Origin of the sequence: Affinundibacterium flavidum (assembly GCF_014284175.1) — a bacterium.
Lineage (GTDB): Bacteria > Pseudomonadota > Gammaproteobacteria > Burkholderiales > Burkholderiaceae_D > Undibacterium > Undibacterium flavidum.
Genome location: NZ_JACOGA010000003.1, coordinates 1 through 230,686, shown reverse-complemented (window position 1 = coordinate 230,686; position 230,686 = coordinate 1). Strand labels below are relative to the sequence as shown.

Annotated in this window: 186 protein-coding genes and 3 pseudogenes (1 of these 189 cut by a window edge); 85 read left to right on the top strand and 104 right to left on the bottom strand. The window is 45.8% G+C overall.

Annotated features, from left to right (window positions below; translation table 11 throughout):
* Nucleotides 1-3,629 carry the final stretch of a DUF4214 domain-containing protein gene (locus H8K55_RS04495; RefSeq protein ID WP_186940873.1) on the top strand. The gene continues 5,092 nt to the left of window position 1, outside the view, so only the last 3,629 of its 8,721 coding nucleotides appear in the window; the start codon falls outside the window, past its left edge; its stop codon occupies nt 3,627-3,629.
* 71 nt (nt 3,630-3,700) lie between these two features.
* Here H8K55_RS04495 and H8K55_RS04490 read toward each other — a convergent pair whose 3' ends face one another.
* The 3 genes from H8K55_RS04490 to H8K55_RS04480 all read right to left on the bottom strand — a co-directional run bounded on the left by H8K55_RS04490 (nt 3,701) and on the right by H8K55_RS04480 (nt 9,057).
* Nucleotides 3,701-4,408, bottom strand: a complete 708-nt coding sequence (locus H8K55_RS04490; protein ID WP_222612359.1) for a DUF6445 family protein — start codon at nt 4,406-4,408, stop codon at nt 3,701-3,703.
* Nucleotides 4,409-4,587: 179 nt separating this feature from the next.
* A complete protein-coding gene (locus H8K55_RS04485) occupies nt 4,588-5,892 on the bottom strand; it encodes a metal-dependent hydrolase family protein (RefSeq protein ID WP_186940872.1) in 1,305 nt (434 codons plus the stop codon).
* A 207-nt stretch (nt 5,893-6,099) separates the two neighbouring features.
* Nucleotides 6,100-9,057 carry an ATP-binding protein gene (locus H8K55_RS04480; RefSeq protein WP_186940871.1) on the bottom strand — a complete coding sequence of 986 codons (2,958 nt, stop codon included), beginning with the start codon at nt 9,055-9,057 and terminating at the stop codon, nt 6,100-6,102.
* Nucleotides 9,058-9,383: 326 nt separating this feature from the next.
* Here H8K55_RS04480 and H8K55_RS04475 point away from each other — a divergent pair, with 326 nt between their 5' ends.
* Nucleotides 9,384-10,124, top strand: coding sequence for a substrate-binding periplasmic protein (locus H8K55_RS04475; RefSeq protein ID WP_222612358.1), 741 nt, complete (start codon nt 9,384-9,386; stop codon nt 10,122-10,124).
* A gap of 117 nt (nt 10,125-10,241) precedes the next feature.
* Here the strand turns inward: H8K55_RS04475 and H8K55_RS04470 are convergent, their stop codons facing one another.
* From H8K55_RS04470 to prpR, 4 genes are all read right to left on the bottom strand, one after another.
* On the bottom strand, nt 10,242-11,231 hold the full coding sequence (locus tag H8K55_RS04470) for a sensor domain-containing diguanylate cyclase (protein WP_186940869.1): 990 nt from the start codon (nt 11,229-11,231) through the stop codon (nt 10,242-10,244).
* Nucleotides 11,228-11,842 carry a chemotaxis protein CheC gene (locus H8K55_RS04465; protein ID WP_186940868.1) on the bottom strand — a complete coding sequence of 205 codons (615 nt, stop codon included), beginning with the start codon at nt 11,840-11,842 and terminating at the stop codon, nt 11,228-11,230. The genes H8K55_RS04470 and H8K55_RS04465 overlap by 4 nt, the downstream gene beginning before the upstream one ends.
* A 2-nt stretch (nt 11,843-11,844) precedes the next feature.
* Nucleotides 11,845-12,285 (bottom strand): response regulator transcription factor, encoded by a 441-nt coding sequence (locus H8K55_RS04460; RefSeq protein WP_230408483.1) that lies wholly within the window; start codon nt 12,283-12,285, stop codon nt 11,845-11,847.
* A 204-nt stretch (nt 12,286-12,489) separates the two neighbouring features.
* Nucleotides 12,490-14,127, bottom strand: coding sequence for a propionate catabolism operon regulatory protein PrpR (prpR, locus tag H8K55_RS04455; protein ID WP_186940867.1), 1,638 nt, complete (start codon nt 14,125-14,127; stop codon nt 12,490-12,492).
* A 319-nt stretch (nt 14,128-14,446) separates the two neighbouring features.
* Here prpR and prpB point away from each other — a divergent pair, with 319 nt between their 5' ends.
* The 6 genes from prpB to H8K55_RS04425 all read left to right on the top strand — a co-directional run bounded on the left by prpB (nt 14,447) and on the right by H8K55_RS04425 (nt 23,616).
* Nucleotides 14,447-15,337, top strand: a complete 891-nt coding sequence (gene prpB / locus H8K55_RS04450; RefSeq protein WP_186940866.1) for a methylisocitrate lyase — start codon at nt 14,447-14,449, stop codon at nt 15,335-15,337.
* Between the two features lie 217 nt (nt 15,338-15,554).
* Nucleotides 15,555-16,709: a bifunctional 2-methylcitrate synthase/citrate synthase gene (gene prpC / locus H8K55_RS04445; protein ID WP_186940865.1), complete on the top strand. Its 1,155-nt coding sequence runs from the start codon at nt 15,555-15,557 to the stop codon at nt 16,707-16,709.
* Between the two features lie 248 nt (nt 16,710-16,957).
* A complete protein-coding gene (acnD, locus tag H8K55_RS04440; RefSeq protein WP_186940864.1) occupies nt 16,958-19,552 on the top strand; it encodes a Fe/S-dependent 2-methylisocitrate dehydratase AcnD in 2,595 nt (864 codons plus the stop codon).
* 229 nt (nt 19,553-19,781) lie between these two features.
* Nucleotides 19,782-20,966, top strand: coding sequence for a 2-methylaconitate cis-trans isomerase PrpF (gene prpF, locus H8K55_RS04435; RefSeq protein ID WP_186940863.1), 1,185 nt, complete (start codon nt 19,782-19,784; stop codon nt 20,964-20,966).
* Complete coding sequence (locus tag H8K55_RS04430) at nt 20,963-21,319, top strand: hypothetical protein (protein WP_186940862.1); 357 nt, start codon at nt 20,963-20,965, stop codon at nt 21,317-21,319. The genes prpF and H8K55_RS04430 overlap by 4 nt, the downstream gene beginning before the upstream one ends.
* A gap of 350 nt (nt 21,320-21,669) precedes the next feature.
* On the top strand, nt 21,670-23,616 hold the full coding sequence (locus H8K55_RS04425; RefSeq protein ID WP_186940985.1) for a propionate--CoA ligase: 1,947 nt from the start codon (nt 21,670-21,672) through the stop codon (nt 23,614-23,616).
* A gap of 87 nt (nt 23,617-23,703) precedes the next feature.
* On the opposite strand, the gene H8K55_RS04420 is transcribed toward H8K55_RS04425, so the two are convergent.
* From H8K55_RS04420 to H8K55_RS04405, 4 genes are all read right to left on the bottom strand, one after another.
* Nucleotides 23,704-24,582, bottom strand: a complete 879-nt coding sequence (locus H8K55_RS04420; RefSeq protein ID WP_186940861.1) for an HDOD domain-containing protein — start codon at nt 24,580-24,582, stop codon at nt 23,704-23,706.
* Nucleotides 24,583-25,185: 603 nt separating this feature from the next.
* Nucleotides 25,186-26,448: a M43 family zinc metalloprotease gene (locus H8K55_RS04415; RefSeq protein WP_186940860.1), complete on the bottom strand. Its 1,263-nt coding sequence runs from the start codon at nt 26,446-26,448 to the stop codon at nt 25,186-25,188.
* 903 nt (nt 26,449-27,351) lie between these two features.
* Complete coding sequence (gene xth / locus H8K55_RS04410; protein WP_186940859.1) at nt 27,352-28,116, bottom strand: exodeoxyribonuclease III; 765 nt, start codon at nt 28,114-28,116, stop codon at nt 27,352-27,354.
* A gap of 111 nt (nt 28,117-28,227) precedes the next feature.
* The gene (locus H8K55_RS04405; RefSeq protein WP_186940858.1) at nt 28,228-29,739 is read right to left on the bottom strand and encodes a leucyl aminopeptidase; all 1,512 of its coding nucleotides are present in this window, start codon (nt 29,737-29,739) and stop codon (nt 28,228-28,230) included.
* A gap of 116 nt (nt 29,740-29,855) precedes the next feature.
* Here H8K55_RS04405 and lptF point away from each other — a divergent pair, with 116 nt between their 5' ends.
* The 3 genes from lptF to H8K55_RS04390 all read left to right on the top strand — a co-directional run bounded on the left by lptF (nt 29,856) and on the right by H8K55_RS04390 (nt 32,579).
* Nucleotides 29,856-31,016 (top strand): LPS export ABC transporter permease LptF, encoded by a 1,161-nt coding sequence (lptF, locus tag H8K55_RS04400; RefSeq protein WP_186940857.1) that lies wholly within the window; start codon nt 29,856-29,858, stop codon nt 31,014-31,016.
* On the top strand, nt 31,016-32,146 hold the full coding sequence (gene lptG, locus H8K55_RS04395) for an LPS export ABC transporter permease LptG (protein WP_186940856.1): 1,131 nt from the start codon (nt 31,016-31,018) through the stop codon (nt 32,144-32,146). The genes lptF and lptG overlap by 1 nt, the downstream gene beginning before the upstream one ends.
* A gap of 61 nt (nt 32,147-32,207) precedes the next feature.
* Nucleotides 32,208-32,579 carry a sirohydrochlorin chelatase gene (locus H8K55_RS04390; protein WP_186940855.1) on the top strand — a complete coding sequence of 124 codons (372 nt, stop codon included), beginning with the start codon at nt 32,208-32,210 and terminating at the stop codon, nt 32,577-32,579.
* Nucleotides 32,580-32,589: 10 nt separating this feature from the next.
* Here the strand turns inward: H8K55_RS04390 and H8K55_RS04385 are convergent, their stop codons facing one another.
* The 8 genes from H8K55_RS04385 to H8K55_RS04350 all read right to left on the bottom strand — a co-directional run bounded on the left by H8K55_RS04385 (nt 32,590) and on the right by H8K55_RS04350 (nt 40,121).
* Nucleotides 32,590-33,024: a bacteriohemerythrin gene (locus H8K55_RS04385; RefSeq protein WP_186940854.1), complete on the bottom strand. Its 435-nt coding sequence runs from the start codon at nt 33,022-33,024 to the stop codon at nt 32,590-32,592.
* A 158-nt stretch (nt 33,025-33,182) separates the two neighbouring features.
* The gene (cobA, locus tag H8K55_RS04380) at nt 33,183-33,938 is read right to left on the bottom strand and encodes a uroporphyrinogen-III C-methyltransferase (RefSeq protein ID WP_186940853.1); all 756 of its coding nucleotides are present in this window, start codon (nt 33,936-33,938) and stop codon (nt 33,183-33,185) included.
* Entirely contained in the window at nt 33,931-35,256 is a 1,326-nt protein-coding gene (locus tag H8K55_RS04375) for a sulfate adenylyltransferase subunit 1 (protein WP_186940852.1), read from the bottom strand. Before H8K55_RS04375 ends, cobA begins: the two co-directional genes overlap by 8 nt.
* Nucleotides 35,256-36,191, bottom strand: coding sequence for a sulfate adenylyltransferase subunit CysD (cysD, locus tag H8K55_RS04370; protein ID WP_186940851.1), 936 nt, complete (start codon nt 36,189-36,191; stop codon nt 35,256-35,258). Before cysD ends, H8K55_RS04375 begins: the two co-directional genes overlap by 1 nt.
* A 59-nt stretch (nt 36,192-36,250) precedes the next feature.
* Nucleotides 36,251-36,970, bottom strand: a complete 720-nt coding sequence (locus H8K55_RS04365; RefSeq protein WP_186940850.1) for a phosphoadenylyl-sulfate reductase — start codon at nt 36,968-36,970, stop codon at nt 36,251-36,253.
* Between the two features lie 16 nt (nt 36,971-36,986).
* Nucleotides 36,987-37,514: a DUF934 domain-containing protein gene (locus H8K55_RS04360; protein WP_186940849.1), complete on the bottom strand. Its 528-nt coding sequence runs from the start codon at nt 37,512-37,514 to the stop codon at nt 36,987-36,989.
* Between the two features lie 12 nt (nt 37,515-37,526).
* Nucleotides 37,527-39,233, bottom strand: a complete 1,707-nt coding sequence (locus H8K55_RS04355) for a nitrite/sulfite reductase (RefSeq protein WP_186940848.1) — start codon at nt 39,231-39,233, stop codon at nt 37,527-37,529.
* A 114-nt stretch (nt 39,234-39,347) separates the two neighbouring features.
* Nucleotides 39,348-40,121: a sulfite exporter TauE/SafE family protein gene (locus H8K55_RS04350; RefSeq protein WP_186940847.1), complete on the bottom strand. Its 774-nt coding sequence runs from the start codon at nt 40,119-40,121 to the stop codon at nt 39,348-39,350.
* 517 nt (nt 40,122-40,638) lie between these two features.
* On the opposite strand from H8K55_RS04350, the gene H8K55_RS04345 reads away from it, so the two are divergent.
* Complete coding sequence (locus H8K55_RS04345; protein WP_186940846.1) at nt 40,639-41,217, top strand: hypothetical protein; 579 nt, start codon at nt 40,639-40,641, stop codon at nt 41,215-41,217.
* 130 nt (nt 41,218-41,347) lie between these two features.
* On the opposite strand, the gene H8K55_RS04340 is transcribed toward H8K55_RS04345, so the two are convergent.
* Nucleotides 41,348-41,884, bottom strand: coding sequence for a DinB family protein (locus tag H8K55_RS04340; RefSeq protein ID WP_186940845.1), 537 nt, complete (start codon nt 41,882-41,884; stop codon nt 41,348-41,350).
* A gap of 96 nt (nt 41,885-41,980) precedes the next feature.
* On the opposite strand from H8K55_RS04340, the gene H8K55_RS04335 reads away from it, so the two are divergent.
* The gene (locus H8K55_RS04335; protein ID WP_186940844.1) at nt 41,981-42,685 is read left to right on the top strand and encodes a ribonuclease HI family protein; all 705 of its coding nucleotides are present in this window, start codon (nt 41,981-41,983) and stop codon (nt 42,683-42,685) included.
* Between the two features lie 2 nt (nt 42,686-42,687).
* On the opposite strand, the gene H8K55_RS04330 is transcribed toward H8K55_RS04335, so the two are convergent.
* The 3 genes from H8K55_RS04330 to H8K55_RS04320 all read right to left on the bottom strand — a co-directional run bounded on the left by H8K55_RS04330 (nt 42,688) and on the right by H8K55_RS04320 (nt 46,847).
* Nucleotides 42,688-43,857: a hypothetical protein gene (locus tag H8K55_RS04330; RefSeq protein ID WP_186940843.1), complete on the bottom strand. Its 1,170-nt coding sequence runs from the start codon at nt 43,855-43,857 to the stop codon at nt 42,688-42,690.
* Between the two features lie 38 nt (nt 43,858-43,895).
* Nucleotides 43,896-44,306: a type 2 periplasmic-binding domain-containing protein gene (locus H8K55_RS04325; protein WP_230408482.1), complete on the bottom strand. Its 411-nt coding sequence runs from the start codon at nt 44,304-44,306 to the stop codon at nt 43,896-43,898.
* A gap of 453 nt (nt 44,307-44,759) precedes the next feature.
* Nucleotides 44,760-46,847, bottom strand: a complete 2,088-nt coding sequence (locus H8K55_RS04320; RefSeq protein WP_186940842.1) for a S9 family peptidase — start codon at nt 46,845-46,847, stop codon at nt 44,760-44,762.
* Nucleotides 46,848-47,240: 393 nt separating this feature from the next.
* Between H8K55_RS04320 and H8K55_RS04315 the strand changes: the two genes are divergently transcribed.
* Nucleotides 47,241-50,051: a M16 family metallopeptidase gene (locus H8K55_RS04315; RefSeq protein ID WP_186940841.1), complete on the top strand. Its 2,811-nt coding sequence runs from the start codon at nt 47,241-47,243 to the stop codon at nt 50,049-50,051.
* 142 nt (nt 50,052-50,193) lie between these two features.
* On the opposite strand, the gene H8K55_RS04310 is transcribed toward H8K55_RS04315, so the two are convergent.
* Both H8K55_RS04310 and H8K55_RS04305 read right to left on the bottom strand, forming a co-directional pair.
* Nucleotides 50,194-50,850: a hypothetical protein gene (locus tag H8K55_RS04310; protein ID WP_186940840.1), complete on the bottom strand. Its 657-nt coding sequence runs from the start codon at nt 50,848-50,850 to the stop codon at nt 50,194-50,196.
* Between the two features lie 132 nt (nt 50,851-50,982).
* Nucleotides 50,983-52,224 (bottom strand): CaiB/BaiF CoA transferase family protein, encoded by a 1,242-nt coding sequence (locus H8K55_RS04305; protein ID WP_186940839.1) that lies wholly within the window; start codon nt 52,222-52,224, stop codon nt 50,983-50,985.
* Nucleotides 52,225-52,270: 46 nt separating this feature from the next.
* On the opposite strand from H8K55_RS04305, the gene ugpQ reads away from it, so the two are divergent.
* The 8 genes from ugpQ (at nt 52,271) to H8K55_RS04265 (ending at nt 62,092) form a co-directional block, all read left to right on the top strand.
* Complete coding sequence (gene ugpQ, locus H8K55_RS04300) at nt 52,271-53,023, top strand: glycerophosphodiester phosphodiesterase (protein ID WP_186940838.1); 753 nt, start codon at nt 52,271-52,273, stop codon at nt 53,021-53,023.
* Nucleotides 53,024-53,194: 171 nt separating this feature from the next.
* On the top strand, nt 53,195-53,530 hold the full coding sequence (locus tag H8K55_RS04295) for a hypothetical protein (protein ID WP_222612356.1): 336 nt from the start codon (nt 53,195-53,197) through the stop codon (nt 53,528-53,530).
* 424 nt (nt 53,531-53,954) lie between these two features.
* Nucleotides 53,955-54,653 carry a substrate-binding periplasmic protein gene (locus tag H8K55_RS04290; protein WP_186940837.1) on the top strand — a complete coding sequence of 233 codons (699 nt, stop codon included), beginning with the start codon at nt 53,955-53,957 and terminating at the stop codon, nt 54,651-54,653.
* Nucleotides 54,654-54,803: 150 nt separating this feature from the next.
* Nucleotides 54,804-57,416, top strand: a complete 2,613-nt coding sequence (alaS, locus tag H8K55_RS04285) for an alanine--tRNA ligase (RefSeq protein WP_186940836.1) — start codon at nt 54,804-54,806, stop codon at nt 57,414-57,416.
* 255 nt (nt 57,417-57,671) lie between these two features.
* Nucleotides 57,672-57,899: a sulfurtransferase TusA family protein gene (locus H8K55_RS04280; protein WP_186940835.1), complete on the top strand. Its 228-nt coding sequence runs from the start codon at nt 57,672-57,674 to the stop codon at nt 57,897-57,899.
* Nucleotides 57,900-58,243: 344 nt separating this feature from the next.
* Nucleotides 58,244-58,996 carry an electron transfer flavoprotein subunit beta/FixA family protein gene (locus tag H8K55_RS04275; RefSeq protein ID WP_186940834.1) on the top strand — a complete coding sequence of 251 codons (753 nt, stop codon included), beginning with the start codon at nt 58,244-58,246 and terminating at the stop codon, nt 58,994-58,996.
* 89 nt (nt 58,997-59,085) lie between these two features.
* Nucleotides 59,086-60,015: an electron transfer flavoprotein subunit alpha/FixB family protein gene (locus H8K55_RS04270; RefSeq protein WP_186940833.1), complete on the top strand. Its 930-nt coding sequence runs from the start codon at nt 59,086-59,088 to the stop codon at nt 60,013-60,015.
* Between the two features lie 286 nt (nt 60,016-60,301).
* A complete protein-coding gene (locus tag H8K55_RS04265; protein WP_186940832.1) occupies nt 60,302-62,092 on the top strand; it encodes an acyl-CoA dehydrogenase in 1,791 nt (596 codons plus the stop codon).
* Between the two features lie 83 nt (nt 62,093-62,175).
* On the opposite strand, the gene H8K55_RS04260 is transcribed toward H8K55_RS04265, so the two are convergent.
* The gene (locus H8K55_RS04260) at nt 62,176-62,595 is read right to left on the bottom strand and encodes an NINE protein (protein ID WP_186940831.1); all 420 of its coding nucleotides are present in this window, start codon (nt 62,593-62,595) and stop codon (nt 62,176-62,178) included.
* A 265-nt stretch (nt 62,596-62,860) separates the two neighbouring features.
* Between H8K55_RS04260 and rpsP the strand changes: the two genes are divergently transcribed.
* From rpsP to H8K55_RS04230, 6 genes are all read left to right on the top strand, one after another.
* Nucleotides 62,861-63,112 (top strand): 30S ribosomal protein S16, encoded by a 252-nt coding sequence (rpsP, locus tag H8K55_RS04255; RefSeq protein WP_186890295.1) that lies wholly within the window; start codon nt 62,861-62,863, stop codon nt 63,110-63,112.
* Nucleotides 63,113-63,712, top strand: a complete 600-nt coding sequence (gene rimM, locus H8K55_RS04250; RefSeq protein ID WP_222612355.1) for a ribosome maturation factor RimM — start codon at nt 63,113-63,115, stop codon at nt 63,710-63,712. It begins immediately after the preceding gene.
* 49 nt (nt 63,713-63,761) lie between these two features.
* Nucleotides 63,762-64,517, top strand: coding sequence for a tRNA (guanosine(37)-N1)-methyltransferase TrmD (gene trmD / locus H8K55_RS04245; RefSeq protein ID WP_186940830.1), 756 nt, complete (start codon nt 63,762-63,764; stop codon nt 64,515-64,517).
* Between the two features lie 180 nt (nt 64,518-64,697).
* The gene (rplS, locus tag H8K55_RS04240; RefSeq protein WP_186923650.1) at nt 64,698-65,072 is read left to right on the top strand and encodes a 50S ribosomal protein L19; all 375 of its coding nucleotides are present in this window, start codon (nt 64,698-64,700) and stop codon (nt 65,070-65,072) included.
* A gap of 95 nt (nt 65,073-65,167) precedes the next feature.
* Nucleotides 65,168-65,848 (top strand): CoA pyrophosphatase, encoded by a 681-nt coding sequence (locus tag H8K55_RS04235; protein WP_186940981.1) that lies wholly within the window; start codon nt 65,168-65,170, stop codon nt 65,846-65,848.
* A gap of 91 nt (nt 65,849-65,939) precedes the next feature.
* Complete coding sequence (locus tag H8K55_RS04230; RefSeq protein ID WP_186940829.1) at nt 65,940-66,893, top strand: CobD/CbiB family protein; 954 nt, start codon at nt 65,940-65,942, stop codon at nt 66,891-66,893.
* 108 nt (nt 66,894-67,001) lie between these two features.
* On the opposite strand, the gene H8K55_RS04225 is transcribed toward H8K55_RS04230, so the two are convergent.
* From H8K55_RS04225 to gloB, 4 genes are all read right to left on the bottom strand, one after another.
* On the bottom strand, nt 67,002-67,274 hold the full coding sequence (locus H8K55_RS04225; RefSeq protein ID WP_186940828.1) for a hypothetical protein: 273 nt from the start codon (nt 67,272-67,274) through the stop codon (nt 67,002-67,004).
* Between the two features lie 238 nt (nt 67,275-67,512).
* Nucleotides 67,513-68,088: an elongation factor P gene (locus tag H8K55_RS04220; RefSeq protein WP_186940827.1), complete on the bottom strand. Its 576-nt coding sequence runs from the start codon at nt 68,086-68,088 to the stop codon at nt 67,513-67,515.
* A gap of 156 nt (nt 68,089-68,244) precedes the next feature.
* Complete coding sequence (gene earP / locus H8K55_RS04215; RefSeq protein WP_186940826.1) at nt 68,245-69,402, bottom strand: elongation factor P maturation arginine rhamnosyltransferase EarP; 1,158 nt, start codon at nt 69,400-69,402, stop codon at nt 68,245-68,247.
* 56 nt (nt 69,403-69,458) lie between these two features.
* Nucleotides 69,459-70,259 (bottom strand): hydroxyacylglutathione hydrolase, encoded by an 801-nt coding sequence (gloB, locus tag H8K55_RS04210; RefSeq protein WP_186940825.1) that lies wholly within the window; start codon nt 70,257-70,259, stop codon nt 69,459-69,461.
* Nucleotides 70,260-70,350: 91 nt separating this feature from the next.
* On the opposite strand from gloB, the gene H8K55_RS04205 reads away from it, so the two are divergent.
* The 3 genes from H8K55_RS04205 to H8K55_RS04195 all read left to right on the top strand — a co-directional run bounded on the left by H8K55_RS04205 (nt 70,351) and on the right by H8K55_RS04195 (nt 75,137).
* The gene (locus H8K55_RS04205) at nt 70,351-71,079 is read left to right on the top strand and encodes a class I SAM-dependent methyltransferase (RefSeq protein ID WP_186940980.1); all 729 of its coding nucleotides are present in this window, start codon (nt 70,351-70,353) and stop codon (nt 71,077-71,079) included.
* On the top strand, nt 71,066-71,500 hold the full coding sequence (gene rnhA, locus H8K55_RS04200; protein WP_186940824.1) for a ribonuclease HI: 435 nt from the start codon (nt 71,066-71,068) through the stop codon (nt 71,498-71,500). Before H8K55_RS04205 ends, rnhA begins: the two co-directional genes overlap by 14 nt.
* A gap of 208 nt (nt 71,501-71,708) precedes the next feature.
* On the top strand, nt 71,709-75,137 hold the full coding sequence (locus tag H8K55_RS04195; RefSeq protein ID WP_186940823.1) for a ligand-binding sensor domain-containing diguanylate cyclase: 3,429 nt from the start codon (nt 71,709-71,711) through the stop codon (nt 75,135-75,137).
* Between the two features lie 127 nt (nt 75,138-75,264).
* Here H8K55_RS04195 and tal read toward each other — a convergent pair whose 3' ends face one another.
* Both tal and selD read right to left on the bottom strand, forming a co-directional pair.
* The gene (tal, locus tag H8K55_RS04190) at nt 75,265-76,200 is read right to left on the bottom strand and encodes a transaldolase (protein WP_222612354.1); all 936 of its coding nucleotides are present in this window, start codon (nt 76,198-76,200) and stop codon (nt 75,265-75,267) included.
* A 41-nt stretch (nt 76,201-76,241) separates the two neighbouring features.
* Nucleotides 76,242-77,321 carry a selenide, water dikinase SelD gene (gene selD, locus H8K55_RS04185; protein WP_186940978.1) on the bottom strand — a complete coding sequence of 360 codons (1,080 nt, stop codon included), beginning with the start codon at nt 77,319-77,321 and terminating at the stop codon, nt 76,242-76,244.
* 1,192 nt (nt 77,322-78,513) lie between these two features.
* On the opposite strand from selD, the gene H8K55_RS04180 reads away from it, so the two are divergent.
* Both H8K55_RS04180 and H8K55_RS04175 read left to right on the top strand, forming a co-directional pair.
* Nucleotides 78,514-79,725: a cation:proton antiporter gene (locus H8K55_RS04180; protein ID WP_186940821.1), complete on the top strand. Its 1,212-nt coding sequence runs from the start codon at nt 78,514-78,516 to the stop codon at nt 79,723-79,725.
* 41 nt (nt 79,726-79,766) lie between these two features.
* The gene (locus H8K55_RS04175) at nt 79,767-80,267 is read left to right on the top strand and encodes an HPP family protein (RefSeq protein ID WP_222612353.1); all 501 of its coding nucleotides are present in this window, start codon (nt 79,767-79,769) and stop codon (nt 80,265-80,267) included.
* A gap of 100 nt (nt 80,268-80,367) precedes the next feature.
* Here H8K55_RS04175 and H8K55_RS04170 read toward each other — a convergent pair whose 3' ends face one another.
* Nucleotides 80,368-81,807, bottom strand: a complete 1,440-nt coding sequence (locus H8K55_RS04170; RefSeq protein WP_186940817.1) for a DEAD/DEAH box helicase — start codon at nt 81,805-81,807, stop codon at nt 80,368-80,370.
* A gap of 458 nt (nt 81,808-82,265) precedes the next feature.
* On the opposite strand from H8K55_RS04170, the gene modA reads away from it, so the two are divergent.
* Genes modA through H8K55_RS04150 form a run of 4 tightly spaced genes read left to right on the top strand, consistent with a single transcriptional unit; the run spans nt 82,266 to nt 85,034 of the window.
* Nucleotides 82,266-83,051: a molybdate ABC transporter substrate-binding protein gene (gene modA, locus H8K55_RS04165; RefSeq protein WP_230408481.1), complete on the top strand. Its 786-nt coding sequence runs from the start codon at nt 82,266-82,268 to the stop codon at nt 83,049-83,051.
* Nucleotides 83,048-83,461: a TOBE domain-containing protein gene (locus H8K55_RS04160; RefSeq protein WP_186940815.1), complete on the top strand. Its 414-nt coding sequence runs from the start codon at nt 83,048-83,050 to the stop codon at nt 83,459-83,461. Before modA ends, H8K55_RS04160 begins: the two co-directional genes overlap by 4 nt.
* Nucleotides 83,458-84,141, top strand: coding sequence for a molybdate ABC transporter permease subunit (modB, locus tag H8K55_RS04155; protein ID WP_186940814.1), 684 nt, complete (start codon nt 83,458-83,460; stop codon nt 84,139-84,141). The genes H8K55_RS04160 and modB overlap by 4 nt, the downstream gene beginning before the upstream one ends.
* Nucleotides 84,138-85,034 (top strand): ATP-binding cassette domain-containing protein, encoded by an 897-nt coding sequence (locus H8K55_RS04150; protein ID WP_186940812.1) that lies wholly within the window; start codon nt 84,138-84,140, stop codon nt 85,032-85,034. The genes modB and H8K55_RS04150 overlap by 4 nt, the downstream gene beginning before the upstream one ends.
* A 58-nt stretch (nt 85,035-85,092) precedes the next feature.
* Here the strand turns inward: H8K55_RS04150 and fabI are convergent, their stop codons facing one another.
* Nucleotides 85,093-85,875, bottom strand: a complete 783-nt coding sequence (gene fabI, locus H8K55_RS04145) for an enoyl-ACP reductase FabI (protein WP_186940811.1) — start codon at nt 85,873-85,875, stop codon at nt 85,093-85,095.
* Between the two features lie 1,111 nt (nt 85,876-86,986).
* Between fabI and H8K55_RS04140 the strand changes: the two genes are divergently transcribed.
* The 6 genes from H8K55_RS04140 to H8K55_RS04115 all read left to right on the top strand — a co-directional run bounded on the left by H8K55_RS04140 (nt 86,987) and on the right by H8K55_RS04115 (nt 93,813).
* Complete coding sequence (locus H8K55_RS04140; RefSeq protein WP_186940809.1) at nt 86,987-87,655, top strand: energy transducer TonB; 669 nt, start codon at nt 86,987-86,989, stop codon at nt 87,653-87,655.
* A 92-nt stretch (nt 87,656-87,747) separates the two neighbouring features.
* Nucleotides 87,748-88,638 (top strand): MotA/TolQ/ExbB proton channel family protein, encoded by an 891-nt coding sequence (locus H8K55_RS04135; protein ID WP_186940807.1) that lies wholly within the window; start codon nt 87,748-87,750, stop codon nt 88,636-88,638.
* Between the two features lie 115 nt (nt 88,639-88,753).
* Complete coding sequence (locus H8K55_RS04130) at nt 88,754-89,185, top strand: ExbD/TolR family protein (RefSeq protein ID WP_186940805.1); 432 nt, start codon at nt 88,754-88,756, stop codon at nt 89,183-89,185.
* A gap of 12 nt (nt 89,186-89,197) precedes the next feature.
* Entirely contained in the window at nt 89,198-89,626 is a 429-nt protein-coding gene (locus tag H8K55_RS04125; RefSeq protein ID WP_186940804.1) for an ExbD/TolR family protein, read from the top strand.
* Between the two features lie 216 nt (nt 89,627-89,842).
* Nucleotides 89,843-91,093 (top strand): hypothetical protein, encoded by a 1,251-nt coding sequence (locus tag H8K55_RS04120; protein ID WP_186940802.1) that lies wholly within the window; start codon nt 89,843-89,845, stop codon nt 91,091-91,093.
* 218 nt (nt 91,094-91,311) lie between these two features.
* On the top strand, nt 91,312-93,813 hold the full coding sequence (locus tag H8K55_RS04115) for a DEAD/DEAH box helicase (protein ID WP_186940801.1): 2,502 nt from the start codon (nt 91,312-91,314) through the stop codon (nt 93,811-93,813).
* A 1,230-nt stretch (nt 93,814-95,043) separates the two neighbouring features.
* On the opposite strand, the gene H8K55_RS04110 is transcribed toward H8K55_RS04115, so the two are convergent.
* The 14 genes from H8K55_RS04110 to H8K55_RS04045 all read right to left on the bottom strand — a co-directional run bounded on the left by H8K55_RS04110 (nt 95,044) and on the right by H8K55_RS04045 (nt 111,302).
* Nucleotides 95,044-95,412, bottom strand: coding sequence for a glyoxalase superfamily protein (locus H8K55_RS04110; RefSeq protein WP_222612352.1), 369 nt, complete (start codon nt 95,410-95,412; stop codon nt 95,044-95,046).
* A 205-nt stretch (nt 95,413-95,617) separates the two neighbouring features.
* Entirely contained in the window at nt 95,618-96,448 is an 831-nt protein-coding gene (locus tag H8K55_RS04105; protein WP_186940798.1) for a toll/interleukin-1 receptor domain-containing protein, read from the bottom strand.
* 205 nt (nt 96,449-96,653) lie between these two features.
* The gene (locus H8K55_RS04100) at nt 96,654-97,547 is read right to left on the bottom strand and encodes a pirin family protein (RefSeq protein ID WP_186940796.1); all 894 of its coding nucleotides are present in this window, start codon (nt 97,545-97,547) and stop codon (nt 96,654-96,656) included.
* Nucleotides 97,544-97,951: an OsmC family protein gene (locus H8K55_RS04095; RefSeq protein WP_186940794.1), complete on the bottom strand. Its 408-nt coding sequence runs from the start codon at nt 97,949-97,951 to the stop codon at nt 97,544-97,546. Before H8K55_RS04095 ends, H8K55_RS04100 begins: the two co-directional genes overlap by 4 nt.
* 122 nt (nt 97,952-98,073) lie before the next feature.
* Nucleotides 98,074-99,924 (bottom strand): nickel-dependent hydrogenase large subunit, encoded by a 1,851-nt coding sequence (locus tag H8K55_RS04090; protein ID WP_186940792.1) that lies wholly within the window; start codon nt 99,922-99,924, stop codon nt 98,074-98,076.
* A 348-nt stretch (nt 99,925-100,272) separates the two neighbouring features.
* Nucleotides 100,273-101,085, bottom strand: a complete 813-nt coding sequence (locus H8K55_RS04085) for a M15 family metallopeptidase (protein WP_186940791.1) — start codon at nt 101,083-101,085, stop codon at nt 100,273-100,275.
* 12 nt (nt 101,086-101,097) lie between these two features.
* Nucleotides 101,098-102,063, bottom strand: a complete 966-nt coding sequence (locus H8K55_RS04080; protein ID WP_186940789.1) for a phosphoribosyltransferase family protein — start codon at nt 102,061-102,063, stop codon at nt 101,098-101,100.
* Between the two features lie 266 nt (nt 102,064-102,329).
* Nucleotides 102,330-102,941 (bottom strand): hypothetical protein, encoded by a 612-nt coding sequence (locus H8K55_RS04075; protein ID WP_186940788.1) that lies wholly within the window; start codon nt 102,939-102,941, stop codon nt 102,330-102,332.
* A 344-nt stretch (nt 102,942-103,285) separates the two neighbouring features.
* Nucleotides 103,286-104,395, bottom strand: coding sequence for a hydrogenase expression/formation protein HypE (hypE, locus tag H8K55_RS04070; RefSeq protein ID WP_186940786.1), 1,110 nt, complete (start codon nt 104,393-104,395; stop codon nt 103,286-103,288).
* On the bottom strand, nt 104,392-105,585 hold the full coding sequence (hypD, locus tag H8K55_RS04065) for a hydrogenase formation protein HypD (protein ID WP_186940784.1): 1,194 nt from the start codon (nt 105,583-105,585) through the stop codon (nt 104,392-104,394). Before hypD ends, hypE begins: the two co-directional genes overlap by 4 nt.
* Nucleotides 105,585-106,328, bottom strand: coding sequence for a D-sedoheptulose-7-phosphate isomerase (locus H8K55_RS04060; RefSeq protein WP_186940782.1), 744 nt, complete (start codon nt 106,326-106,328; stop codon nt 105,585-105,587). Before H8K55_RS04060 ends, hypD begins: the two co-directional genes overlap by 1 nt.
* The gene (locus H8K55_RS04055; RefSeq protein ID WP_186940780.1) at nt 106,328-106,606 is read right to left on the bottom strand and encodes a HypC/HybG/HupF family hydrogenase formation chaperone; all 279 of its coding nucleotides are present in this window, start codon (nt 106,604-106,606) and stop codon (nt 106,328-106,330) included. Before H8K55_RS04055 ends, H8K55_RS04060 begins: the two co-directional genes overlap by 1 nt.
* A gap of 208 nt (nt 106,607-106,814) precedes the next feature.
* Complete coding sequence (hypF, locus tag H8K55_RS04050) at nt 106,815-109,283, bottom strand: carbamoyltransferase HypF (RefSeq protein WP_222612351.1); 2,469 nt, start codon at nt 109,281-109,283, stop codon at nt 106,815-106,817.
* A gap of 102 nt (nt 109,284-109,385) precedes the next feature.
* The gene (locus H8K55_RS04045; RefSeq protein WP_186940778.1) at nt 109,386-111,302 is read right to left on the bottom strand and encodes a hypothetical protein; all 1,917 of its coding nucleotides are present in this window, start codon (nt 111,300-111,302) and stop codon (nt 109,386-109,388) included.
* 508 nt (nt 111,303-111,810) lie between these two features.
* Here H8K55_RS04045 and ilvD point away from each other — a divergent pair.
* Both ilvD and H8K55_RS04035 read left to right on the top strand, forming a co-directional pair.
* On the top strand, nt 111,811-113,694 hold the full coding sequence (gene ilvD, locus H8K55_RS04040) for a dihydroxy-acid dehydratase (protein ID WP_186940777.1): 1,884 nt from the start codon (nt 111,811-111,813) through the stop codon (nt 113,692-113,694).
* A gap of 507 nt (nt 113,695-114,201) precedes the next feature.
* The gene (locus tag H8K55_RS04035; protein WP_186940775.1) at nt 114,202-116,073 is read left to right on the top strand and encodes an alpha/beta fold hydrolase; all 1,872 of its coding nucleotides are present in this window, start codon (nt 114,202-114,204) and stop codon (nt 116,071-116,073) included.
* Nucleotides 116,074-116,432: 359 nt separating this feature from the next.
* Here H8K55_RS04035 and H8K55_RS22265 read toward each other — a convergent pair.
* Nucleotides 116,433-116,678, bottom strand: a pseudogene (locus H8K55_RS22265) (PadR family transcriptional regulator); the annotation flags it as partial.
* 474 nt (nt 116,679-117,152) lie between these two features.
* Between H8K55_RS22265 and H8K55_RS04025 the strand changes: the two are divergent.
* From H8K55_RS04025 to H8K55_RS03985, 9 genes are all read left to right on the top strand, one after another.
* Nucleotides 117,153-118,793 (top strand): AMP-binding protein, encoded by a 1,641-nt coding sequence (locus H8K55_RS04025; protein WP_186940774.1) that lies wholly within the window; start codon nt 117,153-117,155, stop codon nt 118,791-118,793.
* Nucleotides 118,794-118,937: 144 nt separating this feature from the next.
* Nucleotides 118,938-121,331 carry a bifunctional salicylyl-CoA 5-hydroxylase/oxidoreductase gene (locus H8K55_RS04020; RefSeq protein WP_186940772.1) on the top strand — a complete coding sequence of 798 codons (2,394 nt, stop codon included), beginning with the start codon at nt 118,938-118,940 and terminating at the stop codon, nt 121,329-121,331.
* Nucleotide 121,332: 1 nt separating this feature from the next.
* Entirely contained in the window at nt 121,333-122,118 is a 786-nt protein-coding gene (locus H8K55_RS04015; RefSeq protein ID WP_186940771.1) for an SDR family NAD(P)-dependent oxidoreductase, read from the top strand.
* Nucleotides 122,118-122,639: a MarR family winged helix-turn-helix transcriptional regulator gene (locus tag H8K55_RS04010; protein WP_186940770.1), complete on the top strand. Its 522-nt coding sequence runs from the start codon at nt 122,118-122,120 to the stop codon at nt 122,637-122,639. Before H8K55_RS04015 ends, H8K55_RS04010 begins: the two co-directional genes overlap by 1 nt.
* A 7-nt stretch (nt 122,640-122,646) precedes the next feature.
* Nucleotides 122,647-123,501 (top strand): enoyl-CoA hydratase family protein, encoded by an 855-nt coding sequence (locus H8K55_RS04005; protein WP_186940768.1) that lies wholly within the window; start codon nt 122,647-122,649, stop codon nt 123,499-123,501.
* A gap of 472 nt (nt 123,502-123,973) precedes the next feature.
* Complete coding sequence (locus H8K55_RS04000) at nt 123,974-125,161, top strand: acyl-CoA dehydrogenase family protein (protein WP_186940766.1); 1,188 nt, start codon at nt 123,974-123,976, stop codon at nt 125,159-125,161.
* On the top strand, nt 125,158-125,586 hold the full coding sequence (locus tag H8K55_RS03995; protein ID WP_186940765.1) for an acyl-CoA thioesterase: 429 nt from the start codon (nt 125,158-125,160) through the stop codon (nt 125,584-125,586). Before H8K55_RS04000 ends, H8K55_RS03995 begins: the two co-directional genes overlap by 4 nt.
* 260 nt (nt 125,587-125,846) lie before the next feature.
* Nucleotides 125,847-126,239, top strand: coding sequence for a RidA family protein (locus H8K55_RS03990; RefSeq protein WP_186940763.1), 393 nt, complete (start codon nt 125,847-125,849; stop codon nt 126,237-126,239).
* Between the two features lie 335 nt (nt 126,240-126,574).
* Nucleotides 126,575-128,170: a sensor histidine kinase gene (locus H8K55_RS03985; protein WP_186940761.1), complete on the top strand. Its 1,596-nt coding sequence runs from the start codon at nt 126,575-126,577 to the stop codon at nt 128,168-128,170.
* Between the two features lie 7 nt (nt 128,171-128,177).
* Here H8K55_RS03985 and H8K55_RS03980 read toward each other — a convergent pair whose 3' ends face one another.
* From H8K55_RS03980 to H8K55_RS03970, 3 genes are all read right to left on the bottom strand, one after another.
* Nucleotides 128,178-129,638: a pyridoxal phosphate-dependent decarboxylase family protein gene (locus tag H8K55_RS03980; RefSeq protein ID WP_186940760.1), complete on the bottom strand. Its 1,461-nt coding sequence runs from the start codon at nt 129,636-129,638 to the stop codon at nt 128,178-128,180.
* Nucleotides 129,639-129,759: 121 nt separating this feature from the next.
* Nucleotides 129,760-132,018, bottom strand: a complete 2,259-nt coding sequence (locus H8K55_RS03975; protein WP_186940759.1) for a bifunctional diguanylate cyclase/phosphodiesterase — start codon at nt 132,016-132,018, stop codon at nt 129,760-129,762.
* Between the two features lie 177 nt (nt 132,019-132,195).
* On the bottom strand, nt 132,196-132,459 hold the full coding sequence (locus tag H8K55_RS03970) for a DUF2164 domain-containing protein (protein WP_186940757.1): 264 nt from the start codon (nt 132,457-132,459) through the stop codon (nt 132,196-132,198).
* A 337-nt stretch (nt 132,460-132,796) separates the two neighbouring features.
* On the opposite strand from H8K55_RS03970, the gene H8K55_RS03965 reads away from it, so the two are divergent.
* Nucleotides 132,797-133,348, top strand: a complete 552-nt coding sequence (locus H8K55_RS03965) for a peptide deformylase (RefSeq protein ID WP_186940756.1) — start codon at nt 132,797-132,799, stop codon at nt 133,346-133,348.
* A 178-nt stretch (nt 133,349-133,526) separates the two neighbouring features.
* On the opposite strand, the gene H8K55_RS03960 is transcribed toward H8K55_RS03965, so the two are convergent.
* Both H8K55_RS03960 and H8K55_RS03955 read right to left on the bottom strand, forming a co-directional pair.
* The gene (locus H8K55_RS03960) at nt 133,527-134,837 is read right to left on the bottom strand and encodes a lactonase family protein (RefSeq protein WP_186940754.1); all 1,311 of its coding nucleotides are present in this window, start codon (nt 134,835-134,837) and stop codon (nt 133,527-133,529) included.
* A 666-nt stretch (nt 134,838-135,503) separates the two neighbouring features.
* Nucleotides 135,504-136,415: a LysR family transcriptional regulator gene (locus H8K55_RS03955; RefSeq protein ID WP_186940752.1), complete on the bottom strand. Its 912-nt coding sequence runs from the start codon at nt 136,413-136,415 to the stop codon at nt 135,504-135,506.
* Nucleotides 136,416-136,603: 188 nt separating this feature from the next.
* On the opposite strand from H8K55_RS03955, the gene H8K55_RS03950 reads away from it, so the two are divergent.
* Together H8K55_RS03950 and ribA are read left to right on the top strand one after the other, a co-directional pair.
* Nucleotides 136,604-137,392 (top strand): SDR family NAD(P)-dependent oxidoreductase, encoded by a 789-nt coding sequence (locus H8K55_RS03950; RefSeq protein ID WP_186940750.1) that lies wholly within the window; start codon nt 136,604-136,606, stop codon nt 137,390-137,392.
* Between the two features lie 311 nt (nt 137,393-137,703).
* A complete protein-coding gene (gene ribA / locus H8K55_RS03945; protein ID WP_186940748.1) occupies nt 137,704-138,336 on the top strand; it encodes a GTP cyclohydrolase II in 633 nt (210 codons plus the stop codon).
* A 115-nt stretch (nt 138,337-138,451) separates the two neighbouring features.
* Here ribA and H8K55_RS03940 read toward each other — a convergent pair whose 3' ends face one another.
* The 11 genes from H8K55_RS03940 to H8K55_RS03890 all read right to left on the bottom strand — a co-directional run bounded on the left by H8K55_RS03940 (nt 138,452) and on the right by H8K55_RS03890 (nt 147,256).
* Complete coding sequence (locus tag H8K55_RS03940) at nt 138,452-139,270, bottom strand: DUF2726 domain-containing protein (RefSeq protein ID WP_186940747.1); 819 nt, start codon at nt 139,268-139,270, stop codon at nt 138,452-138,454.
* Between the two features lie 235 nt (nt 139,271-139,505).
* A complete protein-coding gene (locus tag H8K55_RS03935; RefSeq protein WP_186940746.1) occupies nt 139,506-140,015 on the bottom strand; it encodes a DUF1993 domain-containing protein in 510 nt (169 codons plus the stop codon).
* 117 nt (nt 140,016-140,132) lie between these two features.
* Entirely contained in the window at nt 140,133-140,879 is a 747-nt protein-coding gene (locus H8K55_RS03930) for a peptidylprolyl isomerase (RefSeq protein ID WP_186940744.1), read from the bottom strand.
* A gap of 237 nt (nt 140,880-141,116) precedes the next feature.
* Nucleotides 141,117-141,998, bottom strand: a complete 882-nt coding sequence (locus tag H8K55_RS03925) for a ParB N-terminal domain-containing protein (RefSeq protein ID WP_186940743.1) — start codon at nt 141,996-141,998, stop codon at nt 141,117-141,119.
* 116 nt (nt 141,999-142,114) lie between these two features.
* Nucleotides 142,115-142,846 carry a LytR/AlgR family response regulator transcription factor gene (locus H8K55_RS03920; protein ID WP_186940742.1) on the bottom strand — a complete coding sequence of 244 codons (732 nt, stop codon included), beginning with the start codon at nt 142,844-142,846 and terminating at the stop codon, nt 142,115-142,117.
* Nucleotides 142,847-142,903: 57 nt separating this feature from the next.
* On the bottom strand, nt 142,904-143,968 hold the full coding sequence (locus tag H8K55_RS03915; RefSeq protein ID WP_186940740.1) for a sensor histidine kinase: 1,065 nt from the start codon (nt 143,966-143,968) through the stop codon (nt 142,904-142,906).
* A gap of 27 nt (nt 143,969-143,995) precedes the next feature.
* Nucleotides 143,996-144,697: a LiaF transmembrane domain-containing protein gene (locus H8K55_RS03910; RefSeq protein ID WP_186940739.1), complete on the bottom strand. Its 702-nt coding sequence runs from the start codon at nt 144,695-144,697 to the stop codon at nt 143,996-143,998.
* Between the two features lie 81 nt (nt 144,698-144,778).
* Nucleotides 144,779-145,153, bottom strand: coding sequence for a LiaI-LiaF-like domain-containing protein (locus tag H8K55_RS03905; protein WP_186940737.1), 375 nt, complete (start codon nt 145,151-145,153; stop codon nt 144,779-144,781).
* A 192-nt stretch (nt 145,154-145,345) separates the two neighbouring features.
* Nucleotides 145,346-145,996, bottom strand: coding sequence for an alpha-ketoglutarate-dependent dioxygenase AlkB family protein (locus tag H8K55_RS03900; RefSeq protein ID WP_186940736.1), 651 nt, complete (start codon nt 145,994-145,996; stop codon nt 145,346-145,348).
* A 116-nt stretch (nt 145,997-146,112) separates the two neighbouring features.
* Nucleotides 146,113-146,844: a flagellar brake protein gene (locus tag H8K55_RS03895; RefSeq protein WP_186940734.1), complete on the bottom strand. Its 732-nt coding sequence runs from the start codon at nt 146,842-146,844 to the stop codon at nt 146,113-146,115.
* Between the two features lie 40 nt (nt 146,845-146,884).
* Nucleotides 146,885-147,256, bottom strand: coding sequence for a hypothetical protein (locus H8K55_RS03890; RefSeq protein WP_186940733.1), 372 nt, complete (start codon nt 147,254-147,256; stop codon nt 146,885-146,887).
* A gap of 230 nt (nt 147,257-147,486) precedes the next feature.
* On the opposite strand from H8K55_RS03890, the gene H8K55_RS03885 reads away from it, so the two are divergent.
* From H8K55_RS03885 to H8K55_RS03865, 5 genes are all read left to right on the top strand, one after another.
* Entirely contained in the window at nt 147,487-148,341 is an 855-nt protein-coding gene (locus H8K55_RS03885) for an HDOD domain-containing protein (protein WP_186940731.1), read from the top strand.
* A 600-nt stretch (nt 148,342-148,941) separates the two neighbouring features.
* Nucleotides 148,942-149,709 (top strand): class I SAM-dependent methyltransferase, encoded by a 768-nt coding sequence (locus H8K55_RS03880; protein WP_186940729.1) that lies wholly within the window; start codon nt 148,942-148,944, stop codon nt 149,707-149,709.
* Between the two features lie 86 nt (nt 149,710-149,795).
* Complete coding sequence (locus H8K55_RS03875; RefSeq protein ID WP_186940727.1) at nt 149,796-150,593, top strand: DUF4124 domain-containing protein; 798 nt, start codon at nt 149,796-149,798, stop codon at nt 150,591-150,593.
* A gap of 118 nt (nt 150,594-150,711) precedes the next feature.
* Nucleotides 150,712-151,191, top strand: coding sequence for a (2Fe-2S)-binding protein (locus H8K55_RS03870; protein WP_186940725.1), 480 nt, complete (start codon nt 150,712-150,714; stop codon nt 151,189-151,191).
* Nucleotides 151,188-153,494 (top strand): xanthine dehydrogenase family protein molybdopterin-binding subunit, encoded by a 2,307-nt coding sequence (locus H8K55_RS03865; protein WP_230408480.1) that lies wholly within the window; start codon nt 151,188-151,190, stop codon nt 153,492-153,494. Before H8K55_RS03870 ends, H8K55_RS03865 begins: the two co-directional genes overlap by 4 nt.
* 131 nt (nt 153,495-153,625) lie before the next feature.
* Here H8K55_RS03865 and H8K55_RS03860 read toward each other — a convergent pair whose 3' ends face one another.
* On the bottom strand, nt 153,626-154,438 hold the full coding sequence (locus tag H8K55_RS03860; protein WP_186940724.1) for a phasin family protein: 813 nt from the start codon (nt 154,436-154,438) through the stop codon (nt 153,626-153,628).
* Nucleotides 154,439-154,699: 261 nt separating this feature from the next.
* Between H8K55_RS03860 and H8K55_RS03855 the strand changes: the two genes are divergently transcribed.
* Both H8K55_RS03855 and H8K55_RS03850 read left to right on the top strand, forming a co-directional pair.
* Nucleotides 154,700-155,080: a nucleotide pyrophosphohydrolase gene (locus tag H8K55_RS03855; protein ID WP_230408479.1), complete on the top strand. Its 381-nt coding sequence runs from the start codon at nt 154,700-154,702 to the stop codon at nt 155,078-155,080.
* A gap of 13 nt (nt 155,081-155,093) precedes the next feature.
* Complete coding sequence (locus H8K55_RS03850; RefSeq protein ID WP_186940722.1) at nt 155,094-155,573, top strand: WbuC family cupin fold metalloprotein; 480 nt, start codon at nt 155,094-155,096, stop codon at nt 155,571-155,573.
* Between the two features lie 52 nt (nt 155,574-155,625).
* Here the strand turns inward: H8K55_RS03850 and H8K55_RS03845 are convergent, their stop codons facing one another.
* On the bottom strand, nt 155,626-156,060 hold the full coding sequence (locus H8K55_RS03845; RefSeq protein ID WP_186940721.1) for a hypothetical protein: 435 nt from the start codon (nt 156,058-156,060) through the stop codon (nt 155,626-155,628).
* A gap of 387 nt (nt 156,061-156,447) precedes the next feature.
* Between H8K55_RS03845 and H8K55_RS03840 the strand changes: the two genes are divergently transcribed.
* Nucleotides 156,448-157,026 carry an outer membrane beta-barrel protein gene (locus tag H8K55_RS03840; protein ID WP_186940719.1) on the top strand — a complete coding sequence of 193 codons (579 nt, stop codon included), beginning with the start codon at nt 156,448-156,450 and terminating at the stop codon, nt 157,024-157,026.
* A 156-nt stretch (nt 157,027-157,182) separates the two neighbouring features.
* On the opposite strand, the gene H8K55_RS03835 is transcribed toward H8K55_RS03840, so the two are convergent.
* The 6 genes from H8K55_RS03835 to H8K55_RS03810 form a co-directional block, all read right to left on the bottom strand.
* On the bottom strand, nt 157,183-157,677 hold the full coding sequence (locus H8K55_RS03835; protein ID WP_186940717.1) for a hypothetical protein: 495 nt from the start codon (nt 157,675-157,677) through the stop codon (nt 157,183-157,185).
* Nucleotides 157,678-157,689: 12 nt separating this feature from the next.
* On the bottom strand, nt 157,690-158,007 hold the full coding sequence (locus H8K55_RS03830) for a hypothetical protein (protein ID WP_186940716.1): 318 nt from the start codon (nt 158,005-158,007) through the stop codon (nt 157,690-157,692).
* Between the two features lie 313 nt (nt 158,008-158,320).
* Nucleotides 158,321-159,826 carry an aminotransferase class V-fold PLP-dependent enzyme gene (locus H8K55_RS03825; RefSeq protein ID WP_186940715.1) on the bottom strand — a complete coding sequence of 502 codons (1,506 nt, stop codon included), beginning with the start codon at nt 159,824-159,826 and terminating at the stop codon, nt 158,321-158,323.
* A 411-nt stretch (nt 159,827-160,237) separates the two neighbouring features.
* Nucleotides 160,238-160,675, bottom strand: a complete 438-nt coding sequence (locus H8K55_RS03820; protein ID WP_186940713.1) for a DUF6691 family protein — start codon at nt 160,673-160,675, stop codon at nt 160,238-160,240.
* Between the two features lie 38 nt (nt 160,676-160,713).
* Nucleotides 160,714-161,154 (bottom strand): YeeE/YedE family protein, encoded by a 441-nt coding sequence (locus H8K55_RS03815; protein WP_186940712.1) that lies wholly within the window; start codon nt 161,152-161,154, stop codon nt 160,714-160,716.
* A 579-nt stretch (nt 161,155-161,733) separates the two neighbouring features.
* Nucleotides 161,734-162,390, bottom strand: a complete 657-nt coding sequence (locus tag H8K55_RS03810) for a pyridoxamine 5'-phosphate oxidase family protein (protein ID WP_329604996.1) — start codon at nt 162,388-162,390, stop codon at nt 161,734-161,736.
* Nucleotides 162,391-162,616: 226 nt separating this feature from the next.
* Here H8K55_RS03810 and pdxR point away from each other — a divergent pair, with 226 nt between their 5' ends.
* Nucleotides 162,617-164,089, top strand: a complete 1,473-nt coding sequence (gene pdxR, locus H8K55_RS03805; RefSeq protein ID WP_186940709.1) for a MocR-like pyridoxine biosynthesis transcription factor PdxR — start codon at nt 162,617-162,619, stop codon at nt 164,087-164,089.
* A gap of 58 nt (nt 164,090-164,147) precedes the next feature.
* On the opposite strand, the gene H8K55_RS03800 is transcribed toward pdxR, so the two are convergent.
* From H8K55_RS03800 to H8K55_RS03780, 5 genes are all read right to left on the bottom strand, one after another.
* Nucleotides 164,148-165,914, bottom strand: coding sequence for a sensor histidine kinase (locus tag H8K55_RS03800; protein ID WP_186940708.1), 1,767 nt, complete (start codon nt 165,912-165,914; stop codon nt 164,148-164,150).
* Nucleotides 165,907-167,589, bottom strand: coding sequence for a CheR family methyltransferase (locus tag H8K55_RS03795; protein ID WP_222612349.1), 1,683 nt, complete (start codon nt 167,587-167,589; stop codon nt 165,907-165,909). Before H8K55_RS03795 ends, H8K55_RS03800 begins: the two co-directional genes overlap by 8 nt.
* Before the next feature lie 105 nt (nt 167,590-167,694).
* Nucleotides 167,695-171,531 (bottom strand): response regulator, encoded by a 3,837-nt coding sequence (locus H8K55_RS03790; RefSeq protein WP_186940706.1) that lies wholly within the window; start codon nt 171,529-171,531, stop codon nt 167,695-167,697.
* Between the two features lie 155 nt (nt 171,532-171,686).
* Nucleotides 171,687-173,192 (bottom strand): aminoacyl-histidine dipeptidase, encoded by a 1,506-nt coding sequence (locus tag H8K55_RS03785; protein WP_186940705.1) that lies wholly within the window; start codon nt 173,190-173,192, stop codon nt 171,687-171,689.
* Between the two features lie 164 nt (nt 173,193-173,356).
* Complete coding sequence (locus H8K55_RS03780; protein ID WP_186940704.1) at nt 173,357-174,106, bottom strand: GNAT family N-acetyltransferase; 750 nt, start codon at nt 174,104-174,106, stop codon at nt 173,357-173,359.
* Nucleotides 174,107-174,323: 217 nt separating this feature from the next.
* Here H8K55_RS03780 and H8K55_RS03775 point away from each other — a divergent pair, with 217 nt between their 5' ends.
* Nucleotides 174,324-175,082: a hypothetical protein gene (locus H8K55_RS03775; protein WP_186940703.1), complete on the top strand. Its 759-nt coding sequence runs from the start codon at nt 174,324-174,326 to the stop codon at nt 175,080-175,082.
* A 34-nt stretch (nt 175,083-175,116) separates the two neighbouring features.
* Here H8K55_RS03775 and H8K55_RS03770 read toward each other — a convergent pair whose 3' ends face one another.
* On the bottom strand, nt 175,117-175,722 hold the full coding sequence (locus H8K55_RS03770) for a YdeI/OmpD-associated family protein (protein ID WP_186940702.1): 606 nt from the start codon (nt 175,720-175,722) through the stop codon (nt 175,117-175,119).
* Nucleotides 175,723-175,727: 5 nt separating this feature from the next.
* A complete protein-coding gene (locus H8K55_RS03765; protein WP_186940701.1) occupies nt 175,728-177,011 on the bottom strand; it encodes a DEAD/DEAH box helicase in 1,284 nt (427 codons plus the stop codon).
* A 533-nt stretch (nt 177,012-177,544) separates the two neighbouring features.
* Here H8K55_RS03765 and H8K55_RS03760 point away from each other — a divergent pair.
* On the top strand, nt 177,545-179,692 hold the full coding sequence (locus tag H8K55_RS03760) for a S9 family peptidase (RefSeq protein ID WP_186940700.1): 2,148 nt from the start codon (nt 177,545-177,547) through the stop codon (nt 179,690-179,692).
* Between the two features lie 99 nt (nt 179,693-179,791).
* Here the strand turns inward: H8K55_RS03760 and H8K55_RS03755 are convergent, their stop codons facing one another.
* From H8K55_RS03755 to H8K55_RS03735, 5 genes are all read right to left on the bottom strand, one after another.
* Nucleotides 179,792-180,271: a GNAT family N-acetyltransferase gene (locus H8K55_RS03755; RefSeq protein WP_186940699.1), complete on the bottom strand. Its 480-nt coding sequence runs from the start codon at nt 180,269-180,271 to the stop codon at nt 179,792-179,794.
* Between the two features lie 106 nt (nt 180,272-180,377).
* Nucleotides 180,378-181,148: a substrate-binding periplasmic protein gene (locus H8K55_RS03750; RefSeq protein WP_186940698.1), complete on the bottom strand. Its 771-nt coding sequence runs from the start codon at nt 181,146-181,148 to the stop codon at nt 180,378-180,380.
* Nucleotides 181,149-181,250: 102 nt separating this feature from the next.
* A complete protein-coding gene (locus tag H8K55_RS03745) occupies nt 181,251-182,465 on the bottom strand; it encodes a threonine aldolase family protein (protein ID WP_186940697.1) in 1,215 nt (404 codons plus the stop codon).
* A 289-nt stretch (nt 182,466-182,754) separates the two neighbouring features.
* On the bottom strand, nt 182,755-183,174 hold the full coding sequence (locus tag H8K55_RS03740) for a hypothetical protein (protein ID WP_186940696.1): 420 nt from the start codon (nt 183,172-183,174) through the stop codon (nt 182,755-182,757).
* 180 nt (nt 183,175-183,354) lie between these two features.
* Entirely contained in the window at nt 183,355-186,111 is a 2,757-nt protein-coding gene (locus H8K55_RS03735) for an ATP-binding protein (RefSeq protein WP_186940695.1), read from the bottom strand.
* A 634-nt stretch (nt 186,112-186,745) separates the two neighbouring features.
* Here H8K55_RS03735 and H8K55_RS03730 point away from each other — a divergent pair.
* From H8K55_RS03730 to H8K55_RS03720, 3 genes are read left to right on the top strand one after another with little or no spacing between them, the layout of a single operon-like run.
* Entirely contained in the window at nt 186,746-187,954 is a 1,209-nt protein-coding gene (locus H8K55_RS03730; RefSeq protein ID WP_186940694.1) for a carboxylate-amine ligase, read from the top strand.
* On the top strand, nt 187,929-189,269 hold the full coding sequence (locus tag H8K55_RS03725) for a hypothetical protein (RefSeq protein ID WP_186940693.1): 1,341 nt from the start codon (nt 187,929-187,931) through the stop codon (nt 189,267-189,269). Before H8K55_RS03730 ends, H8K55_RS03725 begins: the two co-directional genes overlap by 26 nt.
* A 43-nt stretch (nt 189,270-189,312) precedes the next feature.
* Nucleotides 189,313-190,707, top strand: coding sequence for a serine hydrolase domain-containing protein (locus tag H8K55_RS03720; protein ID WP_230408478.1), 1,395 nt, complete (start codon nt 189,313-189,315; stop codon nt 190,705-190,707).
* Nucleotides 190,708-190,826: 119 nt separating this feature from the next.
* Here H8K55_RS03720 and H8K55_RS03715 read toward each other — a convergent pair whose 3' ends face one another.
* Nucleotides 190,827-191,762 (bottom strand): phytanoyl-CoA dioxygenase family protein, encoded by a 936-nt coding sequence (locus H8K55_RS03715; RefSeq protein WP_186940692.1) that lies wholly within the window; start codon nt 191,760-191,762, stop codon nt 190,827-190,829.
* A 150-nt stretch (nt 191,763-191,912) separates the two neighbouring features.
* Nucleotides 191,913-194,168, bottom strand: a complete 2,256-nt coding sequence (locus H8K55_RS03710) for a TonB-dependent receptor plug domain-containing protein (RefSeq protein WP_186940691.1) — start codon at nt 194,166-194,168, stop codon at nt 191,913-191,915.
* 431 nt (nt 194,169-194,599) lie between these two features.
* Between H8K55_RS03710 and H8K55_RS03705 the strand changes: the two genes are divergently transcribed.
* Nucleotides 194,600-195,352: a hypothetical protein gene (locus tag H8K55_RS03705; RefSeq protein WP_186940690.1), complete on the top strand. Its 753-nt coding sequence runs from the start codon at nt 194,600-194,602 to the stop codon at nt 195,350-195,352.
* A 294-nt stretch (nt 195,353-195,646) separates the two neighbouring features.
* Here the strand turns inward: H8K55_RS03705 and H8K55_RS03700 are convergent, their stop codons facing one another.
* Together H8K55_RS03700 and H8K55_RS03695 are read right to left on the bottom strand one after the other, a co-directional pair.
* Nucleotides 195,647-196,360, bottom strand: coding sequence for a DUF3667 domain-containing protein (locus H8K55_RS03700; protein ID WP_186940689.1), 714 nt, complete (start codon nt 196,358-196,360; stop codon nt 195,647-195,649).
* Between the two features lie 114 nt (nt 196,361-196,474).
* Nucleotides 196,475-197,158 (bottom strand): annotated as a pseudogene (locus H8K55_RS03695) (YceH family protein).
* A gap of 348 nt (nt 197,159-197,506) precedes the next feature.
* Here H8K55_RS03695 and H8K55_RS03690 point away from each other — a divergent pair.
* Nucleotides 197,507-198,088 (top strand): outer membrane beta-barrel protein, encoded by a 582-nt coding sequence (locus H8K55_RS03690; RefSeq protein WP_186940688.1) that lies wholly within the window; start codon nt 197,507-197,509, stop codon nt 198,086-198,088.
* Nucleotides 198,089-198,356: 268 nt separating this feature from the next.
* On the opposite strand, the pseudogene H8K55_RS03685 reads toward H8K55_RS03690, so the two are convergent.
* A pseudogene (locus H8K55_RS03685) lies at nt 198,357-198,764 on the bottom strand (helix-turn-helix domain-containing protein); the annotation flags it as partial.
* A 168-nt stretch (nt 198,765-198,932) separates the two neighbouring features.
* On the opposite strand from H8K55_RS03685, the gene tmpT reads away from it, so the two are divergent.
* Entirely contained in the window at nt 198,933-199,574 is a 642-nt protein-coding gene (gene tmpT / locus H8K55_RS03680) for a thiopurine S-methyltransferase (protein ID WP_186940686.1), read from the top strand.
* Between the two features lie 122 nt (nt 199,575-199,696).
* Here tmpT and H8K55_RS03675 read toward each other — a convergent pair whose 3' ends face one another.
* Nucleotides 199,697-201,196, bottom strand: a complete 1,500-nt coding sequence (locus tag H8K55_RS03675; RefSeq protein WP_186940685.1) for a serine hydrolase domain-containing protein — start codon at nt 201,194-201,196, stop codon at nt 199,697-199,699.
* 375 nt (nt 201,197-201,571) lie between these two features.
* On the opposite strand from H8K55_RS03675, the gene H8K55_RS03670 reads away from it, so the two are divergent.
* Nucleotides 201,572-202,312 (top strand): class I SAM-dependent methyltransferase, encoded by a 741-nt coding sequence (locus tag H8K55_RS03670; protein ID WP_186940684.1) that lies wholly within the window; start codon nt 201,572-201,574, stop codon nt 202,310-202,312.
* 74 nt (nt 202,313-202,386) lie between these two features.
* Here the strand turns inward: H8K55_RS03670 and H8K55_RS21550 are convergent, their stop codons facing one another.
* Complete coding sequence (locus H8K55_RS21550; protein WP_222612348.1) at nt 202,387-203,007, bottom strand: hypothetical protein; 621 nt, start codon at nt 203,005-203,007, stop codon at nt 202,387-202,389.
* 689 nt (nt 203,008-203,696) lie between these two features.
* Here H8K55_RS21550 and H8K55_RS03660 point away from each other — a divergent pair.
* Together H8K55_RS03660 and H8K55_RS03655 are read left to right on the top strand one after the other, a co-directional pair.
* Nucleotides 203,697-205,253: an eCIS core domain-containing protein gene (locus H8K55_RS03660; protein ID WP_186940683.1), complete on the top strand. Its 1,557-nt coding sequence runs from the start codon at nt 203,697-203,699 to the stop codon at nt 205,251-205,253.
* Between the two features lie 557 nt (nt 205,254-205,810).
* Nucleotides 205,811-206,626: an HNH endonuclease signature motif containing protein gene (locus H8K55_RS03655; RefSeq protein ID WP_186940682.1), complete on the top strand. Its 816-nt coding sequence runs from the start codon at nt 205,811-205,813 to the stop codon at nt 206,624-206,626.
* Nucleotides 206,627-206,804: 178 nt separating this feature from the next.
* Here the strand turns inward: H8K55_RS03655 and H8K55_RS03650 are convergent, their stop codons facing one another.
* Nucleotides 206,805-207,539 (bottom strand): hypothetical protein, encoded by a 735-nt coding sequence (locus H8K55_RS03650; protein ID WP_186940681.1) that lies wholly within the window; start codon nt 207,537-207,539, stop codon nt 206,805-206,807.
* A 127-nt stretch (nt 207,540-207,666) separates the two neighbouring features.
* On the bottom strand, nt 207,667-208,332 hold the full coding sequence (locus H8K55_RS03645; protein WP_186940680.1) for a hypothetical protein: 666 nt from the start codon (nt 208,330-208,332) through the stop codon (nt 207,667-207,669).
* Between the two features lie 442 nt (nt 208,333-208,774).
* On the opposite strand from H8K55_RS03645, the gene H8K55_RS03640 reads away from it, so the two are divergent.
* Nucleotides 208,775-210,883: a TonB-dependent receptor plug domain-containing protein gene (locus tag H8K55_RS03640; RefSeq protein ID WP_186940679.1), complete on the top strand. Its 2,109-nt coding sequence runs from the start codon at nt 208,775-208,777 to the stop codon at nt 210,881-210,883.
* A 64-nt stretch (nt 210,884-210,947) separates the two neighbouring features.
* Here the strand turns inward: H8K55_RS03640 and H8K55_RS03635 are convergent, their stop codons facing one another.
* On the bottom strand, nt 210,948-212,570 hold the full coding sequence (locus tag H8K55_RS03635) for a GAF domain-containing protein (RefSeq protein WP_186940678.1): 1,623 nt from the start codon (nt 212,568-212,570) through the stop codon (nt 210,948-210,950).
* Between the two features lie 305 nt (nt 212,571-212,875).
* Between H8K55_RS03635 and H8K55_RS03630 the strand changes: the two genes are divergently transcribed.
* Complete coding sequence (locus H8K55_RS03630) at nt 212,876-213,415, top strand: PH domain-containing protein (protein ID WP_186940677.1); 540 nt, start codon at nt 212,876-212,878, stop codon at nt 213,413-213,415.
* Here H8K55_RS03630 and H8K55_RS03625 read toward each other — a convergent pair.
* Both H8K55_RS03625 and H8K55_RS03620 read right to left on the bottom strand, forming a co-directional pair.
* Nucleotides 213,402-213,971, bottom strand: a complete 570-nt coding sequence (locus H8K55_RS03625) for a glycosyl-4,4'-diaponeurosporenoate acyltransferase CrtO family protein (protein WP_186940676.1) — start codon at nt 213,969-213,971, stop codon at nt 213,402-213,404. The genes H8K55_RS03630 and H8K55_RS03625 overlap by 14 nt on opposite strands.
* Nucleotides 213,972-214,147: 176 nt before the next feature.
* Nucleotides 214,148-215,125: a hypothetical protein gene (locus tag H8K55_RS03620; RefSeq protein ID WP_186940675.1), complete on the bottom strand. Its 978-nt coding sequence runs from the start codon at nt 215,123-215,125 to the stop codon at nt 214,148-214,150.
* A 555-nt stretch (nt 215,126-215,680) separates the two neighbouring features.
* Between H8K55_RS03620 and H8K55_RS03615 the strand changes: the two genes are divergently transcribed.
* The 4 genes from H8K55_RS03615 (at nt 215,681) to H8K55_RS03600 (ending at nt 220,755) form a co-directional block, all read left to right on the top strand.
* The gene (locus H8K55_RS03615) at nt 215,681-216,550 is read left to right on the top strand and encodes an ABC transporter ATP-binding protein (RefSeq protein WP_186940972.1); all 870 of its coding nucleotides are present in this window, start codon (nt 215,681-215,683) and stop codon (nt 216,548-216,550) included.
* 12 nt (nt 216,551-216,562) lie between these two features.
* Entirely contained in the window at nt 216,563-218,137 is a 1,575-nt protein-coding gene (locus H8K55_RS03610; RefSeq protein ID WP_186940674.1) for a hypothetical protein, read from the top strand.
* Between the two features lie 194 nt (nt 218,138-218,331).
* Entirely contained in the window at nt 218,332-219,417 is a 1,086-nt protein-coding gene (locus H8K55_RS03605; RefSeq protein ID WP_186940673.1) for an endo-1,4-beta-xylanase, read from the top strand.
* A gap of 288 nt (nt 219,418-219,705) precedes the next feature.
* On the top strand, nt 219,706-220,755 hold the full coding sequence (locus H8K55_RS03600) for an alpha/beta hydrolase (protein ID WP_186940672.1): 1,050 nt from the start codon (nt 219,706-219,708) through the stop codon (nt 220,753-220,755).
* A 667-nt stretch (nt 220,756-221,422) separates the two neighbouring features.
* On the opposite strand, the gene H8K55_RS03595 is transcribed toward H8K55_RS03600, so the two are convergent.
* The 6 genes from H8K55_RS03595 to H8K55_RS03570 all read right to left on the bottom strand — a co-directional run bounded on the left by H8K55_RS03595 (nt 221,423) and on the right by H8K55_RS03570 (nt 227,166).
* Entirely contained in the window at nt 221,423-222,142 is a 720-nt protein-coding gene (locus H8K55_RS03595) for a hypothetical protein (protein WP_186940671.1), read from the bottom strand.
* 256 nt (nt 222,143-222,398) lie between these two features.
* Nucleotides 222,399-223,199: a glutathione S-transferase family protein gene (locus H8K55_RS03590; protein WP_186940670.1), complete on the bottom strand. Its 801-nt coding sequence runs from the start codon at nt 223,197-223,199 to the stop codon at nt 222,399-222,401.
* A gap of 354 nt (nt 223,200-223,553) precedes the next feature.
* Nucleotides 223,554-224,597, bottom strand: a complete 1,044-nt coding sequence (locus H8K55_RS03585; RefSeq protein ID WP_186940669.1) for a hypothetical protein — start codon at nt 224,595-224,597, stop codon at nt 223,554-223,556.
* Between the two features lie 378 nt (nt 224,598-224,975).
* A complete protein-coding gene (locus H8K55_RS03580; protein ID WP_186940971.1) occupies nt 224,976-225,272 on the bottom strand; it encodes a YciI family protein in 297 nt (98 codons plus the stop codon).
* A gap of 522 nt (nt 225,273-225,794) precedes the next feature.
* Nucleotides 225,795-226,571 carry a hypothetical protein gene (locus H8K55_RS03575; protein WP_186940668.1) on the bottom strand — a complete coding sequence of 259 codons (777 nt, stop codon included), beginning with the start codon at nt 226,569-226,571 and terminating at the stop codon, nt 225,795-225,797.
* 157 nt (nt 226,572-226,728) lie between these two features.
* The gene (locus H8K55_RS03570; protein ID WP_186940667.1) at nt 226,729-227,166 is read right to left on the bottom strand and encodes a hypothetical protein; all 438 of its coding nucleotides are present in this window, start codon (nt 227,164-227,166) and stop codon (nt 226,729-226,731) included.
* 440 nt (nt 227,167-227,606) lie between these two features.
* Between H8K55_RS03570 and H8K55_RS03565 the strand changes: the two genes are divergently transcribed.
* Nucleotides 227,607-228,086 (top strand): hypothetical protein, encoded by a 480-nt coding sequence (locus tag H8K55_RS03565; protein WP_186940666.1) that lies wholly within the window; start codon nt 227,607-227,609, stop codon nt 228,084-228,086.
* On the top strand, nt 228,083-229,564 hold the full coding sequence (locus H8K55_RS03560; RefSeq protein ID WP_186940665.1) for a TPM domain-containing protein: 1,482 nt from the start codon (nt 228,083-228,085) through the stop codon (nt 229,562-229,564). Before H8K55_RS03565 ends, H8K55_RS03560 begins: the two co-directional genes overlap by 4 nt.
* 31 nt (nt 229,565-229,595) lie before the next feature.
* Here the strand turns inward: H8K55_RS03560 and H8K55_RS03555 are convergent, their stop codons facing one another.
* The gene (locus tag H8K55_RS03555) at nt 229,596-230,414 is read right to left on the bottom strand and encodes an acyl-CoA thioesterase (RefSeq protein WP_186940664.1); all 819 of its coding nucleotides are present in this window, start codon (nt 230,412-230,414) and stop codon (nt 229,596-229,598) included.
* Nucleotides 230,415-230,686: the final 272 nt, after the last annotated feature.

Below are 230,686 nucleotides of genomic sequence, written 5' to 3'. Positions count from 1 at the left end.
CTGGCCTGGTAGCCGGAGATAGCGTAGAACTGCTGATAGACGGGAAATTATTCTCACCTAATGTGAGTCAGGTATTAACTAACACGGACATTCTTAACGGACAGGTTAGCTTAACGATAGGGGCTGCCGCCGGATGGGGAATTGATGGCGTGAAGGCTCTGGCCGCAAGATTCATTGATGTCGCCGGCAATGTCGGTGTTGGGGCTGGGAAAGTCCCGGTTAACTTAGACACAGTCGCACCAGCAGGCCCCACCAATGCTCTGGTCGTGCCAGTGAACTCAGCAGGGGGAATTACCACGGCAGAATTAAATGCAGGGGTCGATGTGATCATCAATCTGACCGGAGTGAAAGCGGTCGAAGGCGAAACCGTCGAAATTTTGATCGCTGGTAATGCATTTACTGTTCCAGCCAAACATGTATTGACCGCGGCAGACATTCTCGCCAAAACTGCTACCGTTACCATAGGCCCCAATGATGGTTGGGGAGGAGACGGCAGTAAAGGTTTAACCGCGCGTTTTATTGATAGTGCTGGCAATGTAGGAACAGCTTCTGGGTTGACTACCGTCACACTCGATGCCTTGCCACCAAATCCTGTGCCCACACCTTTAGTAGTTGCAGCCGCGGCAAACGCGATCAGCAATGCGGAGCGCTTGGCGGGCGTCAATGTCGTCGTCGATCTTACCGGTACGACCTCGATTGTGGGCGACACGATCACACTCTTAATCGATGGTGTTTCATTTTCCACACCGGTGACGCAAAAGATCACTGCTGCGCAAATTACCGCGAAGTCTGCGATTGTTACGATTCCAGGAACCGCGGTGTGGGGTGCGGATGGTAATAAGATTTTGAGCGCGACGATTGCCGATGCGGGTGGAAATACTTCCTTGCCCGGTGGTGACGTGAGTGTATTGCTTGATACGACCGCACCAGTTCCCGCGACGAATCCATTGGTCATTGCCGCAGCACTCAATGGTATTAGTGCGGCTGAAAAAACAGCGGGTGTCGCGGTCACGGTTGATTTGACAGGCGGAGGCGCTGGTGTTGGTGATCGCGTCGAAATTGTATTAGGTGGAGCTGCTTTTCCAACACCTGTAATAAAAACCCTGACGGCTTTAGAACTGGCTGCCGGTTCGGTGGTATTGACGATTCCAACGGCCGCCGGTTGGGGTGCGGATGGCACCAAATCGATCGCAGCGCGCTTTATTGATGGTGCAGGCAACATTGGTGTCGCTGGTGTTGCGAGTAGCGTTAATTTGGATACCACTGCGCCAGCTGGACCTGTCACCACCTTGAATGTAGCGGTGAACAGCGGGGGGGGCATTACCTTAAGCGAGAAAAATGCTGGGGTAAATGTGATTGTTAATCTGAATGGGACGACAGTTGTCGCAGGTGATTTGGTTGAAGTCTTGATTGGCGGTCTGCCATTCGCTAATCCTGTGAATTTCATACTGACTCCCGCAGAAATTCTTGCCAAGAGTGTGACACTGACCATAGGCAGTGCTGACGGTTGGGGCGCGGATGGCGCGAAAATTCTGACCGCACGTTTTATTGATATCGCCGGAAATGTGGGATCTAACACTGGCACCCTGACTGTCACTTTGGATACAGGGGCACCCAATCCTCCATCGACGCCCTTAGTGGTGGCCACGGCGGCGAATGGCATTAGTGCTACTGAAAAATCTGCGGGGGTGTCCGTACTGGCGAGCCTGAGTGCAACTGGCGCTGTGGCTGGCGATACGATTCAACTACTTCTTGATGGCGCACCATTTGCGACACCGGTAACCCATGTCATTACCAACGCAGAGGTTGGGGCAAATGCGGCGACGATTATTATTCCAGGTGTCGCGGCTTGGGGAGCCGATGGTAGTAAGGTATTGACTGCCATGATCACCGATACCTTGGGAAATGTGGGTGCACCGGGTGGAAGTGTGACCGTGCTGCTTGATACCGTGGGACCCACAATTCCATCCAACCCCGTGGTAATTGGTGTTGCCACGAACGGCATCAGCTTGGCCGAAAAATCTGCTGGAGTTAGCGTGAATTTGGATTTGACTGGAACTGGTGTCGTGTTCGGTGACAGCATAGAGCTATTGTTAAATCATCTGCCATTTTCAACGCCGGTAACGAAAGTATTGAGTGCGCTCGAAGTTGGAAGTGGATTGCTCACTATGACGATACCGGGTAGTGTCAATTGGGGTGTCGATGGCAGTAAGATTATTTCTTTCCGTGGTATTGATAATGCAGGGAACAATGGTAGCGATGGAGGTAGTTTAACGGTGACCTTGGATACGGTCGGCCCTACAGCGCCAACTAATCCGGTGAGTGTCGCGGCAAATTCTGGTGGTGGCATTACCGCTGCAGAGAAAAATGCCGGTGTTGTGGTGGACGTGAACCTCACTGGAACAACTTTAGTCGCAGGTGAGCTGGTTGAATTGTTAATCGGTGGCGTTGCATGGGCAACACCGATTATTCATTCCTTAAGTGGTACCGAGATTGCCGCGAATTTAGTGTCGTTAACGATCGGCGCCAATGATGGTTGGGGGGCGGACGGGGCAAAATCTATCGGTGTGCGTTTTATTGACAGCGCTGGAAACATTGGCGCAGGTGGTGCATCAACTAATGTGCTTATGCTCGATACCACACCACCCAATGTACCCAATTTAGCGATGACCGTGGCGGCCGCTATCAACGGTATTAATTTGAATGAAAAAAATGCGGGCGTCTCGGTGTTTGTAAATCTGAGCGGAACGAATGCGGCCGCAGGTGATATTGCGTCTTTACTGATTGATGGCTCGTCGTTTTCTGTGCCGGTGATGCATACCATTACTGCGGGCGAAGTCACTGCGGGTAATTTTACTTTCAATATCGGTAGCAACGACGGTTGGGGAGCTGATGGTAGTAAAGTCTTGAGCATGATCATGACCGACGTCGCCGGTAATACTGGTTTGGCAGGCGGCAACGTAACAGTCGTACTCGATGCGACTTTGCCAAATGCTCCATCTAGTGCCGTGGGTGTCGCGGCGGCAGCATTCGGAATTAATCTCGCAGAGAAGACGTCAGGGGTGGTAGCGGTGGTGAACCTGAGCGGTACCAATGCAGTGGTTGGCGATAGACTAGAAATTTTGTTGGGGGGCGCGGCCTTTTCTTCGCCAGTGTTTCGTGTACTTAATAATGCTGATATTTTGGCCGGGAGTGCCAGCCTGACGATTACAGGGACTGCAGGATGGGGAGCAGATGGCGTCAAAAATTTGTCGGCGCGCATACAAGATAGTGCAGGCAATATAGGATTGGCTGGCGGGAGTTTGCTCACAAATCTAGATACTACGATGCCAGCGTCATCGGCATTGCCCGTGTACACAGATGTGGATGGTTCGAGTTCAATTAATGTCGGCGATACATTTTTGTTCGTGATTAACGAAGCCACCAATACAGCAATTACGATCAATGAGGTATTGCTGAGTAATGCGCATATTTTGGGAACGGGTGCAACAGCAGTCTGGAGTCCGGATGGTACTCAACTTACTGTGACTTTAGGTACCGGAACCACGGTCGCACTCGGCGATATCGTGACCTTAGTAGGTGTCTCAGATTTGGCTGGAAATTCTTTGGATTTAGCCTTCTCTTTATAAAATGCCTCAACGAAAAAAATCGGCAACAGTCAAACTGATGCCGATTTTTTTAATATCATAGATCAAAAAAATTAATCCTCAGTCATCCAAAAGAAGACCGTGGTTAAGCGTTTGTCGCGCAATTCTTTTCCAAAATAACCAGTCGCGCAATGCACTAAATTGGCCTTGTAAAGAATCATACGATTGAAGACATTTTGCACTCGTAAGTCTTCATACCAGGCTTGAATTGGCAAGGCTTTGACGCGCAAGGCATCGACTAAATTCTTATGCGGCGCTAAGACGATGTTGCCACCAATTGCTCCATTGGGATAACGCAGACGACAAAAGCTAGTGCCTGTGTCTGGTGGAGGATTGGGGCTTAAATAAATTACGCAAGCATAACGGCATAGATGACGGCTATCGGTATGCGGATGTGGCGTACTCTCAGTTGCACCAACCAATTGCGCAACATTGCAATCAAGGCGCAATCCGCCTGCAGGCTGCTCCATCCATAATTTGGATTTACCTATGAGTTGTTTGACTAGTGTTTCTATGTGCTCTAGTTCAGTGGGATTTAAGGCACCGTGAAAACGCATGCCGGGCCAGCTTTCTGGTTGATAAGGTGAGCCATATTCCCATTTGTCACGACTAAAACAGCGTTCGCTAATCTCCGCCGCATTGGGTAATACGTTGTCGACGATCCAGTAATTCTTGCCGTGTTCTAATGGCTCATACGGAAGCTTGGGGGCGATGGCGGGAACGGCAGGGAGTGGCGTGCTAGGTATGGGGAGCGGCAACATGGGGAAATCAATCCGGAGAGTGGTCAGCTAAAGTTAACAAAAGTCAGCAAAATAAGGCCTTAGAATTCACATAAAACAGACACAGGCGTTGTTGTGACATTTCTAGGGCGTTCTAAATAATGACTTAATATTATCAGAACGCCGCTTTATCTTTGCAAACCACTCAGCTTGGGGACGATTTATTTTTGTACAGGCGTCTTATAAACCACACCATCCTTCATTACAAACTCAACTTTTTCTAGTTGTGTAATGTCTTTTAACGGATCGCCTTTGACTGCGATGATGTCGGCAGCGAAATTGTTTTCGATTGAACCTAGGCGTTGACTCTGATTCAGCAAATCAGCTGCGCTTAGTGTGGCGCTGCGTATCGCGGCTAATTCGGGCATGCCAGCTTCTACCATGTAGCGAAATTCTTTCGCGTTGTCACCATTCGGAAAAACGCCTGCATCGGTGCCGAATGCGATTTTTACTCCAGCTTTATACGCACGTGCAAAAGTTGATTGTATTAAGGGGCCAATCGCTGCCGCTTTGGGCTGCACCAAAGGTGAGAAATAGTTAGGAATCGTCGCTTTTTCGGCGACAAATTTTCCAGCCGAAATAGTGGGAACATACCAGGCGCCATTCTTTTTAAAGAGTGCAATAGCTTCATCATCCATGTAAGTGCCGTGTTCAATGGAATCGATACCCGCCCGTAAAGCGCGTTTGATGCCCTCGTTGCCATGTGCATGTGCCGCTACGCGAAAGCCATAGTCCTTCGCGGTCTTGATAATGGCATTTAGTTCTTCATCGCTGAACTGGGTATTCTCGCCGCTACTAGCCTGACTCAATACACCAGCGGTCGCCGTGATTTTGATCAGATCCGCACCTTCCTGATAACGACTGCGAACGGCTTCGCGTGCACTTTCAACTCCATTGATGACACCTTGCTCTGGACCGGGTTTGCCAATCGCCATCCGCATCGCCATTGACAGGCCATTGCTGGGGTCGGCATGCCCGCCTGTGGTGGCGATGGATTTACCCGCGGTGAACATGCGAGGTCCGACGATACTACCAGCTTCGATGGCGCGTTTCATTGATACGTTTAATCCATCTGCAGCACCGAGGTCGCGCACGGTCGTAAAGCCTGACATTAGGGTGCGTTCTGCCAATTTAATTGACGCATACGCGTAGTCAATTGGATCGGCAGTCAGGCGCTCACGCAATTGTTCGACTTGTGGTTTGGGGTCGTGAGATAAATGCACATGCATGTCGATCAGACCCGGCAAACAAGAATATTGACTAAGGTCGATGGCTTTAACATCCGCTTTCCATGGTGCTACAGAGAGAATCTTTTTGTCTTCGATAGTGACGCTGACTTTGTCGCGCCATACCCCATTTTTGACGTCGAGTAATTTGCCGCAATTGACGACCGTCGTTGCCGCAAGAGCAGGCGTTGCTATGACACAGCCGGTGAGTAACACAAGAAAAGGATTTAGTTTGCGCATCTGATTGTCTCTCTATTTTTATCGGAAATATGGAAAAGCTTGGTATTTGATTATTGTTTGACTGTTGTGGTCTAAGCGCCTTATTGCTGACAGTTTGCTTATTTATTTTCTTACGTATTTTCTTAATGCTGGGAGAGTGTTTTACGATAGTTTGAGACAGTACTGACAGGCTAAAGTTGCATTGCCTAAAATATATATCAACAGGCCTTAGTTACGTATTTGATTCTTTGTATCAATTGGCAAGTCAAGATAGAAATGCGCGCCATGTCCTATCGTTGAGCTAAAACTGAGTTGGCCATGCATAGCCTCGACTAATTCTTTACTTATTGCCAGACCCAAACCAGTACCACCACGTTGACGCGTATCTGATGAGTCAGCTTGGGCAAATTTTTGAAATATGCGAGTTTGAAATTCAGCCGGAATACCAGGTCCCTGATCGCTAATCGTGATCCGAACATTGCCATCGTCCCGATTCACAGTCAGTTGTATGTGCCCATGGTTGGGGGAATACTTAATCGCATTCGATAGCAAATTCGTTAGCACTTGCATGAGTCTTTGTTGATCGACAAGGATGTGAATATCTCCGTGAGGATTGTCAATCGACATAGAAATCATGCGCTCTATGGTCGCGCCAGAGTTACTCTCTACCGCAGTTTGCAAGATGCCAGCCAGCGCCAGGCTTTCTATCTTAAAGTGCAATTGACCAGCGGATAGTTTCTCCATGTCGAGCAAGTCATTGATGAGCAGGCTGAGGCGTTGACCGTTCTTATTCGCCAGATGCAACATCGATTTTATTTTTTCTGGGATGTCACCCATCACACCATTCACCATCAAACTTAATGCACCTGAAATGGAGGTTAATGGCGTGCGCAATTCGTGGCTGACAGTGGAGATAAATTCATCCTTCATTTTTTCAATGCGCTTGCGCTCGCTGATATCCTGTAGCGTGCCATACACGCGCTCACAGATTTCCCCATTCAATTGGCTGATGCCAACAACGCGCACCCAGCGTTCTTTGTTGGTCTTGGTGACGATTTCTAATTCAGTGTCAAACGCTTGACCATCTTCAATTGCTTTTTGTAATAATTGAGAAATTAATTCACGGTCTTTTCCTACTTTATAGAATTGAATAGCCGCTGCCAGGTCACACACGAAGTCGGTTTCAACATCGAAAATTTGTTTGGTGATATTGCTCCACTCCATGCTCGATTTGCTGATGTCGATTTCCCAAGTGCCAATTCTTGCTACTGCATTTGATTGCTCTAGTAAATCGTAAGCATGAGCAAGCTGCTCTTCGGCTTCTTTTTGGCGCGAGATGTCAGCATGACTGCCGGACATCAGCAATGGCAGACCGTCGCTAGTGCGGCTAATCAAGCACCCGCGATCTAAGATCCATACCCAGTGGCCATCTTTATGGCGCATACGGCTTGTAATTTCATAATAATCAAGCGCACCACTAAAGTGTTCTTGCAGTAGTGCATGGGCTGCTTTTGTATCGTCGGGATGCGCAAAACGATGCCAGTTTTTCATATTGACGGGAATAATTTCTTCCAAGCTGTAACCGAGGATTTCAGCCCAGCGCTGATTGACGTTGATATCTCCCGACTGCACATTCCATTCCCAGGTGCCGATATTCGTGCCTTTGATGATGTCTGCTAAGCGACGTTCACTTTCAGCGTGTTGCACCTGGACTCTGGCAGCTTGCACCAATTGGCCTATCGTCAATAGGATGGGGTCTAGAAATTTAATGAAGTCGCTTTGAAAGCCAAATGGGCGATTTGCCAACCCTATTAGCGCTACCAATTTCTCGTTGTAATAAATTGGTATGCCTAAAAAATTTTGTATGGTGGAAGCGTGCGGCAGTGACAGATTGAGTTTCTGTAGATCTGAAACTGAGTTCGCAATTGTGATGACATTGTATGGAATCACTTTGGCAAAAATAGGATCTAAGTGGGCTTGTGTTTGCTCTGTTGCGAACGACGGTGAGGAACCAAGAGCAAAAGTTTTTACGTATTCTTGTCCGTCTTGGTCTTGGAGTATTTCGCCAATAAAACCAAATTCGCAGACGCTTAATTCAAGGATGTCGCGCAGCAAATCATTAAAACCCTTGTTTTGATCTTGACCATGGATAAATTTTTCTTGCGCATGCGAAATGGCTTTAGCCAATTGCTGCTGCGATTTTAAGGATTGGTCTAATTCCCATTCGTGTATTTTGCTATTCACCCAGTCAGAAAAAAGCTGAATAAATTCGATCTCTACCTTACTAAAGTAATTCGGTGATCGCGGCTCAGGCGAAGAAAATACCAGGCTTCCGAAGATGTTTTGATGCACTTCTATTGGCGCCCCAATATACGAGTTGACGACTATCTGGAAATCTTTTGACAGATTCGCATATGCGGTTTTCTGAACATTTGGCAACAGGATTAAAGTGTTTCTAGCCAAGGTAATTGAACATAGGGTTTGTTCGAGCTTTAGCAAATTTCCTTCCGCAGAATTTTCAGCGCTTGATTGAATCAATATCTCGCAGTCTTGGTCTCGAACGCGATTGATCATTGCATTTGGCATGTCGAGAAAATCTTGCGCAATCTTTAAAGCTTTGCGTAGCAAAATGTGATAGTTAGGATCGACCAAAGACGAGATTTTGGTCAGTGACAACAAGGCTTGATGCTGCTGACTCATTTGCGATTGCAAGATTTCTTGTTCTACGCAATCTGCCAAGTCGCGCAAGGTGCGCCTTTCTTTAATGCTCAGCGTTCGTGGCTGACTATCAATAATACATAAAGTGCCAACGCTATTTTTTCCATCTGGGCGCAAGGGTGCGCCAGCATAAAAGCGAATGTTCGGTGGGCCTGTCACCAAGGGATTATCGGCAAATCGCAAGTCGAGTGAAGCGTTCGGAATATGGAAAATATCTTGCTCTAAAATCGCATGGCCACAAAATGAAATGTCGCGATCAGTTTCACAAGCGTCTAATCCTTGTTTGGACTTAAACCATTGGCGATCAGCGTCGATCAAGGACACCAGTGCTATCTCTGTATTGAAAATGCTTTGCGCGAGTCTGGTCAAGCGGTCGAATCGTTCCTCTGGGAGCGTGTCGAGAATATCGAATTCACGGAGTGCCTGTAGCCGAATTGTTTCGTTCTGAGGAATTTGGGGGGATTCCATTCAGAGCTCTCCTTTGGTGGATTAAACAACTGAGTTCAGCAAGTTTGTCATTGCATAAACTTCATAGACAGTATCTACGAAGACATCTTGGTCAACAAGCTAAGTGTTGTCTGAAAAAAACCATTCGGCGCTAATTTGTCGAAGTTTAATTTCTTTATTGGCATTGAAACTTTCTTGGGTGTAAATCTTGGTGTCAAATATGCGTCCTTGAAGACGGTGTTTCTTGCTCAAAATGTGTTCCACTGCGATACTGACGCCCAAAGTCACTTATCAGGTTTTTTATGCGTATAGTTCGCTTCACATTGTTTTTGTTTACATGTTTTTGTTTGTTTTTGAGTTCAGCACAGGCAGGGGAAAAACAAACCGTGCGTTTGTTTTTGCAAGAAAACTTAGACCAGCAAGGCAAGCAACAAGCTCTAGACCCCAAACTAACGGAAATACTGGCTTATTTTGAACGCGAGACTGGCCTCAAATTTGAGCCTGTCATCTTGCCATGGAAGCGCGCTCAGTTAGAGACTTTGCATGGGGACGGCATCATTTATGGTTTCTCACGATCGGCCGAACGCTTGCGCCTTTATCATTTTTCTCAACCGGTGGTGGTGGAGCGAATTTGGGGCGTGACATATGGCTCACCTAAACCAGTCTATAAATCGGTAGAAGATTTGCGCGGAAAAGTTGTCAGCACCGGTCGCGGATTTAGTCACGGTATGGAATTTGATCGTGCCAGTAATGTGATATTTACGGTGCAAGAAGACTCATCATCGACAGTCGCACGTTTTAAGAAATTGATGGCGAAACGTAGCGATCTGATGGTGTGGCCAGTGCGCGGTTTTGAGCATGCCAAGGATGTTGAAGCGTATGTCAATCGAACTGTGGTGCAAGATTCGAACGATCCTGAATTGGCCGGACGTCATTTTGATGTCACTGATCGTCCCTTGTTTTACGATACGACGCATTTCGCTAGTACAAAAGGGCGTTACGAAGATGTGATTGCTAAGATCGACAAAGCAATTGCGCGTGGCAATAAGAATGGTAGCCTAGCCGTCGTGTTGCGCGGCTACCATTAAATTATTGCGTGATGCTAATTACCATTGGCGACTTAAAGTTCACAAATCAGGATTCGCAAATCAAGATTCTCAAGTTAAGATCTGGCGTCATGAAAACTACCAATGGCGCCAGTCAACTTATTCTGCATGAATCTGCAGCCTATGCGTGAGTAGGGTGTCTAAAGGAAGTAAGCAAGCTTGATTGCGCCCTTGTTGCTTCGCTTTGTATAAGGCGGTATCTGCCGCATCAATCAAGGCCGACACTTCGCGGTGCTGGTTGGGATCGTATGTGCTAGCTCCAATACTGATCGTGATGATTTTTTCCGATTTTGACTTGAGATGAGGCAGTGCTAATTGGCTGACCGCGTCTATCAATTTCTCCGCAAACGCCATCGCATTTTGCTCGGTCATGTTCGGCAAAATCATGACGAATTCTTCTCCACCATAACGTGCTAACATATCGGAAGAACGTGAAATTTGAGACTTCAGGGTCGATGCGACCTGAATCAAAATTTTGTCGCCGGCCGGATGCCCATAATAATCGTTGTATTGTTTGAAGTAGTCGATGTCAACCATAAAAATCGACAAAGGATGTTTCTGGCGAATCGCCTGTCCCAAAGAAATTTTGTAATGCTCATCAAAGAAGCGTCGGTTGTATAGACCCGTCAAGCTATCGGTGGTCGCATCTTTTTTCAAGACTTCTGAATGTGAGCGCAACATTTTTTCACGGCGAATCGATGTGCTGGAATCAGATATCTGAATTAGGCTGCAACGCTGATTGTCGTCGCGAGCGAGTGAAGTGATCGCAATCGACTGATGAATCGCTAATTGATTTTCAAAATATTCATCCACGCTAAACAGCGCCAATGGCGAACGATGCAATGCATTTGATAATACCGATGGCAGGCCATAGGTAATGTTATTGCGCAGTGCGGTCATAAAAGCAGCGCTTGGAACTGACACAAACGCCTCTTCTATTTTTTGATTCATTGCTTTCTCAGCGCTGATGCCAGAATGTTTTTCCATCCAGGCGTTCCACAACAAAATCTTTTCGTCAGCATCGACGATCACCAGACCCATGTTGATGCTGTCCAAAATTTGATTTTGATAAATCTCTAACGAACTCATTCTATTTTTCCTAAAAACTGCTCTAACTGCTGCACCAAACTTCTAAGTGACATTGAGCTCAATAAAAAAATCAAATGTCCTTCCGAGTGCCGCTTTTCTATCGATAGGTCGATGTGCAATACCAGTATATACGGTTGATCTTGCGAACTTTTTAAACTTTTGAAAATATCGTCAGTGGACGCAATTCTATATTCAGGCAAAGAGCTGTCTAATACGATATGTAACATATCTGCCATCGCCGATAAACAGGCATTCAAGATGATATTACCCAGTTCGCACATGGCTTCTTGTTCAAACTCAGCCAACTCTTCGATGCTCATTTGTGAGCCCATCATATCGCGCACAATCTCTAAGGCGTGACTCTCGGTAAAGAGTAACAAAGCCTGCGCGTCAAAGGGACCCGAGAAGTGTTGACTGACGACCCCAAATTTCATACTGCTGAGGGACATGAGGCTGGCATCGATTTCGTCCGTTCTTTTGATTTCTATCGAAGGCACCGATAGCTTCACTTCATCGCCCACGATCTCGCTCAAGCTAGCGGCAGCACGACCTGCGCCAACATTAAAGACTTCTGCCAATGCATCCAGATGGAGTTCGCTCAAACTTTCCACAGTTACCCCATAAAGTAATTTAGTGCTTCTGCGATAGATTTCTCAGTAATGGGTTTAGCGACAAAAATTGCGCCCATGGCCGAGGCTCGGTCTTGAAAACTTTCTTGGATATTGGCAGAAAAAATGACCACACGAACTTGAGGTATCTCTTGCAATATGATCTCTGCAGCTTCTGTACCCAGCATGCCGGGCATATTAATATCCATCGTACAAAAATTCGGTAAGTGTTCTTTCGCACTAGCTATGCCTTCGGGTCCATTACTGGCTTCCAGAATTTCCCAGTGAGGATAGATCGCTAGCACTCTGGCGCGAATAATCATGCGTGACACTTTGCTGTCGTCAACAATTAATAATTTTTTTGGTGGTAGTTCGCTGGTCATGAAAATATCCTGATCGTAATTCGTTGTCGCTGCTGTCGGTGTTATCTCTGTTATCAGTGCCATTGCTGCTAGCTAAGCAGAACCCTGATTACTTGAAGCTAACTATGATTGATGATGTTGGGCTTATTTGGGCTTATTGGGAAGAACTTGGGCTTAATTGAGATTAATTCAGTTTGATCGCTAAGAACTTCGACATTCTATCTTACGTCTCTTTTCTCTAAAAAAATAGATTTTGTTATACCGCAAATGGTCGCTAATATCTGTTACTTATTGTGTCTTTTCTGACAGCTTTTCACCAGATCGTAAGCGACGCCATAAGGTCGTGCGACTAATGCCCAAGTGCTTGGCAACCGCGTCTCGGTTATTGTTGAATTTTCTCATCAATTTGTCGATAGAATTTTCATCTTCTGAAGCGATAGACGTGATTGAGCTTGCTAAGTGTGGTGTATCAGATAAGTTTGCGTTAGTTATTTCTGGTAATAATTTCATCAGAAAATTGGGGGTGATCGCTTGCAATGGCGTTGCTGATAGATGCAATGCAACTCTCTCCATCAAATTGCGTAATTCGCGTACGTTGCCAGGCCAATGATAAGTCTGTAGCAGACTCTCACAGCGCGCAACTTCCGCATGTAAATTCGGATGTGGTCGATTGCCAATTGATGCGCAGGCTTGCTTTAAGCACCATTGTGCAAGCGCTACCAAGTCTGTGGGGTGTTCTCGTAGAGAGGGTAAATGCAAACGTAGTACCGCCAGTCGATAAAACAAATCGGCGCGAAAACGACCCTCGTGAACTCGTTGCTCGAGATCGCAGTGTGTCGCGCTGATAATGCGTACATCAACTGGAATTGGCCGTACGCCACCCACGCGCACGATTTCGCGCTCTTCTAACACTCTCAATAGACGTGTCTGCAAATTCAGGGGCATTTCGCCAATTTCATCCAAAAACAAAGTGCCCCGATGCGCAGCTTCAAACAAGCCTGCATGGCCGCCACGACGCGATCCGGTAAATGCACCTTCCTCATAGCCAAATAATTCTGACTCCAATAATGATTCAGCAATCGCACCACAATTGACGGCGACAAAAGCTTGTCTTGCCCGTGCACTTTCCTTGTGTATTGCTTGTGCTGCAAGCTCTTTGCCGGTGCCCGTTTCGCCTTGCAATAATACCGTCGCTGGCGAGCGTGCATACAGCATGATGGATCGTCTTACCTCCTGCATTATGTTGGAATCTCCACGGAGATCATTAATGCTATGCCGTGCCCGCAACTCTCCTATCGGTTGTTGACGTCCTTTTGACGCCTCTAGTCGCGTGAGTCGGGAGATTTCGATAGCATCATCGAAAGCCTGACGGATAGACCCCGCCGAATACATGAAAATACCCGTTAAGCCAGCTTCTTCAGCCAGATCTGTAATCAAGCCCGCACCAACAATCGCTTGCACACCCATGGCTTTAAGTTCGCCTATCTGGCTCTTGGCATCTTCTTCCGTGACGTAAGTTCTTTGTTCTACTTGAAAACCGAAAGTTGCCTTGAAATCCGCCAATTCTGGCATGGTTTCCTGGTAGGTAACGATGGCGATCTGACGCGAAACCTTGCGCGCTCTTGCTAAAGCTTGCATGACATCGAAGCCACTCGCTTTTGCGATGACCACGGGGATAGGTAGTCGATTCTTGAGATATGCACCATTCGATCCCGCCGCAATCACCGCGTCGCAGCGTTCGGTTTGGAGGCGTTCGCGCAAGGTTTGCGCCGCCTCTTCAAATCCTAGGTGAATCGGCTCAATGTCTGCACTGGCGTCATATTCCACCATGATGTCGCGGAATAAATCGAACAAGCGTGAAATGGAGACAGTCCAAATGACAGGCTTGTCTTGCGGATCGCGAGGGATAGGCGGGCGTCGGCTCATGTTGTCTTCTTTAATATTGTCGAATACTACTGGTGCACCTAATTTGTTTTGGTGAGAGTGTTTGTCTACGACTACTTTTCAAGGCGTGTTTCAACATGGGTTTTAAGGTGTGTTTCATATGTTGTTTCAATTATGTTTCAAATTTGTTTCATGTGCAACGCGTTTCTGCAACATAGCCGACTTTTTCAGTCGGGCTTATTCGCAAGAATTTGAATTTAAGTATTTGATTTTTAATGCTTAAGCGATTCCTGAATTTTGGCTAGTGCAGACTGGCACGCGCTTTGCAATAAGGACTGCATCCCAATAAAAGGAAAAAACTATGTCCCAATATTCCGCAGGTGCAGCCTTCCGCAAGGCGATGCAAGAAGAATCTCCGCTACAAGTGGTTGGTGCGATTAATGCAAATCACGCTTTGTTAGCGAAACGTGCCGGTTTCAAAGCGATTTATTTGTCGGGTGGCGGTGTTGCCGCTGGCTCTTTGGGTTTACCTGATCTAGGTATCTCTAACCTCGATGACGTGTTGACCGATGTACGTCGTATTACCGATGTCTGCGATTTGCCTTTGCTGGTCGATGTGGATACCGGTTTTGGTTCATCTGCTTTTAATGTGGCACGTACGGTGAAATCCATGATCAAGTTTGGCGCGGCAGCGATGCATATTGAAGATCAGGTTGGCGCGAAACGTTGTGGTCATCGTCCGGGTAAAGAAATCGTCAGCAAGCAAGAAATGGTCGATCGCGTGAAAGCCGCCGTCGATGCGCGTACCGATGAGAATTTCGTCATCATGGCGCGTACTGATGCTTTAGCTGTTGAAGGTTTAGAAGCAGCGATTGATCGCGCATTAGCTTGTGTAGAAGCAGGCGCCGATATGATTTTCCCAGAAGCGATCACTGAGCTGGCAATGTACAAACAATTCGCCAATGCAGTCAAAGTACCTATCCTCGCGAATATCACCGAATTCGGTTCTACACCTTTGTACACGGTAGAAGAATTAGCTTCCGCTGACGTAGGTTTGGTACTGTATCCATTGAGCGCTTTCCGTGCGATGAATAAGGCTGCGGAAAACGTCTACAGCGCGATTCGTCGTGATGGTACGCAAAAGAATGTGGTTGATACGATGCAGACGCGCATGGAACTCTACGAGCGCATTAACTATCACGATTTCGAACAGAAATTGGATGCTTTGTTTGCGCAGCAAAAGGCGAAGTAACTGGTTTGAATTAATTTAAAAAGTACATTTCTATCGTCTGACGTGTAGTGATGCGTTAACTCCCTCCTCTTCAAGGGGAGGGTTGGGGTGGGGATGGGTTTCAATGTCAGGATCAACTAAAACCCATCCCCCTCCCGACCTCCCCCTTGAAGGGGGAGGAGCGACAGACTAGAAAACGATAGCGAAATAAAGACATACATACTTTCGGAGAAATAAAATGACCACACAAGAAACCCCAACATTTAAACCAAAAAAATCCGTAGCCTTATCCGGCGTCGCTGCTGGTAACACCGCATTGTGCAGCGTAGGCAAAACCGGTAACGATTTGCACTATCGTGGCTACGATATTCTAGACGTGGCAGACAATTGCGAATTCGAAGAAATCGCCCATTTGCTGGTGCACGGTAAATTGCCAACGGCAGCTGAATTATCCGCTTACAAAGCAAAATTAAAATCCTTACGCGGCTTACCAGCGAATTTGAAATTAGCTTTGGAAGCCTTGCCAGCATCCTCACACCCTATGGATGTCATGCGTACAGGCTCATCGGTGTTAGGTTGCACGCTACCAGAAAAAGACGATCACAACACCCCAGGCGCACGCGATATCGCTGATCGTTTGATGGCATCGTTCGGTTCTATGCTTTTGTATTGGTACCACTTCAGCCACAACGGCAAACGCATCGATGTGGAAACTGATGATGATTCTATCGGCGGTCATTTCCTGCATCTTTTGCACGGCGAAAAACCAAAAGCTTCTTGGGTGCGCGCAATGCACACTTCTTTGATTCTGTACGCAGAACATGAGTTCAATGCATCAACTTTTACCAGCCGCGTGATCGCGGGTACCGGTTCCGATATTCATTCCGCCATCACTGGCGCGATTGGTGCCTTGCGCGGCCCTAAGCATGGTGGTGCAAACGAAGTCGCATTTGAAATTCAAAAGCGTTACGACAATCCTGACGAAGCAGAAGCCGATATCAAACGTCGTGTAGAAAACAAAGAAGTCGTGATTGGTTTCGGCCATCCTGTGTACACGGTGTCTGATCCACGCAATAAAGTCATCAAAGAAGTCGCCCGCACTTTGTCAGTCGAAGCTGGCTCCACCAAAATGTATGACATCGCTGAGCGCTTAGAAACTGTGATGTGGGACATCAAAAAAATGTTCCCAAATCTGGATTGGTTCTCTGCGGTTTCTTATCACGTGATGAGCGTACCAACCGCAATGTTCACACCTTTGTTCGTGATCGCTCGTACTTCAGGTTGGTCGGCGCATATCATCGAACAGCGTATTGATAACAAGATTATTCGTCCAAGTGCGAATTATGTGGGACCTGAGGATTTGGCATTCGTGCCGCTAAGAGATCGTAAGTAAATTTGGATGGCTTTAAAACCCCTCAACGCTGAGGCGCAGAGGAGCGCAGAGGTTAATGATGAGCGAGTCTTGATGAAGTCTCCCTCCCCTTCAAGGGGAGGGTTGGGGTGGGGATGGGTTTCTGTTGTGCGAGATGAAAACCCATCCCCCTCCCAACCTCCTCTTTGAAGGGGGAGGAGTGACAAAATAACTCCTACATTGCTCAGCGTTTCGGTGTTGAAGGGTTTAAAAAAATAATTGGAAAAACTATGAACACACAATTCCGCAAAAACCTACCCGGCACGCAGCTCGATTACTTCGATGCACGTGAAGCCGTAGACGCCATCGAAGCCGGTGCCTACGCCAAACTACCTTACACGTCACGCGTCCTCGCTGAAAATCTGGTACGTCGTTGCGACCCTGCGACTTTGACGGATTCCTTAAAGCAGTTCATAGAACGCAAGCGTGATTTGGATTTTCCGTGGTTCCCAGCACGCGTGGTGTGTCACGATATTCTCGGTCAAACCGCACTGGTCGATTTGGCAGGTTTGCGTGATGCGATTGCGGATCAGGGCGGTGATCCAGCGCAAGTGAATCCTGTGGTGCCAGTGCAATTAATCGTCGATCATTCTCTCTCGGTTGAATGCGGTGGTTTTGATCCGCAAGCCTTTGAAAAAAATCGTGCGATTGAAGATCGACGTAATGAAGATCGCTTCCACTTCATTAACTGGACCAAGCTCGCATTTAAGAATATGGAAGTGATCCCGCCGGGTAACGGCATCATGCATCAGATTAATCTGGAACGTATGTCGCCCGTAATTCAATCACAAAATGGCGTAGCTTTCCCTGATACTTTAGTCGGTACCGATAGTCATACGCCGCACGTTGATGCGCTTGGCGTGATCGCAATTGGTGTCGGTGGTCTGGAAGCAGAAAACGTCATGCTGGGTCGCGCATCGTGGATGCGTTTGCCCGACATTATCGGTGTCGAACTGAGCGGTAAACCACAACCTGGCATTACTGCAACTGACATCGTATTAGCACTCACAGAATTTTTGCGCAAATCAAAAGTGGTGGGTGCTTATCTTGAATTCTATGGCAGCGGCGCAGCAGCATTGACGCTCGGCGATCGTGCCACGATTTCAAATATGGCACCTGAGTATGGCGCGACAGCGGCGATGTTTAGTATCGATCAGCAAACGATCGACTACTTGAAATTAACTGGTCGTGAAGATGCACAAGTCGCTTTGGTAGAAAGCTACGCCAAAGTTGCTGGCCTGTGGTCCGACGCCTTAGTAACAGCCGAATATGAACGCTTACTGCAATTTGATTTGTCATCGGTAGTGCGCAATATGGCGGGTCCATCGAATCCACATGCACGTGTCGCAACAGCAGATTTGTCTGCAAAAGGCATCGCTGCTGCATGGGACGACGTGCCAGGCCAAATGCCAGATGGCGTGGTTATCATCGCTGCGATTACCAGCTGTACCAATACTTCAAACCCACGTAATGTGATTGCCGCTGGCCTGTTAGCACGCAACGCCAATCGTCTCGGTTTAACGCGTAAACCTTGGGTGAAATCCTCCTTAGCGCCTGGCTCTAAAGCAGTGACTTTGTATCTGGAAGAAGCAGGCTTGATGTCTGATCTCGAAGCCTTGGGTTTTGGCGTGGTGGCCTATGCCTGTACATCCTGTAACGGCATGTCCGGTGCGCTTGATCCAGTGATTCAACAAGAAATTATTGACCGCGATTTGTATGCGACTGCGGTTTTATCTGGCAATCGTAATTTTGATGGCCGTATTCATCCTTATGCAAAACAAGCCTTCCTCGCTTCGCCACCGTTGGTAGTGGCCTACGCGATTGCTGGCACGATACGTTTCGACATCGAGAAAGATGTGTTGACGGTAGTCGATGGCAAAGAAATCCGTTTGAAAGATATCTGGCCGACAGATGAAGAGATTGATGCGATTGTGAAGTCCAGCGTGAAGCCTGAGATGTTCCGCAATGTGTATGAGCCTATGTTCGCGATCTCGACTGAGCAAGCGGCCAGCGTGCCGCCATTGTATGACTGGCGTGCGCCATCCACTTACATCCGTCGCCCGCCGTATTGGGAAGGTGCTTTAGCCGGCGAGCGTACGATGAAAGGCATGCGCGCTTTGGCGGTCTTAGGCGATAACATCACGACCGATCACTTATCGCCATCCAACGCGATTATGCTAGACAGCGCGGCTGGTGCTTATTTGGCGAAGATGGGTTTGCCGGAAGAAGATTTCAATTCCTACGCAACACATCGCGGCGATCATTTAACTGCACAACGCGCCACCTTCGCGAATCCAACGCTGAAAAACGAAATGGTGCGCGATGCCGATGGCAAGATCAAAGCGGGTTCGCTGGCACGGATAGAACCCGAAGGCAAAGTGACACGCATGTGGGAAGCGATAGAAACCTACATGGAACGCAAGCAACCGCTGATCATTATTGCGGGTGCAGATTATGGTCAAGGTTCTTCACGTGATTGGGCAGCGAAGGGCGTGCGCTTGGCGGGTGTGGAAGTGATTGTGGCAGAAGGTTTTGAACGCATCCACCGCACGAATCTGATCGGTATGGGCGTGTTGCCATTGGAATTTAAAGCAGGTGTGAATCGCCTGACTTTGGGCTTAGATGGCACAGAAACTTATGACGTAATTGGTGACCGTACGCCGCGCACGACTTTGACTTTGGTTGTTCATCGTAAGAATGGTGAGCGCGTAGAAGTGCCTGTGACTTGTCGTTTGGATACGGCGGAAGAAGTGTCGATTTATGAAGCTGGTGGGGTGTTGCAACGTTTTGCGCAGGATTTTTTGGAGTCGACGAAGTCAGCATGAGCATTTGGTAATCCGAGCAGCCTCAGATTAGATAGGTAATTCCCTCCCCTTCAAGGGGAGGGCTAGGGTGGGGATGGGTTTTGCAGGTGGACGTGTATCGAATTTCGTCACGCGAAACCCATCCCCATCCCAACCTTCCCCATACAATTGATAGGGGGAAGGAGTGAAAAGCCAGTAACGTAGAACCGTTGTACGTGGTTTATACAGATTTAGATAAGAAAGAAAACTAATGTCCCATCAACCCCAAATAAAAATCCCCGCAGTCTACATGCGTGGCGGCACCAGCAAAGGCGTGTTCTTCCGCGTGCAGGATTTGCCTGAAGCAGCGCAGCAAGCGGGCGTAGCACGCGATGCATTGTTATTGCGCGTGATCGGCAGCCCCGATCCATATGGCAAACAAATTGACGGTATGGGCGGCGCAACCTCGAGTACATCGAAAACGGTATTACTCGCCAAAAGCAGCAAGCCTGATCACGACGTTGATTATCTATTTGGCCAAGTCGCCATCGATAAAGCCTTCGTTGACTGGAGCGGTAACTGCGGTAATTTATCCGCAGCGGTCGGTTCTTGCGCAATCAGCATGGGCTTGGTTGAAAATGTGCCGCAAAACGGCATTGCTGTTGTACGTATCTGGCAAGCGAATATCGCTAAAACCATTATCGCTCACGTGCCGATGACCAATGGCGAGGTACAAGAGACCGGTGATTTTGAACTCGATGGAGTGACCTTTCCTGCCGCTGAAGTGCAACTCGAATTCATGGATCCGGCGGCGGAAGAAGATGGCGCAGGTGGCTCTATGTTCCCGACCGGGAATCTTGTGGATGATTTAGAAGTGCCAGGCATAGGTACTTTAAAAGCGACCATGATCAATGCCGGCATTCCGACTATTTTCGTCAATGCCGAAGAGATAGGTTACACCGGTAAAGAATTACAAGACGCAATTAATAGCGATGCCACAGCCTTAGCGAAGTTCGAAGCTATTCGTGCTTATGGTGCTGTGCGTATGGGGTTGATCAAACATATCGATGAGGCTGCAAAGCGTCAACATACGCCGAAAGTCGCCTTTGTCGCCAAACCTTTGGATTATGTTTCCTCAAGCGGAAAACAGGTTCATGCGAATGAAATTGATTTGTGTGTACGTGCTATGTCTATGGGCAAACTTCATCACGCGATGATGGGAACTGCTGCTGTTGCGATTGGTACCGCGGCGGCGATTCCAGGTACTTTAGTGAATGTTGCTGCCGGCGGTGGCGCACGCTCTGCGGTGCGATTTGGGCATCCTTCTGGGACGTTACGGGTTGGGGCTGAGGCTCAGTTGGTGGATGGTGAGTGGAATGTTACTAAGGCTAGTATGAGTCGTAGTGCTAGGGTTTTGATGGAGGGGTTTGTGAGAGTGCCTGGAGATTGTTTTTGAGGTTTTTATTCACCTTTGTTGATTATCAACGGTTTGTAGGTCGGGAGTGGCCCGATAGGTTGGACTATAGTCCAACGAATCACTTTTCTTGCTTCGCCAAGAAAAGTAAGCAAAAGAAGGCGACCACGCTGCCACTGCCCTTCGGGTTCCCAATTGTGCAGGACAAAAAATGGGAAAGTGTCGAAACTCGCTTCGCTCAAACAACGCCACTTTCTTTATCCATTTTCTGTCCTGCACAATTGGCAGTGTCAGAAGTGGATGAAAGTCAAAAGCAAATTCAAAAGCAACATCAAAACAATCAGTGCCGACAGATACTCATTTTCCCAATAGCCGTGGTAGGTAGTTGTTTTTGATTTTGTTGTTGATTTTGATTTTGACCTACCCCCGTTTGAGACGATGTAATTTGTGTTTCACAGAAAATGGACAAAGAAAGTGGCGTTGTTTGAGCCGCAGGCGAGTTTCGACACTTTCCCATTTTTTGTGATCCACAAATTATGCTGGAGCGAAGCGTAAGCACCCCGTAGGGGCGAGTCTACGGTCGCCTTTTTTGGAGGACCTTTTTTGGCGAAGCAAAAAAGGTGCTTGGCCGCCGGGCCACACCCGGCCAGAGGAAGTAAATTAAGCGAGAAAAGTTATAGAACGTAAGCAGGACAGAGACAAGCTTTGATGTAGTACAAATGGCGATTACGTAAAAAGAACAACAATCAATAAAACGCCACACAGAATTCAACGTAAAAACGCTATAAAAACTGGAGATAAAATGAACTACCAAGATTTTTATCAAGCCTCAATTCAAGATCCCGCCAGCTTCTGGGACAAACAAGCTCAACTCATCAGCTGGCACAAACCCTACACCCAAGTACTCGATCACAGCAAACTACCATTCGTCAAATGGTTCGTCGGTGGCGAGACCAATCTTTGTTATAACGCGATTGATCGTTGGTTGGAAACACAGTCGGATAAGGCGGCATTGATCGCCATTTCGACTGAAACCAATTCCGAGAAAACTTACAGCTTTGCTGAACTGCATGTCGAAGTACAACGCATGGCAGCAATGATGTTAGATCTCGGAGTCAAGAAGGGCGATAGAGTTCTCATCTATATGCCCATGATTGCCGAAGCCGCATTTGCCATGTTGGCTTGTGCGCGCATCGGTGCTGTGCATTCCGTGGTGTTCGGTGGCTTCGCCTCTAAGAGTTTAGCAACGCGTATTGACGATGCTAAACCCGTATTGGTGGTGTCTGCCGACGCCGGGATGCGTGGCGGTAAGGCAGTGCCTTATAAACCTTTGCTGGATGAAGCAATTCAGTTAGCCGAGCATAGACCTGCAAAAGTCTTGTTAGTGAATCGTGGTCTCGATGCGATGAATATTGTTGCTGGTCGCGATGAAGATTACGCAGCATTGCGTGAGCAACACATGGACGCGCAAGTGCCCGTGACTTGGCTGGAATCGAATGAGATGTCGTACGTGCTCTACACTTCGGGTACCACAGGCAAACCAAAGGGCGTGCAGCGTGACGTAGGTGGTTATGCGGTGGCGCTGGCTTCATCGATGAAAAATATTTTTTGCGGTAACGCCGGTGAAACCTATTTCGCGACTTCGGATATTGGTTGGGTGGTTGGTCATTCTTACATCGTATACGGTCCATTGATTGTCGGTATGGCGACAATTATGTATGAAGGCACACCAATACGCCCTGATGCTGGCGTGTGGTGGAGCATCGTTGAAAAATACAAAGTGTCGCGCATGTTTTCTGCACCAACTGCTGTACGTGTCCTCAAAAAACACCCGGTCGAGTTAATGAAGAAATATGATTTGTCTTCACTCAAAGCTTTGTACTTGGCTGGTGAACCGCTCGATGAAACGACTTCAAATTGGATCGCGACCGAGCTTGGTGTGTCGATTATTGATAACTACTGGCAGACTGAAACAGGTTGGCCTGTCTTGTCGGTCGCACGTGGGGTTGAAAACAAAGACACGCGTCTCGGTAGCCCAGGCATCGCGATGTACGGCTACAACGTGACCATTATTAACGAAGCCACAGGAGCGGTTTGCGGAGCAAATGAAAAAGGCGTGGTGGCGATTAAAGGACCATTGCCACCAGGTTGCATGCAAACCATTTACGGTGACGATGCGCGTTTTGTACAAACTTATTGGTCTAACTTCGCGCAAGAACAATTGTATTCAACTTTTGATTGGGGCATCCGTGATGCGGATGGCTATTACTTCATCCTTGGTCGTACCGATGATGTCATTAATGTGGCAGGACACCGCCTCGGCACACGTGAAATTGAAGAAAGTATTTCCAGTCACCCGCAGATTTCTGAAGTCGCTGTAGTCGGGATTGAGGATAAATTGAAAGGGCAAGTTGCAGTTGCTTTTGCGATTATCAAAAATCCCGAGCGCGCGGCAACTGCAGAATTAGCGAAGACTTTAGAAGCAGAAGTGATGGCTGTCGTTGATCAGCAATTAGGTGCCGTGGCGCGACCATCGCGTGTGTATTTTGTGGCGATGTTACCGAAGACGCGTTCCGGTAAACTCTTGCGTCGTTCGATACAAGCGGTTTGTGAAGGTCGTGATGCGGGTGATCTGACGACGATAGAAGATCCTATGTCATTGCAGCAAATCAAGAATGCATTGCTGCCTTAATTTTTGAGAGCGCAAAAAAGCTGAGGGCGTCGGAATAACTCTGATGCCCTTTTTTGATATTTGAAAAAATGTTTGAGAGTTACTAGTTTAGATAATTAGAGCAGCAGATAACGTAATCACTTCATCTTCAGACTCTTCTAAGATGCTCAGCAAAGTTCCTTCGCCCACCACAAAATCGATTTCTGATTCGCAGCGATTTGTTTCAGAGTCTGTGCGCGTATCGAGTGGTGACAAGGTGCGAGCTAATTCATTCGACAAGAGTAGCGTGTCGCCCAAAGTTTCTGGCGGCATCGCACGTAGTCCATACCAGAGCGCTTCTAAAGCGTCGTTCACTTCGCTAGGCAGATGCAGATTTTTAAGTACCGCCCGACCTATAATCGCCTCTTGTGAATCAGTAGAGACTGTCTCGAGTTCATCAAAATTCTGGTCATCACTAGCACCAGAAAGATCGTCCGGCTCTAGTAAGCAAGGAAATTCTTCTGCGCGTGAAAGTAAGTAAAATCCGCCGACTTCATGCACGATACCCGCAAACATAGCGGTGTCAGGATTTAACTTAGTAACGCGTCTTGCCAATACTTGTGCGATTGCCGCAACTTGCGCGGAATGCTCCCACAATTGATTGATTTTGGCGCGTATCACCGGATGCTTGCTGGCACCCGCTATTTGACGCATGACGAGGGATGCCACGAGCGCGCGCAAAGTGTTGAATCCTAAGCGGGCGATGGCAGATCTGACATTCGTTACGCTATTTGATCCGCGATTGTAGGCAGCGCTATTCGCGACTGCTACAACTTTTGCGGCCAACAGCGGCTCATTCATAATGATTTTTGCGGCGGTGTCCAAGCTGCAGTCAGCGACATCAATCGCTTCTTGTACGCGCAAGGAGGTGGCAACGCTGGCGGAAAATATCAGATCATCGCGTAAGGCTTGCTCTACCAGCAGATCTAGGGCTTCAGTTTTATTCATGACACAAAGTCACTCCGTTTTTGAGAAAACGTATTTCACCGCATATAAGCCGGCTGAGGATTTCCAGCCAAGCTGGCTAAAATTCATTTAACTATAAATGAGTCTGCCAAATTTTGTGCTTGATTCCCACTTTCGTCAAATATCAATGTAGCAGATAAACTTGCCTTGCGGAAATTTATTTGGGTTTCCGCATCTAAATATAATGCAAATGAATCATTTAAACTGAAATTAATGTAGATGCGTATCGATGATACCAATCTTAAATTGGTAAAGGCTTGATGGCCTTAAGTCATGACCTTGGCTGTTAGCAGATTGAACGCTAAGTTTATTGGGCAGTTCGGGGAAAGCGCTTGGGAGAATAGATCGTGTCGGTCTAGAGTATGAGGAAAAACCTATAATTGCGACTTAGGCTACATTGCTAAGATTGGCATCTTTTGCAACTAAATTAGTTGGGTATTAGTGTCGACACAAAGCAACATATTTTCAAACACTATGTTTGATTAAATATTTTTCAATTTGATAAATCAAGTTTTTTATGTCGCAGTTTTATTCACAAAGTGAGTCGTGCAGTAATAATCATTTGCACGACTCTCGTTTATCAGATTACTTGATAGTTGCAGTTAGCACGGCACCAGTTACTTTCGAATAGCCCTCTACCATAATGTAGTAAGTTCCGGCGGCAGGTGTATTGACAACAAATGCCTCATTGTTTCCATCGGCAAAGGAAGCCCTGTCGTACACACTGCGCGTTGGTATGGTTTGAGCTTTGCCATAAATATCACCATCGCCCGTACCATTTTTCAGTGTCACTGTTAAGCTAGTTTTTCCTGATGGTACTGAAATTTGAAACATTTGGGTTTTCCCGGTATCAACATTGACAGTCACGGCCACACCACTTTGCAATGCGGTATACCCACTTGATGATGTTGCGCAAGTGCCAGTGGCTAAGCCTGTACAGACCAAGGAATTATTGGACCAAAGACTGTTACGGCTCCAAACTGCTGAATTGAGAGTTTGTTCGACAATGGCCAATTGACCTTTCGTAAACATAGTCGTGTCATTTGGTGCTCCCATGACATTTTCTATATTGACAGGCTTTTTTTGTCCACCATTGCAAGAGTTTGGCGCGTAATAGATGGAGGTGGGGGTGGCGAAAATAAATCCTTTGCCATCATCTGGGGGCGTGTCTGCAACACCATCTGTACCACAAAGATCTGAACCATTAGGCACAAAGGTATGATACAAGTTCATTGCATGCCCTATTTCGTGTGCCAAGTTCATTTGTTGTCCAGGCGTAGGTACTCGTGAGCTGATATTCGGATCATTCTGTTTTGCACCAATTGCCCACGACGGTAACAACACTGCATTCAAGTTCGTCGCATAAGTTGGTTGCCATGCAAGTCCGCCGTAATCGGCATTTGTCTCTAATCTGTCAACAATATAGATATTCAAATAACGCGAAACATCCCAATTATAGGCTGCTGTAATTTTGGGTAAATTGGCATCGGTTGCGCCATTGGTGACATAGGCAGCGGGTGCATTCGGAATATAGTCAATGCCAGTGGTTGATGTTCCATCTGGGCGTCGTTGTGCTAACTTAAATTCGATATCAAGGCCACCCCTGTTGGCGATTATGGTCGCGGGATCAATTCCTAACGAAGGATACTGCCCCTGAAAAGCCAAATTTGCCGTTCTGAGTGCACCCGTGATGCGCGCTGGAGTTGCTTCAGTGCTGGCTGTACCCGAACCGAGTACATGAAATACAACAGGAATTGTATATTTCCGCGTTTGTGCATGGCTTATGTTCGTCACGCCTAAGAGCAGGATAGCAGCTACACCTAGTTTCTTATATGTTTCAAATTTCATTGTCTTCCCCATTTAGTTTCAGTGATTTTCTAAAAAAATGTCCAAATGAATTGGATCTTATAAAGTAATACGCAAAATTTTTTACTGAATTAAAGAAGAACCTGAGATGGCTAATGATCGTCAATGATTCAATGCATGATTGAGATTAAGTTGCGCCGCGGTGAGGTGTCAATTGACTTTTTTTAAGTCCCCTATACAAAAGATATAGGAGCTAACGTTCATTAAACTTGATTAAAAAAAAGCTCTTACTTAATGCATAATTAATGCATAAGTAAGAGCTATGCAGGAGAAAGCTAAATCTATCATCACTGTTCAATAGACTTAGTTCACCAAGAAATAATACTGTCCACATTAGATTTGTTTACGTATCAATAAGTAAGCGGGAACTCATTTCTGCGTAAGCTATTTCCAATTATCAGCACTATCTTTGCTTATAAATACCCCTCTGAAGAGGTGTTTTAGTAATGCAAATAATTCTAGAGATTATTGAAAAAAATAGGAAATGACATTAATTTGACGTGCATTCAAATAATTTATATGAAGTAAATAAACAACGCCGCACAGCTATAAAGAAACTGAGTTCAATGTTTATTGAAGATTTCTGGAAGTGATTGCTGCTATTTTCAATCAGACTGATTGAAACTTTTTTGAAGTGATTTCTTCCTAAATGAGCATTGATTTTCGGATCAACTTGCGCAAATAGAATCGAGTGTGTTAACAGTAGAATAATTTGGGCATTTATCTATGTTGAAGTGCGCAAACGCTTCTTGTTGCAAGGAGCCGATGAGCTTGGACTATGCGTGGCGTGAGGCGAATTTTGGCTTGATTATGCTTTGTGCCAGTCGGTCAGCGACAGTGTTTATCTCGCACTGTCGCTTATTGTTGGGAACAGGTTATGTTGAGTCAGGCCAAAGTAGCGATGACCGGCGCATGATCTGAAGGTTGTTCCCATTTACGCGGCACTCGATCTACCACGCAGGAGGTACAGCGCTCAGCCAAAGGTTTAGAGAGCAATACATGATCAATCCGCACGCCTTTATTTAAACGGAAACCGAGCTGACGATAATCCCACCAGCTGAAAGTTTTTTCTGGCTGTTCAAATTGGCGGAAGCTATCGCTGAGACCCAGATCAATTAAAGCTTGAAACGCCGCGCGTTCTGGTGGCGACACCAGATTCATGCCTTCCCAAGCAGCTGGATCATGTACGTCACGGTCATCTGGCGCGATGTTGTAATCGCCTAACAAGGCGAGCTGCGGGTGTTGTGCCATTTCACTCTTGACCCAGTCGTGCAAAGCGGCCAGCCAGCTTAATTTATACGGATATTTTTCTGAGTCTAGCGCTTGTCCGTTAGGGACATAGGCGCAAATGATACGCATGTCAGCTATCGTCGCGGCGATGATGCGTTGCTGTTCATCTTCAAACAGAGGATTATTTTTTTGCACATCAGCAATCGGATGACGCGAGATGATTGCTACGCCGTTGTAGGTTTTTTGACCTGTGAACACCACATGATAGCCAGCAGCTTCGATTTCTGCCTGTGGAAATTTATCGTCGGTCAGTTTGGTTTCTTGTATGCAGAGAATATCGATAGGATTTATCTCCAGCCATTGCAAGACTTGGGGGAGACGGACTTTCAGGGAGTTGACGTTCCAGGTGACTAGTTTCATATTCGGTCTCATGCAAAAGCGCTAAACGATAATAAATACGTTAAAAAATACGCCAAAAAATAAAAACGCGCTCAGTGCAAGCAAAGAGCGCGTTGAATAAAACCTGGCAGCTTAGCCCGCGCGGTTCATCAAGAACGTCGTCAGCATTGGTACTGGACGACCAGTCGAACCTTTTGCTGCGCCGGATTTCCAAGATACACCAGCGATATCCAGATGGGCCCAAGTGTATTTCTTGGTGAAACGCTCCAAGAAGCAAGCGGCCGTGATCGAACCAGCCGCAGGGCCACCGATATTTGCGATATCTGCAAAATTCGATTTGAGTTGCTCGTTATACAGTTCGCCTATCGGTAAGCGCCATGCCACGTCATTCGCTTGTTTGCCAGCGACGAGTAATTCTTCGGCAAGTTTGTCATGCGTGTCATCATGACGGGTGAATAGACCGGTGGTGTGGTGACCGAGGGAAGTGATAATCGCGCCAGTTAAAGTCGCAACGTCGATCACTGCGGCTGGTTTGAAACGTTCTACATAGGTCAATGCATCACATAAAATCAAACGACCTTCAGCATCGGTATTTAAAACTTCTATGGTTTGACCAGACATCGATGTGACGATATCTCCAGGACGTGTGGCGCTGCCAGAGGGCATATTTTCACAGGTTGGAATCACCGCGATCACATTCAGTTTTAATTTCATTTCACCGATGGCGCGCATGGTGCCAAGCACCGAGCCTGCGCCGCCCATGTCGTATTTCATCTCATCCATGCCTGCGCCTGGCTTCAAAGAGATACCGCCGGAGTCAAAGGTAATGCCTTTACCAACCAATACGACTGGTGCATCTTTCGCCTTGCCACCCATGTGCTTTAAGACGATAAATTTTGGTGGTTCATCAGTCCCAGCAGAAACGGATAAGAAGCTATTCATCTTCAAAGCTTGAATTTGCTTGCGTTCTAAGACTTCTACGCCCATTTTGAATTCGGTTGCGATTTTTTTCGCGGTATTTGCCAGATGCGTTGGGGTGCAGAAATTCGCTGGCATATTGCCCAATTCCTTGGTCAATTCCATACCGTTCACGAGAGCGATACTTTGTGCCAAAGCTAGCTTAGCGGCTGCAGCATCTGTCGCAGCGACATAGATTGCGACTTTCTTGATATTTGCCGCAATGGTGTCTTTTTTGCTCTTGTGCGCATCCGTGCGGAATATTGCTTCTTTGAACGCGATCACTGTTTGACGGATCGCCCACGCTAAATCACGTCCATCAACTGCAGGCAAGACGACGCTGACATCGGTGCCGCCCAGATTATTTAAGCCACGCGCTGCGCTTTGTACTGCGCTGCTATAGGCTTTTTCGGATACTTTGGCTGGATCATCACCCAAACCGACTAACAATACGCGCTCAGCACTGACATCGGCAATGTTGCGTAATAATAAAGAAGAGCCGATCTTGCCAGAAATGTCACCGGATTTCAGAGCAGCATCAATCGCGCCTTTTTTATTTAATTGCGTAGCGGCGGTTGATAATTTCTTGTTTTCAAATACGCCGACGACGATACAGGCGGTCTTGATGGTGCTGGCATTGTCTGCTGCTGTGCTTTTGGCTGCTAGTGTTTTTATGCTAAAGTCCACGTCTTGCTCCTTATTGTCGATCAGCGATGATCTTTTGAATTTCGCTTAAATACGTAAAACGACTATTATAACCCCCTTGCATAGTCTCCATAACTACTAATAAGACCAACTTAATTATGATTTTTCAACGTGCGCTCAGACGAGAATTATTTAGTGCTGCCAGCGCTGTGTTTACGACCTTGTTCACCATTACGGTGACGTTCATGCTGATCCGGATTTTGCGTGATGCTGCCGGTGGCAAAATTGCTTCTAGTGATGTTTTGATATTAATCGGTTTCTATTCACTCGATTATTTTCCGATTTTGTTGATTTTGACTGGCTTCATTTCAGTGTTGTTGGTGGTTACTCGTGCTTATCAAGATTCCGAAATGGTGGTCTGGTTTGCGTCCGGCTTAAGTTTGACGCGTTGGATTGCGCCGATTTTAAGTGTGGCATTGCCTTTGACCATCTTAGTGGGAACACTAAGTCTGGTGGTGTCGCCATGGGCGAATGAGCAAATGCAAGAAGTCAGAAATCGCTATGAGAAGCGCGAAGATATCGCTAAGGTCGCACCAGGAAAATTTCAAGAATCGCGTGGTGGTGGTCGTGTGTCTTTTGTCGAAGAGGTTTCAGGCGACTTAAGTAAGGTTCAGAATATTTTTACCAGCATGATGAATGATGGACGCTCTAGCGTCATTATCGCCAAGGAAGGTAAAGTTGAAATCGACGCGCATGGCGATCGCTTTTTGGTTATGAGCCAAGGTCGTCGTTACGACGGTTTGCCGACGGAAGGTGATTTTCAAATGATGCAGTTTGAGAAATATGCCGTCTTACTCTCAGCACAAAGCAATCTCGATGCAAATAATAAATCTGCCAAAGCTTTGCCTTTGCGTACCTTAATAGATGAACCCAATCCTACTCGCGATGGTGAATTACTGTGGCGAGTGTCACTGCCATTTATGGGATTGCTGCTCATGTTGTTGGCCATTCCTTTGGGTTATGTCAATCCGCGTGTGGGGCGTTCGGCGAATATGATAGTCGCTTTGATTTTAGTGGCGGTAAATTTAAATATTTTGAACATGTTACAGCTCGCTGTGGTACAGGGTAAAGTCAGTTTTTGGCGTGCATCCTGGCCTATGCATGTCGTGGTCGCCATACTTATAGCGCTCTTTTTCATGTGGCGTCTCAAGGTGAATAGTACCTGGCATCCGAGCAGTGTATGGGGACGTATCAAATGTCACCTGTATCGAAAAAAGAATCAGCAATGTGTTGATCATCAACAGATGGTGGGTAACTGATGAAAGTGCTGCAACGTTATTTTGGTAGCGAGATTATTCGCGCTGTGTTGTTTGTGTTGTTCGCGTTGTTGGTATTGACGTCTTTTTTCGATCTGATGAAAGAGCTCGCAGCGATCAACAAAAATGGTTATCTGTTGAAGCACGCTTTGTTGACTGTGCTCTTGAATATCCCAGGCAATGCCTACGATTTTTTACCGATTGCTGTGTTGATCGGCACAATTTATGTGTTGGCACAATTTGCCAGTAATTCTGAGTTTACGATTATGCGCGCCGCTAGTATGTCGTCCTGGACGGTTGCTAAAATGTTGGGAAACATCGCTATTATTTTTATTTTGTTGACCTATTTATTGGGTGAAGTGATTGCTCCTATGGCGACAAAATTATCTAAGCAAATCAGCATGCAAGCCGCCTCGTCACCATTGACTCAGGGCTTCCGTAGTGGCTTGTGGACTAAGGATTTAATCCGTAGTAATGATGCGGACGGCGCAGTGATTGGCACGCGTTTTTTGAATGTCAGGGAAGTATCGCCTGAGCGAACTTTACTCGGCGTCAAAATCTACGAGTTCGATACTAATTTTCAGTTACTGCGTGAGATCAATGCGAAGCAAGCGGTATACGTGCGTTCACATGTGTGGCAATTGCATGAGGTAGTGGAAACCAGTTTTCCCAAGAATCTGGCAACTGAGACCATGATAGAGTCAGATACGCACAAATTGGCTACGAAGGATTTGATGTCAGAAATTACGCCAGATATTTTATCGGTGCTGTTCACGGAAGTTGATCGTATGTCCGCTCTAGAGTTAGCTTCATACACCAAGCATTTGGCAGAAAATAAGCAATCGACCGAGCGTTACGATATCGCTTTTTGGAAAAAATTGACGTACCCAATTTCTATTTTGGTGATGATGGCATTAGCGCTACCATTTGCCTATTTGCATGCGCGAGATGGCGGAATCAGCTTGCGTATTTTTAGTGGAATCATGCTGGGGATGGTGTTCTATCTGGTGAATAGTTTGTTCGCTTATTTGGGGCAAATTAATACTTGGCCAGCATTAGTGACGGCATTATTTCCTAGTCTGATTTTCTCCTTATTGGCGTATGTAGGTTTGCGTTATGTTGAGCGACATTAGGTGCAACGCAATTTCTGATAGTTTCTCAGCGTAGATTTTCGATTTGAATTTGAATTTGATTATGTCCAAAAAAGCCTTAATCTTGTTTGCCCACGGCGCTCGTGCTGCTAGTTGGGCACAGCCTTTTCAACGTCTGCAACAATTAACGCAGCAAAGTTTACCTGACGTTAAGGTGGAGCTGGCTTTTTTGGAATTAATGCAGCCACAGCTGCCAGAAGCAGTAGAGAATCTCGTTTCGGTGGGCTATGACAACTTGACGATCACGCCGATATTTTTAGGGCAGGGGGGGCATGTTCTGCGGGACTTGCCTTTGATGGTCGATGAATTGCGTAGCCGCTATCCTCAGATACAAATTAAGCAGGTGCTTGCTGCAGGTGAAGACCAAGGTGTTTTAAGCGCATTGCGAGATTATTGCCTACGTTCGATAGAGTAGGTTTGTTTTCTTATCTTAGCGACGATTTTTCAAATGTCGCTTCTGTATGGTGTTGATGCAAGGTGTCGGCGAATTGTTTGTCACTCAATAAAATGTGTGATGTCAGCCAAAATCGCAGCAATTCAGCAGTCTCCAATGCGACCAGAGTGCGCGCATTTTCCAGTTCATGCTTGAGGTCGCTTACGCGCTCTAATAATTTTCTATGCTGCTCTTTATGTGCCCTATAAGCTGGATAGGCGCTCGCCTGCATGAGATCTTCTTCACGCTGAAAATGTTCTTGGGTGTAGGTCGCTAAACGCGTCAAAATTTTCGATAGACTCTGATAGTCCTGTTCCGATTCAGCCGCATCATGCAATTCATTCACCATACCAATTAAGGCTTGGTGATCTTGGTCTATCAGTGCATCGTGCACACTTAAGTTGTCATTCCATTCAAAATAGCTCATGCACAGCCTTACGGCCATCAATTAAAATGCCAATTGATAGCGAAAATTAGCGAATATTTGCGAATATCAGCGAATATCCTAGTGAGCCGAGATTTTAAAAGGATTGAGGCCGGATAAACTTGTTTTAGCGCAAGTTTTTGTGCAGGTATAGCGATTTACTATGCTTTTTGAGTTTGTCGTGATCGCATCGCTTCGCCCATCATGACGAGTACCGGGCCTTCGCAATCCGGCAAGCCATGTGCGAGTTCTGCCAGCGTCAGGTGCAAATGCTGCTCTTCCTGGCGACTACAGCTTTGCACAATCACAATCGGAAGATTGGCGGAAAAGCCTTTTGCCAGCATGCGCTGTGCGGTCAGTATCGCTTCTTTGCCACCCATGTATTGAACCAAGGTGTCGCAATCAGGAATGCGGGTTTCGGCGGATTCACCGGGCGCGGTACTGGAGGTGAAGAGGGCAACACTGCGTGCCACTCCGCGTTTAGTGAGTGGTAGTTGTACGCTGGCTGCAGCGGCCATAGCAGTCGTAATGCCGGGCACGATTTCGAAACGTATTCCAGCTTGCTCCAGTGCTGTCATTTCCTCATCAGCACGGCCAAATAACATAGGGTCGCCACCTTTCAGGCGGACTACGATGGCATGTCGTTGCGCGGCTTCGACTAACTGTTGATTGATGTGTTCTTGCGCGGCTGAGCGTTGGCCGCTGCGCTTGCCAACCGAGACTTGAATCGCTTGAGGGCAGAGTGCCAGCATCTCGGCAGTGACCAATGCGTCGTGCAAAACAATATCCGCTTGCGCTAAGAGTTTTGCACCACGCACGGTAATTAAATCAACTGCACCCGGCCCAGCACCGACTAAGTAGACGATACCGGTTTTATTTTTAACTGGGGATGTAGTTGATTCAGATAGATTAGCCAAGACGTATCATTCCCGCTGCGACAGTTTGATGGGTGACTTCGTCGATCAAAATGAATGCCCCTGTAGCACGGGTGATGTCGTAAGCATCGGCTGCCAGTGCTTGCTGTACATTGATATTGACGCGAGCGATGTCGTTCAATTTAAGTGTATCAGTTGCGCGGCGTTCTTGGGTATTGATATCCAACAAAGTGTCGACCGACGCAACACGGGCTGCGACCTGACGTGTCGTATGTTTCAGCCAATATTTACGACGAACGTCTAAGGCATCTTCTGATAACCAGCACAAATCGGCACTCAAAGTTTTCAATACTGTCGCAGGCCGATCCGCACCTGCCAACATATCGCCGCGTGAGATATCCACGTATTCATTGAGCAAAATAGTAACGGATTGACCCACCACCGCAGTTTGCAAAGAACCATCCAAAGTCTGGATATCTTTGACCGTCGCAGTCTGTCCAGAAGGCTGCACCACGATGCTATCGCCGACGCTAACTTTGCCCGCTTCGATACGTCCCATATAGCCACGGAAGTCGTTTGCCTCGTGACCATTGTGGCGCGCCACCAATTGCACGGGGAAGCGGAAAGGCTCGTCATGGCACTCATCGTAGACGCTTAAGGATTCCAGCAACTCGATTAAAGTAGGGCCTTGGTACCAGGCCAGATTATCGCTATTGGTGACGACGTTATCGCCAGCTAATGCCGACAAAGGAATTGGATGTACGTCGCGTAAACCTAATTGTGCAGCGAACTCTTGGTAAGCACCAACGATGCGGTCATAGACGGTTTGATCGTAATTCACCAAATCCATCTTGTTCACGGCAACGATCACATGTTCGATTTGCAGTAAATGTGCAATCGTAGAATGACGTTTGGTTTGCGTGAGTAGCTCAACACTACCATCGTCACCGAGCTTCACTTTGGAGACGTCAATCAAAATGATGACAGCATCAGCAGTCGAGGCGCCAGTGACCATGTTGCGTGTGTATTGCTCATGACCTGGCGTATCGGCGATGATGAATTTGCGTTTAGGTGTTGCGAAATAACGGTAAGCGACGTCGATCGTGATGCCTTGTTCGCGTTCCGCTTCCAAGCCATCCGTCAACAAAGACAAATCTATCGTGTCGCCGACTGTGCGTTTGTGTTTGGCTTTAGAAATGGCGTTCAATTGATCAGCAAAAATACCTTTGCTGTCGAACAGTAAACGACCGATGAGCGTACTCTTGCCATCATCCACTGAACCTGCCGTGATGAAACGCAGTAAGCCGCGTTCACGCGCAATATCGATAGAAGTGGCGGACTGTTGTACCTGGGTGCTCATTAGAAATATCCTTCTTTTTTACGTTTTTCCATGGACGACTCTGAAGTCTGATCATCCATGCGTGTTGCGCCGCGTTCTGTAATTTGGGTGACTGCGGTTTCTTCAATAATTGCTTCTACTGTTGCGGCATCTGACGATACTGGGCAGGTACAGGAAATATCACCGACAGTACGAAAGCGCACGATTTGTTTTTCTACCGTTTCACCAGCACGCGGTGGTGTTAACTCTGACACTGGAACTAGCAAACCATTGCGAGGAATGACTTCGCGTTCGTGCGCAAAATAAATCGGTGGTAATTCTAGTTTTTCACGAGCGATGTATTGCCAGACGTCGAGTTCAGTCCAGTTGGAAATCGGGAACACGCGCATGTTTTCACCAGGATGAACACGGGTGTTATATAAATCCCAGAGTTCAGGGCGCTGTGCTTTTGGATTCCATTGACCGAATTCATCACGGAAAGAAAAGATACGTTCTTTAGCGCGGGCTTTTTCTTCATCCCTACGCGCGCCACCGATGCAGGCATCAAATTTATGTTCAGCAATCGTTTCTAATAAAGTCACTGCTTGCGCCGCGTTGCGTGAATCGGTCTTAGGATTACGCAAACGTACGGTGCCGCGATTGATAGAGTCTTCAACCGAACCGACGATCAGACGTTCGCCTAATTCGGCGACGCGTTTGTCGCGGAAGGTAATCACTTCTGGAAAATTATGACCGGTATCCACATGTACCAATGGGAAAGGGAATTTGCCAGGACGAAAAGCTTTTTCTGCGATACGTAACAACACCACTGAATCTTTACCACCGGAGAACAACAGGGCAGGGTTAGTACATTCAGCCGCCACTTCACGCATGATGTGGATGGCTTCGGATTCCAGCCAATCGAGATGGCGATTGCTCGCGGCATCAATGAAGTGATTTTCAACTACGGTGTTCATGCTAAGCCTTTTTTATTCGATTTAATTCGGTTTTGATTTTCAATTTCAATTTCAATTGATTAAATTGATTTGATGCGGACCAATTTTCCATCCACTACATGCAAGCCACATTCTTTCGACTCTGGATTTTCCCACCACCAGCGTCCGGCGCGTACATCTTCGCCTGGCTGTATCGCACGCGTGCAGGGTTCGCAACCGATAGATGGATAAGCTTTGTCATGCAGTGCATTGTAAGGCACATTATTGCTGCGAATATAGTGCCAAACGTCCTCTTCTGACCAATCCGTTAAGGGATTGAATTTTTGCATAGCATGCGCGACATCATCTTCTTGTACTGCTAATTCAGCGCGGGTCGCTGACTGGGCACGGCGTTGTCCTGTGATCCACGCTTTGTTGCCTGACAGCGCACGGTTCAAGGGCTCTACTTTACGAATTCTGCAGCACTCTTTACGCATCTCTACACTGTCGTAGAATGCATTCACACCATGCTGTCTGACATAGTCTTCAACCGCGGCGATTTTTGGTTTGAATAACTGTATTTCAACACCATAAGTCTCTTGAATACGCTCCAACATAGCCAAGGTTTCTTTGTGCAAGCGGCCGGTTTCGAGTGAGAAAATCTTGATGTCCAGTTTGTTACGCAAAATTAAGTCCGTCAGCACCATGTCTTCAGCAGCAAGGCTGGAAGCAAATACCGCTGGTGCAAACTCGTTAGCGATTCTCTCTAAAATGGCGACGGTGTCGGCTAAGCGTATCGCAAAATTACTCGTATCATTCATAGAAATTTTATAGAAATTAATTGCCTGCTCTAGCCACACGTCGGAACAAAGGGTTTTTTTCATCGACTGAAGTTTGATATTTTTCACTGAAGTCGGTCAATCCTTTGATCGCATCGTTGATGTTCTTATCGGCGCGTACAGCAAAGGAATTAAAGCCTACACGTTGCATATAAAATAATTGGTCGCGCAGCACATCACCAATGGCACGGAGTTCGCCTGTGTAGTTAAAACGCGTCCGCAAATTGTAGGCGATAGAGTAGCCGCGACCATCCGCAAATTTAGGAAAATCCACTGCTAACAAATTGAATAATTGCAAATCCTGTTGCAACTCTTTCGCTTGTTCATTGCTACTAAACCATACGCCGATATCATGCCGCTCTTTGGCGCGTTGAATTAATTGATCGCGTTGAAATTGCCAGACTTTGAGTGGTACGATTACCTTTCCTTCAGGTACTGCAATGGAATCCGCCGTATCGTCTTCAGATAATTGTAAAATTTCCCAATCGTCATTGACTATCGCTCTATCTTTAATAATTTTAGTCATATATTTCTCCCCCTAGTACACTACTGCAGAGCCGGCATCCTCTCCGTGATGCTCGATCGTTTTTATTGGTGTTGCATAAACATATTCTTTGAATGGTGTAATCCCTAAACGCTGCGCGGTATCGATAAAGCGTTCACCGTTAACACGTTCGCGCAAATACACTTGCACAATACGTTCTACTACTTCTGGCATTTGTCCGGCAGAAAAGGACGGGCCGATAATTTTGCCTATGGCGGACTGATTGCCCTGCGCACCGCCGATGGACACTTGATACCATTCACTGCCATCTTTATCGACGCCCAAGATGCCAATGTTGCCAACGTGGTGGTGACCGCAAGCATTAATACAGCCAGACATATTCAATTCCAACTCACCAATATCGTGCAAATAATCGAGATCGTTGAAACGGTCGGTAATGTCGAGTGCGATTGGGATCGATTTGGCATTTGCCAATGCACAGAAGTCACCGCCAGGGCAGCAAATCATATCCGTCAGCAAACCGACATTTGGTGTGGCTAAACCGTGTGCTTTGGCTTCTTTCCATAGGTCGAATAACTGACTTTGTTCCACATCTGCCAACACCAAGTTTTGCTCATGCGTTACTCGAATCTCACCAAAACTATAGCGATCTGCTAGGTCAGCAACGAAATCCATCTGATCCGCATTGGCATCACCAGGCGGTACACCAGGTTTCTTAAGTGACAACACTACTGCATTGTAACCCGCTTGTTTGTGCGGTTTTACATTCCGCTTCACCCAATTAGAAAATGCCTTATTTTCTTGTTGTAATTGCACAAAATTGCTATCAATTACAGGCAAATCGGCATACGCGGGTGCAGTGAAATAAGCTGCAACACGTTGTAACTCTGCTTCAGTCAGGGTGGCAGGACCATCTTTGAGGTCTTGCCATTCTTCTTCAACCTGACGAGCAAATTCTTCAGCACCAATTGCCTTCACCAGAATTTTGATACGCGCTTTGTAAATATTGTCACGGCGACCAAATTGGTTGTAGATACGCAAAATTGCTTCTAGATAGGTCATTACGTGCTGCCATGGTAGGAATTCACGAATCACGCTACCTAAAATTGGCGTGCGACCCATGCCGCCTCCTACCATCACTTTAAAGCCAACTTCTCCTGCTTCGTTGTGAACAACTGTTAAACCGATATCGTGCACAGCGATTGCAGCGCGATCTTCTTTAGCACCATTGATGGCGATCTTAAATTTGCGTGGCAAGTAGGCAAATTCAGGGTGGAAAGTTGTCCATTGACGCAAGATTTCAGCATAAGGGCGTGGATCGATAATTTCATCTGCAGCGACACCTGCAAATTCATCTGACGTGATATTGCGCATGCAATTACCGGACGTTTGAATCGCGTGCATTTCTACGCTCGCTAATTCCGCCAGAATGTCTGGTGTGTCTTCTAGATTAATCCAGTTATATTGGATGTTTTGACGCGTAGTGAAATGACCATAGCCACGGTCATATTTGCGCGCGATAAAAGCAAATTTGCGCATTTGTGCGGACGACACCAAGCCATACGGAACCGCTACACGTAACATGTAGGCATGACGTTGCATGTATAAGCCGTTTTGTAAACGCAAAATACGGAATTCATCTTCCGTCAGCTCATTAGCAATGCGACGGCTTACCTGATCGCGAAATTGAGCAACGCGCTCTTGAACGATTAAATGATCATGTTGGTCGTAACGATACATCTGCGAACTTCCTATTTAAGACGTCGTGCCAGACTATCTGGTGTCGACATATTCAACGAGTTGAGGTTATTGAAAGAGTGCTTGTTAGAGTGCCTGCTGGTTAGCAAAAAAATCTTACAGAACCAATTTGCAAGCCACCAGTGTTAAGGTCGTGGCCAAAATGCCGCGTAATAATTTTTCGGGTACTGCTTTGGCAGCGAGTGAACCAAGCGTGATGCCTGGAACTGAACCCAGCAATAAAGAGCCCAATAATTCCCAATTGATAGAACCCAACCACCAATGCCCAATCGCAGCGATAGCTGTCAGTGGCACGGCATAGGCAATATCAGTTCCTGCCACATGAGCGGCTGGCATTTTTGGATACAACAAAACTAAAATCGTCGCTCCAATGGCACCTGCGCCGATAGAAGAAATGGTCACCAAGATGCCCAATACCGCACCCGCGATCACGGTGGCGACTGCTAACTTCTTTCCATGCAATTGACGTTCAGGATGGGCATTAATCCAGGCCATTAATTTACTGCGATACAGAATCGCGATCACCGTCAAAAAAACGGATGTGGCGATGGAGTAACGAATAATTTGACCGAGTTCTTTGCTTAATCCGCCGAAATTTTTAAGCGCGAGGGTGGCGAGCAGAGCTGCTGGCAAAGCGCCGTAACACAGCAGGCGGACGACATTCCATTCAACTGTACCACGCAATCTGTGTGTGAAAGTTCCCGTTGCTTTCGTGATCGAGGCAAATGCCAAATCAGTACCTACTGCAACAGCCGGGGATACACCAAATAACAGAGTTAACAAAGGCGTCATCAACGAGCCGCCACCGACACCAGTTAATCCAACCAGGGTGCCAACTGCAAATCCAGAGATGATGTAGGTAAGTGTCATAGAGCCTCATACAAAGTAGCATGCATGATAAGTGCGAGCCACTTTATAACCAACTACTTAGTATTTATTTGCTTATATGCAGTTTGACTATATAGAAATACGGATTTTCGACTTAAGTCTGATTTTCTGCACGATTGATTAGGGCTTTATTTTATATTAATTGCTAATAATAAAAGCTTTTTTTGCGCGGCCGTATGGACTAAGCCGATCTACCTGTACTTATTTGAATGGTGAACTTTCAAATCTGCTCAGTTGATAAATAGAAGGAATGCGCTGATCGAGTCATTTATTTTGTAAGTAATTGTAGTCAGCTAAAAATTATTGTTGGAGATTATTTGTACAAAAAAAAGGACCGTTTTCATCTGAGAGATGTTGTTTATGTTGTGCGTTGCTGCTGCAATCGTAGGCATCCTGCGATGTTTCAAATTGTATCGAACGGAGTAAGGGGCAATACTTCGCAATCATTTAATTCAGCACTTCCGATATTATCGCGAAGACTTATCTACTGGAGTGCCTTATGTTTGGAAAATTACTGCCACGTTTGCAATCGCTGCCGAGCACAAAAAAAATGACTATGGCTTCTTTGTGGGGACTTCTGATGGCAGGAATGCTCATAGGAGTCAACGCACAGGCTATCGATATATGGGAATTTCGCGCTCAAGACGTATTACCTATTTTGGGTGAATTTAAAAATAACGCAAATTTCACATCGAATCAGCAGGGGCTATGGCTACAAATGGAAGCTCGTACCAAAGCGATGTTACGCGTACGGGAAGATAGGCGTCATGAAATCCAACTTAGTATTAAAAAACGATTGCAGACGAAAGCGCCTGAGCTAAGGGATTTGGCACAATTGATGGATCAAGACGACACACTATCTGCACGTGAAAATCAAGAGTTGCGTGAATGCTGGATGACGATGTATGACGCATTGAGTGACGTTCAACGTGATGCATTGGCTGTGTTAATGAACGAGCAGTTAATGCGCGTTGCAGATAAGCCAAAGGAGGCTCAGCATGGAGGTGAAAAAAATAGCGGAGGAGCGCATCGTAGCGGAAAAGGTGGCATGGGCGGTGGACGTCCTGGCGTTAACTAAGATTCTGCCAATATCTTGTCGGTAGAGAGGAGCGAGATCCTGTCGCTCCCTATAACACTTAATCCTCCAATCCTTTTATCTTTTGATCCTTTGATTTGTAATATCGCTAATATCAGCTTATGCCAATGTTTTAGGCTAATTCGGGAATCAGTGCATTCAAATCAGTGACGCCAATGTCGATGTTTGCTTGGCTTAACATGGTGGTGATTTGTCCGCGATGATGGGTTTGATGATTAAACACATGCATCAGTAAATTAAAACATTGCTTTGTATGCAGGTTTCCTTTGATATCGCGGTATTGGACCGGAAGCAATAATTCGTATTCACCAATATGATTGCTAATTCCCAATAGTAGTTGATCGAGTTGTTCGCGATAACAACGTAGCTCAGTTAGCTGATCAAATAGCTGCATTTCCAGTGAGTTGACTGGCGCTAAATTCTCTATGCTGGCTAGATTCCATTGTGAAGAAATGATGCTGTTCAGGCGCTTCAGCCATATAGTGTCTGCCACTGCAATATGATTCAAAGTCGCAAAAATCGATCCAAAAAATGCACCGCGATCGCTTTTTAGATCCGATTCTTTCATTCCTGCAGCGACATCATAGAGTTTTTGGTTCATCCATTGATTGTATTGCGCCATCAGTTGCACATGCTTATTCAGTGACATGTTTAATTCCTTTTCTATGATGTGGTTAAATCAATTAGCTCCTGATTTTACATAGTCTACAATATTCTTCTTCATCGCACATATTGATCAATAGCCATGCCAGATTTTGAATTAATGCACATCGCTTCTGTGCATCGTGAACGCGTTGCTGCACGCCGATTGGCTCAACGTGAAGGCATCAGTTTGGTTGTAGCATTAGAGAGGGTACTAATGGCTTGCGCGGGTGAAGGGAGCTTAACCATGTTGCTAGAGATGCGCAGCAAGCAAGCCCTGCGTTTGAACGAAATGAAGCAACAGAATAAGTTAAGCTCGCAGCAAAAACACCGTGCACAAGTTGAGGCAAAACAAATCGCGCGATCCGGTTGGTGTGGCTGGTTTGATGGATCAGCAAAACCTAACCCTGGCGTCTGCTCTATTGGTGCTGTGTTGTTGGCGCCGGATGGTCGACGCTGGGAAATAAGTCGGACTATCGGTTTTGGAAATAGCAGTACTGCGGAATACGAGGCCTTGCTCGCATTGTTAGCCTTAATGCACGAGCAAGACTGTACCGAAGCAATGATCTATGGCGACAGCCGAGTTGTAATTGATGATCTTGATGCTCCCGCGACCAAGTCTGCACAAAGCTTGGTAGATTATCGACATCAAGCGGAGACACTACTGCGGAAGTTACCTAAAGTTCGAATAGTGTGGATACCTCGCGCCAAAAATCACGAAGCAGATGCTCTCGCCGAGTTGGCTTTTGCCAGAAATACCTATGACATGAAGGACGCGAGTGTCAAAAGTCTCGCTGGCAAATTTTAGGTCTAGAAAATCCCTTGCAAAGAGACAGACAATAACTTCGAATCGCCAAAGAAGGGGTAAGAATAATGTGACTTATCTTTGGAAATGTCATACTGAATTTTCAAGGCGGTGTCTTTGAGAAAATCCCAGCGTAACGATAAGTATTGGGTTTTTCTTCCTTCAGTTGGCTCATTGATGGTCGTGTACTTAGAAAATGTGTACATGGGCGTCCACGCCCCCAACTGATAGCCAACACCGACTAGCGCGTACTTGTAAACATTGTTAAGCCCCTTGGATGCGTCAACCTGCTGGTAGCGATCGATCTCCGCTTTAATCAACCAATTTTTGTAATCCATATTAGCTGACAGACCCATAATCTGCGTCGATTGGTCATTCACCAGATAGACATTGCCACCGCCTGGGTTGTCTTGCCATAGCGTGTCCTTGTAGCGCATATACATTGCGCGTACATCGACGATGCCATTATTCGCTGCTACCGACATCCCCATGATTTTTTTCCAGGACTCGTGAGTCGGCGTGGTGTAATAAATCAAGGTGTCATACGCGTCATTTTTTTGTGTATAGCCGCCGGTCCATGCAGAAATCGTGGTCGCCCACTCTGATTGACCCAATTGGGCACGATAGCTGACATTGGCACCGTTATACGCATAGATAGGCCAGCCATACACATCTGGCGCAGGGCGCACCCAAGGGTAGGCATATCCTATGTAGAGATAGTCACTGTAGTAGTACAAAGGAATGCGCATTTTCCCTGCTTGAAATGTCCAGGCTGAATCTTGCTTGGGGGTCCAAGTTGCATACAACCAGTCGACGGTAGGACGTGAACCCGCATTGGGATTATTCGAGCGGCTGATAATTTGCGTCGTGGCCGAGAAGGTCGGGCTAAAGTCCTTTTTTATTTGTATGCCCAACAGTGATTCTTTATCGAATTGAAAGCCCTTATTCTTTTCATATACACCGGCGTATTCCCAAGCTTGCATCGCGCACGGACATTGCCACTGTTGGTAAGTCCATGGAGTGCTGCTTCCGAGTGCAGAACCACTCAATACTTTTGCGGCTGTGATGTTGTAAAAGCCGGTTAATTTTAAAGACCCATCATCGCTGAGATCTGTCGCCAATACGACAGTGGGAGTAAGCAGACTGAGCGCGATTGCCAATAGTGATTTTTTCATTATTCAATCTCCAAAAAAGTGGAAGCGCATGATCAGGTTCAAGGAATTGAGGCGATGACTTTAACGCTGTCATCGACGGCTGTTTTTTCGATATACCCGATGGCATTCACATTCTCGCGAATGGCTTTTTTGATCTCGTCACTAGTTTTAAGCTCTCTTGGTGGCTTGCCTTTTCCAGTGAACACGATGCGTGCCCAAATCGCCTGTACTTGAGGAGGCTCTTTTTCTAAAACCTTTTTGTAAAACTCTAATCGTATTGGGGAACCGTTGGCCTGTTCTATCGGCGTAAATTGCACTGAGCCACCGAGAAAATATTGAGCTACTTGCGAAGCTGTCATGCTTTTGATGTCATTTTGTGGATTAATGACTATGACTAGTTCGGCAAATGCTGGGATGGTAATGACCGATAAGCATGCGGTCATTGCCAGAGAACGTATCATCTGTTTCATAGCTATTCCTGTCCATAACAAATGTCAGAAAGAAGAATTGAAGAACTGAAGAACATTAACTGTTTTTTAGTGTAGGACAAATTACGATGCGTGCGGAAATTTGTTGCCGATAATCCACATCGATTGAGGTAAATCAATTTTTATCGAGAATCGTGACAAGAATCTTTTTGGGGAGTGGGAGGTAAGTCTTGCAAATTGAAAATTATGTCGAGTTTCACTAAGAAAATGGTGAGCGAACGATAAGCAGGTGATTGGCGAACAATAGGCGAACAACATGCGAACAACATGCGAACAACAGGCGATCAACAGGAAGGCCTCAATGCAAGAATTCTGAACGCTAAGATGAAAAATTGATTTTCCGTAGACATAAAAAAAGGAAGCTGCAGGCAGCTTCCTCTTAAATTTTTCTTTCTTGATGTCGTTTGATTTTGTTTTTGAACTACTCACGACCGTTTATTTTTGCAAATATTTTCCCATCCAATCCAGCACTGTGTGATGCCATAACAGCGAATTCGCTGGCTTCAAGATGTGATGATTTTCATCCGGAAAAGTCAGTAATTGGCTATCAATGCCGCGGCGTTGTAAAGCGGTGAAGGCACCGAAGGATTGCGTACTAGGAATACGGAAATCCATTTCGCCCTGTGTTACCAACATTGGTGTTTTCCAATTTTTGACATGATTGACTGGATTGAATTTTTCATGCTTGGCTGGAACATCGTAGTAGGTGCCGCCATTTTCCCATTCGTTAAACCACAGTTCTTCGGTCGAGTAATACATCGCGCGGGTGTCAAATACGCCAGCATGATTCACGATACATTTGAATCCATCGTTCCAGTTGCCAGCGATCCAGTTCATCATGTAGCCACCGTAAGAGGCGCCAAGTGCGCAGGCGTTTTTGCTGTCTAGCCATGAAAATTGTTTGGCCGCTGCCGCCATACCGAGTTTCAAATCGACCAAAGGCTTGCCACCCCAATCCTGGCTGATAGAGTCGGTGAAGCCTTGACCATAACCGAGTGAACCATGGAAGTCGATGAACACCACGGCATAACCAGCGCCTGCATAGGTTTGTGGATTCCAGCGATAGCTCCAGTTATTCGCAAAACTACCTTGTGGACCACCGTGCACGATGAAGGCAACAGGATATTTTTTGCCAGCTTGCGCATTCCATGGCTTCATGACGTAGCCATACACTTTTTCGCCTTTGGCACCAGCATAGCTAAATTGCTCGTATTCGCCAAAACGTACATCCGCCAAAGCTTGTTTGTTGACGTCGGTGACAGGCTTCCATGCAGCTTTGTTGACATCGCTGACGAAGAGCTGAGCACCTGAACCAAGATCGGCTTTTGCAATCACTGCGGTATTGCCACGCACGTCGTAACCAGCGACAGAACCTTTATCGCTTAATGCTTTGACGGTGCCGCTGTTTGCATCAATCGCAAACAAACGCAATTGACCGAGATCAAATGCACTGGTGTATAAGGTTTTACCATCTTCTGACCACGTCAGATTTGTGGCGGAGCGATCCCATTTTTCTGCCAGCGCACGTTTCTTACCCGTTTTCAAATCCATTAACATAATCTGAAAACGATCGGCTTCAAAGCCAGGGCGTTTCATTGCCAAATAAGCGAGCGTATTACCGTCCGGAGAAAATGCTGGTTTCGCATCCCAGGCTGGATTCTCGGCAGTGAGATTTTGCGGTGCTGCGCCGCCAGTTGCAGGCACTTTGAACAGATCAAAATTGGTGGACCAAGATTCCGTTTTGCCAGCAACGCGGGCTGAGAATACGACGTTATTCCCATCTGGTGTGAAGGCGTAATCCTCCTGATCGCCATCGGGTTTGGAATGTACGTCTGCTTCTAAAGCAGCGGATAAACTGACAGGCGATTTACTCGCGACATGATTCGCATCCAAGGCTGCTGAATACAGAACATTGCGACGACCATCTGCCCAAGTATCCCAATGGCGGATAAACAGTTTGTCATGAATTTTGCCGGTCGCTTTGACTTTGGATTTCGCTTCTAATCTGTCCTTCGTGCAAGTTAAATCCGCGCAATCACGAAATACTTCTATCGCCATTGCGATGCGATTTTCCGTCGGCGCGACTTTGAAACTTTCTACATCTAGCGGCAAGTCCGTAACTTTTTGCGCTTCGCCGCCAGCAATTGACAATCGCCATACCTGACCACTGCCAGAACGACTCGAGACAAAATAAATCGCGTCGCCTTTGGCAGACCATTGTGGTCCTGAGTTATTACCTTCGGTGCTGTTCGCGACGTTGGTCAGTTTTTTCGGTGTTGGTGTGGCATCAGTCAGATTGATCAGCCATAAATCCCAACGACCGCGATTCTTTTCTAAATCTGTCGTACGTTGTGCATACACGACTAGTTTGCCGTCTGGTGAGACTACGGGACTGGCAACGCGCTCCATTTTGACCAGATCTTCAACTGTAAAGCCACGTTGTTCTGCAACTGCGAAGGAACTCATGCCGATGCCGGTCAATGCCATGGCGGCGGCACTCAAAACAAAATTTCTTATTTTCATATCTTCTCCTATGGGAATACTTGCTCGCTGCTTGTGATGAATTGTGTGATGCGTTGTGTCATGCATCGTGCGATGTCTTGTGCAAGATGCAGCATTTTAGCCTTAAGCTCTATGCTTGTATTGTTGATTTCTAAAGTTGGGATAATCTTTGGCAACTATTTTTCAAATGGATCATTCAAACCGTTTGGGCATTAAATCGCTAGAAATCGTCGTTTGATCAAAGATTTTTGAGTTTTCATCGCATCACACACACAAAACATACCTATTTTGATATGCTGCCAGCTTCGTTTTATTACTCTAACGATAAGTATTTTATTTATTGTCGTCAGGCAATGAATAAGTGAGAACTTGATTTATTTTTTTGATGTGTGCCTTTCTTTTTTTGGGAAAAACATGAAATTGAAACCTATTTACGTCGCTTGCGCACTGGCTTTTGGCTCGGCCGCTTTGACTATCCCATCTTTCGCACAAGACGCGAAATCTTCCGCGGCTAAAATGGTAAAAAAACCTGGAGCAGCACCTGCTGCCAGTGTTTATACCTCAGTCGAAGGCATTACCGAATATCGCCTAGCCAATGGCCTGCGCGTTTTATTGGCACCAGATGCCTCCAAACCAACCACAACGGTCAACGTGACTTATCTGGTCGGCTCACGTCATGAAAGTTATGGCGAAACTGGGATGGCGCATTTGCTCGAACATTTATTGTTCAAGGGCACCAAGACTAGCGGCAACTTGATGGATCAATTGAGTAAGCGCGGGATGCAGTTTAATGGTACGACTTTCTATGATCGTACTAACTACTATGAAACTTTCCCTGCGAGTGAAGACAATTTGCAATGGGCATTGAGCATGGAAGCGGATCGTATGATCAATTCCAAAATTGCCCGTAGTGATCTAGATACTGAATTTTCTGTTGTCCGTAACGAAATGGAAATCGGTGAAAACAATCCTTTCCGCGTATTGTGGAAGCAATTAGCCGCTGCCACTTTTGACTGGCATAACTATGGCAATAACACGATAGGTGCGCGCGCCGACGTGGAAGGCGTGAAGATCGAAAATCTTCAGGGTTTCTATCGTAAGTTCTATCAACCAGATAACGCCGTGTTGATGGTTGCGGGTAAATTTGATACCGACAAAACTCTGGCGATGATTGAAAAAACTTTTGGTGGCTTAGCGAAACCTGGCCGTCAGTTAGAGAAAACCTGGACGCGTGAACAAGCACGTGACGGTGTGCGTGAAGTCACTGTACGTCGCGTCACTGACCAACAAATGGCAGCCGTGTTGTATCCGACTGCACCTGGTAGTCACGCAGACGCTGCAGCGTTGGCCGCTTTGGGTGATATTTTGGGCTCCGCTCCGAATGGCCGTCTGCATAAACAATTGGTTGAATCAAAACAAGCGGTCGGTGTGGGCAATATCGTATTCCAGTTGGCTGAGCCCGGTTATTCCATGTATCTGAGCATCTTGAGCAAAGATCAAAGTGTTGATATAGCAAAGAAAACTTTGATTGACACCGTAGAAGGTTTGGGCGCAAATCCGGTGACGGAAGCAGAATTGAAGCGCGCTAAAACGACTTTGCTGAACGATCTGGAAAAAACCATTAATGACCCACAACGTTTGTGTGTCAGCATGTCTGAGTCGATCGCATTAGGTGATTGGCGTTTATTCTTTATTCAGCGTGATCGTATCGAAGCTTTGACTTTGGCGGATATTAACCGCGTCGCGAAGAATTACTTCAAAGCTGACAACCGTAGTTTCGGACAATTTATTCCGGTTGCGACACCTGATCGCGCTGAGATCCCTGATGTACCAGATGTTGCTAAATTGGTGGATGGCTACAAAGGTCGCGCTAAAGTCGCCGCAGGTGAAACTTTTGATGCAACACCAGCCAATATTGATAAGCGTACAGAAAAGCTGACTTTGGCAAATGGTGCAAAAGTCGCTTTGCTGAGTAAAAAAACACGCGGTGAAACCGTTAGTGGTCGTTTGAGCTTACATCTCGGTGATGAGACTTCCTTGTTTGGAAAAATGGTTGCTTCAGACCTCGCAGCGGACATGTTGTTGCGCGGTTCTAGTAAATTCACGCGTGCAGAACTCGATACTAAATTGGGTGAATTGAAAGCTAAATTGAATGTATCTGGATCAGGTCAAAATGTGACAATTAGTTTTGATACCGTGCGTACAAATTTGCCAGCCTTGCTAGACGTATTGCGTGAAGTATTGCGTGCGCCAAGTTTTGCACCTAGTGAATTTGATTTGTTAATCAAAGAGAATTTGTCAACGTTAGAAAGCTCGCGTAGCGAACCACAAACAGCGGCTGCCGAAGCGATGAAAGTGAAGAAAAATGCACCTTACAAAAAAGGTGATATTCGTTATTCCTCTACCATTGATGAAGGTATTGCGGAGTACAGCGCGGCGAAACTCGAAGCGATTAAAGATTTTTACAAAAATTTCTATGGTGCGAGCGCAGCAGAGTTCAGTTTAGTTGGTGATTTTGATGTAGCGACGGTTAAAACAAAATTAGCCAATGTTATTGGCGATTGGAATAGCCCAGCGAAATTTACCCGTGCGCCAAGTTTGCCATTAACTGCAGCGAGTGCTTCCGTCAAATTGGAAACACCGGACAAAGCGAATGCAATTTACATGGCTGAGATGCCATTTTCTTTGAATGATCAGGCGGCGGAATATCCAGCCTTGTTAGTTGCTGACAATGTTCTCGGTGGTGGTATCAAATCTCGTTTGTTCGGTCGTATCCGTCAAAAAGAAGGTATCAGTTATGGCGTAGGTAGTTTTATGTCAATTCCAGCTTTGGATAAGACGGCTAATTTCGGTATTTCTGCGATGTTCGCTCCGCAAAATTTAGAACGATTGCAAAATGCGGTGAAAGAAGAGTTGGCACTGTTCGTCAAAGACGGCATTACTGCAACGGAGTTGGCAGATGCTAAATTAGCCTTGGCACAGACTTACACTTTGCGTCGTGCTCAAGATCCTGCTTTGGCTGGTGCTTTGCGTAATCAATTGTATTTGGGTCGTAGTATGGCTTTTGATGCTGATATCGATGCAAAAATTGCGGCTTTAACTTTAGATCAAGTGAATGCAGCAATTCGTCAATTTATTAAGCCAGAAAACATCGGCCACTACTACGCGGGTGATTTTGTTGGCGCCGCAAAAAAAGCTGCCGCGGCGGCAGCAACTGCGAAGTAATTTCTGAATCGATTGTAAATTAGATGTAAAGATGTACTAGTGCAAACGAAAATGCGGTGTGAGAGAATGATCAGAATCGCACCGCATTTTTTATGGAAATTGGAAATTAGCTTATTTGTTCGTAAGGCTAACTTTGATGCATTTATAAAATAATCCAACGTCCATTTTGCATACCAACTCTGACGCGGTCACCAATACGAAATTGACCGGGATTATTCATCAGTACAGTTTGCGTCCTGCCATTGGCGAGGCGTAAAGTGATTTCGGTTGCATAGACTTGTTCTGAGGATGAGCGATCAACTTCATTCCCAATGATGCCACCTAAGATAGCGCCACCAACAGTAGCTGCTGCGCGTCCAGCCTCGTTGCCGCCATGAGAACGATTATCATAGTGGCGGCCTCGGCGATCATAGCGAGATCCGTGCGAGCCATTGCCGTCGTCGCGCCCTAATTGATTACCAATAATACCGCCTAAGATCGCACCGACGACAGCGCCACCGCCGCTACTTTCACGAACTTGTGTGACGTTGCGGATATTCACGATTTGCGCGACGTCGGTGTTGTTTTGGTAATTGCCGTTGTAATTGTCTGGGTACCCGTAGCGGTCTTGGTATTGGGCTTGCTGTGGTATTTGTTGCGATGCATATGGATCAGCGTATTGCCCATAGGACTGATTCGAATAACTTGAACCGTAGTCGTTGTTGTAATTTCTCGCATCAGAAGCACGATAGCGATGGACAACACAACCACCTAATTGAGTCAGGATAAGTGCTGCAGCAATGAGGGCAATTTTACGCATGATGATTTCCTAATAGAGTCGCGAGGTAGCACGCTTAGCCATTAACGCGCTCACAGACGTGACAGTTGACGCTGATCACGCCGCTACCTACATGCGAATTTATAGTCTTACCAAACGCACCATATAGTCTCTTTAGATAATCCCATTGGCTTTTAAATGTGTAATCTTTGCATCATCAAAATTCAGCAATTGTTGCAAGCAATGTTCGGTGTGTTGCCCTAATAGGGGCGGCGCTTGTTCGTATTGAACAGGTGTTTTTGATAACTTCAATGGGCTGGCAACCAATTTTACGGTGCCGGAACAGGGATGTGGCATATCAATTTGCATGTGACGCGCTTGCACTTGTGAATCATGAAATACTTCGTCCAAATTATTAATCGGGCCACAAGGAACTCCCGCCGCTTCTAGCGCGCTTATCCATTCGGCTTTGGATTTGCATTGCACCATCGCGGCTAGTATTGGAACCAAGATATCTCTATGTTGTACGCGTAAAGGATTGGTGAGAAAGCGTTGATCCTCAGCCAGTTCAGGCTTATCGCCTATCTGTACGAATTTACGGTACTGTGCGTCGTTACCTGCAGCGACAATGATGTGTCCGTCGGATGTCGCAAAAGTTTGATACGGAACGATGTTCTGATGCGCATTGCCCCAGCGTTGTGGTGCTTTACCGCTATGCAGGTAATTGGCACCCATGTTCGCAAGCATGGCAACCTGAACATCGAGCAAGGCCATGTCGATGTATTGGCCTTCGCCAGTTTTGTCTCGATGCGTGAGCGCGGCTAATACGGCAATCGTGGCGTACATCCCGGTCATTAAATCGGTGATGGCAACGCCAGCTTTTTGTGGCCCGCCGCCGGGTAAGTCATCACGTTCACCAGTTAAGGACATTAATCCGCCCATGCCCTGAATGATAAAGTCGTAACCAGCCCTTTGTGCGTATGGACCATTTTGCCCAAAGCCAGTGATGGAGCAATAGACGATGTCTGGTTTGATTTGTTGTAATGAGGCGTAATCAAGCCCATATTTTTTGAGTTGGCCGACTTTGTAGTTTTCGAGAACCACATCAGATTGCAGTACTAAAGCACGAATAATTTCTTGACCTTCGGGCGTGGAAATATCCACGGTAATTGCCTGTTTGCCGCGATTAGCCGCTAAGTAATACGCAGCTTCGCTGGTGTTGTTTCCAGCATGGTCTTTAAGATAGGGCGGACCCCAACTACGAGTATCATCGCCGCTGCCTGGGCGTTCGACCTTAATGACTTCCGCTCCCAGGTCCGCCAAATTCTGTGAACACCAGGGACCAGCTAATACCCGCGTCAGATCGAGCACACGAATATGTCCGAGAGCAGTCTTGTGTTGAGGCGAGTTCTGCATATATGCTGTCTTCATTTCATATGATTGATTGTTGAGGGAGTACCTGATGTGGCCATATCCTAAAGTCGTAGCGCACCGTGGTGGCGGTAGTCTGGCACCTGAAAATACCTTGACTGCAATGCAGTGTGGCTTAGATTATGGGTTTCGGGCAGTCGAGTTTGATGTGATGTTATCAAAGGATGGCGTGCCTGTGCTAATGCATGATCCCGATTTTGGCAGAACTGTCGCTGGTACTGGTTCGGTAGCGACGACTTTGGCGCAAGATTTATTGCAGATGGATGCTGGTTCCTGGTTTGATCCACGTTTCGCACAAGTGCACGTGCCTACTTACGAAGCTGTTTTCCTGTTCTGTCAGGCACATCAAATTTGGATGAATGTAGAAATTAAACCAGCGCCTGGATTTGAGCAAGAGACTGGGCGAGTAGTTGCCAGCCTGACGCAAAAATTATTGGTGGACTGTGGTGCAAAGGCGATTCCTCCACTATTTTCGTCGTTTTCGTTTGAAGCATTGGAGTTCGCCAAGGAGGCCGCACCAGAAATCGCACGCGGCTATTTGATCGACGAATTTCAATCGGACTGGCACGACGCCTTAAGAACTCTAGAGGCGGTCGCATTACATACAAATCAAAAGCACTTGACTCCAGAGTGGGCAAAAGAAATCAAAAGCGCTGGCTATGGCTTGTTTTGCTACACCGTCAACGTAGCTGAACGTGGTCGAGAAATTTTGGCTTGGGGCGTGGATGGCTTTTGTACAGATCGCATAGATTTGATTAGTGCTGATTTTGCCATCGCGAGATGACGTGGTTTCTTGTAAGTGACGAATGGACATTTTTAGTACTTACAAATGCTTACTTTCCTTACATAATTCATGTCAGCAATGGCGCTTGCTTCGCGTTATATTCCCTGAGCACGACGCTCTTATTGCTAAATTTTTAATATTGATACAACATTAATACAAAAAGGAAAAATGATGAAAACTACTTCTATGATCTCCGCTTTAATTTCTACTACCTTGATAGCCGCTTTTGCGATGCCTGCATCGGCACAAACTACGGCGACGCCAAATGTGAGCAAGCGTCAAGCGTTACAGCAAAAACGTATTGCGGAAGGCGTACGTTCCGGCGAATTAACTGCAAAGGAAACAGCGAATCTTGAAGCACGAGAAGCAAAAATTCAGGCGGATAAGCATGCTGCTAAAGCCGATGGTGTCGTGACTAACGCCGAGCGCGCGAAATTGCAGGCTGAAGAAAATCGCGCAAGTAGAAAAATTTATCAAAAGAAGCATAACGACCGCACTACCAAGTAGACTAAGTAAAATTTTGGATGCTCAGTTTTCGATGAGATTAAGTCACATTTAAGCTGCAAACTAAATGACTTATCACTCATCTGCAATGATCAAATTGAGCGCACAATGAGCACACAAACCAGATTCACTTCTAGTCTGGTTTGTGCACCGCTTCTACTAAAGTTTCTTGATCAACATCAAGTGAGTTAACTTTCTACATTTACAATAAATTACCACTAATTGACAAGCTGTGGTTCTTTGATGCTTTTGCGCAATATTTCGTTTGAATAGATAAGAAAACAGTTCATACTCCCTGCGTCGCGTTGGTTGCTTAGTTGTCAGTTACGAACTTTCTCTCATGTCTATTTTTCGATTTCTGCGTATTTGCTTTGCCTTGATAAGTTGTGTAGCGTGTTTCTCATCGAGAGCCGAGACGGTTCGTCAGGTGAGGTTGTTCTACCCGGAAATTCTTGATTCAAAAGGTAAGCAAATCCCATTTACGCCAGAGCAGCTCAAAGTATTTCAATATTTTGAGAAGGAAGCTGGGCTCAGATTTTCCATCGTAATTTTGCCGTGGAAACGCGCTCAATTAGAAGTGGAGCGAGGCGCAGGACTCATTTATGGATTCTCAAAATCACTTGATCGTCTAAATAGATATCGATTTTCGCAACCGATTATCAATTTGCCTATCTGGGCAATTTCTTATGGACCGGAAAACGCACAGATCGCCGAATTGAAGGACCTAAAAGGCAAAGTCATTGCGACCAGTGTTGGCATCACCCATGGGATAGAGTTTGAACGTGCGCGTGACACGGTTTTTACCGTGACGGAAGATTTTTTATCCTTTCAGGAGCGATTGAAGAAACTGATCGCAAAGCGTAGTGACGTTATTTTGGTGCCTTATCACCAGCAAATTAGTCGAGAGCAGGTGGAGTTTACTATTAACCGCAAATTGATTCCTGGTTTTGACGATCCCGAGTTAAATGGACGTGTCTTTAACGTCTCGATGAATCCTATCTTTATCGATACGATACATTTTGCTAGCGCTAAAAATAACTGGGACGTAGTGATTGATAAGATCGATGTGGCGATAGAGCGCGGCATAAAAAATGGAACGCTGTCAAAATTAATGTTGAATTATTAAATCTTGTAGTCTACGAAACACAGAAGTCGACAGCCCGCTAGTGTGTATACACGAGGCGGGTTTTTTGTTTTTAGCGCAAAATTTTCAGACACTCACGTATAATCAAAGGTTAAATTCACTTTTTGCATGGCCTTTGCCTCTATATAAATTATGAACTCGTCAGAAATTCGCGAAAAATTCCTCAAATTCTTTGAATCTAAAGGACATAGCATCGTCCGTTCTTCCAGTCTGATTCCGGGCAATGACCCAACCTTGTTGTTCACCAACTCGGGCATGGTGCAATTTAAAGACGTGTTTCTTGGTCAAGATAAACGCAACTACACGCGCGCAACCACAGCGCAGCGCAGTGTGCGCGCCGGTGGTAAGCATAATGATTTAGAAAATGTCGGCTACACAGCGCGTCATCATACTTTTTTTGAAATGTTAGGTAATTTCTCGTTTGGCGATTATTTCAAACGTGACGCAATTAACTACGCTTGGGAATTATTGACGGTCACTTACGGTTTGCCTAAAGAAAAGTTGACGGTCACTGTCTATCAGGAAGACGACGAAGCTTACGATATCTGGAAAAACGAAATCGGCGTACCAGCAGAGCGCATCATCCGCATCGGCGACAACAAAGGCGCACGCTACGCATCGGATAATTTCTGGCAGATGGCAGACACCGGCCCTTGCGGCCCTTGCAGTGAAATTTTCTATGATCACGGCGCAGAAATTTGGGGCGGCCCTCCGGGTTCTCCTGATGAAAATGGTGATCGTTTTATTGAAGTGTGGAACTTGGTGTTCATGCAGTTCAACAAAGACGAACAAGGTGTTTTGCATCCCTTGCCAAAACCTTGCGTCGACACTGGCATGGGCTTGGAGCGTATTGCGGCAGTTTTGCAACATGTACATTCCAACTATGAAATTGATACTTTCCAGGCTTTGATTAAAGCGGCTGCACGCGAAACTGGCTGTGTGGATTTGAATAATAATTCTTTGAAAGTTATCGCTGACCATATCCGTTGCGCAGGCTTCCTGATTGTCGACGGTATTATTCCGGGCAATGAAGGCCGTGGGTACGTCTTGCGCCGCATTACACGTCGCGCACTGCGTCATGGTCATAAACTCGGTCAGACGAAGCCATTCTTCTTCAAGCTGGTGGCTGATCTGGTAAAAGAAATGGGTGTTGCTTATCCGGAGTTGGCAGAAGCTGGTGAGCGCGTTGCCCAAGTTTTGAAACAAGAAGAAGAGCGTTTCGGTGAAACACTGGAACACGGTATGAAAATTCTGGAAGCAGCGCTTGCCAAAGACAGTAAAAATCTGGATGGCAATACCGCGTTTACTTTGTACGACACGTATGGTTTCCCACTCGATTTGACGGCCGATATTTGCCGCGAACGCAATGTGGTGTTGGACGAAGTCGGCTTTGATGCAGCGATGGCGATTCAAAAGCAAATGGCAAAGGCTGCAGGCAAGTTCAAGATGAGTGCCGCAATTGAATATAACGGCGAGAAATCTAAATTCGTCGGTTACGAGCAATTAAGCTACGACAGTAAAGTGATTGCCTTGTATGTCGACGGCGCAGCGGTGCAAAAAATTGAAGCGGGTCAGCCAGCGATTGTGGTGCTGGATGTGACACCGTTCTACGCCGAATCTGGTGGTCAATGTGGCGATGCGGGCGTCTTGCAAGCGGCGAATGGTGTGGCTTTTGACGTCGCAGATACACAGAAAATTCAAGCAGATGTGTTCGGTCATCATGGTGTGTTGACCGCTGGTAGTTTGGCTGTTGGCGATGCTGTCAGCGCACAAGTCGACAAAGTTTTGCGTGGACACACAATACGTAATCACTCCGCGACGCATTTGATGCACAAAGCATTGCGCGAAGTACTAGGCGCGCACGTCGCCCAAAAAGGTTCTTTGGTCGATGCAGAAAAAACGCGTTTCGATTTTAGTCACAATGCACCAATGACCGCCGAAGAAATTCGTCAGGTAGAAGTAATCGTCAATCGTGAAATTCTGTCTAATGTCGCGACTCAAGCGCAATTGATGTCGTTCGATGACGCAGTCAAACATGGTGCGATGGCGCTGTTTGGTGAAAAATATGGTGATGAAGTGCGTGTATTAGATATCGGCACTTCACGCGAGTTGTGCGGCGGTGTGCATGTCCATCGTACTGGCGATATCGGTCTGTTCAAAATCGTGGGTGAGGGCGGTATCGCCGCTGGTATTCGTCGCGTTGAGGCTGTGACTGGCGAAGGTGCGTTCAGTCTGGTACAAGATATGGATGCAAGTATCAGCCAAGTTGCGGCAACGATGAAAGTGCAACCAGAAGATATCACTACGCGCTTAAATCAATGGCAAGATCAAATGAAGTCACTAGAAAAAGAAGTGACTGCATTGAAATCCAAATTAGCCTCTAATCAAGCCGATACGATGTTGTCACAAGCAACGGATATCAATGGCGTGAAAGTTTTGGTAGCGACTTTGGATGGTGCTGATGCCAATGCTTTGCGTGACTCCGTTACGCGTCTCAAAGATCAATTGAAAACAGCGGTCGTTGTTCTGGCCTCCGTGATTGATGGCAAAGTGAGTCTGACAGCAGGCGTGAGCGCAGATTGCATAGCTAAGGTAAAAGCAGGTGATTTGGTCAATTTTGTCGCGCAACAAGTCGGTGGTAAAGGCGGTGGTCGTCCAGATATGGCGCAGGCGGGTGGTACTAATCCTGATGCATTACCTGAGGCTTTGGCGGCGGTGCCTGCATGGTTGGCTGCGAAACTGTAAGCCGAATCATTGCTTACTGCGTTATGGAATGACTAGGGCAGACTTGAAGAAAGCGTGAATGTCAGTATTCAAGTAATCCCTTGCATTAATCATTATTCTTATTACAGTTAATGTAGGTTAGAAGCAAAAAGTAAAACATGTTTTGCTTGTTGCGTTGCACAATTCTCCAAAATTTCCGGTAGAATTGCTCGCATTAAGTTTTAGCAGTACAAAGTTTTCTCAAAAGCTATTATTACTCTTGTAACAGGTAAAATCATGCAATTCAATAAAGAACTGGATGCTCGCGGATTAAGTTGCCCGCTTCCTATCTTAAAAGCAAAAAAAGCTTTAGCCGAAATGATTACGGGCGAAGTCTTGCGCGTGATTGCTACCGATCCCGGTTCTGTACGCGATTTCAAAGCTTTTTCTAAGCAAACTGGCAATGAGTTGTTATCGCATTTAGAAGTCAGTAATGAATTTGAATATTTCTTGAAGCGCAAATAAATCAAGCGATCTGCACAGAATATCTGCCTAGCTTAGTATTTTAAATAAGCTCAGAACGACAATATCTTAAAAAACCACAAATATTTTTGTGGTTTTTTTTATCAAATCGCAAGGATTTCATAGAGGAATTCATCAGTTTTCATAAAAAAGAACGAACGTTCTAAAAATGCAGACGCGTTTCCTGTTAACATCTATAATCATCTACTTTACGTTTACGTCAATTAGCGAGAATTATTTCTCCTTAACGTAGACTGGCAACAGAATTTTTTGATTTTTATTCGTTTTTTTATTCGTTTTTTACCTTATTTATTTTTATCTTAGAACCGCACAGTAAAGGCAAAACTATGAAAGTCTTAGTACCAGTTAAGCGCGTGGTTGACTATAACGTTAAAGTCCGCGTCAAATCCGATGGTTCTGGCGTTGATGTTGCTAACGTCAAGATGTCTATGAACCCATTCGATGAAATCGCAGTGGAAGAAGCGACCCGTTTAAAAGAAGCTGGTGTGGTGACGGAAGTGATCGCGGTTTCTTGCGGCGTGTTGCAATGCCAGGAAACACTGCGTACGGCAATGGCAATCGGTGCTGATCGCGGTATTTTGGTAGAAACTGATGAAGAACTGCAACCTTTGGCAGTCGCCAAATTGCTCAAAGCTTTGGCAGACAAAGAACAACCTCAATTGATCATCTTGGGTAAGCAAGCGATTGACGATGATTGCAATCAAACTGGTCAAATGTTGGCGGCTTTATTGGGTTGGCCACAAGCGACTTTTGCATCTAAAGTTGTGGTCGCTGATGGCAAAGCAACTGTGACGCGCGAAGTGGATGGCGGCTTGGAAACTTTGAGCCTGACTTTGCCAGCGATCATCACAACCGACTTGCGTTTGAATGAGCCACGTTACGTGACTTTGCCTAACATCATGAAGGCGAAGAAGAAAACTTTGGATAACGTTAAACCAGCCGATTTAGGCGTGGATGTGACTTCCCGCATTAAGACTCTGAAAGTCGCGGAACCAGCAAAACGCACTGCAGGCATTATCGTGCCAGACGTTGCGACGCTGGTTAGCAAGTTGAAAAACGAAGCTAAAGTAATAGGCTAATTTTTCGCTTGCGAATTTTTTCTTATTCATTTCAATCAAATTTTTAAGCAAATTCAACTGTGAATTTGCAGAATAAAGTGGAAACCATCATGACTACACTCGTCATCGCTGAACACGATAATGCTAGCCTGAAAGGCAGCACACTCAACACCATTACCGCCGCGACTCAATGCGGTGGTGACGTACACGTTTTAGTTGCCGGTCACAATGCTGGCGCAGCAGCACAAGCAGCGGCACAAATCGCAGGCGTAGCAAAAGTATTGCACGCGGATGCAGCGTACTTCGCTGAAGGTTTGGCAGAGAATGTTGCCGAACAAGTTTTGACAATCGCGCCTGCTTACAGCCATATCTTGGCTCCAGCAACAGCCTACGGCAAAAACATTTTGCCACGCGTTGCGGCTAAATTAGATGTTGCGCAAATTTCTGAAATCACGAAGATCGATAGCCCAGACACTTTTGAGCGTCCAATCTACGCCGGTAATGCGATCGCCACTGTGCAATCGACTGACGTGGTGAAAGTGATTACAGTACGTACGACAGGCTTTGATGCAGCAGCAACTGGTGGTTCCGCTGCTGTTGAAACATTGGCAGCAGTTGCTGATAGTGGCAAGTCTGCTTTTGTCTCACGCGAAGTGGCGAAATCTGATCGTCCAGAATTAACTGCGGCGAAAGTCATCGTTTCTGGTGGTCGCGGTATGGGTTCTGCAGAGGCATTTAAAGTGTTGGAGCCATTAGCAGATAAGCTCGGCGCAGCGATGGGTGCATCCCGCGCAGCGGTAGATGCTGGCTATGTGCCGAATGACTGGCAAGTGGGTCAAACAGGTAAGATTGTCGCCCCAACTTTGTACATCGCGGTAGGTATTTCCGGTGCGATTCAGCATTTGGCAGGTATGAAAGATTCCAAAACCATCGTGGCGATCAACAAAGATCCTGAGGCACCGATCTTCTCCGTTGCTGATTACGGCATTGTTGGCGATTTGTTTGAAATCGTACCGCAATTGGTTGCTGAGTTAGGTTAAGCCTTAAGGCAAGAATATCCTGTGAATTTCACACAGAAGAATTCTTAGCGATAGAAGCGCAAAGGGCGCAGAGAATTCAAATGTGTTCTCTGCGCCCTGTTTGTTTTATTTCCCTTTGTAGAAAAAGTTAACTAAAGGGTATCCGTCAAAATTCAATTTTGGGGATGCAGTGCTAGGCGCAAAACGGAGCAATACGTCGGTATTGCGAGTATCGCATTTACAAAACCGACGACGCAATGCGCCCCACAATTGGATTTTGACGGATACCCAAATATTTGGAGATAGTATGAGTTACGTCGCCCCCTTAAAAGACATGCTGTTTGTAATGAACGAACTGGCAGGTTTGAACGAAGTCAATGCCTTGCCAGGTTGCGAAGATGCCACTGCGGAAACCGTAGAAGCGATCTTAGAAGAGAAAGCGCGTTTTACGAGTGAAGTAATCGCCACTTTGAACTGGGCTGGTGATCAGGCACCAAGCTATTGGAAAGATGGCCAAGTCTTCACCACCAAAGGCTTTAAAGAAGCCTTCAAGATGTTTGGTGAAGCAGGCTGGCAAGGTGTGCAGCATCCGGCAGAATTCGGCGGTCAGGGTTTGCCTAAATTGTTGGCGACCCCTTGTATAGAAATGTTGCATGCTGCGAATCTGTCGTTCGCACTCTGTCCGTTGTTGACGGACGGTGCGATTGAAGCCTTGTTGACTGCTGGTAGTGACGCTGATAAAGCAACTTATCTCGAAAACCTGATCTCCGGCAAATGGACCGGCACCATGAATCTGACCGAGCCACAAGCGGGCTCCGATTTGGCGATGGTGCGTACCCGTGCTGTGCCGCAAGATGACGGCACTTATAAAGTATTTGGTACTAAGATTTTCATCACCTATGGTGAGCACGATATGGCGGAAAATATCGTGCACTTAGTATTGGCGCGTACGCCAAATGCACCAGAAGGCGTGAAGGGTATTTCGCTGTTTATCGTACCAAAATTCATGGTTAATGCAGATGGTAGCCTAGGCGCGCGTAACGATGCACATTGCGTGTCGATTGAACATAAACTCGGTATCAAAGCGAGCCCAACTTGTGTCTTGCAATTTGGCGATAACGGCGGTGCAATTGGTACTTTGGTGGGTGAAGAAAACCGCGGCTTGGAATATATGTTCATCATGATGAACGCGGCGCGTTTTGGCGTTGGTATGCAAGGTGTGGCGGTAGCAGAACGCGCTTATCAAAAAGCCGTGCAATACGCAAAAGATCGCGTGCAGTCACGTGATCTGGCAGGTTCAGCCGGCCCGGTGAGCATCATTCATCATCCTGACGTGCGTCGTATGTTGATGTCTATGCGTGCACAGATAGAAGGCTCACGTGCCTTGGCGTATGTTGCCGCTGCGATGAGCGATAAAGCGCATCATCACGCAGATGCTGAAGTGCGCAAGCAAAATCAGGCGGCTTACGAATTCCTAGTACCTATCGTTAAAGGTTGGTCAACTGAGTTGTCTTTAGATGTCACCTCAACTGGCGTGCAAGTGCATGGTGGTATGGGCTTTATTGAAGAAACTGGTGCTGCCCAACATTATCGCGATGCGCAGATTTTGACGATCTATGAAGGTACGACGGCGATTCAAGCAAATGATTTGGTCGGTCGTAAGACTTCACGTGATGGCGGCGCAGTGGCGAAACAATTCATCGCACAAGTGCGTGCGGTTGAAGCCGAATTGAGCGCGACCGGAGAGGCAAATTTGAAAGCTATTGCAGCGCAATTAGCAATCGGTGCCAAAGCAATGGAAGACGTGGTTGAATTCGTGGTGGCGAACTTCAAATCCGATATCAAAGCGGTGTTCTCTGGCAGCGTGCCTTATTTGAAATTGGCAGGTGTCGTATTGGGCGGCTGGCAAATGGCGCGTGCGGCTTTGATTGCGCAGGCAAAATTGCAAGCAGGCGGGGGGGATGCCAGTTTTAATCAGGCGAAGGTCGCGACAGCACGCTTTTTCGCTGACCACATATTAAGTACAGCGCAAGGTTTGCGTACTTCTATCGTGGACGGTAGTGCTGGCGTGTTGGCATTGAGTGAAGAACAGTTCTAAGTCTTCGTTTTGGCTTAAGTAGTAAAAAAATGGCGCGAAGTTCTTCACTTCGCGCCATTTATATTTTAAGGAGCGAGACGTACTTAGCCGTAAGCACCACCTGTGTACAGCAAGTCAAAACCCCGCGCTAAGACAAACAACAAAGAAATTGCGCCCAAACCCACACTAAAAACCAATAGCAATGCGAGTGGCCAGGAAGACTCGCTGGTTTGACCTGATTGTGAATTAAATTGTGCATCCCAATGTTCATCTGACTTCAATCCCAGCACTAGGCACATCAAGACGCTGATCAGAAATGACAGGATCCAAGGTGCATAAGTCACAAAGAAATTCAGGTTGAAATAAAGTTTAGATAATAAAAAGGATAACGGCAGACTGATAAAGTGCAGCCAGGCAAAATTATCGCGCTTGCCATATAGATAAAATCGATGCGCTCCCAAGCTGCCAAATAGCAGGCAAATCAATACTGTGAGTGTTTTATTTTTGTGTGAGTTTGTTGTCATAATTGAATTTTAAAATGAGTTTTTGATGCTTTTGGATAAGTAGTGATTTTATCGGATTTGTTGTTTGCTAAGCTTATTCATTGTGCTTCTTGACTAAAATAGGCTGGGCTTCAAATTTCTTTAATTGAAGCTATAAATTAGCGACAGAAATCGGGTAAAATGCTTGGTTTTACAAAGCCACTATTGAATAGTTCTTGCGAAGTTACTGCTTTGCGGGCTATAATTTGCGGCTTTTTCCGTCCTTTGACAATTTTTTGGAAATATTATGGTCGTTATTCGTTTAGCTCGTGGTGGTGCAAAAAAGCGCCCTTTCTACAATATCGTTGCAGCTGATTCACGTAATCGTCGTGATGGTCGCTTCATCGAGCGTATCGGTTTTTACAATCCAGTAGCAACTGGCAATGCTGAAGAAGTTCGCGTTGCTGCAGATCGTTTGGCTTACTGGCAAGGCGTAGGTGCACAATTGTCACCAGCTGTTGCTCGTTTGGTTGCTCAAGTAGCAAAAAAAGCAGCTTAATTGTCTGCTCAAACTGAGGTAGGGCAGGCAGTGCAAGTATCTGCAAATCAATCTGCTCCTGATGATTTAGTCATTGTTGGCTATGTCTCAGGGGCATTTGGTCTTCAAGGGTGGGTAAAAATCCGTCCTTATTCGAGCACTGCCGATGCTTTGTTAGATGCGCCTCTGTTCTGGTTGGAAAGCGCCGCGCAAGCGGGTGTTGCTCCGACTCTGCGTCAAGTCAAACGCCTGAGCTCTAAGATTCATGGCGAAGATGTGGTTGCGAGATTAGATGAAGTGCCAGATCGTACAGCTGCAGAAGCCTTAAAAGGCACTGTAGTGAAAGTATCGCGTCAGGAGTTTCCGGCGCTAGAACAAGATGAGTTTTATTGGGTCGATCTGATCGGCTTAGCAGTACAGAATTTACAAGGTGAAGACCTTGGCGTTGTCCGCGCTATGATGGACAACGGTGCGCAGTCAATTTTGCGGGTCGCGGCCAGTGATGTGCCAGAAGCAGAATTGATGAAGCATGAACGCCTCATTCCCTTTGTTGATCATTTCGTTAAAGAAGTGGATCGCGAAGCGAACAAGATCGTTGTTGACTGGGGTAGTGATTATTAAGTCCCGGTATGTAAAGAATCGCAGTTGTTTGCATTGTGGAGCGTGATGAATGCAATTTGATGTCATTACGTTGTTCCCGGAAATGTTTGCTGCGATTACCGAATCCGGTGTGACGCGACGGGCATTTGAGCAAAAAAAATGTGCATTGCAGTTTTGGAATCCACGTGATTTCACGACCGATAAGCATAGAACTGTAGATGACCGGCCGTACGGCGGTGGTCCTGGCATGGTGATGATGGCCAAGCCTTTGCAGACGGCACTGCATGCAGCAAAAGCGCGGCAACAAGAACTTGGATTTGCAAAGCCTAAAGTGCTTTATTTATCGCCACAAGGCAAACCTATGAATCACACTCGTGTGATGGAATGGGTAGAGCAAGATGGTTTAGTTTTGTTGTGTGGTCGTTACGAAGCCGTTGATCAACGATTGTTAGATCGTGAAGTCGATGAAGAAATCAGCCTTGGCGATTTCGTTTTATCTGGCGGTGAATTGCCGGCGATGGCTTTGATGGATGCGGTGATACGTCAGTTACCTGGCGTATTGCACGATGAAGCTTCGGCAGTTGAAGATAGTTTTGTCAATGGTTTGCTGGATTGTCCGCATTACACCAGACCAGAAATTTTTGAAGATCAATGCGTGCCGACGATTTTAATGGGCGGTAATCACGCAGAGATCGCAAAATGGCGGCGTCAACAATCCTTATTGGTGAGTTGGCACAAACGCCCAGAATTAATTGAACAAGCGCGTAAAGCGGGCTTGTTAAGTAAGGCGGATGAGCAGTTTTTGAAATCACTTAATCCAATCTGATTGATCTAGCCTTTATAAAGAATTCGTGACTTTTTGTACGAATAAATCATGTAAATTTTTTGCATGTGTTTAGAGTGAACTGAAGAAGTAATGTGTTCACATGTTTAACCCCATCCTCTACTGAGCAAGCTTGTGTAAACAAACTTAGGCGTCAGCAAGATGGTATCTGGAGTGATAAAAATGGATTTGATCCAAACATTAGAGCAAGAAGAAATTGCTCGCTTAGGTAAAAATATCCCTGCGTTCGCGCCTGGTGATACAGTCGTTGTTAACGTTAACGTAGTTGAAGGCACACGTAAGCGTGCTCAGGCGTACGAAGGCGTTGTTATTTCCCGTCGTAACCGTGGTTTGAATTCGAACTTCATCGTTCGTAAAATTTCTTCCGGTGAAGGCGTTGAACGTACATTCCAATTGTACTCACCATTGATCGCTTCTATCGAAGTGAAACGTCGTGGTGATGTACGTCGCGCTAAGTTGTACTACTTGCGTGAACGTTCAGGTAAATCTGCTCGTATTAAAGAGAAATTACCAAACCGCAAAGCAGCAGCTGTTTAATCATAGCCATGCTTGTTTTGTGAGTTTTAAAGAAGGGGTGCCAGTGGCATCCCTTTTTTGTTTTTACCACTTCTATTGTCATTACCATCGTTATTATCGTGACCACCAGCTTTGATCCTCAATTATTGGCAATTCATTCTTATGCAGATGAATCAGCTTTGCCATCTGACAGAATTTCCTTGGATTTTTTACGTCATCGTTTTCAGCGGGATATATTTTGGGCACCTGAAAATACGGAGGAATCAAGCCTATTTAAAGGCGATGCATTTAAGCCAGCCTCGGTGTTAATGCCTATCATCGCGCGCGAGCACGGCTTGCAAATATTATTGACGCAAAGGGCGGCGCATTTGCATCATCATGGTGGGCAAATCAGCTTTCCTGGTGGTCGAGTGGATGCGACAGATACGTCCGCAGAACATACTGCTTTGCGCGAAGCACAGGAAGAAATAGGCCTCGCTGACAGTCAAGTTGAAGTATTGGGACGCTTGCCGCAATACTATACGGGAACCGGATTTTCGGTGACGCCGGTGGTGGCGTTAGTGCATCCGCCTTACGAATTTAATTCTGATCCATTTGAGGTAGCATCAATCTTCGAAGTGCCGTTGGCTTTTCTAATGGATCCACATCACCATCAACGTCGTCAGATTGATTTTCCAGATGGGAGCGGTAAGCGCAGTTTTTATGCGATGCCCTATCAGGATTATTTTATCTGGGGTGCGACAGCGGGCATGCTACGTAATTTATTCCATTTTTTACGTGCTGATCTACCTGAATGAGGGTGTGATCTACTTCATAAACAGGCTAAATCAGTTTACACTGGAGTTCTTTTCTAAGTCCGCCCTCAACCGGGAAGTTTGAAGACCCACTATGACATTTCTCTCCATACTCTTCGCGCTCTTGATTGAGCAACTCAAGCCACTGAGAGTGGATAATCCCGTGTACACCCAAGTTCAGCATTTCGCGGCCAAAGTTGAGGCCTGGTGCAATGCGGGTAAGGCGCACCATGGTCGCACTGGCTGGTTTATCGTGGTTGGTGCGCTGACTTTGCCAACTGCCTTGGTGTATTGGTTATGTTTGCGTTTGAATCCCTTTGCGGCCTTTATTTGGAATGTCATTATCGTCTACCTGACTTTGGGTTTTCGCCGCTATAGCCATTACTTTACCTCGATACAAATTGCTTTAAATGCTGGCGATGAAGATGCAGCGCGCAAATATTTGTCAGATTGGACGAATAGAGATTGCTCCGCGATGGATGCCACCGACGTTGCACGTGGGGCAGTTGAGCGTTCTTTGATCGCATCGCATCGCAATGTATTCGGTGTGTTCTTTTGGTTTTTGATGCCAGTTGGTCCAGCATGTGCTGTGATGTATCGCATGTCTGAATTCTTATCGCGTGAATGGTGCGAGCCTGAGCACATGCAAAATGAAGAGTTTGGTCAATTTGCGAAAAAAGTATTTTATTGGATAGATTGGGTGCCAGCTCATTTGACCGCGGTGGCATTTGCGGTTGTTGGTAATTTTGAAGATGCTATTTATTCCTGGCGTAATTATGCGAGTCGTTGGACTGATGAATTGCTAGGTATTATTTTGTCTGCTGGCGGTGGCGCGATAGGTGTGCGTTTGGGAGAGCCTGAAACCAAAGCTCTTGTGATCTTGAATGCCGATGCTAGTGCGGTAGATGTAGATAGTCTGGAACTTGAAAGTCAGCCTGGCGTGGAAGCGAGTCCACGCTCACTGCAGAGCGCCGTTGGCTTGGTTTGGCGGGCTTTATTGCTATGGATGTTGCTACTTTTATTATTGTCCTTTGCAGTTTGGCTATAAATCTCTTTAGCGCAATGAAAAAGCCCACTTATTGTTTAAGTGGGCTTTTTGTTTTCTGAATGCCTGGTCTTGAGTACTGGTCTTAAGTACAGCCATTAAGTGCTCACACTAAGCGCTGGTGTTAATTGTTCCGCCAGTGATTTCTCCGCGGGTATTGGGCACGGGAGTTGGTTTGGGTTCTTGTGCAGGTTTGGCAGCTTGCTTTGATTCTTGGGCATCGCGTGCCGCCTTGACTTCATTAGTCTTATTCACATCCGCCTTAGCTTTGACAACTTCGGCATCGTTGACTTTGTTCTTTGGGGCAAATGATTTTAACTCTTCATTTCTATTGGAAAAGACTTGGTCTCTTGCGGCAGTTGAAGTAATTGGTGCGGTTGCCATGATATTTCCTGACTTAAGATGTTTCTTTTATGATGACCACAATGAAGAATAGGTGAGATCAGATGAATCTTCAAGATGGATTTTGAATGCTTACGATTAAATTAACTGAATCGAAGCTGGTGTACGCACTTACGCAATTGTCACAATTTCATTTTGTTGAAAATCATACAAGCAAAAATAGGGGCGAAAAAAAACGCTGTTCAAAATAAACAGCGTTTTCTTATGACTCCGAAAGCGATTAGTTACGAACTACGCGCTTGTATTCATTTGTACGTGTATCGATTTCGATAACGTCATCTTGGCTAACGAATAATGGCACTTGCACGATATGGCAATGCGCTTCGATGGCGTTTTCGATTTTTGCTTCTTTCAGAACGTTACCGGAAGTATTACCTTTTACAGCTGGCTCAGAATAGATAACCAAGCGAGCGATTGTTGTCGGTAATTCTACAGAAATTGCTTTGCCGTCGTAGAAAACAGCTTCACATTCCATGCCGTCTTTCAGGTAATGCAATGCATCGCCCAAGTTTTCTTCTTCGATTTCGTATTGGTTGTATTCTGTATCCATGAATACATACAAAGGGTCAGCGAAGTAAGAGTAAGTTACTGGCTTTTTATCCAAAACAACAACGTCAAATTTGTCGTCGCCACGGAATACGTTTTCCAATGGGCTATTCGTCAACAAGTTTTTCATTTTCCACTTGTAAGTGAAGCCAGTACGGCTAGAACCGTTGACGTCAGAGCGCAGAACGATCATAGGCTTGCTGTCGACCATAATAATGTTGCCAACGCGAATTTCTTTTGCAGGTTTCATAGTAATTGATATAAAAAGTAGGTTGCTTAAAAATCATCTGTTGCCTACTGGAATATTAAAAATATTGCCCTGCAAGCTCAGCATTGATGGTGTTTTGAATAAATCGAAAAATTCATTAAAAATTAACCGCACATTTTAACCTATTTTCAGGGGCTTTTATCGTTTCGCGTTGATGAAGCTCAATAAATTCGATGTCATGTCGCCAATGTCGTGCATTTGTTGTTGCCAGAGAGCGCTTTGTATTTGAATTTCTGGCAAATTCCGACGGAAGTCTGTCCATAAACTCTGCCAATCTGGCGTGGTTGATGCATCGTTCCATGCCAGAGAAAATGCTTGGCTGGCTGTGCTTGATGCCGTATGTCGTCCCAAGAAGGCGCGCAATTTTTTGTGATGCAAGTTTTCATCTTGCGGGTAGATGTGCCAGATAAAGGGTTTTTGCGCCCACTGGGCTCGTACGAAAGAATCTTCGCCTCTGACAAAATTCAGATCGCAACTCCACAACAATTTGTCGTAGTCTTGTTGCGGCACAAAGGGAATGACACGCACACTTAAATTGCCTCGTTTGACATGCGCACCTGGTTTCGCATCTTGTTGCAAGAATTTTTCTACTGTCTCCTTGGCTACCCCAGTAGGAACCAGACAGCTAACGGCCTCCGTGCCATTTTCCCAAACTTGAAATAGCTGTTCGACTGGTGCATGAGGGTAGCAGAATAGAGAAATGTTAAGTGCATCTGATTCTTCTGCGCTTACACCCAAGTTAGCTAAAAAAGCTTTTCGATTTTGGGCTACTTGATTAAATTCATGCTGCTCTTGAGTTAAGTTTTTCTCATGTAAAAGTCCGCCAGTTTTTGGCGTAAACCCAGGGAAGAAAAAATATTTTGTCAGCGAATACTGTGGATGTGAGGACGGCAAAGTATGGCAGCCTTCAACCCATTCTTCTGCACTCAAGCCTTCCAGATTAATCCAGGCCGGTGGTGGTTGGCATAGTGCCATGCTGGCGATGTACGCGGGAGGAATATCGCAGCCAAAAAATTCAATCACGATATCCGCAATGTCACTCACTTCAAATCGACCGTCTTGATCACGCCAATGGCGAATGTGGATATTGTGGATGCTTTGTTGTTCTGTTTCGATCTCTAGTTCAGGGCAGATCTTTTTGAAGCTGACTAAATCGTCGACCCATAATGTCACCGCGATGTGATGCTCTTGTTCGAGTTGGCGCGCGAGGCGCCAGCAGATACCAATATCGCCGAAATTGTCGACAACTTTGCAGAAGAGGGCAAGGCTGGTAGTGGAGCTATTGAGATGATTCATGAATTGGAAAATCAGACAGAAAATTCAGTCAAAAAATAAATAAAAAGTTTGTATGATTAACGGAAATTGTTTTTCCACTCACGCAAAGCGCCAAAATTGGTGGCTTCGTCTTGCGCTGCAGCGACTTTGTCCGTACTCACTAAACGTTCTATAACTGCCGAGACGCGGGTGCGCAAAAATGGGTTGGTTTGAATTTCCAAGGCGATCGTCGTCGGCACTGTTGGAATATCTTGTGCACGCTTTTCTTGCTCGCGCACGATGCGGGCTTGTAAAGCAGCATTTGCTGGTTCAACTTCGAGCGCAAATTTCAGGTTGGATAAAGTATATTCATGCGCACAATAAACGGCCGTAGCGGCTGGTAACGCAGCCAACTGATCGAGTGAATTGAGCATTTGTGCTGGTGTGCCTTCAAACAGGCGCCCGCAGCCACCGGCAAACAGGGTATCGCCGCAAAAGACCGCGGCCAGTGCTTCAGAATAATAGGCGATATGCCCAAACGTGTGGCCTGGTACTGCAATAATTTTAAAGCTTAACTCCAGACTGGCTATGCTGATTTGGTCTCCATCATCCAAAGGAATCGTGACTGCCGCGATCCCATCATGTGCAGGGCCATATACTGGAACCGGGTAATGTGTGAGCAGTTCTGCAACACCACCAATATGGTCGCTATGATGATGCGTCAGTAAGATGGCTCTGAGAGTCAAGCCGTGTTGCGTAAGTGCCTGTAAAATAACTGTGGCATCGCCAGGATCAACGACAATAGCATCGCTGCCATTGTGAATTAGCCATAGATAATTGTCGTCAAACGCGGGCACAGTCAATATACTGAGGGCTTGCTTAGTGACTTGCTGATTCATAGTAGGCTTATCCTGATTTTTTAGAGAAGTGAGTGAAGTGAACGCATCAAATTCTACGCAATCCGCCATTATAGACTTAGGTGATTGGCTGATGCAGCCAGCGGGAACTTATATCTGTGCGTGGGAACAAACCCAGTTTGATTTGCTGACAGCGGATATTTTTGGTTTTCATGCCTTGCAAATTGGTTTGCCGCAATTGCCTGCGTTGGCAGCGAGCAGAATGCCACATCAATGGCAGACAGCCCAGCAAGTCCCTGAAATGAATGCGGTGCTGCGCCAGCAAGTGGTGTTGGTGCACGATTTTGCCGAATTGCCATTTGACTCACAGAGTATTGATTTGATCGTCTTACCGCATGTACTTGAGTTTGCCAAAGAACCACATCAAATTTTGCGTGAAGTCGATAGAATTTTAATTCCTGAAGGCAGAGTCATTATCAGTGGTTTGAATCGCGCTAGCTTATGGGGTGCGCGGCAAATGCTAGGGAAATTGGCGCACAGACCATTTTTGCCGGAAGAAGGCGAATTTATCAGTGCGCATCGCTTAAAGGATTGGCTGAAATTATTGAGTATGGAAGTGAGTCAGACGCGCTTTGGATGTTACGCCATGCCAGTCGACAATGCGCAGTGGTTAGAAAATTCAAGCTTGATGGACAAACTGGGTCAACGCTGGTGGCCACGACTAGGCGCGGTGTATATGATAGAAGCGATCAAAAGAGTCAGAGGTATGCATTTAATCGGCCCTGCATTAAAACAAAAACGTGTACGACAAGCGAATGCTGTACCAGTCGCGAATAAGATAAAAGAACATGGACAAAATTAAGATTTATACAGATGGTGCTTGTAAAGGGAATCCTGGTAAAGGCGGTTGGGGGGCATTACTGATCGCAGGACATCGTGAGAAAGAATTATTCGGCGGTGAGGCCGATACGACAAATAATCGCATGGAATTAATGGCAGTGATTCAGGCGCTCGGTGCTTTGAAGCGGCCATGTGAAATTGCACTACACACGGATAGTCAATACGTACTCAAAGGCATTACGGAATGGATAGACGGGTGGAAAGCAAAAGGCTGGAAAACTGCATCGAAATCACCAGTAAAAAATGTCGATTTGTGGCAACAGTTAGATGCCGCACGCAATCTGCACACCATAGAATGGATTTGGGTTAGAGGTCATGCAGGTGATGCTGGGAATGAACGCGCAGATCAATTGGCAAATCGTGGTGTCGAGACTGTAAATTAGCGTTTGGTTTGATCATGCATGACGATTTTCGTTGAGCTTAATGCGTGCATCTAGTGCCCTCAATGTGGGAACGTCAGATCTGAAACACATGCTTGTGAAAAGTGGTGATTGAATAGAAGTTGAAGTATGCGCCAGTAAAGAAATTGCTGTTCTTGTCATAAATACCGAGATGCCGAGTTGAAGTTGATTCTATTAGGGAGACGAATGCATGTATCGATTACACCGGTCACGGATTAAAAATAAGCTGCATGAAAACAAGCTCCATAAAAACAAGCTGATCGATAAGGATCTGATTATTCAGGCATGTTTAATTTTTCTTTTATCTGTGGCTTCGTTTATTTCCTTCATTGATTCGGCGCATGCGGCCAATTCCGAGACTACAACTGCGACAAAGAACGATAAGGTCGCCCATCCTATAGTTAGTTCTCCTGTAGTTAGTCCTCCTTTAGTTAGTCCTCCCTTCGTCGGCGCTCCCTTTATCAGTAATTTTGATGCTAAAACGTATAAGGCGCATGGACAAAATTGGGTATCGGTGCAAGATCGTCGCGGCATACTTTACTTTGGTAACTCAAACGGCATCATTGAATTTGACGGTCAACGTTGGCAAGCGGTTATCATTACTGGCAATCCTATGGTGCGTTCGCTGGCGGTGGCTAGTGACGGTACTATTTTCTACGGCTCGGTTGGTGATTTTGGTTATTTGCGCGCGACTGATTCAGGTCAGGTGATGGCAGTTTCTCTACGCGATAAATTACCGAAAGATGAAGCAGTCTTCAATGATGTCTGGCAGGTAGAAAATACGAAACAAGGAGTCGTATTTTTGACTCGCAGTCGGATTTTTCGTTTCGATCAAGGTCAGCTCACCGCGATTGCTGGGCGTTTTGCTTCCTCGCAAGCCGCGGTCTTGAACGGTACATTAATCTTTGCCGATATCGATCACGGCATTAGTTTGCTTGACGGCGACAAGGTGGTGCCCATCCCGCAATTGGCCGGGGTATTTAATCGCAAGCGCGTGATGATGGCGGCGTTTGGCCCGCACGAACTCTTGGTCGGACGCCTCGCCGGAGACTTCTGCTTAATTGATCTTGCACCGTTGTGGAATGCCACGACAAAGTCCTATGATGTAAATCGTACAGTAAGCAATCTGGTGCGCCCTATGCCCACTGAGGTTGATGCCTTGCTCAATGAGAATAATATGTTCTTGTATAAGGTGTTGCCGATAGATGGCGATACTTTCGCTATCAGCACCGTGAAAGCAGGCGTCTTAATTTTAGATCGTACGGGTAAGGTTTTACGTGCGATTAACAAGAATGCCGGTTTGATGGATAACACTGTCGCGGGAATCATGCTCGATCGCCACAAGAATCTGTGGGCGTCAACGAATTCCGGCATATCTCATATTGAACTGAGTGTGCCGCAGATGTTATTTTCTGCAAAAAATGGCTTGGAAGGGACTTCCATCACGGTCGCTTATTACCAAGATCAGTTTTATGTCAGTACATTTCAAGATATCTATACCCAATCTCCTTTCAAATACAGTCTCAAAAATGACGTGCCACAGTTTTCACCCTTGCGTGAAGGGACTAGCGAAATTTGGCAATTCTTGGAAGTCAGTGGCGATTTGATGGCTGCATCAGGGCGTGGTTTATATAGAATCCGTGGTGACCGTGCCGAGTATATTAATGAATCGTCCGGTAATGCCTATAGCCTAGGAACGACGCCACGCTGGCCAGATCATTTATTTGTCGGATTGATGGGTGGCGTTGAAATTTTTAAACGCAACGCGGGGCAATGGCAGCGCATCGCGCGAATGGATGGCGTGAAAGATAATATTCGGCGCATTACCACGGATGCGAATGGTGACTTGTGGCTCAATACGGAAGTTCAGGGACTGCTACGCGTGCACTTTGATGGCGACAAAGTGAATCGAGTAAAAACTCACAGAATAGGACTAGCGCATGGCTTGCCAGATTTAACGGCTGGCCGCACCATTTTATTCGGCAAAGACTTAATGCTAGTGACGCCAAAAGGAATCATGTCTGCCAAGATCGCCCCGTGGCAAGAGGGTGATGCAGATGTGGATGCAACGCGGTTCGCACCCGATGCACGCTTTGGATCGCAATTTAGTGATGGCACTTTAGAGGTGAGTGATCTGATAGAAGATCGTGCAGGTGGCGTTTATCTTAAAACCACAGATGGCATATTTGCGTTGCACAAGAAGACTTCAGTCGGAGAACTTCAACCGTCGGCGACTCAGTCGGCGGCCAACTATGCCGTAGATGGAAATGCTTTCCGAGGAGTGACTTCGGCTGACGATGCTTTATTCGCCCATCCTCTCGGTGGCGTTTGGATGCCTGGCGAAGTATTGACACGGGTAGAGCCAACCGCGAAGAAAAATTATGGGCAAGATTTTCTGGCCTTGATTCGCCGTGTAACGACTACTGGCAAGCATCTCATTTTTTCTGGTAGTTTTGCCGAAGCTGGAAGCAGTATTCCAAACGCCGCAACGGTGTTTCAAACGCTACAAAGCAAGCAGCAAGTACTGCAATTACCGTATGACAAAAATGCCTTGATTTTTGAATTTGCCGCTACCTTTTTTGAAAAGCCGGGTAGCTTGCGTTTTCAATATCAGCTTGAGGGATTCGACCAGCAGTGGAGTGAGTGGGATGCTGCCACCGCCAAGGAATACACCAATATCCCTGAAGGACAATATCGGTTCAAGGTAAGAGCAAAAAACATCTATGGTGTGCAAACACAGGAAGCGATTTACGCTTTCCAGATACTTCCACCTTGGTATCGTAGTTGGTGGGCTTACATACTCTGGATCGCCTTGGCGGCATTTTTGATCTGGGGTGTCGCGCATTTTTATTCTCTGCGTTTAAAGCGTGAAAAAATTCATTTGGAAGAATTGGTTGCTGAGCGCACTCGACAATTGCGCGAAGCATCGTTGACAGATCCTTTGACTGGCTTACGCAATCGTCGTTTTCTATCAGAAGTTTTGCATAACGATGTACAAGCATTTATTAGTTACAAGAACTATGTGTTGCAAGCTTCCATCAATCGCGCCAGCATGACGGGGCGTGAAGTTTTCGCGCTGTACTTGCTGGATATGGATCATTTCAAGCAAATCAACGACACGTATGGGCACGAAGCTGGAGATATGTTGTTGAAACAATTCTCGCAAATATTAAATGAATCGGTGCGTAAAGATGACGTTGTCGTTCGATTGGGCGGAGAGGAATTTTTGGTAGTTTTAAAGAAAACCGACCCAGACTATATCCATCATTTTGCGCAAAAATTGCTGAAGAAAGTTGCCGACACAGAATTTGATTTGGGTGATGGCGTGCGTATCCATAAAACCTGTTCGATAGGTTATACGGTATTTCCGTTTTACGCGGATCTTCCCGAGCTTGTTAGCTTTGAACAAAATGTAATGTTAAGTGATATGGCGATGTATTACGCCAAACATCACGGCAGAAATCAGGCGGTTTTTATGTCGGCGACCTCTAAAGTGCCGACGGATGAAGAGACTATTCGACACATGGTTACATCATTTGAGTATGCTTCAAAACAAGCCTACGTCACGATAGAACAGGTACGTCAAACCGATGACGATGCGAATGTACAAACAAGCTGACAGCTTGTTGGAAATAGCGAAAATGCCGCATATTATTGCGGCATTTTTTTTGAACTTAGTTCATTGATCAATTACTTCGGCTGTTATTTCAGCAGTTACTTCGGCTGTTTGGGCTGCATCGCTTGTATTAGCGCATACCTGCAATGATGCCTTCCAATTTAATCGTGTCGGCACAAAACAGGCGTATCCCTTCGGCTAATTTTTCAGTTGCCATGGCATCTTCATTTAACATAAAACGGAAGGACTTTTCATCGATGCTTAATTTCGTTACGTCAGATGCCATTGCGGCTTCTTGATTGAGTTTAGGTGGTACTTTGCCATCGGCTTCGCTGAGTTTTTGTAGCAGATCTGGACTGATGGTTAATAAATCGCAACCCGCTAATTCCAAGATTTGCGAAGTGTTGCGGAAGCTAGCACCCATAATTTCTGTACTAAAGCCGAACTTGCGATAGTAGTTGTAAATGCGCTTGACCGACAGCACGCCAGGGTCTTCTGCACCATAAATTTCTTGACCAGTTTGCTTCTTGAACCAATCATAGATTCGGCCAACAAATGGAGAAATTAATTGCGCGCCAGCTTCCGCACAAGCTGCTGCTTGCGCCAGGCAGAACAGCAAAGTCATGTTGCAGTGTATGCCTTCTTTTTCTAAAATTTCTGCAGCACGAATGCCTTCCCAAGTCGATGCGATTTTGATCAAGACACGTTCGCGTGGAATGCCAGCGGCTTCATACAAGGCGATCAATTGTCGACCTTTTGCAACGGTGGCTTCGGTATCAAACGAGAGGCGGGCATCGGTTTCTGTGGAAACGCGACCAGGCACGATCTGCAAGATTTTCAGGCCAAAACTAATCAGTAATTGATCAATGATTTCATCGGTAGATTTGCCAGCGTTTTGTGCCACTGCTTGTGCGAGCAATGGTTGATATTCGGGTTTCTGTACGGCTTTCAAAATCAGCGAAGGATTCGTCGTCGCATCACGCGGCGTGTAGGCTTGCATGGATTGAAAATCGCCAGTGTCTGCCACCACGGTTGTGTATTGTTTCAGTTGTTCGAGTTGATTCATGATGGAGTGTGAAATAAGGTTCGAAAAAAGTAAGTAAAAATTTAGTTGGACAAGACTTGAATGTGCGCAGGACCGGCGACGATTTCGCCTATTACTGCGGCATCTTGAAAATCACTCTTATGAAATATTTCCAATACTTGCGCCAATGCTTCAGGTGCACAGGCTACTAACAGTCCGCCGGAAGTTTGTGGGTCGGTTAATAAAGCTTGAGTGATAGTATCTTCATGGCTAAAACGGACATCCTCACCATAAGCTGCGAAATTGCGGGCAGATGCGCCTGTGATACAGCCCGCGGCTGCAAGTTCTTTGACCTGTGGTAAAAAGGGAATGTCTGCAGCACGCAGCGTGGCACCTACTTTTGCGCCACGGCAGATTTCTAATAGATGGCCGAGTAAACCAAAGCCCGTCACGTCGGTCATCGCATGTACAGCGTCCAGTTGCGACAAGGCCTGCCCAGGTTTATTGAGCTTGGTCGTATTCGCAATCATGCTCGCATAGCCATTCGCATCTAATTTTTGTTTTTTTAAAGCGGCAGACAGTACGCCTACACCTATAGGCTTACCGAGAACTAATTGATCGCCAACACGTGCGCTAGAATTGCGTTTGACCTTGGACGGATGGATCAATCCCATCACCACCAATCCATAAATTGGCTCGACCGAATCGATGCTATGGCCGCCCGCAATCGGAATACCGGCTTCGCGGCAAATACTTTCACCACCTTCAATAATCTTACCGATGACATCTAATGGAATTTGATTGATGGGCATTCCGACCAAAGCCAGCGCCATAATCGGTGTTCCGCCCATGGCATACACGTCAGAAATCGCATTCGTCGCAGCGATACGGCCAAAATCATAGGGATCGTCAACGATAGGCATGAAAAAATCGGTAGTCGCGATCAAAGCTTGTTCGTCATTGAGTCGATAAACCGCAGCATCGTCAGAAGTCTCTATACCGACCATGAGTGCATCGGGAACTGAGAATCCGGTCGATTTCTTGAGTATTTCAGCCAAAACCCCGGGCGCTATTTTGCAGCCACAACCACCGCCGTGGGAAAACGAAGTCAATCGAATTGGGCCTGTGCCGATGTCGGTGCCGGAGCTAATGCTATTTCCCATGCTTGTGCTGTCGTTCATGAATCTGTCTGGGCTTAATTGTGAGTGATGAATGACCGATTATAGAATACTGCCGTCAGGCTGAGGCAGAAAAATCAAACATAGGCCGTCATCATCAAAAAATGCAATGCTTTGTCTGGCATGGTTCTATTCTGCATGGCGTTTGAGCCTCCGTATCTTCACCATTCAACAAAGAAGAGTATGAGTCTTTGATAATTTGCCCTGAGCAGGATTCTTTTTAAGTTGATATGTATCAGGCTCTCGCCTAGGGACGCGTGTCACCACTCAAACTTCACTTTATCAGCGTTCACTCAATGCGAAAGAAAGACAGAGCTCACAGTATTATTTTTCGACAGATGTGAGCATGAATAGTCAGGTTAAAGATTCACAAGAGAGCTTAGGCTTCAAATAATTTGTGTAGTAAAACTATAAAATTTTCATATTGTTACTGTTTTCAATTGTGGTCAGGTAGGTGTGCCAATATTCGAAGTAGCATATTTTTTAATGATTTGGATAAATTCCAGATGGCAATTGAAAATAGTGTGACGTAAAGATTGACAATCAATTTCATCTATCACGCCTTAATTATTTGAACGTTTAGATTTCTATCGTTTCTCAATTTTCTTCTTATTGTGTAGTTTGACTACAACCAATTCGTTTTTAATTGCTTTATTCTGTATGCGTTCGGAGCGACGGTGAAACCCTGTTAAGCCTGATTTTTATTTTTACTAAATAGGCATTGGATGGTGCTTAAGGTGTTTTTGGTACCTAGTGCTGAATGTAGAGTAAATCAGTTTCCGAAGGATTTGCCTTGTGTCACTAAATTCAATTTCAAAATCTGACCTTTCGAGGTTTTGTTCGCTCAACCTATTTGTGTTTCTATTGGTACTCAAATCATGAAAATATTTGTTCTTGAAGATAGTTTTTGGCATAAGTCAAAAGAAAATGTGATTTAATATGGAAACCTTTCCAATTGATTCTCTATTTACTAGAGATAAGAGATAAAAAAAGAATGAGGGAAGTTTAGCTAATCAAGCACAAATCAATAAAACCTAAGCCGAAGAAGTGCAAGCTTCAATAATTTTGAGACGAATTAAGTACGGCACACTAAGTACACACACACTAAGTACGACACGCAAAGTACGATAATTAAAACACCCTATATGTAATGAGCCTGAGGGAAAGGACCTACTTTATGCACCAAGCAATGAGCACCACCGAAATCTTCCTATTAGCGATGCTGCTAATTTTTTCCGTTCCTTATCTGGTCTGGCGCGTCTGCAAGACTGACTATTATGCACCGTTGGTCGTGGTGCAGATTATTGCTGGCATCTTGCTGGGGCCGGGCGTTTTGGGTGCTGCTTTTCCTGAGTATTATCAATTCGTTTTTAACCCTGCGGTGATTCAGTCTTTGAATGGCATTGCCTGGTGGGCGGTGATGATTTTTGTGATGATTGCTGGCATCGAATTGGATCTGGTACAAGCCTGGGAGCATCGTTTTGAAAGTGGCGTGACTGCTGGTTTGGCTTTGGGGATGCCACTGATTTTTGGTTCTGCGGTTGCGCTTGGTATGTTGGGATTTGTAGGGTGGATGGGGCCGGGTGCGCAGAGTTGGCAATTTGTGTTGGGCGTGGGAATGGCTTGCGCCGTGACAGCTTTGCCGATCCTGATTTTGCTGATGGAAAAATTAGAAATTTTGCGCCAGCCTATCGGTCAACGAATTTTGCGTTATGCCAGCGTTGATGATATTGCGATTTGGGGTGTGCTGGCTTTAATTATGCTCGATTGGGATAGAGTCACGCGCCAAATTGGATTTTTGTTGGTGTTTGCTGTCGTGACGATTTTTTATCGACGCGTGATGGCGTGGCTACAAGAACGCGATCGTTGGTATGTGGGTTTGATTTGGTTAGCGGTTTGCAGTTTCGGTGCGGATTGGGCGGGTTTGCACTTTATGGTCGGTGCTTTCTTGGCAGGTGCGGTGATGGACGCACATTGGTTTAATCAAGAAAAAATGGACTTGATGCGTCATCACGTATTGCTGGCGATTATGCCGGTGTTCTTTTTAAGTACTGGCTTGCGCACTAACTGGGCGATGGGTGGGTCTGTTGTGTTTATCGTTGCAGCGGTGCTTTTGGTGGCATCCGTCAGCGGCAAATTAATTGGTGTGCAACTCGCCGGTAAAATTTTGAAATGGGAAAAAGGCGAAGCGAGCATTATTGGTTGGCTATTGCAAACCAAAGCCTTGATCATGATTATTTTTGTGAATATTTTGCTCGATAAAAAAATCATTACCAGCGAGACTTTTACTGCGCTGCTGTTAATGGCAATCGCCAGCACGATGTTGACAGTACCTGTCGTTGCTCCGAAATTGCAGCGTATGAAAGAAATTATTTTCCGGTCCAAATAAGCTATCTATAGAGAGAATCCTTGAGATCACCAGAGTAGATGATGTTAGAAACGAATATTCCTACATTACCAGCTACAGCGCCACGTCATTCATTGCGTAATGGCGTGGTCGCCTGCGTCGGTGTATTTTCGATTATTGGGATACTTAGTTATTGCTCATTCCAGCTTGGTGTATTGCTCGCGTTGGGCTCATTTGGCTCCAGTGCAGTTTTGTTGTTCACCTTTCCAGAGAATCATTTTTCGCAGCCGCGCAGCTTGGTGGGCGGACATTTTATTTGTACTTTAGTCGCTTTGTTGGTTTTGTCTTTTGCCGGTCATCACTGGTGGGCATTGGCAATTGCGGTCGCGCTCGCAACGGCAATCATGATGCTCACCCGTACTTTGCATCCGCCTGCGGGTTCTAATCCTATCATCGTGTTTTTGGCGATGCCTGATTGGCAGTTCCTATTTTTTCCGACTTTGTTTGGTGCCATGATGATGGTCTTGGTAGCTTGGTTTTATCATCGTGCCTGTCGTCGATCTTATCCTCTGTATTGGATTTGACTGGACGTAATTATGTGTAAATGAGCATAATCGAAAGGCACATAAAAAAAGCGACCCATGCAGGTCGCTTTTTTAATTCTACTCAGCTACAGCGTTTCGATTAACGATCGCCGAAGCTACGACGATTGCCATTCGCATCGCCAAAACGGGATTTCGCAGCACCACCACCGAAACCACCGCCTTCACTGCGTGGAGCGGCGTTTGGTTTGCTGAAGCTGCGTTGACCTGGCTTGCTGCTGTTACCAAAACTATTGCCTGTCGTACGCTTGTCACCTGGTTTCCAGCCGCTTGCTTTGCGTGCTGGTGCGCGGGCTGCCATGGCAGATTTCTTAGGTTCAAAACCTTCGATTACATCGACTGGGATCAATTGCTTAGTAAAACGCTCGATGCGTTTCACGTTCATGCTTTCAGCATGATTGACCAAGGACACTGCCAAACCTTTACGACCAGCGCGACCAGTACGACCGATACGGTGTACATAATCTTCTGGGAATTTAGGTAAATCGTAGTTGAATACGTGCGTAATGCCAGGCACATCGATACCGCGTGCAGCGACATCTGTTGCTACCAAAACGCGAACTTGACCGCGACGTAAAGAATCTAATGTACGGTTACGTGCGCCTTGATGCATATCGCCATGCAAAGCAGCCGCTGCGAAACCAGCAATGTTCAAACGATCTGCAATCGTGTCTGCATCACGTTTTGTCGCTGTAAATACGACGGCTTGATCCAAAGATTCATCGCGCAGCAAATGATCGAGTAAACGATTTTTGTGGGATAAATCATCGACAAAATGCACTTTTTGTTGAATGTTTTCATGCTTAGTCGCAGAACCAGCGATTTGAATAATCATTGGGTCTTTAGTAATGCGACGCGCCATGCTACCAACTACGCCATCCAAAGTGGCAGAGAACAACATGGTTTGACGTGTTTCTGGCGTTGCTGCAACGATTTTTTCGATATCATCGATAAAACCCATATCCAACATGCGATCTGCTTCGTCCAGAACCAAAATTTCTAATTCTGAAAAATCAATCTTGCCGGACTCCATATGATCGATCAAACGACCTGGTGTTGCCACCAAGATTTCTGGATTACGGGACAAAAGTTGCATTTGTTTTGGGTAAGGCATACCGCCCAAAATCGAGACTGCTTTGACGCGACGTGAGTACGCGCTGTATTTGTCAGTGGCTGTGGTTACTTGCAAGGCCAATTCACGAGTTGGTGTCAATACCAACATCTTTGGCTTTGCTGCTTGAAAACGTGGACGATCGCCACGAGCACGAGCTGCCTGGCGTTCTTGATTTGGTGTTTTACCAGCTGTGACAGTCAAATCGTCAGCGGCGGCTGCAAATTTATGTAAAGCTGGCAACATGAAAGCGGCAGTTTTGCCTGAGCCAGTTTGGGAGGATACCAATAAGTCACGACCTGCAATCGCTGCAGGAACTGCTTGTTCCTGAACTGCTGTTGGTGTTGTATAGCCAGTATCAGCAATAGCGCGCAGGATGGACGTGTGGAGGCCTAGTGTTTCAAAAGTCATTGTGTTCTTCTTCCGTTATTAATCTGCGCAGGGCAAAAACCAAGCGCGCAAAAAAGCAGCGTCAACCAATCGAAATGAACAAAGAAAACCAGTACCGATAAGGGTACAAATCAGGAATACGATGAAATTTCGGCACAAAAGCTTTGCGCCGGGACGATGTCTATGTGTGAAACCAGACATACAGGGCGGGAGGGCTTTACATTGCAGTATCAATAACTCACGATACGCAAGGGCTACGGTGCTACCTACTACTTAAACTCACAAAGCAAATTTATATTGCAGTGCAAAAACGAGACTATACAGCATATTTCAGCTTCACGCATCTAAAAACTATGCGCGCTTTAAATTCCGCAAGGAAAATTCATTTTGATTTGATAATTTGTTTTAGCACAGTTGGCAGAGAGAGAAATGAGCGAAAATAGACATTATTCACATAATTGACGGATTTCTTGAAAATGATGACAACATTCAAAAAACGTTTTATCAAGTTTTCTGCATTGGCGGCGACAGCATTCATCGCGAGTCTTAGCATGATGCACAGCACCCACGCAGACACTCTGAGTGTGGCGGTCGCTGCCAATGTACAGTTTGCTTTTGACGATTTGAAGGAAGAGTTTAAGAAACAAACTGGACATGACTTAAAAGGTGTCTTTAACTCATCGGGCAAATTTGTCAGTCAGATTATCAATGGCGCGCCATTTGACGTGTTTATGTCGGCTGATATGGATTTTCCGAATAGCCTCTATCAACAGGGCTTCACTATCACGGCACCTAAAATTTATGCCTATGGTTCTTTGGTATTGTGGACCACCAAAAATCTAGATTTGCAGTCGTGGCAAAGTCTATTGCAAAGCGACAAAGTTCAGAAAATTGCAATTGCAAATCCCAAGACTGCTCCTTATGGCAAAGAAACGATTCGCGTCTTAAAATTCTATAAATTAGATGTAGTCCTGGAGCCACGTTTTGTCTATGCAGAGAGCATTTCGCAAGCAGATCAATACATTCATTCTGGTGTGGTTGACTTAGGCTTTACTGCAAAATCAGTGGTCGTATCCTCCAAAATGCAAGGAAAGGGTCAATGGATAGAATTGCCTGCGAATAGTTATACGCCGATTGCGCAAGGCGTTGTTATCCTCAAACACGGCCAAGAAAACGCGCCGCAAGCTAGCCAACAATTTTATGACTTTTTGTCGAGTGCAAAAGCCAAAGCTATTTTGCAAAAAAATGGATACGCTGTACCGTGAATAAACTACCCGGAAGAATTATTAGTATAGAAACCGAAGGCAGTATCGCGCTGATCGAAGTCGCGGTCGGCGAGCTTCGCCTAAGTGCAAGCTTGCTGGGCGCTACGGAAGAGCTTTTGGCTTGGGAATTGGATCAAGAAGTGGATTTGATTTTTAATGAAATGGAAGTTGCCATTGCAAAAAATTTGTCTGGACAGATCAGTCTACGCAATCGTTTGCAGGGCAAAATTGTTGGCTTGGAAATTGGCAAAGTGTTGGCACGCGTCGTCTTTATCGTTGATCGTATTCACTTAATTAGCGCGGTGATTACAAGCCGTTCAGCAATCAAGTTAGAGCTACGATTGGGTGACGAAATTGAGGGCTTGGTGAAATCCAACGAAATGAATTTGATCCGATCAGAGGCGACATGAATCTCCTTGACCATGACTGGCAGCCTTTATGGCTGAGTTTGAAACTGGCCTTGATGACGGCCACGATTTTGTTTTTCATAGGCTTACCTATTGCCTACTACTTAGCATTTTCTACCAGTCGTTTGAAATCTCTGTGGGAGGCATTGATTAGTATGCCTTTGGTGCTGCCGCCTTCCGTGCTGGGATTTTATTTGCTCATCGCTTTTAATCCTCAATCTGGTTTAGGTGCATGGTTGCTAGCGCATTTTGATCTGCGTTTGAGCTTTAGTTTTCTCGGTATTCTGTTAGGTTCCGTTATTTTTAGCCTGCCATTCATGGTGCATGCACTCCAAGCTGGATTGCAAAATTTACCGCTGGAATTGCGCGAAGCAGCTTATACATTGGGGCAGACAAAATTACAGACTTTGCGCAAGGTTTTGCTGCCAAATATGAAGGCTTCTGTGTTGAGTGGATTGGTCCTGAGTTTTGCACATACCTTGGGTGAATTTGGTGTGGTATTGATGATAGGCGGGAATATTCCAGGTGTCACCAAAGTTGCATCAATCGCGATCTATGATGAAGTCGAAAGTTTGCAATACGCAAATGCCCATTTTTATTCCATGGTGCTGGTTCTGTTAAGTTTCCTCATCTTGATCGCGGTGTATGTGAGTAAGCGACAATTTCCGGAAAAATTCTCATGACGCGCAAGGCATTTTTAGATGTGCAAGTTCAAAAAAAACTGAGCGGTACTCAGGGAAATTTTGAATTGGATGTCGCATTCCAATCAGCTGCAAGCGATTCGGTCGCCTTATTTGGGCCATCAGGTGCCGGTAAGACCAGTGTATTGCGGATGCTGGCTGGGCTGACTGCGCCCGATCATGGGCGCATCGTATTTGATGATGAAGTCTGGTTTGATTCTTTGCAGGGAATTAATCTGCCGACACACGCACGCTCTATCGGCATGGTTTTCCAAAACTATGCCTTATTTCCACATTTAAATGTGCGAGATAACGTGGCATTTGCGGTTGAAAAGGGCGCCAATGCATGGGTTGAACAGTTACTGGAAATGAGTGATTTACAGAACTTGCGATTCCAGTCTATTCAACAATTATCCGGCGGGCAAAAGCAAAGAGTTGCCTTGGCCAGAGCGCTCGCGCGCAAACCTAAATTATTGTTATTGGATGAGCCTTTATCCGCACTCGATCAACATGTGAGAATACAAATGCAAGATCACTTGTTGATGATGCATAAGGAGTTTGGTTTGACAATGATGTTGGTGAGTCACGAAGTGGCTGAAGTCTTTAAGCTTGCACAAAAAGTCATACAACTAGAGGAGGGGGCTATCGTACGCTGCGGTAGTCCACAGCAAGTATTTTTGCAGCAGACAACGCAAGGGAAATTGCATTTACATGCGCAAGTTCTGGCAATTCGCGCCGAAGAAATTGTGTACATTCTTTCGCTTTTGGTAGGTCAAGAAATTATTGAAATTATTGCGTCACATGAAGATGTAAAAAGGCTGAAAGTCGGTGACAAGATTGCGATCTCCACCAAAGCTTTCAGCCCACAAATTACACGACTAAATCCAAATTTTTAGCTTAGTCCAACATCCATTCAACGCACATTCAGCGCACATTCAACTCCCGTGCGAGTGCTTAGTCTGGTGTCAAACCCATGACGTGTGAGAAACCACCGTCAACATAAGTGATTTCGCCAGTAATGCCGCTAGCCAAAGGTGACAATAAGAATGCGGCGGTATTGCCAACTTCTTCAATCGTCACATTGCGACGCAAAGGCGCATGCTCTGCAACAAAGCCTAGCAAAGTACCGAAGTCCTTAATACCACTCGCTGCCAAAGTTTTGATTGGACCCGCAGAAATGCCATTGACACGTATACCTTTTTTACCCAGATTTTCGGCCAAGTAACGCACGCTTGCTTCTAAAGATGCTTTCGCCAAACCCATCGTATTGTAGTAAGGGATCGCGCGGATCGCACCCAGGTAAGACAGCGTGAGCAAAGAAGAATTTTCATTCATCATAGGCAATGCTGCTTTGGCCAAGGCTGGAAAGCTATAGGCTGAAATATCGTGGGCAATGCGGAATGCTTCGCGTGAAAAACCATCTAAGAAATCACCTGCAATCGCTTCGCGCGGTGCAAATCCAATGGCATGCACAACGCCATCTAATTTCTCCCATGATTTCGCCAAGTCTGTAAAGACAGCAGCAATCTGTTCGTCGCTGCTAACGTCGCAATCAAATACCAGTTCGCTATTGAATTCTTTTGCAAATTCTGTGATGCGATCTTTAAAACGCTCTCCAACATAGGTGAAGGCCAATTCAGCGCCTTCGCGATGGCAAGCTTGTGCGATGCCATAGGCGATAGAACGGTTTGACAATAAACCAGTAATGAGAATTTTCTTGCCTTGCAAAAATGCCATATCAACTCCAGGTGTTAGCGCATCTCAAATGACTTTTTTCTTGTTTGTTTAAGAAAACGATAATCTCGTCATTTGATGATTACGCTAAGGTTTTTAGACGAATGTTACTGCGCCGATCAGAATGAAAACATATCTTTAAACGACATAGCATTGCATCGATTTTGAATACTTCAAAATTGCGTAATACTTATGTAATCCAAGCTCACGATTTAAATTTATTAAGGCGCAGAATGTACTGACAGGTCGGAATTGTAGTTGCTCAAGGCAGATAGGGCAAATAATAACTAAGAGAGGGTAGTTAGGTGTAGTTAGTATTACCCATGTCTAAATAGTCTTATTGCCATGTATTATTAGAAAATGATTGAGTTTTGAATATGGAATTTCCCAAAAATGTTGTAGAACTGCAGTAATTTAACTTTCTTTCTAAGTTGTTTGCAGGATTACTTGACACTTTCCAAGTATTTCCCATTAGAATCGTTGCCGCAAGAAAAGAAGTTAAATATATTGGAATTAATGATCGATATAAATCAATAATTTCATGAGCGAAAATTTAATTTTTTAGTGAATTTGTTTTTGGTTGTGATTAAATAGATATGACTAGAAATGAAGGGATTGCTTCAAAGCTAATTTAATGTTGCATAGCAGCATAGAAGCAACTTCCATTCATCGCTTTACTTGTGTCAAAATAGGCGCTGTTTTTCGCAAAGATTTTAAAAAAACATTGCTTTGTTGGCAGTGATTTGAAGATTCCTTTTCAAATTGCTCATGCAAAGCAGCCGCTTCAATTTTCAATATATCTTTAAGATAAATTTGAATTTGATGATTGTAGTAAAAGTAGGTACTGCAATACTGCAATCATCTGAAGGTGACTAAACGATTTGTAAGTAAATAGTAGTACCCACATGAGTATGTTGAAACCAAGGTTCTGACAGTTCAGCGTGAGTATGGGGGCGCAAACGGTGAGTCGATAGAAGTTTATTGATGAGCGATTGCTTGTTGTTTAAGTGGGTCTGGATGATTTGTTTTCAAGCTTATTTTCTGGATTTATTTAAGGCTAAAGTTTCGCGCGTTTGAACCTAATTGAAATTGTTGTGGTATTGGAGGAGTAGGTATGGATTTTTCAGGACGCCAACAGGAACCGGGAAAGAAATTTTTTGGTTTAGGTTTGGTAATTGTTTTTCACATTATTTTAGGCTGGGCATTAATGAACGGCTTAGGTAGCAAGCTCGCTAAGTTTATTCAGAAGCCGATGGAAGCCGTGGTGAAGGAAACTCCACCGCCACCACCTCCACCGCCAGATACGCCGCCACCGCCGCCACCTAAATTGACGACGCCACCGCCACCGTTTATTCCTCCACCAGAGGTGCAGGTTGCGCAGCAGACTCCATCGCCAAATGCTATTTCTACGGTTTCAAATGTTAAGCCTGATAGCAATGTGATGACAAAGACAGCGGCGCCTGTGGCTGAAACACCGAAAGCCCCAACAGGTCCAGTAACCGTACCTGGCCGTGTTGACTTTCAACAAGCTGGCTGTACACCAGAATATCCTCGTGCTTCATTGCGTAACGAAGAGACAGGTGTAACACGTTTGACTGTTACTATCGGTGCAGACGGTGCAGTTACCGACGTAGTAATCGCAAAATCTAGTGGATTCAGGGGTCTAGATAATGCAGTGCGTGCCCAATTGTTGTCTGGGTCGTGCAAAAACAAACCTGGAACAGTGGACGGCAAGCCGCAGGCTACCACGACTCAAGTTGAATACGTTTGGAAGCTTGATTAAAACAGAGCCAACATGTAACAAGAGTCATAAAAAAGTATCGTTTTACTCACAACCAACGTAAGTATTAAATTTTTTTTAAAGGAAGTATCTACATGAAAACCCGCGCTAAAGTAAGCACATTCCTGGCGGCAATTTTGTTCGCATTGACAGCAACAATGGCAACCGCACCTGTATTCGCTCAAGAAGCTTCTGCTTCCGCTTCTGCTGCAACTGAGGCGGCCGCTGCTGCTCCAGCATCTGCTGACGCTGTTGCTGCTCCAGCACCTGCCGCCGATGCTTCCGTGCCTGCTGCTGAAGCACAACCAGAAGTTGTTGATCAATACAGCTTGGCTCACTTGATCAAACACGGTACTTTGGTTGACCAAGCAACTTTGGCAATCATGTTGATCATGTCTATGTTCAGCTGGTACATCTTGATCACTAAGATCGTTGACTTGGCTAAATTGAGTGGCCAAGCTAAAGAAGCACGTAAATTCTGGAAAGCAGCAAACGTTGCGGCTGGCTTGTCTACTTTGAAAGAAGGCAGCCCATACCGTTTCATCGCTGATTCTGGCATCAGTGCTAGCGAACACCATGAAGGTGCTTTGTTGGAACAAATCGATTTGAACTCATGGGTGACTATGTCTATCCAACGTTCTGTTGATAAAGTACAAAGCCGTTTGGGTGAAGGTTTGACATTCTTGGCAACTGTAGGTTCTACAGCACCATTTATCGGTTTGTTCGGTACAGTTATGGGTATTTACCACGCTCTGGTAGCGATCGGTTCTACAGGTAACTCTTCTATTGATAAAGTTGCGGGTCCAGTTGGTTCTGCTTTGATCATGACAGCGATCGGTTTGGGCGTTGCGGTTCCAGCAGTTTTGGGCTACAACTACTTGTTGCGTCGTAACAAGGCAGCAATGGAAGACATCAATGCATTCGGCGCTGATTTGCACTCTGTAGTATTGTCTGGCGCAATGAGCAAAGCTAACTCAAATAAGTAATCTGAGTAATAAGAAGTAAGTTGTTTTTATTACGATAAATTCTTTCGCTACAAGTAGACTCGATAACGAATCTACTTGTAGTACAGCGAAACGAATTCACTAAAGAGAAAATATTATGGGAATGCAAATCGGCGGTGACAGTGGTGAAGACCAAGTCAACAGCACCATTAATACCACCCCATTGGTGGATATTATGTTGGTTTTGTTGATTATCTTTATCATCACCTCACCAATTGTTTTAGACTTGGCAAAAGTTAAGCTGCCAGCTGAGAAGAACGAAGACTATCATCCTGATGCAAAAAACGTAATTATTACTGTCAATAAAGATGGCGATATTTACTGGGGCGGCTTGCGCACACCAGTTGCTTCTGATGACGCTTTGTTTGAATTAATGGCGAAAGAAGCGGTAAAAAACCCGCAACCTGAAGTGCATATTCGTGGCGATCAAAACGCGCGTTACGAATCCATCGGTAAAACGATTTTGACAGTGCAACGAGCAGGTATTGCAAAAGTTGGTTTCGTACTTGAACCACCACCAAAAGGCTAAAAGGAGAATCGCATGGGCATGAATATGAGCTCCGGTTCTGGTGGTGATCCAGAACCAATGATGGAAATGAATATGACACCAATGATCGACGTTATGTTGGTGTTGATCATTATGTTTATTACGACATTACCAATCGCAAATCACGCGGTGAATTTGAATATGCCAACAAATACACCAAATCAACCGCCACCTACACCTCCAGTAGTTGTGAAGATTGACGTGGACTTTGACGGCACGATGACTTGGAATGGTGAAGTTGTTACCCGTAGCCAGTTAGAAGATAAATTATCGGCAGCAGCAGCAATGAATCCACAACCTGAGGTTCATTTGCAGCCAAACCGTTTAGTTGCCTACAAATCTGTAGCTGCTGTGATGGCGTCTGCACAAAGTCGTGGTATTACAAAATTGGGTATGATCGGTAACGAACAGTTCATGAAGTAATGCATGACGGACATTTGGCTTGAATGGATTTGCGTAATTCAAATGAGTTCAAACAATTGTTAAGCGAAAGAGGGCAGGGATATCCCTGCCTTTTTTTGTATTGTGAGTTCTGCTTGGTCAGGCTATGATAACAGCCACAGACGACTCTGTTTTCCTTGGTTTGTTAGGCTCAAAGTTTATTAATTTTATTGATTTTTATTGATTGAGAGATCAAATATGAAGCACCTACGCTTATCACAACTAGCTATTCTAATCGCCGCTATGGGCTGCGCGACTATTCCTGAATTAACTGGCATTGCAGGCAATACAGCAATCGCGCAAGAAGCGATGCGTGCGGAAATCGGCAAAGTGGTTCAACAGGCTGGCGAACTATATAAAGCAAGAAAATATCGCGAAGCACTGACCAAGTTGCAGGAAACTGATCGTGTTGGTAACAAAAGTATGAATGAGACCTTTACGATTGAGCGTATGCGTCTTTCAGTTGCTTCTGCTGCAGGCGATAATGATGCAGTGATTCGTTCTGGTGAGTTGATTGTTGCCGCAAATAAATTGCCAAGCAAAGATCAATTACAGTTGATTCAAGTCTTGGCGAACTCTTATTTTAAAGCGAATAATTACGCTAAAGCAGCTAAGATGTATGAGCGCTATTTTAGCGAAGGTGGTACTGATAGCTCTTCTCGTCAGTACATGATCCAAGCAAAATCAATGAGCGGTGATAGTGCTGGTGCATTGAAAGAAACACGTGCTGAAATTCAAGCAGCAGAAAAAGCGGGCCGTGTTCCAAGCCAAACGACTTTGGAATCCTACGCTTACGCTGTACAAAAAAGTGGTGACAAAGCTGCCTACTTGGCGACTTTGGAAAAGCTGGTGATGCATTACGGCAAAAAAGAATATTGGGTGAATTTGCTCAATAGCGTAGAGCGCAAACAGGATTTTTCTTCACGTTTGTCGATGGACTTGTATCGTTTGAAATTGGCAGTAGGTCAAATTTCTAAAACAGGCGACTACATGGAAATGGCGCAAATGGCGATCCAGGATGGTAACTCTGGCGAAGCATTGAAAATTATTGATCAGGGATTTAAGTCAGGTGCATTAGGTACCGGTACTGAAGCTGCTCGTCATGGTCGCTTGAAAGACTTAGCAACTAAACGTGCTGCTGAGTCAAAAGCTGGTTTTGCTGCGGCAGAAGCGGATGCCCAAAAAGCTGCTGATGGCACCGGTTTAGTGAGCCTTGGTTTTTCTTTGGTGACGGGCGGTGAGTTTGACAAGGGCCTCGGTCTGATGGAGCAGGGTATTAAGAAGGATAACTTGAAACATCCCGACGATGCAAACTTACATCTGGGTATGGCTTACCTGTTGGCAGGTAAAAAAGCAGCTGGTTTGAAAGCATTGAAAACTGTTCAAGGTAAAGATGGTACTGCGGAATTGGCACGTTTCTGGACGATTTACGCAAATCAAGCAAAATAATTTATATAATTATTTGATGAGAAGAGGCAGCGATTTTTCGCTGCCTTTTTTTTCGAGCGATGAGTAAGCGAAGTTCGCCAAACTTACCGCCAACAAGTAGTCTATAAGCTATTAAAACTTCACAAAAAACTTAGTGAAAAAACTCAGCTGAATCTCAGCTAAAACCCAGATCTCAGCTGCAAGAATATGTCAGACTCCTAGCAAGCCTTCTCCAAATTATGTCGTCTATTTCAAATATCATCGCCCACTTCCAACCGCGCATCACATTGCAGACACTACATCGAGGCGATGGTTTGCTGGGTATGAAGCCAACGGGAACATTTGGCCCGCGTGGCGGCAATGTTACCGTTGTGCAGATCGATTGGATGTACACCACAGAGTATGGCCTGCAATGGACAACACCCGCACCAACCACGCTTTTAAATCGACGACCGCATGCCACGCATCTGATGCAAGATGCCAATGGCTCACCGATTGTTTTTGTGCGTGATTTGGGGAGTGAGGCGGATGCGCTCGATTTGGTATGGGATCTGAATCTGCAACCCGTTCCAGCAAATAGTTTGCAATGGCGTAGTGAGGATGCAGCTTTGCAATTTGGTCCACTTTGGAGCCTGCAACAAGAAGATTTTTTTGCGGATTTTTGGGCGGAAGAATTACCGCGTTTGCAGACGCTGGGTTGGCGCGTGGTGGTGCGTCCGGGTTTTGCGCATGAGAGCGTGACTGTGGATGCCTGGCATTTGATACTTGATCCTGTTAGTGGTGAAGTGATCGGTAAAGAGGTCGCCGCGCCTATGCATGGCTATGCGCCGACTATCGTGCCTTTGGGCTTGCCGGCGCGTGAAGGTTCTTGGTTGTTGAGTCTGGGTGTGGAAATTGATGGGCAGATTGTGGATCTGGTGCCCATGTTGGCGAATCTGTTGCGGCGGGATGCGCGGTGGTTAGATGCAAAGCAGGTGGCGGCGATTGATGATCTGGCGGTCATACAATTGCGCGCGCCTGGTGGTAAGCGTATCGATGCTTTGGCCGCGCCTTTAAAAGCCATCGTCACGCATATGTTGGAGTTGCTGACGGATGAGCAGCGCTTGCAAGACAAACTGACGGGACCTTTGCAGCTATCGGCTTGGGATGGCTATCGACTTGAGGCTTTGCGTCAGTCTTTGCTCGATAGTCAGGCCGCGCGGGCTGGTGTGCATGGTGGCTGGCAGTTGCGTGGTGATCTGGGTTTGCGTGAATTGGCGCTACGCTTGCAAATGGTGGGTGAATTAAAGCCTGTCTCTGCACCAGCAGGTTTGGGCATCACTTTGCGACCTTATCAATTGCACGGTGTCGCATGGTTGCAGTATCTGCGTGAGCATCATCTTGCTGGCATTTTGGCAGACGATATGGGCTTGGGTAAAACGGCGCAGGCCTTGGCGCATATTTTGATAGAGAAGCAAGCGGGGCGTTTGGATAAGCCTGCTTTAATTGTGCTACCGACTTCGCTGGTGTTTAATTGGCAGGCAGAAGCGCAGCGCATGGCACCAAGTTTGCGCGTGTTGGCATTACAGGGGGCGCAACGTGCTGATAATTTTGCCCAGATGGCTGAGGTCGATATCGTGTTGACGACCTATCCTTTGTTGTGGCGCGATTTAGCTGTTTTGGAACAACAAACATTTCACTTCCTCATTTTGGATGAAGCGCAAACGGTGAAGAATGCCTCCAGTCGCGGCGCCGATGCGGTGCGTCGTTTGCGTGCGCGGCATCGACTGTGTATTACGGGCACGCCGCTAGAAAATAATCTGGGTGAATTGTGGACGCAGTTTGATTTTTTGATGCCAGGCTTTTTGGGTGATATGCGCGGCTTCACAAGGCTCTGGCGTAAGCCTATCGAAGTCAATGGCGAAACGCTGCGTGCGCAATTATTAGCACGGCGTGTGCGCCCCTTTATTTTGCGACGACGTAAAGATGAAGTGGCGAGTGAGTTGCCAGCCAAGACCGAGGTGATTAAACGATTGCAATTGCAGGGGCAGCAGCGTGAATTGTATGAGAGTGTGCGTGTCGCAGCGGATGAGAAAATTAGAAAAATTTTACAGAATAAGGGTTTTTCTGGCAGTCAGATTACGATACTCGATGCGCTCTTAAAACTACGCCAGGTTTGCTGTGACCCTTATCTTTTAAAAGGCGCGAAAACACCCGAGACGATGGAACGCGCAAAGCTAGAAATGCTCAGTGATATGTTACCCAGCTTGGTAGCCGAAGGACGAGGTATTTTGGTATTTTCTCAATTCACCGAGATGCTGGATTTGATTGCAGTGCAGCTGGAGAATTTGACTTTACCGTTTCTGAGTTTGACTGGAAAAACACCCGTAGCACAACGGGGTGCGGTGGTAGCGCAGTTTCAAAATCAAGCTGACGACAATGCGCCGCCTATTATGTTGATCAGTTTAAAAGCCGGTGGTGTGGGTTTAAATCTGACTGCAGCCGATACCGTGATTCACATGGATCCGTGGTGGAATCCCGCAGTCGAAGAGCAAGCCACCTCACGTGCGCATCGTATCGGCCAGGATAAGAATGTATTCGTGTATAAACTGGTAGTCGAGGGCAGCATAGAAGAACGCATATTGGGTTTGCAAGAACGTAAAGCCGCGTTGGCCGAAGGAGTGCTCGGCAGTGATGCTGCGTTTTCTGCGAAGTTTAATATTGAGGATTTGCAGGCTTTGTTGCAGCCTTTGGGGTTGTAGTGATTGGGTGGTTTTTTGTTTGACTTGACGGCATGTAAAGCGAGGGCAATATCGGTATCTACATAAGTCGAAGCGCTATTGAAAGTTCCCTCCCTTTCAAGGGGATGGTTAGGGTGGGGATGGGTTATCGCCGGTGTTTCAGAAATTGATTTTAACGATTTATCGTTCAAATTTTTTTTTGCTTCAAATCATCATCGCGGTATTTTGAAAATTCTGGCGGCGCGGGTTGTGCCCGCCCCACATGGCGTTGCGTCTCTCTTGTGTGATCTCAAAGGGGCTTGAATTTTTTTAACCGTATTATGCGTTTTGTATACTCCTTCCCCTTCAAGGGGAAGGTTGGGATGGGGATGGGTTATTGTCGAGAAATCGACTGAACTTTATTTCGATGTATTTGTTTTTTGAGATTGCTGATTGGTCTGTAGGTCGGGGGTAGCCCGGCAGCTACTCACTTTCTTTGCTTCGCCAAAGAAAGTAAGCAAAGAAAGGCGACCACGCTGCCACTGCCCTTCGGGTTCCCAATTGTGCGGGACAAAAAATGGGAAAGCCTTGAAACTCGCTTCGCTCAGACAGCAAGGCTTTCTTTGTCCATTTTCTGCCCCGCACAATTGGCAGTGTCAGAAGTGGATGAAGGTCAAAAGCAACGTCAACACCAAAACAAACAGTACCGACGGACGTTCATTTTTCTAATTGCAGCGGTAGGTTTTTGTTTTTGACCTACCACCGTTTGAGACGATGTAATTTGTGCTTGGCGAAAAATGGGATCAGGGTTGCGAATGTTTGAGGTTTAGCAGGGGTTTCGATGTGCATGCACATCGCCTGCGTTACGGTCTTCGCTTGCAAGCGAAGATGCGCCCTGCAAGGGAAGCGAGTTTTCGCGACACCCCATTTTTTGACATGCACAAATTATGCTGAAGCGAAGCGTAAGCACCCTGAAGGGGCGAGTCTACGGTCGTCTTTTTTGGATTACCTTTTTTGACGAAGCAAAAAAGGTAATTGGCTGTCGGGCCACACCCGACCAGCGAACAACGAGCACAGGAAAAAATTATTCTAAATCAAGAACTAGGGAGACCCAGTGATGTGCGGTGGATTCAACCGGTGCTGTAAATCTATTTCAAATATTTTTGTCGCTGCAAATCACCATCGCGGTATCTTGAAAATTCTGGCGGCGCGGGTTGCATCCGCTCTACATGACCGTGATTCGATGAATGGGGATATAGCAAACCAGAAGCCCTATTCCTGTACAAAGCGCAATGTATTGCCGTCTGGATCGTTCACATAGAATTCGCGAGTTCCCCAAGTCTGATCTAATGGTCCCTCGTGCACAGGAGAATCAGGATTTCCCGGTGTAACAAGTCCCCGCGCAAGATAATGCTTAAATAGTGCGTCGATTTCATCTGTCAGCACAACAACAGCCTGACCAAATACACCGTCTCCGCTATGACTGGACAGAAACATTCGATCCGAACCTCTGACTAGGATGGTGAATGATGGATCATCTTCGTGAACGTCATTATCCATTCGCTCAAAGTCAAGAACACCCGTATAGAACTCTAGCGCCGTTTTTATGTTACGGCAGCGAACGGTTGGGATTATTGGCATGACGTACTCTTTCAATTTCACGGTTTAACGTTAAGTTATGTAGGACTGATGTAATCCGCGTCGCGGATCAAACGAAACGATTTTTCGCCCAATTATTGTCTTCCAAAATAAATTTACCACATGGGATTTTTAAAGATTGTCGGAGTGGATTGCACCCGCCTCACGGGGCTAATTTATATACGATACAATTTCGATTGTCATCGTTTTAACCATAAAGAGCTGGATCAAATTCGGGAGCATCGAGATTAAAGCCGTAAGTCTTACAAAGATTTTTCATTTGGATATACCTCTCTTCGGTGATCGGTATCACGTCAGGATTTTTGTAATATAACGTCTTTGCAACAGCGAAAATAATTTCCTTCCGGCTGTGTGGCCTGTTGTGTACGTATAGAGGGAAATGATCGTCTGGAAACTCGGCGGCCTCAAACAGATTAAATACGCCACCGTTTTCTCTGTTGGCGCATAGTTCACCACAACCTTGTAGGAAGCGCCATTGCGGATTTTCATAGCTTGGAGATATTCCGCGCGTCGGACAGCCTTGATATATGATATCCGCAATCTTTTCAGAGATAGAGACTAGACTCTCCGTGCTCTTCAAGGCAATGATTCCCGAAAGGCCGGGATTCCATTGCGCAATTTGCGATTTCTCAACGCCATGCCAAAGAGGGAAAAGCCTCTTTTGATCTTCAATGTGCTGTCGGTGCAGCACATCTACTTCGTAGCTGGTCCATTGCTTTGCTAGATATTGGGGTGAAAGAAGTAGCAGGCCATACTCGGACGCTAATAATCCAGCATTGATTGAGTCTAGCAGCTTGTCGCCGACTTTTAATGACAAGGGCGCGAACCAAATACTGAGTCCAAGATTCTTTAAAGAACTCGAAAGATTTGTTGCATATATCTCATCTTCGGAAGCGTAGGAGATAAAAAGATTGTAGGGCTTGGTCATTTTACGGCTAACGTGATTTATTTTCGAAATAGAAAGATACCCGACCATCAATAAATGGACAACTTGTTTCAACTCTCTTAAAAGCAACATGTAGTCAATTTTTTGGTGCTTATATCATGTGAAATCCAAGTAAAATTAAAACGAAAAAAGTGCTATTCACAGAATTCCGAAACCTAGTGTTCTAGCATCAAATCGTCTGAATAAAAAAGCAAGTAATTTATTCGAATCTGAATCTCCCTCATCCCCGACCCTTCTCCCGCTTGCGGGAGAAGGGAGCTTCAATTAAGTAACAATACTAACGCTTAGGCAAAGGAATCCGCTCACTCTCCCCAGGCACTTGCCCCATTCCCAAAGCACTATCACCAGCCTCCCATGCCAGCGATGCAGCTTCTATATCTGCCTTATGACTGGCAACAAAATTCCACCACATAAAGCGATGTCCTAAAGCCTGACCGCCTACCAGTACCAAGCGTGTTGGATGATCACCGCTAGTGATGCTTTGCTCCTGATCGATGACTAACATCGTGTGCGTATCCAATGCTTCGCCCGCGACGAATACTTCTCCCTCAATTGGATAAATTGCCTGCTCGTCTGCCAGCATGGGTAATTGCCATTGGCTATTGGGTGGGAGTTGAATATCGAGATAGAGCGTAGGCGATACAGTTGGTACGGGCGAGTTTGCATCAAATGCGCTTCCTACTAATACGCGTATGGTCGCATTGCCATTGGTGATTTCGGGTATGGAGGAGGCGGGTGTGTGGCTAAATGAGGCGGGGATTTTTTCTTTGTCTTCGGGCACGGCTATCCACAATTGCAAACCGTGATTGATGTAGGTGTCATTCTTTTGTTCTTCTGGTTTACGTTCTGAGTGAACGATGCCATTTCCCGCGATCATCAAGTTAATTGCGCCTGGTTCTATGCGTTGGGTGTAACCGAGATTATCCCTATGCAAAATCACGCCATCGAATAAATAGGTCAATGTCGCTAAGCCGATGTGGGGATGTGGGCGTACATCGTGATTGTCTTCAGGCTTGACGGTCACTGGGCCGAAATGATCAAAGAAGATAAACGGGCCAACTGCCTGTCGCTTTGCAGATGGCAATAAACGATTGACGACAAAGCCGCCGCCCAGATCTTTGCCGTGGGCTTTGAGTACTTTGACGGGATCAAAAGCTGGGTTGTTACTCATAATGCACGCTCGACTTTCGTGGTGATTTCTGTGGTGACGCTGGTCATTAGTTTGTGTACGGGACATTTTTCTGCGACGGCACTGAGTTGATGAAATTCTTCATCACTGATATCACCATGGATAATTAAGTGCGTGCTTAACCGATAAGTTCCTTGACGTTCTTCGCTATCATCACGTTCTATGCGGGTATCAATATGAGTGACAGGAATATTCTTTTTGCGAGCGAACCACATCACGGTTAAGGCTTTACAGGAGGCTAGCGCGGCATCGTACAGATCGTGCGGACTAGGACCCACATCTTCGCCACCTTCGGCGATGGATACATCGGTGCTTAGTTGATGCGTATTAATTTCTAGTGTTTGTGCAAGTTTGGCATCAGGTTTGCTGTGTAGTTGAATAGCCATCAAAATTCTTCCTTTTAAGGTGATGAACAATGCAGGCTATTTTACATCTAGTGTGGATTTTATTTTTGGATGACGATATCAGCTTTTATGTGGGCTATTTGCGCCGCCTGCGGGTGACCGATTTAGCTGGAATGGGCAGGAGGTAACACCGGAAAACTTGTATCAATCTCCTGCCTCAATACCATACCATTTTCTTTAAGCAGAATCTGCGCATGGCAGCTCATGCAGGGATCAAAACTTTGTATCGTTCTTTGTATGTCTATGCCTTGAAAATCCGTCACGTTCTGGAAACCGGTTTCCAAAATCGGTGTATTTTGTAAAGCTTGCTCCAAGGGACCCATAGCTTGATGTTGGTTGCGGGTAGCGACATTGATTCTGGAGGGAATCGCGATTTGGTAATTATCGATGACCTGATCTTTAATCACGGCCCAATGTGCTAGAAATCCGCGACTTGCTCCCCATAAACCTACGCCTAATCGTGTACCCATTTGTTGTCGATCGAGAGCGACTTGAGTTTGTGTTTGTCCGGTGTTAACTAGCTGTTCTGCGATCGCTATATTTTCTAAAGTGACGGCTAAGTTGAAGGCTAGGGAATAGGCACGAGCGCGGTTACGTTCAAAGGCGTTCCAGATTTGAGGAATTTGCCAGAGCATTTTGATACTGCCTTGCCCCGTTTGCGGTAATAAAAATTCTAAGCTGTTACCAGTTGAAGCGACGAAGGCATTGCGGGGTAATTTTTGTGCTATTGCACTTAGGTAGAGTCGCGCATAAGCGCCGACTTCAAAGCTTTCACCTTGCCATGTCAGGCTAGAACCCCAGCTATAAGCCTGTGGTTTTTCTTTTGCACTGTTGGTTGACGCGATACGTTTATTCCAGGGATGATGGATAGAAATAGGATTGCCTTTAGGGTCGTGTCGAATGACATCGGCGGGCGAGAGAATTTGCCGTTCACGATAGGAATAATCCAGGCTTTCTTCCATGCCAGCATTTAATAGACTTAATTGCGTGCAGCGTAATTCACCATTGATGACAGCAGCAGGTGTTGACCAGCGTTGTGCACCCCAGACGTCACAATTTTCATAAGTCGCATCATAATAGTCAGGGTGATCCCATTGTCCAAAATCGAGCATGCTGGCCTTGGCTCGCCCTAAATTTTCGTAATGTGGATTAGCGTCTAACATAAAATCAAACACATCATCCCAGATCGCAGCGGTCTTTTGACTATAACTGGTGAAGGCAGCTAGCAGTGTTTTAAATAATTGTAATTTGGTGGCATCTACTTGCAGGCTGACACCGCCGGGGATGATGGATTCTGAATGGGGATATTTCCCACCTAACAGCGAGTAAGCCTGACGCGCAATGGCGATCATTTTCAGTGCTTCTTTATACAAAGTGCCCTGGCCTTTGTTCAGTGCCAGCATAATCTCGCCGATGTGTTGGTAGCCGTGAATGTTTGCAAAACGACTGGCACTGTGTTGCGCGCGTGACCAGATTTCTGGGTTACTTTTTTCGATTACGGCTTGCGAATAATCAGGACCCGCCAAAACAAATAAGTGCATGCAATTGTCGTTAAGGTATTGACAGCTCAATAGTAGATTGCGCACGACGATGCCTAACGGTGGTGGCCTTATACCTAAGGCCATTTCCAGGCAAAGCGCTGATGCCGTGGCGTGTACACCGCCGCAAATACCGGATGCAGTAGCACTGACACGCCCAACTTGCTGCAAATCGCGTCCCGGTAGTAAGGCTTCATAACCCTTAAACGGTGTCGCCATCGCTGCGCTTTCTATGACGGTACGCTGTTGTAGATCAACGTGGCAATGCACGGAGAGCGCGCCTTCAATACGGCTGAACGGGTCACCACTCTGTGTTTGTTGTTGGTAGTCGTGATTATTTTTCCGCATCAATTGCATCAGCGCTGGGCTGATTGCTTGTTCTTGTGCAGGCTGCATCAAATCGCGTTCAAGTTTCATCTTGGTTGACCTATCTTTAGCTATTAAATATTTTTTCCGACTATTCAGCGGGGATGGCTATGAATAGTTCACACTAATTGTTTTTATGTCGGGCTTAATCGCATTACTGTCTGAAATAATTTCTTGGATGATGTCGCATTAAACTCCCTTCTCCTGTTAGCGGGAGAAGGGGCGGGGAGTCAAAGTATGCTTTGACGGGTATTCAGATTCGAATACGCTTATTAAATAAAAAATAGCGCGATTCTTATGCTGTTATGTGCGAATCAGAAACTTTGCTTTCGCTGAACTACCCTCACCCTAGCCCTCTCCCGCATGCGGGAGAGGGAACATACTTAGACTGTGTTGTGTTTAATTTTCCGCCACCGTCCACGCGGGCGAGGGCATGTGTCCGTACCAGGCTGCTGCTGGGGCATCACCGCTTAAGGCATTTTTTACTTTGATCCAGAGTTGATTGCCCCAATCGTGATGCCAAAAATAGATGGGGTCATTTAAAAAACCTTCACTGCGTAATGCCCACTCGGACAAACGTCGGTTCCATAAACGTTCATCGTCTTCGGCAATTAAACCTTGCAGTAATTGCCGTTCAAAATAATCGGTGGAGCTGACTTCCGTAATCTCTTCAAATTCAGAACCCATGTTCATGATCTGTCCAGTGCTGCGGCGACGTAGGGTGCTATCAATTGATGCACCCGTAATATGGATGGGGAAAGTGCGTGCATCGAGTGGATCAAAATGGCGCGGGTCTCGTACATAACCGAGCGCGTATGCTGTCCACGTCGCATCGTCACCGTCTGGATTTTCGGTGCGGCCACGGTTGTAAAAATACTCCCATAAACCTTGTTGGCAATCTAAGGAACGATAGGCATCGAGTATCAGTAATTCGGCGTCAAAGCGATGTAAAAGCTGATTCGCTCTTTGCAGTTTTTCTGCAATCGTTTTACGTAACCAACCTTCTTGCCGACTACCACGCACCGCTTTGTGGTAGGGCGCATTGCTACCATCACTGATGGCATGCCAGGATAAAAATGGTAGGTCGTAGTCTTTTAAATTGACCAATGGCTCATTAAATAGAGGTGAACTTTGATCTACAGGAATTTGATAATGCGGTACGCGAATGTCATTGAGATCGACCAGTTCTATTTTGTAATTGATGTCGTACACGGGTTTCTCCTTTTAGGCGGTATTGATCTTGTGGGCACGGGTTTTGTCATTTTTGTTGTCATTGTTGTCATTGTTGTCAATGCGGTCGTGAATGCGGTCATCAATGATGGTCGCCAATTTTTCGGCGAATAGCGCTTTGCATTCAGGCCATTCATGACGGATGTCATGCTTTAGTTTTGCTTGAATGTTGGGATTCAACTGCATCATTAAGTATTTAAAATCGTTCAATTCTTGCTCCAACAAGTGAGCGACGCAGCGTTTAGTCAAATGTAGTTCGGTTTTATTTAGCAGTGCAGCGTAACTGCTTAAGTCTTTGTATTGACTGGTGTTGAGTTGATATTCTAGTTCTGGGTATTGCTGTGCCAGCGTCTCTTCTACCTTGAAAATATACAGCCAGTCACAAGAGGCGATTTGCCAATGATCAAACAACTGCTGCATGATCATCTGTTGAATTCCAGTCACATAAATGTCGTTGATAACGATGACTTGTTGGTTGTGAAATTGTGCCCGTAGATTTGCTTCATCGCGTACCCGGTAATATTGCAAACGATGGGCATAACGTAGTTCGCGACTGTGTTTGCTGTAATTGTTTGACATGGAAAAAGTTTGACTATCGCCGACCAATGCCGGATCTTGATATAAGGTCGGTACGATTAGACGAATATTGAAACCTGCTTGTTGCAGCCGGCGGTGAATATTGATTGCTAATAGATTCGCTGCGGCAGGCAAGTGATAAAAAGCGGGTGCTGTGATGATCCATTCTTTGGAATTGGTGTGTAAGGAAGTGCTTCCTTGATTGAGAATCGGTGTTAGCTTATTTGTCAGCTTCTCTGTCAGTTTTGCACTGAAAAAATCGATATTCTCTAACAAGCCGAATTTCATCCCTGGATACAGGCGATATAAATCTTGTGCTAGCGGTAAATCGCGGCTGCGGATTTCTTCGAGAAACCACAGCCGGTTTTCAATAGCAACTGGCATTTCCATCATTATCCTAGAAACCTCAGTTGGACGAGTTCGAGTGTGCATTTTTCCGCGTTTCTGGCGAGGCGCGACGACGACGCAACCTTCATGTTGATAGGAGGAGGATATTTCACTGAAATGTCGAAAAAGTCCAGAGACGCGGAAAAGTGTGCAATCGAATTCGTAGCGTCATCACCAAAATGGTGAACAGAAAAAACACCGAAAAAGTTAATGTTCATGCGCCTTCCAAGAGAAAATTAAGCGGTCAACTGAGGTTTCTAGGATTACGCTAAAGCTTTATTCCAGACATGATTGCCAGGGATTTCGCCTTTCGCCAGCGGCGGCAAGATTTCGACGGTAAAATTTTCTTCTAAAGGTGCAACCCAGATGCGGGACGAAAGATTCACTTTGTAGAGCTCAAATAATTTATCATCATCCTCTTTGGTTTCGCTGTACACACGACGATCAATTAATTGATAGAACTCAACGGGAACAAAATCTTCATTGAGCATTACGTGCGCCGTTTTTTCTCCATCACTGACCCACCATTCAAATTTCATTTGACTATTGCAGCGGCTCACGCAATTATCGTTTTCCATCACCGTCAATGTACCTTTGTCGGCGCAATGTGTGACGTAGTTTAAAGAGTCGAGCACGCCTGGACCTGGGTGAGCACTGACCACGACCAAATGATCGCGACGCCATAAATGCTTAGGCGATAAAGCAATCGCCGCCATTTGCATGGCACGATATCCAACAGCCGTGCCCCACCAAAGTGAGCGTTGATGTTGAGCAGTGGCTTCTTGGTAGTCCAATGTGAGGACTTTGTTGTCGTCGACAATGCGAATCAAAAGCCCTTGGGCTGGGGTGTATTCGCTGGAGGAAAATGTTTGCATGTTTGTCCTTGAATGAAATGTTAGAAGTTAAGTTTTTAAGAAGTTGAAAAATGAATCTGATACTCTCGAAAGAGTTCGTCGGAAAATTTTAAATTGCGATGACATTCTTTTAAATCCCTCAACGCTGAGACGCAGAGGCGCGGAGGGAAACCTTGAAAAAGAGAAGGCAATAAATCATTATTTTTTTATTTCGTCATTCAATCTAATAAGAGAAGAATGAAAAATCCTCGCATTTCTCTGCGCTTCTCCGCGTCTCTGCGTCTCGGCGTTGAGGGGTTTTGTCTTTCACCTTAACCTCGCCAGCGGAAAGGCTTCATATGTCGAAAATCACGTGATAAGTCTCCCTAACAAATCCTAGGCAACTGTTCCCCTACCAACATATCCACAATCCGCTTGCCCCCAAAACTTGTTTGCATATGCACCCGTCCGGCGCGCCCATCTTCTAGTACGCAACCTATATCGGCCGCATCTCTGCCCAAAGGATGTGCTCGCATGGCGGCTAGGGCAGCGGCGGTTTCTGCTTCTGGTACGACGGCTACTAACTTGCCTTCATTGGCTAGATAGAGTGGATCGAGTCCCAGGATTTCGCAAAAACCTTTGACTTCATTGCGTATCGGCGTCTCGGTTTCTAGTATTTCAATACCGCATTTGGACGCATCGGCGATTTCATTGAGTACTGAGGCGATGCCGCCACGGGTAGCATCGCGGATGAATCGGGTATTGGGTGCTGCTTTCAATAACACGGCGATCAATTCATGCAAAGGTGCACAATCGCTTTCTATCGGGCTGCTCAAATGCATATCACCGCGTGCATTTAAAATCGCTGCGCCATGATCGCCGAGGTAGCCATTGACTAGAATTCTGTCGTGCGCCTGGGCTTTGTGTACACCTAGTTGATAGTCTTTGTTGATGACACCTATGCCTGCAGTATTGATAAAAATTTTGTCACAGCTTCCGCGTTCTACGACCTTGGTATCGCCAGTGACGATTAAGACCCCCGCTGCCTTGGCGGTGTCTGCCATGGACTGGACGATTTGCCTTAGTGTTGACACTTGCATGCCTTCTTCGATAATCATGGCGCAGGTCAGATACAGCGGTTTTGCACCGCCGACTGCCAGATCATTCACGGTGCCGCAGATTGCCAGTTTGCCGATATCGCCACCGGGGAAAAAAATAGGATCGATGACATAAGAATCGGTTGTCATCGCCAATCTATCGCCGTATTGCGCGAGATCGCTGAGCTGGAAGCGCGCCTGATCTTCTAAGGTGTTGAGGCTACTATTACTAAAGGCATCAATGAAGACATCATCAATCAGATCGCGCATGGCTTTGCCACCGCCACCATGTGCCAGTGTAATGACGGAGCTGACTAGCTTGCCTTGACGTATGCGCGCACTTGCCACCGGGGTTTCAGTATCGCTGGCAACTTGCAGATTTTTATCTAAAACATTCATAAATTGGCCTCCTCGATGACAGGATGAATTGGAATGATTGGCGTCGTTTGTTGAGATTGTTTGGCTTGCATGTTTTCTATGCGGGCACCGCCATATTGGAAGTAGGCAGCGCAAGCACCTTCGCTTGACACCATTAGTGCACCGAGTGGTGTCTCGGGCGTACAGGCTTTGCCATAGACTTTGCATTGCCAGGGTTTGATCGCGCCTTTTAAGACTTCACCACATTGACAGGATTTAGGATCTGCAATCACCACTGAAGGTGTGACAAATTTTTTCTCGGCATCGTAGGCGGCATATTGGGCGTTTAATTGCACGCCTGAGTTGTCTATAGAACCTAAACCACGCCATTCGAAAAATTGACGTAATTCGAATACACGACTGATGGCTGTCAAAGCCATTTTATTGCCGCGCTCAGGTACTACGCGGTTGTATTGATTTTCTATCCGTGCTTCGCCTACGTTCAATTGTTTCAAGACCATCCATAGCGATTGCAAAATATCGAGCGGTTCAAAACCAGCGACTACCACAGGACGTTGATAATGCTCGGCGATGAAGTTATATGGTTGATTGCCGATGACCATGCTGACGTGACCTGGGCCGAGGAAGCCATCGAGTTGCAAATCGGGTGAGTCGAGCACCGCTTTAATGGTAGGAATAATCGTGATGTGATTGCAGAATAAAGAGAAATTTTTAATGCCATCGGCTTCTGCTTTCAACACCGTCAATGCCGTGCTCGGCATGGTAGTTTCAAATCCCAGGCCAAAAAACACCACTTCTTTATCAGGATTTTTCTTGGCGATTGTTAAGGCATCTAACGGTGAATACACCATGCGTACATCAGCACCTAAGGCTTTGGCTTGTAGCAAACTGCGTTTAGAACCGGGCACACGCATCGCATCGCCAAAAGTGGTCATGATGACGTTCTCTTGTTCGGCGATGGCGACGCAATCATCGACCCTGCCCATAGGTAAAACGCAGACTGGACAACCGGGGCCGTGAATTAATTCCAGACTGTCTGGCAGCATGTTTTCTATGCCATAACGGAAGATGGAATGGGTGTGACCACCACAGACTTCCATGATGTAGACCGGGCGCTTTAAATCTTTTGCTAAGCTGTCCGATATTTTAGTGATTTCTTTGAGTAAGACTTTCGCCATCTCCGGGTCACGAAATTCATCAACATATTTCATTATTCATCTCCTCCACTAAGTTTCATTTTAGGGTTGTTTTTGTTGAGACCACCGCGTTCGCTAGCTAACAAGGTATGTACTAAATCCCACAAGACGTGATAGATGGCGACGTGGCATTCTTGGGTGCGATGTATGCTGTCGGATTCAACGATCAGGCAGTGATCTAATCCACTTTTTGCCATTTCACCGCCATTGCCACCAGCTAAGCCTATGGTGATAGCACCTATTTTTTTTGCCTGCGCAAATGCACGAAGTAAGTTGTCGGAATTACCGCTGGTGGAAATGCCGATCAAAGCATCTTTTCTCTTGAGTAAATTAGCAACCTGACGTGCATACACATGTTGATAGCCGACGTCGTTAGCTATCGCGGTCATCACGGTTTTGTCGCAACTTAAATCGTAAGCGGGCAGGGCAGGTCGTCCGGTCGTTACCGGATGCAAAAATTCGACAGCGATATGTGAAGCATCTGAACTGGAACCACCGTTACCCATGGTGAAAAGCTGGCCTTCTTGCTTGTACATGTCGGCAATCGCCTTGGCACAATCGACCACCTTTTGCGTATTTTTTTCAAAAAAAGCGTGAATGACATTTTGATGTTGCTGCATTTTTTGTTCTACTGAATTGAGCAAAGCCACATTCATATCCACATGGTCGACTTTGCTCTCTGTCAGAAAAGGATAGAGTGCTTGCAGATGCGCATCGTTGTTAGCACCATTTTTGGTGCTGCTATTTGGACTATCCATCACGATTCTCCTTCCTGCATCGCCAGCATTTCTTCTTGCATTTGTCCTAGTTCATGCAAAATCTCCAGTGTGGATTGCGCCTCTGCTTCAGAGATGACACTCATAGCAAAGCCGACATGAACTAAAACCCAACTATTCACGTGTTGCGATAGATCACTGCCTTCTGTGGCGATACAACTAAGATTGACCGCTCTCTGTATGCCACCAACATCGACCATACCGAGTTGCTGTTCTGTGTCAGTGATACTGACGATTTTTCCTGGTATTCCTAGGCACATAGCATTTCCTATCTGGGTTGATTATTTTCTTGAAGGGTTTTGTAGTTTTCAGATTTTTTTAGAGAAATGAAAACCCCTCAACGCCGAGACGCCGAGGCGCGGAGAAAAATATGAGAATTGCAAGCCAAGATTTTCTCTGCTGTTGCATTACCTCTGCGCCTCAGCGTCTCGGCGTTGAGGGGTGTTTTGTTATACTTATTCATGATGCTCATTCATTATGACCAATGTCGATTTTTTTAATAGTTCTGGCTGCAGCAATAACAGCTTGTCCGAGTGCAATACCGCCGTCATTAGCAGGCACCAGATGATGTGTAATGCAAGCTAGTCCACGTTCTTGTATGGCGTTTTGTAAGGCGTTGGATAAAACTTCGTTTTGCATACAGCCGCCAGACAACACCACATCATTGAATGGGTATTGTGTGCGTAATAAATCGACTGTCTTAAGCACCGCTTGAATTAGTGCCGCGTGAAAGCGGGTGGCGATTTGTGTTTGGCTATGTTGTTGATTCAGGTCGTCCAATAAGCTTGGCCACATAGGTGCCGCACTTAGTTCATATTTGAGTTTGTACAATTGCGTAGTTGGATCGCTCTGAATTTCAAATTGATAGCATCGTTCTGTGGAATCAACGCGCAGTAATTGCGTAAGGTAATTTTGATCGACCAAGCTTTCTAAGGTGATTGCCGCCTGTCCTTCAAACTGTACTTTGTCGGGATGAATATCTAGTGCGGCCGCGACTGCATCAAACAAGCGTCCAGCAGAGCTGGCTAAGGGGCAATTGACTTGCGCTTGTAACATGCGATCTACAGTTGCTAGCGATTGCTGCTCAAAAAATTGCGCGATCTTGGTAGTGCCATAACGCTCGCGGAACTCTGTCCACGACATGCTATTACGTATCTGTGCATAAGTATTACGCCACGGTTGTAACATGGCCTGTGCTGCACCAGGTAGGGCGACAGGCTGCAAACGCGCTACTCTGTGTGATTCACAAAAATCGGCCAGTAAAAATTCACCACCCCAGAGCTCACCATTATCACCATATCCGAGCCCATCAAAAGCAATACCCAAGACTTTGGGATGCGTGCGTGACAAGCCGTTTTCTGCCATCGCACTGGCAATATGCGCGTGATGATGTTGTATGCCGAGTAGATGTAAATTTTTGGAATGTGCTTCGGCGTGAGCGAGCTTGCTGGAGATGTATTCAGGATGTAAATCGCAGGCGAGATGCGTGGGCGAAAATTCAAATAGGATTTTGAATAATGCGAGATTTTTCTCGTAGTCGTCACAGGTTTTGACATCTTCCAGATCTCCCTGATGTTGCGAGAGTATGGCGCCGCCTTGTTTAATCAGGCAGAAAGTAGATTTCAACTCTGCGCCGTAAGCGAGAATTCTATCCGCATTTTGAAAGCTGTTATGTAAGGCAATCGAACGCGGTGCATAGCCGCGTGCGCGCCTTAGCACTTGCACGCCAAATGTATGGCAACGCACAACGGAATCGTCGATACGATTAGCGATAGGGCGGTCGTGGTAGAGCACCAGATCAGCAATCGCAGCTTTATTTGAGCTTGTCTTCGCTAATTTCTCTAATGCTTCTTCATCGTCTGTGATTTGTGGCTCACCAGATAGATTGGCGCTGGTCATGACTAGCGCTTTGCCGAAACGTTGGCAGATTAAATGGTGCAAAGGTGTATATGCCAACATAAAACCAATTAAATGGCTTCCTGGTGCAATCGCCGTCGATAAAACAGGAAAATTGACATCAACTTGTGCCTGACGATTGAGTAAGACAATAGGTGCTGCTGGGCTGCGTAGATATTGTTCTTCTTGTTCTGATATTTGACAGTAGGCACGTATCGCGGCGGTATCATGCGTCATCAAAGCCAATGGTTTGGCATAACGATGTTTACGCTGTCTGAGTTGTTCTACGCTGGCATGATTGCTGGCATCGCAGCACAGGTGAAAGCCGCCTAAACCTTTAATTGCGACGATCTTTCCATCGACTAAGGCTTGCTGAATAACATCTAATATTGATTGAGTTCTTTGAATAGGATCAATATGAGTTGGAAGCGAACTTGGTGATAAGAATATTCGTGGTCCACATGCATGACAAGCGGTAGGCTGCGCATGAAAGCGACGATCTAAGGGATTACGATATTCTGCTTCACATGCAGCACATAATTTGAAATCATGCATGCTGGTATGGCAGCGATCATAAGGAATCGCATTGACAATGGAAAGCCGTGGGCCGCAATGCGTGCAATTGGTAAATGGATAGAGATAGCGGCGATTGTTGGGATCATTGATCTCTAGAAGGCACTGTGCGCAGGAGGCCGCGTCGGCTGCGATGTCGGTGCGACCTGCACTATGTGTGGAGGCGCGGATACTAAAATCTCGATAATCCCAGGCATGTTCAATTACGGCATGCGTAATGGATTCTATCTTCGCCAGTGGTGGCGCCTCGGTGTTGAGCCTATTTAAAAATTCTTTGATTTTGACATCCATGCCAGATAGGCGGATTAACACGCCATCGCAGTCATTACTGACTTCACCATGTAGCTGACATTCCAAGGCAAGTCTATACACCGTGGGGCGAAAACCTACGCCTTGCACTGTGCCTTTAACACGTATTTCTTGCTGTGTTATGCGCGGAACTTCCTTGTTCATCACATGGCTAGACATCGAGGTGTTCCAGTCTTGGCTAGAGGGTTTTCTTTCTGCCGTCTCGGTACAAGGTCTGTAGCTTTGTACTGACCTTGTACTAAAACGTTTTTGCTTGCCTGATTACTTAGGTTTCGCAGGGCTAGTGGTTTTTGGATACAAAGGAATCAGCTTGCTAAAGATATGGCTGACCGAGGTATTCGATTTTTGCCCGGTTGGTTGTGAGCCATTGCTATGGCAGGAGAAGCAATTGAGACCGCTACTCTTCTTGCTGTCTATCCCTTGGTCATAGGTCTCCATGGTCGTGTTTGCCAATAAGCTGGTACCAACTTGATTGGTCGATGTCACTACCAAACCACCGATAGTCCAGGTTGCGCCAGTCATGATGTAGTTAGCCCGGATGTCACCTTTGATCAATTGATTGCGTACACTGTTATTACTGGAAATGACTTCAGTATTTTCTAGTGTCGCATTGGTGGCGTCAGAGCCGGAACCAAATGCTTTTAAGCGCATGGTATCGCTTGGGGCGATACCACTGGCGACCATGGCAGCAATATAATTTTGCTTGTCAGCAGGGCAGTCATCGGTGGTGTCTTGCGAAGCGCAGAACTTAGCTTTTTGCACGTTATAGGTCGTTGCATTTGGTGCTGCAAGTAGCCATTTACCTGCGCTATTTTGCGGTACTGTGATGGTCTTGTTTGCGCTATTGGTGTAAGTGTAAGCCGCGTTTGGCGCATTGGTGATGTGTTCGAAAGTTGCCCAGATCATTTCAGGATGACCTTTAGCACTACCTACCACATGCATACCGACTAAAGCCAGATTGACTGCTTTGCTTTTACCAGTTGGTATCCATAGCATCGGGTCAGTTTTGTCATACTCTGGTACCGAGGTTTTTGCCGTGACATAGTCATCAGCCTTGAAACCAAAAGCGTCAATACCTGCGGTATCTATCCATGCAGTTTTGACTTCCATCGCCAGTGCTTCTTTGTCTGGGAACGTCACACCTTTAGTGGCGGCGTAAGCGATGACAGGATCCAATTCTGCTTGCGTCGTTGGGAACAATGCGGTTGGGAATTGACCAGGTGGGTTAATGTTATTCGGATTAGGAATGCTGCCATTGCCAATTCCAGTTTGGAAGTAAGCAAAGACATCATTCACCATGGTCGCGTAATAGATCAATGATTGATTTTGTCCAATCAGAACGCCAGACGTGCCAGCTTGACCTTGAGTCGGTTCAATCGCATTACCGCTGGAATCGATAAATACTGGCTTACCTTTCCCATTGCGGAATGCTTGCACCATGTTTTTGGCGACTTTGCTGTCTAACTTAGCCAACTGTGGCGCTACTCGCACGGCCATTTCTGTATTTAAAACAGGTGCGCTCGGTAAGCTGATTTTTTTATTGCTGGAATCAAAGAAAGTCGGTTTTTTACCGGCGACCGCTTCAATTCGTTCAACTTCAACTTGTTTGCCACTACTATTTTTCACGAGCGATTTACCATTGCTGGCTAAGGGGGCTGGCAAAATTTCAAAGGCACGACCTTTTTTGTCGACTACGCGTTGTAATCCATTTGGACCAGCTTGCGCAGCACGTACATTTAATATAGGTAAAGCTGCATTTGGTTGGTTTTGCGTATAAGTGCGTTTGCCATCGGCGTTCGCGCCAGAAACATTGTAGAAAACTGGCGAGTTGAAGACGAAGCTACCACCGCCATAGTTTCTTGGCGCAGGGGAAGTTAGCCACAAAAACATTTGTTCTGACCACAGATAAAAATCGCAGTCACCACCATTTGGAAACGTGATGCTGTTAGCTGGATTGACTGCGCCATTTAAGCTGACATTGCCGCCAAACCAGGTCTTGAAATTTGGCGCAGAGACTGGGCATAAGGATTTCGCATCTTGTGGCAGTACCGTTTGTGCCTGCGCTGAGGTGGTAAAGCTTGGTGCAAAAGTGACGAAAGCGACTAAGGCGGCTGATATTGTCGCCTGATATTTTGAAACAGCAAAATTACGTCGTACATTGATGTTGAAGCGGTTCATTGCATTCCTCCATTTTTTAAAAAATTCAGAAGTTTTTGTGCAGTGGCTGCTGTAGCTTGAGCAATTGCATTTGTCGACTGAAAACCAGGTTTCCCACTATCCCAATATTCTTAAAGCGATCACCGTGCATCCTGTATTTGCCTGACTCGCGTCAAAGAATGAATGGCTTGCAAAAATGTATAGCAAGTCTTGTGCCAAGTTGACATTCAGTGTAGTTGGCTGATTGTTGTCAGACTTTTGGCATTTTTGACGTCTAATTCATGTTTGATTACACGTAAGTATTTAATTTTTGATATTGGTTGATGAGATTTTTTTACATTATTTTTTGACCAATTGTTTTGATGAATCATTTTCTCGGCAACTTTGTCGGGCTATATATATGTATTTCGACTTAATTTTGATGTTTTTAACTATTTGACATATTAAACGTCATGCTGCACTCTAAAGATGTTTTGCATCTTGTTTGTCTTTAATTTTGAATTTATTTTTTTTGCAATAAGGAAATCCTATGCCAGTCTATCGTTCCCGAACCACCACTCACGGTCGCAACATGGCGGGTGCCCGCGCTCTATGGCGTGCCACTGGTATGAAGGACGGTGATTTTGAAAAGCCGATTGTGGCGGTGGTCAATTCCTTTACACAATTCGTTCCTGGTCATGTGCATTTGAAAGATCTGGGACAAATGGTCGCACGCGAAATTGAAGCGGCTGGTGGTGTCGCCAAAGAGTTCAATACCATCGCGGTGGACGACGGTATTGCTATGGGTCATGGTGGCATGTTGTATTCACTCCCATCGCGTGAGTTGATTGCTGATTCGGTTGAATATATGGTCAATGCCCATTGCGCTGATGCCATGGTATGTATTTCTAACTGCGACAAAATCACGCCGGGCATGTTGATGGCCGCGATGCGTTTAAATATTCCTGTCGTGTTTGTGTCTGGTGGTCCGATGGAGGCGGGTAAGGTTTTAGAAACTTTGCATCCTAAATCACCAGGGCAAACGGGCGAGCAAAAGATCATGAAGATTGACTTAGTCGATGCCATGATTAAAGCAGGTGATAGCAAAGTCAGTGATGAAGAAATTGGTCGCATTGAACGCTCGGCTTGCCCGACTTGCGGTTCATGTTCCGGTATGTTCACCGCAAACTCGATGAATTGTTTGATGGAAGCTTTAGGTTTAGCCTTGCCAGGTAATGGCACAATTTTGGCGACCCATGCTGATCGTAAAGATTTGTTTTTACGCGCTGGTCGTTTGATTGTGGATTTGGCCAAGCGTCATTACGAACAAGACGATTACACCATCTTGCCACGCTCGATTGCGAATAAAGCGACCTTCGAAAATGCAATGGCGCTCGATGTGTCGATGGGTGGGTCTACCAATACTGTTTTGCATTTATTGGCTGCTGCGCATGAAGCTGGCGTGGATTTCAAAATGGCAGACATTGATCGCATTTCACGCAAAGTGCCGTGCTTGTGCAAGGTCGCCCCGATGACCGATAAATACCATATTGAAGATGTGCATCGCGCTGGCGGCATTATTGCGATTTTAGGTGAATTGGCGCGTGCTAATTTATTCGACACCACACGTCCCACCATCCACGCACCGACTTTTGCCGAAGCGATCGCGCACAATGATATTGCTGTCAGTGATGATGCAGCAGTCAGAAAAATGTTTATGGCCGCACCTGGCGGCGTACCAACGCAAACCGCATTCTCACAAGATAAACGCTTCGATAGCCTCGATATAGATCGTGCAAGTGGCTGCATCCGTGATTACGAACATGCTTATTCTAAAGATGGTGGTCTTGCGGTTTTGTACGGAAATCTGGCAGAAAAAGGCTGCATCGTGAAGACGGCAGGTGTCGATGAAAGCATTTTGACTTTCAGTGGTAAAGCGCGTGTCTTTGAAAGCCAGGATGATGCAGTTGCTGCGATTTTGGGGGATACCGTGCATGAAGGCGACGTCGTGATTATTCGTTACGAAGGGCCGAAAGGCGGTCCCGGTATGCAAGAGATGTTATATCCAACTTCGTACATAAAATCCAAGGGTTTAGGTAAGGCTTGTGCTTTGTTTACCGATGGTCGTTTTTCCGGCGGTTCGTCCGGCTTGGTGATTGGCCATGCTTCGCCTGAAGCTGCCGAAGGTGGCGCGATTGGCCTGGTGGAAGAGGGTGATCAAATCTTGATCGACATTCCAAATCGCAGTATACGTTTGGACATTAGTGATGAGACTTTAGCTGCCCGTCGCGCTGCCATGGAAGCGAAAGGCGCATTAGCATGGCAACCTGTAGATCGTGATCGTTATGTATCGCAGGCACTGCAAGCCTATGCGGCATTGGCAACTTCGGCGGACCGTGGTGCTGTGAGAGATATTACGCAACTGCGTCGATAATTCGGCGCGTCTTTTTCTTGGTGTAAGTTGATTTTCTATGGCGGCATTTCTGTGCAAACAGGAATGCCGCTTTTTGCATGCTGACGCGTCGTGTTCTAATTGCTTTCGACTATTTCGAAAACTCCAATGGTTTTAAGATCATAGTGAATAAATCTGTGGAGTTCTTAATTTAATCCTAGGAGGCAATTTACTAAGTGCATTTGATATAATTGTTAAAAAATAAAACGATCTACTACTTAGGTTTTATTTTAATTTTTAGCAGAACTTACGCACAACCGACAGCGAAGGCAGTCATACGTTTGTAAAGTTTGACCTTCCAATAAAGCTTGTGATTTTGCGTAAGTCCTAAACATTCAATTTTAGGATTTTATGATCACAATTTTTTCCAAAAAGCTTGTTATTCATGTACATCGAATAATATTGGTGCTGATGTTTCTTGTCTTGACGTCGAGTACTTTTGCACAGCTTAAGCCCCTACCTTTAGAGTTGTTCTTTGAGAACCCTCGTATGAATAGGGTGGAACTGTCCCCAGATGGAAAATCGCTGGCAATGTTGACGGCGATGAAAAATGGTCGGGTACAACTGGTCTCTATGGATTTAGATACCAAGAAATCAAAAATTGTGGCGGGTTTTAGTGACGTCGATATTAGCGAATTTCATTGGGTAAATTCTAAGCGTTTGGTTTTTAAGACTACCGATAATACGGTTGCAACGGGTGAGCTTCGGTATAACCCCGGCTTGTTTGCAGTCAATGTTGATGGCAGCGAACTGCGAACTTTGATTGAACGCTTGCAGGGAGGCAGAATGACTACCGGCACGAAGATTCAAAAGAGAATTTTGCCTGCTGAAAGTTATTTTTATGCGGTCGATTTACGTTTAAATTCCGAGAGTATATTCGTCGCACAGCCGGTTTGGGCTGCTATTAATGATTTGCGAGCATTGAACCTGATTAGCCTAAATACAAACACTGGCAAGGCCGAATTTTTGAGTCGCCCGGGGGATTCTCGCTCCTGGCTGGTTGATTACGATGGCAAGCCCAAAGTGAGTGTTATCTCAGAGGGCAGTAAAGAGAAAATCATGTACTACGATGAACAAAATGATCGTTGGGAAGTGATTTCGGAAAGTGACAAGTACAGTGGAAAATTTACACCATTAGAGTTGGGGCCCGATGGCACTTTGTATGTGGTAGCACGAAAAACACAAGATACGTCGTCGCTCTATCGTTTTGATTTGAAAACCAAAGCGGTGGACGATCAAGCCATCGTTTCAGTTGCTGGATATGATTTTAGCGGCCACTTGATTTTTGATCGTACCAGTAAAAAATTACTCGGTGTTTCCTATTTGAATGACGCACGTTCCACATATTGGTTGGATGAAAATATGCTAGCCATGCAGAAGAAGATTGATGAGTTGCTGCCCGCAACGATCAATCAACTGAGTATTGCCAGAGATGGCCTGAGCAGATATGTTGCGGTGCGCTCTTACTCGGATGTTCAACCGCAGATATATGCCATCTATGATACACAAGATGGCAAGCTTGAACTAATTGGCCATAGCCATCCAAAGATTAATGCGAAAACGATGGCTATCCAAGATATGGTGCGTTACCCGGCACGGGACGGCCTCCAAATCCCTGCCTACTTGAGTTTGCCAAAAGGTGATAAAAACAAAAATCTACCTATGGTTGTTTTGGTGCATGGAGGTCCTTTTATTCGTGGGGCGAAATGGGAATGGGATGCGCAGGTGCAGTTTTTGGCATCGCGCGGTTATGCAGTATTGCAGCCAGAATTTCGCGGTAGTACCGGCTTTGGTTTCAAGCATTTTAAGGCTGGCTGGAAGCAATGGGGGCTATCCATGCAAGATGATTTGGCGGATGCCGCCAAATGGGCAATCGCTCAAGGCATCGCCGATCCCAAGCGCATTTGTATTGCGGGTGCCAGTTATGGCGGTTATGCGAGCTTGATGGGGATTGCGAATCATCCAGAATTATTTCAATGCGCGGTGAATTGGGTTGGTGTTACAAACATTCCTTTACTGTATGAATCAAGCTGGACTAATGATTATTCTGCAGAATGGCAAAATTACGGAATGCCCTCGATGATTGGCGATCCAATTAAAGATGCTGAACAATTACGAAATACCTCGCCAGTTAATTTGGCTGCGAAAATTACAAAGCCCCTTTTGTTGGCGTACGGTGGCGTCGATAGACGCGTTCCCATCGCGCATGGTGAACAATTTTATGCCGAGGTCAGCAAACATAACACCAAAGTCGAATGGATAAAATATCCTGAGGAAGGCCATGGCTGGAAATTAGAGCGTACTCGCTTGGATTTTTGGCTGCGCGTTGAAAATTTTTTACAGGAAAATATAGGACAATGAAGATTTGGGTCTTGCATGAACATCGCCACGATAGGAGCTATGACGTCACTACAAGGTGAGGATGCAAGACTCTAACTGATATAAAACAGTAACACCTCGTTGGTGCTGAGTCACTTACTGTGTTCTTGTTTTGATCGGTTGTAGATGTTATTGATTGGCAGTAAAGAACAGGTGTTGTGAAGAAAGTAAAATTGATATCGCTTAGTTTTTGATGGCAGCGAATCGGTAATCGTAGATGGAATTTCTTATAAGGATGTTAGATTTAATTGCACACTTATACTCACTTTCCTTGAAGTACATTCATTTGTCTTGATCGTGCTGCCGTTTGAAAAGTCCCATCGCCATTACATCTTTCTCTGCTATCTCTCTCTGGTGGCAATGTTTATTGCCGAACACCTGTATACGAATTTAGCAGTTTCAGTCCAATAGTTTTTTGAGTAATTTTTGCCATCCGCATTAAGCGAGTAATAAGGCCGCGGCGGGCCATCCTCAATTTCCCACTCCCTTTGTAATAAACCTTGCGTCTCCGGGCGGTGCAAAATGGGATACAAGGTACCTTCCTCAAGTGCTATATCTTTATCCGCCAAAGCCTGGCGTAGCTCATACCCGTAGCGTGCGTAATTGTAAAAGTGTGGCTAGCACCACTACAACGCGCCGTAGCTCGAGCTCTAATTTTCCGAAAGTATCTGTAGTAATCATGTGGTGCACTGCACTGTGTGTTGCACAGTAATTCAAATATTTTTATGTTGTTGCTTTTTTTGCATAGTTTGGAGCGACTAAGCAAGAGACTGCTGTGGCGGAAAACTTAATCACGCAATTTGTGCCTGTGCGCGTGCATTTGAAAGGCTAGCGATAAATGGTGGCCTGCGTCGATAAAATTGTTGGGATTGAGATTGCAGTTGCGGTTGCAAGCCGACGCTATTAGCAACAGACCACCTTGCTCTGCGCTTGATTGCTTTTATTTACTTTACCTTTAAATAGTTTAGGTTTAAAGTATTTATCCGTCGTGGTGCAAAGTCTAAATAAAAAATCGAACATAAGTCGAAAACTGCACCCAATCATCGTATGGAGACTTATTGATGTCTATTCGTTTTCCGCAGTCTGCACATGTCGATACTTTCGCATTTGCACATTTGCCGCCGCCTGAGCAGTGGCCAGAATTGGTGTTTGATTTACCTGAGTTGCAGTATCCCGAACGCTTAAATTGTGCGAGTGCTTTTTTAGAAGACATCGCGGCACAAGGGTTTGCCGACAAAGTGGCGATACGTAGCGCTAGCGCAACTTGGACTTACGCCGAACTGTGTGCCAAGGTGAATCAAATCGCGCAAGTCTTGGTCGACGATATGCTGTTGGTTCCAGGTAATCGCGTGTTATTGCGCGGTGCGAACAATCCCATGATGGCAGCGTGCATTTTGGCCGTGTGGAAAGTCGGCTGTGTGGCGGTGCCCACTATGCCTTTGTTGCGCGCCAAAGAGTTGAGCGTGATTGTCGACAAGGCGCAGATCTCTGCGGCATTGTGTTCCGCAGCATTGCAGGAAGAGTTAGAGGCTGCGCAGCAATTGAGTCCTGTACTGCAGCAGTTTAAGATTTTTAATGCAGATGTTGCAGGTTCGGTCGAGCAATTGATGTCGTCTAAATCTACGACTTTCACAGCCGTCGATACGCATGCTGAAGATGTCTGCCTGATCAGTTTTACTTCGGGCACGACTGGTATGCCAAAAGGCACGATGCATTTTCATCGTGATGTATTGGCGATTTGTGATTGTTTCCCGCGTTCGATTTTGCAATCGCAAGCGAGTGATATTTTTATTGGGACGCCACCATTGGCGTTTACTTTTGGTCTTGGCGGATTGCTTTTATTCCCTTTACGGATAGGTGCGACCGCAGTTTTATTAGAAAAACTCACGCCAGAAACCTTACTTAAATCTATCGACGAATATCAGGCGACGGTTTGTTTTACTGCCCCGACTTTTTATCGTCAGATGCTGCCTATGGTGCCGAATTTTTCACTGAAATCTTTGCAGAAAACGGTGTCGGCTGGCGAAACCTTACCCGCAGCAACGCGCGAAGCTTGGCAAGCTGCAACAGGCTTAATCATGATCGATGGCATAGGTGCAACTGAGATGTTGCATATCTTTATTTCGGCTGCCGGAGATCAAGCGAGATCAGGTGCGACGGGAAAAGCCATACCTGGATATCAGGCCTGTGTATTAGACGATGAAGGCAAGCCCGCCGCAGTCGGCGTGACCGGTAGACTAGCCGTGAAAGGTCCCACTGGTTGCCGCTATCTGGCGGACGACAGACAAAAAAATTATGTCTTGAATGGCTGGAATTTGACTGGCGATGCCTATGAAATGGATGCCGAAGGTTATTTCCATTATCGCGCCCGCACCGATGACATGATCATTACGGCGGGTTACAACGTGGCGGGCCCCGAGGTTGAAGAAATTATCCTGAAACATCCTGAAGTCGCTGAATGCGCGGTCGTGGGTTTGCCAGATGAAGAGCGAGGTCAGATCGTGAAAGCCTTTGTGGTTTTACGTGATGCGACGAAGCTGCGTGATGCTAAGGCGAGTGAAGCTCTGATTAGTGATATTCAGCAATTTGTAAAAGCGAATGTCGCGCCGTATAAATATCCGCGTTGCATAGAATTCAAAGACGCATTGCCACGTACTGAGACGGGCAAGGTTCAGCGATTTAAGTTAAAGCTGACCAATTAATACGAATGAGCAGGGCCTATTAAGTTGTAGGGCGGGTGCAACCCGCGCCGCCAGCACATTGAACGACCGAACAGCGCGGGTTTCACCCGCCCTACGAGGTCAAAGTTGAAACTAAGTTTGCACAAAAAAAGAATCTATAAATACATGAACATACTTTGCATAGGCGGTGGTCCCGCTGGTCTCTATTTTGCGTTACTGATGAAAAAGCAGAACCCCGCGCATCGCATCGTTGTGGTCGAACGCAATCGCCCTTACGATACCTTTGGCTGGGGTGTGGTGTTTTCAGATCAGACTTTGGGCAATTTGGTGAAAGCGGACGAACCGACTGCCAAAACCATACTGCAAGCCTTTAATCACTGGGATGATATCGACGTGCATTTCAAAGGCCAGGTAGTCACTTCGGGTGGTCATGGTTTTTGCGGTATCGGTCGCAAACGCTTACTCAATATTTTGCAGGAGCGTTGTGAGCAGCTGGGTGTGGAGTTGGTGTTTGAAACCGATGTGCAAGATGATCAGATTTTAGCGCAGACCTATGACGCTGACTTAGTCATCGCGAGTGATGGATTAAATAGCCGTATCCGCACACGTTATGAAAGCACTTACCAACCCGATATCGACACGCGTAAATGCCGCTTTGTCTGGCTCGGCACTAAAAAACTTTTCTCCGCATTTACTTTTGCATTTGAAGAAACCGAGCATGGCTGGTTTCAGGCGCATGCCTATCAATACGACGGCGATACGGCGACTTTCATTGTCGAGACGCCTGAGGAAGTGTGGTTGAAAGCGGGCCTAGATCAAATGGATCAAGCTGAAGCTATCGCATTTTGTGAAAAACTGTTCGCCAAGTATTTAGGCGGTAATGCCTTGATGAGCAATGCCAGTCATCTGCGTGGCTCAGCGAGTTGGATCAAATTTCCGCGCATTATTTGTAAGCAGTGGGTGCATCACAATCAACTCAATGGCAAAGCCGTACCTGTAGTCTTGATGGGTGATGCTGCCCATACTGCGCATTTTTCTATAGGATCGGGAACGAAGCTGGCCTTAGAAGATGCGATCGAACTCGCTGATTGTTTTGCGCAACACGGTAGCCATGGTATGCAAGCGGTGATGGACGCTTATCAAGAAGTGCGTGCAATTGAGGTGATGAAAATACAAAGCGCGGCGCGCAATTCTATGGAGTGGTTTGAAAACGTGAATCGCTATACCGCGATGCAAGCACCGCAATTTGCTTACTCCATGTTGACCCGCAGCCAACGTCTATCGCATGAAAATTTACGCCTGCGTGATGCGGGCTATGTGCGTAGCTTTGAAGTCTGGATTGCTGAGCAGGCATTTGCACAAGCGGGTCTTGCTATGCCTTTGACAACGCATGCCATCCCACCGATGTTCACACCTTTTAAACTACGTGATGTGGTTTTAAAAAATCGTATCGTGGTGTCGCCGATGGCGCAATATTCTGCGGTCAATGGTGTCGCGGGCGATTACCATTTGGTGCATCTCGGTAGTCGGGCGATGGGTGGCGCAGGTTTGGTGTTTGCGGAGATGACTTGCGTTTCAGCTGAGGGCAGAATCACACCGGCTTGCCCTGGTTTATATCAGCCCGAACATACGCAAGCATGGAAACGTATTGTCGATTTTGTGCATGCGAATAGCGATGCCAAGATCGCTGTGCAACTAGGTCATGCAGGTGCCAAGGGATCAACTAAGCGTGCCTGGGACGGCATCGATCAGCCTTTGGATGAGGGTAATTGGTCTTTGATTTCGGCTTCAGATCAACAATATTTGCAAGGCGTTTCGCAAGTCGCTAAAGCGGCGACCAAAGAGCAAATGACGCAAGTGCTCAATGAATTTGTCGCTGCGACAGTGGCTGCTGAACAGGCCGGTTTTGATTGGCTGGAACTGCACTGCGCACATGGCTATTTTTTGTCTAGCTTTATTTCACCATTGACCAATCAGCGTAGCGACGAATATGGCGGCAGCTTGGAAAATCGCTGTCGCTACCCGTTGGACGTGTTTGCCGCTATACGTGCAGTTTGGCCTGCGCAAAAGCCCATATCGGTGCGTATTTCCGCGCACGATTGGGTAGAAGGCGGCATCACACCTGACGATGCGGTGCAGATCGCAAGACTGTTTAAAGAAGCAGGTGCGGATATGATCGATTGTTCTTCGGGTCAGGTCAGTAAGCAAGAGAAACCAGTATACGGACGTATGTTCCAAACACCGTTTTCGGATCGTATTCGCAATGAAGTGCAAATTGCGACGATTGCGGTTGGCGCGATTTTTGAAGCAGACCACGCGAATAGCATCATCGCTGCCGGACGTGCGGATCTATGCGCGATTGCTAGGCCACATCTGGCGGATCCCGCCTGGACTTTGCATGAAGCCGCTAAGCTAGGATTTACCGATATCAGTTGGCCACAACAATATGTCGCTGGCAAATTGCAGTTAGAACGCAATTTGGAACGTGAACGTCAAGTTGCGGCGGCCAGTCGAGGTATGAGCCCGCAAGAAATCGCCGCAAAATTATTGGAAGGCTGATATGAATTTTTTCCATCCCGCATTGGTCGGCAAACACGCTTTAGTGACAGGTGGCGCGACCGGTATAGGTTTAGCGATTGCGCAAGCTTTGTTAGTGCAAGGTGTAAAGGTGACCATCAGTGGTCGAACTGAAAGCACTTTAATGGACACGGTGAATCGTTTGCACGAAAACGGGCAAATCAATTACATTTGTATGGATGTCAGTGATAGTGCCTCGGTCGCAGCAGGCTTTGCCGCCGCCATTAAACAATTTGGCACTATCGATATTTTGATCAATAACGCAGGTCAGGCAAGTTCGGCATCGTTTTTAAAAACTACGGAAGCACAATGGCAGCAAATGCTGGCAGTGAATTTGACCGGTACGTTTTTGTGTGCACAACAAGCATTGCCAGCGATGTTAGCGCAAGGCTGGGGGCGTATTGTGAATGTGGCGAGCACCGCTGGATTAAAAGGCTACGCCTATGTTGCAGCTTACGCCGCGGCGAAACACGGCGTGATCGGCATGACTAAATCTCTCGCTTTGGAAGTCGCGCAAAAAGGCGTGACAGTGAACGCAGTGTGCCCAGGCTATACTGAGACCGACATCGTGCTTGAGGCGATTGCGAATATCATGCAAAAGACCGGTCGTAGCGAAGAACAAGCGCGTGCCGAATTGGCCGCTGGTAATCCGCAGAAACGCTTGATTCAAGCTGAAGAAGTGGCAGATGCCGTACTGTGGTTATGCTCACCTGCGAGTGCGTCGCAAAATGGTCAGTCGATAGCGGTGGCTGGCGGCGAGGTGATGTGATGAATGTGCAGACAGTGCAGAGTGCTGCGATTGATACTATTGATCTTGAAACTCGTTTAACCCAAGATCATCACCAGTCATTAAAATTATGGCTGCGCATGTTATCGACTACCGTGATGATAGAAAACGAAATCCGCAATCGCCTGCGTGCGGAGTTTGATATTACTTTGCCGCGCTTTGATTTGATGGCGCAGCTCGAACGTCATCCCGATGGTTTGCGCATGGGGGAATTATCCAAACGCATGATGGTCACGGGTGGCAATATCACAGGTATTACCGATCAGCTAGAGCAAGAAGGCTTGGTCGTGCGTGTGACTGATAAGCAAGACAGGCGCGCTTACAGCGTGAAGTTGACACCGGCAGGACGTAAAGCATTTAAGACCATGGCCAGCGTGCATGAAGCATGGGTTGCGGAATTGTTGGCGGGCTTAGATCCCGAACAAAAAAATCAAATGATTAGTATGTTGTCTAGCGTGAAGTCGGATTTGAGCGCGGGTAACAAGCATAACGAGAGTGAATGAGAACAATATGAACTATCTCAATGGAACAGCCAGCGATTTGCCTGGCAACCATCAAACGCTGACGAATTATCAGGCAAGGCATTTCGCTTATCAAGTCAAGGATAAAGTCGCGACCATTACTTTAAATCGTCCTGAGCGTAAGAACCCGCTGACCTTTGAATCCTATGCCGAGTTGCGCGATCTGTTTCGCACTATGTGCTACGCCGACGACATTAAAGCCATCGTTATGACTGGTGCCGGTGAGAACTTTTGCTCGGGTGGCGATGTGCATGAAATTATTGGCCCTTTGACCAAACTCGATATGCCAGGCTTGCTGCGCTTTACACAAATGACTGGCGATCTGGTGAAAGCAATGCGTGCTTGTCCGCAGCCTATCATCGCTGCAGTCGATGGCATTTGCGCTGGTGCTGGTGCAATCATTGCGATGGCGTCGGATATCCGGATAGGCACTTCTCGCAGCAAAACAGCTTTTTTATTTACACGCGTTGGACTAGCTGGTTGTGACATGGGTGCCTGTGCGATCTTGCCACGCATCATCGGTCAGGGACGAGCATCGGATTTGCTGTATAGCGGAAGCAGCATGTCAGGTGAAGAAGGCGAACGCTGGGGTTTCTTTAATCAGCTAAGCGAACCAGAACAAGTCGTTAACGCGGCGCAAACCTATGCCAATAATCTTGCGAGTGGCCCGACCTTTGCGCATGCTATGACAAAAAAAATGTTGCATGAAGAATGGGATATGAGCGTCGATCAGGCAATAGATGCGGAAGCTAAAGCACAGGCAATCTGCATGATGACCAACGATTTTCATCGTGCTTATCATGCGTTTGTGAATAAGGAAAAACCGAAATTTGAGGGTAACTAAGAAATCTAATTGCTGGGTACATTACGGTGTCGCAAATCCCTGTAATTGAATTTTGATATAGGTTGATGACGAGTTCAAAGTTCCCTCTCCCGCAAGCGGGAGAGGGTTAGGGTGAGGGTAGTTCAGATTGGCGAAATGCTTGTTCAATATGGTTCGTCAGATTTTGTATGTAAGAAGGAAACATCATTTTATTCTCTCGACGACCCTCATCCCCGGCCCTTGTAGTCCTCTTCCGCTTGCGGGAGAAGGGGGATTAGAGACTTGAATTAGTTACGTAGGGCGGGTGCAACCCGCGCCGCCAGAATTTTCAAGGTGCCGCGATAGTGATTTGATGCAAGAGAAAATATTTGAACGATAAATCGTTAAGGTGACTTACAGCGCGGGTTGCACCCACCCTACAAATGATACCGGTCTACCCGATTAGAAAACAATCTGCTAAGTTCCAAGAATAGATAGAATGAATAGGAAACACATGTCCAACACATCCCACCTAAACTGGCCTTTCTTCAACGAAGAGCACCGCCAATTACAAACACAATTAGACCATTGGGCGAGTCAACACATTCATCACACACACAGCAAAGACGTCGATCAGGAATGTCGTGATTTGGTGAAGCAACTTGGTGAAGCCGGTTGGCTCAAACATGCAATCGGTGGCAAGGCTTATGGTGCGATTCAAGATGTGATCGACACGCGTGCGATCTGCATTTTGCGCGAAACATTGGCGCGCTATTCCGGCCTGGCCGACTTCGCTTTCGCAATGCAAGGTTTGGGTACTGGTGCAATTAGCTTGTTTGGCAGTGAACAACAAAAAGCCACATACCTAGAAAAAGTCGGGCAAGGTAAATTGATTTCCGCCTTTGCTTTATCCGAACCGAATGCCGGTTCCGATGTCGCTGCCATGCAATGTGCTGCAACTCTGGTGCACGACGCGCAGGGTGACTATTATGTATTGGAAGGTGAAAAAACCTGGATCTCAAACGGTGGCATCGCCAATTTTTATGTGGTGTTTGCGCGTACAGGTGAGGCTGCGGCGGCGCGTGGCATTTCGGCCTTTATCGTTGATGCAGATACAGAAGGTTTTGAAATCGCTGAACGGATAGACGTCATCGCCCCACATCCTTTAGCGCGTTTGAAATTTAATCAATGCCGTATCCCTGTCAGCCAGCGTATAGGTGAGGGTGGACAAGGTTTTAAAGTCGCAATGGCAACGCTCGATGTATTCCGTACGTCTGTCGCTGCTGCTGCCTTAGGTTTTGCCCGTCGTGCTTTGGATGAAGCGATGGCGCGTGCCACCAGTCGTCAGATGTTTGGTCAGACGCTCGCTGATTTTCAATTGACGCAAGCCAAACTCGCGCAGATGGCAACCACCATTGATAGCGCCGCTTTACTCGTGTATCGAGCTGCCTGGCAACGTGATCAGGGACAGCGCGTCACCAAAGAAGCAGCGATGGCAAAAATGGTTGCCACTGAAGGCGCGCAACAAGTGATCGACGCTGCGGTGCAGATGTTTGGTGGTATGGGCGTGATGAGCGAAGTGCCTGTAGAAAAACTGTACCGTGAAATTCGCGCTTTGCGCATTTACGAAGGCGCTACCGAAGTGCAACAACTCATCATCGCCCGTGAAATGTTGAAAGACTATAAGGACGCAAATCCATGAGCTTAGTCTTCAGCACACCCATCAGTATACGTTTTGCGCATTGCGATCCGGCCGGTATCGTGTTTTATCCTCGCTATTTTGAGTTGATCAACGGCGTAGTAGAAGACTGGTGTGCGCAAGCGCTGGGTATGAGTTTTCATGAAATGCATATGGTGCAAGGTATAGGTTTGCCCACCGTACACATAGAAACTGACTTTGTGAAAACTAGTGTGATGGGTGATGAATTAGTCGCTGAATTGCGTGTGACAAAATTAGGACGAGCTTCTGCTACGGTAGAAATTCAGATGCTGGGACAAGAGCAGGATTTACGACTGAAGGCTAGCTTGGTATTGGTGATGGCGCAGGTACAAGAACGCAAAGCAATTGCATTGCCGATAGCCTTGCGTGAACAAATGCAGAAGTACTTGGCAAGCGAATGTGCTTGAGTAGGCAGCGTCGTGCGCATCAGATGGCTAAGCAAATAGTGTTAAGGTCAGAAGCTAGATAGGTACTGGTGCGCGCGGCGCACCCTACGGGTAAAACTACCAGCTATTAATAGCCTCGATCTTAGTTTTTCAAAGGATATTAGTAGGGTGCGCCATGCGCACCGAGCGTTTGGTTAGATATTAGAACGCTCAGACGATAGATAAACATCGGTGCGCACGGCGCACCCTATGGGTTACAAGAATTATTGAAAGGAATGCATATGGACTTTTTACAACCACCGGGCTGGGTAAGACCCCGCGGTTATTCGAATGGCGTCGCAGCTAAAGGACGTACGATTTGCGTCGGTGGTATGATAGGTTGGGATGGGCAAGAGCAATTTCATTGTGATGATATTGCCGGGCAAACGCGTCAGGCTTTGCAAAATATTGTTGAGGTATTAGCCGAAGGTGGTGCAAAGCCTGAACACATTGTGCGTATGACTTGGTATGTAATCGATAAAAAAGAATATGTGGCTGCTTACAAAGAAATCGGCGCTGCCTATCGCGACGTAATTGGGAAACATTTTCCTGCGATGGCAGCGGTACAGGTAGCTGGCTTGATTGAAGACAAGGCTAGAGTCGAAATTGAAGTCACCGCAATCGTTCCTGATTGATTTGCCTATAGATAATCGGAAGTGAATATTGGATTTGCTGTTTTTTGCAACAGAAATACGGCAGAATCGTGCCGCGACTTATTATTGTCACAATCCCTGTTTATTCTTAGCTTAGAATAATCAGATTGCTTTTTGCGTTGGTGATCGCTATTGCGTTACCTGGCTAACTGCCGAAGTGACGTGGTGTTAAATCGCAAGCTAAGTAGCAAGCTAAATAGCAAGCCCAACAAACAAAAGCCGAAGTGCCTGACCTGATATGGACTCCGATGGAAAGTATACTTTTGCTTCCGCGCTGGTTTTACAAGGTCTTTTTGCACGCATATAAATTGACGACAATGCGCTCCTTATTCTTACGTTTTTTCTCGACGATCACTGGACAATTTACGGCCATCGCCTTTTTGGCGTCTGGTTTGTTGGTTGCTAATGTGCTGTACACTGGGAATCGTACGCTGGATGCGGCCTTATTGGAAAACATCAAACTGAGTGTAGGGCAAACTTCGCAACTACTGAATCTCACCGTTTCTACTTACGCCAGCAATAATGATTTGCAGACGGTGCAGACGTTTCTTGATGAGATTTTGGACAAAGAAGCAAAAAATGGTTTGACCTATGTACTGGTCGCTAATTCTCAAGATAAACCATTAATCTCTACCTTGGCGCTGAATGCCGCCACTCCAGCTCCAGACATAGCCAGTAACTACGAGAAAGCTGCACGCTCAGGTATCATTCATGTACGTAATCGCTTGCTATTACCAGGCAATGAAATTGGCTTCTTGCAGTATGGATTATCGACGAAGAATATTATTGCTGCGACTACGAATGAACGTATGAATTCTTTGATGCGTACTTTGGTAGTGGTGTTGCTGACTTTCTTTGCGATTGTTTTTCTTGGACGGCAAATCACTAAGAGTTTGCAACAAATGAATTTGGCCAGTCGTGAAATTGTGGCGGGCAATTTCCATATGCGGATTGCAGTTTCTGGCAACAATGAATTAGATTTGATGTCGGCGCATTTTAATCGCATGGTGGATGCGGTTCAGGCAAAAATTAATGAAATCACCGAGTTGAATCAATCACTAGAGTCTCGCGTACAAAGCCGTACGCTCGAATTAGAGAATTCTAAACAGCAGTTGGAAAATAATTTGATGCAACTCAAAGAGGCACAGCGTCAATTAATTAGTAAAGAAAAATTGGCCAGCCTCGGTTCTTTAGTTGCAGGTATCGCCCATGAATTGAATACGCCTATAGGCAACGCATATACGGTCTCGACGACGGTGAGTGAAAAGGTGGAGGAATTTGAACATGCGCACAACGATGCCAGTATTAAGAAATCGACCTTGAATCGCTTCGCCGCAGACATGGCGGAAGCCGCTGATTTATTGAGCAAGAATCTCAAACGTGCATCAGAACTAATCAATAGTTTTAAAACGGTAGCAGTCGATCAAGCCAGTGAAAACCGACGTCGATTTAATTTACTCAAAACGATGGAAGAGCTGGCAATCACTTTACAACCGCAACTGAAGAAAACCAAGATTTCATATCGTATCGATATTCCGTCCGAGATTGTGATGGATAGTTATCCTGGTCCCTTAATTCAGGTAATTTCCAATTTATTTAATAATGCCGTGCTCCATGGTTTTGAAGGGCGAGATGGGGGAGAGCTGACGCTGACGGCGAAGCTGGACGAGCACGATAGTCGTTTTGTACAGATGCAGTTTGGCGATAATGGCGTTGGTATTCAGACGCATAATTTGGACAGAATCTTTGATCCATTCTTTACGACGAAATTTGGCCAAGGCGGCTCAGGCCTTGGCTTAAATATTTGTTACAACATAGTCAGCGGTTTATTGCGCGGGCAAATTAGTGTGCAATCCGACATCGAGGTTGGTACACGATTTACTTTGCTATTGCCTTTGCTTGCTGAAGATTAGTCGACTCTCAATTCGAGCTTAATTTTGAGCTTAGTTTTTGAGCGACGTCGCGCACCACATCAAGCAAATAATCAATTGATGCCTCGCTCTTACGATGATTGATAATGCAGGCACGCAAGACAAATTCCCCGTTGAGTTTAGTGCCAGTGATAAACACGCGGCCATCGGTTTCTAGTGCAGGAATCAACTCTTGGTTGACGCGAATAATTTGTTCAGAGCTTAGACCTGTACCGATATAACGGAAGCAGGCAATCGCTAAATCACTGCGCGATTTCAATTCAAAATCTTTCGATGTTCGTACTTGTTTTTCCAGATAGCGAGTCAGATCCAGATCTTTTTGCATCATCGCTTGAATCTGGGTAAAGCCGTAGGCCTTTAAGGACATCCACACTTTGAAAGCCTTGGCGTTACGCGACAATTGGAAATAATGTTCATTGAATTCTAAACGATCTGTTTTGACCTCTAATGAAGTATCCAGATAATCGGCCTGCTTAAAATAGGATTCCCGCAGCACATCCCAATTGTGCACCAGCGTGCAGCCAATTTCGAATGGTTGATACAGCCACTTATGAAAATCGAGCGCAATCGAATCGGCCAATTCCATGCCTGCATATTTCGTTTTCAATTCGGGTAGAGAAGAGACTAAACCACCGTAGGCTCCATCAACGTGTAGCCACATGCCATGCTGTTTGGCAATTTGTGAGAGTGCTGTTAAATCATCGATTGCACCGGTATTCACCGTGCCAGCATTGCCGACGATGCAAAAGGGGGTAAAGCCAGCAGCGATGTCTTGCTCGATTTGAAGTTGTAGTTTATCCAAATCGATTTTGAAGTCAGTGTCCGTTGCAACGCGGCGCAATTGATTGGTGCCTATGCCAAGCAAAGACACACTTTTGTCGGTGCTGCTATGGGTTTCGGTGCTGCAATACACGGTGAATGGCTTCATGCCGAACAGGCCATTCTTATTGATATTGTGTTTGCGCCAGAAAATATTGCGGGCGACGGTTAAGCCAGTCAGGGTTGCTGCCGATCCGCCACTGACCATCACACCACCAGCATCGGGTGTGTAGCCTATCATTTCGGCAGTCCATTTCACTACGCGCTTTTCTATCTCTGTCATCGCCGCACCGAGATGCCATTTGGTCGCGTTTTGATTGATGGTTGAACAAAGAAAATCGGCGACGGTAGATATCTGATTACCACCTGCCATGACATAGGCATACATATTTGGCCCGAGGTTACCTGTTGCAGTGTCTAATACCCGTTGTTTGACCAGATCTAGCAAGGCCAGCGCATTAGTGCTTGCCCGTGGCAATGGTTCGTCAAACCATGAGGCGACTTCCGCTTGCGGGAAGTGATGAAAACCATCTTGCTGATCGACCTTGGCATATTGTTCTAATACTAGATCGCTAGTCTTTTGCAAAATATCGCTTAATTCTTGTGGGCTGTAGTCTAGGCTATGGTTCATAGTAATCCTATCGAGGTGCAAGATGTGGGTATGAAAAACTGATATCGTTACGTCGTCAACGGATGGCTTGACGATAATTCACGAGCCGAGTGATCAACTCAAAATCGAACTGAGTACGATTTTAAGCGAAAGTTTGGATTGACGTAGTTTGGACGCTTAACAACTGATCGACAGGTATGGGATAAGCAATAGCATAGCCTTGCGCATAATGGATACCAAGGTCTTTGAGTATTTTTAAAACAGCTTGATTTTCAACAAATTCCGCGACGGTTTTCTTGCCCATTAATCCAGCAATTTCATGAATCGATTTCACCATCGCCAGATTGATAGGATTGCTGTCGATGTCGCATACAAATTGGCCATCAATCTTGAGAATGTCGACATCGAGGTTGCGCAGGTAAGCAAAGGAAGATAAGCCACTGCCAAAATCGTCTAATGAGAAACGGCAACCCCGTGCGCTCAATTCTTGCATAAAGTCTTGCGCTAGTTCGATATTTGCAATTGCTGCGGTCTCTGTGATTTCAAAACAAATCTTTTCACAATCTAAGCCTGAATTGCTGATTTCTGTATTCACAAAATCCAGAAAATTTTTGTCACTCAAGCTCTGGCCCGAGAGATTGATAGAGCACAATTCCATGTCTTCTTGATGTACGCACATCCATGCTAAAGCATGACTGACAACCCATCGATCGACGCGTGCTGCCAGATGATAACGTTCCACCGCTGGCATAAATGCTCCAGGAGCAATGATGCCGCCATGTCCATCTTGCATCCGTAACAAAAACTCGCAGTGTAAACGACCTGTGTTGGCACCGTTGATACTAAGTATTTTTTGACCGTACAAGGCAAACAGATTTTCGGATAGCGCATTTTCTATGCGGCTGACCCATTCCATCACGCCGTAACGCTGCGCTAGTGCGGGATCATCACTGGCGTAGACGTGAATACGTCCACGTCCGGCGTCTTTGGCGACATAGCAAGCGCTATCAGCGGATTGCAATAAGACGCCAACGCTCTCGCTTTGCTCATTTAAAACAACCATGCCGATGCTAACGCCAACGGCAAATGAGCGATCTAGCCATTGGAAGCGGAAACTCGCTAATTGTTGTTGAAGTCGTTCAGCGATATGCAGGGCTTGATCGACATCTTGATGATGCAAAATCATTCCGAATTCGTCACCACCAATCCGGCACAGATGATCTTCGGCTCTTAAAACGCTACTAAATTTGAGTGCAACTTGGCGCAATAATTCATCGCCAGCAGCATGGCCGCAAGTGTCATTGATGACTTTAAATTCATCCAGGTCCAGGTAGCATAAGACGTGCTGTTGATTCTTTAACCGCGTTTGCGCAAATAAATGGCCTAAGATCTGCTCAAATGCGCGACGATTTCCTAGACCGGTTAATTCATCATGCGTAGCTTGGAACTTGATGACATTTTCCGCTGCCTTACGTTCGGAAATATCTTTGACTGTGGCAATGAACGTGGTGATGTTGCCTTCTTTATTCTTGACCGCCGACGGGTTCATGGTAATCGGAAACCGCTCACCATTTTTACGCATGAATACTAATTCACGTTCACTAAAATTGCCTTCGGTGATTGCACTATACGTAGCTTGTAAGTTCGTTATTTCTTCTTCTGGCCAATACGGGAAAGGGGCGCGGCACCCGAGTAATTCTTCCCGGCTAAAGCCAGTCATAAGACAAAATGCTGGATTCACTTCGGTTTGCACGCCATCAGGATTTAGCACCGAGAACCCATCTTGCATTGCTTGAATCAAGCTATTGGCAAATTCAACCGAGGCATGCAAAGCATCTTCTGCATCTTGACGGGCACGCATAAATTTGACGCGATCTAAGGCGACCGCGATATGACCAGCCATGGCTTGCATAAATTCTAGTTGCCAAGGTTGAGGAGGGCGTACACCCTCTTCATCGCCATAGGTGCCCATGCCGAGTGCGCCTAATTTTTGCTCCGCGAGGATTAATGGCGCATTAATAATGGTACGATTTTGAATGAGCGCAACCATGTCTTTATTGGTGCGAGGATCAGTACGCGCATCTTCAACGATGACAATATGTTCTGCATCCATGATCTCTTCCAGCATACGATCTCCCTCAATCGGGATATCAACGCTTTGTATCATGCGAGAGGTATCGGTTTCTTGTCCTGAGCTTAAGTGATTAATCACCGAGAGGATGCCAGGCTTTTGATTGAAAATCGCCAACCAAACATGGGGATAACCAAGGACTTCGATTGCAACCGGTGCGTAGGCGAGCAGTATGTCTTCAAGCTTCCAAGCGCGCTCTAGCTGCTTGCAGAGCTGCAGCAGCACTTTGTTGAGCTGATCAGAATCAAATTCTTTATGAGTGCCTGACATGATACATTCGGTTGACTGATATGGAAATTGCAGGAAATAGGCACCTCATGAGTATTCCTTACGAAACTGGGTGCGTCAAGAAATGCATGGATAAATTCCAACAGATTTGTCTCAAGTGTGTTTTTGATCAAATCTGATAATGAAAAATTAACAAGGTTTGAATATTGAACTCAGTAATTACGGTTTTTTCTTTGCCTTGTTCCAATAAGCGAATTCTTCTGCATGTACATCTATGTCAAGTTCTTGTACGCGTGTTTGTAAGTGATTCTGCACATCGTTGACTGCTTGGTTGTAAATGCTAGGACCAATTTCTTCTAATAAAAAATTCAATAGGGCATCTGCTTGTAAATTACCTAATTTTTCTTCCATGTTGAGATCGAAATAACGTTGCAATGAGGTAATCGCTTGTTTGCGTAGTTCGGTTTTGAATTGAATCGGCATCGGAGTGACTTTGCTTAATTGTGGTGTATAAAAAAATAAAGCGAGTGTAGCTGATGCAGGCGAGATTTTCGATTAGGCTTCACCAAAATATTCTTAGTGGAAGCTCACGTGTTTTTTTGATTTTTGCATCGATAAGTGTTGGTAATTACTGGTAGTCGCTGGCAGTTGCTGGGCTATGATGTTTCAAGCGATGTTTCAAGTGACGCCGTAATCCACGCTTCAAGCGGTGTTTGAAAGTGGTCGGAGACTTCTTTCATATAATAAAATTGCGCTACCATCAATATCTTAGAGCAGCAGCCACACAAAATATTTCGCCTTGCATCGTAGGAATTTGATTATGCTACCCTCAGTTTTGCCTTTAGATGATGTACGTTTGCGCCGGCACAGTGTCGATGTCGACGACTGTCATGATCTTCAATTTCAGCAAGAAAATCAGACCCTGCAAGCAACATTGAATGTCTTCCGTGCACAACATGGATTTGGTCGCGGTATCGCCGCACCACAACTAGGGATTGCCAAACGATTCATCGCCTTAAATTTGGGTGAAGGGACATTTAGCATGATTAATCCCAAGATCACTTGGCGCAGCGAGCAGACCTTTACGATGTGGGACGATTGCATGTGTTTTCCCGAGTTACTCGTCAAAGTACGACGGCACCTGTCGATCTCGGTGCAATTTATCGATGAAAAAGGCCGTCAGCAATCATGGGAACACTTAGGGCAATCCCTCGCAGAATTGTTGCAACACGAAATTGATCATTTGGACGGTGTGTTGGCGACAGACTTGGCGCTAGATGAACACAGTATCATTCAACGTCGTGACTTTGATGCGAACCCAGAGCGATTTCACCAGCAAGTCGATTATGTGATTGTGCCGACGCTAGGATAATTCGGGTAGTTTGTTTGAGATTATGAGATTGGACATGGGAATGTATTTGTGTGTTGGACGTCAAGTAATTGATTCCAATTATGAAAAAGGTGCAATAGTCTAAGACCATTGCACCTTCTTTTACCTTGCTTTACGACTCTATAGCGTCCGCTTGAGCGGATTTGGCGTCAGATTTGACCTACTTAGTAGTGACGATTGCTACCGGACTTTGACCGCTAGCAATAGGAGTGCCGACGGCAGTCAAACTGCCAGTGCTGGCGTTGATCGCATAAACTGACACGGTATTGTCTATGCTATTGCTTACGTAGACGGACTCTTTCGCAGCGACTATGCCGAGTGCGCCCTTCACGGTGATGATTCCCACATTGCTGAGTGCGCCCGTGCTGCTATTGATCGCATAGGTGATGACACTGTTGTCCGTAGCATTAGCGACGTAGGCGAATTTTCCGTTTGGTTCTATTGTGACGGCGCTTGGTAAATTACCTGCAGCCACTGCGCCTATGTTGCTTAGCGCGCCAGTGCTGGCGTCGATGCTAAAGGCCGAAATTGAGTTGCCTGACTTGTTGGTGACGTAGGCATATTTTCCGTTGGGAGCGATCACAATAGCGCTTGGCAAAGTACCAGTTTGGGCAGTCGTACTAGTTGTGGTTAGGACTCCAGTGCTGGCATTGATGCTGAAGATAGACACGGTATTGGCTGACCTGTTCGTCACATATGCAAATTTCCCGTTTGGCTCTATCGCCATCGCACTCGCGCCGGCTCCTGAGTTTGTCGCTGCACCTATGCTTTTTAGGACGCCCGTACTGCTGTCTATGCTATAGCCGGAAACAATGCCTTCTCCTTGGTTGGTCACGTATGCAAATTTACCATTCGGATCGATTGTGATGGACGTGGGTGTTGTTCGGGTAGCGACACTATTACCGACGCTGGTCAAAGCACCGCTAGTCTGGTTGATAGAAAAACTTGAAATGCTTTCGTTTGCTGAGTTCAATACATGCAAATACTTGGCATTAGCATCTATCGCAAGTGCAGTTGGTGTCGCGCCAGTCGTGACTGGTGTGGCGATGCTAGTCAAATTGCCGGTGGCATTGTTGATGCTGTAAGCCGAGATCGAATTTTCAATACTATTTGCAACATAAGCAAAGCGTGCGGTATTGCTGCACACTAAGGTGATGTTGTTGACATTAGCTGCCGCAATCGTGCCACTGGCATTGCTTACGGTACAGATTTGAGCTGGTGCGCTCGGTGCGGTCAATACGGTCACCGCGTACTTGGCGCCATTGTCATAGAACGGTGCAAATTTAACGGTTCCGTTTGCATTGACCGCTAAATTATCGCCACCGTTATTTTGCAAAATTAAACCTGTACCGTTTAGTCCAGTAACCGTCACATTAACTTCGTAACGCGTGGCGAAGCCACTCCAACCGCATCCAGCTATCAGTAAAGAGAAAAAGAAAATAGTGAGCAAACGAAATTGGATAGAAATCATGAAGTACCTTAGTGGAATCTTGAAGTAGAGAAAAAGACGGGTCTGTGCTCTTTTCCCTATTTCAAACGAAATTATTTTGCTGGGTAAAGAAGCAAAGAATTGCTTGCGATTAAACCATAAATAAATATTAACGACAATGAGAGAGCTAGGGTCTGTTGACATATATTTTAGGCAAGCGAATGCGCGCAAATGGGCACAGGGCTAGGCTATCGCTTTGGGAAAGATCCCTTGCAAAGGATCTTCGTTGCGTCAGCGTGCAGCATGCTGCACGAAACCCTGACTACACCGCAAGCTGCGCTGTAGCGGGTTTTAAACACCATGCACTATAAGCAGATTGCAACAACGCCATGTGCCCATTTGAGCCATTCCCGGAGGGTTTCACTCAAAACGCACGATGGACAGCGTTGCATCTCTTGCTGGGGCGGCCAGCCGCAGCGGCGAGATGCCCTTGCAGGGCGCACCATTGCAAGTATGCAATGACCGTTTCGCAGGCACATAGCTACGCTATGCGAAACCCCTGCTACACCCTTGCCATCCTGCGTTTTGAGTGAAACGCTTGCCTAAAATATATGTCAACAGACCCTAACTTACCAGTCAATTTTATCGAGAGCTTTGGTGTGGTTTACCGATGTGGAAGCCTTGAATAGCAGTTTGTACTAGCACAGCTTAGTCTGGAGAGCTTTGCAAATGCGGGGCCAAGGTTTGCGTCATCCATTCCATCAATTTTTGTGTGCGTTTTGCGAGGTGTCGCCGATCTGGATATAGCAATGAAACTGGCATGCTAAGCGCGCGAAAATCAGGCAAAATTTCTACAAGTTTCCCTTGCGCCAGCAGATTGTGTGCACCGAGTTGCGGCGCCTGAATGATGCCGAAACCTGCCAGACAGGCGGCCTGATAGGCATCGCTATTATTTACCGTCAGTTTGCCCTTCATCTTTACAAATTGAGATTTACCTTGCCATTGATATTCAAAGCCCGGCGATTTTGCACCAAAATTACTGGAGTAGTGCACCAGAAAATGTTGCTGCAAATCGTCTATGCTTGCTGGAGTTCCGCACAACTTGAGATAGTCTGGGCTGGCCAGATTTATCTGACGCAGAAAACCTAAAGGACGCGCAATAAGATTACTATCATTGAGGGTGCCTACCCGCATCACGCAATCAAAACCTTCGCGTATCACATCGACCCGCCTATCAGTGCAGCTCAATTCCAATTCTATTTTCGGATGTTGTTGCAAGAATTCCGGGAGCGCGGCAATCAAAATGTTCTTGGCGACACCCACCGGAAGATCTACGCGTAATCGCCCTTGTAAACTACTTTTTTCATCAAGAAATAGGCCGTGTAACTCTGCCATATCACTGAGTAGATCTTTGCTACGTTCATAAAACAGTAAACCGTCTTGCGTCATCTGCACGCTGCGAGTCGTGCGCTGTAAGAGTCGTGTGCCTAAAAAGCTTTCTAACTGTTTGACGGCTTCAGATACATTGGCTTTCGGTAAGCCCAGGCTATCTGCCGCTTGCGTGAAACTCGCTAGTTCTGCGACGCGCAAATAGATATGCATGGCTTCGAGTTGATTCATACAGATTCCTATTCACGTAGTTGGGATAGCGTAGTGACGCATATTTAATTGTTCGGTAATTCTGAATAGTTTAAACATAAATAGCATCTTTATGGCGGTTTGTTGGATAGGTAGACTAGCTCTATCGCTGCGTAAGAAATGTCAGCGATTCGAACGCAGTGATCAACCAAACACCGAAGGAAAATACGATGAGCTCTATCAATGTCAATATCAATGCAAATAATCAAAAAATCGCTTTTATCACGGGCGGTAGTCGTGGTTTGGGGCGAAGCGCCGCGCAACATTTAGCGCGTAAGGGAGTGGACATCGTTTTAACTTATCACAGCAAACAAGATGAAGCTGAGACTGTGGTAGCGGAATTGCGGCAGATGGGTAGGGTTGCCGTCGCCATGCAATTGGATGTCAGCAATGCCGCCAGTTTTGAAGGATTTAGTCAGTCCTTGCATCAAATTTTGCAAGACAACTGGGGGCGGCAACAATTTGACTATTTATTGAATAATGCCGGCACGGGGATCCATGCCAGCTTTGCCGAAACTAGCGAAGCGCAATTCGATCAATTGATGAACCTGCATTTTAAAGGTGTCTTTTTTCTGACGCAAAGACTGCTCCCTCTGCTGGCAGATGGTGGGCGGATATTGAATGTGTCTTCTGGGTTAGCGCGTTTCTCCTTGCCAGGCTATAGCGCTTATGCAGCGATGAAAGGTGCGATTGAAGTGCTGAGTCGTTATCAGGCAAAAGAGCTAGGCGCGCGGGGCATCAGTGTGAATGTGCTGGCACCAGGAGCGATCGAAACTGATTTTGGGCATGGCGCAGTGAGAGATAACGCCCAGCTTAATCAATTCGTCGCACAACAAACAGCGCTGGGACGTGCTGGTTTGCCGGATGATATCGGTAGTGTCGCAGCAGCACTGTTGGCAGGTGATACGGGCTGGATTAATGGTCAAAGAATAGAGGCATCGGGCGGGATGTTTCTGTAATTAGATTTGCTTTTGGCTGATTTCACGACAAAGATCCTTGCCTTTATTGTTAGCTATTTGCTTGTTTCATCATGCCATATCAGCGTGATGAAACAAGATTTAGTGACCCAGCTCAAACCCAGTTTCGACCGACTTGCCCCGACTCGTTTATACTCTCAGCTTTGGGGCTTCATACAATTAATGTGGAATTAGCACTGAGTTAATATTGAATCGATATTGAATTAATATTTTTTAGTGCTTTTCCTACTGTTTTGATGGAGCCAGCAAGTTTGTAGTCTTTGTCATCGTCAAAGACAGACCGTGAGAAAATTATGTCGAGTGTGGAATTGCCTGTAAATTCATCCGAACAGGCATTGGAATTTGTAGATTCATGTGCATTGCCTACGACCTGGGCCAACTTCACTATGCACGCGTTTATAGAGCCAGCGACGGGCAAAGAGCATGTGGCGCTGACTTTAGGTGATGTGGCAAATGGCGAGCCAGTATTGGCACGCATACATTCAGAATGCTTAACTGGCGACGCTTTGTTTAGTAAGCGTTGTGATTGTGGTCCTCAACTAGAATTGGCGATGCAAAAAATTGCTGCGGAAGGGCGCGGCGTCATTTTGTACTTGCGTCAGGAAGGCCGTGGTATTGGTCTGTTGGCGAAGGTGCAGGCATATCATTTGCAAGACGAAGGAGCTGATACGGTTGAAGCGAATCAGCGCCTAGGCTTTGCCGCAGACTTGCGTAGCTATACTTTATGCGATCCTATGCTTAAGCATCTGGGGATAAGCAGTGTCAAATTAATGACGAACAACCCGCGCAAGATTGCCGCATTACAAAATATGCAGGTAAGGGTTGAAGAGCAGATTCCATTGATTATCGCGCGCAATCCATACAATGAACGCTATCTGGCGACCAAGGCCAGTAAGCTCGGCCATATGCTGGCTCCTGATCTGTAATGTGAATACTGATCACCAGCGATATCGAGTGATATTGATTGAGAGTTCGCAATATTCAAGCAAATTTGGCGATAGTTGGCGATAGTTGGCAAAATTTAGCGATAGTTGGCAGGATTTAGCGATGCAAGAAGCTGGGGTCCCAAATTGGTTCCGGCTCTTTTGATATCACGAAGCGAGCGTTTTCACTTTGTATTGCCATCACTTCTGTAGCCACATGCTTAGGCAAACCGCGACGTTTGATCGGGCGGTTCTGTACAAATAGCGATTCCAGATAATTTTTTAAGTAGCCGGGATCGCCAGCGAATAGGCAGATTTTTTTCCAAATATGCGGATATTCCTTCTTAATGAAGCTGTCTGGAGTAATCCGGCTCAACGCCGCCAGTGACAGTGCATTTGGGTTGCCATGCTCAACATAGGTGAAGGCTTTTTCATGCAAAGTAGCGGGGTCGTTCAAGTCCTCTTCTGAAAAGAATTTCCCTATCGTTTGCATACTGGTTTCTACTTTTGGCGCATCTAAATCAGAGTAGGGAGCCAAAGTTCTCAGAATTTGTTCAGCGTTTGGCAATGCTGCACGACTCCAACGTATACATTTGATCCCGGCGCTCTTGAGCAATTTGCGGGTTGGATATTCTTCGTCTTTAGGCGCGTCGTCTGTACGCTCAAGTTCCACCACGCACAGCAGAGTCAAATCCTGACTAAAAATACCAAAGTCGAGATGGCGTTCGCGTAATTTTTGGCGCATAACTTGGCGCTTTTTCTCATTGCTAACGTGGGCTTCTAGAATGGCAGCTAATTGTACGTGGGGGAAAATCAGGCAATTGGGCAGGGCTTTTTGTATGCGCTTAAAGAACAGTTCTTCTTCTGCGTCAAAAAATTTGCGCGGTTCACACTCGGGGATAGATTTATCGCCTTTATCGAGGAATTGTGAAAACATCAGACCACCTGTGCACTTTACGGATTTTCAATGATTGAAAATATACGTTTAATTCACAATAAAGCAAGTTAATTGCTGATAAACCATGTCCAATGGTATCGATAATCTGATGAACGGTGGTCGTGGACGAGGTGGACGGGGAGATGAAGAGGTAGTGGATGAGCTCGAAAAATCTGCCCGCCGCCGTATTGGCGGGCAGATTATCCGTGACAAGCAATCACCACGGATTCACAACTTAGTAGTTACCCATGTAATCACGTTTACCTAATTCCACACCATGATGGCGCAAGATGGCGTAAGTTGTCGTTACGTGGAAGAAGAATTGCGGTAAGCCATAGCCGAGCAAATAGGTCGTGCCAGACATTTTTCTTTCTTTTGGCGTACCAGGGCGCAATACGATTTCACGATTCTCGCTATCTTCGAATTGTGCGGCGTTCAAGCTAGCAATGAATTCTAGTGTCTTGCTCAGGCGTGCTTGCAATTCTTCAAAGCTGTTCTCGGTATCCTGATAATCGGGCACGTCAATGCCAGCTAAGCGTGCAGAAACGCCTTTAGCGAAGTCTGCCGCGATTTGTACTTGGCGAATCAGATTGAACATGTCGGGTGACAAGCGCGCTTGCAGAAAAACCTGATCTTCAATCTTCTTTTCTGCCGCATGTGCCTGGGCTTTTTGCAAAATTACTTGCAGACTACCGAGCATTTGTTGGAAGACGGGAACTGAGGTGGAGTACATTGTTGTGGACATAGTTTACCTTTAGAAATTGCACCAAATATGAAAAACGCACCAAGCATACAGTAACTATGCAAGGTGCGTTCTTAAGGAACTAAATCATCCGTTCAGAAGATGATTTGTCGTATTACATTAAGCAAATGCTGGCAGTTCATAGCCTTCGATGTTCGCTGCACTGACCAAATTGGCGAGGTAGGCGTGAGTCGCTTTGCGGCCTTCCATATCAGTCAGATAAGCTTGTAAGCGTTCTTTGACTTCGTCAAAACTCACCAGGTCGCCGCCTTTACGTGCTGTGACTTGAATGATGTGATAACCGAATTGGGTTTCAATCAATTCTGGTGTGATTTTGCCAGGCTCTGTACTGAATACGGCTTGTTCGAATTCTGGCACCATTTGACCGCGTCCAAATTCTCCCAATGCGCCGCCTTCTTTGCCGGAAGGGCAAGCTGAGTGTTCACGTGCCAGTGCTGCGAAAGCAGATGGGTTTTGTTGCAGATCAGCCAAAATGCCTTCTGCTTTAGCTTTCACTAAACTTGCTGCTAAACCTTCACCTGGCGTAAACAAGATGTGGCTGGCGGCTGCCATTTCACCTTGTTTGAAGCTAGCGCTATTGTCATTGTAAAAAGCTTGGCAAGTTGCTTCATCAACTTCAGCAAATTCAACTTCTTGTTGCAACAGTGTGCCGATGATTTCTTCTTCACTGCCAACATTGATATCGAGTTTGGCTGCTTCTGCCATCATTAAGTTGCGTAAAATTAATTCTTGAATCGCGCTATCGCGTAATTGTTCGCCTTCTGGATGGCCAGCAGCGCGGGCACGGTCCATTTCAGCATTGATGGTTGCTTCGTTGATTTCGGTGCCGTTAACGCGAATAGTCATGATGTTCCTAACAGATGAAGTAAAAATAAAAATAGAAGATGCGATTAAATTGACTCACAGTTTCATTTTGGCACTAGTGATGCTGCGCGAGGAAAGCAGTGAGGTTTGAAATTTTAAATCTCAGCATAATTATGGGCAAAATGGGCTATTTCAAGCCCATTTTTGCGATATTTAGGCGTTTTTATAAAAAATGAGCAGAGTTTGTAAACCGCTTTTGTGCTTTGTTTAACTTTTGATTTAGTTAGCTTGAACCGCACTGAGCTGTGCAGTCAATTCGGCAATTTGTTGCTTCAAAGCCTGATTTTCAATCCGCAAACGTTCGATCTCGGACGTTTCTGCAGATGCAGATGCAGTTGCAGTTGCTGATGCTGATGCTGATGCTGGCGCACTATGGTCGATGGAATGCGTGGTCGTCTCCATCGTTGGGCTGGTCGTTTCAGTCGCTGTAGTCGTTGCAGCCATGGTTTCACTGCTGACGCGCGGTGTACGGACTTGACGTAGCTGCCGAGCAGCTTGCTGCAATTCCTTCTTGCCGCCTGCCACAGCCGCTACTTGTTGCTCGCTAGGGAGCGAGGAAATAGTGGCGGCAGTATTGATAGAAATCGTACCGGCACGTACGGCTTCGACTAATTCTGGTGTTGCTGCTTTGCGGATTTTTTCGATCTGTGCAACGGCGGGTTTGCTTAAGCCCGCTACCTTTGCGATTTCATCACGGGTTTCTACCGAGACTGGATCAGGTTCTTTCGCTGCCAATTCAGCTTCTGCGGCTTTTTCCTTACTGCTTTTATCTTTGCGGCGGGTGGTAATAATTTCTTTCTTGCGTAGCGCTAGCACCCCGCGTTGAAAGCTCGATACGCTGCGACGAGCCAAGTGATTGTCTATCATCCATAGCATGACGTCTTCCACACTTTGAAAAGTGTCATTCTGCTTGGTCTGAAAAGGGATGTTGTGTTTCTGACAGATCGCATAACGGTTATGGCCGTCGATTAAGGTTTCACCCCATAGTACCAGCGCATCACGACAGCCTTCTTTCAACAGGCTACGTTCCAGAGCTAGGTATTCGTGGGTAGTGAGGGGATCGATGTAATCGCGTAATTCTTGATTGATGATGATTTGCATGGTGCTTGGATGGTGCCTAGTATGGTGCATTAATTTCATCGCGGCATTGGACAAGCCGATTGCGATGGGTAGTCTTTGAGTTTCCGGAGAAGGTCTCAATACGAAAGATCGGCAGTTTACAGCATTCCCTTGATACGGTCATAGCCAGAACGGCTAATCGGAAGATTAACACCATTGAGCATCACAGCTTGATAACTGTCTTTGCTTGCACGTTCTAAGCATTTTAATGCTTGTAGCCGGATGATAGTCGAGCGGTGAATACGTACAAAAAGTGCTGGATCGAGTTGTTTCTCTAAATCCGTCAGGCTTTGTGTTTTGAGTAGAGATTTACCATTGAAATGGATTTGCACATAATCGTCCTGTGCTTCTATGTAATCGATTTGTGCAACAGGAACCACATGGGTCTGGCCGCGATCCCGGACAATCAGACGTTCCGGCATGGCATTGGTTTGCGCGACTAAATTCGCTACTTCGGGAGGATTCTGCCCCAATAATTTGCGCGCTTTGCTTAAAGCTTCGTCAAAGCGTTGTTGTGAATAGGGCTTCAATAAATAGTCGATCGCATGTTGATCAAAGGCTTTGAGCGCATATTGATCATACGCAGTAGTGAAGATCACACCATCTCGACGTCCGGTGGCTTCTAAGACTTCAAAGCCATTTAACTTGGGCATTTGCATATCGAGAAAAATGAGATCAGGTTGCAGTGCTGTAATCGCATCAACGGCCTCTAAACCATTTTCGCATTCGCCGACGATTTCAATGTCGGTATGTGCACGCAAGTATTCTTTGCTAAGACGGCGAGCCAATTCTTCGTCGTCGATGATCAGGGCGCGTAGTGTTGTGCTCATAGATTTTCTTTTTATTTCTTTGGGATTATTTCTGTGGGGTTAGTTGTTTCGGATGATTCAAGCATTGCTGAGTTCTAAAGGCAGAGTAATCTCAACCCGGAATTGTTCTTCGGTGGCTTGCCATTCAACTCTGGATTTGTCGCCATATAAACTACGCATCCGCGCTTGCAGGTTTTTGAGTCCGGTGCCAGTTCCTGCCGCCGGGCTTGCTTGGATATCGACAGGATTCTCAATCGCAATATACAGCCAGGGCGCACGCACTTTGGTACAGACCAGAATCGTGCCGCCGTCGACCAGATCCCGAATGCCGTGCTTAATCGCGTTTTCCAATAAGGGCTGTAACAGCATAGGTGGGATCATGCAGTTTTCTGCTTGTACATCGAGTTCTATCTGCACTTGTAGTTTCTTGCCGAAGCGGATTTTTTCTATCGCCAAAAAATGATTGCATAGCGCGATTTCTTCATGCAACAGAATTTTTTGTTTCTCAGATAAGGCCAAAGTTTGTCGAAAAAATTGCGCTAATTCTATCGTCATGCTGCGTGCACCGGCGGCATCAATTGCGGTTAAGGCGCTGATCGAGTTAAGGCTATTAAACAAGAAGTGAGGATTAATTTGGGTGCGTAGTACTTGCAATTCAGCATCACGCGCCATGACTTCTGATGCTGCTTCACGACGTTCTGCCTGACGCACATTATCGAGCGCCAGTAAGACGTCATACACCAAGATAGATAGCAGATACAACAAGGTGCCACAAATAAAAAGCACGCCTGCCAAGTGCTGATTAAGATCGATGCCAGCCCAGTTTTCAGCAAACAGGCCGCAAATTTTATTCCACAAAAAGCAAAGTAAAACCCAGATCGCACCATACAACAATGCCGCACCACCAAATATTCCCGTAACCATAAAAAAGCGTCGGTTTTTTAACGGTAAGGATCGGCCTACATAGTAAGCCGATGCAGCAACACCGCCAAATACCAAGCTCATAGGAATCGCAAAAAGCAGTGCATTGCTCCAGGGACTGCTATTGGTCAATACCAACAATGCTGCCAGCAAACATCCTACCAATAACCAAATGGCGTAACTTAAGCTGATATGACGCAGGTTGGATAGGATAGGATTCATCGTTACTCTTTTTTTGGGGTTCGAAACTTAGTTCTTAATTTCCACTCCACCCATCACTGCAGTGCCAGTCAAAATCAGACGCTTGCTCGCATTCATCGTCGGCACGCTAGAATCATCGATGCCACCTAAGAAAGCAAAGCCATTGTTGACGACCGTCCAGTCAGCAGGAATCTTCAATGAGATGCCACCCCAAAATGCTGTGACGTTCAATACGGCTTCAGTTTGAATCACTGCATTACGTAGGTCAAGCTCAACACCGCCCATCACTGCTGTGATCGCACCACCACGAAAATCAGAAGACGCGATATTCCCTTGATGACCACTCATAAGCGCTACGATGTCGAGTAAAGAATCATTGGAATTGTTTTCTGATGCAATATTGCGGTTTACGCCATGTATTAAGCTCGTCGTTTTGTCTTTAAAAATCACCAGCATGCCTGCGGCAATCAATAACACTGGCCACAAATCACGCATACGGATGCTGATAATACCCAGACGGCCGAGAGTCATGATCGTTCCTGCTGCCATGAGGCCACCACCAACGATATAGCCGGATCGTGTATTTGCTTGAGATAATTTAATTGCGCCAGCAATCACGAATACTGTAGGCCAGAATTGCAACAGATCGCTGGTGTTGAAGATGCGTAGATTATCGAGTAGCGCTAATGCGCCGATGATCACGATGAAGGCGCCGAGCAAGAGGCGCTGTTGTGGGTTAGCGTTTTTCATAATTTTCCTTTGTAGACGAGACGTCGAAATAGGGGATATCAGGGAATTAAATTGATCTGGTGAATGGCGGCTGCGTGTGAATCAGGCTTTTGGTTTTTCTGCAAAATACTTGATCACAATATTGATGCCTATCGCGATAATAAAGAGTGGCCAGCTATTCGACCAAGTCAGGCCATATAGATGCTGAGTCACCGCATACAACCATGCAGCGATACCGATCTGCATAAAACCATCGAGTACTTCGGAAAGTTGGCTTGCACGTACAACACAGATCACGCCGGACAAGGCGATTAAGGCTGGCCAGTATTGATAGTATTCACGGGCATTGATCATATCGAGACGATCCAATAAGAAGAAGCTGCCGATGACGATTAAGACGATGCCGAAACTGATGTTATCTTTGCTGTTGTAGCCATTGATGCGATCTATGCGATTGCTGCGATTGCGAAATAACATGATGTTTCCTTTCGATGTCTGCGTTTAACTCAGATGTGAGCTGTATTTGGTTTGATAAATTATTCGTTTGGCACACAATGTCGTGCGCCACATCGATAAGATAAAACAGGCGGTTCGGGAAGTCATGCCGTATTCGGCGAATGGCGGAAACGGGTCGGTGAATGACGAAGTTGAGGCAGAATTATCGCTAATTCAGATAATTTTGCTTGGGAAGATCTGACGGAAAGTCAGGTTAATTCGGGCATCGCAGGCTAGTGTTTCTTTTGCGATCGCATGCAGCCAGTGACTTTGTGTATCGCCAGACATAATTAAAAGGCTGCCGTGCGCTAGGGGTATTTTGTAGCGCAAATCTTTACGCTCCCGATGTTTGAGCGCGAAAGTCCTGCTACCTCCCAAGCTCAAGGAGGCGATCACGGGTTGCAGTCCCAATTCAGTTTCATCGTCGCTATGCCAACCCATGCTGTCGCGCTCATCGCGGTAGTAATTGAGTAAAACACTATTAAAGTGCTGAGGTCCTCGCATCTTCACTTCGCCTGCAATCGCATGTTCAATATCGTTCTTAATGTCTAACAAGTGCGGATGCCAAGGTAGCGGAAGCAGATGCAAGCCAGAGTAGGTATATTCTGCATCCGCATCACCAAACCCTGCGCTGAGTCGTGGTTGTAAACGTGGTATGCCAGCGATACGTGTTTGCTCCTGCCGCCATGGAATTTGCAGTTGCAATACGCGGAATAATTCGTCTGCTTTCGCCTCGTCATAAAACCGCGGGTAGTAGAGTAACGTCGCGTCTTCTAATTGTATTTGTTCGCCTCTGTGCGGAGTATCGAAGAGAGATTCTTGCATGATGGGCGAAAAAATGAAAAGTAGAAAAAATGCGTAAATGCAGGATTGATTGGATCAAGCCTAAGGAGGAAGAAGGCGTAGACTTACGACATCGAGGTATCCAGCAAGCTCCCTGATTATTTTCCTAACAAGCGATGACGCTCATATTCGATATTGATAATCGTTCTTTGCACCGCGATATCCATTGCGCGTGGCAAATCAACAAAGCTAAAGCCGATTTGATAGCGTATTCCTTTGCTCTTGTCGATTTGGGTGATATGCCTGACCACGACTGGGCACTGCAAATTGGTTTTGGGCGATAGCGTGATCCAAACCCTATGGATGGTGTCGCCTACTTTGAATTTCGGCTCACCATCGATCACGACGCCAAAACCACCTACACTTAAATCATGCATCGGCCAATTTGCGATCAAATCGCCATCCTGGTCGCTCAATTTGGCACGAAAAGGATTGGCTATCGGTAATAAATTCCGATAGCTCTCACGTCTTTGCAGGCGAATAATTCTGGTCGGAATTGGTACCCAAAATGCGTCCTGATCACCCCAACCAAAACGTTGAGGATTAAAACCGCTGAACTGCACTCGAATTCCATCTGGAAACGCCATGAAAACGCATTGCTGGGCTTTTTCTAATAAGGCATTTGATTTTGGATCACCACCGAGATCGAATACCAGTCCATCGGGGCGCGCTGATAAGATCAGGCTCAAAATGAAATGTTGACCACCATTGAAATAGACAGAGACAGGTTCTCGTCTGTGCGCGAGATCATTGAGCGTGCTGAGAATTTCTACCTGACCAAGCAGAAAATAACGATCCTCGATTTGTTCATTGCTTAGCGAGGCCGACATGGACATCCTTTACTATGTATTCTTTGAAGCATGTAAGACTCTATTGTAATAACTGAATAAAATGTTCCGCGCTGCGAATAATCGCTTTTGACTCCATGCCAAAAATATTGCGCGTTTCTTGTACTACAAAATCATTGGTACCTTTGGTGCAATATAAAACACCTTGGAAATTAGTTCCCAGATAGGTTAGCGGCGTGAGTTTGGTTTTTACGGGAATATCACTGGCTAGCAGAGCACGTAATTTTTTCTCTACATCGTATAAACTACTTACTTCGATTGTGACAGTACCACCTTTTGGGTTCGGAAAATTAGTAGAAAATACCGGGTTTTGTCCCATGGGGTTTTTTACCGTGATCCGCACACCGAGTTTTAAAAACTTACTAATCGCAAAAAAATCGTCTTCGGTAAACATACGGGTTCTCCCGAGCTTATTTAAAGTTGTTAGTTAGGTTACCAGAAAGTTTCTTTTGCCCCAATGGTAAGCCTGTGTTTTTGTTCAGTTTCTGCGCCTAGATGTGGTGATTATGGATTTTTCCACAAAAAAAACAGCTTATTGAGATAAATGGACACCAAGTTCTGCATTTGTTTTACCATGGCAAATTCGAAAAACAATGTCACTCACGAAATTATTTACTATTAGCAATGAATCAACGAGAATCAGAATTTGAATTTATTAAGGGACTGAGTGCCGAGTTATCGTCCCGAAATTTGGTATTTCCTACATCACTCAAAACGACGATGAAAATCCGTCATGCTTTGGATGATGCCAATATGCCTGGTGATCAGGTGGCACGTATCATTAGTACCGAGCCAGTCTTGTCAGCACAAATTTTGATGTTGTCAAATACGCCGATGTTTAATCGCACTTCCAAGAAGATTGAAGAGTTACGCGTTGCTGTGACTCTGCTCGGATTTGGTGTCGTTAGAAATATCGCGATTTCTGTTGGCATGAAGCAATTAAAAGATCAGCAAGAAGATACTTCAATGTCTGAACCTATGGAAGGTTTATGGACACGTAGTATGCGCGTCGCAGCCTTATCCTTTGTTATCGCCAAAAATCGTACAAAGTTAAGCCCAGATAAAGCGATGGTCGCAGGGCTCTTACATGATATTGGTAAATTTTATATCTTAAGTCGTGCGCATAATTATCAAGGCCTTTTTACTTCAAGCGAAGCCTTGTGGGACTTGATTGATCAATGGCATGCTGATATCGGAGTCGCGATCTTGGAAAGCTGGGAAGTATCTGATGACATTCGGGAAGCAGTGATGAACCGAAAACGCACAGACCTGCCTGAACATAGTCGTCCTACACTCACCGACGTGATCGCTGCAGCAGATTTTCTGGATGTCGCTTTCGTCAAGCAATCCCTAAGTGATATCGATTGGAACGCCATGCCGGTTGCCTTGAAGAATCTGAATCTTGATGAAGAAAAGACTGAGCGCTTGATGATAGAGACACGACATGAAATCGCGCATATTTTGAAAGTCATCGCGTAAAACGCCAACACAAAGCCAATACAAGTCCAATACAAGGCCAACACATTAATTTAAAAACCTCAGGCGCTGGATGATGAACCGAGATTTGCAAAAGCGATTGTTAGATTTGATGAACTAATTGTGAATTGTTTGCTCTAACTAGGGTCTATTGACACATATTTTAGGCAAGCGAATGCGCGCAAATGGGCACAGGGCTAGGCTATCGCTATAGGAAAGTTTCCTTGCAAGGGAACTCCGTTACGTCAGCGGACAGCATGCTGTCCGAAACCCTGACTGCACCGCAAGCTGCGCGGTAGTGCGGGCACTATAAGCAGATTGCAACAACGCCATGTGCCCATTTGAGCCATTCCCGGAGGGTTTCGCTCAAAACGCACGATGGACAGCGTTGCATCTCTTGCTGGGGCGGCCAGCCGCAGCGGCGAGATGCGCCTTGCCATCCTGCGTTTTGAGTGAAACGCTTGACTAAAATATATGTCAACAGACCCTAGATTAATAAGTCGATTTACCTTTTAGAACGAATCGCAATCTAAGTGATTCGTTTTTTCAAGCGGTAGATGATGAATTCTCGTTCGATGTTCAACTTAATTCAAGGAAGTGGCGATGAAGAAAATATTATTGGCGTTGGCAATTTTTGCCGCAGGTAGTCAAACAGTATTGGCTAGTGACGATTTGAAAGCGGCGATCGCAAATCCACAGCGTAGCCCTGAAAATGTGGTGCGTGATGGTGCGCGTCATCCATATGAAACCTTAAAATTCTTTGGTGTTGACGCCAAATCAACGGTGGTTGAATTGGCACCTGGCGGCGGCTGGTACACAGAAATTCTCGCTCCTTATGTACGTAAAGATGGCAAACTGATCTTGGCGGGTGCTGGCGCGAGATTGAAAACCAAATTAGAAGCCATGCCAGCAGTTTATGACAAAGCGGTGTATGGTGATTTCGCACCTGGCAAGAAAATTGATTACGCACCAAAGAATAGTGTCGACGTCGTGTTGACTTTTCGTAATGTGCATAATTGGATCGCCATCAATGACAGCGCAGTGAAAGATGTATTTCAAAGTGCGTTTGATGCATTGAAACCAGGTGGCGTGTTTGGCGTTGTTGAACATCGTCTGCCTTCTGGTATGACCCAAGATGCCAAAGCCAGCACAGGGTATGTGCATGAAGCTTTCATCATTCAATTGGCGGAAAGCGTAGGCTTTAAATTGGCTGCGAAGTCAGAGGTGAATGCAAATGCCAAGGATGATGCGAATCACGAAGGCGGTGTTTGGGCATTGCCACCAGTCTTAGCGAACAAAGACAAAGATAAAGAAAAATACACGGCAATTGGCGAGAGTGATCGCATGACTTTGAAATTTGTAAAGCCATAAAATTTGCTGGCATGACGAAAACCCATTCATCACATCTGTGTTGTTTGGGTTTTTTTATTTGTTGATCCGAATGGGATAAAAGTCTTATGTCGATGCGTTTCTTAGTTGCTTTCACGATGACAGGAATCTTTCTTAGCCTGCTTGCGGCGAGTGCCCAGTCACAAACTATGTATCGTTGTGGTAGCAACTATCAAGACAAACCTTGTGCCAATGGACAGCAGGGCGTAGTCATAGGAAGTAACCAGGCACGTACACAAAATTCCGCGGATACGCCAGAAGCACTCGACCCAGTTTGCAAGCGGCGCGGTGACGAAGCGAAGAAAATTATTTGGATGCGCGAAGGTGGTGCGCAAAAAAATGATTTGTTGGCGAAATCGAATAGCGATGAACAAAGTCAATTGATTGCCGATATCTACGCGGTGCGAGGTAATTCAAATGATATTCGCACCAACATAGAAAAAAATTGCATGCAAGAACGCGCCTTGCGTGGAGAGCTTATCAAGCGTTTAGGTGTCGTACCCGAAGCCGAGATGGTGCAAGCTTTACGCAAAGCACAACAAGCGCAACAAGCACAACCAACAACGCAAACGACGGACAAAGCTGCAGATAAAGCCGCAGATAAAGCCGCAGATAAAGCATCGGACAGATCAAGTGCGAAGGCGACGCAATCAGACAAAACGACTGGCGCAAGTTCAAACGAAAACAATCCGGCAGACGCCGACAGTCTCGTTTCGAAAAAGCGTTTGCCATGCCCTAATTTGAAAACGCAGTTAGAAATCGTGAATGCGAATTTACGTGCAGGCGCTGATGTCGCGACCATGCAAAGTCTGCAACAGCAAAAACGTAGTTTGGACAAAGATATAGCACAGGCATGTGCCAAGTAGTCAGCGGCAGATCATGCATTTGCTGGAAAGAACAGCACACGCAGCACACGCAGCACAAATAGCACAAACAGGCAGCATCCCAATTGCAAATTGAAAAGCCCGATCTTTAGGAGTATGTATGAGTAAGTATTCACTAAGCGTTAATGGCGAAATGAAATCGCTAGACGTCGTTCCAGACACGCCTTTGCTATGGGCTTTGCGTGACTCCCTTAACTTGGTCGGTACCAAATATGGATGTGGCGTGGGGCAATGTGGTGCCTGCATGGTGCAAATTAACGGCGTGCCGACGCGTTCATGCATGACGCCGGTGTCTAGCGTCGGTCGTCAAAAAGTGACGACGATAGAAGGTGTTGACCCCAAGGCTGCGACGCCTTTGCAACAAGCTTGGCAAGAGCTAGATGTACCCCAATGCGGTTATTGCCAGGCTGGGCAAATCATGAGTGCTGCGGCCTTGTTGAAAGATAATCTGAAACCAAGTGATGCAGACATTGATGCCGCAATGGGTGGAAATTTGTGTCGCTGTGCAACCTATATGCGAATACGAGCTGGGATTCATCGCGCAGCTGAAATCGCCCGTACTCAGAAAGGTAAAAAATGAAAACGACTGAAATGAATTCTGAGTTGTCTCTCGTGGGCGACCTATCTGTTGAAACATCTGTTAAAAACTCCTCACGTCGGGTTTTTTTGCAGCAAACTAGTCTCGGCGGTACAGCTTTGGTTTTGGGAAGTTTTTGGAACTTACATGCTCAAGCTGCAGATGGAGAACAGGCTGTCGCTAAACTGGTAGAAGGTAGCGCTTTCACACCAAGTGCTTTGATCAAAATCAGTAGTGATGGCATCGTCACTTTGATATCTAAGCAACCAGAAATTGGCCAAGGAATTAAGACCTCACTGCCAATGGTGATTGCTGAAGAATTAGAAGTGAATTGGAAAGACGTGAGGATAGTTCAGGGCGATTTGAATCCAGCCTATGGTGGTCAGTTCGCAGGTGGATCTTTATCAACCCCTTTGAACTATGATGAATTCTTGAAGCTAGGTGCATTGGCTCGTACGATGTTGATCTCCGCCGCAGCGCAGAAATGGCAAGTGCCTGTGACTGAATGTCATGCGGAAAAAAGCAAAGTAATTCATACCGCGAGTAAGCGCCAAGCCACCTATGCGAGTCTGGTGAGTTTGGCCGCAACTTTGCCTGTGCCCGACGTGAAAACGGTTAAGTTGAAGGATCCGGCCAAATATACTTTGATCGGTAGTCGCATCGGTGGTGTGGACAACAAAGACATCGTTACTGGTAAACCTTTGTTCGGAATTGATGTCAAAGTACCTGGCATGCTGTATGCAGTTTATGAAAAATGTCCGGCCTTTGGCGGTAAAGTGGTGAGTGCCAATCTGGAAGCGATTAAGGCCTTGCCCGGTGTGCGTGACGCCTTCATCATCGAAGGTACCGATAACCTCAATGGACTAATGCCTGGTGTTGCAATTATTGCGGAATCGACTTGGGCCAGTTTTTCGGCACGTAAGCAATTGAAGGTAGTATGGGATGAAGGCAAAGTCGTCAATGAAAGCTGGGATGATTTTAGTAACAAAGCACAGGCTTTATCGAAACAAACGGGTGCGATTAATTTGCGCAAAGATGGTGATGTGAACGCCGCCTTCACAAACGCTGCCAAGACTGTGGAAGCTAGTTATAGCTATCCGTTTATTTCGCACGCAAGTATAGAACCACAAAATTGTACCGCTTGGTATAAGCCGGAAGATGGCAGTTTAGAACTGTGGGCACCGACGCAAAATCCGGCGGCAGGGCAGGCAATTGTCACCAGTGTTTTAAAAATTCCTAAAGAAAAAATCACCTTGCATATGACCCGCAGTGGCGGTGGTTTTGGCCGCCGTTTGAGTGCAGATTATGTGATCGAAGCTGCGGCAATTGCGATGAAAGTGAATGCACCAGTGAAGCTGACTTGGTCACGTGAGGACGATATGCGGCATGATCATTATCGTGCTGGCGGCTTCCATTTCTTGCGCGGCGCGGTCGATGCCAAAGGCAAGTTGACGGCCTGGCACAATCATTTCGTCACCTTTGCCAATCGCATCATGCGTGATGGCAAAAGCGTATTGCAACCCGGTAGCGGTGCTAGCTTATCGGGTGAAGAATTTCCAGGACGTTGGGTAGAAAACTGCTTACTCGAACAAACGCCAATGGAAACTGGGGTGCCGATGGGGCCTTGGCGTGCACCCGGCAGTAATGTGTTCGCTTGGGTATTTCATAGCTTTATTGATGAACTGGCACATGCCGCAGGACGTGATCCGTTGGCATTCCGTTTAGAGATTCTGGGTGACAAGGACATTATGCAAGGCACGGGTGAACGCGGTCAGCCGTATAACGTCAGCCGTATGCGTCGGGTATTGAAAGAAGTCGCGGAAAAATCGGGGTGGGGACAACGTAAATTTCCGCGCGGTCAGGGACAAGGTATCGCTTTCCACTTTAGTCATCGTGGCTATATCGCTGAAGTAGCAGAAGTGACAGTATCCAAAGATGGTCAATTGAAAGTTGATCGCGTGGTGGTTGCAACGGACATCGGTTCACAGATTGTGAATTTGAGTGGTGCGGAAAATCAAGTGCAAGGCTCAGTGATCGATGGGATTAGCACGCTGATGTTCCCGGAATTAGACATACAGCGTGGTCGGGTAGTGCAGAGCAATTTCAATGAATATGGCTTATTGCGTATGCCTGATTCGCCTACCAAAATTGACGTTCATTTTGTGAAAAGTGATTTTCCTGTGACAGGTCTAGGTGAGCCAGCATTTCCGCCGTTAGCGCCTGCGGTGTGCAATGCGATTTTTGCGGCGACGGGTAAGCGTGTACGTCAATTGCCATTATTGCGTAGTGATTTACGTTGGTCTTGAGTGGGTCTTGAGATTCGATTCCTGCAAAGTAGGAATTAGTTTGGAAAAAATAAACCCCGGCAATCAAAGCGATTGGCGGGGTTTATTTTTAGTCACGATATTGTGTGAAGTCAGTTGAATCTCCACAAGAATTACTGACGAACTCTTTTCTTAGCGCCAGTTGCTTTGCTGCTTTTTGCTTTGTAGTCTGGTAGCCCGGCAGCCCCTGCGAATCCTGATTTTGCTGCAGGCTTAGATGGCAAGCCAACTACGGCGGATTTTTTTGCAGGCGCAGTTGCTGTTGTTGCTGCAGTTGCTGTTGCTGTTGATGGCGATGCAGATGTATCTGAGCTCACATCGCTGCTTGGATTGACCTCATTCTTTTTGGTAGATTTCACTTGGCGAACCTTTGGTGTTGGTGTGCTGATGGCAACTTGAGTCACTGTTGCAGTTTTTACTGCGGCAACTTTTTCTGCAGCGACTTTTACTGCTATGGCACGGGGTTTTCGTTGAGTTGTTTTAGGTGCGACGGATACTGTGACTGGATTGATATCTTTGAGCGTCGCTGTATTTGCTTGCTTAGCAGGCGTAAATTCAGTTGATGGAATGACTTCAACAACGCTATTTAACATCATAGGGGAAATTGTCTGGCCTAAGGCAAGAAATTTTTCTTGTATCTGTTGATGTAGGGCGATCATCGCGTGCAGATATTGCTGGCCTTGTGCTGCGATAGTATGGGCTTGGCTATTACTGCGGATAAAAAATTCTTGCGGATCTTTGATAAAACTTAAGTCGTTGCAAAATTCGCCCCAAGTTTCCCACGCGGTTTGCACGGCTTGCGCCTGCAATTCAGTGGCGCGATCAAACTCTTCGCTCAGAGATTGTGTCAGATTATTATAAGCAGCAAACTGTTGCTCGAAGCCTGGCGTTGATTGTGCGGTGAGCTGGTTTGAAACAAAAATCATATTTCCTCCTTCGCGTTTGATTGAGTTTGTAACCCCAAAATTGTTGATGAATTGTTGATACTGGCATCAAGTAACGATTCACTTGGGGCTGATTTACCTTGTGGTTGCGGCATTGCAGCATTCTCGATTGTATTACCAGATTAGAGAAATGGCGAGTCTTAGTGATAATATTTGCTGCATTGCGATATTGAAAAGTCAATTTCTTGACGACATGCAATTTTTGTTTGAGTGAGTTCCACGTAGAATGCAGGCTTGTTAGTGATGACGGATGGAACCATGTCGGCAAAAATTCAAAATTTGCAGCAATTGCGAGATCAATTGCGGGCCTTTGTCGCGGAACGCGATTGGCAACAATTTCATACGCCTAAGAATCTGGCGAGTGCGCTCTCAGTAGAAGCAGCTGAATTATTAGAGCCTTTTCAATGGTTGAAAACCGGTGAGATCGAGGAGTTGAGTGCCGAAACACACACCGCGATCCGATATGAAATGGCAGACGTTTTGAATTATCTGGTGATGCTGGCAGATCGTTTAGATGTCGATCTACTGGCAGCGGCCAATGAAAAAATACAATTGAATGCGCAGAAATACCCAGCACAAACTGCACGTGGTTCGGCGTTGAAATACACAGAATTGAAAAAATAACAGGTAAAGCGTGATGACAGCAATCCAAATCATAGGCCAACAAACGGTAGAAATTTTATCGGCTCAGGCGAAAGAAAACCCCCGTTTGCGTAAAAACTTGAACTTTCATGCGAATAATGAAGCGGCCTGCCACCGATTATTGAATGCCCTAGAACCTGGTACCTACGTGCAGCCACATTGTCATTTGTCCGCCGATAAAGATGAAACATTGGTGGTAGTAGCGGGACGTGTCGGTGTTTTGCTATTTGATGCATCCGGTGTTGTGCAGCAAAGTTTGGTGTTAGCGCCTGCGACCGAATACTTTGGGATCCATATTCCAAGCGGCACTTTTCATAGCATGGTGGCCTTGAGTTCGGGGTCGGTGTTTTTCGAGGCGAAGGCGGGGCCTTACCTTGCAATTGCCGAACAAGAGCGCGCAGCTTGGGCTCCGGCAGAAGGTGATCCTGCGGCGGCGAACTACTTGGGGAAAATGCTCAGCTATTTTGTAGTTTGACTTTCTAGTTTGATTCCATACTTTGATTTCGTGGCTTGATTCCATACTTCCATTAAGGAGCTTTGGTTCGGCGAATAAAATCACGATGCGGATATTCTTCCTCGCGAATCGGAAACCCTTTAGCCGTTAACCATTCACATGCTTGCTCCAGGTTAGAGAAGTAGTTCACGCGATCGTGTCCAAAGTCTCCAGTTTGATGTTGGTGGATTTTTTTCTTCAGTTCGCTAGGAACGACAATCGCAAGCGCCACACAATGATGTGCAAACGCCCATTCGCGCATGCCCGGAAATAATTGCAGGCTAGTGGCGCCAGACATTTCCCAGTTTTCGGCATTGGTGAGTCCAACCCAAGGCGCAGCAATGGGCGCTTTCATTTGCGTTTCTTCAAAAACGGCGCGTGTGCCTTCTTCGTTAAAGACACCTGCGGTACTCCGAATTAATATTTGCCGAATGACAGTGATTTCCCACTCGCCATGTATCTTCTTCATGAACTTTTCAACCCAATTAATTGGTACTTGCTAGCGATCTGATTTCGTAATCTTTTGCCTAGGTAGTTCGTACATAGACCATTCGTAATTAACGCATAGATTCAAGGAAAAGTGTTTCATTATTGCGATAAAAACTATGTTGATTCACACTGCATGTGGTGGCTATGTTCATATAAGTTCCAGCACAAGTTGGTATTTGGAGAAGTATTGTTTGCTAGTACCACGCAGATCATAAAAGACGACTTGATAATCGCCGTTGTGATTTTCGTTAATCGATCTCTAGACTCGCGCTCATGTTGTGTACCCATCGCGGTGCAGACATAGAAGCAAAGTGCGTTTTTATTTTTATTTCTCTACGATGTTAGAGATAGATAATCAGAGGTCGATATGTTGAAGAAAAAATTGTTTGCATCCTTAATGTTAGTTGCGGGTTTGGTAGTCGGAGCGAGCGCGTCCGCACAAGTCTATGTCGCTGGCACAGTTGGTCAAGCTAAATGGAATGCCGATTGCAATCAATCAGGCGCGAGCTGCGATAAAACTGGCAATTCCTACAAAGTGATAGGCGGCTACAATCTGGACAAGAATTTCGCACTCGAAGCGAGTTACTTTTCATTGGGTAAAATGAAAGCGACCGCTAGCTCCGGTGGTATTACTGGATTTGCCGAAGCTAAGGGCACAGGTTTTGAACTTGCAGGTGTAGTGAAGCGTGATTTCAATGACGACTTTGCTGGTTTCGCAAAACTCGGTCTGGCACGTGTTTCTGTTGATACTAGCGCGAACGTGCCATCGATAGTGAAAATGGCGTCTGACACAAATTCGACACAACCAGTGTTAGGTTTTGGTTTGACCTATAAAGTCAGCAAAGAAATCGCTTTACGCGGTGAAGTAGAAACACGTCGCGTGAAGATTGGTGACGAGAAAAGTTCTGTGAATAATTTCTCGGTTGGCGTGCAATATACATTCTAAATTCGTTTTAATCGTGTTGGCTGAAATCTGAATAGATCTTACCGGTTGAGCGCGCGATCTTGATGTGGTTTGTCGCAACTAACTTGAGGCAGACTGTATCTTGATCGCGCGTTCTTTTTTTGCTTATTTAAAACTCAGTCAGAACTCAATCAGAACTCAATCAGAACTCAGTCGGGCAAAGTCTTTTTGTATCCAACTCAATGCAGAAGCCTGAGTGAGTTTGAAATCAGGACGTACTTTGACTTTAGCGATCTGCTCATCGAACATATTGTAGGCACTTAAGAATGCGCTCGCACCTTCTTCATCGGGAATGATCTGCAAACAGATTTTGTAGTCAGTGTCTTCGTGACTGAGGATCAGATTTTTATTCAGACTTGCATGCAATTGTTGCTCATGTCTACGTACAAATTCAGTTGCGGTCTTGACCAAAGTATTAAATGCATTGTGGTCCAGAGGTTTGGGATTTTTCTTATCGCGCCCCATAGTCCATGGGCCAACTAAGGCCGGTTCAGCTTCACCATCTTTGTACATGGCCACCGCCCAACCGTCATCGTCATCATTCTTGATGACGCGCGCAGTCCAGCCCTCAGCTTGCCATACACGCGCTTCTTGAATTAATTCTGCATCTTCCTGCATTTCAGTATCGCTCATGCAAGTGATCGCTTAATTCTTAGTTTTAGCATTAAATACTTTAATGATGCTCACGCCTTCGCTACCGGTATTGCAGGTATAGACACCATCTTTTAACTGAATAAATTGTTCTGCATCCAGATCAAGCGCCTGTCCATTAACAGTTAATGAACAGCTTCCAGCCAAAACATACAGACGAAATCCATGCGACGCCTTGATGTCGATAGACTGATTGGCATCATAGGTATTGCTGTAAAACTTGAAATTATCGGCAGGCTTGTGTTGTTGGCGTACGCCGATTTCAGAGATGGCAGTGGTCGAAATATCGGCCCAGGAGAGTACTTGTGACATGGTGTTCCTTGATAGAGATGAGAGAAGATTTGGCTTATTTGCCAAATAGTTCGAGTGGCTGCGCTGATTGTGCTGACTGTGCTGATTGCGTCAGCGCAATCGGTATATTTGCATGAACTACGAAGAGAATTGACAGTATACGCGAAACTGGGAATTTTGGAATTTGGGGAGATTACGGACTGCTAGTGCAGCCCAAAGAATTGGCCATCGGTCTTTTGTGTCAAAAAGAAGCCGATGGCTAAATGACTAGCTTAATTAATTTTCCTTGAGTGTTGCCTTAGGTGTCGTCCAAAGTGCCGACTAAAGTGTCACCTCAAGTCGCAAACCAATTCGCAACCATATTTGCTTCAATGGGCTTAGCTTCTTTGTGAATAAACTCATTGCTACTGCAATCATAGCGATAAGCATCTGCCCATTCTTGATGATGCGCGGCTAATTGTTTGATGCTGTCGCACACGAAAGCGATTTCGGCTGAAGTTGTCGTCGGGTGGATAGACATCCGTATCCAGCCTGGCTTACTGGTGAGGTCGCCAGAACTGATTTGATCGGTCAGTTTGTGCGAAGTTTCTTGATCGACATTCAGCAAGTAATGTCCATAAGTGCCCGCGCAGCTACAGCCGCCGCGAGTTTGAATACCAAAGCGATCATTCAATAATTTCACACCTAAATTGAAATGCAAATCATGAATAAAGAAAGAGATCACACCTAAACGATTCTGATGTTGTGGCGCGAGTATGCTCAGGTTTGGTACTTTACCCAATTCCGCAAACACATAATCCGTCAATTCTTTTTCACGCGCTAGAATATTCGCAACACCCATTTTTTCTTTTAATTGTATCGCCAGCGCAGTCTTGATTACTTGCAAAAAGCCAGGTGTGCCGCCGTCTTCACGACTTTCGATATTGTCGATGTATTGATGCTCGCCCCAGGGATTAGTCCAGGTGACTGTACCACCACCTGGACAATCGGGCACCATATTGCGATAGAGTTTTTTGTTGAAAACTAAAACACCGGATGTACCAGGACCACCCAAGAATTTGTGCGGTGAAAAGAAAATCGCATCCAAATAGCTTTCCGGATCAGCAGGATGCATGTCAATTTCGACATAGGGGCCAGAGCAGGCGAAGTCAACAAAGCACAAGCCATTCTGTTGATGCATGAGTTTCGCGACTTCGTAATACGGTGTCTTAATGCCTGTCACATTTGAACAGGAAGTGATGGACGCGATCTTGATCGGACGATCTTGATATTTGAGCAGCAGGGCTTGCAGGTTTTGTATGCAAAACAAACCTTGTTCATCAGCAGGAATCACTTCAACGTCGGCGATGGTTTCTAGCCATGAAGTTTGATTTGAATGATGCTCCATGTGCGAAATGAAAACGATAGGGCGTTTTTCTTGCGGTAGCGAGAAATAGTCCTTCAAAGATTCAGGAATCTTAAATCCCAAAATGCGCTGGAATTTATTCACGACGCCGGTCATGCCCGTGCCATCGTTGATCAATACGTCATTCTCGTTCGCATTCACATGCTTTTTGATAATGTGCTTGGCTTCATGATAGGCCATCGTCATTGCCGTACCGGAAATTGTGGTTTCGGTATGTGTGTTCGCCACAAAAGGGCCGAAAGCATTCATCAATTTTTCTTCGATCGGACGATACAAACGACCACTCGCTGTCCAATCCGTATAGACGATATTTTTGATTCCGTAAGGCGATTCGAATTGCTGATCAACACCAATAATTTGTGTTCTGAACGGCGCGAAGTGTTGTTCTAAAGCACTGACCGGCTGCGATGGACTTGATGTTGTTGCATTATTCATTGCGGTGTTTCTCGTCTGGAAAAGCGATAAAGAAAAAAGCGATAAAGAAAGCAGCGATGTTAACATAAGCTTATACGTACAGGGAATTTACAAATTACGAGAAAGTCTGTTGAATTTTAATGAAAAGCGCAGTTAAGTTGACTAAATGGATACAAAAAAGCCCCGAATCACATTTTTTGATAAAAATGTGCGGGGCATTTTCAAATGGTAGGCAGCTTCGTTTTGGCGCAAACTTTATAAAAAATCAGTACTGAGTTTGCGCGAAGTTAATAAATTAAATACGTGCTTAGGGTTGAAACTAAGTTTGAAACTAGGTTTGAAATAAGTTTGAAATTAGATTGAAATAATTTCGAGCGTCGAACGAAATTGCTGCCATCGTGTTGCCGTAGTGTTGTCATTCACGAAGCCAATTTAATCATCTTCCGTGATAACTGTCGCGCCATTAAATCGATCCGCCAACCACATTCCTATACACATCATCACGACAAAAGCAGCACCTTTGGCGAGCCCCGCACCGAGTAAAATAATCGCAGGGCCGGGGCAAATTCCAGCGATACCCCAGCCGACGCCAAACAATAAACTACCGCTGATTAGACGCCAGTCGATTTGCGTTTTTTTCGGAAAACTCAGACTTGCACCAGACCACGATAAGCTCTTCTTTTTCAATAGCGTGAACGGCAAAATCGCCAAGCCAATTGCTGATGCCATTACCAACGCAAGGGAGGGATCCCAGCCGCCAGCGAGGTCCAGAAATGCACTAACTTTAGCGGGGTTTGCCATGCCTGCGATTAACAAACCGAGGCCAAAAATAATGCCACTGCATGCGGCGATAAAAACTCTGATGATCATTGCTAATTTCTCTTTTTATTGAATCGAATTTTGTATTACTAAATCACGTGACGAATCAGGTAAGTCGTGAGGAAACCCGCGCCCATAAAGGCTAAGGTGGCGATGATGGAGCGTGGTGATAGGCGTGAAATACCACATACGCCATGCCCGCTAGTGCAACCAGAACCAAGACGCGTGCCAAATCCTACGATCAATCCTGCCACCAAAAGTGCCGGCCAATCCGCTTGAATATTAATCTCTGGTAAAGGTGCGAAAACCGAATACAGTAATGGGCTGATGAGCATCCCCAATAAGAAAACCAAGCGCCACCACGAGTCATATTTTTTTGTTTGAAATAGGCCATTGAAAGCGCCAGCTAAGATGCCAGTCACGCCAGCAATTCGTCCTATCCCAGCGAATAACAAAACTGAAGCAAAACCAATTAATAGGCCACCGACAATTGCTGTGTACGGTGTAAATTGTTCCCAAGCGATAGACATTCTTGATCCTAAAAAAACAGGTAAAAAAAGTTTGTCCATTATGAACACGAACTGGACACATACTGGACGCATTCTGGACACCTACTCGACACATGCTCAAATGTGATTTTGTTCGGCGCAAAAAAATAGCCGAATAAAGATCTGAAAAAAATCGAGAAAAAAACTGTGAGAAATTTGAGAAAAAATCAGTCAAAAATAAAATCAAATCCAGATCACGGTATTTTTGACAGCCCTTAATGAGAAGCTATTCGTCGAGCTGTTACCTGTTGATAGATCTGGCAGGCTGGGTTCTGTGTCTGCTTTTTGTCAAAACTCAAAATAATTATAGGGGGAAAGTCACTACACCGTATTCGTGTGCTTCGCGGGTTTGACCTGGCTGAATGGGCTGAAAGCCCGTTGGAAGAGTGCTTGGTGGGATTCAATTCCAGCAAAACTTGTGCTGGAATTGAAGTGGATAGAAAGATTTTAGAAACTTGGGTTTGAAACTGATGGGTTTGAAACTGCAGGGTTTGAAACTTCTAAGTTTGAAACTCGTACTTTTGGATTGATACCTAATCGCAGGTTAAGCCTGCTATGAATTTACTTAGTTTGACACCAGTCACGCACATAATCCGGTGCATCCTGAATATTCGCTTCATGCGCGATAGGGGGCAAGGGCTGACGGGCAAATGGTAAGACGCCGGCCCAGACTGGCAATGCCATATCTTCCTCATCGTCATTCGGGCCGCCACTGCGCATTTTGCAGGCAGCTTCGTTCAAAGCGATACGCATGACCGTGGTGCCTGCTAATTCTGCGCGATTGCCTGGGCGTGCTTGCTGTTGGCGGCCCGCCGCAATTTTATCCATGAAGGCCTCCATCGAAGCTTCCTTGTGTTCGCCTTCTACCCGTTCAAATACCCCGTAAATCATGGCAGAACGATAGTTCATCGAGTGATTGAAGGCGGCACGCGCTAACACCAATCCGTCTAAATGCGTGATGGCTACACAAGCAGGAGTCGCTTGCAGCAAAACCTTTGCCAGACGGCTTGGGTTGGCTGCATGGATATATAAATAATTTTCCTCACGCCAACATGCGGTAGGGATGCAGTGGCTACCTTTGTCATCTGCAAAAGCGACGTGGCACAAATAGGCATCGTCAATGATTGCGTACAAAGTTGCTTGCTCGTAATCGGCGTTTTCGGCGATCCGGCGAACTTGCGTGCGCTCGCTCGGTGCTGTCTTTTTGTCACTGCTGATATTGGCAGAGGTAGTTGCAGTCGCAGTTGCTGTTGTAGTGGTAGCGTCAGATGTCATGGTGCTGGTTTCTATGGGTAGAAATTCGTAAAAATTCGTAAAAATGAGTGAGTGCGATTGCCTGTCACTCAACATGCATATCGTTAGGTGCTCAAGCCAGGTCGCACTATAATGTCCGCATGGTTCCCCAACAAGATCCAAACTGGAATAATTATTTAGGACTACAGAAATGGATTATGCGCTTTTGATAAAACAATTCTCGCCAGACAATCACGGCAAATTATCGGCGCAGAGAAAATTGCACGCAGCGCTACGTAATGCGATACAAGAAGGCGCGCTGGCGCCCGGTAGTCGCTTGTTAGCGAGTCGGGTGTTGGCGCAAGAGCTAGGAATTGCCCGCAATACCGTTGTGTACGCTTACGAACAATTGCTGAGTGAAGGTTTTGTCAGTAGCGACAGACGCGGCAGCATCGTTAATTCTATCGCGCAAGTGGCACAGCAGCTACAGACTGCGAGTGTGACTGATCGTGCCGATCTTGGCTTATCTCGCCGTGCGGGACGCGTGATGCCTTTGCCGGTTGCCGCTGATTTAACGACTGGATTTGCACCGGGAGTGCCATCGCTCGCGGATTTCCCCAAAAATCTATGGCGTAAGTCTCTGGATGCCAGTTGGCGTCGTCTGAATGTGGCACAACTAGGCTATGCGGATGCTGCAGGTGAGCCAGATTTGCGTGCTGCCATTGCTGAATATTTGCGTGCTTCACGTGGCGTCACTTGTGATGCCGAGCAAGTGATTGTTACTGACGGTACGCAAAGTAGTTTGGACCTATGCGCACATGCATTGGCAGATGCTGGTGACAAAGTATGGATGGAGAATCCTGGTTATGTCGGTGCGCAAATTGCCTTTCAATCGGCACAATTGAAGCTCATAGGAATTGCAGTCGATGGTGATGGCATTGCGCCAACGATGCAAGATTGGCACGCCTATCGCCCTAAGTTTGTGTATGTCACACCGTCTCATCAATATCCAACCGGACAGGTTTTGAGTCTGAACCGGCGTCTGGAATTGATACAGCAGGCACGCTTGCACGGCGCCTTAATCATCGAAGATGACTACGATAGCGAGTTTAGGCATGATGGCCCGCCATTGATTGCGATGCAAGGTTTAGTACCGGATGCGCCGGTCATTTATTTAGGAACATTTAGTAAGACGATGTTTCCGGCTTTGCGCATTGCGTATCTGGTAGTGCCGAAAAATTTAGTACAAACCATGCGCGGATTAGTCGAAAAAACCTCCTTGCGTGGACGCTCCGCTGATCAGATTTGTCTGGCGAAGTTTATTCGCGATGGTCACTTTTTGACGCACTTACGTCGCATGCGTCGGCTTTATAGACAGAGGCGCGATGTATTGGTCAGTCTATTGCAGGCGCAACTAAGCGATGTGGCGACCGTGCAAGGCGATAGTGCGGGTATGCATTTGTCACTCTGTTTTCACGATACGAGTTGGGATGATGTGGCGATCAGTCAGCATGCCTTGACATTGGGAGTGGTCGCACCGGCGTTGAGCAAGCATAGTGTCGGACGTCGACGCCACGCGTGGTGCGGCTTGATGTTGGGTTATGCACAGGTGCCTGCTGAGTTGATGCCCGCATTGGTCGAACAATTACAAATCAGCATACGGCTGCACGCCAAATCTGTTTAGCCGAACTTAAATTTACTTAACTTAATTTGCTTAGTCTAATTTTCTTAGTCTAAGTTGCTTATGAGGTCACGCCAGATCCACTTTCACAATGAGCATCAACCGGCAGTAGCAAGGTAAAACAAACACCTTTGCCTTCGCTACTGTCGAGATCAATAATTCCTTGCAGTGGACCCGTGACCAGATTGTAGCAAGTCGTCATGCCGAGTCCGTTCGTGCCTTGCCCAAGTCGCGTCGTAAAGAAAGGATCGAAAATATGTTTGCGCACCTCTTCGCTTAGGCCTTTACCAAAATCTCGATACACTAACTCTACCTGTTCATTCTTGATTTCTGCCTTAATTTGTATCAAACCTTGTGCTTTTCCCTCGTATCCATGCACGGTGGAGTTGCTGATTAGGATTCGGATAATTTGACCAAGTGCATCGGGATAACTGTGCATGTGAATAGAGGCCGGAACGTCTAACTCGATTTGATAACCGTTGCTCTCTACGTGGGCTTTGATATCAGCAAGGATATGATGAAGCGTGTTGGATAAATTAAATTGATGCTTTTCCAAGCCGGAATGTAAGGCCGCAATTTGCTTAAAACCATTCACCAATTCTGATGCTCGCCGCAGGCCGCGTTCAATAATTTCTATCGCTAAACGCGTTGAAGTAACGAAGCCTGACAATTCACTACGCCGCAGTGGCGCTTTGCTATCGAGTTTTTCTTCAAATGCCAATGATAGATCTGCCTGGGTCGATACGGCGGTAATGCAATTGCCTATCGGTGTATTCAATTCGTGCGCAACGGCGGCTACGATGACACCCAAGGCCGCCAGCTTTTCTGACTCCACCAATTTGTTTTGCGTTTGTTGCAGATGGTCGAGGGCATTTTGTAGCTGCTCAGTGCGCTCTTTTACTCGTTGATCCAACTGCTGATTGAGTTTTAATAAATTGGATTCTGCCTCGACTTGTGCACTGATATCGCGCGCGATGCCTAAAAAGCCTACATGTTCTCCATTTTCATCCAGGACTAAACTCACTACCAGAGAAACCAAAAAGCGCGTTCCGTCTTTGCGCACAAAAGTCCAATTGCTTACGCTAGAGCCATTTAAGCGAGCAACCGCCACAAAGGTTTCAAAGCCTTCAATCGGGCGACATAAAAACTCACTAAGATCAATCGCGTGTGCCGCCACTTCTTCTTCTAGATGCCAAATCGTCGGTGATTTACCCAAGACTTCATTGGCTTTGTAGCCCAGCATAAGTTCGGCGCCGTGGTTGAAGGTCGTGATATTGCCTGCAGTGTCTGTCGATACGATGGTAAATTCCAATGCGGCGTCGAGCAAGGTTTGCAGGTCTGCCGTACTTTTTCGTACTTTGCCGACCAATAAAGATTGCGCTTGTTCTAGTAGTTTGGTGGTTTTTTCCAGAGAGATGGTTTTCTCTTTCAATTCCAATTCGCGCTTGCGTAAGTGTTGATAGTGCCTGACTCGATTGAGTAGCATGCAGTCGTCGATTGGCTTAGTCAGATAATCGACCGCACCGACCGCGTAGCCGCGTTGGATAAAGGCCTCATTCTTAAATACCGCCGTGATAAACACGATAGGAATGTTGCGCGTTTTCTCTATCATTTGCAGATGTTGTGCGGTTTCGTAGCCGTCCATCACGGGCATTTGCACATCGAGCAAAATGAGGTGTACATCGCGAGTGACGCAGATAGACAATGCGGCTTCACCCGATGCCGCCTCGACTAATTCGACATTGGGTAATCCAGACAGCAGGGCATTGAGTACAAATAAATTATTCGGATTATCGTCGACCGTCAGGATCAGAAATTTTTCACTCATGTAATGCTCCTTTTTGAAGGCGATAGATATCGATGCTATCTCTGTAGGGGGTAAATCCATTTTCTAATGCGACATGTCGAAGGCCATCTTGTGGACCTAAGACAAGTAAGCCATCACGATGCAGAGATCGTGCGAATTGTTGCAAAATTTTTGCTTGCATGGCGGCGTCAAAATAGATCAGGACATTGCGACAGATGATCATTTGAAATTCATTAAAGATGCCGCCGTTGACTAAAGAATGCGGATAGAACAAAGGAACTTCACATAAGTCTGAGCGCATCTGCAGGTAGCGTTTTTTGTTGTCGACGAATTGCTCAAAGTGATGTTGGCCGCCACTGAGGTGATAATTTTTCTGTGCCGATTCGAGTGCCGTGAGTGAATATAATCCGGCTTTCGCAAGCTCTAAAAAGTAGTGGTTGATATCGGTAGCAAACAGCCGGCTTTTTGAACTTAATCCTAATTCTTCTAATAAGATAGCGATGGAATAGGCTTCTTCGCCAGTCGCACAACCAGCCGACCAGATCTTGATGACGGGGAAGCTTTGCAGATAAGGTAGCGCCTGTTCTCGTATGATTTTAAGTTGTTCTGGGTGTCGGAAAAATTCGGTCACGCCAACGGAAATTTCGGCAACCAGGCGCATGAATTGGGCAAAGTCAGAGAAGATGGCGCGTTGAAAATCACAGAAATGCGGCAAATGAAATCGATGCATGAGATTGAGCAGCCGACGTTCTAAACTGTCGCGTTGATAGCCGCGTAGGTCGTAGCCATATTCATCCCACAGGGCTTCTAAAAATAAATCGATGAGCTCGCGATTGATACCTTGTTCTAGGGCTTGAGTGGGTTCTAAAGCTGTGGGGGAGGTGACTGGGCCTGCAGCCGAGCTATTCACTGGGCTTGCAGCCAAGCTAGAAACTAAGCTTGCAACTAAGCTAGTAATTGCGTGATGTTTGAAGATATGATCGAAGTTGTCAGTCTTTTGCGCGGTTTCAGGCAAGACATTTGCTATTCCGCATTCACTGGGGTTTTCAATAATGACGCATGCGTCTTTTGTTTTGACTGTAAGGCAGCCCGCAACTCCATCATCTCCAAAACCGCATAGCAAAATCGCGAGGCAATGTTGGCCATATTCTTGCGCCACAGATTCAAACAAGACGTCGAGCGACGGTCGTGCGAAGCGGATTTTTTGATCTCGTGTCAGATAGACATAGCCGTGTGCGATTTTCATGTGATGTGCTGGCGGCGCGACATAAATTGTGCCGGGAACGATGGCGCACATATGCTGTGGCATGCAAACTTGATAGTCGGTCCGCACACGTAATAACTGATCGAGTAAATTGATTTCGTCTTCCGCTACATGTTGGGCGATAAATATCACCATGGGAGACGGTGGAAGATGTTCAATAATATGCAGAATCTTGTCTAGACTATTCGCAGAGCCGCCTATGGCAATCGCGCGGCAAGTATGTAAGCTGGCGTGATGATGTTTGGTCTGGACTTGGTTGACGGTGAAGCCAAGCCGCATCAAGCTGTGACTGAGCAAGCCGCGGTAGCTGATAATTTTGAGAGCGATCGACCGTTCCAAGCACAGTGCCAGCATCGATATGATGTCGTTTGGTAGCGTATCCGCATCATAAAATTCAATTTGTAAGGCTTCGCCACTTTTGATATTGCTCAAAAGAGTAATGAGCTCCGCTTGCTCAGCAGCAGAGCTTAAATTACCAAGCACGCCAATATGAAGCCGGGTGCCGATGTGACGTAAGGTGATGTTGATGATGATCCCCTATGGGCTCGTCAATGTGGATGAACCGGTACTGCTCCATTGTATGGCGACGCGAATTAAGTCGTCATAGTCAACAGGTTTCGACAAATAATCATTGGCTCCGACTTCAATGATTTTCTGTCTATCTTGTAACATCGCTTTGGCCGTTAGCGCCACGATGCGAGTATGCGCGATATGTGGCGTTGCCCGTACCGCTTCAATGGTCTTGAAACCGTCCATTTCCGGCATCATGATGTCCATAAAGACTAAATCGACGGGATTCTTTTCTAGCATTTCTAAAGCCTGACGACCATTGACCGCAGTATCTACTTTTGCGCCATTTTGTTCCAATGCTTGTGTGATCACAAATAAATTGCGGAGATCGTCATCGACGACCAAAATGTGTATTTTTTCCAGTGACTTTTGTTGGCCGCCGTTTATTTTTTGTAGCTCATGTACTTTGCCTGTCGCATGAAGTTTGCTTTGTGTCTGCTTAATATTGCTTAAGAAACGTTCAATATTGTCCAGCAGACGTTCCGGAGAGCGCGGTGCTTTGACGATGATGCTATCGGTATAGGGGCGTAAGCGCAATTCATCTTCTTCGATTAAGGATGCACTGGAAAAAAATAGCAAAGCGAGTTTAGGATGAGAGTTCTGTACTTGCTTGGCCAGTGAGATACCCTGGTCTATGCTTCGGTTCGTCAGGTCAATAATGCAAAGTGACCACGCATCTTCTGCTAACACTGCATTTAAACTGTCACCCTTATCGTCGATCATCGGTGTATTTGTCCAATCGCGCATTTTAGTGCTGCTGGTTTTGTGCGCTTGTGCAAATAGTTGTTGGATTTCGTTGGCGCATATTCCCCCATTCGCTAACACTAAAATGGCATCACTTCTTTGCTCCAGTCTTTGCTCCAGCACGGCGGCCAAAAGATTTTTTTCAGCTTCAACGAGTTGTTCGCGATTAACCGGTTTTTGTAAGTAACCTACAATGTCACGCTGTTCGTGAATTTCTGTGCGATCACTTGCAGAAACGATATAAACCGGAATCGCGGCAAGTTCTTGTGTAGTCTTAAATTCATGTAATAGATCAATGCCATGCATGTCGGGCAAACCCAAGTCGAGCAAGATGCCAGTAGGGCGATATTTTTTGGCCAGTACGAGGCCGTCTGCACCGTTGGTCGCGAGTAGAGTTTTGTAGTGCTGACGCCGGTTGATGGTAATGACGGCGAGGCCAAAATCATAGTCATCATCAATTAACAGAATAACTTTGTCGCCGAGCTGTAAGTTATTTCTATCGTCAGCACTGGCAGCTAGCTGGGCATTCGGGTCGTCGCTTTGAATCGCTGGTGTGGAAGTCGATTGGGACCCGGCTGAGCTCAATGCACCTGCGCGGTGGGCTAATTGCATTGTTGTCGAAGTTGAAGTCGCTGCCGCTGTTGGCAGTGGTAATGACTCAGGCACGCGCGGCAAACACAGACTAAAGGTACTGCCGTGACCGGCGATACTATGTAATTTGATCGTGCCGCCTAGCAATTGCGCGATCCGCAAGCTGATTGTTAAACCTAGACCAGTGCCCCCGAATTCCCGTGAGGTAGAACCATCTGCTTGGCGGAAGGCTTCAAAGATGGCTTCTTGACGATCTGCCGGGATGCCAATGCCGCTATCGCTTACTTCAATGTGTAGGGGGAGAGGGTCTTGTTCACGGTAACTTAGCGATAGTTTGACCTGACCTTTTTTGGTGAATTTAAATGCGTTCGACAACAAGTTGCGCAGTATTTGTGCCAACTTATCTTGATCCGTAACGATCTCGTCATTGAATTGATCATCAATGACGAAAGCCACTCCACGCTCTTGTGATAGAGGAGTAAACGTATCGCTCAAGTTTTGGAGAAAGTCGGCGCTGCCGATCGCACTAAAACTCAGATCCATCCTGCCTGCTTCAATTTTGGATAAGTCCAATACATCATTGATCAAGCCTAATAAATCCCGGCCAGAGCGATGGATGACTTCAGCACGCTTAACGTCTTCTTCGATCAAGGTGCCATCGGCATTCTTCATCATCATCTTGGATAACAAAATGATGGCATTGAGTGGCGTGCGTAGTTCGTGCGACATATTCGCCAAGAATTCGGATTTGTATTGTCCTGCTTGCTCTAATTGCTTGGCTTTTGCAGCTGTTTCTGCCTGCGCGGTGCGCAAAGATTCGTTATTTTGTTCTAGCAGACGCTGTTGTTCTTGCATTTGCGCATTGGTCTGACGCAGCTCTTCACTTTGTTGTTGCAACTGTTGCTGTTGTTCTTCCATTTGGCTATTTGCTTGCTGCAGATATTCGCTTTGTGTTCTTGCTTCCAGTTCTGCTTTCTCGGCGACACCCAGCAATTCGCGGATATTGTTTTGTTGTTCCGCGACATATAAGAAAGACGCAATTGTTTCTACCGCACTCCCTAAAAAACTCAATTGCACTTCATCATAAGGATCGACGCTGGCTAGTTCTATGACGCCTAATAAGGTATCTTCACGTAGCAAAGGGTAGGTATAAGTGAATAAGGGCTGAACGCTGCTGGTACCTGTGACGATAGGCGCGCCATCCTGATTGATCGTCGTTAAAATAATCGGCTTGCGTTCACGTGCCACCTGGCCGACTGCGCCTTCGCCTAATTGAAACTGCTTATTGGACTGATTGCCGGGCTGATGACCGGGCAGATGACAAGACTCGCTGCGCTCGGAATACATATAGCTGCCCAGTAAATCTAATTTTTCTTCATGTGACCGCCAGATGTACAGTACACCTCGTCCGGCTCCGAGATAACGACCGAGTGTGGAAATCGCGATATCTACCATTTGCTGAGAGCTCAGGTCACCAGTTAATTGTTGATTAAGTTGGTTGATACCGTCTTTCAGCCAATTGCGTTGTTGATCTTCTTGACTGGCGATCCGCAATAAATTCACCATGTTCTTGAACGCATGGCCTAAACGATCATGTTCGGAACGTGCATGGACTTCGACGGATAAATCGCCACGCCCGACGGTATCTGCTTGAGATGCCAATGCCTCCAGATTGCCAGCCATTTTTTTTACGCTCGCGAGTAGGCTACCCGGCGCTGCGTCTTGCAAGTCTTGGGTGGAATGCAAATTGCCATCTGCAATTCGCTTCACAATATTATTTGCGACCGCCGGTTCGCCACCCAAAATTTTGAGGATAGAGCGGCGAGTCATATTGCCAAGGATGAGTACGCTGATGATTAATATGAATCCTAGTATGCTAGAGATGATAAAAGCATTTGTTTTTGTTAGTGCTGATCCATCCGAGTTTTTGCGGGCGAGGTCAATGTTGTAGAGAATATGTTCGTCAATCAGAGCTGAGATTTTCTTTTCCAACTCGCTGGTTTTGATTTCGGCGATCAGTGCACGCGATTTTTCTGTGCCAGCAGCACCCCGGCGAGATTCCGCGATGATGGGTTGTAGTGTGGCTTGATACTGATCCCAGACTAGCTTAATTTGTCTGATGTAATTGGCGTCGGTCTCATCAACAAAGCAAGACACGCCACCACAGCCGTTAAACTCGTAGGCTTTTAATTGTTGTTCGGTTTGTTTTTGATAGAAATCAAGTTTTCTCTCGATTTCATACATGGCAGCCGGATCATTGTTTAAAACGTGGCTACGGAGTTGTATCCGAGTTTGCAAAATGCCTTCGCGCATTTCGTCCAAAATGACCAGGCTGGGGACGACATTGGTATTGCCGGCGTTGGCACTGTTATAGACGCGTTCTAGCATGTACAACAGACTACCGGTGACGATCATAATGCCTAAGACGATTACTCCGGTTAACACCATCATTCTTCGTGCGACAGTCATCTTATTCTCCCATCGTAGAACTGCCTATTTTAGCCAGAACTACGATGCGAGCATGAGAATTCGCTACGGATTGTTGTTTGCAGGAGAATCCTTCACGTCTTGCGTTTTTAAACGCAAGTTGATGTCTGCAATGATATCTGCCAATGATGTCTAATTTACTTGCGAGGAATGCCTTCTAATACTGCCAATAAGAGCGTCCAGTATTGGCCAACAGTTTGGATATTCACCATCTCATCTGGACCATGTGGAAAACGTATCGTAGGACCAATTGATACCATATCGAGATGTGGGTAGGGTTTTTTAAACAGCCCACATTCCAGGCCCGCATGGATCACCATAATTTCTGGTTCGCGGTGGTAAATATTTTCGTAAGTCGATTTGACGATGGCCATCACGGCAGAATTATTATCTGGTTTCCAACCCGGATAACATCCTTCGAATTGCACACTGGCACCCGCTAAGTCGCACAAAGATTGCAACTGGCTTTCTATGTAAGAACGACCACTGTCGATGAGTGAACGCACCATGCAGATGATGTGTATGCTGTCTTCTGTCGTACTGATCACACCGACATTCAGGGAGCTTTCAACCACGCCAGCGACTTCATCACTCATACGCATCACGCCATTGGGGCAGGTATTAATCAGGTTGATCAATTGCTGTTGCGTCGTGTGTTGCAAAACACGTTCGGGCGCGCTGCAGTCACTTAACATAAGCTTTAAACTTGGCTCCGTTGCCGCGAGTTCTGTTGTTATCATGTCTTGATATTGCAAGACACGCTGCTGCAATAAGTCGAGTTTTTCTACTGGCACAGTAAAACTACAATTTGCTTCACGCGGAATCGCATTGCGCAACGAGCCACCTTGAATATGACTGATGGAGAGTCCTAATTCAAGTGCATGGCCAGCAAAAAAACGTGCCAATAATTTATTCGCATTGCCGCGACCGAGGTGGATATTGACACCCGAGTGGCCGCCTTTTAAACCACTGATACTCAGCGTGTAAGCAAGATGATCTGGCTGCGCTTCTTGCCATTGTGTTGGCAGATGTATTTTAGCGTCGACCCCGCCAGCGCAACCCATGTAGATTTCGCCTTCTTGTTCTGAATCGGTGTTGATCAAAATATCTGCTTCCAACACACCGGCTTTTAAACCAAACGCACCAGACATGCCAGCTTCTTCATCAACCGTCAACAGCACTTCCAATGGGCCGTGCTTGATATCGGATGCGCCTAAAATCGCCAATGCTGATGACATGCCTATGCCATTATCCGAGCCCAAAGTCGTACCGCGTGCCTTTACCCATTCGCCATCAATCCAAGGCTCAATCGGGTCGGTCAGAAAGTCGTGAACCTTATCAGCATTTTTTTGCGGCACCATATCGAGATGCGCCTGAATCACGACTGTCTTGCGGTCTTCCATGCCTGCTGTAGCGAGTTTGCGAATAATCAGATTGCCGGTTTCGTCGACCAATACTGGCAAGCCTTGCGCTTTCGCCCATTGCTGGATATGTGCGCTGAGGGCGGCTTCATGTTTGGATGGATGTGGAATCGCGCAGATTTGTTCAAACCATTGCCATAAAGCTTGGGGAAATAATTGGCTGATACTGCCTGATTGCGGCGCTGTATTTGTGCTTGTATTTATGCTTTTACTTGTACTCATGCTTGGATTTGTCATGGCGCTGACGCTTAGCGTCGATTAATTTCTGAGGGCAGCAGTTTACCATAGCGCATGCTTGAATTTCCCTCACTGTACTTTTTGCCCTGCCTGAGGATTGTTTCTGGGGCAGAGTTGATCAAGCGTTAAGCTAAGTTGCTATTGCCTGACTATTGAGTTGCTACCGAGTTACTGTGTACGCGAGAAACCACGCGCACTGGGGTTTCGCAATAATCCCGAAACCCCATACGTAGATACAATTCATGTGCCGCTGTATTGCTGCTCATCACGTGTAAGAAAGGGATTTCGTTCGCTAATAATTGGCGACGAATAATTTTGTGCATCAAGCGTTTGGCTAAGCCCTGACCTTGAAAATCAGGATGAGTACAAACGCCACTCACTTCGCGATAGGGAGGTGCGAAACTCCGTTCGCCTGCCATTGCTATCAGACGTTCACTGGCATGGTTTCCCGAAAGGTTGCCTGAATGTTCGCCTGAATTTTCAACGACGAAGCACGCCAAATATTCTCCCAGTTCTATCGTACGCAGTCCAAAGGGGCCGGGATTGGCCAAGCGTGCCAAGGCGACCGCCTGTTCCGCATCGGCTGGCAGTAATCGTCTTGCTTGAAAAGTGTCGTCCTCCGCAGGCATCACACCATCCCATACCATACGATACATGCTGCTCTCCGCAGTGACATGCCAACCATTTGGTACAGTGCCCGTCCAACCTCCGACGTAAAAATGTTCGTCAGGCTCACAATCATTTTCTAACAAGCTAAAGTCTGGATTTTGTGCATCGGCAAATCCTAGTATTGGTGAGAAACCCTTGGCATATCGACGCGCATTACCTTTGCCAGCAGCAAAGCAAGCTTGGGCGCCAGATAAGCTGTACCAAAAAATATTATCAAGTTGCTGTGTCATCGTGTTTGGATGTGAAGAGGTGAGGTAGGAGATAGTCTAGCAGAGACAATCAGAGCTTGGTTACAATATAGGACATACGCAAAACAGACGCTAGCGTCGTTGCTGTCGCCTCGCCGTACAATCGTACTGTCTTCGGCGACGCTTCTAGCTAGCGCAATTTTGCGTAAGTCCTATAACAGTCTCTTCTTGTAAAAATGTGATGAAAGTAAGCTCACTCATGAATCCCTATCAATCGATCTCATCGCCGATTTTGAATCAGGCGGGTTTAAATTGCCATGCGGTGTTTGAACTCGCGCAATTAGCGCCGGAACTGCGCCAAAATTTGCGGGAACAATGTCCACAGGCTGATAATTTTAAACAACTGATTTTGATAGGGCATGGCGGCACGACGATGTGGCAAGCGATTCAAGAAAATAATCGTGAACGTCACATCGACACTGTGATGGACAGAAACTCTGACGAGCATCCGATAGACGCATTTTCAATTGCGACCGTACAACGATTTTTGCAAACAGAATGGGCGGGGTGCGACTATGAAATTCTGTATCCCGGTAGTCGCACTATCGGTTTGCAATCTTTAGGTAAACAAGCTGGCTGGCATCATCATTCGCCATTTATGGTGGGCATCAACGCACATTTTGGTTCGTGGTTTGCGTATCGTGTTGCCGTGTTGGCGAATACCCAATTGCCGCTGACTGGCAAGGTGGAAACTGTTTCACCATGTAATAGTTGCGGCGATAAAGTATGTATTGCTGCTTGTCCTGCGCAGGCCTTGGACGATGGACAATTTAATCTTGATAAATGCCTGGATTATCGTCAGCAAAGCGCATCGCTTTGTGAAAAAACTTGCTTGGCCCGTGTCGCTTGCCCAGTTGGAGACGCACATCGCTATACAGATGCGCAAATGAATTATCACTACGGCCGTTCTATCAACATGATCAGGATCTGGCAGCAAAAGAAAATGCAAAAAGCGTAATCAAGTTTTGCGGCGCAAGGGGCTTGAGGCAAACTCAACAGTTCTCATATTTCCAATTGCGTCGCTTACCTTCCGCCATCCATTCTATCGTTTGCGCTAAACGTTTTTCGCGGGTCGCATCAGTTTTGGCTTCGCAGTACCAGGTGACATATTCTTTTTTATTCGAATAAGAAAATGCATCAAAGGTCGCATAGGCAGCCTTGTTTTTCTTTACTGCACTGAGAAACTCAGGGGGGATTTCTAATTCTTTTTTGTCCGCACTAGGTTTTGCCCGGGCCGGTAGTTTTGCACCGCTATCATGCAATTTCATGGCGGCTTTGAGCAGCCTGGCAAATTCTTTATCGCTGGGTAAATCGTCAAGCGAAGTAATACGCCCGAAGTCGCCCATGGCTTTCTGTGATTTGCTATCAATTTCTAACAGCGCACCTAGCCAAAAGCCCAATGCGCAATGCTGTTTAAAGGCGGAGAAACCGCAGAAGATGCTGTCTTTGTATTCAAAGTGCGGCATGCTCCATTTCATCGTTTCTGTAGCATCGGGACAATGCTTGTGCACCATACTGCGGATATGGCGCAAAATAGGCTGCGCAAATTCTGCCGATTTTTCGATGTAAGCGTCTATACGTGGGTCTGGATTAGGCATGGTGTTTATTCCTGTGCGATCGTCTGGCTCTGTAGAGCACGTAATTTATCTTTCTTATTTGGGCGTTTACCTTTGATCCCGCCATTTGGATCAGTTGGCGTGATCGTTTGTGTTTGTTTCAGACTAATCTCGTCGGGAATAAAGCCTTCAATTTGTTCTCGCGCGATTTTGATTCCGTGACGTTTTTCTATTAAACGGAAGTGAGCTTCATTTGCCGCATCTGCACAGATGAAATTAACCGCTAAGCCAGCTTCGCCAGCGCGCCCGGTACGGCCTATGCGATGCGTGTAATCATCACTGGATCGCGGTAAATCAAAATTAACAACGACGGGCAATTGATAAATATCGATGCCCCGCGCGGCGACATCTGTCGCGACCAAAATTTTAACGCGTGAGGCTTTAAAGTCGCTGATGACTTGGCTACGTTTTCCTTGTGTTTGTTCACCATGAAAAGCCTCTGCGCTGATATGTGCACGGCGTAATTTAGTCGACAATAAATCTGCGGTATATTTTGTCGCAACAAATACCAAAACGCGTGACCACTTTTCTGTTTGAAATAGATGGCGCAATAATTGCGTACGCTGCGTTGCCTCTACGATGATCGCTCTTTGAGTGATATCCGGCGTCGATTCATCGGTATCTGGAATATTGATACGCGCCGGATCGCGCAAGATTCCCTCAGCCAAATCCGCCACATTGGGCGCAAAAGTCGCAGAGAAAAAACAACTTTGACGTGAACTGGGTAATAGGGCCAGAATCTGTTTGAGTTCATCAGCAAAACCGAGTGCCAGCATACGATCGGCTTCATCGAGAATCAGACTAGTGACTTGATCCAATTTAATGGCATTTTTGCTGACCAGATCCAGTAGACGCCCCGGTGTCGCTACGACGATGTCTGCGCCGCCGCGTAAATGTAGCATTTGCGGGTTGATAGAAATGCCGCCAAACAGTACCGCCAATTTGGCTGGGTGGCTTTGGTTCTGCCCCAGACTACGCAAGGTGTCGCCAACTTGTACTGCTAATTCACGGGTAGGGACTAAGATTAAACTCTGCACGACACGCGTATTGGGCTTGGTGGACTTGTTCGCTTGCGCACGAACATAGTTTTCTAGTAAGGGCAGGCAATAAGCGGCAGTTTTGCCAGAACCGGTTTGCGCGGTTGCCAGCACATCGCGCCCTGACAGAACGACGGGAATGACATCTTGTTGAATCGCAGTCGCTTGCACATAGCCGCGCGTGTGAATCGCGTTTAATAAAGTACTGGAAAGACCGAGTTGAGAGAAGGGCATAGTGCAATGTGGGAAGAGAGAAGGGCGAACAAACAGCCGACTTTGCGATTTTAAACGATATTTCAGGTGAAACCGTTGCAGGATCAGCTTTGGTAACGCGGCTTTGTGTGATTGTCGGGTGCAATTGCTTGGTGTGATCGCTTGGTGTGATCGCTTGGTGTGATCATTATGCTAGGGCTGAATCGGAATTTTCATCAGTTTACGAATCTATATGAAAAAGGCCGCCCATTTTGTGAAGAGCGGTTTTTCTTGTGGTTTTGCGTTGTGTTTTGTGAAATTTTACCCCCGCGTTTAAATCAAACGGTGTCATCATTTTTTTCTCTTCTTAGTGAGGCTATGGCATTTTTTGGTCAAAAAAAGATTGTATTTAGGGTGAACAAAATTGTCGTTTGCAATGTCTAAATGCAGGCATTCTAGTATTTCAAATAGCGTAGTAAATTGAATACTAAAAAGTTGATTGTGGAGAGCTTTTTGTAAAATTTCTTGTATGCTCTTTTTGCCTGGCTCTGATATCTAATTTGAGGAATATGAATATGCGTAAGGAAGCCCGTTCGAAAGTGAAGTACCTAGGTGCAGGCATGTTGTTACTGGCGTCTGCTTTAAGTATCTCTTACGGTGCGATTGCACAGGACGTGAAATCGGTCCTTACGCCGCAAGCCTTATGGGCGATTAAGCGAGTCGATAACCCGGCTGTGTCTCCAGATCAAAAGCAACTTGCATTCACCGTGCAAACCTGGTCGGTCGAAAAAAACCGGGCGCACAATCAAATCTGGTTGATGGATGCGCAAGGTAATCAACAGCGCCGATTAACCACAGCCGATGCTAGCGATAGCGCGCCTGTCTGGAGTCCTGATAGCAGTCGCATCGCATTCACTTCACGACGTAGTGACGATGAAGCGCCCGCTTTGTACATCATGCGTCTTGATGGTGGCGAAGCAGAAAAAGTTTTGGAATTGCCTTACGGTGTTATTAACCCGCAGTGGTTGCCAGATGGTAAGGGGCTGATTGTAGGAACGAATGCGATTCCCGCATTGAAAGGGCAGTGGCGTGCCGAAGACCTCGCCGCCATGAAGCAAGAAATCAAGCGTCGGCGCGAGAATAAAATGACTGCCAAAGTCACGGAAGATCGCGTGTATCGTTTCTTTGATCATTGGTTGACGGATGAGTTGTCCAGTCACTTGCTGCAATTCGATTTGCAAACGAAGGTTTTGAAAGATCTGACACCGTTTTCCAAGTCTTTGTTTAGCAGTTCGGGTGCATTTGATTACCAAGTTTCGCCGGATGGGCATACGCTTGCATTAAGCCTAAATACTATTCCAGCGCCGCATCAGGAAACTGACAATAACGATATTTTGCTGATCTCATTGGCTGGTGCCAGTGGTGCCAGTGGTGCCAGTGGTGATAGGGCTGTAAAGAACATCACGATAGAAAATCGGGGCAATGACACAGCACCGGGTTTTTCTGCCGATGGTAAGAGTCTGTACTACATGCGCACCAATACGCCGATTTATGATGGCAGCTCAGCGAAGTTGTGGCGTTACGATTTGTCGACAGAAAAAAATACAGCGGTGACAGACGCACGTGATTTTGCGATTGCTGAATTTCAGGTCAGTAAAATCAATCATCAACTTTGGATGGCGGCGGAAGATCAGGGTGAAATCAGTATCTTCAGTAGCAGATCAGATGGTAGTCAATTTGAACGCGTCATACGTGATGGCGGAATCACCAAGCTCAAGCAGACCGCCAATCAATTATTTTTCTTACGTAGTACCTTTGATCGCCCAAATGAAATATACACACTGGATTTCAAGACCAAGGCACTTCGTCAGCTCACCCATTTCAACGATGACTTCATGGCGAAATTTAAATTGGGTAAAGTAGAAGCTTATAACTTCAAAGGGGCGAATGACGAGATTGTGCAAGGCTGGCTGATCTTGCCGCCTGACTATGATAAATCCAAGACTTATCCCTTACTGCAATTGATGCACGGCGGCCCGCATACGATGGTTGGAAATGCATTTAATTTCCGATGGAATGCGCACGTAATGGCAGCACCTGGCTATATTGTGAGTTGGGTGAATCGACATGGTTCAACCGGTTTTGGCGAACAATTTGCACGCAGTATTAATCATCAATGGGGTGAAAAACCGACACAAGATATTTTGCGCTCAAATGATTATCTGCTGCAAAAAATGCCCAATATCGACACCAAACGTATAGCCGCTGCGGGAGCTAGTTATGGCGGTTATCTGGCTGCTTGGTTGGCAGGGCACACAGATCGTTTTGCCACCATTGTGGATCATGCTGGCGTGAATGATTTCATTGCCCAATATGGTTCAGATTCGACCAATTATTCGTTTGAAGTGACCTTGGGTGGAAATCCTTGGAGTAATCCTGATGTGATGCAGAAAAATAATCCCATGAGTTATGCCAAGAACTTCAAAACGCCGATGTTATTGACCCATGGAGAAATTGATTATCGCGTGCCTTATGTCAATAGCACGGCGCTCTATGGGGTTTTGCAAGGCATGAAAATTCCATCGCGCTTAGTCATTTTTCCGAATGAAAATCATTGGATACTCTCACCACAAAATGCTATCCATTGGCATTGGGAAGTACAAAGCTGGCTGCAACGCTATATTGGCGGTACCCCGACTTTGAGTCAGCCTAAGTTTAATTAAGCAATCAGCATGATGGTAGCACCGGCCTATTTAATTTCAGGTCGGTGTTCTCCTGATATTGCGGACGGTTTGTCAACAGGACCTAAATCAATTTAATAATTAATACAGATACGACATCAACACTTCATCCAGGTAGCGGTCTTCGCTGCGCAGGTACGTATATCGACGTAAAATTCCTTCACGCTCAAATCCGCATTTTTCATATAAGCGAATAGCACGAAGATTCTCCACGCTGGCGCTCAACTCTATGCGCGCTAATTGCATACTTTGGCCGAGGGCAATAATTTCTGAAAACATCGCGTGGGCATATCCTTTTCCAGCCTTAGCCGGATCAATCGCGACTCCCCCCAAGTAAGCGATATGTGAGGTTCGGTGCTTTAATCGTATGAGTTTACACATACCGATATCCTCGCCTTGTTCGCTAAACACGTATAACACGCCATCTCGTAATAACTCAGCGAAGATAGGCGCGAAGCTCTCTTTGTCCATATGCTCGTACAGCAAATACGGATTGACCTCGGGATGCATGTATAGCTTATAAATAAAATCGAAATCGCTTTGTTGTACTGGTCTGATCATGATTTAACTCGTGGTGAAATGGAGAAATAGTGAAATGGCGAGTGTCGTTTGAGAAGCATCGGTACTTCGAAGTGTGCCAGAAATTCATTGCAACATGTCTTAGAGGTTATTCCCGATATTGCTCGAAAATACGTTTTAATTCCCCATTTTTATCGAGCACTTGCAAGGCATCGCTAATCAATTTGATTTGCTCTGGCGCTAAATTTTTTCTCACACCCATATAAAATTTTTCTGATAATGTGGGTTGATCTAGCAAACGTATTTTATTTTCCAAATGCGCACTTTTGATGGCAGCTTTGATGCCTGGCGAGCGGTGACAATAAAATCTGCCGCGCCCAGCCAATAATTTTCTAAGATTGGATAAAGAGGATGTCGCACCAGCATCGATCTGCAGGCCGCCTAGTTTATGCAAGATATCGACAATTCCAAAGCCATGTATCGCCATAATAATTCCCTCATTATCAAGCTGACGAATATCATCCCAGCTTTGCACCTTGATGGGATCGTCGACTCTCACTGCCAACAGATAGTTAACGGTAAACAGCGGCGTGGCTAAGAGTTGATAATGTTCAGTATTGCGGGTGATGTTTTGTACGCCGCAGATAACATCTATACGATTGTCGCGAAAGTGTGCATCGATACGCATCCGTGGCATCCACACTTGGTCGCCTTGAAAGCGTAAGTTGGGCGCGAGATTTTCCATTGCCCGAAAAATGTCGACACAAATACCGCCAATTGCCGGCTTACCGGCTTGGTTAATCGCAATGTATTTGGGTTCTGAAGATTCTTGTGCCGCGGTACGAATCACGATTGTAGCCATGCTGGAATACTGGATACAACACAGCAGCATGGCTAAAACGGATTGCGTCAAACGCATGGGGCTTCCTTATTTTGGTAGAAGAGTTTTGGTGGAGGAGATTGAATTTCTCTTCTTCGGTTTTATGGCTTATTGAGTTGCTTGAGTGTTAACGCAAACGACTTAATTTATACCGGCCAGTGCTGCTACCAAATAGGCTGTATCACGGCGCAGTATGCTTTCATTGAACTGCAGCGACATCTTACCATCAAGCACTTTTCTGGCTTTGATATTTGCATCTTTCAATCTTTGTTCCAAGCCTGCTAAGCGTGCTGGCGAAAATGCCAGCGTGGCGATGTTGCTGCCTTGTTCAACTCGGTGAACCTTGATGCCGTCTATTTTTTCTAAAGTTGATAATAAGGCTTCTCCTGCTTGACGCACGCTTGCAAATCGTTGCTCCACGCCTTCGAGTGCATCGAGTGCTGGCAATGCCGCATGCCAGCCGCTAGACTGAGTGCCGCCTAAAATATGACGCAGTTCTCGTGCTTTGTTCATTTGAATTTTTGTGCCAGATAAAATCGCACCATAGGGTGATCCCAGATATTTATACAGTGATACATAGACAGTATCAAAAAACTGGCAATACGATTTAAGCTCAAATCCCGGCACGCCACACATCAGTAGCAAACGCGCACCGTCTAAATGCAGGGGAATTTGCTTAGCACGTGCAATCTTGGCGATTTCACTGATCTGTTCAATGCTGAGCGTGCCACCTTGCGTACGCCGCACCGGGCTTTCCAAAGAAATTGCCCCCACCTTAATAGGGTAGGGACCGATTTCTGCACGTTGAATTGCCTCATTGAGCTCGCTCAGTGTTGGCGCGGTTTTCCCTGCTGCCAGTGGTACCAGATTGATGCCGCTAAGTGTGGTGACACAATTACTTTCATCGCGATACACATGACTTTCTTGCTGAACCAAGGCATGTTTTGCTTCGCCACATAACAAACGGATTGCAATGTGATTTGCCATCGTCCCAGTGGGCATGAAAACACTGCTTTCTTTACCCAGCAAACTGGAAAACTTCTCTTCCAGTGCGCTTACTGCGCCGCCGCTTAAATAAGAATCCATGTACGAACCTGCGGAGAATCCTGGATTGGTGCGATGTTTGAGTAGCAGGGCTTGCAGGCGAGTCGCTTCGCTTTCGGCTGGATAGGGCAAGGAATCTCCAGCCAACCATACTTGCGTATTTGGATCAGTAGTGCTCGTTGCGCTTGATTCGGCATAGTAAGAGGCTGAGGAACTTACACTTGTAAGTTCGGATGTGCTTGCATCAGCACTTGATCCTAGCGCGACCAGTGGTAATGCAGAGCCAAGGAATTGACGGCGGTTGAATGTCATGTGTAACCTTTTTAGTCATTGCTCGCGCTGAGCTTGTCGATTTGTTTAAAAGTAGATCTTGATTACCATAACGAGATCTTCAACGAAATTCATAACGAGTATCACTATGAATATTTCAAGCATAGAATCAGGTGCAATATCAAGTACATCAGTTAGGTCGGATAACTCAATTATTTAATATCACTAGCACTGATCGGTTTGAGCCGAGTAAGTTCCTCAACTAATATTATCTGCAAAAAATATAAGCGTCGAAACATCAATGTAGACGCTCACCGTCAATGTTGACGACTTAATTATTGAAGTTGCGGCTTGCTAATTTTCCAGCGAGATACGCCATAGGAATATACGCCAGACCTATATCCATGACGATAAACCATAGCGGTGCCGGCAGCATGAAAGCACTGGCAATGCCGCCCGTGAGAAATAAAATACCAATGCCGAACGCAAATTTGGTCTTATGCGTTGCTGCAATCAAAGCCGCAAGAAAAGCACCAACCAAAGTTCCCAGCGCATGCGCTAAGAATGGAAATATAAAGTGTTTAGGTTCGAACAAATGCATAGAGGCGCGCAAACCTTCTGTCGTCGTCACGATGGCCCCATCTGGCGGCGGAATGATTGTTCCGCTCACAGTGATCAATGACATGTTAACAATGCTACCGACAACCGCACCAGCGATGACGGCGAGGATGTTTCTGAGTAGGGTTGGCATGTTGAGCTCCTGTTATGAGTAAAAAGGGAATGCGCCATAGCATTGTAGAGCGAGTAATTTGTGCTGAATAGACTTAATCAAACTACCGTGGTTAAAGTGCTTTTAGTCGATTCATTGTTGCCGTCGCCTTTGCTTGGACTGCGTGTCGATTTGGCGGTTTGGTTGTTAGACGGAATGGATTCACGGCGCCATCAAAGGCAGGTTAATTTCAAACCTGGTGCCGCTCCCTAGGGTACTTTCAACACGGATGCTGCCACCTAAGGCTGCGGTAATAATGTTGTAGCAGATGTGTAATCCAAGTCCACTGCCGCCTTGACCCATGCGTGTTGTATAAAATGGTTCAAATATGTGACTCAGATGTTGTTCGTCTATGCCGCAGCCATTGTCAGAGAAAATCAAAGTAATTCTGCTCGCTAGATCGTCAGTCATGTTATCGCTGGTGATGTGTTCACCTCTGCTTGTACGTTGGCAGGTAATCGTAATTTTCCCGGCCTTGGTATTGTCGAAGGCGTGAATAATCGCATTCAAGATGAGGTTAGAGATGACTTGACCATAAGGGCCAGGGAAGCTATCTAGCTCCATGTCTTCATCTATGTCGATTGTTAGTTGGTGTTCTTCGCGCCGTAAACGATTTTCTAAAGTTAGGGCGACTTCGTGGGTCACCTTTGATAAGTTAAATAAGCGACGTTGGTCTGAAGTTTGATCTACCGCGATTTGTTTGAAACTGGTGATCAAATTCGCTGCAGTTGATAAGTTGCGGATTAATAGATCGCAGGCAGTCTTGGCATTGTCGCCATATTCTTGAAACGTAGAGCGGCGCATTTTGCCAGACTCAATTTCGGACATCGCTTGTTTTGTCATATCGGCTAAGGTGCTGGCAGCTAATAAACTGTTGCCTATTGGCGTATTCAATTCGTGCGCGACACCTGCGACGATAGAGCCTAATGCCGCCAGCTTTTCTTGTTCGACCAATTTATCTTGTGTTTGCTGCAAGCGTTGATAAGCAAGTGCATTGTCGAAAGCGACTGAGGCGTAGGCTGCTAAGGAGCGCAAGATGATCAAGTCTTTTTGTTGATAGGTATACGTCTGTTTATTCTCGATGCTAATGATGCCTATGACTTTTTGATTCAACATCAAGGGAACGTAGAGTGCTGAATTTTTTGTGGCGTTGGTGATAACTTCTACTGCATGCAGTGCGCAATGCGCAGATGCTTGCGCTCGCATCTCTGCTGGCGTGGAACTCGTCACAGACTCTGGTGTTGATACGTCAAGGCTATGAGTATAGGGAGTGATTTGCTCTCCATGACGGTAGGCGAAATCGAACGAGATCATGCGACGGTTCCAGTCTAGGGTTCCCACGCTAAACGTATCGCAAATCATCAGTTTTTGTACATGTTCGTAGAGTTTTTCTTCGATTGAATGGATGTGTAAAGACGCTGTAATTTCGCGTCCCATGTCGCTCAGTAGTTCGATATCATGACGTGCTTGTTCAGCTAGTTCGCTTTGGGCGACGACTTCTTTCGTGCGTAGGGCAACGGTGAGTTCTAGATTTTCTGTGTGCGATTTAATTTCTTGCAAATAGATGTCCCGCTCTTGTGCTGTAGCGGCGACAAGTTCAAATGATGGTGCCCAGGCTTTCGGCACATGTGGCGACGGCAATGCAGGATTGCCCGACAGGCGCACCAAGAAATCGACTAATTTGAGAGATGGAAGAGCAAAGTAATAGGATATCAATCCGGCGGCAAGGCAGAGTAGACCGAGCAAACTCAGCATGATCCATAAAGTGTTACCAGCGCCGTCTGCGGATAGGCTATTGAGTTCCTTCGCAGAGAAGTACACGATGAGCTTCCATTGGCTTCCTTTTAAAGGCATCTGCAACCAATACCAGTCCCCGGCATGTTGTATGCCGTCTTTTTGCATAGTGTGTTGCTGCATAAGGAGTTGCTGAGCAAGGTGCTGTTGAGTAAGGTGCGGCAATAAACTATCTGGTAATATTTTATCGAGCGTCAAGATTGCTTTATTGTTTTGAACGCTGCCAACGTCATCGGCGATCAGGTTGCCAGATTCATCGATGACAATAAAATGACCTAAGGCGCGGTTCGCATCGGTGAGCACCTGATCGAACATGGTTAAGGTCACATCGCTACCCAAAATTCCAAGGAATTGTTGATCGACATATTGAGGGTGAAACAGGCTCACCATCGCACCTTTGCCACCAGAATCGTAATACGGAGCAGTCCAATGTTGTGTGCGCTGCGGATTATTTTGCGGCCCAAGCTTGTGCATCATTTGCTTGGATTGCGGATTAAAAATCGCATTCAATATCGACTCTTTGTTTGGGCTGTTGGTCGCTTTTTGCAGATCATCTTCTGAGATGTAAGGATAGACCGCCAATAAATCTTCATGCGCCGAATAAAACGACGTCCATTGAAAGTAAGGATAAGTTTGATGCGCAGCCCATATTGCGGGGAAAATGGTCATGGCCGCGGCTAGCTCTTTTTGTAGCAAGGGATTGTGAGAGCCTTGTTGACGCACATACAGCGCACCAAGCCGTGAGCGCCACCACGGATCAAGCTGAGACCCGACTAACTCTCCGTTACCACTACTACGCACACCGAACTTGTTTAGGGTTTTCCAATGTTGATCATTGATCGCTACATCTGGTTTTTCTAAGGCATCTGAGAATTGGATACTTAGACGTTGCAAGTGACTTGTCGCGATCTGTATGAGCTGCTCGAACGCTAATTTCTTTTGTAAGCCAGTTGCGCTTACTGCAGTAAAGAGGCGATTTTGTACGGTGGTTTCGGTGTGCTTTTGATATAGGTAAATGATCGCGGCGACAGGAAGAATAATCGCCAGTAAAAAAAGCACGAAATGTCGCTGCAAGCGCCGCAATTGCAGTAGGGAAGTGGAGCTTGTGAACTGATCTGTCGGCATAAGAGATGAGACCGTTTGTGTTCTGAATAAATACTCTGACGAAATACCCTAACTAGTGAAACAGGCCAAAAATTCTGAGAAAGTCGCCTGCATGAAATGATAGACATAGAACGGTCGCGGTAAGTGTAGCTGTGTCTGGCAAATTCTAACGTAAAGCCTAGTCTTACAGTAGCACGTGTAGTATTGCTGCCATTTTTCAAAGCCTTGACTTCCAAGCACCTGGACTGACCTTGCCTCTTAGGTATGGGTATCTACACAAGTTTTGACATGATGAAAGAAGAAAAAAAGTGAAATAACAGCACAGCATGTCATTCCTGCGTAGAGCCTGCCCTCGAATGCTTGAGTCGGGGGCAGGAATCTAGCGGCGTTCGTTGATCAACAAAAGACACTGGACTCTTGCCTACGCAGGAGCGACAGTAATTATTTCGCTGTTTATTCGACTTGTGTAGATACCAATGCTTTTAGGTATGGGTTTTTTTCTATGCACAATGACTCAATTCCTCAAATTGACACCTATATTGCCCCTTATTAACTTAATTGAATTTGAGCAACACTCTCTACACTGTTGCCATCTCAGGTTTTCAGTTTGTTAAGGAAAAACGACATGCAAAGTCGATAAATCTACAAAAACAAGATGAAAACACGAGTGCAAAACCGGGCAGCGACGATATCAACAATTCAACAAATTTTGAGGGTGCAAGGCATGGCGAAATTGATTACTTTGGGTGCAGAAGAGGAATTGCAGATTGTGGATCAGCAGAGCCTAGAGTTAGCAACGCATGATTTCGAGCGCGGTCAACTTGATTTCCCTGATCGCAATGGCAGCTCTTCATGCGAACTTCATAAAGCGGTAGTGGAGTTGCAGACCCCGATTTGTCATACGCCTGATCAGATCGTTGCCAGCGTGGCAGATATGCGTGAAATCATTCGTTTGCGTGCACAAGCACAAGGGCAAAGAATTTTATCCGCAGGTGTTCATCCTTTCTCGAATTGGAAAGAACAAGAGATCAACAAAGATCTGCATAAGCATCAACATTACATCCGTCTGGTAGACGAATATGCGGACATCATGCGCAGCCTGGTGTCGTATGGTTTTCATGTTCATCTTGGTTTGCCAAAAGGGATTCCGGCGATGGCCGTGTTTAACTCTTTGCGAAATAGCTTGGCACCGGTGTTAGCGATTTCTTTGAGCTCACCGTTTTATGAAGGGCGGGATACGGGCATGCAAAGTTGGCGTCATTCCATGCTCGATCGCTTACCACGTATGGGCACACCGGATATATGGCGTTCTGAAGAAGAATATTTTCAGCACATTAATTTACTGCGGAAAGTGGGTACCTTAGAGGCGCAGCATGGCATGTGGGAAGACCTGCGTCTGCATCATCATTATCACACTTTGGAAGTCAGAATTTGTGATGCCACACCGTCGCTCGAACACATTTGGTTGATCACGGCTTTGCTGCAATGTGAAGTCGCTACTTTGGTTGAAGATTATCAACGCGGTCGCTTACCGAAACCTTTGTCACGTGCTTGTTTGGAAGAAAATAAATGGCGCGTGCGTCGTCGTGGCTTGGCTGCGTCTTTGATCGATTGGAATAGCGAAACGCCAGTCAGCCTATATGATTACTTTGAGCATTGGTTGACGCGCTTGACACCAGCGGCGCAAGAATTAAATTTGCTCGATCGCATGCGCGAAAAGGTGCAGGCTTTGTTTATACAAGGGGCATCTGCCGATATTCAACGCGGCATCTTCCAGCGTTCTGAAAACTATCAAACGATAGTACAGCATTTAATCCACGAAACAGAGGACGCCCATTTTGCATCAGCTAGCTACCTCCAATAATTCTGTGCATCCAGAATGCCAGGCAAATTTTGCAGCGACCACAGATCATTCAAATCATCCATTTCATGCATTGACATTTGAGCTGCAAAGTAAAGTACCTCAAACCAAACAGCGCATGCATGAACTGTGGACGCAGCGCGCGGGCACGCCACATGTGCCAGAGCAACCGGTGCTGTTCTCCGAATGGCCTATCGTTGCATCGCAACGGCTACAAGAACAATTGACGCGCCGCGTACAAGCTTTGTGTCAAACATTGAAACCGTATTTGCAAAAAGAACGCGTGCAAGCGCAAGGTTGGCAATACGGTGGTGGAGCGGATGTGATCACCGTCGATTATGCGATTGTCTGCGATAAGATGGATGCTGAGGTGAGTGATGATGTGAATGATGATGTGAATGCTGAAGCGGAAGGCTGGGATATTCGTCTGGTGGAGTTTCAGGCATTCACCTCTTTATTGACGATGGGCTATCGCTTGCATCAAGTGCATAGCCAACTTTGGCCGCAACTGGCAGATTGCCCGCCTTGGCAAAAACTGAGCACAGAACAAGCGTGGTTAGATCGTAGTCGCAATTGGTTGGCGGGTGGCGATAATCCTGTTTTGTTAGAGTTTCAGCCGTGGCAGCGCGGTACGCTATTTGATTTGCATGCGGCGTCGATTTTGTGGAACTTGCCCATCATAGAGCCAGGTCAGATTGATATCGATGCAGCGGGGCGTCTACATTCTAAGCAAGGCGGCGTACGTCAACATCACGACAAAATTCTGAATCGTCTAATACTAAGTGAGCTCAGCGAGCTCAAAGATGACCAACAATTTTCGTCGCAGTTTTTACCGCAATTAAAAACAGCGCAATTGCATTGGCATAGTCATCCGGCTTGGTATTTTTTGGTGCAAAAAGGCTTGGCGGCCGACATCAAAATTCCATTTGAACCAGAGAACGTTAAAGGCCATCAATGGCGCAATCTGAACTTGCCCGCACAGAAATTGGTAGCTAAGAATATCTATTCTTGCGGCGGCAAAGATTTACATTTAGGACCTGATGCACAAACTTTAGATCAATTACAGGATGCAGAACAATGGTTGATACAACCGCGTTTTCGTCCCTATCCAGTCATGCGTACGCAAAGCGGTTCGCCAGTCTACGCAGAAGTGCGATTGATTTTGCAATTGGAAGAGACTAGTGAAGCGCGAATTGCCATGCAAATTGTGCGCATGTATTGCGCAGAACAAGCCTCAGCCAGTTTCTTCCAAGGTCGAGAAGGCGAGGGTGCGAGTATTTTACATACGCCACCAGGTTTTCAATTCAATGCAATTTAGGATGTATTGACTTACAATAAATATTTTTTGATTGGAGTGTTTGATGTTTAAATATTTGATGATTGCGGCTTTCGGTGTACAGATGGCATTCGTTGCTGCTGTGCAGACCGCGCAGGTCGCACATGCCGATCAGCTAGATGACAAAATTCTGCGTGAAATGCAAAAGCAACGCATCCCTGGCTTAAGCTTGGCCGTGGTGCAAAATGGCAAAATCGTACGCGAACAAGGCTATGGATTTGCGAATCTTGAACATCAGGTCAAGGTGACGCCCGCGACCATTTTTCAATCCGGCTCTGTGGGTAAGCAATTTACCGCAGCATTAATCTTATTGTTGGAGCAGGACGGCAAACTTTCACTCAATGATCCCATCTCAAAACATCTCAGTAATACACCTGAGATCTGGTCTGGAATCACCATACGTCATTTACTGACGCATACTTCAGGGCTTGATGATCCGTATAAAAACCTCGATTTTCGGAAAGACTATACAGATCAGGAATGGATAGATTTAGAGGGCAAGATCCCCATGTTGTTTCAACCGGGTGAGAAATGGCTATACAGTAATATGGGTTATCACTTGCTAGGTTTTATTTGCAATAAAGTAGGCGGAAAATTTTACGGTGATCAATTACGCGAGAGAATCTTCCAGCCTTTAGGAATGGAGTCGCGCATCATCAATGAGCGTGACATTATTATGCATCGCGCTGCAGGCTACGATTTGGTTAAGCAAGAGTGGAAAAACCAAGAATGGACATCGCCGTCCTTAAATTCTACTGCTGACGGTAGTCTATATTTGACAGCCCGTGATCTGGCGAAATGGGATATCGCCTTATATAAGGATTTTCCTTTAACTAAACAACAAAAAGAGGCAAGTTGGACTGAAGTGAAATTGAAAGATGGTAGTCAAGCTCCGTATGGGTATGGCTGGTTTTTGTCGGCGATTAATGGACATAAAAATATTGAGCATGGCGGTGCATGGCAAGGTTTTACCACGCAAATTAATCGCTTCGTCGACGACAAGTTAAGTGTGATTGTTCTTACTAATCGCTCTGGTTCCAATCCCAAGAAGATCGCTGACATGGTCGCCGCAGAATATGTCGCTGCATTGAAAATCGAGCCCGCAAAAGCGATCCAAGATCAACATCCTGCCACGACAAAAAAATTAAGTGACATGCTAACCGCAATTATTAATGGCAGTATTTCGGAAAATTTATTCACGGAAAAATTTGTGAAAGCAAGATTTTCTGAACGGATGAAAGCCTTAAGTGCAGAGTTTCAAAGGCACGGCGCGTTCGAGAAAATGGAGTTATTAGAAGCTAAACAAGCGCAAACGCAGCAACTCAGTTATCGAATACGTTTTAAGGGCGAAATCTTTTTGATGAGTGTGGAATTAGATCAAGACGGAAAGATCGATTTGTTGCGCTTTAGAGTTGAGTAGAGCTGGGTAAGGACGCTACTAGATTGGCCGATGATGGGCAGCAATTAGGCAACAACTAGATGCTAACTAGTTGATCTGATTTCTTATTGATCCGAGAGAGTAGTAGCGTTGCATGTACACTAAATCCACACAGGATGTTCGGTATCACCGTCAGGAATATAGGTCAGGTATTGCACCATTCTTGGCGTTTTTCCGCGATTCGGTGTGGCGCAATGGGGTAAGGCTTGATGCCAGATTACAAAATCACCTGCCTTACCCGGTACCGCTTGTGCCTTCAGAGTTTGGGGGGCGATGCGACGAGCATCATCGCCTGGTTTTAGTTGGCTCAACCAATTGGCAATCTCATGCTGAAAACCCGGCACACAATGGAAGGCACCTTCAGATGCGGTGCAATCGCTCAAATATAACAAGCCTTGATAACGTTCTGGAATAGGCAAGGCTAGGCTCACGTCCCAATGCAAGTCGTTACCGCGAAAAGTGAACTGGGCTGTTTCGGGTGGATTAAAACTTAAGTGATCGATGGTTTTATAAATGGCTCGGCTGCCATACAGTTGTTCATACGCTGCCCGAACACGTTTTGAGGCACGATTCGTATTCAAACGCGGGTGATTGTACAACGGCAGCATTAAGCCTTGTTGTGCGGTTTGGGTGCTATACCAACTGGCTGGATCTTGCGGGCTGGCGTTTAGATATTCCCAAATCACATCGCAGCTCGCCGCACATGCGTCAGCGGCTATGACTTGCGGTAGCACGAGGTAGCCGTTGGTTTGCCAAAACTCCACTTGTTCCGGCGACAGGCGATACTCAGGCTCTATAGTGTCGTGCTGTTCTTGCAGCAAATGATAACTAGCTCGCTCACGCTCTATCCAATCATAAAAAGCTTGTAGCGTCGGCCGCTCTTCCGTCAAAAATTTAAGCGCCACCGGATGCGCAATATTGTTGGCATACAGAAGTTGCACCTGGCGTCGCCATAATGCCGTATCGTCAGTGCTGCTTCGATGCCTTGGATCACACTGGCGTTGCCACAATTTTTCTAAGATAGCCCAGTCTTGCATGGTTTTCCTTGATCAAGGATATTTGCGGAATAACTTTAAAGCAAAAAGGGTGTGAACATACTTTGTTCACGCCCTTGGAATGAAATTGATATCTTAGTCACGCATGATATCGTGTTCACTTAGTATGCATGCTTGTATACATACTAAGCGTTAGAATTTATGTTCAAAACTAAGACTTACATTTCGTGCGCGATCAACATTGGTACGTAATGTATCATTGTTGACGCGGTGGTTGAGTTCATAGTTACTTTGACTAATGGAGTCGGTGGTTTTGCTATTCGTGATGTTATTGATTGCGAGACGCAACTGGTTTTGTTTATCAAACTTCCATAATCCAAATAGATCGAGCGTCGATGGTGACTTGATATACTCACGATCAGTCAGATTGGTTTGTTGCCAATGTGAATCCTGCAGTTTCGCGTTCATTCCCATCGTCAATGGCAAGTCTTTTAAACGATAATTTAGATTTAGCGTGAATTGGTAGGTATAAGGATTGAGCTGATTAAATGGTTGCGGTAAGCCTTTAACATTCGACCAGAAGTGCATGTAGGTCATACTTACATCCAAGTCTGGTGCTTCATTTACAAAACGCTTGAGAGGAAACTGGGTACTCAACTCCAAACTCTTACCAACGGCGCTACCGATATTTATATATTTCTTCCACAGTGAATTATTTTCAGAATACACAATGTCGCGAATGAGGTCATTCACTTGTTGTATCTTGGCCCGTGCGGCATAGTTCAATCCATCTTTACCATTATGTTCAAATGCCGCGTCTAAACCCCAAGCTAGTTCAGGGCGTAATTTGGGATTGCCGATGAAGTTAGGATTTTGATGTGAGTTGTTCACCGAATAAATTTTTGGTGACACCAGATAGAAATCATTTGGAGCCTGGTAGGTGCGCGCTAAGCCTAGGCGAATTCTCTCGGTATTTTGTGGATCGAGTTGCCATAAAGTTTGCACAATGGGGCTCAACACGCTGGTTGTATATTTAGATTTCTCTTGCTCTGATCCTTCACTATTAATGCTAAGCGATTCCCAGCGTAAGCCTAGATAGATAGATGAATTTTTTTGAAATTTCCACTCGTCTTGCGCGTACAAGGCTGACTTATATAATTCGTTGCGTGCACTTTGTGGCAGATAAGTTGGTTGAGCATTACCGGGGAAAATGTCGGTCTGATTGCGATCAATATGTACCGTTGTGCCTGCACCTGTCCATCCCATTACCAGATCATGTTCTGTATTAGTCGGGACGCTGACTTTGCCACTGGTATGTGCACCCAAAACCCTAACATCGGTGTCGTAGTTACGCACGAATCCGAGGTCGTCACTGTTGCCATTGCCTGTTTTGAAATTTTGTGAATTTTGGAAATTGTTCATACGGTTTGCATGCAATCCGCCTGAAATATCGAGCTTCCAATCATTTCCAAGAGTGGTTGTCGCGCGTATCGTGCTATTTAAATTGGCACGTTCATTGGTGTCGTGATAGCGAATTTTTGCGATATTGAAAAGTTTGGTTTTTGAGAAAAGATAGTCTTTAGTGCTATCTGCCTCCCCACTTGCATAGGCGAACATAGTGGTCGATGTCAGATTGATGTTGGAGTCAGTCTTATATTGCAAACGCGGAGAGATACGGATATCGCGATCCCTCATGCGGCGCTCGGTCACCGTGCCGTAGCTTAAATCTTGACCATTTGAATCTAAGCCAGTTTGTTCAGTTCTTGTGTAACGCGGTATGTTTGCACCGGCAGAGTTCAAGCCTGCAGTGACCGCAACTGAGTGCGAAAAATTACCTTGTTTACCTGATTTATTCCACTCAACACTACCTTGTTCGCGTTGTACGTGACCGACTGTCACTTTGACGGATTGCTGTGCGGTCGATGCTGTGCGTTTCAAAATAATATTCACCGTACCAGCGACAGCTTGCGTACTAAATTGGGCATTCGCAGTGCGATAAATTTCTATGCGCTCTATCATTTGCATAGGTATATCTTCGACATTGACGCCACGCGGTGGCTCACCGTCAATCAGGACTTGAGTGTAATTGGCGTTCATGCCTAACAATTGAATTTTGTTGTTATTGACTTGTACGCCAGGTACGCGACGCATGGCATCGAGCACATTCGTATCACCGAATTTCACCAGGTCGGCGGTACTGATAATGGTTTTTGCTGCCGCATCTTGTCGTGATAATTGTGCTTCGCTACGCGCTTGTACTTCCACTCTTTGCGGTTCTGGTTTCTTAGCATGGATTTCTTGCTTTACTTGAGACGGTGGCTCCGCAGCTTGTTGCGCATGGGCGCTGACCGCTAACACATTACATAACAACAGCGTGATGACGGAGCTGAGTGGCGCTTTGAAAGGCAAAGCTCTAGCGAGTGGAGTTTTCAAGAATGGAACGTGCATATTTTCCTCAATAATAAGAGTTCGCCGAGGGGCTGTGACGAACGAACAATCCTGCGAATTCAAAGTGAATGGGACTTTATCGAAAACGTGAAAGCGAAAGTATCGGTTTGCGATGAAACGCAGAATTGTTGGCGCGAAAGGGGGAATGAATCTGGTGAATTATCAATAGCTTCGCATCAAAATTGGGTGCGGAACTTGAATCAGAAATCGATAATACATTTTTTTGCCGAGAGAAATGTATCTATATTTGAGGTGCTTTTTCATTTGAAATTTAGCTGGCAAGGACAATTATTCTTGCATTTGCCATTATCAAAAAATAGAAATTGTTAATATCTTTTTTGGATTCTATTTTATAATTTCTAGATGCTCGATTTGAGCGGCATAGTTTGCCTCCGTCTGTCGGTCTTCACTAAGGTTCACTTATTTTATCTATGAAAAAGTCAAAAATCTTCGCATCATTTTTGTTAGCAACGCATTTCATTAGCGTATACGCACAGGAAAGTACTAACGACGATAAGACAAATCGAGTCGAGATCTCGTCATATAAAGGACCAGAGTTACGCTCCTATGCGCAAATGCTAAAAGGATTAATCGCTTACAGAGAGCAGCATCAACTCGCGCCAGATTCTGAACTCTATTTCATCTTAATTCCAAAATCTAAAAATGTCGCCGTGCAAGGTCTCACAATGCGACTGGCAAGTGACGAAACCTCGGTCAACATCCCGATTGATGCTGGCGGAAAATTTCAATTACCTTTGATAGAACTTAAGAAAGACGACGAGTACGATTTAATTCTCAATAAACCCAAGGGCCAGTTTTATATCAAACCTTACGTCAAAAGTGCTAATTTGCCAGACGATGCGAAGCGCTTGGGGGATCTCAGATTGGAATGCCAGGTCAGATGGGCGATAGAAAAACAAGACGTCTCTGTGGTGTTTAACACCTATGTCAAATTATTGGCATCGGGTAATCCATGTACATCGCGAACGGTTGCGGTACATTTTTTTGCGCCAAGCGATGCGAAGTTCGTGACGCTAGATACAGCCAAATCAACATTCTCGTATGAAATTCGCCCTGACAAGCAATACACTCTGCCGATTTGGGATACAGCGTTAAGTGATGAGGGTTTAGTCAAATACCTGCGAAGTGCCGCCGAGCCTGCTGCCATAAGGCAAGAAAATTAGCCAGCTTTGCGGCGAGGGTGCAGCACATTGGTTTCTATAAGAAGTCGAGATAGTGGCGTTGGGGCACAAATTTTTGATCATTCTGACTGCACCGTCAAAGTTGGGAAAATCATGCGGCGACGAATATAGAATTAAGAATCCGTGGCTTCACGCATAGTTGCGTTTCCTGCTCGCGGAAAAAGTCTGTGTATAGCTAAGGCTGTCATGAATATTTGGTCTGACAGCACTATGTTGTCTAGAGGGGTGATGACAAGAGATGCAGAGCTTAGCTAAACACTTTATATATATAGCGGTTTATTTTGTGATTGCGTCGTATCCAAATCCCAAGATCCAAGTAGCCGCACTAAAGCTTGCCATTCCCAGAGCATATGATGCACCGGCTTTGATGAAATTCATCGGCTTACTTTTGTCAAAAAATTGGCCTATCGCCCATGAAAGATAGAGGGCTGAAATCGCTCCTGAAACTGCCATTAGCTTGAAATGTGTTAGGCCTTCTATTAACGCAAAAAAAGCGAGAAATAGCATACCTATGCCCATGACAAAAGACAGTAGTATCGATATTTCAAAAAAATTGTTATCGTATTTTCTGAAGAAAATTTTGAGCCAACAGGCAATGAATAGCCCCATCATGATGTTTGCATAGCCATAATGATTTTGTACCCAAGTTGAAATCACATTGACTGCTGCTATTTTTTCGTCGCTTAAGCTTACGTAGCCTTTTTCAATATGGAAAAAATGTTCTACTAGGCTATAAATCAAAGAGGTAATGATAATAAATATGATAGGTTTGACGAGTCGGCTTCTGTTTTCAGATATGTATTCTCTGACGCTTTTTCCAGGACGAATTAGTAGCTCTCTAATTGTGAAAAAAAAGCCTTTCTCGAAATGTAAGACGTGCTTAATTTCATGCAAGACGAATGCGCCATCGATTCTTTTCAGTTTGGCAGCCTGCCCGCAATGAGCACAAAAATTATTATGTATTTTGCTGTGACAGTTTTTGCAGTTCATTTAATATCGATCACAAGAGGTCAATTATTTCTCTAGTATAGTTGGGGAACTTGATTGTATAGAGGAAAATTAATTCCCCGCCACAACTTAGTCCGCTTAAGACGTTCAATCCGTTCATTCAAACTGTTTTTTGAAATCCTCAAATTGTGCAGACAGCGCAACGACTATGCCACGTAGTTGTACGACTTCCTCTTCTAAATGTGCCAGCCTGTCTTTGTGTGCCGCTGACGGCGTTGCCATGCTTGGTGTACTCGCTTGCAATTCGTCAATTGCAGTTTCGTCGTAACACAGCAAATGCGCGTAACGTGGCTCTTTGGTGCCCGGTGCTAATGCTAGCCGCGCTATCAAGGGGGGATATTTGTTCATCAAAAAATCCAGCGATTTTTCGACATCGGCAACGCTAGAGAACTCATGCAAACGACCAGCACGGCTGCGAATCTCTCCCGCCGTTTGCCAACCGCGCAACATCAAGATCGCGAGCGTTGCCAGCTTATCTTGCTCCAGCATCCACTTCAAACGCATGCGATGTTCATATTTCGCGACGCGTGCCCCTGCCTGATGCGTTATGCCTACCAGTTTTCAGACAGCGAGCCTATCCAGCGCTTCACTCACTTGAGTTTCGGTTAGCGACATGACCGGATCGCGGCTGGTAAGCTGGTTACAGGCATTGACTAGCGCATTGAGCGAGAGTGGATAGTTGTCCGGTGTTGTTGCTTCTTTTTCGGCGAGCGAGCCTAAGACGCGAACTTCGATTTCGTCGAGAAATTCATTAGTAGATGTGGTCGCTTCGCTGGTCATGAAATACTTTCTTGAGATTATTCAGAAATGAGGAGAGTGGATCAACCTATCGACTAGCAAGCCGAGGAATGAGCATACTCAATCTGTGCTTATCTGGTCAATTTATTTAAGATTACACGAGAGCAGGGCGCATAGAAATGCACTCTTCATCGTTCGCATGGAATTCTAATTTTTTACAGAAAACACGAATCATGTTGTGTGTTAAATCGTGTGTTTTTTATTAATTAATGAATTACAATGCGCCCCAAACTTGATTTCTGATATTGATCGAGCTTAGGTAAGCTTGGTGCAGGAGTTTTTGTTTTGATTTTGGTTTCATTCATTTTAATTTTATTGAAAATCAACTACATGAAAAAATTATTTTCTGTCGTCGCAGTAGCCATTCAGTTCGGTGTTGCAAGCTTCGCCTGCTTGAGTTTCGCTCAAGTTGCCCATGCTCAGCAAGTCTATGTCGGAGCATCTGTGATGACCCCAGGTGAGGGAAAGTGGTCTTACGCACCAGGCGTCTCTGTTGCCGATTATGATCATTCCCTGGCAAAAAAAATCTACGCTGGCATTGAACTTGATCGTGATTTGAGCATAGAAGCAGGCTATCTCGACTGGGGCTACCGTTTTCAATCCCCCTCCATCGGCAGTCAGCATAGTATGTCCAGGCAATTGCAGTTAAAAATCAATATGGTGTACGCCGCTGCTAAGATCAGTAAGCCAGTGAGCGATAATTGGACCTTATTTGCTAAGGCTGGTATCGCGAGAACCCAATTCGATAATGATCAAGTGAGCTCGGATAGTTACGTACGTGGTCTGGTTGGATTTGGTGCGGAATATAGCGTCACGAAACAATTGGGATTGGTAGTTGAGTTCCACCGCGCTGGTTCAAATCAGGGTACTCCGCAACAAAAACTTGAGGCGGGAATCAAGTGGCGTTTTTGAACGCATGTCAGATTCGCTAGGGCTTAGTTCGGGCATGCATACGAGGATTATGTTGCGCTGAACGGGCGAGGCGTGGGCAAGTCGTACAATTTTTGAACAACATTCGCTACTTGCACTCGCCTCATTTCTCTTGGCCTGATTCTTTCTGATAATACATTCAGTTCTTGTTTAATCTCTTTGTCTGTTTTTTTTGTACCGAATTCATCATCTCATTTGCCACATTATTTGTCCCTTTGTTTGTGGCTTTGTTTGTGGTTTTGTTCGTCGCTTTGTTTGCGACTCTTGCCCCTGATTTCCGCGCAACTTTTAGTAATCTTAGAAAGGTAGGACAGGTAAAGTGATTCGGAGCTGGACATGCCGCCGCATGTTTCAGCCCCTCACGCATGGCAGTCAGCTCCTTAATTTTTTTGTCAAGCTCATCGGCTTTGGCTTGCAACATGTCACGTCGTAGCTGTTTTTTCCCTGTGTTTTTATCGATGAGGAGATCGGCTATTTCCGCCAGGCTGAAGCCTGCCTTACGCGCCAAACTGATAAAGGCGAGGTGTTCAATCACACTCTCGTGGTATTGGCGTCGCAGTCCAAGTCGGCTTGTCGAAGCGATCAATCCTTTTTCTTCATAAAATCGTAAGCTTGAAGCAGGCAAACCTGATTGTTGTATAACTTCTGCAATATCCATATCGCCATTTCCTTCTATAAAAAAGTACTTGACCTCAAGTTGACTTGAGCTTGTATGCTAGTTTATATGCGGTGTCGGCACAAGTACTGATGGAGAATAATAGGAAGCTACGCAAGAACTGAGCAACAAGTCATTGATCAATTCTAGATTAAAGAGGAAGAACTAAACATGGAAGCAAATTATTGGCATCAAAAATGGCAACGCGGCGATATCGCTTTTCATCGTGACGAAGCTAATCTGCATTTAGTAGCACACTTGGCACAATTGGAATTGACTGAAGGTGATCGTGTGTTCTTGCCGCTTTGTGGCAAGACGCGAGATATTGCCTACTTGCTCAGTTGCAGTTATCAAGTGCTTGGAGTTGAGTTAAGTGAACTCGCAATATGCGAATTGTTTGAAGACTTATCAATTGCACCGCAGGTTTCCTTAGTTGAAGGTTTCGATGGTTTTCATCGTTATCAAGCCGATGGCATCACGATCTTTGTCGGCGATTTCTTCAAACTGAGCGCTGAACTTACTGGCGAGATCGCAGCGATTTATGACCGCGCTGCTCTAGTCGCCTTGCCACGAACTATGCGCAATGACTATGCCAAGCATTTGATTAAACTCAGCCACAATGCACGGCAACTACTAGTTACCTACGAATATCAACAGGAACTCATTGACGGGCCACCGTTTTCGATTTCTGAACAAGAAGTCAGGGAGCACTATGGCGAGACGTATAAGATCAGCATGGTAGATCGTGCTGAAGTCGAAGGCGGGTTGAAAGGAAAAGTACCTTCGAGTGAATCGGTATATTTGCTGCGATAAATGAAGCGATAACGGCTGCGATAAAGCCTACAACAGCGGTCGCAATAAAGTCCGAAATAAAGCGAGAAGTCCGGCTGTGAGAGACTTGACCTCGCACTTTTATTTCATTCCTATTACTTTATTTATTGCTTCGTTCCAGTTTGCCCATAGAGCTGAACTTTTGTACTGTCGCCCGTGACTTCAAAACTCGCGCGCACACCGGTATCGGCATGGATGAAGGCAAGACCATCACCGACTATTGGGGTCATCGCATAGCGATCGCCATTCGGAAAGATGATAGCCAGAATATTGTTTTCAAACGCGATTTGTATTTTCCAGCCTTGTTCGGTAAATACATATTGGCCTGCCAGCGCTTGTAAAGCTTCTATCGTTTGGGTTTGACGTTTTACTTGTGTTTCGCGGAACCAAGGCCAGTTGTAGGTGCGGGATACTGCACCCAAGAATTCTGAACCCAAGCTTGAACCATTGTCGGAATTGCTCATGTAGACTGCGCCATCGCCAGTCTCTAGATTCATCGTCATGCCCACACGATATCCCGCGGTACCGCCATAATGTGTAATAAAAATTTGATCTTTCTCGCCAATCAGACGAAATCCATAGGCATGTCCATCGATAGGATTGGCTAAGAATTCTGTCATGGTCGCTTTAGAGATTAATTTGCTCTTCCCAAGATAAGCCTGACGTAATTCGATCAAGAAATTCGCCATATCGCTTGGTGTTGCCCACAAACCAGCAGCAGCTTGTTCGGGATGATTGTGCCAACCGCCAGCGACCATACTACCTTGTGCGGTGTGACCTCGTGCGATAAGCGGGTAATATGAAGTAGGTATAGGTTGGGTGAATTTCGCCTGTTTCATGCCAAATGGCGTCAGCACCCAGTTTTGCAGCAGCTGATCAAACGGCATGGCAAAGCGATCTTGTAATGCGATTTCAAGCACGGTGTAGCCACCCCCTGAATAACGTACTCCGCTATTCGGCGCATTCACCACTTCGACTTTACGCCCGTTTGCAGGTGGTTCGGCGAGTACAGTTTGCAGATCGGTCGGTAAAGCTTGTCCATTCGGATAACCATCATAACCACCTGCAGTGATACCTGATGTATGGGCGAGTATATTGCGCATGCTCACTGGGTTGCCTGCTGTTTGCACCCCAGCTGGCAGATGATATGACTTGAGATAATGGTCGATGTTCTCGTCGATGTTCAGTAAAGCCTTCTGTTTCATCCTTAGTGTTGCGAACAGCGTTACTGGCTTTGCCAAAGAGCCCGCTTGAAACAAGCTATGGCAATCGGCTTTGCTACCACCTTGCGTTAAATTCCCCCATGCCGCACTCCAGGCCAGTTTACCCTGACGAATCACTGCAACCGATAAGGCTGGCGTTTTACTTTGTACTAGGCGAGTTTCAATCGGAATTGGCTGACTCTCATTGATGAATACGACTGCAGGCAGAAAATTAGCAAGCACTATTTTTTGCTGTGCTTCTGCACCTTCTGCGGTCGTACATTGCCAATGCTGCTTATGACCTGATGTGACCGGATTAGTCACGTTTGTTGGTAATGTACTTGCTAAGCTTACGCAACTGAAAGCCGATAAGAGTTGTCCGATAAATAGGTGCTTTAACATAAACCTTCCTTTTTTGAGATGGATAATTTACCAAAAAGTTGTCGAGTTATATTTGCCGAAGTATAAATTAATTTACATGTGATTTTGAAGACTACATTACACAATTATTAGGCACTAAATCTCATTTTTAAAAAATTGCACTATCGTTGACACAATTTCTGAACCGGTTTAAAAGCGATGATATGATCTGCGATGTTTGTGAAAAGGAATTTAATTTCAAACACAGAAGAGTTCAACAGTGAGTTGGTAAAAATACGCTCAATTGTTTTGAATTCGCTCAATTATTTGCTTATTTCTGATTGCACATCACCTGTTTTTTTAGAAAGCTGGCTGATATTTTGGGGATTAACTCACACAAGGATAAATGGAGACAAAATGAATAAAGCAATACGACTAGGATTAATCGGGATGATCATCGCCAGCCTCAGCACCACGGCATTGGCACAGATTGATTTGAACCACCCGCACCGTTCGACTGCAGACAAAGTACGTGATGTGACGAGTAAGCCTTTGGAAACCATCGCCTTGATGTCGATTCAGGAGGGGATGACGGTGTTAGATCTGTTAGGTGGAAGTGGCTATTTCAGCGAATTGTTGTCACAACAGCTTGGCGCGAAAGGCAAAGTTCTTTTGCATAACAATAAGGCTTACATGCCTTTCGTTGGCAAAGATTTAGAGGCGCGTCTGGCGGATGGTTCCTTGAAAAATGTTGTTCGTTATGATCGCGAAGTAGATCAGCTTGGCTTGGCTGAAAATAGTTTGGATGCAGTTTTTTTTGTGATGGGGTATCACGATATGTATCACGTCTCGCCGGGTTGGAAAATCGATGACAAAGACCTCATGGGGCAAATCAAAAAAGCTTTGAAACCTAATGGTTTAATGTTGGTAATCGACCATGCCGCACCGATAGGTAGCAAGTTAGCTCAGGCGCAGGACAATCATAGAATTGACGAAGAGTTTGTCAAAACTTCGCTAAAAGGATTCGGCTTTGAGATTGTGAAGCAGAGTGATCTCTTACGTAATCCTGCAGACACTAGAACCAATCTGGTTTTTGATCCTGCTATTCGCGGTAAAACAGATCGATTTGTGTTTGTCGTGAAGAATATGAAAGAGTGAGTTGGGTGATGGTATGAACGCTGCCCATCTTGGCCTGCTGTCTGGCAGTACCTGACAGCAGGCTTTAGTCTTTTTTAGTCTTTTCGCGATCGTTCTTCCACTGCAGCAGGTTCAGTTATGCCTTGGTCTTTCATATCCTCCTGAGCTTTTTTTGTTTTCCATTTGGAGTAAAAATAAGCAGTACCCGCCACTGCACCAGTTACCGTCGCTGCCGCGCCAATCACAGGCGCTGCTGCGACAACAATAGGTGGGCCTATCATGGCTGCGCCCGCGGCAACCCCTGCAGCAATACCGAAACCCATCGATACGGTTTCGGCTTTCTCTTTAATCTCAGCATGATTTTCTTCAAGCTTGTCATCTATTTTTTTCACGCCATCGATGAATTGATTACTAACGAACTGAGCAGCATGCGTCGTACTATCCGTTAAATGTTGGCTTTTTTCTTTGACTTGTTCCATCAATGCTTGAGTTGTTTCATGTTCGACGATATTGCACAAAGATTGCTGTAGTGATTTTCCAGCAGCCATCGCGATTGAGCCAGCTGCATTGGTTTTATTGATGGCTTCTTTGCTTACCGTTTGAGAAACCACTTGAGTGAGATCTTGTGCGACATTCTGTACATTAAGCAAACCACGACCTGCACCATTTGCCGATTGCAATGCTAATTGGCGCAGTTTTTCAATATGGTCTTTCATACGAAATTCCTAGGAAAATAAGAATTGTGATTGTAAGCCTAGAGTTTGTAATCGCCGATATGAAATAAGCAGTCTACCGATGAGATTTTAAAGCTTGGCTCAGGCATCCGCTCTCGCGCTCGTTCAGTAAGGTCATGTCAATCCAAATTGACCCTCAAGGAATGTGCATAAATCGGACCCGCAATTCTCTCAAGCTAGTACCAAAATTTTCAAAAAAACGACGAGTTTATAAGCGCAGTCTGACTGGCAGAAACACCTTGAAATGACATGTTTGACACGTAAAGTTAACATGAAAAGCAATCAATCAAATTGAATCCAACTGAATCCAACAATATCCAACAATATTCAACAACGGCAAGGTGCAGTCAGATACCTGGCAACCGTTGATATGACTACTTATTCCAGCTTGGCATGATGTTTGCTGATGCTGATATGCAAACACCTCTCAGATGACATGCGATGTTTCAACGCAGCTTACCTGAAATTTAAATGTAAAAAAATAACTATTTTATAGTAAGTTGAAAATGGCTATACTGGGTCAAGTTAGAAAGTTAATCTCAATAAATCTAAGAATCAATCTAAGAATCAATCTAAGATATCGTGATACAGCTAAATAATTTTTGAATGTTTTTAGATATTTTTAGATGCTAATAGACATTAGGCTCCAAGTCTAAGTGAAAGGATTTAACATGCAAATACGTTCATCTCGCCTAGCGGAGCAAGCTCGTTCACAATCAGCGTCACACTCGTCGCAATTAAAACAGCGAGAGGCAGCACAAGTGCTCGATACTCGGGATGTGCAGTCCGCCCAACGTAAAACTCAAGGTATTGCGAATCGTAGTTCTGCTGCCAGCCAGTTGAAGTTGTTGCAGGCAAAAATGGCTGGCAAAGCAGACACAACCCAAAGAGTTGAAGACGATGAATCTATACAAGCTAAGTCTGACACTGCGCAGCTAGTAGAGGACGAGGAAATTTTGCAGGGTAAATTTACAATAGCCCAGCGTGTGGAAGAAGATGAGCCGTTACAAGGTAAATTCGACACGGTGCAATGTGTAGAGGATGATGAGCTCTTGCAAGGTAAATTTGATGCAGCTCAACGTGTTGAGGAGGAAGAACCCGTACAAGCCAAGAGAGAGACGGCACAGTTAGAAGAAAAATTTCGACCCAATAATACAGGTTTGCCAAATCAACTTAAATCGGGGATCGAATCACTATCTGGTATGAGCATGGATCATGTCAAAGTCCATTACAACTCATCACAACCTGCACAACTGAATGCACACGCTTTTGCGCAAGGAAATGAGATTCATGTTGCACCGGGGCAGGAGCAGCATCTGCCGCACGAAGCTTGGCATGTAGTGCAGCAAGCGCAAGGCAGGGTAAAGCCAACTATGCAAATGAAAGCAGGTGTACCAATCAATGATGATGTCGGCTTGGAGCACGAAGCTGATGTTATGGGAGCAAAAGCTGTGAGTATGGCAACGCCGGTAGCACAAAGCGTTGCCATGGCGATGTCGGGTGGGAATATTTTGCAGCGACGTGAGGCAATTGATAACCGTCAATTGCAAATCGATGAACTGCAAAATGCATTTGATGGAATTGCTGATAATGGACAAATGGCGTCTCAAGAAGAAATTGAACTCCATGATGATGCCATACATGCTGGACAACATCACCGCAATAGAGTGGTCAGAAGGCGCGCTTTGCGATCAGATTTGCAAGGGAGAATAGATGCCTTGGAAAGAAGTCAAACGAGAGACAATTTGAGACTGCCTAATCTTAGTGGTCAACAAGCGGTGCAACTATTTGTCGCGCAAACTAAGCTCACAGGAACAATTGACAATCAGAGTAAGAGCAAATACCAAGTCACCTATACGGGAAAGAAAAGTGACTTTAAAAGTGGTGATGAGCCCGGTGGATCAGGTATTACTGGCGTAACAGGCTATTCCGCATCGGTTGAAATCGCTGACGCAATTACTAGCGGTGATCAGGTTTATCGAGACTCAGTAGGCGTTAACGCTTCGGATCGTGAATACCATCGAGGGCACATTTTAGCTAGTGCGCTAGGTGGAAGTGGTGCAGCTGATAATGTTTTCTTGCAAGATGGCGGACAAAACACGACAGGTAAATGGCCTTCTTTTGAAAGACAGGCTGGTGGCTATAGAGATGCCGGATCACAATCACAAGCAATGAGTTATCGTGTGACTTTGCTAGGAAGCAATCTGAAATATGATCAAGGTCTCTAGAAGCTACTAACATTCAAATTGAGAGATGTGTTCAATCCAAAAGAGGGGACACCAAGACGTAGTTCGTCGCCTAGCCTGAGGCTCTTGCGAAAGGTGAGAACCTCGTGCATTTCATCGTGCATGTTGATTTGAAGCCATTCAGGAATGGGCGAATTAGGTCAACTCACGGGCACTTGGCGTTGTCGTAAGTCGCTTACAGTGCCGTAGCCTAAGATTCGCTGCGGCGCAGTTTGGCGGTGTAGTTAGGGGTTTGAGCAGCGTGTTGTTCGCTGAAACTACAAAGCCACAACGTAGCCAAGCAACTTGGCAAAGCTGCCGCTCTTCGACGATAGCCTAGCACCGTGTCCACACTTTTCCATTCGATTCCTGATTTGGATGTTAAGCAGCCCTAGTGTCAATTTGGAGAAGTTAGCGCTGATCGAAAGAAAAACGGGATCGTTGTGTGGAAGGTTACACATCGATCTGGATTAACTGAATCGACTGAAATTCAAGATTTAATCCTATCTCTATAGCACGATCGGGATTGTATTGTTGACCTAATGTACGAGGTGAATTTGATGAAAGTCGTCGTGCCTGTTCAACATCAGAATTCTGGTCCGAAATCTGATCAAACATCAATTCGGCAGTTGCAAGTGGGGGCGGTAACAAAGTCGGAATCCATTGATATGCGTTCGCATGCTACACAACTGCAAGCCAGACAATTACTTGCGCAAAGCAGCCCGCAAGCCTTGCAATTAAAAGCGCTTGCAGATGTCACTAAACGTGCTGAAAGTAGGTCAGCCCCAACTAGCACGAAACAATTCGCAAAACGTTCAACTGACCAGCACAGTAACGGATTGACGAATGTAGCTCATCTCGGCAAAGGTGAAATCCAATTAAAGAAAGATAAGGCTGTCGACGTATTTAATGATGGAGAGTCAGGCGTTAGCACAGCGACCAAAGTCATCGACCCCAAAGATGGTTCTAGAGGACTTTTTAAATATGCCTATGGTAGCGGGAACATTATTGACAGCTTCAACGGAAAAAATATTGCCAATCCCAAAATCGCTGACGGAACGAAGTACGCAGGCTTGACTGCGCCGAATATTACCGTGAAGGTAGCCGCCCATGACCTTACTGCCGATTACGGGGATGGGGCGCTTACAAAAAGTGAAGTGACTAGCGGCGGGCGTCCACTACATTTCCGCCATGCAGATAATGCCCACAAAATTGACCGTACAGACAAATATACTTGGCACCATTTGCAAACCATGGGAAAAATGGAATTGATCGATATGAATGTGCATGGCGCAATGTGGCATTATGGTGGAATTTCTGGTTGGGCTGCTTCGCTCCATAATTCTGACGCCGGTGACGATGATCCAAGCGCATAGCAGGCGAGATCGACGTTTGTTTGTCCATTACTACACCCTGTTTCTGACGCAAACGTGATTGGTCAGATTCTTAGCTTTGCAGATTTTTAGCTATACAGGTTCTTTGCCTATTCGAAGTGGTTTTGCCAGCGATAAGATAGGTGTAAGTTTGCCCCACAAAGAGATTGCAAAACGGCAGCTATTTCAATGCCAACATTTCGTCTATCACCTCTTCTAGTGGTGGATTCTTGTCGACAATTTCGGCAAAGCTCAGCCCTTTTTTTTCAATCAAATACACTAGTGCGAGATGATAGCGAACATACAGTCCAGAAGAAATCTGCAGCCTTTTTTCATGCGATTTTAATTGTGCAAGGTTACTCGCATAATCGAAGGATTTTTTTCCTATCAAGTCGGCGTAACCTTCTTTGATCCAGCTTTTGGTCTTAGACAATGAAGTGAAAAGACCGGTACTGTTGACCATCATGCCGTGAGTGATTTCGTGTGAAATAAAATAAACCAGATCTCTATCCGCCGCGTCAGCCATCGTTGCACGTGGTGGAATAATACGATTTTCAGCGATGACACTGGGTCGAATAAAAGAATTGTTGGGGCAGAATTCAATATTAAATCCGCCTGCATCCGGCCTCAGATTGGCAATAAGACGCCAACGCCAATTTTCATTCGAGATAAATATTCTGTATTCATGCTGGGCGTTGTAATAAGCAGATTTTTTTATCCTCTCTAAGATGGTAAGACTAAGTTTGTCAATATTCGAAGGCAATTTCTCATCGCTGTAGATGACGATATTTTCGTTTTGATACTGATACGTATACAAAAAAGAAGGGAAAAAAATGACCGCGCCATATAGAAATGCGAGTGCAAATAAACTGATGAAGCCACGTTTGATTATTTTAAATCTTGAAGAATGACTCATGGTTCCGCTTTATCGATGAAATGCACGCTCGAAGTTGGTACACGCGAGCCTGAAATAAAATGCTTGAATTGTAGCTTATGGGAAATCTATAGGGAAATACATGCCATCAGATCGTAGATGCCCTGAATTAGTCACCTCTCAACCTGTATTGGCTTATATATTCTTGTAAGATCGGAATAAAAGCATGAATTTGCGAAGATGAAAAATGACAAATTTCTTTTAATTCTCCGTTTGAAAACCTCTGTTGGTATTTATGATTTGTCTTTGAGTAGTTGAGCCATTTAAAAACAGGATATCTTTTTTTTATTTGCATCATATCGTGTAAAACTCCTGAGGGAACTAGAATCAATTTTCCTTGATTATTTTCGATGAAATTATCCAAATATTGAATATGCGAAAGGGAGACAAGGTCCATAAATTTGACTTTGTTTTTTGATTTTATTCCTATTGTCGGTACATCTAATAATTCTATGAAAGAAATATTACTAGCGTCTTGACTCCCTAGATTTAATTTACTGAAATTTCTATGAAAAACGACGCCGTCTTTTCGCTTGTCGAATGGGTAATCGTTCAATAAGAAAGGATGATGCTTGCCATGCGTTTTCCAAAAACAAACGCCGTCAGCATGATATTCAAGAATTCGATCAAAAAATGAAGAATTTGAAATGTCTTCTGAATAGTTTGCATCTGAACTTAAGAAAATAATTCGCGCTTTTTCTGGCGCCTGTCCTTGATACGGTTTCTCTTGAAAGAGCGTGGTTAAGGACCGTGATGGGTGCTTGTTGAAAGACATAGTATTTGTTTCCTGCTTAGGAAGTGAAGTAATTGATGGGACATGAACTAACTTTCAAAGCTGACGACACTTGATTGGATACATAGCACATCCCCCAAAAAAACTAAATGCATTTCTCAAGAGCTTGGTGATGAACACTGACCAACTTCATGGCATTTCTCCTAAAAAACGTTGAACTGGATTTAATTTCTTGGGGAACATAGTTTTGATTCCTAAGAAACCAAAGTCAACATTTTTCCTCGCAACATATTCAATAAAGTGAAATAAGGCCAAGCTCATGCGTCCATTCATAGCAATTGACAGTACTTGTCAAAAAAATTGATCAAAAAAGCCATGCTGAAATAACAATGTCGCGCTTCTTCTGGCGTCTCGTTGCGTTCGGTCTTTTTGTGACTGGCGCTTTTTTCAATGTGATTTTCCTTTGACTCTCTCTTGTCTATCTATGAAAAAACTCTCCACTCTATCAAGCCTAGTTTCGTTTCCTACTGGATATCATCTACTTAACCGATCTGTGAATTCCTGCTTCCGTCAAAGCGCCTTCGCGCGTCATTTCAATAGCGCGATGTTGGTGCTAATTGCGGGCAGTGCGACGACGAGCGCCAACGCGCAGCAAGAGGCAGAGGCCACAAAAAAAGTGTCAGCGGAACAGACCCAAAAAGTTGAAGTTCATGCCGCTAAACCTGTGCAGAGTACAAATGAAAAAATAAGCCTCACTGGTGAGGAGTTATTTAAAATGCCGGGTTCTGGTGGCGACCCACTTAAAGCTTTGCAAACTATGCCTGGAATGGCAACGAATAATGACGGCGACAGTGGTGCGGCGGTGCGCGGCGCAAGACCTTCCGACAATGCTTACTATGTAGACTTCCTACCAGTAGGATACTTGTTTCATATGGGCGGTTTTGTCAGTGTATTTAATGCTGATTTGATTCGTCGCTTTGATCTGTATAGCGCGGCATGGAGTCCACAGTATGGCGACGTGATTGGTGGTGTTTTCGACGCGTCATTACGCAATCCAAGAACAGATCGAATAGGCGGCAAAATACGGACAGGGGCTTTAGACGCCAGTGTCTTGCTGGAAGGTCCCTTGTCCGACAATACTTCATTTTTTTTATCGGCACGTCGTAGTGTGATTGATTTGTTTGTGAAAGAGATTAAAGACGAAAAAGCGGGTACCAGTTTTACCTTTCCATCTTATAGCGACGTACAAGGGCGATTTTTATGGAACATCGACAGCAAAAATCGTTTGCGTTTCGATCTCTCTACCGCCCAAGATAGAATCAAATTTAATTTGAAAAAAGAATCTATTGATGTGCAGCACGATCCGATTTTGCTGGGAGAGAGTGCCGAGAGCACCTCATTTAATAATATGGCGGTAGTGTTGGAGTCTGATCTGGGCGCGAAAACCAGTAACCAAGTCGCGCTGGGTCAAATGGTGACTCATCAAAAAAGCAAAATCGGAAATGCAGGTGCGTATGCGTCCACATCGACCCTCAAGTATTTGCGAGAGCAGGTCACGACCAATATCTTCGACAATCATCAAGTCATTGCAGGTGTTGACCTAAGTTCAAATACACTAGGTATAGACGTGAATGTTAAGAATCCACGTTGCACAGAATTTGATCCGAATTGCGATGCCACCAGCGCCGATTATTCACGTACGAAGCGCAGTCAACGCGCCAATAGTGCAGCAGCATACGTGAATGATCGTTGGCGTTTGTCGCCGCAATGGACGCTCACAGGTGGCTTGCGTGCCACCCGTGACGACTATTTGAAGGAGAACGTTCTCGATCCTCGACTTGGACTTGAATATAGCTACTCACCTCAAACTGTGTTTTCTGTAGGGCTAGGCCAGCATCACCAAGAACCATCCAGAGAGCAAAGTCTGAGTGAAATTGGTAATCCGTATTTGAAGTCGATACGTTCCAAACAGGTCGTGTTTGGCGTCACGCAAAATTTAGAACAGGGTTGGTCGTGGCGTGCTGAGGTATACAAAAAAGACTTTGACCATTTTGTTGTGAGCGACCCGCTGCAAAATTACCGCAATGGTGCCAGTGGCAGTGCGCAGGGATTAGAAGTCTTGGTGAAAAAAGACATGGGCTACGGCCTTTCGGGTTTTGTCTCGGTCAGTGTATCAAAGTCCAAACGACGGAACGATCTCACTGGAGAGAACTTCACCTTTGGTTTCGATCAACCCGTGATAGCTAACGCCGTACTCCAATACAAAGCCTCTGAAAAATTGCAATATGGCGCGCGTTGGAGTTATCACACCGGTCATCCTGATACTCCTATCGTCGGCACGCGCACCGATGCTGATGGTCGCATCCGCCCCATCTACGGCGCGCTTAATTCAGAACGTATGCCTGCCTATCATCGTTTGGATCTGCGTGTGGATTATCAATATAGCGACAAGCTTTCCTATTACGCAGAATTGATCAATGCCTATGCGCGTCGCAATGTAGGAAGCTATGAATATAGTGCAGACTACAAATCACGTAAGCCCGAAGCACAAATGCCGATTTTCCCTTCAATTGGAATGCAATATAAATTCTAAGTTGGATTTGTAAGTACCGCGACCTAATTGCGAACAGTGTGATCATTGATTAACCTGTTCGCATTTAGCTTGTTGTAGTTGTGCTGGTCGCCGTTACAGGTGGCCAGACATGATCTAAGAAGAGAGAAAATTCACGTAAGCTCGTGATGCGAAGCAGTGCATGGCTATATGGATATAGACGCCTAAGCATGCCGTATTTCTCAACCATGCCAGGATCTAAGCATACGATTGTTATGCCGATATTGTCTTTTTCCAGAGGGAGAAATTCGTATTTTTCAAAAAAACTACGAGGCCTGCCACAAAGCAGTTCCGTCGGGATCAGCAGATCTGACCGGTATGCTTCGTAGTGCGCACAATAATGGCGAGCCAAAGCACGTCCCAGAGCATTGGTGCTGAGCTTGAACTCTTCGATCAATACGGTTTCAATGTCAATCTGATGTCGACGCGCCCACGCGATTGCCATGTCAAGTTCGGCACTGGATACTGCACCATCGGTAATCAGCGCATCATATTTTGAATGCAATGGCGGTGCTCGCAGTCGTTGAGCGAAGGCGATCGCCAGCGCCTCGCACAAATCACATAAGCCTTCTTCTGCCAATACCGAAAACTCGCCACCTTCTCGGTCATTGATGAGCTGAATGACGCCCAATAGTGTGCCATGCTCGCTATCTAGTATCGGCTGTACCATCATTTGACGCGAAGTGTAGCCGGTAATTTCATCAACCTTGCGACAAAATACCAGATCACGTTGAAACCGTTTTAACTCATCTTCATCATAGACATTATTGAGACGCACCCCAAGCCTATTGAGTGCGACGTTGCCCGCGATACTTTGTGTATTGATAGGCAAGCTTAACTCTTTGCTTGAATGTATACCTGTCTTGATCTTGGAAAAGATAGACTTGCCATCAGCGCTTACCACATACAGCGTAAGGCGACTGCAAGCGAATAAGGCGCAAATGTCAGGTGCCAATTCCAACATAATGTCATCGATATGCGGAGTAGAGTGAATACGGTTGCTCAGGCTTTGTAATTGTTTGGCAAAGCCGCGACGCGTGTTTACCTCATTATTTTGCAAGGGCGTAGTCGGTGCTTGTTGTACCTTGGTGAGTTCACGATTCAATAGCTTCAATCGATGACGTAAGGCGATTTCCAAAATAGTGCATAAACTGGTCAAGCCATCTAGCGCAAAACTGGCAAATGCCTTGTCTGCGACATGATTGACCAATTGAACGACGCCGAGCAAAGTGCCATCCGCCTGCAAGATTGGGGCGGCCATCATTTGCCTACTGCGGTAGCCAGTGAGCTGGTCAACTTTGTTACAAAAGCGTAAATCGGGATCAATCAGTGCGAGTTCAGCATGATCGTGTACGTCTGCAATATTGATATCGCTTTTTACAAGCGCTACAAAGCCAGCGATACTGTGTTTGTTAATGGGCAAAGTCAAGCTATTGCTAGAATTAATGCCTGTGGTAATGACAGAGCGTATGGTTTTAGCGTCGTCGCCTAAGATATAAAGAGTTAGTCGATCACACAGAAACAAATCGCAGATGTCACGTGACAATTCAGGTAAGACGTCGTCGAACTGATCGGCTCCATGTATCTTATTGCTGATCGCCTGTAGGCCATCTGCAAAGCGAATACGCGCTTCGAGTTCATCAATCTGAAAATCCAAAAAATTATTCATCGTCTGGCCTCGTTAATGTTCTTCGCTTAGGATTTGCTATGCCCTTACCGAGCGGCCTGCACTACAACAGTACTGGATCGCGCGATTTAAATATTTGATCAATTCTAGCGCAAATCTTGATGAAGTTATCATTGCTCCGCAGTTCGTAGTATTTTGCGGTCTCACGAATTGATGGACACTACAGATCGAGAATATATCGATCCACAAGAACTCACAGCAGTTTGATTACTAGACGTATTTCCTATCAGCGGGACTTTATGGCAGACTATGTACTTCGCCAAAAAACAAAGAGATGATAAGACATCATGAACACCAATGTGACCAGCGACAATCGCGATAGTAAAGACTGCCCGGTTTGTGGCGAAACCATTAAGGCAGTCGCGATCAAATGCCGCTTCTGCAATACCGATCTGCAGGCATATATGACGAATGTCGAACATGACGCGGAAAAAATTTTGTTTTCCGGCCATCCAGCGACTATTTTTACCGTTTGGCAATGGATAGTGGTGGTAATGACGCTAGGTATCGGCTATTTCTATTATTGGTTTAAAGCGCGCGGATTACATTATGAAATTACTACACAAAGGATAAAGCTAGAACGTGGCATTTTTTCCAAAGTCAAAGATAACATCGAGCTTTTTACGATAGAGCATTTTGATTTGAATTCTCCGTTTGGTATGCGCTTGATAGGCTATTGCATTTTACAACTCAGATCGTCTGACACCAGCTATCCCCAGCTTAATCTATACGGAATTAAAAACTTAGAACCACTCGCAGACACGCTGCGTGAATGTTCAATGCGTGAACGACAACGACGTCGAGTTACTGCAATTATTCAACCGTAGATCTGTTTTGAATCCTTTGTTCGTTTCTTTGAATGAGCTGCAGTGCACGTTCTATTCTCGGTCGGTTATATCGCTGCAGTAAGACAGGATAAAGGTTGAAAATGATATTGAAGATGATCAGCCATAAGGCATCGCGCGGCCTACTATTGATTGCCACCATTACGCTCATGCCGACAACGATCAAAAAAATAATCAAATGAGCGAATTCGGATTTCTTGGTTCTGAGGAGATTATGCGCTAAAGCTTTTGCGCTTTTTTCTATTGGATTAGCTTTCTTATTCAGCTTTTCCCACCCTATGACGACCAGTAATTTTCTGAATAAATTTATACCGAAGTGCTCGTAAAATTTGCCCTGTTTCTCCCATGGCTGTGATCTGTAGTAGTGTAGGGTAAGAACCTTGGTTTGGGTTTCAGTGAAAATCGACACCCAAAACATCAGAAGAAAATTGAGCGCCCACGCAAATGCAAGGCTGTGCATACGCATCGAAGAAACAAGAAACATCGTGGATGCTATGGTCGCAATCACGATCAATAATGGCAGGAAGATTTTTTTCATAGTGGACTCTGTGTCGTCGGATATGATGCAGTATTTTCATCGAAGTTGATCTAAAAGTGCAAGCGAATCACTGTGTACAAAAGAATTTTGGATGGTAGGCGACGTACTTTGAAAAATGCATTACGTCAAAAACTGAGACGGTTCGTGCTTGCCGCCGATCAATCAACATCACCTTGTTAAGCCAAGGGAAAATCACTATTTGCTCGACATAGTTCATCATGTAACTGGCGAATCTCTTCGGCAGTGGCATCGATCTTGCCACTGCCTTTGGCAATGAGAAAGCGGCATGAGGCATACGTTTGAGCTTTACGTTCGTATTCTGCAACCCAACGGATGCGGTCGGGTAAGCGCTGCGGATTAATCGGCCATACGCCTGGGCGTGGTTTTAGGTGACTATCTATTCCTATACGCCACGGCTTGGGGCTGACACGGGCACGGAAACAATGCTGGTTGCTGCACATTTGCACATAGATTTTGTCTGCCTGAATTTCTTTGAACACAGTGGCGACCTCGGGTTCATCGGGACCGAAGGTTTTGTGCATAGCCAATAAACGTAATCCAGCTGGCGTGCGATAAATTCGGACATGCCAATCAGAATGTTTTTCTAGGAAGGCATCGACGCGCTGCATTGCGCTTTGTTCCGCGCTGGGGCTTGCCTTCACTTTTTGTGACCATAACCACAGAGCAAGTTTGTGGCTGATGAACCAGGTCGCCAGCGCAAACAGGAAAGTGAATCCTAAACTAAAGTAAATTCTTGCGATCACGAGGGCTGCGATCACCGAGAAGAAAACACCCCAGTAAAATGAAGAAGGCATTTTTTGAACAACGAAGTCAATGTCGGCAAATAGGACATTTGGGGTGTTCAGGCAACGCGCGCCATACAGATTGCGCGTGATCACAGCATCCTTGTGACGCGATAAGACTTCTTCACGAATCGGTACACCAAGTGCACCGTTATACGCCACTTTAGGTTCACGACGTTCTAATTTTTCACCTGCCACCAAACGCGTTAAAGCGTCTTGTGCACGCGCCTCCGCATTGTTTTGTGCATCTTCTTGACTCTGTTCTGACCAGCCAAAACGCCGCACCGTGATTTGCTTGTTTTCACGCCTCGCTTTGACGGACGCTTCGGCCCAGTAGTTCGGGATTAACATGTAATAGTCCTTTTGGGTACGGTGTTTGGAAAGTGCAGAAAGTCCTCAATTTTAAGCGGAGAATAAACCTAGCAACACACATTTATGGCCGCCTGTTGCTGGGATTATTGCTTGTGCATAAAAGGGGAATTGTGGTGTGTTGTTTGGATTTTAGTACGACTGGTATTGAAAATTGATAAAAAGGCGTCTGATGACTGTTAGTGATGAATGTGTACAGCCGACAAACTACAAGCCATTGTCTGTCGTCGTATTGAGCGAATTATGTGACCATAAGTTGCGATTCATGAGAATTTTCGATTTTAGAAAGGAGTTATATATCGACCAGGCTCCGTGTTTGCATAATCCCGTGTTTGAGAGAGGTAGACTTTTGTTGACGCCACTTCATTCACTTCCCACATATGCGACATGCGCAAATTTTTAGCAGCTCACCCCTCTCTTTTTGCAGTCCATCGGTTTTCGCAGGCAAGTTTTACCGATGCCATTTATTGTGACGCCATAGACAACCGACTTACGCACCAATGGCGTGTATTTGTGAGTCAATTCGCCGAGGAAATCATGTTAGAAATTCATAATGTCGTTAAAAAATTTGGCAAGGCAGTGACCGCAGTGAACGAAGTTTCACTATCGCTTACCCGCGGCGTGGTTGGATTAATTGGCCATAATGGCGCGGGGAAAACCACGCTTATGCAGATGATTGCAACGCTCACGAAACCGACGAGCGGTGACATTATTTTTCAAGGTATTGATATCATCAAGAAACCCGACGCCATTCGTCAGCGTTTGGGTTTCTTACCGCAAGACTTTGGCGTTTATCCTAATTTATCTGCCTTGGAATTTATGCAGTATTTTGCAGCACTAAAAGGCGTGAAAGATCCACGTCGCGTTCAAGATTTACTCGAATTGGTTAACCTGCGGGATCACGCGCACCGTTCAGCAGCTACTTTCTCTGGCGGTATGCGTCGACGTTTAGGTATTGCGCAGGCCTTGCTGAATGATCCTGATATTTTAATCGTCGATGAACCAACTGCCGGGCTTGATCCTGAAGAGCGTTTGCGGTTCCGAAATCTACTGGGTGATATTGGGCATAGTAAATTGGTGATTATGTCGACCCACATCGTGTCAGATGTGGAGAGTGTGGCTAGCGAACTGGCGATTATGCGCTCTGGTCAATTGATAGGTTTTGACACCCCTGACAACATGATAGAAAACGCACGCGGTCAGGTTTGGTCGGCACAGATTGCACCAGCTGAATTAGAGGAATTACGCGCCCGCACTAACGTCTTGCACATGCAGCGTCAAGGGGATGTGGTGAATGTTCGTATTGCGCATCCTTATTCACCATGTACGGGGGCAGAATTGGCCACCCCTAATTTAGAAGAAGCGCTGATGGCACAGCGTTACGCTAATCATGACAGCGTATTGTGAAGGTAGAAGAGCATGTCGACACTACAAATTCAAGTCATTAAGACTTTGGTCATGAATGAAGTCCGGCTTCGTTCTCGCCGCGTCAGCACCTTGGTGGTGCTCATACTGATAGCCTTGCTTGCACGCCTGATTTTCGGCACAGGCGACGGCAATTTAAGCATGCTGGTGATCAATCAAGCGCGCACCGTCTACAACAGTTCCTCACTTGCGTTGGGTACCGCCTGTTTGTTTTCGCCCTTGCTCGGGCTATTGAGTTTTTACTTAACTAGAGGGCGTATCGCTGAAGATGCACGCTGCGGAATCGGTGCTGTGATCGCCTCCACGCGTATCGGCAATGGCACCTTTATCTTCAGTCGTTGGTTAGGGGCGGTGGCGTATCTTCTACTGATACTCTTGGCATATTTGATGACGGTCATCGGACTGCAAATTGTTCGCGGTGAAGCTGCTGTGCAGCTGATGGTCTATCTGAAAGTATATGGACTAGTGCTGCTTCCGGTTATCTTCTTTGGTGTGAGCTGCGCGATTCTATTTGATAGCGTTCCCCTTCTCATGGGAAAAGCCGGCGACGTGATTTATTTCTTCGTATGGGTCTATGAAATATCGATGCTCGATAGGGTAGGACATGACCGCGTAACTAGCATGCCACCGATTATGATCCTGGAAGGATTGGGAATGACAATCGTCGATCTGATGGTTCGTACGCAATTCACTGTTCATAGCATTTCTATCGGACTTGGAACCTTCAATCCAAGCTTGCCCGCTAACGTTGTCGAATTGGCGGAGATCCCGAATACCATGTTGCAATATCGCGCTATAACGACCTTGCTGAGCCTCGTCCCTATGTTGCTCGCCATTCCCCTGTTTCACCGGTTTTCTCCTGATAAAATCAAATTGTCTAACATCAGAAAACGTCGATCACCATTTGGGATGGTCAACGCCTGGTTACGTCCAGTTTCACGTCTGGCAAAACCTTTCTTTAGCTTCGCCGCAAAGATGCCTAACTTCGCGGGGCAGGTGGTCGCCGAAGTAGCGGTGACTTTAGTCAATGCACCGCTCGCTATTATTGCGATGATCGCATTTTCCATTTTTGCGGCATTCATGAATGTGAAAAGCTTAGCCGGCATTTTGGTCTTTGCAAGTGCTTTGTGGGGCGTATTGATTAGTGATTTAAGTACACGAGATCATCAGGCGCAGTTGTCCGCCATGGGCGATGCGGTGACCGGGGGCGCCGATCGTCGCTACTTACGTCAATTTGCCGCCAGCGTATTATTAGGTTTCTTGCTATTCGGTGTGGTCTTGTATCGTTGGAGCTTTCAAGCACCACACTTGGCTTTGGCACTGTTAGTCGGCCTACTTTTTATGAGTGCATTAGCATCCATGTTGGGACGATTCACCCGAACCTCCCGTGCTTTTCTGGGACCATTTATGTTTTGGTTTTATCTCGCGATACAAACCAAGGGTGTACCGTATTTTGATGTGTTAGCGTTTAATGAATCCGCGAGTAATAATTCCATCTTGCTTTATAGCGAAATTGGGATCGCCGCATTGATATTGGGGTTTTCCTATAATCGATATCAAGCGCGTTAAGGCTCGCAGAGTACGAGCTTCAGCAATGCTGCAAGTTGGATTCAAAAGTTATCGCGCCTTGATGACAACAATGTCTGTTTCAAAACGTGGTTCCATGAGTTTGGATTCCGTTCATGCATCACAAAACACTATTATTTTCGAGCTTCACTGGTATTTGAAAGGCAATGAGGTAGGATGGCAAGCTCATAAATAGAATGCTTAAAATTATGCCTTGCCGTTTCACCGTTACCTTGCTTGCCTTGATGCTCAGTCTTTGGTCGCCTGAAAGTAGGGCGCAAGTCGCAGTGCCTTTGCCTGCATTGAAAGACAGTGCCAAATTCCCTGTTGGAGTCGCCTTGAATGTAGGGAATGAGCTAGGCGACTTGGCAGACATCCAGGAAAGCGCCGCACTGATTCATCAGCAGTTCAACAGCATCGTCGCAGAAAACGGCATGAAAATGCGCTTCCTGCATCCCGCCATTAATACCTATGATTTTGCAGCCGCTGATGCGCTGGTGAGTTATGCACGTGGACACGGCATGATGATGCATGGACACACCCTGATCTGGCATCATGATTCTCAGCTACCTGACTGGATGAAAACCTATCAGGGTGATTGGCAAGCCATGTTACGTGATCATGTGCAGCAAATCTGCAGACATTTTGCCGGTAAGCTAAAGAGCTGGGATGTCGTCAACGAAGCAATCGATAACAAACTGCCAGATCAGTACCGTGCCACATTATTTCTCGATAAACTTGGGCCCGCATATATTGAGCAAGCCTTTATCGCAGCCCATGAAGCAGATCCTACGGCCGTCCTGTATTACAACGACTTTGGCATGGAGGCTAAAGCTGAAAAATTGCAGTTCATGCTGGATATGGTAGATGATTTTCAGCGTCGCCAGATTCCCCTGCACGGTATAGGTTTTCAGATGCATGTCAGTATCGATAGCCCAAACATTGCTCAAATAAAAAGTGCACTACAGGCGGTGGCTGCACGTGGTTTGCAGGTGCGTATTTCAGAAATGGATGTCCGACTAAATCAGAAACAAAAGGCGGCGACATTGAACCCCGCTCTGGCGCAACAGCAAAAAGCCAGATACCGTGAAATTGTTAGCGCCTATCTGCAAAGCGTGCCGCCTGCTCAACGCGGCGGCATCACCTTTTGGGGCTTGCTAGATAAGGATTCGTGGCTGGTAGAGAGCAAACCCTATCCTGACTGGCCGCTGCTGTTTGATGATCAAGGACAGGCGAAACCGGCATTCTGGGGTGTACTGGAAGGTTTGAGGGAGTCGCGATAGTTGATGCGTATTTGAATCGATACTCTATGGTGTAATGTGCATAGCTATTTACGTCTTAAAAAAAGATTCGCGTCTTATCAATTTAATTCAAAAAAATTGCCAACTTTCCTGCCTCAGGCTGACGCCGTGTATAGCAATGTAATAGTTTGTGCGACGATCAACTATGATTGTCGCGGTTACAGCTATAGTTATAATAGTGATAGTGATAGTGATAGTGATAGTGATAGTGATAGTTATAGTTATAGTTATAGTGACAGAGTATCCATTCATTTAAATAAGTGATCAAACATGTTGAAATCAATCGTAAGTCTCTCTGTATTCGCTGGCTTCGTCTTTTCTGGGAGCGCCATTGGCGCGACTATTAAATTTACCAATACCACGGAGGCAAGCGATAAACATAGCCCATTCGCCAAGCCTCAGCAGATGGTCGATATCGGCGGGCGACGCCTTAATCTGTATTGTAGTGGCAGCGGAAAAACCACCGTAGTTTTTGATGCACCGGGCGGCGAAGCGGGGTGGAATTGGATACAGGTACAGCCAGCGGTAGCTAAGCAAACGCGTGCCTGTGTTTATGACCGTGCAGGTATGGGGTTTAGCGATCCTTCGCCGCGACCACCAACTTCGGGCAATGCGGTGGAAGATCTTCATAAGCTGCTTGCTGCGGCCGGTATCGCACCACCGTATTTGCTGGTTGGCGCTTCATTTGGTACCGCGAATGCTCAGCTGTTCGCCTATCGTTACCCGACTGAAGTGGCCGGATTAGTGCTCGTGGAAGCAGAACATGAAGATAGCCTTGCACGGCTGAACAAGGCAAGTCAGGGTAAATTCGCGCAGATACAAGCGATGTTTTCTGCTATAGAAAAAGCTTGTCTAGCTGAATCTGAAAAAGGATTCGTGCCAGGCAGCGAGCTACAGCGCACTTGTTTTGGCGAGACCGACGATGCACCTGTGAGCGATGGACGCGGCCTAGGTGCTGCACGTATGGTACAAAATATGTCGCCAGCATATTGGCGTTTGCGTCAGGCTGAATCCGAAGTCTGGGCGTCTGGAAATCCCGAACTGCGTGCGGCGCGTGCCTCGTTCGGTGCGCTTCCTATCATCGCATTAGTGCGTGGGCTCAGCCCGTTTGCGCAACCAGGTAAGCCACAAAGCGCTCTCAACAAAGCGGTCGAAGCGGAAAATTTGGCCATGCAAAAAGAGATCGCTGCCTTATCTCAACGCGGCACTGTCCGCATTGTGCCTGACTCTGGTCATATCATTCACGCTACGCATCCACAAGCAGTGATCAAAGCCATTGCGGACGTGATGACGCAAATATCGCCGAGTCCGAAACCTTAAATTGCGCAAGCGGAATATCAAGTCACGAAGCGAAAGCGATCCTCTGCTGCTTCCTATCAGCATGCACTAAGCGTGCACTAAGCATGCTGATAGGAGGCGGTGCAATACGCTTTGCTATTCACGACCTACAAAAATTGCACTTGCCGAATCGCAAATAGATTTTTGCGAACGTCTTCCATCGTCCCGGTGGCGTAAGCCATTGTCCATCTATCCCCGTAAATTGTCGCCCCGTCGCATTGCTGCTGTCTTGTGACGCGCCCCCAGCTATAGTCGCGCACAGCTTACCCAATGACGGATGCAGGGTGCGATTCATCGCAATGTGAAATCATGTACAACGACCTTGATGTGATCATCATTTCTGCATTCCAAATTCAAATTCAAATTCAAATTCAAACTCAATTTCAAATTGTGCAGTTCTTAATTGATTCGATGCTGCTTGGTTCAATTGGCCATCAAATTCATTTTATAGGGGGAACTAAGCTTTTATTTGTGCATACATGAAAACCGAGGGCTAACCGTGGGCACCATTTTTCGAGCTTGAGAACAGGAACGAACGGAGCGGTGATAGGACGCCTAAATTATCTATATGCGCAAAATTTTATCGACAAAAACTATTAAATCTAGATAAACAAAAAAGCGCGCTCACCATACTTTGCTGAGTGTCGTGTTATTTTCGCTTATGTAAGTCAGGAATATCGCATGAGCCTGGCTTTAAGAAACAATTGTCATCGGCATTTTTTAGTTCCGGCCCCATCCAAGACATAAATGATTGTTTGGCTTTTATTTGACTATATTTTTTTAGTATTTTTCCGGATCCCACCGCAATCTCATACGCAGCGAATGTTCCCGCCATGTCACAGTTGGAGTGGGGTATGACCTCGCCGATTACCAGCAGATTCTTCGAGCCATTGATCCAGTTTACACCAGCAAAATTTGGCTCCTCCGGGCTAAAACATTTTGGATAATTTGATTTGAAATCACGTCGAACCAGTTTGATCGGATCAATCTTTAAAATACCGTTTGCCTCAATTTTGATGACGGTTATATCAAAATTTCCAACAGCACCACCGTCACTCGAATTGACAAAGAACGCCGTCGAATCTGATGCCCACAGAAATTCTGGGCATGGATACTCAGGAAGTGAAATGTTATATGATTTCAGGCCGATATTTAGCCGGGTGAATAACTCTCCATCAGGCCTAGGGCCAACAACTATCGATTTTTCCCCATCGGGCGACCTATAATCAAATGCGTGGGACGATGCAGATGGCGATTTTTCTGAGCACACCGATTTTGATAGGGCTGCGAAATTACCACCCTCCGCATGACAAGCATCAGTGGCGAAGAGTAAAACTGCATAAACCAACATGCATAACATTTTTTTCATTGTGTTATTCCGGCTAAATTATTTAATCTTATTTCGCGGCTTGGCGGATAGTTTTTTTGGGGAGCACGGATTCATCGTGCCCACTCTTGTATCTACGTGGCTTACGTACACTGCTTTGAGTTTGTCGAGTTTGAGTATGAACTCGATCTGTAGGGAAAGTTTTTGCATGAATATCTCTTGAAAAATCATTTATGGGGGGCAAGGTTCGACTCTGCCCAAGCGCTCTAGTGGTCTTGATCTATGATCTTGCAGAAGTTTATAAGCCCAACTCCAGATCGGTGGCACTATGGGCATATTTGTTTTTCGGCGGCCAAGGGCGCGTGCGCCAATCGGGCTCAAATACAAACGAAGACTTGGTGCGACCTGGCAGTAATGCACCATTGCCTGCACCTTTAGCGTAGTCATAGTAAAGCTTGACGATTTCTTCTTTGGAAGTCTGTTGTGCCTTAGGATGCGCAAGACAGGCATCACGCCATTGACGTACGCGCGCAAATCCTTCTTCATCCGGAAGTTCGAAGTCTTCGTAATATTCTAAGAACCAGAAGCGCATAAAGAAGGGCGTGAACACCGTTTCTGCCCAGCCAAATTCTTCAAACAGATAAGTGCCACTTGGCGAATGCTCCAACAGAAAATCATTGAGCTTGGCGTATTGCTTTAACATCTTGTCTTCGAGCGCTGTGCGTCGCGCTGGATCTTGGTTCATCACATACACATAACCTTGCGTACAAAAATCACCTTCCAGTTTTGCCAACATATTTTCGATGGCACGCCGATAAGGATCACGCTGCGCAACCGCAGGTTCAGAAAATAAGTCTTCCAGATACTGCATGATCACCATACTCTCTTTAATGATCTTACCATCCGCGGTCTCCAACACAGGCAGCGCAGTGGTGCCACGCGTTTTCTCTAATAAACTTGTATCACGTGGTTTGGTAATATCAACGACGACAAATTCAACTTCATGCCGACGCCCTTTGAGTTCCAATAAAATTTCTAAACGCTGACAGAAAGGGCAGACAGGGATGTGATAGACCGTGATCTTGGACGGGGTTGCCATGACGATGAATTACCTAATTGGATATTTTGAGGTTAGCAGAAGAGAGCTGCACAATTTAACGCTGTTGATGAAATAAGGAGCGATCTTATCTTGGCTCCTTATGCTTGGCAATTTTCGTAATTAATAGGAAATGCTGATCAATCACGACGGTGTTTCATTGTCACGGAAAAATGACTATGACCATGATCTAGTGAGTAGTAAGTAGGGGGCAATAGCCAAAAGCGCATTGCACCGTCCGACGATCATTCGATAACCAGCAAAACAATTTAATTGCTGATTAAACGAACCGATGAAATTGATGATTCGTTGTGATCAATCACATACTACGACAAGAGTACGCCTTACGGCCTTGATTTAAAGAGTGGGATTAAGTTCGATGAGTTTATTGACAGTATCCTCAATCGGTTTTAGGTAAGCATCTTCAGAATAATTCAATAATTTAATGTGGTTTCTATACACTTCTACAACCTCATGTATTTTTTTCGGCTCGACTAAATAGGCCAATGAAAGCACTTTATAGATGAATGGTCTCCCAATAAAATGCCTACATTTTTCAGTATCGTTTAATGCTTTATTCAGACTATCGAGCGTCAATGAATTCTCTAAAAAAGGAAGAACTGTCGACTCGGTCAATTCCTCAAACAACTTTGTAACATTACGTAGTTCATCGATGCTGGCTACTGAAAGTGGTAATTTTCTTTTTGTAAAATACTCTTCAACGCACCCAATGTATCCAGTCGCCGTAGGATCATTGAATAGTCGTCTCATAACATCACCTACTGCCAATACATCAAATCTTGCCACATAATATATTGTGAACGCATCACGCTTCTTTTCCACTCCCACCCGAATACATTGCATTCCATATGAAACATTCCTTTGAAACCATTTGTCTTTCTTATTCCAAATAAACCCAACTGGTGTCAATAATGGCGCGAAGCGATCAGCAATAGTATCCCGCACACTCTTTTCTGTAAGTGACGTTTCTTGCTCGGATAACTTCTCATGTACAGCAATGTATTCTATGGACTCTTGACTTTTCGGATAAAAAACTATGTCCCTCTGAGCATCAATAACTTTTAGATTTAAGTCTTGTGCTAATTTAAGGATTACAACTAAAACCTCATCTTGACGCTGAACGATATCAAGCACGGCAACCCGTTCACCAAAATTTGTCAATAACGGACCGTCACCCCAAACACATTCGTCAATTCTGTCGTCAATGAAACTGGTCAGACAAGGAAACCTGTTAACAAGTTGTTGGTACATTTGACTCAATGCGGTATCTGGTTTTTGATCATTGGTGTGATATTCCTCAATCAATTGATCGATCAAGCGCCGACGTTGCATCGTATCGCCTGGAAGAGCGGCATCCACAATCTGGATAACATAACTCATTTATTTCCCTTTCACATAACTTGATCTGATACAAAAACTCATAATGAGTATATTTTAATTTCACGTTTGAATTAAATATAAAAACACTACCTATATTGTAGAGCATGTTCTATTGTTCTAAATTTTTAGCAGATTTAACGAATAGCGTTTATCCGTCGCGCCAGAAATGCAAAAATAGAATCCGCGATCATTGCGGTGGATAAACCATGTAGGACTGAACCGACTGAGAGTCGATTGATTAAGTGTGTAAAGTGGGAAAGGCATCATTGTGCCCACGCGTTACGGTTGCTTAAGGTGGAAAAAAACGAAGGTGTAAAAGATTTTTGCTCGATGACTATCAAATCCGCGTCAGTAAAAAAGCGAGCCAATCCACATTGCCTAAATGAGCACCATACGCTCGGCGTTTGCTTTTGACCAATGAAGTATTTCGTAGCTCTGGCGCAAACCTGCAATGAAGAAAGGATCAGTTTTGATCAAAGTATCGATCTGTTCCTTTGAGTCAGCATTGACGATCCACAGCCCACCTTTGGGCGTTTCACCAAGTTCTTGTCGCAGCGAGCCACCAACGGGGATGAATTCTTTGTTCTTCTCAAGCCAGTCAATATGCGCTTGAAGATGGGCGGCACGGATTTCTCCGGAATTTGGCTTGTCAGAAAATAGAACTATGAAGAGCATATTCAAGACGATTCGTCGGTTGGTGATGTTGGAAGTGGTATATCAAAACTTGAGTTCATTTGCGTTACTCATTGAACTACCAATCTCTTTTTTATTGAAATAATATTGCAACAACTAGCAATAAAGTAAAAGCTAGAAACCATGCCGAAAAAAAAGTCTCTCGTCGAGTGTATTCATTTTTCCACCTTTCTCGAAAACTTTCCGAATCCCAACTCAAAGGGTGAATGTGCTGCAAAATCACCGCTGTTCCGCACACGAATTTCCGAACAGAAACGCTAGCAAAGTAAGCCACGACGGCAGCAATGCTCGCGCTAACGAATGCTGCTAACAAAAGGTTAATTAGGAAATTGGATGGCATGTCTTAATAGGACTTTTTAAACGTGATGTTATGTATTTTAGTCTCGTGGGTGGACACGGTTTCATTGTTCCCACCCACGGTTGCTCAAGGTGAGAAATCGAAGGCGTAAAAGTTTTTTTAAACGATGACTATCAATTCCGCGTGGGCACAAAGAGCGTGCCCACCTACTTGGCTGAAGATTTGCTGCATGGTTCGTATTTCATTTTCTCGTTAATAAAACCACAGGCATTGGCTATAGCCTGAAAATATAATTCATAGCTATTAGGGTCAAAGTTAGCGAAGTCAATTGGCGCAGTTTTAAAAAATTGAAACTGCATCTCTTTGCTTCGGGACTTACCGCCAAAACCCAACAAGTTTGGGTCGGCCTTAGGAGGGCCAGAACGCCGGGAGTGAATTGCACGACCAGTAAGGAAATTGACGCTAGTGCGATTTTCTCTGTACTCTGAGTTTTCAGGAGAGCTTGTGAAGCCATACGATTTCGATTCTTCACCTACAAGAAGAAACCTTCCATCCATCTTTCGGAAGAGGAGTTTCGAGTCGTCACCGTAGGAATTACCAGAGGAAGAAGATGACACAACTATAAACTGCTTCTCAATTTCCACTCCCCAGAAAGGGTCGCCGCCAAGGTAGTCGGCCCAACTCTTCGAAAGAGCTTCTAATTGATAACTCTGATCTTTTTCGCGTCGAAAGATTGCCATGCGGATTTCATAGTTTTCACTGCCTGATATGGATTTTTGTAACATAGCCGCAGTGTATTCGGTCTTGCCTTTATCAAGTGAGCCGACACTAAACCACGCAACCTTGTAACCGGGGGCAGCCCGCTCAACTGCATCTCGTAGCCAACTATCTGCTTCAATTCCATTTTTTCCCTGGGCGGCTACCGATGTACCAGCATTTACAATTAGGGTGAAAAATATTAAAGCCTGAATGATTTTTCTCATGGCACTACCTGATGGCTAACGCTGGCGCTGACCGGAACACAACCGACGCGGCGAAGCCGCAGCCTTCAGTTGTGTTTCCGTGTCGAGCAAAAAGTTATGTTGCATGGGCTTGATCGCGGCGCGAGTTTGTAGGAGCGTGAATTCTAGAACGCATACTTCAGCTCTCTTTCGACGTGTTTATTGCGCGCACCGCCATCAAGTACAAAGGCGGCAAGATAACCCCAGTCGCAACCGCAAAAGCATAGCGGATAAGGTCAACATCAGAAAAAAGATGCGGCCGATATTCCAATCCGAACCAGATACCGAAGAACACAGATGATGGGTAAAGAACGACCAACAACCGCAGACGCCATCCAACAGAATCTACAAAGTCCGGCTTCTTTACTTTCCCCCAATATGACGGAAGGTTAAGCATTTGCCTGCCATAGCCAAGCCAATACAACGGAATGAAAGTCGCTGGAAGCACGAGCCAGCCTGTCGGGCGGGTACTGATCACAAACAAAAAAGCTGCCGCAATGTGAAGCCCTATCAACAGTGAGAAAATCGGCTGTCTAAAAGGCAGCTCACATAGCGGTGACGTAGTTTTAGTCAACATAACTTCAATTCAATTTAATTTGACAAAAATGCATATTAACTTGGCTCGTTAAAAAAGACAATTTTTTTCAAGTCCCTTGAAACCCGCATGGCGCTTGATTGATCACCGTTATACGGTATAAACCTGAGGTGTAAAAAATCGACAAAAAGTGCACATCACAGAATTTCATAACACACGGTTTAATCATCAAAATTAAAAGAATATTCTATGCAGAAAAAATGAGAAAGTTTCAAAATTTAATTTGTGCGTGTTGAGTGTAAGTAAGCGTTATGATGCCGAATGGTTTAAATTCGAACAATTGGAGCGCTTAGCTAAGCCTGTGCGGCGTAGTGGTTTTTTAAGAATATTCAGTTCAAAAAGGGATGCTTATGATGATGGTTCAACGATTGATGCTTTCATGTGCTCTGATCTGTCTATGGCAAATCAGCCATGCGCAAAATATGAGCACAGAACAAGCGTACGCCGCGATTCCGCATGCACGTACTGTGTTTAATGTTGAGCAGTCCAAACTGACAAGTCAACAAAAGGATGGCCTTAAGCGCTTGTTTGTGTTGAGTGATCAAGGCGTCGTGTTAAAGGTAGAAGCGATGCGTGCATTTCAAGCGGGTGATAAAGCGCGTCTCGATTATTTTGTACAAAGGTATGCGCTCCTAATCAAAGGCCTGCAGGATCTGGTAATTCCGAACGAATTAACGGCGGCACGTAACTTGATCGTGGCAGCTGTGCAAGATCATCAACGATTCTATGTGCGCAAGCAACAAGAAATAGGTCGGCAAGCATGGAGTTTAAGTAGTGAAGCGCAGCAGGCTAGTCAAAAATTACATCAAGCCTACGCCGATTTGCTGAAACAATATCCTCAAGAAAACGCAAATAACCGACAAGCATTTTTTGACTATCTGTGCGCATTGGATTTTCTATGATGCGTTTCGGCCAGCATAGACGGCGAATGCTCATCGTCTTGGGTGTTGTAGCACTCACTGGTGTAATCACCGCGGCGCTAGGATTTGTCATGCTTAAGACGACTTACTTGTCATCGTCAACGCAAGCTAATTCGGATCTCACGTTTCCGGCAGATGGCTTTATCAATACCTCTAGTGATCACCAATACGATAGGGCATTGCGTAGTTCGCTACGTTTTTTTCAAGAACGTACACAAATTCGCTTGGGATTGATTTTGCAAGATCATTTACCCACAGGACTTAGTATCGAGCAGCAAGCGGTGCAGCGCTTTGCCACACTCGGATCTGCCAAGCAAGCGGCTTTGCTCTTGATTTGGTCAGAGCAAGAGCATCTATTCAAGATAGAAGTAAGTTATCAATTGGAAGGCGTGTTTCCTGATGCCTTATGCCGCCGACTAGAGCAAGCCGCGCGTACTTTTATGCTCTCGTCCGCACCATTTGCCAAGCGTGATTTTTTGACAGAAGTCATCGTGACCATGGGCATTGATTATTTGGATTTTCAAAAGAGTGGTCAAGTGCATGCGATGGCGATTCCCAGCCTGTCACCCCTGGCATCGATGAGCCAGCACTTTTCTGGCGGTGCTGGCATCGTTGGACGCAATTACGCTGCGACCTTGGAACAAGTGCAAGCGGCAGTGCCAGCCTTGTCGGCCGAACTTGAGCACAGCATGCAGCCTGATCAATCGCTAGATCTAGTATTGCAACGCTATTTCGATTCATTGCGCTTGGGCATAGGCTCGCCTCGCTTGCCATTATTGAGTGAGGGCAGTCAGTTTTTTCGTATGAATAAACCTCATACGGCCGCCTATTTGCAACGTATGTATCGCTACTATCAAAAATCGATGCCGTACCAGATTCAGCAAAAAGAAGATTTGGCGGTAGTGAAATTTCCACTTAATTCACCAGTGCAACCGATACTCATGCGTAAAAATGCGGAAGGATTGTGGCTGATCGATGAAGCAAAAGCTTGGGCTTATTTTCATTTATATGAAGATGGCAGTAGTCACCCAAAATTTGATTCCGGACCTTTTGCATTCGCTTGGCGCGATCAGGCTTCCGTGTATTACGATCGTATCGTGCCACCAAAATTGAATGGTCATGCTGATCATGCGAGTGACGCTAGCAGCAACATCAAGCAAGGCTTACAAGCTGCCGAAGCGCGCATTCAACAGCATCCACAAGATGCACAAGCCTATCAAGATTTGGCAGAAATTCTTCAGTTTGATATGTATTGGATACAAGCTGCCGCGGAGATGTATGAAAAAGCTTTGTCGCTAGCCCCGCAAAAAAGCGAGTTGCACTGGCGCTTAATCGACATTTACGCCAATACCACGGATATCGACGCCGAAGAAAAACATTACCTCGCTTTACTCAAAAGCACACCTGACGATGCGCTGCTCAAGCACTATTACGCATGGTTTAAGAAAAACTATGAATGAAATACGCCGTACCGTATTCATCACTCCAAACTTAAGCAAACACCGTCACTGTCTGGCGGCTAATCGCGACTAGTTTGCCATTTTCATTCCAGACTTCGGCTGCGATGTGGCCGTAGCCATTGTGTGCGGCATCCGTGTGTGCCCGGTATTGCCACCATGGATTAGATTGTTGCGATAAGCTTGTCTCGTCTATGCTTGGAAATTCTAAAGTCCAAGTTAAGCTGCTGGCGGGACTGGGGCGGTCAAGCATTTGTAGAATCGCTGGTGGCCAGGCGTCGATGAGTGCTATCAAGCTCAACAGTGGCGCACATGCAGTGCTCACCTCGGCACTCACTCCAGCAGATTCCTTCCAACGCATCCAGCCATTGATATGTGATTTGGACGAAGCGCTGAACGGCAAATCACAATCTTTATAAAGAAAGTCGATCTTGCGGGTAAATTCGGGGATGATGCCTTCGATATAGGGGAAGGACAAGCCATCGTTGATGTCACCAAAATCGGGAGCAGCCTCACTCGCGACTACCACTTGCGAGCTACGTGCGACACCGAAACTGGCGAGCGCGCTTAATACGACCTTACCTTGTTGAAGTAAATGGCATTGCATTTGCGTGACCGATTTTCCTGCGCGTAGCACTTCACTTTTAAATTCAACTTCACCTACTTCGACAGGCGCAACAAACGAAATCGTCAGGGCACGCAGCTTGGCATCACCGGTCAGGTGCGCTTGCATATGCGCGACGACCATTGCACCCAAGAGCCCTCCAAAAATGGCGCGACCTTGTCCCCAACCCGACTCCATTGTCACAAGCGAAGATCGCCCGGCTTGTACTAACATGGTTTCAAAACTCATCAAAATCTCTCTCAATTATTTCAATCTAGCTATCTTCGATTAAGTTTAGCAAACTTTTGTATGTAGAATTGATTTCCACAAAATTGTGCACTCCCACATGGTCTATCGGGTTCGTGAAATTGTTGCGAATTCGTCGGATAATTCGTAGATCCTATGATTAAAAAAGAGTCGACAAGCAAATAGCAAACCTTAAAATAAAAGCTCGACCAATCAAATTAAGGAGAACGACATGCTTGCGACTCTTAGGGATGATTTTACTGCAGAAAAAATGG

Coding starts and splice junctions, on each gene's coding strand:
- H8K55_RS04490 (WP_222612359.1), bottom strand. CDS start 4,408: ATGTTGCCGCTCCCCATACCTAGCACGCCACTCCCTGCCGTTCCCGCC.
- H8K55_RS04485 (WP_186940872.1), bottom strand. CDS start 5,892: ATGCGCAAACTAAATCCTTTTCTTGTGTTACTCACCGGCTGTGTCATA.
- H8K55_RS04480 (WP_186940871.1), bottom strand. CDS start 9,057: ATGGAATCCCCCCAAATTCCTCAGAACGAAACAATTCGGCTACAGGCA.
- H8K55_RS04470 (WP_186940869.1), bottom strand. CDS start 11,231: ATGAGTTCGTTAGAGATTTATCAAAATCAAATTTTGGACAGCATCAAC.
- H8K55_RS04460 (WP_230408483.1), bottom strand. CDS start 12,285: ATGGCACTGATAACAGAGATAACACCGACAGCAGCGACAACGAATTAC.
- prpR (WP_186940867.1), bottom strand. CDS start 14,127: ATGAGCCGACGCCCGCCTATCCCTCGCGATCCGCAAGACAAGCCTGTC.
- prpB (WP_186940866.1), top strand. CDS start 14,447: ATGTCCCAATATTCCGCAGGTGCAGCCTTCCGCAAGGCGATGCAAGAA.
- prpC (WP_186940865.1), top strand. CDS start 15,555: ATGACCACACAAGAAACCCCAACATTTAAACCAAAAAAATCCGTAGCC.
- acnD (WP_186940864.1), top strand. CDS start 16,958: ATGAACACACAATTCCGCAAAAACCTACCCGGCACGCAGCTCGATTAC.
- prpF (WP_186940863.1), top strand. CDS start 19,782: ATGTCCCATCAACCCCAAATAAAAATCCCCGCAGTCTACATGCGTGGC.
- H8K55_RS04420 (WP_186940861.1), bottom strand. CDS start 24,582: ATGAATAAAACTGAAGCCCTAGATCTGCTGGTAGAGCAAGCCTTACGC.
- H8K55_RS04415 (WP_186940860.1), bottom strand. CDS start 26,448: ATGAAATTTGAAACATATAAGAAACTAGGTGTAGCTGCTATCCTGCTC.
- xth (WP_186940859.1), bottom strand. CDS start 28,116: ATGAAACTAGTCACCTGGAACGTCAACTCCCTGAAAGTCCGTCTCCCC.
- lptF (WP_186940857.1), top strand. CDS start 29,856: ATGATTTTTCAACGTGCGCTCAGACGAGAATTATTTAGTGCTGCCAGC.
- lptG (WP_186940856.1), top strand. CDS start 31,016: ATGAAAGTGCTGCAACGTTATTTTGGTAGCGAGATTATTCGCGCTGTG.
- H8K55_RS04390 (WP_186940855.1), top strand. CDS start 32,208: ATGTCCAAAAAAGCCTTAATCTTGTTTGCCCACGGCGCTCGTGCTGCT.
- H8K55_RS04385 (WP_186940854.1), bottom strand. CDS start 33,024: ATGAGCTATTTTGAATGGAATGACAACTTAAGTGTGCACGATGCACTG.
- H8K55_RS04375 (WP_186940852.1), bottom strand. CDS start 35,256: ATGAGCACCCAGGTACAACAGTCCGCCACTTCTATCGATATTGCGCGT.
- cysD (WP_186940851.1), bottom strand. CDS start 36,191: ATGAACACCGTAGTTGAAAATCACTTCATTGATGCCGCGAGCAATCGC.
- H8K55_RS04365 (WP_186940850.1), bottom strand. CDS start 36,970: ATGAATGATACGAGTAATTTTGCGATACGCTTAGCCGACACCGTCGCC.
- H8K55_RS04360 (WP_186940849.1), bottom strand. CDS start 37,514: ATGACTAAAATTATTAAAGATAGAGCGATAGTCAATGACGATTGGGAA.
- H8K55_RS04355 (WP_186940848.1), bottom strand. CDS start 39,233: ATGTATCGTTACGACCAACATGATCATTTAATCGTTCAAGAGCGCGTT.
- H8K55_RS04350 (WP_186940847.1), bottom strand. CDS start 40,121: ATGACACTTACCTACATCATCTCTGGATTTGCAGTTGGCACCCTGGTT.
- H8K55_RS04345 (WP_186940846.1), top strand. CDS start 40,639: ATGTTTGGAAAATTACTGCCACGTTTGCAATCGCTGCCGAGCACAAAA.
- H8K55_RS04340 (WP_186940845.1), bottom strand. CDS start 41,884: ATGTCACTGAATAAGCATGTGCAACTGATGGCGCAATACAATCAATGG.
- H8K55_RS04335 (WP_186940844.1), top strand. CDS start 41,981: ATGCCAGATTTTGAATTAATGCACATCGCTTCTGTGCATCGTGAACGC.
- H8K55_RS04330 (WP_186940843.1), bottom strand. CDS start 43,857: ATGAAAAAATCACTATTGGCAATCGCGCTCAGTCTGCTTACTCCCACT.
- H8K55_RS04325 (WP_230408482.1), bottom strand. CDS start 44,306: ATGAAACAGATGATACGTTCTCTGGCAATGACCGCATGCTTATCGGTC.
- H8K55_RS04320 (WP_186940842.1), bottom strand. CDS start 46,847: ATGAAAATAAGAAATTTTGTTTTGAGTGCCGCCGCCATGGCATTGACC.
- H8K55_RS04315 (WP_186940841.1), top strand. CDS start 47,241: ATGAAATTGAAACCTATTTACGTCGCTTGCGCACTGGCTTTTGGCTCG.
- H8K55_RS04310 (WP_186940840.1), bottom strand. CDS start 50,850: ATGCGTAAAATTGCCCTCATTGCTGCAGCACTTATCCTGACTCAATTA.
- H8K55_RS04305 (WP_186940839.1), bottom strand. CDS start 52,224: ATGCAGAACTCGCCTCAACACAAGACTGCTCTCGGACATATTCGTGTG.
- ugpQ (WP_186940838.1), top strand. CDS start 52,271: ATGTGGCCATATCCTAAAGTCGTAGCGCACCGTGGTGGCGGTAGTCTG.
- H8K55_RS04295 (WP_222612356.1), top strand. CDS start 53,195: ATGAAAACTACTTCTATGATCTCCGCTTTAATTTCTACTACCTTGATA.
- alaS (WP_186940836.1), top strand. CDS start 54,804: ATGAACTCGTCAGAAATTCGCGAAAAATTCCTCAAATTCTTTGAATCT.
- H8K55_RS04280 (WP_186940835.1), top strand. CDS start 57,672: ATGCAATTCAATAAAGAACTGGATGCTCGCGGATTAAGTTGCCCGCTT.
- H8K55_RS04275 (WP_186940834.1), top strand. CDS start 58,244: ATGAAAGTCTTAGTACCAGTTAAGCGCGTGGTTGACTATAACGTTAAA.
- H8K55_RS04270 (WP_186940833.1), top strand. CDS start 59,086: ATGACTACACTCGTCATCGCTGAACACGATAATGCTAGCCTGAAAGGC.
- H8K55_RS04265 (WP_186940832.1), top strand. CDS start 60,302: ATGAGTTACGTCGCCCCCTTAAAAGACATGCTGTTTGTAATGAACGAA.
- H8K55_RS04260 (WP_186940831.1), bottom strand. CDS start 62,595: ATGACAACAAACTCACACAAAAATAAAACACTCACAGTATTGATTTGC.
- rpsP (WP_186890295.1), top strand. CDS start 62,861: ATGGTCGTTATTCGTTTAGCTCGTGGTGGTGCAAAAAAGCGCCCTTTC.
- trmD (WP_186940830.1), top strand. CDS start 63,762: ATGCAATTTGATGTCATTACGTTGTTCCCGGAAATGTTTGCTGCGATT.
- rplS (WP_186923650.1), top strand. CDS start 64,698: ATGGATTTGATCCAAACATTAGAGCAAGAAGAAATTGCTCGCTTAGGT.
- H8K55_RS04230 (WP_186940829.1), top strand. CDS start 65,940: ATGACATTTCTCTCCATACTCTTCGCGCTCTTGATTGAGCAACTCAAG.
- H8K55_RS04225 (WP_186940828.1), bottom strand. CDS start 67,274: ATGGCAACCGCACCAATTACTTCAACTGCCGCAAGAGACCAAGTCTTT.
- H8K55_RS04220 (WP_186940827.1), bottom strand. CDS start 68,088: ATGAAACCTGCAAAAGAAATTCGCGTTGGCAACATTATTATGGTCGAC.
- earP (WP_186940826.1), bottom strand. CDS start 69,402: ATGAATCATCTCAATAGCTCCACTACCAGCCTTGCCCTCTTCTGCAAA.
- gloB (WP_186940825.1), bottom strand. CDS start 70,259: ATGAATCAGCAAGTCACTAAGCAAGCCCTCAGTATATTGACTGTGCCC.
- H8K55_RS04205 (WP_186940980.1), top strand. CDS start 70,351: ATGCAGCCAGCGGGAACTTATATCTGTGCGTGGGAACAAACCCAGTTT.
- rnhA (WP_186940824.1), top strand. CDS start 71,066: ATGGACAAAATTAAGATTTATACAGATGGTGCTTGTAAAGGGAATCCT.
- H8K55_RS04195 (WP_186940823.1), top strand. CDS start 71,709: ATGTATCGATTACACCGGTCACGGATTAAAAATAAGCTGCATGAAAAC.
- tal (WP_222612354.1), bottom strand. CDS start 76,200: ATGAATCAACTCGAACAACTGAAACAATACACAACCGTGGTGGCAGAC.
- selD (WP_186940978.1), bottom strand. CDS start 77,321: ATGGGAAATAGCATTAGCTCCGGCACCGACATCGGCACAGGCCCAATT.
- H8K55_RS04180 (WP_186940821.1), top strand. CDS start 78,514: ATGCACCAAGCAATGAGCACCACCGAAATCTTCCTATTAGCGATGCTG.
- H8K55_RS04175 (WP_222612353.1), top strand. CDS start 79,767: ATGTTAGAAACGAATATTCCTACATTACCAGCTACAGCGCCACGTCAT.
- H8K55_RS04170 (WP_186940817.1), bottom strand. CDS start 81,807: ATGACTTTTGAAACACTAGGCCTCCACACGTCCATCCTGCGCGCTATT.
- modA (WP_230408481.1), top strand. CDS start 82,266: ATGACAACATTCAAAAAACGTTTTATCAAGTTTTCTGCATTGGCGGCG.
- modB (WP_186940814.1), top strand. CDS start 83,458: ATGAATCTCCTTGACCATGACTGGCAGCCTTTATGGCTGAGTTTGAAA.
- H8K55_RS04150 (WP_186940812.1), top strand. CDS start 84,138: ATGACGCGCAAGGCATTTTTAGATGTGCAAGTTCAAAAAAAACTGAGC.
- fabI (WP_186940811.1), bottom strand. CDS start 85,875: ATGGCATTTTTGCAAGGCAAGAAAATTCTCATTACTGGTTTATTGTCA.
- H8K55_RS04140 (WP_186940809.1), top strand. CDS start 86,987: ATGGATTTTTCAGGACGCCAACAGGAACCGGGAAAGAAATTTTTTGGT.
- H8K55_RS04135 (WP_186940807.1), top strand. CDS start 87,748: ATGAAAACCCGCGCTAAAGTAAGCACATTCCTGGCGGCAATTTTGTTC.
- H8K55_RS04130 (WP_186940805.1), top strand. CDS start 88,754: ATGGGAATGCAAATCGGCGGTGACAGTGGTGAAGACCAAGTCAACAGC.
- H8K55_RS04125 (WP_186940804.1), top strand. CDS start 89,198: ATGGGCATGAATATGAGCTCCGGTTCTGGTGGTGATCCAGAACCAATG.
- H8K55_RS04120 (WP_186940802.1), top strand. CDS start 89,843: ATGAAGCACCTACGCTTATCACAACTAGCTATTCTAATCGCCGCTATG.
- H8K55_RS04115 (WP_186940801.1), top strand. CDS start 91,312: ATGTCGTCTATTTCAAATATCATCGCCCACTTCCAACCGCGCATCACA.
- H8K55_RS04110 (WP_222612352.1), bottom strand. CDS start 95,412: ATGCCAATAATCCCAACCGTTCGCTGCCGTAACATAAAAACGGCGCTA.
- H8K55_RS04105 (WP_186940798.1), bottom strand. CDS start 96,448: ATGTTGCTTTTAAGAGAGTTGAAACAAGTTGTCCATTTATTGATGGTC.
- H8K55_RS04100 (WP_186940796.1), bottom strand. CDS start 97,547: ATGAGTAACAACCCAGCTTTTGATCCCGTCAAAGTACTCAAAGCCCAC.
- H8K55_RS04095 (WP_186940794.1), bottom strand. CDS start 97,951: ATGGCTATTCAACTACACAGCAAACCTGATGCCAAACTTGCACAAACA.
- H8K55_RS04090 (WP_186940792.1), bottom strand. CDS start 99,924: ATGAAACTTGAACGCGATTTGATGCAGCCTGCACAAGAACAAGCAATC.
- H8K55_RS04080 (WP_186940789.1), bottom strand. CDS start 102,063: ATGCCAGTTGCTATTGAAAACCGGCTGTGGTTTCTCGAAGAAATCCGC.
- H8K55_RS04075 (WP_186940788.1), bottom strand. CDS start 102,941: ATGCAAACATTTTCCTCCAGCGAATACACCCCAGCCCAAGGGCTTTTG.
- hypE (WP_186940786.1), bottom strand. CDS start 104,395: ATGAATGTTTTAGATAAAAATCTGCAAGTTGCCAGCGATACTGAAACC.
- hypD (WP_186940784.1), bottom strand. CDS start 105,585: ATGAAATATGTTGATGAATTTCGTGACCCGGAGATGGCGAAAGTCTTA.
- H8K55_RS04060 (WP_186940782.1), bottom strand. CDS start 106,328: ATGGATAGTCCAAATAGCAGCACCAAAAATGGTGCTAACAACGATGCG.
- H8K55_RS04055 (WP_186940780.1), bottom strand. CDS start 106,606: ATGTGCCTAGGAATACCAGGAAAAATCGTCAGTATCACTGACACAGAA.
- hypF (WP_222612351.1), bottom strand. CDS start 109,283: ATGTCTAGCCATGTGATGAACAAGGAAGTTCCGCGCATAACACAGCAA.
- H8K55_RS04045 (WP_186940778.1), bottom strand. CDS start 111,302: ATGAACCGCTTCAACATCAATGTACGACGTAATTTTGCTGTTTCAAAA.
- ilvD (WP_186940777.1), top strand. CDS start 111,811: ATGCCAGTCTATCGTTCCCGAACCACCACTCACGGTCGCAACATGGCG.
- H8K55_RS04035 (WP_186940775.1), top strand. CDS start 114,202: ATGAATAGGGTGGAACTGTCCCCAGATGGAAAATCGCTGGCAATGTTG.
- H8K55_RS04025 (WP_186940774.1), top strand. CDS start 117,153: ATGTCTATTCGTTTTCCGCAGTCTGCACATGTCGATACTTTCGCATTT.
- H8K55_RS04020 (WP_186940772.1), top strand. CDS start 118,938: ATGAACATACTTTGCATAGGCGGTGGTCCCGCTGGTCTCTATTTTGCG.
- H8K55_RS04015 (WP_186940771.1), top strand. CDS start 121,333: ATGAATTTTTTCCATCCCGCATTGGTCGGCAAACACGCTTTAGTGACA.
- H8K55_RS04010 (WP_186940770.1), top strand. CDS start 122,118: ATGAATGTGCAGACAGTGCAGAGTGCTGCGATTGATACTATTGATCTT.
- H8K55_RS04005 (WP_186940768.1), top strand. CDS start 122,647: ATGAACTATCTCAATGGAACAGCCAGCGATTTGCCTGGCAACCATCAA.
- H8K55_RS04000 (WP_186940766.1), top strand. CDS start 123,974: ATGTCCAACACATCCCACCTAAACTGGCCTTTCTTCAACGAAGAGCAC.
- H8K55_RS03995 (WP_186940765.1), top strand. CDS start 125,158: ATGAGCTTAGTCTTCAGCACACCCATCAGTATACGTTTTGCGCATTGC.
- H8K55_RS03990 (WP_186940763.1), top strand. CDS start 125,847: ATGGACTTTTTACAACCACCGGGCTGGGTAAGACCCCGCGGTTATTCG.
- H8K55_RS03985 (WP_186940761.1), top strand. CDS start 126,575: ATGCGCTCCTTATTCTTACGTTTTTTCTCGACGATCACTGGACAATTT.
- H8K55_RS03980 (WP_186940760.1), bottom strand. CDS start 129,638: ATGAACCATAGCCTAGACTACAGCCCACAAGAATTAAGCGATATTTTG.
- H8K55_RS03975 (WP_186940759.1), bottom strand. CDS start 132,018: ATGTCAGGCACTCATAAAGAATTTGATTCTGATCAGCTCAACAAAGTG.
- H8K55_RS03970 (WP_186940757.1), bottom strand. CDS start 132,459: ATGCCGATTCAATTCAAAACCGAACTACGCAAACAAGCGATTACCTCA.
- H8K55_RS03965 (WP_186940756.1), top strand. CDS start 132,797: ATGCTACCCTCAGTTTTGCCTTTAGATGATGTACGTTTGCGCCGGCAC.
- H8K55_RS03960 (WP_186940754.1), bottom strand. CDS start 134,837: ATGATTTCTATCCAATTTCGTTTGCTCACTATTTTCTTTTTCTCTTTA.
- H8K55_RS03955 (WP_186940752.1), bottom strand. CDS start 136,415: ATGAATCAACTCGAAGCCATGCATATCTATTTGCGCGTCGCAGAACTA.
- H8K55_RS03950 (WP_186940750.1), top strand. CDS start 136,604: ATGAGCTCTATCAATGTCAATATCAATGCAAATAATCAAAAAATCGCT.
- ribA (WP_186940748.1), top strand. CDS start 137,704: ATGTCGAGTGTGGAATTGCCTGTAAATTCATCCGAACAGGCATTGGAA.
- H8K55_RS03940 (WP_186940747.1), bottom strand. CDS start 139,270: ATGTTTTCACAATTCCTCGATAAAGGCGATAAATCTATCCCCGAGTGT.
- H8K55_RS03935 (WP_186940746.1), bottom strand. CDS start 140,015: ATGTCCACAACAATGTACTCCACCTCAGTTCCCGTCTTCCAACAAATG.
- H8K55_RS03930 (WP_186940744.1), bottom strand. CDS start 140,879: ATGACTATTCGCGTTAACGGCACCGAAATCAACGAAGCAACCATCAAT.
- H8K55_RS03925 (WP_186940743.1), bottom strand. CDS start 141,998: ATGCAAATCATCATCAATCAAGAATTACGCGATTACATCGATCCCCTC.
- H8K55_RS03920 (WP_186940742.1), bottom strand. CDS start 142,846: ATGAGCACAACACTACGCGCCCTGATCATCGACGACGAAGAATTGGCT.
- H8K55_RS03915 (WP_186940740.1), bottom strand. CDS start 143,968: ATGAATCCTATCCTATCCAACCTGCGTCATATCAGCTTAAGTTACGCC.
- H8K55_RS03910 (WP_186940739.1), bottom strand. CDS start 144,697: ATGAAAAACGCTAACCCACAACAGCGCCTCTTGCTCGGCGCCTTCATC.
- H8K55_RS03905 (WP_186940737.1), bottom strand. CDS start 145,153: ATGTTATTTCGCAATCGCAGCAATCGCATAGATCGCATCAATGGCTAC.
- H8K55_RS03900 (WP_186940736.1), bottom strand. CDS start 145,996: ATGCAAGAATCTCTCTTCGATACTCCGCACAGAGGCGAACAAATACAA.
- H8K55_RS03895 (WP_186940734.1), bottom strand. CDS start 146,844: ATGTCGGCCTCGCTAAGCAATGAACAAATCGAGGATCGTTATTTTCTG.
- H8K55_RS03890 (WP_186940733.1), bottom strand. CDS start 147,256: ATGTTTACCGAAGACGATTTTTTTGCGATTAGTAAGTTTTTAAAACTC.
- H8K55_RS03885 (WP_186940731.1), top strand. CDS start 147,487: ATGAATCAACGAGAATCAGAATTTGAATTTATTAAGGGACTGAGTGCC.
- H8K55_RS03880 (WP_186940729.1), top strand. CDS start 148,942: ATGAAGAAAATATTATTGGCGTTGGCAATTTTTGCCGCAGGTAGTCAA.
- H8K55_RS03875 (WP_186940727.1), top strand. CDS start 149,796: ATGTCGATGCGTTTCTTAGTTGCTTTCACGATGACAGGAATCTTTCTT.
- H8K55_RS03870 (WP_186940725.1), top strand. CDS start 150,712: ATGAGTAAGTATTCACTAAGCGTTAATGGCGAAATGAAATCGCTAGAC.
- H8K55_RS03865 (WP_230408480.1), top strand. CDS start 151,188: ATGAAAACGACTGAAATGAATTCTGAGTTGTCTCTCGTGGGCGACCTA.
- H8K55_RS03860 (WP_186940724.1), bottom strand. CDS start 154,438: ATGATTTTTGTTTCAAACCAGCTCACCGCACAATCAACGCCAGGCTTC.
- H8K55_RS03855 (WP_230408479.1), top strand. CDS start 154,700: ATGACGGATGGAACCATGTCGGCAAAAATTCAAAATTTGCAGCAATTG.
- H8K55_RS03850 (WP_186940722.1), top strand. CDS start 155,094: ATGACAGCAATCCAAATCATAGGCCAACAAACGGTAGAAATTTTATCG.
- H8K55_RS03845 (WP_186940721.1), bottom strand. CDS start 156,060: ATGAAGAAGATACATGGCGAGTGGGAAATCACTGTCATTCGGCAAATA.
- H8K55_RS03840 (WP_186940719.1), top strand. CDS start 156,448: ATGTTGAAGAAAAAATTGTTTGCATCCTTAATGTTAGTTGCGGGTTTG.
- H8K55_RS03835 (WP_186940717.1), bottom strand. CDS start 157,677: ATGAGCGATACTGAAATGCAGGAAGATGCAGAATTAATTCAAGAAGCG.
- H8K55_RS03830 (WP_186940716.1), bottom strand. CDS start 158,007: ATGTCACAAGTACTCTCCTGGGCCGATATTTCGACCACTGCCATCTCT.
- H8K55_RS03825 (WP_186940715.1), bottom strand. CDS start 159,826: ATGAATAATGCAACAACATCAAGTCCATCGCAGCCGGTCAGTGCTTTA.
- H8K55_RS03820 (WP_186940713.1), bottom strand. CDS start 160,675: ATGATCATCAGAGTTTTTATCGCCGCATGCAGTGGCATTATTTTTGGC.
- H8K55_RS03815 (WP_186940712.1), bottom strand. CDS start 161,154: ATGTCTATCGCTTGGGAACAATTTACACCGTACACAGCAATTGTCGGT.
- pdxR (WP_186940709.1), top strand. CDS start 162,617: ATGGATTATGCGCTTTTGATAAAACAATTCTCGCCAGACAATCACGGC.
- H8K55_RS03800 (WP_186940708.1), bottom strand. CDS start 165,914: ATGAGTGAAAAATTTCTGATCCTGACGGTCGACGATAATCCGAATAAT.
- H8K55_RS03790 (WP_186940706.1), bottom strand. CDS start 171,531: ATGACTGTCGCACGAAGAATGATGGTGTTAACCGGAGTAATCGTCTTA.
- H8K55_RS03785 (WP_186940705.1), bottom strand. CDS start 173,192: ATGAGTACAAGTAAAAGCATAAATACAAGCACAAATACAGCGCCGCAA.
- H8K55_RS03780 (WP_186940704.1), bottom strand. CDS start 174,106: ATGACACAGCAACTTGATAATATTTTTTGGTACAGCTTATCTGGCGCC.
- H8K55_RS03775 (WP_186940703.1), top strand. CDS start 174,324: ATGAATCCCTATCAATCGATCTCATCGCCGATTTTGAATCAGGCGGGT.
- H8K55_RS03770 (WP_186940702.1), bottom strand. CDS start 175,722: ATGCCTAATCCAGACCCACGTATAGACGCTTACATCGAAAAATCGGCA.
- H8K55_RS03765 (WP_186940701.1), bottom strand. CDS start 177,011: ATGCCCTTCTCTCAACTCGGTCTTTCCAGTACTTTATTAAACGCGATT.
- H8K55_RS03760 (WP_186940700.1), top strand. CDS start 177,545: ATGCGTAAGGAAGCCCGTTCGAAAGTGAAGTACCTAGGTGCAGGCATG.
- H8K55_RS03755 (WP_186940699.1), bottom strand. CDS start 180,271: ATGATCAGACCAGTACAACAAAGCGATTTCGATTTTATTTATAAGCTA.
- H8K55_RS03750 (WP_186940698.1), bottom strand. CDS start 181,148: ATGCGTTTGACGCAATCCGTTTTAGCCATGCTGCTGTGTTGTATCCAG.
- H8K55_RS03745 (WP_186940697.1), bottom strand. CDS start 182,465: ATGACATTCAACCGCCGTCAATTCCTTGGCTCTGCATTACCACTGGTC.
- H8K55_RS03740 (WP_186940696.1), bottom strand. CDS start 183,174: ATGCCAACCCTACTCAGAAACATCCTCGCCGTCATCGCTGGTGCGGTT.
- H8K55_RS03735 (WP_186940695.1), bottom strand. CDS start 186,111: ATGCCGACAGATCAGTTCACAAGCTCCACTTCCCTACTGCAATTGCGG.
- H8K55_RS03730 (WP_186940694.1), top strand. CDS start 186,746: ATGAAAACACGAGTGCAAAACCGGGCAGCGACGATATCAACAATTCAA.
- H8K55_RS03720 (WP_230408478.1), top strand. CDS start 189,313: ATGTTTAAATATTTGATGATTGCGGCTTTCGGTGTACAGATGGCATTC.
- H8K55_RS03715 (WP_186940692.1), bottom strand. CDS start 191,762: ATGCAAGACTGGGCTATCTTAGAAAAATTGTGGCAACGCCAGTGTGAT.
- H8K55_RS03710 (WP_186940691.1), bottom strand. CDS start 194,168: ATGCACGTTCCATTCTTGAAAACTCCACTCGCTAGAGCTTTGCCTTTC.
- H8K55_RS03705 (WP_186940690.1), top strand. CDS start 194,600: ATGAAAAAGTCAAAAATCTTCGCATCATTTTTGTTAGCAACGCATTTC.
- H8K55_RS03700 (WP_186940689.1), bottom strand. CDS start 196,360: ATGAACTGCAAAAACTGTCACAGCAAAATACATAATAATTTTTGTGCT.
- H8K55_RS03690 (WP_186940688.1), top strand. CDS start 197,507: ATGAAAAAATTATTTTCTGTCGTCGCAGTAGCCATTCAGTTCGGTGTT.
- tmpT (WP_186940686.1), top strand. CDS start 198,933: ATGGAAGCAAATTATTGGCATCAAAAATGGCAACGCGGCGATATCGCT.
- H8K55_RS03675 (WP_186940685.1), bottom strand. CDS start 201,196: ATGTTAAAGCACCTATTTATCGGACAACTCTTATCGGCTTTCAGTTGC.
- H8K55_RS03670 (WP_186940684.1), top strand. CDS start 201,572: ATGAATAAAGCAATACGACTAGGATTAATCGGGATGATCATCGCCAGC.
- H8K55_RS21550 (WP_222612348.1), bottom strand. CDS start 203,007: ATGAAAGACCATATTGAAAAACTGCGCCAATTAGCATTGCAATCGGCA.
- H8K55_RS03660 (WP_186940683.1), top strand. CDS start 203,697: ATGCAAATACGTTCATCTCGCCTAGCGGAGCAAGCTCGTTCACAATCA.
- H8K55_RS03655 (WP_186940682.1), top strand. CDS start 205,811: ATGAAAGTCGTCGTGCCTGTTCAACATCAGAATTCTGGTCCGAAATCT.
- H8K55_RS03650 (WP_186940681.1), bottom strand. CDS start 207,539: ATGAGTCATTCTTCAAGATTTAAAATAATCAAACGTGGCTTCATCAGT.
- H8K55_RS03645 (WP_186940680.1), bottom strand. CDS start 208,332: ATGTCTTTCAACAAGCACCCATCACGGTCCTTAACCACGCTCTTTCAA.
- H8K55_RS03640 (WP_186940679.1), top strand. CDS start 208,775: ATGAAAAAACTCTCCACTCTATCAAGCCTAGTTTCGTTTCCTACTGGA.
- H8K55_RS03635 (WP_186940678.1), bottom strand. CDS start 212,570: ATGAATAATTTTTTGGATTTTCAGATTGATGAACTCGAAGCGCGTATT.
- H8K55_RS03630 (WP_186940677.1), top strand. CDS start 212,876: ATGAACACCAATGTGACCAGCGACAATCGCGATAGTAAAGACTGCCCG.
- H8K55_RS03625 (WP_186940676.1), bottom strand. CDS start 213,971: ATGAAAAAAATCTTCCTGCCATTATTGATCGTGATTGCGACCATAGCA.
- H8K55_RS03620 (WP_186940675.1), bottom strand. CDS start 215,125: ATGTTAATCCCGAACTACTGGGCCGAAGCGTCCGTCAAAGCGAGGCGT.
- H8K55_RS03615 (WP_186940972.1), top strand. CDS start 215,681: ATGTTAGAAATTCATAATGTCGTTAAAAAATTTGGCAAGGCAGTGACC.
- H8K55_RS03610 (WP_186940674.1), top strand. CDS start 216,563: ATGTCGACACTACAAATTCAAGTCATTAAGACTTTGGTCATGAATGAA.
- H8K55_RS03605 (WP_186940673.1), top strand. CDS start 218,332: ATGCTTAAAATTATGCCTTGCCGTTTCACCGTTACCTTGCTTGCCTTG.
- H8K55_RS03600 (WP_186940672.1), top strand. CDS start 219,706: ATGTTGAAATCAATCGTAAGTCTCTCTGTATTCGCTGGCTTCGTCTTT.
- H8K55_RS03595 (WP_186940671.1), bottom strand. CDS start 222,142: ATGAAAAAAATGTTATGCATGTTGGTTTATGCAGTTTTACTCTTCGCC.
- H8K55_RS03590 (WP_186940670.1), bottom strand. CDS start 223,199: ATGGCAACCCCGTCCAAGATCACGGTCTATCACATCCCTGTCTGCCCT.
- H8K55_RS03585 (WP_186940669.1), bottom strand. CDS start 224,597: ATGAGTTATGTTATCCAGATTGTGGATGCCGCTCTTCCAGGCGATACG.
- H8K55_RS03580 (WP_186940971.1), bottom strand. CDS start 225,272: ATGCTCTTCATAGTTCTATTTTCTGACAAGCCAAATTCCGGAGAAATC.
- H8K55_RS03575 (WP_186940668.1), bottom strand. CDS start 226,571: ATGAGAAAAATCATTCAGGCTTTAATATTTTTCACCCTAATTGTAAAT.
- H8K55_RS03570 (WP_186940667.1), bottom strand. CDS start 227,166: ATGTTGACTAAAACTACGTCACCGCTATGTGAGCTGCCTTTTAGACAG.
- H8K55_RS03565 (WP_186940666.1), top strand. CDS start 227,607: ATGAGCACAGAACAAGCGTACGCCGCGATTCCGCATGCACGTACTGTG.
- H8K55_RS03560 (WP_186940665.1), top strand. CDS start 228,083: ATGATGCGTTTCGGCCAGCATAGACGGCGAATGCTCATCGTCTTGGGT.
- H8K55_RS03555 (WP_186940664.1), bottom strand. CDS start 230,414: ATGAGTTTTGAAACCATGTTAGTACAAGCCGGGCGATCTTCGCTTGTG.